The sequence below is a fragment of the Ancylomarina sp. YFZ004 genome (assembly GCF_054254355.1).
Genome location: NZ_JBTCHQ010000001.1, coordinates 576712 through 785579, shown reverse-complemented (window position 1 = coordinate 785579; position 208868 = coordinate 576712). Strand labels below are relative to the sequence as shown.

At 34.8% G+C, this 208868-nt stretch carries 182 protein-coding genes, 7 tRNA genes and 3 pseudogenes (1 of these 192 running past the window's edge); 142 read left to right on the top strand and 50 right to left on the bottom strand.

Annotation, left to right across the window (positions count from 1 at the left end; translation table 11 throughout):
• From ACXR6G_RS03235 to ACXR6G_RS03150, 18 genes are all read left to right on the top strand, one after another.
• A partial coding sequence (locus ACXR6G_RS03235; protein WP_458359955.1) for a formate dehydrogenase subunit gamma occupies nucleotides 1-1285 on the top strand: 1285 nt, incomplete at its 5' end.
• Nucleotides 1286-1470: 185 nt separating this feature from the next.
• Nucleotides 1471-3666 (top strand): KamA family radical SAM protein, encoded by a 2196-nt coding sequence (locus ACXR6G_RS03230; RefSeq protein WP_458359954.1) that lies wholly within the window; start codon nucleotides 1471-1473, stop codon nucleotides 3664-3666.
• A 263-nt stretch (nucleotides 3667-3929) separates the two neighbouring features.
• Nucleotides 3930-4421, top strand: a complete 492-nt coding sequence (locus ACXR6G_RS03225; RefSeq protein WP_458359953.1) for an RNA polymerase sigma factor — start codon at nucleotides 3930-3932, stop codon at nucleotides 4419-4421.
• On the top strand, nucleotides 4405-5046 hold the full coding sequence (locus tag ACXR6G_RS03220) for a hypothetical protein (protein WP_458359952.1): 642 nt from the start codon (nucleotides 4405-4407) through the stop codon (nucleotides 5044-5046). The genes ACXR6G_RS03225 and ACXR6G_RS03220 overlap by 17 nt, the downstream gene beginning before the upstream one ends.
• Before the next feature lie 53 nt (nucleotides 5047-5099).
• Nucleotides 5100-5543, top strand: coding sequence for a hypothetical protein (locus tag ACXR6G_RS03215; protein WP_458359951.1), 444 nt, complete (start codon nucleotides 5100-5102; stop codon nucleotides 5541-5543).
• 169 nt (nucleotides 5544-5712) lie between these two features.
• On the top strand, nucleotides 5713-6000 hold the full coding sequence (locus ACXR6G_RS03210; protein ID WP_458359950.1) for an SHOCT domain-containing protein: 288 nt from the start codon (nucleotides 5713-5715) through the stop codon (nucleotides 5998-6000).
• Between the two features lie 57 nt (nucleotides 6001-6057).
• Nucleotides 6058-6333: a hypothetical protein gene (locus ACXR6G_RS03205; protein ID WP_458359949.1), complete on the top strand. Its 276-nt coding sequence runs from the start codon at nucleotides 6058-6060 to the stop codon at nucleotides 6331-6333.
• A 720-nt stretch (nucleotides 6334-7053) separates the two neighbouring features.
• A complete protein-coding gene (ilvD, locus tag ACXR6G_RS03200) occupies nucleotides 7054-8889 on the top strand; it encodes a dihydroxy-acid dehydratase (RefSeq protein WP_458359948.1) in 1836 nt (611 codons plus the stop codon).
• Between the two features lie 99 nt (nucleotides 8890-8988).
• Complete coding sequence (gene ilvB, locus ACXR6G_RS03195; RefSeq protein ID WP_458359947.1) at nucleotides 8989-10725, top strand: biosynthetic-type acetolactate synthase large subunit; 1737 nt, start codon at nucleotides 8989-8991, stop codon at nucleotides 10723-10725.
• A gap of 112 nt (nucleotides 10726-10837) precedes the next feature.
• Nucleotides 10838-11359: an acetolactate synthase small subunit gene (gene ilvN, locus ACXR6G_RS03190; RefSeq protein ID WP_458359946.1), complete on the top strand. Its 522-nt coding sequence runs from the start codon at nucleotides 10838-10840 to the stop codon at nucleotides 11357-11359.
• A 359-nt stretch (nucleotides 11360-11718) separates the two neighbouring features.
• The gene (gene ilvC / locus ACXR6G_RS03185; RefSeq protein ID WP_458359945.1) at nucleotides 11719-12765 is read left to right on the top strand and encodes a ketol-acid reductoisomerase; all 1047 of its coding nucleotides are present in this window, start codon (nucleotides 11719-11721) and stop codon (nucleotides 12763-12765) included.
• A 537-nt stretch (nucleotides 12766-13302) separates the two neighbouring features.
• Nucleotides 13303-14796 carry a 2-isopropylmalate synthase gene (locus ACXR6G_RS03180; RefSeq protein ID WP_458359944.1) on the top strand — a complete coding sequence of 498 codons (1494 nt, stop codon included), beginning with the start codon at nucleotides 13303-13305 and terminating at the stop codon, nucleotides 14794-14796.
• A gap of 51 nt (nucleotides 14797-14847) precedes the next feature.
• Nucleotides 14848-16248: a 3-isopropylmalate dehydratase large subunit gene (gene leuC, locus ACXR6G_RS03175; RefSeq protein ID WP_458359943.1), complete on the top strand. Its 1401-nt coding sequence runs from the start codon at nucleotides 14848-14850 to the stop codon at nucleotides 16246-16248.
• A gap of 70 nt (nucleotides 16249-16318) precedes the next feature.
• Nucleotides 16319-16903 (top strand): 3-isopropylmalate dehydratase small subunit, encoded by a 585-nt coding sequence (leuD, locus tag ACXR6G_RS03170; RefSeq protein ID WP_458359942.1) that lies wholly within the window; start codon nucleotides 16319-16321, stop codon nucleotides 16901-16903.
• A gap of 15 nt (nucleotides 16904-16918) precedes the next feature.
• Complete coding sequence (locus tag ACXR6G_RS03165; RefSeq protein WP_458359941.1) at nucleotides 16919-18466, top strand: alpha-isopropylmalate synthase regulatory domain-containing protein; 1548 nt, start codon at nucleotides 16919-16921, stop codon at nucleotides 18464-18466.
• A 183-nt stretch (nucleotides 18467-18649) separates the two neighbouring features.
• The gene (gene leuB, locus ACXR6G_RS03160; protein ID WP_458359940.1) at nucleotides 18650-19723 is read left to right on the top strand and encodes a 3-isopropylmalate dehydrogenase; all 1074 of its coding nucleotides are present in this window, start codon (nucleotides 18650-18652) and stop codon (nucleotides 19721-19723) included.
• 101 nt (nucleotides 19724-19824) lie between these two features.
• A complete protein-coding gene (gene ilvA / locus ACXR6G_RS03155; RefSeq protein WP_458359939.1) occupies nucleotides 19825-21090 on the top strand; it encodes a threonine ammonia-lyase IlvA in 1266 nt (421 codons plus the stop codon).
• A gap of 115 nt (nucleotides 21091-21205) precedes the next feature.
• Nucleotides 21206-22789, top strand: coding sequence for a DUF6377 domain-containing protein (locus ACXR6G_RS03150; RefSeq protein WP_458359938.1), 1584 nt, complete (start codon nucleotides 21206-21208; stop codon nucleotides 22787-22789).
• A 91-nt stretch (nucleotides 22790-22880) separates the two neighbouring features.
• Here the strand turns inward: ACXR6G_RS03150 and ACXR6G_RS03145 are convergent, their stop codons facing one another.
• Nucleotides 22881-23495 (bottom strand): hypothetical protein, encoded by a 615-nt coding sequence (locus ACXR6G_RS03145; protein ID WP_458359937.1) that lies wholly within the window; start codon nucleotides 23493-23495, stop codon nucleotides 22881-22883.
• Between the two features lie 358 nt (nucleotides 23496-23853).
• On the opposite strand from ACXR6G_RS03145, the gene ACXR6G_RS03140 reads away from it, so the two are divergent.
• Nucleotides 23854-25932 (top strand): glycoside hydrolase family 97 protein, encoded by a 2079-nt coding sequence (locus ACXR6G_RS03140; RefSeq protein WP_458359936.1) that lies wholly within the window; start codon nucleotides 23854-23856, stop codon nucleotides 25930-25932.
• Nucleotides 25933-26055: 123 nt separating this feature from the next.
• On the opposite strand, the gene ACXR6G_RS03135 is transcribed toward ACXR6G_RS03140, so the two are convergent.
• The 4 genes from ACXR6G_RS03135 to ACXR6G_RS03120 form a co-directional block, all read right to left on the bottom strand.
• Nucleotides 26056-27453 carry a hypothetical protein gene (locus ACXR6G_RS03135; RefSeq protein ID WP_458359935.1) on the bottom strand — a complete coding sequence of 466 codons (1398 nt, stop codon included), beginning with the start codon at nucleotides 27451-27453 and terminating at the stop codon, nucleotides 26056-26058.
• A gap of 231 nt (nucleotides 27454-27684) precedes the next feature.
• Nucleotides 27685-28893, bottom strand: coding sequence for an FprA family A-type flavoprotein (locus tag ACXR6G_RS03130; protein WP_458359934.1), 1209 nt, complete (start codon nucleotides 28891-28893; stop codon nucleotides 27685-27687).
• 242 nt (nucleotides 28894-29135) lie between these two features.
• The gene (locus tag ACXR6G_RS03125) at nucleotides 29136-29807 is read right to left on the bottom strand and encodes a Crp/Fnr family transcriptional regulator (protein ID WP_458359933.1); all 672 of its coding nucleotides are present in this window, start codon (nucleotides 29805-29807) and stop codon (nucleotides 29136-29138) included.
• A 122-nt stretch (nucleotides 29808-29929) separates the two neighbouring features.
• The gene (locus ACXR6G_RS03120; protein ID WP_458359932.1) at nucleotides 29930-31339 is read right to left on the bottom strand and encodes a M64 family metallopeptidase; all 1410 of its coding nucleotides are present in this window, start codon (nucleotides 31337-31339) and stop codon (nucleotides 29930-29932) included.
• Between the two features lie 265 nt (nucleotides 31340-31604).
• Between ACXR6G_RS03120 and ACXR6G_RS03115 the strand changes: the two genes are divergently transcribed.
• Nucleotides 31605-32357 carry a lysophospholipid acyltransferase family protein gene (locus ACXR6G_RS03115; protein WP_458359931.1) on the top strand — a complete coding sequence of 251 codons (753 nt, stop codon included), beginning with the start codon at nucleotides 31605-31607 and terminating at the stop codon, nucleotides 32355-32357.
• A 109-nt stretch (nucleotides 32358-32466) separates the two neighbouring features.
• Here ACXR6G_RS03115 and ACXR6G_RS03110 read toward each other — a convergent pair whose 3' ends face one another.
• Together ACXR6G_RS03110 and ACXR6G_RS03105 are read right to left on the bottom strand one after the other, a co-directional pair.
• Nucleotides 32467-33306: an FKBP-type peptidyl-prolyl cis-trans isomerase gene (locus ACXR6G_RS03110; protein ID WP_458359930.1), complete on the bottom strand. Its 840-nt coding sequence runs from the start codon at nucleotides 33304-33306 to the stop codon at nucleotides 32467-32469.
• Nucleotides 33307-33458: 152 nt separating this feature from the next.
• Nucleotides 33459-34439 (bottom strand): glycosyltransferase, encoded by a 981-nt coding sequence (locus tag ACXR6G_RS03105; RefSeq protein WP_458359929.1) that lies wholly within the window; start codon nucleotides 34437-34439, stop codon nucleotides 33459-33461.
• A gap of 952 nt (nucleotides 34440-35391) precedes the next feature.
• On the opposite strand from ACXR6G_RS03105, the pseudogene ACXR6G_RS03100 reads away from it, so the two are divergent.
• Nucleotides 35392-35882, top strand: a pseudogene (locus tag ACXR6G_RS03100) (ROK family protein).
• A 65-nt stretch (nucleotides 35883-35947) separates the two neighbouring features.
• On the top strand, nucleotides 35948-36139 hold the full coding sequence (locus tag ACXR6G_RS03095; protein WP_458359928.1) for a hypothetical protein: 192 nt from the start codon (nucleotides 35948-35950) through the stop codon (nucleotides 36137-36139).
• A 452-nt stretch (nucleotides 36140-36591) separates the two neighbouring features.
• Here the strand turns inward: ACXR6G_RS03095 and ACXR6G_RS03090 are convergent, their stop codons facing one another.
• The gene (locus ACXR6G_RS03090) at nucleotides 36592-37053 is read right to left on the bottom strand and encodes an FKBP-type peptidyl-prolyl cis-trans isomerase (protein WP_458359927.1); all 462 of its coding nucleotides are present in this window, start codon (nucleotides 37051-37053) and stop codon (nucleotides 36592-36594) included.
• Nucleotides 37054-37316: 263 nt separating this feature from the next.
• Complete coding sequence (locus tag ACXR6G_RS03085) at nucleotides 37317-37499, bottom strand: antitoxin Xre/MbcA/ParS toxin-binding domain-containing protein (RefSeq protein WP_458359926.1); 183 nt, start codon at nucleotides 37497-37499, stop codon at nucleotides 37317-37319.
• A 704-nt stretch (nucleotides 37500-38203) separates the two neighbouring features.
• On the opposite strand from ACXR6G_RS03085, the gene ACXR6G_RS03080 reads away from it, so the two are divergent.
• From ACXR6G_RS03080 to ACXR6G_RS02910, 35 genes are all read left to right on the top strand, one after another.
• Nucleotides 38204-38914: a response regulator transcription factor gene (locus tag ACXR6G_RS03080; protein WP_458359925.1), complete on the top strand. Its 711-nt coding sequence runs from the start codon at nucleotides 38204-38206 to the stop codon at nucleotides 38912-38914.
• Between the two features lie 378 nt (nucleotides 38915-39292).
• A complete protein-coding gene (locus tag ACXR6G_RS03075) occupies nucleotides 39293-39838 on the top strand; it encodes a UpxY family transcription antiterminator (RefSeq protein WP_458359924.1) in 546 nt (181 codons plus the stop codon).
• A gap of 310 nt (nucleotides 39839-40148) precedes the next feature.
• Nucleotides 40149-40757: a DUF6266 family protein gene (locus ACXR6G_RS03070; RefSeq protein WP_458359923.1), complete on the top strand. Its 609-nt coding sequence runs from the start codon at nucleotides 40149-40151 to the stop codon at nucleotides 40755-40757.
• Nucleotides 40758-40821: 64 nt separating this feature from the next.
• Nucleotides 40822-41193 (top strand): GxxExxY protein, encoded by a 372-nt coding sequence (locus ACXR6G_RS03065; RefSeq protein ID WP_458359922.1) that lies wholly within the window; start codon nucleotides 40822-40824, stop codon nucleotides 41191-41193.
• A 46-nt stretch (nucleotides 41194-41239) separates the two neighbouring features.
• The gene (locus ACXR6G_RS03060; protein ID WP_458359921.1) at nucleotides 41240-41848 is read left to right on the top strand and encodes an acyltransferase; all 609 of its coding nucleotides are present in this window, start codon (nucleotides 41240-41242) and stop codon (nucleotides 41846-41848) included.
• A 48-nt stretch (nucleotides 41849-41896) separates the two neighbouring features.
• On the top strand, nucleotides 41897-42184 hold the full coding sequence (locus ACXR6G_RS03055; protein ID WP_458359920.1) for an acyl carrier protein: 288 nt from the start codon (nucleotides 41897-41899) through the stop codon (nucleotides 42182-42184).
• 2 nt (nucleotides 42185-42186) lie between these two features.
• A complete protein-coding gene (gene asnB, locus ACXR6G_RS03050) occupies nucleotides 42187-44142 on the top strand; it encodes an asparagine synthase (glutamine-hydrolyzing) (protein ID WP_458359919.1) in 1956 nt (651 codons plus the stop codon).
• A gap of 7 nt (nucleotides 44143-44149) precedes the next feature.
• Nucleotides 44150-45127 carry an NAD(+) synthase gene (gene nadE, locus ACXR6G_RS03045; RefSeq protein ID WP_458359918.1) on the top strand — a complete coding sequence of 326 codons (978 nt, stop codon included), beginning with the start codon at nucleotides 44150-44152 and terminating at the stop codon, nucleotides 45125-45127.
• A gap of 28 nt (nucleotides 45128-45155) precedes the next feature.
• Nucleotides 45156-46631 (top strand): class I adenylate-forming enzyme family protein, encoded by a 1476-nt coding sequence (locus ACXR6G_RS03040; protein WP_458359917.1) that lies wholly within the window; start codon nucleotides 45156-45158, stop codon nucleotides 46629-46631.
• A gap of 56 nt (nucleotides 46632-46687) precedes the next feature.
• Complete coding sequence (locus tag ACXR6G_RS03035) at nucleotides 46688-47467, top strand: polysaccharide biosynthesis/export family protein (RefSeq protein WP_458359916.1); 780 nt, start codon at nucleotides 46688-46690, stop codon at nucleotides 47465-47467.
• Between the two features lie 60 nt (nucleotides 47468-47527).
• Entirely contained in the window at nucleotides 47528-50005 is a 2478-nt protein-coding gene (locus ACXR6G_RS03030; RefSeq protein ID WP_458359915.1) for a polysaccharide biosynthesis tyrosine autokinase, read from the top strand.
• An 86-nt stretch (nucleotides 50006-50091) separates the two neighbouring features.
• On the top strand, nucleotides 50092-51360 hold the full coding sequence (locus ACXR6G_RS03025; RefSeq protein ID WP_458359914.1) for a nucleotide sugar dehydrogenase: 1269 nt from the start codon (nucleotides 50092-50094) through the stop codon (nucleotides 51358-51360).
• Nucleotides 51361-51379: 19 nt separating this feature from the next.
• Nucleotides 51380-52477 (top strand): SDR family oxidoreductase, encoded by a 1098-nt coding sequence (locus tag ACXR6G_RS03020; RefSeq protein WP_458359913.1) that lies wholly within the window; start codon nucleotides 51380-51382, stop codon nucleotides 52475-52477.
• Between the two features lie 14 nt (nucleotides 52478-52491).
• Entirely contained in the window at nucleotides 52492-53928 is a 1437-nt protein-coding gene (locus ACXR6G_RS03015; RefSeq protein ID WP_458359912.1) for an MBOAT family O-acyltransferase, read from the top strand.
• 3 nt (nucleotides 53929-53931) lie between these two features.
• On the top strand, nucleotides 53932-54912 hold the full coding sequence (locus ACXR6G_RS03010) for a hypothetical protein (RefSeq protein WP_458359911.1): 981 nt from the start codon (nucleotides 53932-53934) through the stop codon (nucleotides 54910-54912).
• A gap of 316 nt (nucleotides 54913-55228) precedes the next feature.
• Nucleotides 55229-56125, top strand: a complete 897-nt coding sequence (rfbA, locus tag ACXR6G_RS03005) for a glucose-1-phosphate thymidylyltransferase RfbA (RefSeq protein ID WP_458359910.1) — start codon at nucleotides 55229-55231, stop codon at nucleotides 56123-56125.
• A 133-nt stretch (nucleotides 56126-56258) separates the two neighbouring features.
• Complete coding sequence (locus ACXR6G_RS03000; RefSeq protein WP_458359909.1) at nucleotides 56259-57716, top strand: lipopolysaccharide biosynthesis protein; 1458 nt, start codon at nucleotides 56259-56261, stop codon at nucleotides 57714-57716.
• A gap of 309 nt (nucleotides 57717-58025) precedes the next feature.
• Complete coding sequence (locus ACXR6G_RS02995; RefSeq protein WP_458359908.1) at nucleotides 58026-59204, top strand: DegT/DnrJ/EryC1/StrS family aminotransferase; 1179 nt, start codon at nucleotides 58026-58028, stop codon at nucleotides 59202-59204.
• Entirely contained in the window at nucleotides 59201-59896 is a 696-nt protein-coding gene (locus tag ACXR6G_RS02990; protein ID WP_458359907.1) for a WbqC family protein, read from the top strand. Before ACXR6G_RS02995 ends, ACXR6G_RS02990 begins: the two co-directional genes overlap by 4 nt.
• A 66-nt stretch (nucleotides 59897-59962) precedes the next feature.
• Nucleotides 59963-60952 carry a glycosyltransferase gene (locus tag ACXR6G_RS02985; protein WP_458359906.1) on the top strand — a complete coding sequence of 330 codons (990 nt, stop codon included), beginning with the start codon at nucleotides 59963-59965 and terminating at the stop codon, nucleotides 60950-60952.
• A gap of 455 nt (nucleotides 60953-61407) precedes the next feature.
• Nucleotides 61408-62508: a glycosyltransferase family 4 protein gene (locus ACXR6G_RS02980; RefSeq protein WP_458359905.1), complete on the top strand. Its 1101-nt coding sequence runs from the start codon at nucleotides 61408-61410 to the stop codon at nucleotides 62506-62508.
• Nucleotides 62509-62528: 20 nt separating this feature from the next.
• Nucleotides 62529-63644 (top strand): glycosyltransferase family 4 protein, encoded by a 1116-nt coding sequence (locus tag ACXR6G_RS02975; protein ID WP_458359904.1) that lies wholly within the window; start codon nucleotides 62529-62531, stop codon nucleotides 63642-63644.
• Complete coding sequence (locus ACXR6G_RS02970) at nucleotides 63634-65004, top strand: O-antigen ligase family protein (protein ID WP_458359903.1); 1371 nt, start codon at nucleotides 63634-63636, stop codon at nucleotides 65002-65004. Before ACXR6G_RS02975 ends, ACXR6G_RS02970 begins: the two co-directional genes overlap by 11 nt.
• A gap of 165 nt (nucleotides 65005-65169) precedes the next feature.
• On the top strand, nucleotides 65170-66198 hold the full coding sequence (locus ACXR6G_RS02965; RefSeq protein ID WP_458359902.1) for a glycosyltransferase family 4 protein: 1029 nt from the start codon (nucleotides 65170-65172) through the stop codon (nucleotides 66196-66198).
• A 6-nt stretch (nucleotides 66199-66204) separates the two neighbouring features.
• Nucleotides 66205-67494 carry a hypothetical protein gene (locus ACXR6G_RS02960; protein ID WP_458359901.1) on the top strand — a complete coding sequence of 430 codons (1290 nt, stop codon included), beginning with the start codon at nucleotides 66205-66207 and terminating at the stop codon, nucleotides 67492-67494.
• Nucleotides 67495-67501: 7 nt separating this feature from the next.
• Nucleotides 67502-68260 (top strand): glycosyltransferase family 2 protein, encoded by a 759-nt coding sequence (locus ACXR6G_RS02955; RefSeq protein ID WP_458359900.1) that lies wholly within the window; start codon nucleotides 67502-67504, stop codon nucleotides 68258-68260.
• Between the two features lie 160 nt (nucleotides 68261-68420).
• Complete coding sequence (locus ACXR6G_RS02950; RefSeq protein ID WP_458359899.1) at nucleotides 68421-69392, top strand: hypothetical protein; 972 nt, start codon at nucleotides 68421-68423, stop codon at nucleotides 69390-69392.
• A 180-nt stretch (nucleotides 69393-69572) separates the two neighbouring features.
• Nucleotides 69573-71633, top strand: a complete 2061-nt coding sequence (locus ACXR6G_RS02945) for a polysaccharide biosynthesis protein (RefSeq protein ID WP_458359898.1) — start codon at nucleotides 69573-69575, stop codon at nucleotides 71631-71633.
• Between the two features lie 342 nt (nucleotides 71634-71975).
• Nucleotides 71976-73568 carry a hypothetical protein gene (locus tag ACXR6G_RS02940; RefSeq protein WP_458359897.1) on the top strand — a complete coding sequence of 531 codons (1593 nt, stop codon included), beginning with the start codon at nucleotides 71976-71978 and terminating at the stop codon, nucleotides 73566-73568.
• A 184-nt stretch (nucleotides 73569-73752) separates the two neighbouring features.
• On the top strand, nucleotides 73753-74073 hold the full coding sequence (locus ACXR6G_RS02935) for a hypothetical protein (protein ID WP_458359896.1): 321 nt from the start codon (nucleotides 73753-73755) through the stop codon (nucleotides 74071-74073).
• A gap of 751 nt (nucleotides 74074-74824) precedes the next feature.
• Nucleotides 74825-75820, top strand: coding sequence for a hypothetical protein (locus tag ACXR6G_RS02930; protein WP_458359895.1), 996 nt, complete (start codon nucleotides 74825-74827; stop codon nucleotides 75818-75820).
• Nucleotides 75817-76908, top strand: coding sequence for a glycosyltransferase (locus ACXR6G_RS02925; protein WP_458359894.1), 1092 nt, complete (start codon nucleotides 75817-75819; stop codon nucleotides 76906-76908). Before ACXR6G_RS02930 ends, ACXR6G_RS02925 begins: the two co-directional genes overlap by 4 nt.
• Before the next feature lie 508 nt (nucleotides 76909-77416).
• On the top strand, nucleotides 77417-78049 hold the full coding sequence (locus ACXR6G_RS02920) for a hypothetical protein (RefSeq protein ID WP_458359893.1): 633 nt from the start codon (nucleotides 77417-77419) through the stop codon (nucleotides 78047-78049).
• Between the two features lie 361 nt (nucleotides 78050-78410).
• Complete coding sequence (locus ACXR6G_RS02915) at nucleotides 78411-79502, top strand: MBOAT family O-acyltransferase (RefSeq protein WP_458359892.1); 1092 nt, start codon at nucleotides 78411-78413, stop codon at nucleotides 79500-79502.
• An 11-nt stretch (nucleotides 79503-79513) separates the two neighbouring features.
• Nucleotides 79514-80578: a hypothetical protein gene (locus ACXR6G_RS02910; RefSeq protein WP_458359891.1), complete on the top strand. Its 1065-nt coding sequence runs from the start codon at nucleotides 79514-79516 to the stop codon at nucleotides 80576-80578.
• A gap of 106 nt (nucleotides 80579-80684) precedes the next feature.
• Here ACXR6G_RS02910 and ACXR6G_RS02905 read toward each other — a convergent pair whose 3' ends face one another.
• The 3 genes from ACXR6G_RS02905 to ACXR6G_RS02895 all read right to left on the bottom strand — a co-directional run bounded on the left by ACXR6G_RS02905 (nucleotide 80685) and on the right by ACXR6G_RS02895 (nucleotide 81654).
• On the bottom strand, nucleotides 80685-80879 hold the full coding sequence (locus ACXR6G_RS02905; RefSeq protein ID WP_458359890.1) for a hypothetical protein: 195 nt from the start codon (nucleotides 80877-80879) through the stop codon (nucleotides 80685-80687).
• A 6-nt stretch (nucleotides 80880-80885) separates the two neighbouring features.
• Nucleotides 80886-81107, bottom strand: coding sequence for an integrase core domain-containing protein (locus ACXR6G_RS02900; protein ID WP_458359889.1), 222 nt, complete (start codon nucleotides 81105-81107; stop codon nucleotides 80886-80888).
• Between the two features lie 343 nt (nucleotides 81108-81450).
• Entirely contained in the window at nucleotides 81451-81654 is a 204-nt protein-coding gene (locus ACXR6G_RS02895) for a helix-turn-helix domain-containing protein (protein WP_458359888.1), read from the bottom strand.
• A 143-nt stretch (nucleotides 81655-81797) separates the two neighbouring features.
• Here ACXR6G_RS02895 and ACXR6G_RS02890 point away from each other — a divergent pair, with 143 nt between their 5' ends.
• The 10 genes and pseudogenes from ACXR6G_RS02890 (at nucleotide 81798) to ACXR6G_RS02845 (ending at nucleotide 91893) form a co-directional block, all read left to right on the top strand.
• Complete coding sequence (locus ACXR6G_RS02890; RefSeq protein ID WP_458359887.1) at nucleotides 81798-82673, top strand: beta-1,6-N-acetylglucosaminyltransferase; 876 nt, start codon at nucleotides 81798-81800, stop codon at nucleotides 82671-82673.
• Between the two features lie 141 nt (nucleotides 82674-82814).
• The gene (locus ACXR6G_RS02885; RefSeq protein WP_458359886.1) at nucleotides 82815-84482 is read left to right on the top strand and encodes a glucosamine inositolphosphorylceramide transferase family protein; all 1668 of its coding nucleotides are present in this window, start codon (nucleotides 82815-82817) and stop codon (nucleotides 84480-84482) included.
• Between the two features lie 526 nt (nucleotides 84483-85008).
• On the top strand, nucleotides 85009-85191 hold the full coding sequence (locus tag ACXR6G_RS02880) for a hypothetical protein (RefSeq protein ID WP_458359885.1): 183 nt from the start codon (nucleotides 85009-85011) through the stop codon (nucleotides 85189-85191).
• Between the two features lie 5 nt (nucleotides 85192-85196).
• Nucleotides 85197-85469, top strand: coding sequence for a hypothetical protein (locus ACXR6G_RS02875; RefSeq protein WP_458359884.1), 273 nt, complete (start codon nucleotides 85197-85199; stop codon nucleotides 85467-85469).
• Complete coding sequence (locus ACXR6G_RS02870; protein WP_458359963.1) at nucleotides 85453-86121, top strand: reverse transcriptase domain-containing protein; 669 nt, start codon at nucleotides 85453-85455, stop codon at nucleotides 86119-86121. Before ACXR6G_RS02875 ends, ACXR6G_RS02870 begins: the two co-directional genes overlap by 17 nt.
• A gap of 21 nt (nucleotides 86122-86142) precedes the next feature.
• Nucleotides 86143-86418, top strand: a pseudogene (locus tag ACXR6G_RS02865) (group II intron maturase-specific domain-containing protein); the annotation flags it as partial.
• Nucleotides 86419-87692: 1274 nt separating this feature from the next.
• Nucleotides 87693-88001: a hypothetical protein gene (locus ACXR6G_RS02860; RefSeq protein WP_458359883.1), complete on the top strand. Its 309-nt coding sequence runs from the start codon at nucleotides 87693-87695 to the stop codon at nucleotides 87999-88001.
• A 1372-nt stretch (nucleotides 88002-89373) separates the two neighbouring features.
• Nucleotides 89374-90432, top strand: a complete 1059-nt coding sequence (locus ACXR6G_RS02855) for an SUMF1/EgtB/PvdO family nonheme iron enzyme (RefSeq protein WP_458359882.1) — start codon at nucleotides 89374-89376, stop codon at nucleotides 90430-90432.
• A gap of 306 nt (nucleotides 90433-90738) precedes the next feature.
• On the top strand, nucleotides 90739-90897 hold the full coding sequence (locus ACXR6G_RS02850) for an HRDC domain-containing protein (RefSeq protein WP_458359962.1): 159 nt from the start codon (nucleotides 90739-90741) through the stop codon (nucleotides 90895-90897).
• Nucleotides 90898-91098: 201 nt separating this feature from the next.
• Nucleotides 91099-91893 carry an RNA-directed DNA polymerase gene (locus tag ACXR6G_RS02845; RefSeq protein ID WP_458359961.1) on the top strand — a complete coding sequence of 265 codons (795 nt, stop codon included), beginning with the start codon at nucleotides 91099-91101 and terminating at the stop codon, nucleotides 91891-91893.
• Nucleotides 91894-92299: 406 nt separating this feature from the next.
• On the opposite strand, the gene ACXR6G_RS02840 is transcribed toward ACXR6G_RS02845, so the two are convergent.
• Nucleotides 92300-92384, bottom strand: a tRNA-Ser gene (locus tag ACXR6G_RS02840).
• Nucleotides 92385-92608: 224 nt separating this feature from the next.
• Between ACXR6G_RS02840 and ACXR6G_RS02835 the strand changes: the two genes are divergently transcribed.
• Nucleotides 92609-94243, top strand: a complete 1635-nt coding sequence (locus ACXR6G_RS02835; protein ID WP_458359881.1) for an ABC-F family ATP-binding cassette domain-containing protein — start codon at nucleotides 92609-92611, stop codon at nucleotides 94241-94243.
• Nucleotides 94244-94388: 145 nt separating this feature from the next.
• Here the strand turns inward: ACXR6G_RS02835 and gap are convergent, their stop codons facing one another.
• Together gap and ACXR6G_RS02825 are read right to left on the bottom strand one after the other, a co-directional pair.
• Nucleotides 94389-95396 (bottom strand): type I glyceraldehyde-3-phosphate dehydrogenase, encoded by a 1008-nt coding sequence (gene gap / locus ACXR6G_RS02830; protein WP_458359880.1) that lies wholly within the window; start codon nucleotides 95394-95396, stop codon nucleotides 94389-94391.
• Nucleotides 95397-95616: 220 nt separating this feature from the next.
• Nucleotides 95617-95745 carry a hypothetical protein gene (locus ACXR6G_RS02825; protein ID WP_458359879.1) on the bottom strand — a complete coding sequence of 43 codons (129 nt, stop codon included), beginning with the start codon at nucleotides 95743-95745 and terminating at the stop codon, nucleotides 95617-95619.
• A gap of 246 nt (nucleotides 95746-95991) precedes the next feature.
• On the opposite strand from ACXR6G_RS02825, the gene ACXR6G_RS02820 reads away from it, so the two are divergent.
• Entirely contained in the window at nucleotides 95992-97710 is a 1719-nt protein-coding gene (locus ACXR6G_RS02820; protein ID WP_458359878.1) for a BamA/TamA family outer membrane protein, read from the top strand.
• A 331-nt stretch (nucleotides 97711-98041) separates the two neighbouring features.
• Here the strand turns inward: ACXR6G_RS02820 and ACXR6G_RS02815 are convergent, their stop codons facing one another.
• Genes ACXR6G_RS02815 through ACXR6G_RS02805 form a run of 3 tightly spaced genes read right to left on the bottom strand, consistent with a single transcriptional unit; the run spans nucleotide 98042 to nucleotide 100688 of the window.
• On the bottom strand, nucleotides 98042-99265 hold the full coding sequence (locus ACXR6G_RS02815) for a hypothetical protein (protein ID WP_458359877.1): 1224 nt from the start codon (nucleotides 99263-99265) through the stop codon (nucleotides 98042-98044).
• A 48-nt stretch (nucleotides 99266-99313) separates the two neighbouring features.
• Nucleotides 99314-99877: a hypothetical protein gene (locus ACXR6G_RS02810; protein WP_458359876.1), complete on the bottom strand. Its 564-nt coding sequence runs from the start codon at nucleotides 99875-99877 to the stop codon at nucleotides 99314-99316.
• 49 nt (nucleotides 99878-99926) lie between these two features.
• Entirely contained in the window at nucleotides 99927-100688 is a 762-nt protein-coding gene (locus tag ACXR6G_RS02805; protein WP_458359875.1) for an SDR family NAD(P)-dependent oxidoreductase, read from the bottom strand.
• A 341-nt stretch (nucleotides 100689-101029) separates the two neighbouring features.
• On the opposite strand from ACXR6G_RS02805, the gene ACXR6G_RS02800 reads away from it, so the two are divergent.
• The 4 genes from ACXR6G_RS02800 (at nucleotide 101030) to ACXR6G_RS02785 (ending at nucleotide 106439) form a co-directional block, all read left to right on the top strand.
• Nucleotides 101030-103186, top strand: coding sequence for an AIR synthase related protein (locus tag ACXR6G_RS02800; protein WP_458359874.1), 2157 nt, complete (start codon nucleotides 101030-101032; stop codon nucleotides 103184-103186).
• A 138-nt stretch (nucleotides 103187-103324) separates the two neighbouring features.
• A complete protein-coding gene (ubiE, locus tag ACXR6G_RS02795) occupies nucleotides 103325-104044 on the top strand; it encodes a bifunctional demethylmenaquinone methyltransferase/2-methoxy-6-polyprenyl-1,4-benzoquinol methylase UbiE (protein ID WP_458359873.1) in 720 nt (239 codons plus the stop codon).
• A 51-nt stretch (nucleotides 104045-104095) separates the two neighbouring features.
• Nucleotides 104096-104845 carry a type IX secretion/gliding motility protein PorT/SprT gene (porT, locus tag ACXR6G_RS02790; RefSeq protein ID WP_458359872.1) on the top strand — a complete coding sequence of 250 codons (750 nt, stop codon included), beginning with the start codon at nucleotides 104096-104098 and terminating at the stop codon, nucleotides 104843-104845.
• Between the two features lie 31 nt (nucleotides 104846-104876).
• The gene (locus ACXR6G_RS02785) at nucleotides 104877-106439 is read left to right on the top strand and encodes an NAD(P)/FAD-dependent oxidoreductase (protein ID WP_458359871.1); all 1563 of its coding nucleotides are present in this window, start codon (nucleotides 104877-104879) and stop codon (nucleotides 106437-106439) included.
• Nucleotides 106440-106504: 65 nt separating this feature from the next.
• Here ACXR6G_RS02785 and ACXR6G_RS02780 read toward each other — a convergent pair.
• Nucleotides 106505-106577: transfer RNA gene (locus tag ACXR6G_RS02780), tRNA-Trp, on the bottom strand.
• A gap of 247 nt (nucleotides 106578-106824) precedes the next feature.
• Between ACXR6G_RS02780 and ACXR6G_RS02775 the strand changes: the two genes are divergently transcribed.
• Nucleotides 106825-107262 carry a (4Fe-4S)-binding protein gene (locus tag ACXR6G_RS02775; protein ID WP_458359870.1) on the top strand — a complete coding sequence of 146 codons (438 nt, stop codon included), beginning with the start codon at nucleotides 106825-106827 and terminating at the stop codon, nucleotides 107260-107262.
• A 54-nt stretch (nucleotides 107263-107316) separates the two neighbouring features.
• Here the strand turns inward: ACXR6G_RS02775 and hpf (ACXR6G_RS02770) are convergent, their stop codons facing one another.
• The 5 genes from hpf (ACXR6G_RS02770) to ACXR6G_RS02750 all read right to left on the bottom strand — a co-directional run bounded on the left by hpf (ACXR6G_RS02770) (nucleotide 107317) and on the right by ACXR6G_RS02750 (nucleotide 111728).
• Nucleotides 107317-107604, bottom strand: coding sequence for a ribosome hibernation-promoting factor, HPF/YfiA family (gene hpf / locus ACXR6G_RS02770; protein WP_458359960.1), 288 nt, complete (start codon nucleotides 107602-107604; stop codon nucleotides 107317-107319).
• Between the two features lie 270 nt (nucleotides 107605-107874).
• Entirely contained in the window at nucleotides 107875-108498 is a 624-nt protein-coding gene (locus ACXR6G_RS02765) for a hypothetical protein (RefSeq protein ID WP_458359869.1), read from the bottom strand.
• 68 nt (nucleotides 108499-108566) lie between these two features.
• Complete coding sequence (locus tag ACXR6G_RS02760) at nucleotides 108567-109763, bottom strand: sodium:calcium antiporter (RefSeq protein WP_458359868.1); 1197 nt, start codon at nucleotides 109761-109763, stop codon at nucleotides 108567-108569.
• 91 nt (nucleotides 109764-109854) lie between these two features.
• Nucleotides 109855-110805 (bottom strand): glycerophosphodiester phosphodiesterase family protein, encoded by a 951-nt coding sequence (locus ACXR6G_RS02755; protein WP_458359867.1) that lies wholly within the window; start codon nucleotides 110803-110805, stop codon nucleotides 109855-109857.
• Between the two features lie 116 nt (nucleotides 110806-110921).
• A complete protein-coding gene (locus ACXR6G_RS02750; protein ID WP_458359866.1) occupies nucleotides 110922-111728 on the bottom strand; it encodes a hypothetical protein in 807 nt (268 codons plus the stop codon).
• Nucleotides 111729-112246: 518 nt separating this feature from the next.
• Here ACXR6G_RS02750 and ACXR6G_RS02745 point away from each other — a divergent pair.
• The 29 genes from ACXR6G_RS02745 (at nucleotide 112247) to ACXR6G_RS02605 (ending at nucleotide 137315) form a co-directional block, all read left to right on the top strand.
• A complete protein-coding gene (locus tag ACXR6G_RS02745) occupies nucleotides 112247-112594 on the top strand; it encodes a hypothetical protein (protein ID WP_458359865.1) in 348 nt (115 codons plus the stop codon).
• A gap of 9 nt (nucleotides 112595-112603) precedes the next feature.
• Complete coding sequence (locus ACXR6G_RS02740; protein WP_458359864.1) at nucleotides 112604-113017, top strand: ATP-binding protein; 414 nt, start codon at nucleotides 112604-112606, stop codon at nucleotides 113015-113017.
• A 4-nt stretch (nucleotides 113018-113021) separates the two neighbouring features.
• Nucleotides 113022-114383: a [Fe-Fe] hydrogenase large subunit C-terminal domain-containing protein gene (locus tag ACXR6G_RS02735; protein ID WP_458359863.1), complete on the top strand. Its 1362-nt coding sequence runs from the start codon at nucleotides 113022-113024 to the stop codon at nucleotides 114381-114383.
• A 2-nt stretch (nucleotides 114384-114385) separates the two neighbouring features.
• On the top strand, nucleotides 114386-114724 hold the full coding sequence (locus ACXR6G_RS02730; RefSeq protein ID WP_458359862.1) for a serine kinase: 339 nt from the start codon (nucleotides 114386-114388) through the stop codon (nucleotides 114722-114724).
• A gap of 8 nt (nucleotides 114725-114732) precedes the next feature.
• Nucleotides 114733-115470, top strand: a complete 738-nt coding sequence (locus ACXR6G_RS02725) for a PHP domain-containing protein (protein WP_458359861.1) — start codon at nucleotides 114733-114735, stop codon at nucleotides 115468-115470.
• A 10-nt stretch (nucleotides 115471-115480) separates the two neighbouring features.
• Complete coding sequence (locus ACXR6G_RS02720; RefSeq protein ID WP_458359860.1) at nucleotides 115481-116020, top strand: ATP-binding protein; 540 nt, start codon at nucleotides 115481-115483, stop codon at nucleotides 116018-116020.
• Between the two features lie 36 nt (nucleotides 116021-116056).
• A complete protein-coding gene (locus ACXR6G_RS02715) occupies nucleotides 116057-116449 on the top strand; it encodes a (2Fe-2S) ferredoxin domain-containing protein (RefSeq protein WP_458359859.1) in 393 nt (130 codons plus the stop codon).
• A gap of 21 nt (nucleotides 116450-116470) precedes the next feature.
• On the top strand, nucleotides 116471-118261 hold the full coding sequence (locus tag ACXR6G_RS02710; RefSeq protein ID WP_458359858.1) for an NADH-ubiquinone oxidoreductase-F iron-sulfur binding region domain-containing protein: 1791 nt from the start codon (nucleotides 116471-116473) through the stop codon (nucleotides 118259-118261).
• Nucleotides 118262-118282: 21 nt separating this feature from the next.
• Nucleotides 118283-120046, top strand: coding sequence for an NADH-dependent [FeFe] hydrogenase, group A6 (locus ACXR6G_RS02705; RefSeq protein ID WP_458359857.1), 1764 nt, complete (start codon nucleotides 118283-118285; stop codon nucleotides 120044-120046).
• Nucleotides 120047-120143: 97 nt separating this feature from the next.
• A complete protein-coding gene (locus ACXR6G_RS02700; RefSeq protein WP_458359856.1) occupies nucleotides 120144-120623 on the top strand; it encodes an NADH-quinone oxidoreductase subunit NuoE family protein in 480 nt (159 codons plus the stop codon).
• 229 nt (nucleotides 120624-120852) lie between these two features.
• On the top strand, nucleotides 120853-122088 hold the full coding sequence (locus ACXR6G_RS02695; RefSeq protein ID WP_458359855.1) for a helix-hairpin-helix domain-containing protein: 1236 nt from the start codon (nucleotides 120853-120855) through the stop codon (nucleotides 122086-122088).
• Nucleotides 122089-122263: 175 nt separating this feature from the next.
• Nucleotides 122264-122455, top strand: a complete 192-nt coding sequence (gene rpsU, locus ACXR6G_RS02690; RefSeq protein WP_458359854.1) for a 30S ribosomal protein S21 — start codon at nucleotides 122264-122266, stop codon at nucleotides 122453-122455.
• A gap of 73 nt (nucleotides 122456-122528) precedes the next feature.
• Entirely contained in the window at nucleotides 122529-123413 is an 885-nt protein-coding gene (locus ACXR6G_RS02685) for a tyrosine-type recombinase/integrase (protein ID WP_458359853.1), read from the top strand.
• Between the two features lie 17 nt (nucleotides 123414-123430).
• The gene (hpf, locus tag ACXR6G_RS02680; protein ID WP_458359852.1) at nucleotides 123431-123730 is read left to right on the top strand and encodes a ribosome hibernation-promoting factor, HPF/YfiA family; all 300 of its coding nucleotides are present in this window, start codon (nucleotides 123431-123433) and stop codon (nucleotides 123728-123730) included.
• 104 nt (nucleotides 123731-123834) lie between these two features.
• Nucleotides 123835-123908 (top strand) — tRNA-Thr (locus ACXR6G_RS02675).
• A gap of 23 nt (nucleotides 123909-123931) precedes the next feature.
• Nucleotides 123932-124013 (top strand) — tRNA-Tyr (locus ACXR6G_RS02670).
• Between the two features lie 43 nt (nucleotides 124014-124056).
• Nucleotides 124057-124129, top strand: a tRNA-Gly gene (locus ACXR6G_RS02665).
• Between the two features lie 11 nt (nucleotides 124130-124140).
• Nucleotides 124141-124212, top strand: a tRNA-Thr gene (locus tag ACXR6G_RS02660).
• A gap of 59 nt (nucleotides 124213-124271) precedes the next feature.
• Nucleotides 124272-125459 carry an elongation factor Tu gene (gene tuf, locus ACXR6G_RS02655; protein WP_458359851.1) on the top strand — a complete coding sequence of 396 codons (1188 nt, stop codon included), beginning with the start codon at nucleotides 124272-124274 and terminating at the stop codon, nucleotides 125457-125459.
• Between the two features lie 49 nt (nucleotides 125460-125508).
• Nucleotides 125509-125581: transfer RNA gene (locus ACXR6G_RS02650), tRNA-Trp, on the top strand.
• 102 nt (nucleotides 125582-125683) lie between these two features.
• Entirely contained in the window at nucleotides 125684-125875 is a 192-nt protein-coding gene (gene secE, locus ACXR6G_RS02645) for a preprotein translocase subunit SecE (RefSeq protein ID WP_458359850.1), read from the top strand.
• A 16-nt stretch (nucleotides 125876-125891) separates the two neighbouring features.
• Entirely contained in the window at nucleotides 125892-126440 is a 549-nt protein-coding gene (nusG, locus tag ACXR6G_RS02640; protein ID WP_458359849.1) for a transcription termination/antitermination protein NusG, read from the top strand.
• A gap of 23 nt (nucleotides 126441-126463) precedes the next feature.
• Nucleotides 126464-126907: a 50S ribosomal protein L11 gene (gene rplK / locus ACXR6G_RS02635; RefSeq protein ID WP_458359848.1), complete on the top strand. Its 444-nt coding sequence runs from the start codon at nucleotides 126464-126466 to the stop codon at nucleotides 126905-126907.
• 20 nt (nucleotides 126908-126927) lie between these two features.
• Entirely contained in the window at nucleotides 126928-127623 is a 696-nt protein-coding gene (gene rplA, locus ACXR6G_RS02630; protein WP_458359847.1) for a 50S ribosomal protein L1, read from the top strand.
• A 33-nt stretch (nucleotides 127624-127656) separates the two neighbouring features.
• A complete protein-coding gene (gene rplJ, locus ACXR6G_RS02625; protein WP_458359846.1) occupies nucleotides 127657-128163 on the top strand; it encodes a 50S ribosomal protein L10 in 507 nt (168 codons plus the stop codon).
• Nucleotides 128164-128200: 37 nt separating this feature from the next.
• On the top strand, nucleotides 128201-128569 hold the full coding sequence (gene rplL, locus ACXR6G_RS02620; RefSeq protein ID WP_458359845.1) for a 50S ribosomal protein L7/L12: 369 nt from the start codon (nucleotides 128201-128203) through the stop codon (nucleotides 128567-128569).
• A 108-nt stretch (nucleotides 128570-128677) separates the two neighbouring features.
• Nucleotides 128678-132490, top strand: coding sequence for a DNA-directed RNA polymerase subunit beta (rpoB, locus tag ACXR6G_RS02615; protein ID WP_458359844.1), 3813 nt, complete (start codon nucleotides 128678-128680; stop codon nucleotides 132488-132490).
• Between the two features lie 81 nt (nucleotides 132491-132571).
• Nucleotides 132572-136837 (top strand): DNA-directed RNA polymerase subunit beta', encoded by a 4266-nt coding sequence (gene rpoC, locus ACXR6G_RS02610; RefSeq protein ID WP_458359843.1) that lies wholly within the window; start codon nucleotides 132572-132574, stop codon nucleotides 136835-136837.
• Nucleotides 136838-136988: 151 nt separating this feature from the next.
• Nucleotides 136989-137315 (top strand): DUF3467 domain-containing protein, encoded by a 327-nt coding sequence (locus ACXR6G_RS02605; protein ID WP_458359842.1) that lies wholly within the window; start codon nucleotides 136989-136991, stop codon nucleotides 137313-137315.
• A 74-nt stretch (nucleotides 137316-137389) separates the two neighbouring features.
• Here the strand turns inward: ACXR6G_RS02605 and ACXR6G_RS02600 are convergent, their stop codons facing one another.
• Both ACXR6G_RS02600 and ACXR6G_RS02595 read right to left on the bottom strand, forming a co-directional pair.
• The gene (locus ACXR6G_RS02600) at nucleotides 137390-137974 is read right to left on the bottom strand and encodes a carbon starvation CstA family protein (protein ID WP_458359959.1); all 585 of its coding nucleotides are present in this window, start codon (nucleotides 137972-137974) and stop codon (nucleotides 137390-137392) included.
• A 27-nt stretch (nucleotides 137975-138001) separates the two neighbouring features.
• Nucleotides 138002-138843, bottom strand: a pseudogene (locus ACXR6G_RS02595) (carbon starvation CstA family protein); the annotation flags it as partial.
• A 405-nt stretch (nucleotides 138844-139248) separates the two neighbouring features.
• Here ACXR6G_RS02595 and ACXR6G_RS02590 point away from each other — a divergent pair.
• The 16 genes from ACXR6G_RS02590 to ACXR6G_RS02515 all read left to right on the top strand — a co-directional run bounded on the left by ACXR6G_RS02590 (nucleotide 139249) and on the right by ACXR6G_RS02515 (nucleotide 159637).
• Nucleotides 139249-140124 (top strand): electron transfer flavoprotein subunit beta/FixA family protein, encoded by an 876-nt coding sequence (locus ACXR6G_RS02590; RefSeq protein ID WP_458359841.1) that lies wholly within the window; start codon nucleotides 139249-139251, stop codon nucleotides 140122-140124.
• Between the two features lie 50 nt (nucleotides 140125-140174).
• On the top strand, nucleotides 140175-141194 hold the full coding sequence (locus ACXR6G_RS02585; RefSeq protein ID WP_458359840.1) for an electron transfer flavoprotein subunit alpha/FixB family protein: 1020 nt from the start codon (nucleotides 140175-140177) through the stop codon (nucleotides 141192-141194).
• A 120-nt stretch (nucleotides 141195-141314) separates the two neighbouring features.
• Complete coding sequence (locus ACXR6G_RS02580) at nucleotides 141315-142973, top strand: acyl-CoA dehydrogenase family protein (protein ID WP_458359839.1); 1659 nt, start codon at nucleotides 141315-141317, stop codon at nucleotides 142971-142973.
• Nucleotides 142974-143282: 309 nt separating this feature from the next.
• Nucleotides 143283-143648, top strand: coding sequence for a PadR family transcriptional regulator (locus tag ACXR6G_RS02575; protein WP_458359838.1), 366 nt, complete (start codon nucleotides 143283-143285; stop codon nucleotides 143646-143648).
• A 21-nt stretch (nucleotides 143649-143669) separates the two neighbouring features.
• Entirely contained in the window at nucleotides 143670-145166 is a 1497-nt protein-coding gene (gene glpK / locus ACXR6G_RS02570; RefSeq protein ID WP_458359837.1) for a glycerol kinase GlpK, read from the top strand.
• Between the two features lie 526 nt (nucleotides 145167-145692).
• Nucleotides 145693-147261 (top strand): glycerol-3-phosphate dehydrogenase/oxidase, encoded by a 1569-nt coding sequence (locus tag ACXR6G_RS02565; RefSeq protein ID WP_458359836.1) that lies wholly within the window; start codon nucleotides 145693-145695, stop codon nucleotides 147259-147261.
• Nucleotides 147262-147572: 311 nt separating this feature from the next.
• On the top strand, nucleotides 147573-149066 hold the full coding sequence (glpK, locus tag ACXR6G_RS02560; RefSeq protein ID WP_458359835.1) for a glycerol kinase GlpK: 1494 nt from the start codon (nucleotides 147573-147575) through the stop codon (nucleotides 149064-149066).
• 122 nt (nucleotides 149067-149188) lie between these two features.
• Nucleotides 149189-149935, top strand: coding sequence for an MIP/aquaporin family protein (locus tag ACXR6G_RS02555; protein ID WP_458359834.1), 747 nt, complete (start codon nucleotides 149189-149191; stop codon nucleotides 149933-149935).
• A 71-nt stretch (nucleotides 149936-150006) separates the two neighbouring features.
• A complete protein-coding gene (locus ACXR6G_RS02550) occupies nucleotides 150007-150729 on the top strand; it encodes a hypothetical protein (protein ID WP_458359833.1) in 723 nt (240 codons plus the stop codon).
• A 336-nt stretch (nucleotides 150730-151065) separates the two neighbouring features.
• The gene (locus ACXR6G_RS02545) at nucleotides 151066-151212 is read left to right on the top strand and encodes a hypothetical protein (RefSeq protein ID WP_458359832.1); all 147 of its coding nucleotides are present in this window, start codon (nucleotides 151066-151068) and stop codon (nucleotides 151210-151212) included.
• 7 nt (nucleotides 151213-151219) lie between these two features.
• Nucleotides 151220-152788 carry a glycerol-3-phosphate dehydrogenase/oxidase gene (locus ACXR6G_RS02540; RefSeq protein WP_458359831.1) on the top strand — a complete coding sequence of 523 codons (1569 nt, stop codon included), beginning with the start codon at nucleotides 151220-151222 and terminating at the stop codon, nucleotides 152786-152788.
• 25 nt (nucleotides 152789-152813) lie between these two features.
• A complete protein-coding gene (gene glpT, locus ACXR6G_RS02535; protein ID WP_458359830.1) occupies nucleotides 152814-154151 on the top strand; it encodes a glycerol-3-phosphate transporter in 1338 nt (445 codons plus the stop codon).
• Nucleotides 154152-154238: 87 nt separating this feature from the next.
• Nucleotides 154239-155588, top strand: a complete 1350-nt coding sequence (locus tag ACXR6G_RS02530; protein WP_458359829.1) for a glycerophosphodiester phosphodiesterase family protein — start codon at nucleotides 154239-154241, stop codon at nucleotides 155586-155588.
• Between the two features lie 27 nt (nucleotides 155589-155615).
• Nucleotides 155616-156956: an OprO/OprP family phosphate-selective porin gene (locus tag ACXR6G_RS02525; RefSeq protein WP_458359828.1), complete on the top strand. Its 1341-nt coding sequence runs from the start codon at nucleotides 155616-155618 to the stop codon at nucleotides 156954-156956.
• Between the two features lie 301 nt (nucleotides 156957-157257).
• Complete coding sequence (locus ACXR6G_RS02520) at nucleotides 157258-158292, top strand: outer membrane beta-barrel protein (RefSeq protein WP_458359827.1); 1035 nt, start codon at nucleotides 157258-157260, stop codon at nucleotides 158290-158292.
• A gap of 148 nt (nucleotides 158293-158440) precedes the next feature.
• Nucleotides 158441-159637, top strand: a complete 1197-nt coding sequence (locus tag ACXR6G_RS02515; protein ID WP_458359826.1) for an OprO/OprP family phosphate-selective porin — start codon at nucleotides 158441-158443, stop codon at nucleotides 159635-159637.
• A gap of 51 nt (nucleotides 159638-159688) precedes the next feature.
• Here ACXR6G_RS02515 and ACXR6G_RS02510 read toward each other — a convergent pair whose 3' ends face one another.
• Nucleotides 159689-160198: an O-acetyl-ADP-ribose deacetylase gene (locus ACXR6G_RS02510; RefSeq protein ID WP_458359825.1), complete on the bottom strand. Its 510-nt coding sequence runs from the start codon at nucleotides 160196-160198 to the stop codon at nucleotides 159689-159691.
• A gap of 307 nt (nucleotides 160199-160505) precedes the next feature.
• Between ACXR6G_RS02510 and ACXR6G_RS02505 the strand changes: the two genes are divergently transcribed.
• The gene (locus ACXR6G_RS02505) at nucleotides 160506-161600 is read left to right on the top strand and encodes a 6-phosphofructokinase (RefSeq protein WP_458359824.1); all 1095 of its coding nucleotides are present in this window, start codon (nucleotides 160506-160508) and stop codon (nucleotides 161598-161600) included.
• Between the two features lie 64 nt (nucleotides 161601-161664).
• Here the strand turns inward: ACXR6G_RS02505 and ACXR6G_RS02500 are convergent, their stop codons facing one another.
• From ACXR6G_RS02500 to ACXR6G_RS02475, 6 genes are all read right to left on the bottom strand, one after another.
• Nucleotides 161665-162072: a thiol-disulfide oxidoreductase DCC family protein gene (locus ACXR6G_RS02500; RefSeq protein ID WP_458359823.1), complete on the bottom strand. Its 408-nt coding sequence runs from the start codon at nucleotides 162070-162072 to the stop codon at nucleotides 161665-161667.
• Nucleotides 162073-162090: 18 nt separating this feature from the next.
• Nucleotides 162091-163125: a permease gene (locus ACXR6G_RS02495; RefSeq protein WP_458359822.1), complete on the bottom strand. Its 1035-nt coding sequence runs from the start codon at nucleotides 163123-163125 to the stop codon at nucleotides 162091-162093.
• 14 nt (nucleotides 163126-163139) lie between these two features.
• Nucleotides 163140-163844, bottom strand: a complete 705-nt coding sequence (locus ACXR6G_RS02490; RefSeq protein WP_458359821.1) for an aromatic aminobenezylarsenical efflux permease ArsG family transporter — start codon at nucleotides 163842-163844, stop codon at nucleotides 163140-163142.
• Nucleotides 163845-164043: 199 nt separating this feature from the next.
• Nucleotides 164044-164523, bottom strand: a complete 480-nt coding sequence (locus ACXR6G_RS02485) for a nitrophenyl compound nitroreductase subunit ArsF family protein (RefSeq protein ID WP_458359820.1) — start codon at nucleotides 164521-164523, stop codon at nucleotides 164044-164046.
• A gap of 20 nt (nucleotides 164524-164543) precedes the next feature.
• Nucleotides 164544-164780 (bottom strand): thioredoxin family protein, encoded by a 237-nt coding sequence (locus tag ACXR6G_RS02480; protein WP_458359819.1) that lies wholly within the window; start codon nucleotides 164778-164780, stop codon nucleotides 164544-164546.
• Nucleotides 164781-164834: 54 nt separating this feature from the next.
• Nucleotides 164835-165158 carry an ArsR/SmtB family transcription factor gene (locus tag ACXR6G_RS02475; protein WP_458359818.1) on the bottom strand — a complete coding sequence of 108 codons (324 nt, stop codon included), beginning with the start codon at nucleotides 165156-165158 and terminating at the stop codon, nucleotides 164835-164837.
• Nucleotides 165159-165324: 166 nt separating this feature from the next.
• Here ACXR6G_RS02475 and ACXR6G_RS02470 point away from each other — a divergent pair, with 166 nt between their 5' ends.
• The gene (locus tag ACXR6G_RS02470; protein ID WP_458359817.1) at nucleotides 165325-165786 is read left to right on the top strand and encodes a hypothetical protein; all 462 of its coding nucleotides are present in this window, start codon (nucleotides 165325-165327) and stop codon (nucleotides 165784-165786) included.
• A gap of 28 nt (nucleotides 165787-165814) precedes the next feature.
• Here the strand turns inward: ACXR6G_RS02470 and ACXR6G_RS02465 are convergent, their stop codons facing one another.
• Entirely contained in the window at nucleotides 165815-167518 is a 1704-nt protein-coding gene (locus ACXR6G_RS02465; RefSeq protein ID WP_458359816.1) for a PAS domain S-box protein, read from the bottom strand.
• 166 nt (nucleotides 167519-167684) lie between these two features.
• Nucleotides 167685-170135: a phenylalanine--tRNA ligase subunit beta gene (gene pheT / locus ACXR6G_RS02460; protein ID WP_458359815.1), complete on the bottom strand. Its 2451-nt coding sequence runs from the start codon at nucleotides 170133-170135 to the stop codon at nucleotides 167685-167687.
• A gap of 215 nt (nucleotides 170136-170350) precedes the next feature.
• On the opposite strand from pheT, the gene surE reads away from it, so the two are divergent.
• From surE to lpxB, 3 genes are all read left to right on the top strand, one after another.
• Nucleotides 170351-171133, top strand: a complete 783-nt coding sequence (gene surE / locus ACXR6G_RS02455) for a 5'/3'-nucleotidase SurE (protein WP_458359814.1) — start codon at nucleotides 170351-170353, stop codon at nucleotides 171131-171133.
• Nucleotides 171117-171416 carry a hypothetical protein gene (locus tag ACXR6G_RS02450; RefSeq protein ID WP_458359813.1) on the top strand — a complete coding sequence of 100 codons (300 nt, stop codon included), beginning with the start codon at nucleotides 171117-171119 and terminating at the stop codon, nucleotides 171414-171416. Before surE ends, ACXR6G_RS02450 begins: the two co-directional genes overlap by 17 nt.
• Before the next feature lie 122 nt (nucleotides 171417-171538).
• The gene (gene lpxB, locus ACXR6G_RS02445) at nucleotides 171539-172678 is read left to right on the top strand and encodes a lipid-A-disaccharide synthase (protein WP_458359812.1); all 1140 of its coding nucleotides are present in this window, start codon (nucleotides 171539-171541) and stop codon (nucleotides 172676-172678) included.
• On the opposite strand, the gene ACXR6G_RS02440 is transcribed toward lpxB, so the two are convergent.
• Together ACXR6G_RS02440 and ACXR6G_RS02435 are read right to left on the bottom strand one after the other, a co-directional pair.
• On the bottom strand, nucleotides 172675-173433 hold the full coding sequence (locus ACXR6G_RS02440; RefSeq protein WP_458359811.1) for a GIN domain-containing protein: 759 nt from the start codon (nucleotides 173431-173433) through the stop codon (nucleotides 172675-172677). The genes lpxB and ACXR6G_RS02440 overlap by 4 nt on opposite strands.
• Before the next feature lie 9 nt (nucleotides 173434-173442).
• Nucleotides 173443-174570: an acyloxyacyl hydrolase gene (locus ACXR6G_RS02435; protein WP_458359810.1), complete on the bottom strand. Its 1128-nt coding sequence runs from the start codon at nucleotides 174568-174570 to the stop codon at nucleotides 173443-173445.
• 193 nt (nucleotides 174571-174763) lie between these two features.
• Between ACXR6G_RS02435 and gldF the strand changes: the two genes are divergently transcribed.
• The 7 genes from gldF (at nucleotide 174764) to ACXR6G_RS02400 (ending at nucleotide 184269) form a co-directional block, all read left to right on the top strand.
• Nucleotides 174764-175495 carry a gliding motility-associated ABC transporter permease subunit GldF gene (gene gldF, locus ACXR6G_RS02430; RefSeq protein ID WP_458359809.1) on the top strand — a complete coding sequence of 244 codons (732 nt, stop codon included), beginning with the start codon at nucleotides 174764-174766 and terminating at the stop codon, nucleotides 175493-175495.
• A 95-nt stretch (nucleotides 175496-175590) separates the two neighbouring features.
• Nucleotides 175591-177282, top strand: coding sequence for a gliding motility-associated ABC transporter substrate-binding protein GldG (gene gldG / locus ACXR6G_RS02425; protein ID WP_458359808.1), 1692 nt, complete (start codon nucleotides 175591-175593; stop codon nucleotides 177280-177282).
• A 249-nt stretch (nucleotides 177283-177531) separates the two neighbouring features.
• Nucleotides 177532-178662, top strand: a complete 1131-nt coding sequence (gene dnaN, locus ACXR6G_RS02420) for a DNA polymerase III subunit beta (protein ID WP_458359807.1) — start codon at nucleotides 177532-177534, stop codon at nucleotides 178660-178662.
• A gap of 136 nt (nucleotides 178663-178798) precedes the next feature.
• The gene (locus ACXR6G_RS02415; RefSeq protein ID WP_458359806.1) at nucleotides 178799-179566 is read left to right on the top strand and encodes an exonuclease domain-containing protein; all 768 of its coding nucleotides are present in this window, start codon (nucleotides 178799-178801) and stop codon (nucleotides 179564-179566) included.
• Nucleotides 179567-179734: 168 nt separating this feature from the next.
• Nucleotides 179735-180346, top strand: a complete 612-nt coding sequence (locus ACXR6G_RS02410; RefSeq protein WP_458359805.1) for a fumarylacetoacetate hydrolase family protein — start codon at nucleotides 179735-179737, stop codon at nucleotides 180344-180346.
• A gap of 263 nt (nucleotides 180347-180609) precedes the next feature.
• The gene (locus ACXR6G_RS02405) at nucleotides 180610-182406 is read left to right on the top strand and encodes an AMP-dependent synthetase/ligase (protein ID WP_458359804.1); all 1797 of its coding nucleotides are present in this window, start codon (nucleotides 180610-180612) and stop codon (nucleotides 182404-182406) included.
• A gap of 399 nt (nucleotides 182407-182805) precedes the next feature.
• The gene (locus ACXR6G_RS02400; protein WP_458359803.1) at nucleotides 182806-184269 is read left to right on the top strand and encodes an aminoacyl-histidine dipeptidase; all 1464 of its coding nucleotides are present in this window, start codon (nucleotides 182806-182808) and stop codon (nucleotides 184267-184269) included.
• A gap of 254 nt (nucleotides 184270-184523) precedes the next feature.
• Here ACXR6G_RS02400 and ACXR6G_RS02395 read toward each other — a convergent pair whose 3' ends face one another.
• From ACXR6G_RS02395 to ACXR6G_RS02385, 3 genes are all read right to left on the bottom strand, one after another.
• Nucleotides 184524-184973 (bottom strand): DUF2062 domain-containing protein, encoded by a 450-nt coding sequence (locus ACXR6G_RS02395; protein ID WP_458359802.1) that lies wholly within the window; start codon nucleotides 184971-184973, stop codon nucleotides 184524-184526.
• A gap of 81 nt (nucleotides 184974-185054) precedes the next feature.
• Complete coding sequence (locus tag ACXR6G_RS02390) at nucleotides 185055-186164, bottom strand: alanine racemase (RefSeq protein ID WP_458359801.1); 1110 nt, start codon at nucleotides 186162-186164, stop codon at nucleotides 185055-185057.
• Nucleotides 186165-186185: 21 nt separating this feature from the next.
• Entirely contained in the window at nucleotides 186186-187604 is a 1419-nt protein-coding gene (locus ACXR6G_RS02385) for a nicotinate phosphoribosyltransferase (RefSeq protein WP_458359800.1), read from the bottom strand.
• Nucleotides 187605-187905: 301 nt separating this feature from the next.
• Here ACXR6G_RS02385 and ACXR6G_RS02380 point away from each other — a divergent pair, with 301 nt between their 5' ends.
• Both ACXR6G_RS02380 and ACXR6G_RS02375 read left to right on the top strand, forming a co-directional pair.
• Nucleotides 187906-189291, top strand: coding sequence for an MFS transporter (locus tag ACXR6G_RS02380; RefSeq protein WP_458359799.1), 1386 nt, complete (start codon nucleotides 187906-187908; stop codon nucleotides 189289-189291).
• 155 nt (nucleotides 189292-189446) lie between these two features.
• Nucleotides 189447-190886 carry an MFS transporter gene (locus ACXR6G_RS02375; RefSeq protein ID WP_458359798.1) on the top strand — a complete coding sequence of 480 codons (1440 nt, stop codon included), beginning with the start codon at nucleotides 189447-189449 and terminating at the stop codon, nucleotides 190884-190886.
• Between the two features lie 127 nt (nucleotides 190887-191013).
• Here the strand turns inward: ACXR6G_RS02375 and ACXR6G_RS02370 are convergent, their stop codons facing one another.
• The gene (locus tag ACXR6G_RS02370) at nucleotides 191014-191790 is read right to left on the bottom strand and encodes an EI24 domain-containing protein (RefSeq protein ID WP_458359797.1); all 777 of its coding nucleotides are present in this window, start codon (nucleotides 191788-191790) and stop codon (nucleotides 191014-191016) included.
• 199 nt (nucleotides 191791-191989) lie between these two features.
• Here ACXR6G_RS02370 and ACXR6G_RS02365 point away from each other — a divergent pair, with 199 nt between their 5' ends.
• Together ACXR6G_RS02365 and ACXR6G_RS02360 are read left to right on the top strand one after the other, a co-directional pair.
• A complete protein-coding gene (locus tag ACXR6G_RS02365) occupies nucleotides 191990-192952 on the top strand; it encodes a bile acid:sodium symporter family protein (RefSeq protein ID WP_458359796.1) in 963 nt (320 codons plus the stop codon).
• Nucleotides 192953-193018: 66 nt separating this feature from the next.
• Nucleotides 193019-193780, top strand: a complete 762-nt coding sequence (locus tag ACXR6G_RS02360; RefSeq protein WP_458359795.1) for an MBL fold metallo-hydrolase — start codon at nucleotides 193019-193021, stop codon at nucleotides 193778-193780.
• Nucleotides 193781-193882: 102 nt separating this feature from the next.
• Here ACXR6G_RS02360 and ACXR6G_RS02355 read toward each other — a convergent pair whose 3' ends face one another.
• The 3 genes from ACXR6G_RS02355 to ACXR6G_RS02345 form a co-directional block, all read right to left on the bottom strand.
• Nucleotides 193883-196684, bottom strand: a complete 2802-nt coding sequence (locus tag ACXR6G_RS02355) for a prolyl oligopeptidase family serine peptidase (RefSeq protein WP_458359794.1) — start codon at nucleotides 196682-196684, stop codon at nucleotides 193883-193885.
• 96 nt (nucleotides 196685-196780) lie between these two features.
• Nucleotides 196781-197062, bottom strand: a complete 282-nt coding sequence (locus ACXR6G_RS02350; protein ID WP_458359793.1) for a hypothetical protein — start codon at nucleotides 197060-197062, stop codon at nucleotides 196781-196783.
• Between the two features lie 85 nt (nucleotides 197063-197147).
• A complete protein-coding gene (locus ACXR6G_RS02345; protein WP_458359792.1) occupies nucleotides 197148-197531 on the bottom strand; it encodes a bacteriohemerythrin in 384 nt (127 codons plus the stop codon).
• Nucleotides 197532-197743: 212 nt separating this feature from the next.
• On the opposite strand from ACXR6G_RS02345, the gene ACXR6G_RS02340 reads away from it, so the two are divergent.
• Nucleotides 197744-198565: an aminotransferase class IV gene (locus ACXR6G_RS02340; RefSeq protein ID WP_458359791.1), complete on the top strand. Its 822-nt coding sequence runs from the start codon at nucleotides 197744-197746 to the stop codon at nucleotides 198563-198565.
• Nucleotides 198566-198571: 6 nt separating this feature from the next.
• Here ACXR6G_RS02340 and ACXR6G_RS02335 read toward each other — a convergent pair whose 3' ends face one another.
• Nucleotides 198572-201643: a histidine kinase gene (locus ACXR6G_RS02335; RefSeq protein WP_458359790.1), complete on the bottom strand. Its 3072-nt coding sequence runs from the start codon at nucleotides 201641-201643 to the stop codon at nucleotides 198572-198574.
• Between the two features lie 195 nt (nucleotides 201644-201838).
• On the opposite strand from ACXR6G_RS02335, the gene ACXR6G_RS02330 reads away from it, so the two are divergent.
• The 4 genes from ACXR6G_RS02330 (at nucleotide 201839) to ACXR6G_RS02315 (ending at nucleotide 205721) form a co-directional block, all read left to right on the top strand.
• Nucleotides 201839-202396: a hypothetical protein gene (locus ACXR6G_RS02330; RefSeq protein ID WP_458359789.1), complete on the top strand. Its 558-nt coding sequence runs from the start codon at nucleotides 201839-201841 to the stop codon at nucleotides 202394-202396.
• A 22-nt stretch (nucleotides 202397-202418) separates the two neighbouring features.
• Nucleotides 202419-204443 (top strand): cache domain-containing protein, encoded by a 2025-nt coding sequence (locus tag ACXR6G_RS02325; RefSeq protein WP_458359788.1) that lies wholly within the window; start codon nucleotides 202419-202421, stop codon nucleotides 204441-204443.
• Between the two features lie 371 nt (nucleotides 204444-204814).
• A complete protein-coding gene (locus ACXR6G_RS02320) occupies nucleotides 204815-205219 on the top strand; it encodes a hypothetical protein (protein WP_458359787.1) in 405 nt (134 codons plus the stop codon).
• A 4-nt stretch (nucleotides 205220-205223) separates the two neighbouring features.
• On the top strand, nucleotides 205224-205721 hold the full coding sequence (locus tag ACXR6G_RS02315; protein ID WP_458359786.1) for a hypothetical protein: 498 nt from the start codon (nucleotides 205224-205226) through the stop codon (nucleotides 205719-205721).
• Nucleotides 205722-205785: 64 nt separating this feature from the next.
• Here ACXR6G_RS02315 and ACXR6G_RS02310 read toward each other — a convergent pair whose 3' ends face one another.
• The 5 genes from ACXR6G_RS02310 to ACXR6G_RS02290 form a co-directional block, all read right to left on the bottom strand.
• Complete coding sequence (locus tag ACXR6G_RS02310) at nucleotides 205786-206040, bottom strand: hypothetical protein (RefSeq protein ID WP_458359785.1); 255 nt, start codon at nucleotides 206038-206040, stop codon at nucleotides 205786-205788.
• Nucleotides 206041-206048: 8 nt separating this feature from the next.
• Nucleotides 206049-206423, bottom strand: a complete 375-nt coding sequence (locus ACXR6G_RS02305; RefSeq protein ID WP_458359784.1) for a DUF6864 domain-containing function — start codon at nucleotides 206421-206423, stop codon at nucleotides 206049-206051.
• Between the two features lie 17 nt (nucleotides 206424-206440).
• Nucleotides 206441-206596, bottom strand: a complete 156-nt coding sequence (locus tag ACXR6G_RS02300; RefSeq protein ID WP_458359783.1) for a hypothetical protein — start codon at nucleotides 206594-206596, stop codon at nucleotides 206441-206443.
• 37 nt (nucleotides 206597-206633) lie between these two features.
• A complete protein-coding gene (locus ACXR6G_RS02295) occupies nucleotides 206634-207332 on the bottom strand; it encodes a hypothetical protein (protein ID WP_458359782.1) in 699 nt (232 codons plus the stop codon).
• 103 nt (nucleotides 207333-207435) lie between these two features.
• On the bottom strand, nucleotides 207436-207588 hold the full coding sequence (locus ACXR6G_RS02290; protein ID WP_458359781.1) for a hypothetical protein: 153 nt from the start codon (nucleotides 207586-207588) through the stop codon (nucleotides 207436-207438).
• Between the two features lie 471 nt (nucleotides 207589-208059).
• Here ACXR6G_RS02290 and ACXR6G_RS02285 point away from each other — a divergent pair, with 471 nt between their 5' ends.
• Both ACXR6G_RS02285 and ACXR6G_RS02280 read left to right on the top strand, forming a co-directional pair.
• The gene (locus ACXR6G_RS02285) at nucleotides 208060-208470 is read left to right on the top strand and encodes a hypothetical protein (RefSeq protein ID WP_458359780.1); all 411 of its coding nucleotides are present in this window, start codon (nucleotides 208060-208062) and stop codon (nucleotides 208468-208470) included.
• A 361-nt stretch (nucleotides 208471-208831) separates the two neighbouring features.
• A protein-coding gene (locus tag ACXR6G_RS02280) for an alpha/beta fold hydrolase (RefSeq protein WP_458359779.1) crosses the window boundary here: on the top strand, nucleotides 208832-208868 show its start. 914 nt of this gene lie beyond the right edge of the window; the window shows 37 of its 951 coding nt (coding positions 1-37); its start codon is at nucleotides 208832-208834; its stop codon lies beyond the right edge, outside the window.

Here is a 208868-nt window from a genome sequence, read left to right as displayed (position 1 = left end):
TTCCGCTCACTTGATCTCTGAAATCGACAAAGATGAATTTATGAATGAAATCACCCATCAATGTGGTCTCTGTCATAAGCAATTATCAGATAGTTATTTGGAAACTTATCATGGGAAGGCCTATCAGCTTGGCTATTTACAGGCAGCTAGGTGTTCTGATTGTCATGGGGCACATTCCGATATGAATATCGAGCATCCGAATTCTGCTGTTGGATACAAGAATATTGTGGCGACTTGCCAGAAATGCCATGAGGATGCGAATGTCGGATTTACGGGATTCTTGACTCATGCAACACATAACAACCGCGATAAATATCCTATTTTGTATTACACCTTTTGGGGCATGTCTTCTTTACTGATGGCAGTCTTCGGCTTTTTTGGTCTGCACACACTTCTGTGGTTACCTCAATCCTTGCGGGAAAGAAGGAAAAAGAAGCTTCATAAACCTAAGGGCAAGGCGATTTATATTCGTCGATTTACCGATAGCCAGCGTTATACCCATATTTTTGTCATTCTAAGTTTTGTAATTTTAGCTCTAACGGGTATGCTACTTAAATTTGCCAATATGCAATGGGCTAGATATTTGGTTGATTTATTAGGAGGTGTACAAGTGGCAGGTATCTTACACCGTTTAGGTGCTATAGTGACATTCGGCTACTTTATTTATCACCTTTTTTCACTCATGAATGGTAGGCGTAAAATGGGCCTTGGTTGGTCTCAATTTATTTTTGGTAGCCATTCCATCATGTTTAATCGTCAGGATCTTAAAGATTTTTGGGCAAGTGTGAAATGGTTTGTAGGGAAAGGTGAACGGCCTAACTACGGACGATGGACCTATTGGGAAAAATTCGACTATCTAGCTGTATTTTGGGGCGTTGCCATTATTGGTTTCACAGGTTTGGTATTGTGGTTCCCAGAGATGTTTACCAAGTTTTTACCTGGTTGGCTAATCAATGTTGCTCAAATAATACACAGCGACGAAGCCTTGCTGGCGGTGGGTTTTATTTTTACAATTCACTTTTTTAATACCCACTTCCGTCCCGAATCATTTCCTATGGATACGGTGATATTTACCGGCCATGTATTGCTTGATGAATATAAAAAAGATCGCCCAAGGGATTACGAAGAACTCAAGAGTTCTGGCAAGTTGGATGAACGTGTCGTTGAAATGGAAATTACCCCTGATAGAAATCTGTCTGTAAAAGTCTTTGGTTTTTTCTTTCTGTTTATTGGCTTCCTATTAATTGCTCTTATTATCTATTCATTGCTATTTGGAGTGAAGTAAACATTCGCCCCATGATTTATCATGGGGATTTAAAAGGTGAATATCTGAAATAATTTGCCGTGGGATTTATCCTTCGGCATTTTTTTGAAACCAAATATCAATAGATGAAGCTTTGATACAGAGGAATGAATTAGCAAAAATTTTAAAAAAATCGTACCTTAAAGTGAATCCAAAAACCAAGAACCATGGTACCGAAAGTTCACCATTTAGATCAGATTGCGATAACGGTAAAATCGCACATGCTTTTAAAGGAACTGTTAAAAGTAAGCCCTGTTTTAGAGGAAATCATGCGAAATGCCAAAAATCCTACCGAGGCTTTGGTTGGTGTTAGGAATTGGGTGGTTGAAGAGTTGAAAAAGCATAAAGAAGCCTATCAATTTTATAAAGGAGAAATTAAAGGACGTGAAGCTTATGAGAAACTCACTTGGGTTGATTTTGCAGCCATCAGAATTCTCGATTACATTGATAATGCGGGGCGCGAATTTGAAGATCCAAATATTAGAGGAGAAAAAGCAATAAGTAATCCAATCAAATTAATTTGGCTTGCTGTTAACTATGGAACGGGTGGGGCTAAACCCTATTTTTTTAGAGACATGCTTTATTTATTCCGTCAGTTTTGCGGGACTTATAAGCGTGAAATGCCCACAGTTGGCGATCTCGAAGAATGGATGAACCGTTGGAGTACGGGCCTTGATCCCCGAATAATAAAGCTAAGGGAAGAAAACAGGGAACGGATTATTAAAGTATTAATTGCAAAAATTGATTCAGAAGAAATAAAGAGTAAGAAGTACCTGTTTGAATCCAATTTAAGCGAAGAACAAAAATATTTAAAGATGCTTGAATGGTGGGATGATTACAAGTTCCACTTAAGGTTTGCTGTACGTTCTCCTGACCTGTTAAATGAACTACTGGGCAATTCTCTCGATCCGGATTCAATGAAAGTTCTTTATGCAGCTGAAAAGCAGGGTATACCATTTTTTGTAAATCCTTATTATTTGTCATTGCTTCATGTGCGGGTGCCTTACTTCGCTATAGGTGCCGATCTGGCAATCAGACACTATGTGATTTATAGCCAGCAATTGGTTGACGAATATGGTCATATAGTAGCATGGGAAAAAGAAGATTTGGTTGAACCCGGAAAACCAAATGCTGCTGGTTGGATTTTGCCAACGAGTAATAATATTCATCGTCGCTACCCTGAAGTGGCTATTTTAATCCCTGATACCATGGGACGTGCTTGTGCTGGTCTTTGTTCATCCTGCCAACGGATGTTCGATTTTCAGAGGGGCAACCTTAATTTTGATCTGGATAAACTAAAAGCCAAGGAGACCTGGCAGGAAAAACTAAACAGATTGCTCGAATATTTTGAGTCGGATTCACAGTTGCGCGATATATTAATAACCGGAGGGGATGCATTTATGAGTTCCGATAGCTCATTAAAACAAATTCTGGATTCGGTTTATGAAATGGCTGCACGAAAAAAGAAAGCGAATGAGAAGCGTAAAGAGGGAGATAAATATGCTGAGATTTTAAGGGTTCGCCTGGGGACAAGACTGCCGATTTATCTTCCACAAAGAATCAAGCCTGAATTGATAAAGATTTTGAAAGATTTTAAACACAAAGCGGCTAAGTTAGGCGTGAAGAAGTTTATTATACAAACACATTTTGAATCATCTATGGAGGTTACGCCTGAAGCACGAGAGTCTGTTCGTTTGCTAAATTCTGCCGGATGGACTGTTACCAATCAATTGGTATTTACCGCAGCAGCATCACGCAGAGGGCATTCATCGAAATTACGAAAAACGCTGAATGAAATAGGGGTGTTGAATTACTATACTTTTAGTGTGAAAGGCTATATGGAAAACAGCTTCAACTTCGCCACTAATGAGAGGGCAGTTCAGGAGCAGATGGAGGAAAAAATTATAGGTTGGATACCATTCGAGTATGAGGAAGAAATACGTGAATTCCCTAACAATGCTGAGGTCCTGACTGACAATATTCGTAATCTGTTGCAGAAATCGGGTTTGCCATTTATTGGAACAGACAGGAATGTGTTGAACTTGCCAGGGGTCGGAAAGAGTTTGACATTCAGGACTATTGGAGTAACTCGTTACGGACGTCGAATATTGGAATTTGAATTGGACAAAACCCGTAGTCACAGTCCAGCTATGCACAATATGGATAAGGTTATTATTATTGAATCGAAGTCGATTGCCGAGTATTTATACCAATTGGAGGAGATGGGTGAGGATATTAAGGACTATGAAAGTATTTGGGGTTACTCCATTGGCGAAACCGAACCACGAATGAGCTTATTTGAGTATCCTGAATACGATTATAAGCTTACCGATGAAGTTACCAATTTTGGAGAGATTGAATAGTAGCCCCATGATTTATCATGGGGGCTTAAAAGATGAATATCAACATAATTTGCTGGAGGATTTATCCTTCGGCTTTTTTTATTTGGAAATGTATGACCCTATTAAAGATGCAGACTATCGTGTTTGTATTTGCTGATAATTGATGTCAATTTTTATTTGATTAAATTAAGGCCTCAGCTGATGCAAATAGTCCATCTGAAAAAAAAATATTCAAGTGCCTGTAAGAATCCAAGACTTAAGACACTAAATAGAAAAACAACAGAATGAGTAGCGATTTTTACACACTTTCAATCTTACCCTATGCTGCAATTATCATTAAGATATGCAGGGCATATACCAACTCTCAGGAGGATTTCGAAGATTATTATCAAGAGGTCTGCTTACAGATTTGGAAGAGCCATGACAATTTTCGAGGTCAATCGGAATGGTCGACATGGATTTACAGATTGTCTTTGAATGTTTGTCTCACCCTTTTGAAGAAAAAGAAGAATAACCACCAGCACTTTGCTTCTGATTATCTGCCGGCCGAAGCAATTGAAGATAGTCAGGTGTTTGCTGATGAATCTCTGCAAGAACTCTATAATGCTATTAGGCAATTATCGGAGTTGGACAGAGGGGTTATCTTGCTTTATCTGGAGGAGAAGAGCTATCAGGAAATCGCTGATATCATTGGCACCAATCCCAACAATATTGGTGTGCGTATTAAAAGAATTAAGGAACGCTTAAAAAAGATATTAGATGGAAAAGTCAATTGAAGAAATTTGGAAAGAAGGGTTTTTGAATACTGATGACTTGGTGGTGCCTAAGTTGAATAACCTGTACAATAAGAAGTCCATGCACCTTGTGGATAAGTTTAAGAGAATGTTCAAGATTAATCTGAATGCCATATTTATAGGTTCGTTTGTGATTTTGCTTGCCTCTTTCCCATTAGACATACCAGTTATGGGTGTAGGGTATTTTTTCATACTAAATAGCATTGTACTTGTCAATCGTAAGCTAATGAAAGGCCTGATGAAAATTGATAAAAACATCAGTAGTTACGAATATATTAGAACATTCGACCATTGGATGAAAGAACAACTTGATGTGAATTCCAGGATTGCCAGATACTATTACCCCTTATTCTTTCTGTTCATGGTTCTGGGCTTTTGGTTTTCAAGCAAATTTCAAGAACTCATAACTGAAATCTTAGGAAAACCCCACCAAATCTATCTGATGAATGGTATTCCTGTATTCTGGGTATTGGGCATCGTTTTCATCTTGGGGCTATTGGCCGTTTTTGGAAAGCGTATTTACAAGTTCGATGTTGGCTTGGTATATGGGCGTGAGTTTAGAAAGTTAGATGAGATGCTAGCTGATATGGAAGAGTTAAGAAAATAATTAGCCATTGCAGCTGTAAGACAATAGTATAGAGAATGTTAAATTGAAATATTATGAAAATTGAACAACTAAAAGATATAAAAGGTATAGAAGAAAATAAGCGATTATTAAAAGCCTACAAAAGATTGCAAGCCTTGATTGAGGCACTGACAAAAAGAGAAATCCCAAGTGAAATACTGAATATGATTAATTCTGATATTCAAAAAATCAATAACTTTTCGGGTACTGATATAGAATTGAGAAAAAGCTTGAGAAAAGCTTATTCTAGTATCTTAAAATTGCTTGAGAAAGAATTGGGATGGGTGACCAAGGACCATTATCGGAATTTGTGGATGTCTATTGGTGTGGCACTAGGAGTCGCCTTTTCAGCCTCATTCGATAATAATGGGATGGGATTAATTATTGGTTTGGTTGTTGGGCTGACTGTAGGTATGAATCTAGATAAAAAAGCTGCCCAATCGGGCAAGCAACTCGATTTATCAGCAAGTAGCTGTTAAGCAAATAGAACGTTTATAGTGAGCCGAGGGATATGAATCCTTCGGCTTTTTTATGTTTGAAATTATTTGGAAGCAATCTAAGTGTTTATTTAACTTTAATATTATGAAGCTTGATGATAAATAATTAATTTACTTCAGTTTTTATAAAATAAATTTAAGATAAATAGATATGATGATTTCTTACATTATTGGGATATACATTTTAGTATGTGCTTTAGTTGGTACAATTGGAATAGGAAGACAAATAGGATTCTTTTTATCATTTGTAATTGCATTATTAACAACGCCTGTTGTAGGTCTTATCGTAACAGTCTTGTCGAATAAAAATACATCTGAGATAAATTTATCAAGTACAGGAAATATTTCTGATGAACTTTTGAAATTGAACGAACTTAAAGAAAAAGGAGTTTTAACCGAAGATGAGTTCGTGAAACAAAAAAATAGGATCTTAAATTGAGATATGTGTAACCAATCATATCTTATTATTGAAAATTCAAAATTATAAAGCAATCAGATGAGTAGTGCAGGACATGTTTTAGATATGATTATTAGGATGAGGCAGAATCGTGCTATAAAAACATCCAATAAGCAAAAGTTCAGATCAAATAATCGAGAAGCATCACATTCTGATAAAGCTGCTTTGCGTTACAAAAAGGTTTCGAAAGAGAAGCTTGAAAAAATAAAAGGTAAAATTAGATTGAAAGCAGGTTTAGAGCGAAGAAAAGAAATACTAGTGATTTCTATTTTCCTTGTGCTTGTTATAATTATCGCCTATACTTACATGACCTAGGAGTGGAAAATGAATTTTTCATTCTAAGAAGAGATAGAAAAATAGCTAATCTCTATTAATTTCATCAGCAAAAATAGCTGTGAAAGTAATATGAATCAGGAATTCTTTTTAAAATAAGAAAGCCAGTAAACATGGGTATTCTTGATTCTTATTTAGAATGCTATGAGAGTATGAAATCAGGTTTGGGAATCGTAGGATTTGGAAATAAAAGATTTTATAAGCTATATTTGTCGCATAGATTTGTCAGCGTAATCAGATCGAGAGAATGATTGTAAAGGTTCGTTGACAAGATTAAAACAAAATGGATTTCAATCAATTAATGAGGAATCCGAAAATAGAAAAAGCAATATGCAATTTAATACAATCATTATTATCAACGTCATTATTCGCGTCCTAATTGGACATGAATCGAGGTTGTGCATATTTAACTAAACGAAACCAGTTTTACAAAATATTCAAAGCCTCTTCCGAAACGAAGAGGCTTTTTTTTAGATCAGATTATTGTATGTTATCAAGTAAGCTAGTCATTATCGTCATTATTATGGTCATCGTCATTATTAGAATGAGGATGAGGGAAGGCGTGCACACACAATAATTCGAACTAACGAAATTATGAGCGCTCTTCCCGAAAAGGAAGAGCGTTTTTTTTTGCCTCGAATCCGCTAAGCAACCGATAATCGACAACAGAAATTAGGACAAACAACTTAACGATTAACCAAAATGTATAAAAACCAATTACGCAGCAGCCAAACCACAGAGGGCAGACGCATGGCAGGAGCCAGAAGCCTTTGGCGAGCCAATGGCATGAAAGAAGAGATGTTCGGGAAGCCAGTGATTGCTATCGTGAATTCATTCTCTCAGTTTGTACCAGGTCATGCACACTTGCAAAACGTTGGGCAGATGGTGAAAAAGCAGATTGAGAAGTCGGGCTACTTTGCCGCTGAGTTCAACACCATTGCCATTGACGATGGTATCGCCATGGGACATGATGGGATGCTCTATTCATTGCCATCGCGCGAGCTGATTGCTGATAGTGTGGAGTATGTGTGTAATGCGCACAAGGTTGATGCGATGATTTGCATTTCTAATTGTGATAAGATTACACCAGGCATGATGATGGCCGCTATGCGATTGAATATTCCTGCCGTTTTTGTTTCAGGAGGTCCAATGGAGGCAGGCGAATCGAAGGGTGAAAAACTTGATTTGGTTGATGCCATGGTTAAGGCTGGTGACGATAGTGTAAGCGATGAACGGCTTCAGGAAATTGAAGAATCGGCTTGCCCAACTTGCGGATCTTGTTCGGGTATGTTTACTGCTAACTCGATGAATTGCTTGAACGAAGCTTTGGGCTTGGCCTTACCAGGAAACGGAACTTTGCTTGCAACTCACAAGCTGCGTAAAGATATGTTTATGGATGCTGCGGATTGTATTGTAAAGATAACAGATGCTTATTACAAGAATGGCGATGCTTCAGTTCTGCCAAGATCAGTTGCTACACTTGAGGCTTTCAGGAATGCCATGACATTGGATATTGCAATGGGAGGTTCAACCAATACGGTGCTTCACCTATTGGCCATTGCTCACGAGGCTGAACTTGATTTTACAATGAAAGACATGGATGAGCTGTCGCGCAAAACACCAAACCTGTGTAAGGTGGCGCCCAACTCACCTAACTACTATATCGAAGATGTGAACCGTGCAGGTGGTATCATGAGCATACTAGCTGAGCTAGCTAAGGGTGGACTTTTGAACACAGAAGTGGGGCGTGTTGATCAGAAAAGTTTAAAGACAGCTCTTGAAGAATATGATTTGACTTCAGATAAACTCAGTGAGAAAGCGAAAGTGATTTATCATTCTGCACCAGGTCGCAGCGGACGTAACCTGACATTCGCGTCGCAGAATTCGCAGTACAAACAAGTTGATGCTGATAGAGAAAAGGGTTGTATTAGAAATATGGCAAATGCCTACACCCAAGATGGTGGTTTGGCAGTTTTATTCGGAAATATAGCACCCGATGGTTGTGTGGTAAAAACGGCTGGAGTTGCCGAGGAGGTTTTCAACTTCACAGGTATAGCAAAGGTTTATCATTCACAACGCGATGCTTGCGAAGCCATTCTCACCAAGCAGGTGAATGCTGGCGATGTGGTGGTGATCAAGTTCGAAGGTCCATCTGGCGGACCAGGCATGCAAGAGATGCTTTATCCAACCTCTTACCTTAAAGCCATGGGATTGGGAGCCAAGTGTGCTCTGATTACCGATGGTCGATTTTCAGGAGGAACATCAGGCTTATCAATCGGACATGTCTCGCCAGAAGCTTCGGCGGGAGGTGCAATTGCTCTGATAAAAGAAGGGGATAAGATTGAAATCAGCATTCCTAATCGTAGTCTGAATATTTGTATTTCGGATGAAGATTTGGAGGCTAGAAGAAATGAAGAAGAAGCTTATGATGACAAAGCCTTCACACCAAGAGGAAGAGGGCGAATGGTTTCAAAGGCATTACAAGCCTACTCGAAACTGGTCAGCTCAGCAGATAAAGGGGCAGTAAGGCAGTTATAAAGGTTGAAAAGTCAAAAAGTCAAAAGGTCAATAACTCAATATCGCGAATCGCTTACTGAGCGGAGTCGAAGTAGTAGTTAAGACTAAAAATGTTTTAAGATGGAAATAGCAGCAACAAGTCAAAATACAAATACCATGTGTAAACCCACAGAACATCTATCGGGAGCTGAGATATTAGTTCGAAGCTTGATTGAAGAGGATGTAGATAGCATATTTGGATATATAGGTGGCGCCATTATGCCCGTTTACGATGCCTTATACGATCACCAAGAAGAATTACAGCATTACCAAGCTCGTCACGAACAGGGGGCAACTCATTCGGCACAGGCTTATGCGCGAATCAGTAAAAAGCCGGGCGTTTGTTTCACAACATCGGGACCAGGAGCAACCAATGTTATAACAGGATTGGCTGATGCTTATCTGGATTCAACCCCACTTGTAATTATTACAGGCCAGGTGGCTAGTGGTTTTTTGGGATCGGATGCTTTTCAGGAAACCAACATGATTGGTCTATCTATGCCTGTTACGAAGTGGAATTTCCAAATAACTAAAGCAGATGAAATTGCAGAGGTTATGGCCAAAGCATTTTATATCGCACGTACGGGTCGACCAGGTCCTGTATTGATTGATATCACAAAGGATGCACAAATTGCGACAACGGATTATAAATATAAGAAATGTGAGCATATTCGTTCGTATCAGCCTATGCCTGAGCTAGACATAAGTCAGGTTGAGGCGGCAGCCAAATTAATCAATGGGGCAAAGAAACCTTTATTACTTGCTGGTCAGGGAATACTATTGTCAGGAGCAGAAAAGGAGTTGATGGCTTTTGCTGAGAAGACTCAGACACCTGTCGCTTGTACCTTGTTGGGCTTATCATCTTTTCCAACAGATCACCCACTTTATGTTGGGATGTTGGGTATGCATGGTAATTACGGACCGAATATCAATACCAATGAATGTGATGTTTTGATAGCAGTTGGTATGCGGTTCGATGATAGAGTAACGGGAGATACGGCCCAATATGCCAAGCAAGCTAAGATTGTTCATATCGATATCGACAGATCGGAGCATAACAAAAATATAAAGGTTGATGTACCCGTATTGGCGGATGCCAAGCAAGCTTTAACAGCCTTGAATGAATTGGTTCGAGGAAATGTTAAGCCTGAGTGGATGAAGAGTTTTAAAGATTTCTATCAGCTTGAGTTTGATAAGGTGATTAAGAAACAGGCTTATTCTAATAGAGAGAAAATTAATATGGCTGAGGTCGTTCGTTTAGTCTCAGAACAAACCAATGGCGAAGCTATTTTGTGTACCGATGTTGGTCAGCATCAAATGACTTCAGCTCGTTACTATGAGTTTAAAAAACCGAATACGCAGATTACTTCTGGTGGGTTGGGAACGATGGGATTTGGTTTGCCAGCAGCCATTGGAGCTCAAATTGGAGATAGAAATGCTCAAGTCATATCCATATCAGGTGATGGTGGCTTTCAGATGACTTTGCAGGAGTTGGCAGTGATCAAACAATACAATTTGCCAGTTAAAACCATTGTTTTAAATAACTCATTCTTGGGTATGGTGCGACAGTGGCAAGATTTGTTTTTCGATCAGCGTTTTTCTTGTACTCGATTGGAGAACCCTGATTTTGTAAAGATTGTTGAAGGTTACGGTATACAAGCCAAAAGAGTTAGTAAACGTGAAGAACTTGACGCAGCGATCAAAGAAATGTTGGAATCGCCAAACGCTTACTTTCTTGAAGTTGTTGTTGAAACAGAATCTAATGTATTGCCAATGATTGAACCAGGAGCAGCCGTTTCGCAAATGAGACTGGAGTAAAGCCTAAAGTTCTAAAAGTCAAAAGGCTGAGTGTTCACTGAGCGGAGTCGAAGTGTAAAGGGAAGTCCGTCTCAGGCTTGATTGAAAAATCTCAAATCAAAAAATAATTAAGATGAAAGAGTATACAATAACTGTTTTTTCAGAAAATGATATCGGTCTTCTGAATGAGGTAACCATCGTTTTCTCACGAAGAAAAATCAATATAGAAAGCTTAACCGTATCAGAGTCAGAGGTGAAAGGTGTGTCGCGATACACAATCGTAGCCTATATGGATGAGAGTAAGGTTGAGAATGTGGTGCTTCAAATTGAAAAGATTATTGGTGTATTCAAAGCACTCTATTTCGAAGCAGAAGAAATTGTCCATCAAGAGGTGGCTCTATTTAAAATTGCTAACTCAACCAGATTAAATGGAAATCTTGAAGCCTTAGTGAGAAATAAAAATGCTAAGATTCTTACGGTGAGTCCTGACTTTTTGGTTATCGAGCGAGTAGGTTACAAGGCCGATAATCAAGCTCTGTTTCATGAGTTAGAACAGTACGGCGTCTTGCAATTTGCTCGATCAGGTCGTGTAGCAGTTTCGACTTCGCAGAAAGATTTCACCTCGTATCTGAAGGGATTGGAAGAAGCAAGTTAATTTATGAATTATGAATTCGGACTAAGGTTTGAAATGAAATAAAAGGAGATCTAATTATTTGTTTTGAGCGTGGCTTGTCAGTCTGCCGTGAGGCGTGATTCATATGTGACTACGGAGTAAAAACAAGGATCAGACTGACTTGATTCTTTTGTTTACTTTTCTCATTTAAGGAGCATTGAAAATCATGAATTCCTTATTGTAAAATTATTTTATGAGTAAAAGTAAAAGCCTAGCGGCTTGAGCGAAAGGATAAAAAAAAGATAAAATTATAATTAATAAAATAGAGTGGGATTAAAGAAAGATGCGTTTGGTTTTCCCAAATCATAAATCTAAAATCCCCAATCAAAAATTAAAAAAAGATGGCAACAATAAATTTTGGTGGAACAGACGAACAAGTAGTAACACGTGAAGAATTCTCATTGGAAAAAGCACGTGAGGTGATGAAAGACGAAACCATTGCTGTAATCGGTTATGGTGTTCAAGGTCCCGGTCAGTCGCTAAACTTGAAAGACAATGGCTTTAACGTAATTGTTGGACAGCGTAAAGAATCTAAAACATGGGACAAAGCTGTCGCTGATGGTTGGGTTCCTGGTAAAGATCTTTTTGAGATTGAAGAAGCATTGGATAGAGCAACTGTAATTCAATATCTATTGTCAGATGCAGGACAGATTGCTGTTTGGCCAACTGTTCAGAAATATTTGAAGCCGGGTAAGGCCCTTTACTTCTCTCACGGTTTTGGTATCACCTATAAGGAGCGAACTAATATTATACCTCCAGCTGATGTTGATGTTATTCTTGTTGCACCTAAAGGTTCAGGTACGAGTTTACGTCGTATGTTCCTTGAGGGACGTGGCTTGAATTCATCATACGCTATCTTCCAGGATGCAACGGGTCGTGCTTTCGATCGTGTAGTTGCTTTGGGAATTGGAGTAGGATCGGGTTACCTTTTCGAAACCACTTTCAAACGTGAGGTGTATTCTGATTTAACAGGTGAGCGTGGAACATTGATGGGATGTATTCAAGGAATATTTGCTGCTCAGTACGATGTATTGCGTGCCAATGGTCACTCGCCATCTGAGGCTTTCAATGAGACAGTTGAGGAATTGACTCAGAGTTTGATGCCTTTGGTTGCTGAGAATGGTATGGACTGGATGTATGCCAATACTTCGACAACAGCTCAACGTGGTGCACTTGATTGGTGGAAGCCTTTCCGTGATGCGACCAAGCCAGTTTTCGAAAAGCTATACAAAGAAGTAGAAGCCGGGAAGGAAGCTCAACGTTCTATCGACTCGAACTCTCAGGATGATTACCGAGTGAAATTAGATGCTGAATTGGAAGAGCTACGAGATAGTGAAATGTGGCAAGCCGGAACAGCCGTTCGTAAGCTCCGTCCAGAGAATAACTAGCTTAAAAGGCCTGACTGTATCGTGTAAATGAGAGTTTGCACTGATGTTAATTTGTGATCAACTATTGGTACCCTAAACCCATTTTGGGGTACCAATGGTACAAATATGAATCAGATCTATTTATAAAAATGATGTTGGATAACCCATTCTTAACCCAATGCGCTTGGTTTGTAATATTCGGTAGATAAGGTGATTGAAGTCTTGTTGTTGCAAAGGATCATATTCGCGAATTGATTTGAAAGTCGTAGTTGAATCGGATAATTTGTTTTCACTCAAGTCCTATAGTTTTTATGTTTGTTTAGCAATTAAGAGATGATCTTGATTGGCAGTATCACAGTAAAGAAAAATATCATGAATACGAATACTATTCTTATTGGTTTAATTCTCATTCTCGACCTTATTATTGAGGGATCGACAGGGAAGACTGTGTTATAATTTGAATCACAACAATTGATCATTATACGAAGTTCTTCCCTTAAGGAAGGGCTTTTTTTTTGCTATTAATCGAACAATGCTTAACCACAAATTATAAAAAAGATGAGTGATAAAATATTTATTTTCGACACCACACTACGCGACGGGGAACAGGTCCCGGGTTGTCAGTTGAATACAATTGAAAAGATTGAGGTCGCAAGAACACTTGAAGCTCTAGGTGTAGATGTGATTGAAGCGGGCTTCCCTGTTTCAAGTCCTGGAGACTTTCAATCGGTGGTCGAAATAGCCAAGGCCGTAAGTAATCCTATCATTTGCGCGCTAACCCGCGCCGTTGAAAAGGATATCGATGTGGCTGCTCAGGCTCTGAAGTTTGCTAAAAGAGGCCGTATCCATACAGGAATTGGAACATCACCTTATCATATACAATCCAAATTAAATTCCAATCCAGATGAGATTCTACAGCGTGCAGTTCGTGCAGTAAAGTATGCCAAACGCTATGTTGAAGATGTTGAGTTTTATGCTGAAGATGCAGGTCGTTCGGATAATGAATATTTGGCTAGAGTCGTTGAGGCTGTGATTAAAGCAGGAGCAACGGTTATCAACATTCCTGATACAACAGGTTATTGTTTGCCAGGTGAGTATGGAGCAAAAATCAAGTATTTGATGGAGAATGTATCCAATGTTCATAAGGCAATTTTGTCAACTCACTGTCATAACGATTTGGGAATGGCTACAGCCAATTCTTTGAGTGGTTTGCTTAATGGAGCCCGGCAGGTTGAGGTGACTTTGAATGGTATTGGAGAACGAGCGGGTAACACCTCTCTTGAAGAAGTGGTGATGGCAATTAGAACCCATCATGGCTTACCATTTCACACTGATATCAACACGAAAGGGATATACCAAGCTAGTCGTTTGGTGTCTTCATTAATGAATATGCCCGTGCAAGCAAATAAAGCCATTGTTGGACGTAATGCTTTTGCACACTCATCGGGAATTCATCAAGATGGTGTTTTGAAGAACCGTGAAAACTATGAAATTATCGATCCTGCTGATGTTGGGATTAAGGAGTCAGCAATCATCCTCTCAGCAAGAAGTGGACGTGCTGCTTTGAATCATCATTTGACAGAAATGGGCTATAGCCTTTCGCAGGAAGAGTTGGATGATGCCTATACCAGATTTTTGGTTATGGCCGACGATAGAAAGAACCTTAATGAAAATGATTTGTCTGAGTTGATGGGCGATCATCAGTCGGAGACTAAATCGGTAGAGTTAGAATTATTGCAGGTGGTTGCAGGTAAATCGACCATTCCTATGGCAACGGTTCATCTTAAGTTGAGAGGGGAATCTTGTGCTGCTACAGCTGAAGGAAATGGTCCCATTGATGCTTGTTTCAATGCTGTTAAGAAATTGATTAAGCAGAAATTCTCTTTGGAGGAATTCCTTGTGCAAACCTTAACTAGAGGAAGCGATGATCTCGGTAAAGTACATGTGCAATTAGAACATAAAGGAAAAATGTACTATGGTTTCGGAGCCAATATCGATATCATTACCGCTTCGGTGGAGGCATTGGTTGATGCCCTATCTAAAATAGTTTAAGTCAGTTATAAAAGAAAATATTTAAATACATAATCGTATTAAAAAAGTAATATGGAACCAAAAACACTATTTGATAAAGTCTGGGATGCTCACGTTGTTGAGAAGATTGATGGAGGTCCAAGTGTATTTTATATCGATAAGCATTTGATTCACGAGGTGACTAGTCCACAAGCTTTTTCTGGATTGGAAGCAAGAGATCTAAAAGTTTTTCGTCCTGAAAATACCATTGCCACACCAGATCATAACATTCCTACAGAAAATCAACATCTCAGTATCAAGGATGAATTGTCGAGAAAGCAAGTTGAGACTTTAACAGCTAATTGTGAGAAAAATAACATCACGCTTTATGGATTAAATCATCCCTACAATGGAATTGTTCATGTTGTTGGTCCAGAACTGGGGCATACCCAACCTGGCATGACTTTGGTTTGCGGCGATAGTCATACATCGACACATGGTGCTTTTGGTGCAGTAGCTTTTGGTATTGGGACTTCGGAGGTTGAGATGGTTTTTGCCACTCAGTGTATTTTACAGCCAAAACCTAAAAAAATGCTAATCACGGTTAATGGTGAATTGCAAAAAGGTGTAACGGCTAAAGATCTGACGCTTTATGTGATTGCACAATTGGGAACAGGAGGAGCAACGGGATACTTTGTAGAATATGCAGGCCCTGCTGTTAGCAGTTTAAGCATGGAAGGTCGAATGACCGTTTGTAATATGAGTATCGAAATGGGAGCTCGTGGTGGAATGATTGCACCGGATCAAACGACTTTTGATTATGTTGAAGGTCGTGAATTTGCTCCAAAGGGCGAAGAGTGGACTAAAGCTGTTGCCAAATGGAAAGAATTGAAAACCGATGAAGGCGCAAGTTTTGATAAAGAATATGTTTTTAAGGCTTCGGATATTGAACCCATGCTAACCTATGGAACCAATCCAGGAATGGGAGTTGGTATTTCAGGAAGCATTCCAACTGAATCAGAAGTTGATCCTTCTGAGCTACCAACTTTCAAAAAATCTTTGGACTATATGGGCTTCGACTTAGGAGATAAACTTCTGGGTAAGAAAGTCGATTACGTGTTTGTTGGTTCTTGTACCAATGGACGTATCGAAGATCTTCGAATTCTTGCATCTGCTGTGAAGGGAAAGAAAAAAGCAGAATCAGTTACGGCTTGGATTGTTCCCGGATCGAAACAAGTCGAGAAACAAGCTCAGGAAGAGGGATTGGTTGAGATTCTGGAAGAAGCAGGATTTAAAATGCGTCAGCCGGGATGTTCGGCATGTTTGGCAATGAATGATGATAAAGTTCCAGCTGGAAAGTATAGTGTTTCTACTTCGAACAGAAATTTTGAAGGAAGACAAGGACCAGGAGCCAGAACATTATTGGCTAGTCCATTGACTGCTGCAGCTGCAGCTGTAACTGGAGTTATCTCTGACCCAAGAGAGTTCTTGTAATCAGGTATCAGTTATCGATAACTGAAAACCGACAACTGATCTCATTTTTTCACATTAACACACATACAGCATGTCAATAGATAAATTTACCACATTGGAATCGACATATGTCCCGCTTCCTGTTGAAAATGTGGATACAGACCAGATTATACCAGCACGATTTTTAAAAGCAACCAGCCGTGATGGTTTTGGAGAAAATCTTTTTCGCGACTGGAGATATACACCTGATGGGCAAGAGAATCCGGAATTCGTTTTGAATCAATCAGAATATTCGGGTGAAATATTAGTGGGCGGAAAGAATTTCGGATCTGGTTCTTCAAGAGAGCACGCAGCATGGGCGATTCACGATTATGGTTTTAAGGTGGTTGTGAGTAGTTTTTTTGCTGATATTTTTCAAAATAATGCCTTGAATAATGGGGTGCTCCCAGTTACTGTATCGTCAGAATTCTTAAAGACTATTTTCGACGCTGTAGAGAAAAATAAGAGTCAAAAGTTAGTAGTTGATTTGGAGAAGCAAAGCATCACTTTAAATGACGAAAGTGAAGAATTTGTAATTAATCCCTATAAGAAAAATTGCCTGCTGAATGGATTCGATGATATCGATTATCTTCTCGATAGGAAAAATAAAATAGAAGCTTTCGAAGCTAAAAAATAAAGGAAGAGGTATAAAATGAACGAACTGTGTCGCTTAGAAATAATGGATACCACCCTTAGGGATGGCGAACAGACCTCTGGGGTGAGCTTTAATTCTGAAGAAAAATTGGGTGTCGTAAAGTTATTACTACGATCCTTAAAAGTCGATCGCGTAGAAGTAGCCTCAGCCAGAGTATCTAAAGGAGAATTTAAAGCCGTACAGCGAATTGCCAAGTGGGCAGAGAAACATGACTTCCTCGATAAAATTGAAGTATTAGGTTTTGTTGATGGGAACGCTTCTCTGGATTGGATTCACGCCAGTGGAGCCAGAGTCGTCAATCTGTTGGCAAAAGGTTCGTTGAAACACTTACGAGGGCAACTGAGAAAGACGCCCCAACAGCATGTTCAGGATGTTAAAGATGCTGTCGCTTATGCTACAAAACTAGGAATCAAGGTGAATTTATATCTTGAGGATTGGTCTAATGGAATGCACACTTCGAGAGATTACGTTTGGTATCTTTTGGATGAATTGCAAAATGAAAATATTCAACGTTTCATGTTGCCAGATACTTTGGGAGTGATGAATCAGGTACAGGCTTTTGATTTTTGTTCTGCTTGTCGCGAAAGATACCCAAAACTGCATTTTGATTTTCATGCTCATAACGATTATGATTTGGCTCTTGCTAATGTGTACTCAGCTGTTTTGGCAGGTATGAATGGCATTCACACCACTATAAATGGTCTTGGTGAGAGAGCAGGTAATGCTCCTCTGGCCTCGGTAGTAGGGGTTCTAAAAGATCATTTGGCTCGAAAAATCAATGTGGATGAGGATAAGATAAATACGGTGAGTCGTATCGTGGAGACTTTTTCAGGTATTCGAATTCCTGCTAACAAGCCTTTAGTTGGAGAAAATGTCTTTACTCAAACCTGTGGTGTACATGCTGATGGTGATTCAAAAGATGAGCTTTATTTTAACCGATTAATGCCTGAGCGCTTCGGCCGTGAACGTAAATATGCCTTGGGGAAAACTTCAGGAAAAGCGAACATTAAGAAGAATTTGGAAGAATTGGGGATAAGCCTGGAAGAGGAAACCATGAAGATTGTAACCCAGCGAGTGATAGAATTGGGAGACAAAAAAGAAATGGTAACAATAGATGATCTGCCTTATATTGTTTCTGATGTTTTAAATCAGACTATGGAGGAGATGCCCATTCAGATCAAGCATTATTCTTTATCCCTTTCGAAAGGGATGAGGCCCTTTGCTTCTATCAACTTAGAGATTAATGGTGTCATGTATGAAGGTACAGCTTCAGGAGATGGTCAGTATGATGCTTTTATGAATGCTATTTGGCGTGTTTATGAAGAGCTGGAAAGAGACCGACCTGTACTAAGCGATTACCTTGTTCGAATTCCTCCCGGAGGAAAAACAGATGCTCTTGTCGAAACGTTAATTACCTGGAACTATAAGGGCAAAGAATATAAAACCAGAGGTTTGGATCCAGATCAGATTGAAGCGGCTATTAAAGCAACAATCCGAATGCTTAACCTGATTGAGATGAATAAGGAAGTAAGCCAGCTCCTCTGATCCCGAGAATTGGGAGTTAAAGGTTAAAGGTTAAAGGTTAAAGGTTTCTCTGGTAGTTTTTAGTTGTCTCTTGTCATCCTGATAATCTAATAGAAAATAGGGATAACGCATAACCGAAAACACCATTACACATTTATAAAAGCACAAATTATCACATTCACTCATTAACAAATCATCAAAATAATGTCATATAAAATAGCAGTATTAGCCGGAGATGGAATTGGTCCGGAAATCGTAGCACAAGCCAGAAAAGTAACCGATGCAATTGTTCAAAAATTCGGACATGACTTTGAATATACCGAAGCTCTTGTCGGTGCTGTTGCCATTGATGAAGTAGGCAGTCCTTATCCTGATGAAACCCACGAGATTTGTATGAATTCAGATGCAGTTTTATTTGGAGCCATCGGTCATCCAAAGTTCGACAATGATCCAACAGCAAAGATGCGTCCGGAGCAAGGCCTGTTAGCTATGCGTCAGAAGTTAGGCTTGTATGCGAATCTTCGCCCTGTAACGACATTCAAATCTTTGATTCATAAATCGCCTTTGAAAACTGAACTCGTTGATGGAGCTGATTTTATGTGTATTCGAGAGCTAACTGGTGGGATTTACTTTGGGCGTCCACAAGGGCGTTCTGAAGATGGTAAAACGGCTTACGACACTTGCGTTTATACGGTTGAAGAAATCGAGAGAATTGTTCGTTTGGGATTTGAATATGCAGGAAAACGTCGTAAAAAATTAACCATCGTTGATAAGGCTAATGTGTTGGCGACTTCAAGGTTGTGGAGAGAAACAGCTCAGAAAATAGAGCCCGAATTTCCTGAAATTGAAGTGGAATACATGTTTGTCGATAATGCCGCTATGCAATTAATCACATGGCCAAAACGTTTCGATGTGATGGTTACCGAGAATATGTTTGGAGATATCCTTACCGATGAAGCAAGTGTGATTTCAGGATCTATGGGCATGTTACCTTCAGCGTCTATAGGTGTACATACTTCCGTTTTTGAGCCAATTCATGGTTCATATCCTCAGGCAACTGGTAAAAACATTGCAAATCCATGTGCTACAGTTCTTTCTGCTGCCATGATGTTTGAGTATGCATTTGGTATGATGAAGGAAGGCGCTTTGATTCGTGAAGCCGTAGACAAAGCTCTTGAAGCAGGCGTGGTAACAGAAGATATTGCCGATGGTAAAAAAGTATATAGTACCAGCGAAGTAGGTGACTGGTTAGCTGACTATGTAAAGAACTTCAGTTAGTTGTTAATCTTGATGTTGAGGATTGGTTACCCTTATAAACAAGTCAATAGAGTATGCTCAGAGATTTGTCTCTGAGCAAGCTTAAATTAAAAGGGAAAATTGTGTCAGAAAATAAGAAAGAATATTATCCGATAATGTCGGAGATAGTCAAGGCAAATCAGAAGGTTCAAGATGTCGCGATCGTCTCGCCTTTGCTCAAAAATTTGAATCTATCTAGCAGATATCAAGCAAATATTCATCTTAAGCGAGAAGATTTGCAATTGGTTCGATCCTATAAAATAAGAGGTGCATATAATAAAATATCAAGCCTGAGTAAAGCTTGCTTAGATAAAGGAATTGTTTGTGCTAGTGCTGGAAATCATGCGCAAGGTGTAGCATATTCCTGTCAGAAATTGAAATGTTTTGGAAGTATTTATATGCCCGAAACAACGCCTCGACAGAAGATTAAGCAGGTTAAAATGTTTGGTGGTGATTATGTGGAAGTTTTCCTTATAGGAGATACTTTTGATGATGCCTCTTCGAAAGCCATAGCTGACGCCAAGGAGTTGGGGAAAACTTTTATTCACCCTTTTGACGATCCTAAAACAATAGAAGGACAGGGAACAATTGGTTTGGAAATATTGCAACAATTCAATGAGCCGATTGATTATTTAATTCTGCCTATAGGTGGTGGAGGACTGGCTTCTGGTGTAGGTGCATGGATAAAAGAATTTAGTCCCAATACCAAAATTATTGGTGTAGAACCCAAAGGAGCCGCATCCATGAAGTTGGCATTGGACAATAAGTGTAATCTTGCACTTGAAAGTATAGATCGTTTTGTTGACGGAGCAGCTGTCCAGAAAGTCGGTGATTACACCTGGAAAATCTGTGAAAAGGTATTGGATGATATTTTGGTTGTTCCCGAAGGTCTGATTTGTTCAACGATATTGAGTTTATATAATGAGGATGCCATAGTTGCAGAACCAGCAGGTGTTTTATCCATTGCTGCTTTGGAATTGATGGGTGACAAGATTCAGGGTAAAAATGTCGTCTGTGTTCTCAGTGGTAGCAATAACGACATTACTCGAATGGAAGAGATAAAGGAAAGAAGTCTTTTATATGAAGGCTTGAAACATTATTTCATGGTTCGATTCCCACAACGATCAGGAGCTTTGAAAGAGTTTGTGAATGATGTCCTTGATTCGGGTGACGACATCACTCATTTTGAATATTATAAGAAAAGCAGCCGAGAAAAAGGGCCAGCGGTTATAGGCATCGAAGTTCAAAATCCTGAAGACTTGCAACGTCTACAGCAGAGAATGGCGGATCGTAATTTTATTTTCGAATACCTAAACGATAAAACAGATTTATTTCAGCTTATAGTTTAAGCATATTAAGAATAGAGAAAATAGGAGATGGGTTAGCGCTTGATCTCCTATTTTTGTTTTTGCATTTTATGCTTTACTTTGTGTTCTACATTTATTTCAATACACACAGTTCAATATGCTAAGGTTTCTCTTTTCTATATTATTCATTCAGTTCATTCTTTGTCAAACTAGCGTTGCTCAGACAAATTGGTCTAAGCAATTGGATCATTATATATTGAAACGTGATGAGATAGATGTTGCCAAGAAGGAGACTGTTAAAAATCTCTTGGAGGATTTACGATCTACCAGAGAAGAAAAAAATACAGATAAGGAATTCTCTGCTTTAATGAAATCAGTAAAGGCTTACGAGTATTTTGTTTACGATTCAGCATTCAAATATGCACAAGAAGCCAACCGTTTCGCTTATAGTTTAAAGGATGAGGCTAAGATTGCTGAATCTAAATCGAAGCTCAGTTTAATCATGCTTTTGAAAGGCTTGTACACCTCTTCGATTGACACGATAAAAACGGTTAAATATGAGTTTCTGCCAAAGGTTAAAAGAAAGGAATTCTACAGCACAGCCTACCGTGCGTACTACGATTTATCGGGCTATTCAAGAGATAAACACTACAGTGAGAAGTACAAAGAATTGGGGCATTATTACAGTCGAAAATTGATTGAAGAATTTCCAGAACCATCTTTTGAGAAAGTATTGGGAATGGCACTTCAGGAGATGGTGAGTGGAGAGCTCTCAAAAGCTGAAAGGCATTATTTGAATCTTCTGAATCAATTTGACCTGAATGATCATGAGACGGCTATTGTAACCTCGGGTTTGGGTTTTATTTATGCTGATAGGAATAAAAGCGAAAAGGCTAAAGAATTTCTGATGAGAGCCAGTATTGGTGATATTAAAGCGGGCATTAAGGAAACAACTGCCTGTCGGTCCTTGGCTGAAATTTTCTATAAGGAAGGCGATATTGATAAGGCCTATCAGTATATTCTTTTGGCTAAGGCCGATGCCGATTTTTATGGTTCAGAGCAGCGGAAATTTGAAATTTCATACACCTTGCCTTTAATTGAATCGGCGCGTTTCCAAAAAGAAAATAAACAGAAAAAATTGGTTGGCCTTATCAGTTTGTTGGTACTGGCTTTTTCATTGGTTATTCTTCGTCAGTTACAGAAATTACGACAAGCACGAAAGGAAATTGAACGAAGTAATCAGAACTTAACTCATGTAAACGAGCTTCTTCGTGAAGCAAGTCAAATAAAGGAAGAGTATATCGGTTATTATTTCAACTTTAGTTCTCAATATATCGATAAGCTTGAAGATTTTAAGAAGAGTATCTCCCGACAGCTGATCACGAAATCCTATGATAATATTGAGCAGGAATTGAAGAAATACAACTCCAAGAATGAACGGAAACGTCTGTTCGAAGATTTCGACCGAATCTTCTTGAAGCTATTTCCTGATTTTGTCCAACGCTTCAATCAGCTTTTCGATAAAAAGGACGGAATACATTTAAAGGACAATTTATCTCTAAATACCGATCTTCGTATCTTTGCTTTAATACGAATTGGTATTGCCGATAGCGAGAAAATCGCCAGTATCCTCAACCTTTCAGTCAATACCATTTATACCTATAAAACTAAGATCAGAAATCGCTCCATTTACCCCAACGAGGCCTTCGATTTAAAGGTGATGGCGATTAAGTCGGTTTAAAAGTATACATATTTTCGTGTAAGAAAAATGCCCAAATAGCTTAAAGGTATTTGAGCATTATACTTCTAGTTGAAATTTTTAAATCTTATAATTAGAATCGATATGCTAGAGACAATAAGACAGAAGAACTGTCAAAACCATAACTGAAATTGGAGTATTCCGTTGTTGTATCATAATCTTCTACAGAAGATTCTCCAAATGTATATGTAATATATGGCATAAGCTCTGCACCTAAAATTAAATTTTCACCAAGGATGTAATTGAGTCCAAATACTAAATTAACTCCAGGGGTGAATAATTTGCTTTTTTCAGTATATGAATTGTTATACTGACTGTACTGAGAATAATTGGTTTGAGTGTTTTTTGAGTGATTATAAGCAAATGAAAAATCGAAACCATATCTGTATTCAAAATTCTTTGCAATTAACTTTCTATATTCCTTTCCAACACTAAAGCCTAGTCCAAATTTCTTAGAATCTGTATCATCTGAACTATCATCATAATTTCGATTATCAATGTTCCCAGATAGAGAAACGGCATTGAACCTCCATAATTCATGTTTTGTTCCAACTTTATAGCTAAATCCGAAATTGTCGAGATTTCTAAATGTAAGACCAACTTCTTTGATCTGTTCTGTTTTGTCCTCTTGTCCAATTGCAAGTGTTGAAGTTGCTAATGCAATTAGAAGAAAGATTACTTTTTTCATGTTTATAAATGTTTTATTGATAATTAAAATGCACTTCAAATATAACAATATGTATTCTATTGTTTAATGTTATTTATTGCCTTTTTTCTGTAGAAGAATCAATTAGAAGACCGCTTGTCCTTGGAATAGTTGAATCTTATCTCAACGAAATATTCTTTAAACTGATATATATTACATGGTACTCTTGTATCTTGTCTATATTTTATAAAATCCCGAGTTTGTTTAGTTTGCAGTTTGTGAGTATGTTAGAGTTGTAACTTGTCATTGTTCGTCTATATATTGGTTTATATTTTAGTTATTGGAAATTGAATGCTCTTATTTTGATTATCGAAAACAATCAAAATCAAATTACAAACTCATGAATATTAAAAGACTTTTATTTGGCCTGGTCGTTCTAACAGCTGCCATGGTTTCTTGTATTGGCAATATGCAAAAGCAAGAGCTTAAATCGCCCGATGGAAAAATTGCAATTACTGTTAATCTTGAAAATGGTCAGCCAGCTTATCAGGTTCATTTCAATGGGAAATCAGTAATTGATCCTTCAACATTAGGTTTCGATTTCACCAATATGCCTGCTATTAAATCGGGATGGGAAATTGTATCAGCAAAGCAAACAAGCAGCAATTCTACATGGGAAATGCCTTGGGGCGAAAAGCGTATGGTTGAAGATCACTTTAACCAACTTATTGTGGCTTTAGCTGAAAAAGATGCACCCAACAGAAAAATGAATTTAGAGTTCAAAGCCTATAATGATGGGATAGGTTTTAGATATGACTTTCCTGAGCAAGAAGCTATGAAAGAGCTTTTGATTGCTGAAGAGAATACCGAGTTTAATCTAACTGGCGACCATAAGGTATGGTGGATTCCTGGTGACTGGGATATCTATGAACATCTTTATCATACAACTCAATTTTCTGAGATTGATGCGACTAAATTGCGTGGTCATGCGAGTTTGGCTCAAACCTCAATCCCTAACAATGCGGTGAATACCCCAGTGAGTATGAAAACTGCCGAGGGAATCTATTTGAGTTTTCATGAGGCTAACCTGACGGATTATTCAGGTATGACACTTAAAGTAGATACTTCGAATATGAAGATGGTTTCTACTTTGGTAGGATCAGAGAGAACAAAGTATAAGGTGAAACGATCTTTGCCATTCCATACGCCTTGGAGAACTATTCAGATTGCTGAAAAGGCAGGTGATTTAATTGAGTCAGATTTAATTGTAAACCTAAATGAGCCCAACAAAATTGGTGATGTTTCGTATTTCACACCTATGAAGTATGTTGGTATTTGGTGGGATATGCACTTGGGAACTAAGACCTGGGATAAGGCAAGTGGCAATCATGGAGCAACTACTGAATATGCCAAAGAGTTGATCGATTTTGCATCGGAAAACAATATTGGAGGAATGTTAGTTGAAGGTTGGAATACTGGTTGGGAACATTGGATTGGGTTTGAAGACCGTGAAGGTGTATTCGATTTTGTGACTTCTTACGAAGATTACGATTTGCCTGAGGTGGTTCGTTATGGTAAAGAAAAAGGTGTTGAGCTGATTATGCATCATGAGACTTCTGCAGCTCCAAGAACTTACGACCAGCAAATGGATAGTGCTTATCATTTGATGAACTCATTGGGCATCCATTCGGTTAAGACTGGATATGTGGGTAAGTTAATTCCTAAAGGGGAATATCACCACGGACAGTGGATGGTGAATCATTACCGTCGTGCTCTGGAGATGGGAGCAAAATACAAGGTGGCTGTTAATGCTCACGAGCCAATTAAAGCAACAGGTTTGCGCCGAACTTTCCCGAATGCTATTGCTCGTGAAGGTTTGCGTGGTCAGGAATTTAATGCTTGGTCGAGCGATGGTGGAAACCCAGCAGAACACCTTCCAATTGTAGCTTTCACCCGAATGCTTGCAGGTCCTATCGATTACACACCTGGTATTTTTAATATCAAACTGAAGCCTTATAAAGCCAACAATCAGGTGAATACAACCTTGGCACAGCAGTTAGCTTTATATGTGGTTTTGAATAGTCCAATCCAAATGGTTCCTGATTTGATTGAGAACTATAAAGGACATCCTGCTTTTCAATTTATCCGCGATGTTGTGGTGAATTGGGAACAATCTAAAGTTCTAAACGGGGAGATTGGTGAATTTGTAACGATTGCTCGTCAGGACAGAGCTTCGAACAATTGGTTTGTGGGTTCTATTAGTGACGAAAAAGCCAGAAATATGAGCGTTAAGCTTGATTTCCTTCCAAAAGGAAAAAAGTATCAAGCCATTTTGTATTTAGATGGAGAGAAAGCACACTGGGATAAAAACCCAACTGATTATAAGATTGAAAAGCAAATTGTAGACGCTAAGTCAACACTTGACTTGCATCTTGCAGCCGGTGGTGGTGCAGCAATTAGCCTAATCGAAATTAAGTAATAGATATTTAAAACTCGTTCGTTTTTATCCCAACAGTATGTCATGTGCTGTTGGGATTTTTATATCATGACGACTACTTTACTTAGTGTTTTAATTCACATAAAATAATATGCAGAACTTATATTAAAAATATATTTGTCTATATCTCTTACCATTATATTTAATTATATTCAGTATGATATCTCTGATTGCATGGTCAAGAACAAAATAATTGATATACATTTCCTTGTACGAGTCACCAAATTTACCCTCATGTACAGCTGAATTTCTTTCAGTGCTAATTAAGCTTCTCAACTGATCAGTTAATTCAACATTAGCATATTTAAACAGCTCAGATAATTTTTCTTTGGTTTCATTTTTGTTTATTCTATTTAGAACTCCAATTTTAGATTGAAATGTATTGTAATCATTTTTTGTTGAGAAATTATTTTTGTATTTACTTGTGGTCTTTATTAGATCTTTTTTTAAGTCTGAAAAGATTTCTTCATTAAGCAAGACCTTTTTTTCGTAATTATTTTCAAGATTAGATAATCTTGAAGCTAATTTTTCTAGAACTGTGATAAGGATATAATATCGTTCTTCAATTTCTACAGATTCTGCATTTATAATATTTAGAATAGCATTTGTTAAGTCGAATTTTATATTTTCTTCAATAAAACTATCAAAAGAGTTTATTAGTAGTGTTTTGACAGTATTGTTCGATCCAGAGACCTTTTTATTGATAGATAAATATCTATTATTTATAGGTTTCTTTTTTTCCCTAAAGGAATATATTCTTTTCATACTACTATCAACAAATCCATTCTGGTTTTTAGAGGTATATTGTCCAAATAATTCTGAGCGTACTTTAATGTTTCCGTTATTTGCGAGTGTCAAGATTGAGAGTAAATCCCTCTTGATTTTATAATATGATTTTAACGCAAGATTATTATTTTCTTTAAATGTGAATTCAAGAATAATGTTATCATTTATTGCATTTTTATAAAAAACAAGATTAAAGTTATTTACCACTTGATCAATATTATTACACACTAGTTGAGAAGTGTAATGATCAAATTCAAAATCAAAAAAATCAGTTACTTTTTCTCCACTTCTATATAACTTCTTTTGGGTATGGTCTGCTAAAAATAAATTAAGTCCTTCTAACTCTATGTATTCAATATTTTGCTCTATTTTGTTTTCTACTTCATTATTATACATTGAATCATCTTCTGATATTAATTCAATGTATCCATTACATTCATAAGCTATCTTAGAGTTTTGTGAAGATTTTAAACTAGCTACGGATAGATTTGTTACCGTTATTTGTTCATTCTTATCAGTTTTGCCAGTAAGCTCATGATCATCAACCATGCACCTTTCATCTTGAAAATATTGTTCTTTAAAAGATTCATTTAATAAATAGACTTCAAAGTAATATATTCCATTTATATAATTGGTGATGCTAAATTTAATACGACTCTCACAATTAGTTTTATTATTTTTAATTTTACCATCAATAATTCTATATTCGGTTCTCATCTTTTATGTATAAAATTGATTATCCTATGAACTTATTATATTTCTGTATGGAATAGTTTTAAGAAGATATTTGGTTCTTATGTTCGCTCATTGAATCTACAAAACAATAAGAATTATCCAAAATCTTCATCATGATAATTATGGTTAACTATATGAAGCTTCTATTATAGATAACAAAAAAACGCCTCCGATTTCTCGAAGGCGTTCGTTCTATATTTAAACAGTAATTGCTTACTGATTATCGCTATATAATTCTTTCAAACGATTCGCCATGTTTTCTGCAATAACTTCACACTGATTGTAATCTTTATTAGCAGGAGCACAAAGTGCTTCAGCAGGATCAGCAACAACTTCCCACTTAATTGCTTCGGCAAATTTGCTTAGTGTACGAACACCTCCGCCACCCCAGGCTTTCGATCCGAAAATACCTAGAACGTGGTTTTTAACGGCCATATTCTGCAATTCGTGAACTAGGGTCTCCATAGCTGGGAAAAGTCCACCATTGTAAGCACAAGATCCTAAAATAACACCACGGAAACGGAAAATATCGTTTATGATGTAAGAAGGGTGTGTTTTGGAAGCATCATGAATTCTAATTTTTTTGATACCACGCTTAACCAATTGGCGAGCAATATTGTCAGCCATTTTCTCAGTATTACCATACATTGATGAGAATACAATCACAACACCTTCGTCAGTTTCGTACTTACTCCATTTGTCATATTTTGCAATGATATCAGCAACATGCGTTCTCCAGATAGGACCGTGAGTGGCACAAATCATTTTAATATCTAGTCCAGCTAATTTCTTAAGTGCTTGCTGAGTAGGGCTACCATACTTACCAACAATATTTGAGTAGTAACGGCTGATTTCTTCTTCAAGATATTCAAGATCCAACTCGTCGTCGAAAATACTACCATCTAAAGTACCGAAAGCACCAAAGGCATCACCAGAGAAAAGAATCCCCTTTGTTGATTCGAAAGTGACCATAGTTTCAGGCCAGTGCAACATTGGAACCATTGCAAAGTTCAGCTTGTGCTCACCCAAATCGATAGTGTCACCTTCTTTAACCTCAAGTAAGTTTTCAGAAATACCATAAAAACCTTTCAACATTGGGAATGTCTTCTTGTTCCCAACAATCTGCATATTAGGGTAACGTTCAGTTAATGAACGAATCGATCCTGAATGATCAGGCTCCATATGGTTCACAATTAGGTAATCTGCTTGACGACCATCCAATACCGCTTCGATATTATCAAGGTACTCATCCATAGCCCCTTTTTCAACGGTATCAACAATTGCTATTTTCTCGTCAACAATAACATACGAATTGTATGCGACTCCTTTAGGAATAGGCCAATAATTTTCGAAAAGATGAGTTCTTCTGTCGTTACATCCTACCCAATAAATTTTATCGCTAATGTTAACTCTGTTGTGCATGCTTAAAGATTTATATGTTTTGAATATTGTTTTCGTTTCTCACTTGAAATCGAGCATGAATGAGGTGATTATAAGACCAGTTAATCATGCTTGTTCCAAAGCACAAAAGTAATATTATTTTTTTTTCTGAAAAGGATAAAAATGTCTTTTATCAAGAATCGAATGAATGAGGGCGAGTGTAAGGTGTTGGTAATTAGCGTGTATTTGTTGCTTGATCTTATTTATAAGCTTAATGAATAAGATTACTGCTGCATCAGGCGTAATAAAGATTGTCGATTTAAGATTTTAATCTCACGACGATTGACTTCAATCATGCCTTCTTGCTCCATTTCTTTAAGACTACGAGCAAAGGATGGGCGAGTAACACCAAAGAATTGTGCCATCTCTGCCTGAGATTTCGGAAGTTCTATTTTCTCTTTATCAGGTGCAGCTTGCTTTAATATGAAGTTGGCCAGTTTTCCCTTTATAGTCTTAAAACTTAAAAAGAGAAGCTTTTGAGCTAAGAATTGAGAACGATTTGATATGGAATTAAGATAGTTAACCAAGAAAACTTTGTTGTCCTGAAAGAGCTCAATGACTGATTGTTTATCAAGGAAAAAGATTTCTACATCAGCATTGGCGGTAACATTCACCGGAAACTGATTTTTCTGTCCAAAAAGAAAAGCTGAAGCAATAGGGTAGGGTGCCATAATATCTTCAATCTTAATCGTTTTCCCAGAAGGATCGAGCATCTCACCTTTAACACTTCCCTTAAGAACGATCATTAAGTTTTCACAACGATCTTCGCGAAAAGCCACCATATCGCCTTTTTTATATTTACGAATACGGTATTGTATCTTTTCGATAATAAGCTCCATTTCTTCAGCTTCTATGCCTCTAAAAACGGGTGATTCTATAAGTTGTTGACTAAGCATTTTTAATTTTTCTAAATTCAAGACTAAGATATCTTTATTTTTTTATTCGTAGGCCTGAGGAAATAAAAAAAGCGACTCATAATTAAATGAATCGCTTTGTATATCTAGTTTCGATTAGAATTCTAGTTCGAATACTGATCGATTATCAATTTGATTGCTCGCTGACAGGCAGGGCAAAATTTATCGTGACGCGTAAACATGATACAGTTAGAAGCACTACGATATAAACCTTTAGATTTGTATTGTGCCCCTTCAAAAGCACCAACTTTACCACTGTGTTTCATATTAGCCAATAGCTCATCATCCCATGTTCTTTTCTTGATGAAGAAGTCTTCCATCACCTTTTCGTCAACCTTGGCTTTACGCATTTCTACACGTTTTTTCTGAACGGCAATACTGTGCTCGTCATACTTCTCTTTTTCCCATGGCGTTGGAATTGGTGTGCCAGGTGTTACAATATCTTTCCACTTGATGGTTTCAGGATCAGTATTGGCAGTTACATTCAACTCCCAAGGTTCCATATGCTCAGCATCCATTTCGTAAGCCGTTGCTGATGTATAATATTCGTCAGCCAGGTCAGCGAAATGATGCCCAAACTCGTGTACAAATAAGTACTCCTGGAATGCATTATTAACCGCTGCAGTTATATATAAGTTGTAAATACCGCCACCACCATAAATGGAATCGTTCATCAGAATTGCAGTAAATTCGTAAGGAACGGCAGCCGCAGCATTGCGAATAGTTTTGTTATCGTATCCTAGAGCATATCGTTCAGAATCAAAAGCACCATAAGTTACTGAAAGGGCAGAACGTGTATGAATATCCTGATGAGGATGATTCACCCCTGAATCTGGAGATGGTGTTTCAACAGCTCTGATTGAGAACTTATCTTTGAAAGAAGCGTATGGCTCTGTGTTTAAAAGAACTTCAGCAAAACGCTGAGCATCTTTCTTAAATTTAGCCATATCTTTCTTAGCGTAACCTTCACCCAATACCACTATGTCAACTTGCTTTTCAGGCTTACCATTTACCACAATATCAATTGTATTGTAATGATTTGTTACTGGATTGGTAAAGGCACGGTGATGCTTAGGATTTACCTTATATGTCCAAACTGGATCGAATCCATTTTTGATATTTCTTTTTAAAATGGTGACATTTACGTCCTCTTTAGGCCAAGGAAAACGAAGTGATTCGTGGAAACTTCCCCACTCATTATCAGCCTCAGGTGTTGTTTCCCACTCGCCATAAATACTTGCAAAGCCACGTGAATAGAGCAGCTTGCCTGTTTTGATATCTTTTACTTCGAAAAAATATTTGCCTAACTTCAATTCATCAAGCAATACGGTTTTACTTCCTGCCCATTCGCCATCATTTACCATTTGGTCGAAGGCAAAATGTTCTTCTCCTGAATTTCCAACATGATTGTAATCCAATCGCATGGTAGCAGAAGTAAAATAATCTGCATATTGTGCCTGTGCAAAAATGGAGATTCCCATTAGCATCAAGGCAAATACAAAAATCTTTTTCATAGTGTCAGTGTTTAGCTTAGTATTTCTTTAGCTGCACAAGATAATCAATATCTCTTTTAGGAAAGATGCTTAATGTCATAAACCTGTTTGTTCCATTTTTTTTGAGATGTGAATTATCTGAATAATAAAAAACATATTCTCTTAAATTATGATGGATCTTTTTGAGGATATTTTAATTTTGTCGAATATTGGATTAACTCGTATAAATTATCATACTTTTATGTGAAATTGATCTGAAACTGATCTATCAAATGACTTATTGAAAATGAATTACATCTTATTTCCATTTAAACTGATATACAAAATTTACTTTTTACTCTATTTTGTATTGACATTAGTGCTATTTTATCCACTATTCAAGTTTTTCCTATCTAAGAAAGAACGCTTTCCAGCAGCTTTTAAAATAATTAGAGTCTATGCCAGAGTATGGTTATATGGATCAGGTATTTATTTAAGAGTTAAGGGGAAAGAGAATATTCTTAGAGATCAACCCTTCTTAATTTGTTCTAATCATACTTCATTCCTCGATCCTGCACCTTTGTATGCGATTTTCGATCAGCGCTTTGTGTTTACAGGTAAAAAGGAAATTGAAAAATGGCCTCTCTTCCATATTTTTTATACTTCAGGGATGAATATATTGGTTGATAGACATAACAGAATAGGAGCCTTAAAGAGTTTTAAAGCGATGATGGATGTGGTAAAGGATGGGCATCCTTTGGTTATTTTACCAGAAGGAACTATTCCCCCCAATGCACCACAACTTGGCGAGTTTAAATCAGGGGCGGTATCAATTGCGATTAAAATGGGCATTCCAATTTTGCCAGTGACCCAAACGACCAACTGGAAAAGATTGCAACGAAGTAGTTTATTTAAAGGAAATGCTTGTCCAGGTGTTGCTGAGGTTGTCATTCATCCTCCTATTTCAACCGAAGGATTGACAAAGATGGATACTGAAGCTTTACAAGAAAAACTTAAGGCCATAATCAATCAGCCTTTGCATGAGAAATATGGCGTTTAAGGCCTTGTTTTATAGATTGAAAAGAATATAAAAAGGCTTGTCCTTGAGTGTAAAACTTAGGATCAAGCCTTTTTTATAATTTGATGATTGATTTAATCAATAGTTCGGTCTAATTGACTTCGATAAGGTTTATATCAAAAATTAGAACAGCACCTCCAGGAATATCACCACGACCGTAAGGGCCATATGCTAGATGAGAAGGAATTAAAAGCTTGCCTTTACCACCTTCTTTAAAATAGGGGATACCTTCTGTCCAACCTTTTATAACCTCTTGTAATTTTTTTGTATAACTCTCTGATTTATCAAAGACTTGATGATTTCTGAAATAACCTTTGTAGGCTACTGTAACTGAAGAGCTCGCATCAGGTTGAATACCCGTTCCTTCTTCTTCAATCACGTAATATAACCCAGTATCAGTCTTTTGTGCTTCAAGCTCATTATCTGTGATATAGTTTATGATATCGTTCTCGTTTTTACTTTTATATAGGGATTCTATATCATCGTATACTTCTATAAGTTGAATATCAAAAATAAGGACAGAACCTCTAGGGATTGTACCATTTTTAGAATTCCCATATGCCAGATGAGCTGGTATTAAAAGCTTACCACTACCACCTTCTTTAAAATAACTGATACCTTCTGTCCATCCTACGATCACTTGTTGTAAGTATGTGTAAATACCATTTGAATCGCTTTCATCAAATACGTCTCCATTTGTAAGATAGCCTTTGTATGATACATTTACGTATGAATTTGGATTTACATCTTTTCCAGTTCCAGGCTCATCAATCACATAATATAAACCAGTGCTACTCTTTGTTGCATCTAGCTTGTGTGTTTCTATATATTCAATAATATCATTATCGTTTTCTTCGATGTAATTTGTTTCTTCGTCTTTGCTACATGAAACAAAAAGGGCAAAAATTAAAATAAGTAAGTTGTATTTCATTTATTCATTATTTATTGAGCAATCCCAAGGGCTTGTTTCATATCCAAATGTTTTTGAGAGGGAGCAAATATTGCAAAAATTAAGAGATTTACTTATTGATCTTTTTTAGGGGAGAAGACGAAGTGGGTTTTAATTTCAATTTCCATGTGAACTCATTTTTTGTCAATTATTCTCTTGATTACTTTTTCTGGAGATAACTCTGTTTCGAAATATTCTCTTGCATTTTTTTTGAGAGTATCACTAATTTTCTTTGAGGAGATTATTTTTTCTAATTTTTTTGTGATGTCTTGCTCTGACCCGCTAGTGAACATGATATGCTTATTGTCAATTAGATTTTGGGGAAGTATTCTTGATATTGGAGTTGAAATTATGACTTTTCCGGAGCATAAAAATTCTGCTAATTTCCATCCGTGGCAATCAGTTACAGCTGGTGTGTTAAATACTACTGATGAATGCTTCAACTTATTAATATAAGTATTCATTTTATCTCGAGATTTCATTATTAATTCATCAAAACCTTCAACATCATTTCTAACTCGTGGAGCAAAACCTCCTTCAAATTTAATATCATGATGATTTTTGCAAGCTCTTATAAAATTAGCTCTAAAGGTGTTCGTTTTTATTTCTTTTTTCCATAATGAAGCAGCAAAATATATATAGCCATCTTTGTTAAAATTAGGGAAATAGTCATTTAAGGTTGGACGATTTAATAAAGCTTTATAGTCTGATAAAAATCTTCTTTTATTTGGAATTCTGTAATAAGATCTAATAAAATTAATTGCTGCTAAAATAATTGTTTTAGTTGGGGAATAAATCTTTATACCGAAACTAGGGCCTATGGGAATGATTTTATTCTGATTAGTTTTTGAATTTTCAACATTTATTTTGCCATAAACATCTGACCATTCTAGTGCTGATTCATCTATGACCGAGCGATCTGCAAAATCAATTATTATTTTGGTTAATTCCTTTTTTTCTTTTATAACAAAAGCAAAAAAATGATTGTTATGTTTGAATATATCAAAATATTTATTAGAGAATCTAATATTTCTTTTTCCGAAATAATCTTGTAATCCTTTAATATAATATGATGAATATAATATGTCACAAGATGAATCTACGATTATTTTCATATTTTGTATTTTATCTGTTGGTTTGGTTGATGTCCTTTTTTATGCACTTTATTTGGTTTTATCCTCTTCTATATCATCATAAATTTAGATTTTATCTGTTCAATATAATGTCATTAAAGCTTTCTTTTTTTGCTAGACATTGACGCAGTTCTGAGAGTTTAGCCGACTGCGTCCCTTTTGTTTATAGATCTTTAATTTAAACTTATTCAAGTTATTAAAAATTAAATAATAAACAAAATGAAAATTTTTGAACAAAATATACTAGCGTAGTAGACTAGAATTACACCACTTAGAGAATGGTTTAAATGTTAGTTTTAAATCAACTCCACGAATAAAACTTGTCAATCCTATTCAATACATTTAAGAGAGATATTTATGAACAATCAATACATGTTTTTTTTAAAAAAAATATTTTTAAAGATGATTCTTCTTTTAAAAATATTAACACTTTTATTACGAGAATTAAACCAAACTAAAATAAAGTCAGATTGAGACCAGAATTCAAATATGAGAAAGAGGTAGCAGGAACTGCTAATGCAATAAAAACGAAAAATGGAACAATATCGTAAGATTTATCTCATTTGTATGTTAATGGAAAAGCTTCTATTGCTGAAATCGTAAAGCAATCTAAAGTTAGTCAGCCTTTGGTTGCTTCATTTGTTGATGATTTGCTAGGTTTTGGCATTATTCTCAATAATGGTATTTGAGAATCAAAAGGAGGAAGACGCCCAAATCTTTATTGTATTAACCCCGAATACCAATACTTTTAGGTGTCGATATCAATTTGCATACACTTACAATTGCACTTTTTGATTTAAATTATACGCTTGTTCTGAGAGAAGAATACAAAAAAAATGATTTAAATTATTCATCAGAATATACAGATATGTTGGTTGCAAAAGTCAATGATATACTTCTGAAAATGTAAATTCCTCCAGCTAATTTTCTGGCAATGGGTGTATCTATTCCAGGTTTAGTTGATGCTGAAAGTGATATCACCTTCACACATTTGTCATTTGCTAAGGAGGGATTAGCAATTTATCTGAGCAATAAACTTGCTTCCTCTGTTTTGTTGGATAATGATGCAAGGTTAATGGCTTTGGGTGAAAAAGCTTTTGGAAAGGCAAAGGGGAAAAAGATGTTTTGTGTTTGAATCTAAGCAATAGAATCGGTTTGGGGATCATCTTAAACGGGCAATTGTATTCTGGTAAAAATGGTTTTGCCGGAGAGTTTGGACATACCCCGATCGATCCGGATGGGGACTTGTGTTATTGTTGGAAGATAGGTTGCTTGGAAACTCTAACCTCTAACGAGATTTTAGTTCGAAACATTAATAATGCTCTTGAAAAAGGACAGGTAAGCTTGTTAAGTAATAAGAAAGATAAAAATCTATCAGTTGATTTGAAAGCAGTTATTGAAGGCGATCAATTTGCTATCGATTAGTTGAATAAGATGGGTGAGTATTTGGGTAAAGGTTCAGTGAGTCTATTTCATTTACTTAACCAGAGATGATAATTATTGGAGGAAGATTGGCTCATACAGGAAAATATATTTCAGATCCTGTGAATATGGCTATGAATAAATACGCAATGGATAGAATCAGTTATGAAACAGAGCTTGTTTATTCTGAATTATTAGATAATTCAGCACTGATGGGAACCTTGTCCAATGTAATGAATGAAGTATTAAGAATAAATTAAAAATTTGATATGAAACCGATACTATTAGTACTTGCAGCTGGAATGGGAAGCCGATATGGTGGATAAAAGCAAATTGACCCAATTGGGCCTTCTGATGAAACGATTATTGATTATTCAATTCATGATGCGATTGCAGCCGGTTTTGGTAAAATCGTTTTTGTTATACGTGAAAGTTTCGAAAAGGAATTCAAGACACTTTTTATTGCAAAACTTGTAGGTGAAATTGAGGTTGTTATTCATCCTCCAATTCCTACTGAGGGATTGACAAAGAAGGATACTGAAGCCTTACAAGAAAAATTAAGGCCATAATCACTCAGCCTTTGCATGAAAAATATGGCGTGTAAGGCTATACTTTTTAGATTAAAAAGAATATAAAAAGGCTTGCTCTGAAGTGAAAACTTAGGAGCAAGCCTTTTTTATAATTTGATGATTGATTTAATCAATAGTTAGGTCTAATTGACTTCGATAAGGTTTATATCAAAAATTAGAACAGCCCCTCCAGGAATACGACTATTACCATAAGGACCATATGCTAAATGAGAAGGAATTAAAAGTTTGCCTTTACCACCTTCTTTAAAATAGGGAATACCTTCCGTCCAACCAGCTATAACTCCATTTAAAGGAAAAGAAATACCATCTTCATCACTTTCGTCAAACACATATTTGTTGGTGAAATATCCCTTATAAGCAACAGTAACATCTGAACTGGCAGTAGGTTGTAAGCCAGTTCCTGGCTCTTCAATCACATAAAATAAGCCCGATTCAGTTTTTTGTGCGACTAATTCATTATCAGTTATATATTTTTTGATTTCAGCTTCATTTTCGACTGTATAATCTTTAGGTATTGTTTCCTTTAAATCTGATTCGCATGATACAAAAAGGGTAATAATCAAAATAAGTAAGGTGTATTTCATATCTAATTGTTTTTTTTGTGCGGTCAAATATAGGAAAATATCATTGCTTTCAAGGAAGTGTGTAAATAGATTAGAATGATAAAAAAGTAGACTGTTTTTTCAATAATATATAATTGAAGGAGGTTTATAACAGTTAGTTTATAAAATAATAAGCGGCTATTTACCAATAATGGTAAATAGCCGCTTATTATTTTGTGGTTTTTTATTTAGATCTATTTCATCGTACTTCTAACAAAAGAAATATAATGAAGTTGTTAACAAACTTATGATGTTATATTTTGCTCAAGTTTCATCAATAAATCATATACTATTGAAACTCCTTGAGTTGAATCAAGTAGTGAGTCAGGAGTAATGTTTCCTAATGCCTCATTTTCAGTTTCAATCCAATTTAAAAAAATAGCTTTAGTCCCAAAGATTGCAATACCTTTTTTTAAGAGTTCCTTCATATGAATATCGTTTTGTTTTATTGTTCTGATTATAAAAAAGGCTTGAAATACTTGTATTGACTTAGAATACAATATCTACCTAATTATTTATTGAAATTATTTTCGTGCAATTAGCTTTTAATGATGCAGGATAAAGTTCTTAAAGTAATTTGAAAAATCAAAGAATAATTTATAATACTATATTACTAAAAATAGAGTGATTATTCAAGTTAAATTATCAAAATATTCTTTAAAATAATGCATTATTTGTTTTCTTTTTTTGATGATTAAGTCTGATTGTTAATATTTCATTTATTTAGGAATGATAGGTTGTCTTAAACTAATATAAAGAGTTCGAATGCTATGTATTGCTTATTAAATTTATCAGTATGTTTATTTGTAATTGTTTTATAAACTCTTCAAAGCATCAAAATATATTAGAATTTAAATTAATAGGTATTAACAATACTCCAACTTGTTAAATCATGTTAATTTGTTAGTTTGTCCGGTCAGATATCATATTCATCAAATGGGATCAAAATATATTCTTCATATCTAAATAAAAGGCCATAAATTTAATAATCCAGAGCACTAGAACTTATTTTACTATTGTGAAAGGTAGCGTTAAGATATGTTTATATTCTTTCAAAATACGATCCTATACTCTCTCTCATTCCATTTGGGAACTACTGTCGATTTTACTTTTTTTTTCAGAATATGTGAAGATGATGATAAGGCGAAGAAAAAAAAAATACTGGGAAACAGATTCAAGAAAACTTATTACTGATCTAGAATTAGAAGATAAATTTCATTTCAGTGAAGATTTAAAAATAAGTTTTGATACGGCTTATTTTATAATGGATGCGTGTAATTTAAATGTTGTTTGGACTAGTAAGAAAAGCATCGAAATATTAAATCTTCCTCCTGTAGTACCTGAAGAGTATACTTTTCTAGAACACATAGTCGAAATTATCCATCCAGAAGATATATCCAAAATTGAGACTTATCTCGATCTTGCTCGGCAAGAAATAGGTTTTACTTTCTCCGAAATACTAAGACTTAAACATTCTGGTGGTAACTGGAGAGATGTTTATATGAATATTGTAGTTGGAACCAGATATCCCAATAACTTCCCAGAACAATTATTTGGGTGTATTATTGATTTAACTGACCAGTTGAATAATAGGCATAGAAAAAAGGCTGATTCTCCTGATTTAAACTCTAATAATGAATTAGAATTGATAGCATCTCTCACTAAACGAGAAATGGAGATCCTTAGATTAATTGTTAAAGGTTTTACCGATAAAGAAATAGGTGTAGAATTGAACATTAGTTACTATACTGCTGATACTCATCGAAAAAACATCATTAACAAATTAAAAGTCAAAAATACCGCTTGTCTTGCATTCATCGCTGGAAAAATTGGAATCTTCTAGTAATAATTAAACAGCTAGTTTTGCCGAACTCTTATCTTATTTAGTCTATTTAAGATAGTAAATCTCTTCTGAAACTCACGAGTTTTCACTTTTTAAAGAAATATATTGTTCACTTGGAGGCTTCTTTATAAATAAGAAACTATAGAGCAATATCTATTAAAATACCTCTTTTCGGGTATTGAAGTTCATTCGAAAGCATCATAGCTTTACTAGTGCAGTCTTAAATTTATTTATAGGAATATTTAAGAATGTGCGATTTTGTAGGCTCATTTATAGAATAATGGGACTGAAAGAGCGAAGCTGTGTCAAATACCTCTCAATTTAGATAGATTTTGATTTCGCTTATCTGATTATTTCTACACCATAAACTATCAACCATTGAAAGTACTCAAAAGAACATATAGATGGTATGCCATTTACACACGATCTAGGTCGGAAAAAAAAGTGTATAAAGAGCTCTTAGAAAAAGGGATTGAGACCTACTTGCCTCTTAAAAGAGAAATGAGAGTTTGGAGTGATCGTAAAAAATGGGTAGAAACACCCCTGTTTAGTTCTTATATATTTGTTAGAGTTAGTGAGCGTGAATATTACGAGGCTTTAAGTTCAGCTTGGGCAGTAAGATATGTCTGTTTTGGGGGAAAAGCCGTACCTATTCCTGATTCTCAAATTGAGTCCCTCAAACTCTTCCTAGAAGATATAAAAAGAGATGTTGAACTTTCTTCTACGAGTTTGAAAAAAGGAGATCATCTTGAAGTAACAATCGGGCCATTGAAAGGTGTTAGAGGTGAACTTCTACAATTGCGTGGTCAGAATCGTATCGTGCTTCGTTTTATTAGCCTAGGTTGTTGTGTGCATGCTAATATTTCTATGGATGAAGTCAAACGCCTAAAAACACAAGTAGAGCTAAATTATAGCGAAAACTAGCTTGATTTTTTTTATCCTTTAATCTGAACAAAGCTGGAACAAGACTAGACCTAGTTTGGAACAAGCTTGGGTAAAGCCATCGATGATATAAAGTAGATAGGGGGGCTCTAGTATAGTTTGAATATCATTTATCCATTTATATCAGGATAAAAGCAATCAAATATTTTGATTGTAGATTAAACGATACACAAAGTAAACTTTCTTGTCTAAAATTCAACCTATTATCGAATAATCATTCAGGACTTTTTTTATAGAATTTTATTATTACATAAGTCGGGAATTAGCCTATTTCTGATTATATCAAAAGATTATGGCAAGTATCAAAGACAAATTATTGACTGGACTTGTTGGACCTGTGATTATTTCTCATCGCTATGGTAAAACTTATATCAGGAGCAAGCCAAGTAAGGTGAAAAATCCTCGAACTCCGGCACAGATGAATCAGCGAGGAAAATTTAAGGCTGCAAGTCGATTTGTGAGTCTAAATTTAGATGATCTAATAAGGCCGTATTGGAATCCTGAGGGTAGACGTAACTCAATGAGTGGACAAAATTTATTTTGCAAACTAAATACACATGCTTTCGATTCTGAAGGTTATCTCGATATCACGAGACTAAAGTTGACTACGGGTAATTTAGGTGAGATTATTAATCTAAGGTTAGAGATGGCAGGCGATACGTCTATTCATTTTATTTGGAGCAATAATTCTCGTGATAAGAAAACAAGCGAAGAGAATCAGTTCAAACTCTTTGGGATGAATTTAGATTTAGCTGTAAAAGAGTTACCCTGTCATGCGATACGAAAGCACGAATCATTTGTGATGGATTTAAATAAATATACTTTTTCTTACTTATTCTGTTTTTTCTGGAATCCACAATTACAATTAGCATCCAGTAGTAAATGGATTGATTGTACTTGATGATATATCTGATTTGAAATTATTGAGGAGAAGAAATATATTAATTCTAAAATTGATAGTTACTATGGAAAAGAAATCATATCAAGTAGAAATTAATAAACTTATTGAAATTGGAAATTATATCTATAAGCAACTTGGCCACGGTTGTCAAGAACACGTTTATAAAAAGGTTTTGGAACTTGAATTAGAGCTAAGAAATATCCCTTTTTCTAGAAGAAATGGTTCAATGCTAAATATTAAAAATGAAAAGGAGAAGTTTTTGTGTTTTGATAAGATTGTGGTTGGATTAGACACACATTCATTTTTATCAGAAGAGCAAGAAAATTTATTTATGAACAGCTTAAAAGATATTGATGCCCCTGTTGGTCTACTTTTCAATTTTGGCTATGAGAATCTTCAGTATATAAAAGTAGGTGGACAATGTGTGTTGCAATAGGGTAAATTTTGAACAGGGAACAATACTAATTTTCAATAATTAAAATATGGATAATCCTTTCGATCCTGGTTATTTTACTGAATCTGAATTACAAAATGCAGGTTTTAAATCAATAGGTGAAAATGTAAAGATTTATAAAAATTCTACAATAGTAGGACTAGCTAATATTTCTATTGGCAATAATGTAATCATTGATTCTTATTGTACAATTATTGCGACCGGAAAAGGTGAATTGAATATTGGTTCTTTCGTTCATATTGGAGGTTACTGTTTTCTTGCTGCAGGAGATGGGATTTTCATCAATGATTTTAGTGGTTTATCGCAAGGGGTTAAAATATATAGCAGGTCTGATGATTATTCGGGTAAATACCTTACTAATCCAACAATTCCTGAAAAGTATAAAGGAGTTTATAGAGGTGCTGTAAGGATTGAGTCTTATGTAATAATTGGAGCGGAATCTGTTATATTACCGAATGTTACTATAGGAGAAGGTTCTTCAGTTGGGGCATTATCTTTAGTTAGAAATAACTTGCCAGAATGGGGAACGTTTTTTGGGAATCCAATAAGACGATTAGGTTCTCGATCTAAAAATCTATTAGAATTTCAAAGAGAATTATTGAAGGAGAATAACCAAGGGCTTAATGGTCTTGAATAGATAAATATTATATGTAATAATACAAAGATAACTTAAATAATTAATATTATGAATAATGACGGGATGGTGAAAGAGAAGCTACATCACTATGTTAGCGAAGCAACATTTTCCAACAAAAATGATATAAAGTCTGAAACCCTACTTTTTGAGGAAGGACTTTTTGATTCAATGGGACTTTTATTTCTAGTTGATTTTATTAGAGATGAGTTTCTTATTGAGACCAAGGATGATGAGTTAGTCGTAGAAAATTTCGCATCTATAAATAGTATTTCTGTGTTTATTTTAGATAGACTCGAAGTTAAAGAGTCCTGTGAATTAGTTAAATCTCAAAAATAATTATGTGTGGTGTAGTTGGCTTTTATCCAAATCTAAAGACAAACAATTCAGTTGATGTTTTAAAGTGTATGCTTACACGAATAAAACATCGGGGCCCTGATCAAAGTGGTATTGTATTGACCAATGACATAGGTCTTGGGAGTGTACGTTTAAGTATCCTAGATCTTGATAATGGACGTATGCCTTTATCAAATGAAGATGATACTCTATGGATCGTTTTTAATGGAGAAATATTTAATCATCTGGAATTAAAAAAAGATCTAGAAACTAAAGGTCATAGTTTTAAGACAAGTACTGATACAGAAGTTGTATTGCATTTGTATGAAGAATATGGTGTAAAGTTTTTAAGTAAATTGAATGGTCAGTTCGCTATCGCAATTTGGGATACATTAAATAAAGAGTTATTTCTTGCCAGAGATAGAGTCGGTATAAGGCCTTTATTTTATTCAAAGCTTAATGGTGGGATTGTATTTGCTTCTGAGATGAAAGCTTTGTTTGAACACCCTAATATTGAAGCTCATATTTCTCCAATTGCGTTAAGTCAAGTATTTACATTTTGGACTACTTTGTCACCGCTCACAATCTTTAAAGATATTTTTGAAGTACAGCCTGGCCATTATATTTTAGCAAATAGCAATGAGATTAAAGAAGAAAAATATTGGGAGTTACCTCTATGTAAATCTGATGAATACCTAGATATAACACTTGAAGAAGCTATTCAAGAATTTCGTAATCTTTTTTCGGATGCAGTTAAAATAAGATTGAGAGCTGATGTTCCAGTTGGTGCTTATTTAAGTGGAGGTCTCGATTCAAGTGTGACAACATCATTCATAAAGGAGAATAATCAAAAAAAACTACAAACCTTTTCTTTGCAATTCTCCGATAAAGAGTTTGATGAGTCGGATTTTCAGCGTGAAGCCGTTAATTTTTTTAAAACGGATCACAATAGTATTAAATGTGGGAGCAATGATATATCCCAAATATTTACAGATGTAATTTGGCATTTGGAGACTCCAATTTTAAGAAGTTCTCCTTCACCAATGGCAATGCTGTCAGGATTGGTTAGAAAGAATGACATAAAGGTTGTTATTACTGGAGAAGGTGCTGATGAACTATTGGGAGGTTATAATATTTTTAAAGAGGCTTTAATCAGGCAGTTTTGGGCCAAAGATCCAAAATCCAAGTATCGACCATTACTATTAAAGAGATTGTATCCTTATATGCCACAACTGAATGGGGCAAAATCTTTGAACTTATTCTTTTCTTACAAACTAACTGAAACGGACTCGTTAGTTTATTCACATTTACTGAGGTGGAATAACACATCTAGAATACAAAAATACTTTTCAGATAATTTAAAAATTGAACTTGATAATTATTATCCTGTTGAAGAGTTGGAAAGAAGTCTAGAAGAGAAATTTAAAGATGTAGATCTTTTATCAAGAGCACAGTGGCTTGAAATCAAATTATTCATGTCAGGATACTTGTTATCCTCTCAAGGTGATAGGATGGCAATGGCAAACTCAGTTGAAGGGAGATATCCATTTTTAGATCATCGAATTATTGAGTTTTGCATGAGGCTTCCATCCGAATTCAAGCTTAAGTGTTTGGATGAAAAAATTTTGTTGAAAAAAATGATGGCAGGGAAATTACCAGAGCAAATTTTAAATAGACCAAAACAAGCTTATAGAGCTCCCTCCATAGACAATATTGAATCTGATTACACAAAGGATATGTTATCAGAAAAACGAATTCAAACGACAGGCATTTTTAATTATAATATGGTTAATAAACTCGTCTTAAAAATGAATTCTAAAAAGAATATTTCAGAAGTTGATAAAATGGCTTACATGGGAATTTTATCAACTCAGATTTTGGATGATTTGTTTGTGAAAAAACATAGAAATAAATTAAATAAATCGGATTTAATTGATTGTAAACTAACTCTATTGAAATAAATTTGATATGGAAACAAAAACTAATTTTTTTTCAGAAGATATCTTGTATCTTGAAAATGCTGAATTGATTTGCAACGAAATATGTGAAAAACTTAGGGCTGATGTTAAGAATCAACTCAAGAGAAGAGGTGCTGTAATAGGAATTAGTGGAGGGATTGATTCTTCAGTTGTATTTGCTCTTACAACTCGTGCATTAGGTAAGGAAAATGTATTAGGGGTGTTAATGCCTGAAAGAGATTCAAGTCCAGATAGTTTAATGCTAGCACAAAAATTGGCAGATAAATTTGGTGTTAAAACCATTGTTGAAGATATAACACCAGCACTTGATGGTTTTGGGTGTTATCAACGAAGGGATGATGCCGTTTTAAAAGTTTTTCCAGAATTTAATCCTTTAAAGGATAAAGTGAAGATTGAGATTAAACAGAATATTTCACAAAATATCCCTTCAATATTTTCATTGACTATAGTTAGGCCTGACGGATCTGAAGAAAGTAAACTTTTGCCATCTAAGGAATATTTACAAATCGTAGCTTCAACTAATTTTAAGCAGCGCAGTAGAATGTCCATGCTGTACTATCACGCTGAAAGACTTCATTATGCAGTTGTAGGAACTCCGAATAAGCATGAGGTTGAGCAAGGTTTTTTTGTCAAATATGGTGATGGAGGAGCTGATGTTATGCCTATAGGACATCTTTATAAAACTCAAGTTTATCAGTTAGCCGAATATTTGGGTGTACCTCAAGAGATCATTGACCGTACTCCAACAACAGACACATATAGTGCAGAACAAACACAAGAAGAATTCTTTTACCAAATGCCTTTTCACCAAATGGATCTTCTGTGGTATGCATGGGAAAATCGATATAATATTAAAGATGTCGCCAATGTTTTCCATAAACCGGTAGATGAAATTCATAATATTTTTAAAAATTTTGCTAGAAAACAGAAAACTACTGAATATCTACGCTTAGCACCTATTTTTTGATTATTATTTATTTTAAGAAAGGAATAAAATGAATGTTGTTGACTATTTATTTTCAAACTCAAGTACGCTTGAAAAGGATCTTGTAATTGGACCAAAGGAAAGCATATCGTATAGGCAAATATATCAGGATAGTTTAAGGCTCGCCAATTATCTGAAAAATGAACAAGGAGAGGAACAGCATATCATATTAGCCAGTGAAAATTCTGTTTTTTTTATTACTGCATATTTGGGAATTCTTAAATCTGGTAATATTTGCATTCCAATCGATCCAACAATCGATCAAGAGAACTTAAACTATATTATAAGGTCAACAGAAAGTAAGTGTATTTTTTGTTCCAATATATTTAATAAGCTTGTTTCATCTTCTGGAATAAATCGAATAGATGCAAGTCAACTTGATGATATAATTAGAAATCAAAGCATATCCGAATTAACTTTTTCTGGAGCTTTTGATCAAAATAGGACGGCTGAAATTTTGTTTACATCAGGGTCGACAGGAACTCCCAAGGGCGTTATTATCAGTCATCAGAATATTATTGCAAATACCAAGTCCATTATTGGTTACCTGCATCTAGGGATCTGGGATATTATGGGAGTGGTTTTACCTTTCTACTATTGTTATGGTTTGTCTTTATTGCATACGCATATTAAGGTTGGAGCTTCATTAGTACTCATTAATAATTTTATATTTCTAGCTTCAGTTATCACTAACCTTAAGAATTACGGATGTACTGGGTTTGCAGGTGTTCCAAGTCATTTTCAAATTCTTTTAAAAAAGTCTCAAACATTTAGGAAGACTGAATTTCCAAAACTTAGATATGTTACTCAAGCAGGTGGGAAGCTTCACAATATGTTTATTGAAGATTTCATTAATACTTTTCCAGAAATAGATTTTTTTGTCATGTATGGACAGACTGAAGCAACCGCACGTTTATCGTATTTACCACCTGACAGATTAAAAGAAAAGATAGGATCTATTGGCAAATCAATACCCAATGTATACTTGAAAGTAATTGATGAGAAGGGAGCAGATGTGAAAGTTGGTGAACATGGAGAAATTGTTGCAAAGGGTGATAATATTATGCATGCTTATTTTAATGATACAGAAGGGACTGAATCTGTATTAAAAAATGGATGGTTACATACAGGTGACATAGGAAGGATAGATAAGGATGGTTATATTTTCTTGGAAAGTCGAAAAAAAGAGATACTAAAAGTAGGCGGGAATAGAGTAAGTCCTAAAGAGATTGAAGAAGTTATTTTATCTGTTCCTGATGTTGTTGATTGCACGATTATAGGGATTTATGATGATTTACTGGGCGAAGCTATTAAAGCTAGTATTGTTTTGAAAAACACTAGTGATGAGACACAAATGAAGGAGCTAATCCTAAGAAAGTGTCATGAAAAACTTCAAATACATAAGATCCCTCAAGTTATAAGTTTCGAAAAACTGATGAGAGTTAGTTCAACTGGAAAGAAAATAAAACCTCATTCTGTTATATAAATAATTGATATTTTAGATAGGAAAAATAAAACGTCTTAACACCAAACTATACACCAATGAAATTTTCTAAAATTTTAGTTCTTCTACTATTATTCTCAGTTGTTGCTTGTATACCTCAGAAGAAGATAATTTACATGCAAGACGTGAGTGATAAGAAAAAATATATTAACCTGTATACAAGAGCTATTGAGGTTACTGAAGCTTATAAAATTCAACCACGTGATTACATCTATATAAGGGTTTTAACACCTGATGAGGCTGTCGCTAGTCTCTACAACCTTAATGCAGGCCAAATAAATGTTGGCAACATGAGAGACCCAAGTAGTATGAGGTATCAGAGTTATCTAGTTTCTGATGATGGTGAAATTGATTTCCCTTATATAGGACAAATACAGGTGGTTGATTTGACAGTAAAACAAATTAAAGCCAAAATGCAGAAAATACTTAAAAACCACATCGATACTTTTACACTTCAGGTTCAATTAACCCATACGCAGTTTACAATTTTGGGTGAAGTGAATGAGCCTGGACAATATAATATGAGTAAGGATCAACTAACTATTTTTGAAGCTATTTCAATTGCAGGAGACTTAACAATATATGGAAAAAGGAAGAAGGTGAGAATTGTTCGTCCTTCAACTGAAGGCTCTAAGATAATAACGATTGATTTATCGGATTTAAATCTTGTTGATAGTCAAAACTATTATATACAGCCTAATGACCTTATTTATATTGAGCCTGTTAAAGCTCAAATGTGGGGATTCGGGGAATCTTTCTCATTAAGTTTAATAACAAGTCTGATTACCTTCTTTTTATTGGCAAATTCACTCAAATAATTGATTGTAAAATATTAAAAGTAATTATGAAATTTATGTTTCAATCTATAAGCAAAGATCATGTATCATTCAAATAACAAGAGTACTTACGAAAATGATGATGTATTCAGTATTGAGAATGAATATAAGTCAGAAAAACCAAATGTTATGAAATGGATTTTTCTTTTATATAATAAATGGTATTGGTTTGTTGGTTTCATAATTTTGGGATTATTATCCGCCTTTATTGTAAATCGGTATACAACTTTAGTTTATAAAGTGGAATCTACAGTTTTGATTAAGAGTGAAATTCATGGGAATGTGTCAGAAGAGATGGCTATGATGAGTGGTTTTTCTACTCCAGATATGCAGAATTTCCAGAATCAGATAATTATTTTAAAATCTGAATCCCTGATTATGCATGCTTTAGAACAGCTTGATTTTAATGTCAGCTATTATTCTAAAGGTAAATTAAAGGGGACGCAGAACAACTCTTTGAAAATTTTACAAGTGATTAAACAAGCTTTATTTTCGAAGGAAAAGTATCGGGAAGAGGAGTTGTATTTAGATAAACCTTTTCAGATAGTTTTAGATAAGACCCATGTTCAGCCTATAGGAGTGAAGTTTTATCTTGAAAGAAGCAGTAATGGGGATTTAAATTTGGTTGCCCATGGGGAAAATGTGGTACTTCATGATTTTTTTGATAAGCAGGATGTAGGAGAGCTTACTTCTTTTAAAATGAATGAACAGGTGGAAATTGGTAAGAGAATAGAAGGAGAACATTATGCGTTTACGATTAAATCTGACATATCAAATTTAGATGAAAAATTAAAAGAAAATAATGTTTTTTTTCTTATTCGTGATAACAAACGTATCGTTAATGATTTTAAGAATATTAATGTTTCGTTTGTAGCCCAAGGAGCCTCTATTGCCTATATGTCGACAACGGGTACTTGCCTGGGGAAAACCAAATCTTTTCTGAATATGTTGATGGCTGTTTGGATTCAGAATGGTTTAGATCAAAAAAATCAGATTGCCAATAATACAATTTCTTTTATCGATCAACAACTTTATGGTTTGGGAGATACCTTAGGTCGTATGGGTGCAAAGCTTCGAAACTTCAGAACTTCTAACAAAGTGGTCATGCCTACAGTTCAATTGGAGGCTGCTTACCTTAGATTACAGGAAATCGAGGCTGAGATCTTAGTATTGCAAACTCAAGCTTCTTATTTCAAACGTTTGCGAGGATACTTGAATAAACGTGAGGATTTTAATAAACTGATTTCACCAGTCTCAGTGGGGATTAGGCAAAGTGTTTTGACTGATTACATTACTCAACTAGGAGAAGTAAGAACTGCTCTTTTTCAATACAAGGGCAAAGTAAAATTAAATAATCCTTATTTAGAAAGACTGCTACGTCAGGAAGCAACAATACTAGCATCATTGTATGAAAATATTAATTCTCAAGAGGAATATATCAATGATCAAGAGACGGTTTTGAAGAAACAAAAAGTCAGAATATCCAGGGAGCAAAATTTATTACCAGGTAAGGAACAGCAGTTTATGAATATTCAACGTAATTATGACTTGACGAATGATCTGTATACGCTCCTTCTTGAGAGGAGGGTAGAAGCTCAAATTCAAAAGGCATCAAATTTACCTGATAGTGAGATCATTGAGCCTGCATCTTTTAAGGCAATACTTCAACCTATGACTATGTTTATTTTTATAATAGGTGGATTGATTGGGTTCATGATTCCAGGTCTTTTCTTGTTTTTACGTGAATTATTTAACCATAAGGTTCAGTCTGAAGAAGATTTGGAAAGAATAACGACTGTTCCTATCATTGGTAATATTGCTTTTAGTAAGAAAGATGGCGATATTTTGACACAAAAATATCCAAGTGCACCTATTACAGAAGCTTTTCGATCCTTAAGAACTCGACTTGATTATCTTAAAAATGGAAGTGACAAACAAACCATACTTGTTACTTCTTCGACTACAGGTGAGGGGAAATCATTTTGTTCAGTTAATATAGCTGGCATACATGCTCTTGCAGGAAGAAAAACGATTCTGCTTGGTTTTGACTTAAGAAAACCTCAATTAGGAGAATATCTAGGTGTTTCAGAAGAAGTTGGAATTACAAGCTATTTAAATGGAAAGAATACTCTTGAAGAAGTCATTCATCATTCTAAATATAAAAACTTAGATTGTATAGTTGCCGGTCCCATACCGCCAGATCCAGCTGAAATAGTGGGTTCTAAAGCAACTGCTATCTTATTCGAGGAGTTAGAAAAACGATATGAATGTATCGTGATAGATACGAGTCCAATGGGGATTGTAACAGATGCTTTATTGTTGACGCCATATGCAAGCACAAACATTTTCGTTGTTAGGCATCAGTTTACTAATAAACTGTTCTTTAAGCGGAATATGAAAATATTGAGTGAGGCTAACATTCATAATGTTGGTCTGGTTATGAATGGTGTTAAAATGCAAAAATACGGGTATGCCAATAGTTATGCATATGGATATGGCTACAGTGTTGCTGATCTGTAGTTCTTCTTTTTAAGATTGGATCTTGTCAGATTCGTAGAAATAAATCACATTACTTTTAATTAACTACCACAAAACTATTCTTAATTATGAATATTATAAATCGTAAGATTGCAGTGATAGGACTTGGGTATGTCGGGCTACCACTTGCTGTTGAATTTGGTAAGAAATACATAACTGTTGGTTTTGATATTAATACTACTAGAATTTCGGAACTAGAAGTTGGTAATGATAAAACTTTAGAAGTTAATAAAGAAGAGTTGTTATCATCGGAATTATTAAGCTATACAAGTAATGAAGAGTTGCTTAAGCAATTTGATGTATTTGTTGTGACTGTTCCAACTCCTATTGATAAGAATAAACGTCCAGATTTAACACCATTGATTATAGCTTCAGAAATTGTAGGTAAAGCCTTGAAAAAAGGGGATGTCGTTATTTATGAATCAACAGTATATCCTGGTGCAACAGAAGAAGATTGTGTTCCTGTTTTAGAGAGGTATAGTGGTTTGGTATTTAATAAAGATTTCTTTTGTGGATATTCACCAGAACGAATAAATCCTGGAGATAAGGTGCATACAGTTACTAAGATTCGGAAGATTACATCTGGTTCAACCATTGAAATAGCTGAATTTGTAGATCGATTATACGCTTCAATTATAATAGCTGGAACCTATAAAGCATCTTCCATAAAGGTGGCTGAGGCTGCAAAGGTGATTGAAAATTCTCAACGTGATATAAATATTGCTTTTGTAAATGAATTATCAGTGATTTTTAGTCGATTGGGAATTGATACCCACGAGGTTTTGGAAGCTGCTGGTACCAAGTGGAATTTTTTACCATTTAAGCCAGGATTAGTTGGAGGTCATTGTATTGGTGTTGATCCTTATTATTTGACTCAAAAAGCTCAAGAGGTTGGTTATAACCCCGAAATTATTTTGGCTGGTCGTAGATTGAATGATAGAATGTCTGCTTATGTTGCCTCAATGGTAATTAAGGAAATGATTCGGAAAAAACATCGAATTTCTGATTCTAGGATTTTGATATTAGGAATTACTTTCAAAGAGAATTGTCCTGATATTCGTAATTCTAAAGTGATAGACCTTATTCATGAGTTCAAAGATTTTGGATGTGATGTAGATGTATATGACCCTTGGGCAGATAAGCAAGAGGTGGAAAATGTTTACGGATTGAGTTTGATATCACAAATCAATGGTGATAAATATGATGCCATTGTTTTGGCGGTTGCACATTCTGAATTCGAGGATTTAGATTATCCTGCTTTTAGGAATGGTTCTAATTCTGTAATTTATGATATAAAAGGAGTTCTTCCAAAGGAGTTAATCGATTGTCGTTTATAATTTGAATAAAGTAAGTTTGATGAATAAAAAAATTACGAGTTCAAAAGTTTTAGTGACAGGAGGAGCAGGGTTTATCGGCTCAAATCTTTGTGAGATGCTTTTGAAACAAAACAATGAAGTAATTTGCCTTGATAATTTTTCGACAGGACACAGAATTAATGTAGAATCCTTTTTATCTAATCCTAATTTTAAACTGATTGAAGGTGATATTCGTAATTATGAGGATTGTCAGAGAGCGGTAATAGGTGTTGATTTTGTATTGCATCATGCCGCTATAGGTTCTGTTCCACGTTCCATTAAGGATCCAATTACATCAACTGATGTTAATGTTGGAGGTTTTGTGAAGATGCTCTTTGCAGCAAAGGAAGCAGGAATAAAACGTTTTGTTTATGCAGCAAGCTCATCTACCTATGGGGATCATCCAGGTCTCCCTAAAGAGGAACACAAAATAGGCAATGCCCTCTCGCCTTATGCTATTACTAAATATGTCGATGAACTTTATGCAAAGAACTTTAGTGATCTTTATGGTATTGAGACTATAGGCTTACGTTATTTTAATGTTTTTGGTCGTAGACAGGACCCTAATGGAGCTTATGCTGCAGTTATTCCCAAATTCGTGAATGCGTTGATAAAACATCAGAGTCCAGTAATAAATGGAGATGGCACTTTTAGTAGAGATTTTACCTATGTAGATAATGTGATACAAGCTAATCAACTAGCAGCTTTAACACCTAGTGAGTCAATAACTGAAAGAAAGCAGATTTATAAATCTCAGTTTACATCTGTTTCAATCAAAGATGATTATTCAAATATTGAAGGAAATTGTAATCATCACGATGAATCTATATCTGAAGTTTTTAATATTGCTTATGGTGAGAGTGCTAGTCTTAATGAGTTAGTGGAAATACTTAAACAGAACCTCTCTTTATATGATAAACAAATTGGAAACGTAGAAGTTAAACATGGACCGAACAGACTTGGCGATATTCCACATTCATTAGCTTCAATTGAAAAAGGGAAACTTATTTTGGGATATAACCCTGAATATACTTTGAGAAGGGGATTAACAGATGCAACTGAGTGGTATTGGGAGAACAATGAAATGTGCGTTAAATAGTAAAATAAAAATCTATGTTATTTAATTCTATTGAATTTACGATCTTCTTGCCCATAGTTTTTCTTCTATATTGGTTTGTTTTTAATAAAAATCTGAAGGCGCAAAATCTAATGATATTAATTGTTAGTTATGTGTTTTATGGGTGGTGGGATTGGCGTTTTTTATCATTAATTGCTTTTAGTTCTCTTGTTGATTATACAGTAGGGTATAATTTGTCGAAAAGTCAGAACTCGATAAAAAGGAAACTTTTGTTAATTACAAGTATAGGTGTCAATTTAGGTCTGCTAGGATTTTTTAAATATTATAACTTTTTCGTTGAAAGTTTTGTTGATTCTTTTAGTCTTTTGGGAAGTGATCTGAATATAAGTACATTGAGTATTATTCTACCTATTGGTATCAGTTTCTATACTTTCCAAACTTTAAGCTATACCATTGATATTTATAAGAGAAAATTAGATCCAACAAAAGATTTTATTTCTTTTGTTTCGTTTGTAAGCTTTTTTCCACAATTAGTTGCAGGCCCTATCGAAAGAGCAAAAAATTTGTTACCTCAATTTTATAAGAAGCGAGTTTTTAATAATACTATGGCTTCCAATGGAATTAAGCAAATTGTTTGGGGCTTATACAAAAAGATAGTAATAGCAGATAATTGTGGCGTATTAGTAAATGATATATTTGAAAATTATGGAAATCAATCATCTATTGTTCTTGTTATTGGAGTAGTACTATTTGCTTTTCAGATCTATGGCGATTTTTCTGGCTATTCAGATATAGCTATTGGAACTTCTAGATTATTTGGATTTAATTTAATGACAAACTTTAAATTTCCGTATTTCTCAAGGGATATTGCTGAATTTTGGAGACGTTGGCATATTTCGTTAACAACTTGGTTTCGAGATTATGTATACATTCCATTAGGGGGTAGTAGAGTAAGAAAAGAAATAGCTATTCGGAATACGATTATTGTATTTGTTGTCAGTGGATTTTGGCATGGAGCTAACTGGACTTTTATTTTTTGGGGGATCTTAAATGCAGTTTTTTTCATTCCGTTATTACTTTCTAATAAAAACAGAAAAAATGTTGATTCTATTCAAAATTCATTTTTTTCAATTCGAGAATTATTAAATATTCTTCTGACATTCTCTTTAACATGTATAGCTTGGATATTCTTCAGAGCTTCAGACTTGACTGAAGCAATGGATTATTTTGTTAAAATTTTGTTTTTTAATCTAGAAGGTGATAATATTTTATTAAGCACAAAAATGCATTTGTTGTTGGCTTTGATTTCAGGTTTTAATATAATATTATTGATAATTTTTGAGTTCAGAAGCTATCGCAAAGGTTTAAATGAAGTGAAACTATCAGGTTTAGGAGCTTTATCTTTACTTATAGTTATTTTCTATATGGGCGCCTTTAAAAATCCTGTTGAATTTATATATTTTCAGTTTTGAACTATGAAAGCTTTTTTATTTAAACTATCTGTTTATTTCATTCTCTTTCTATTTATTGTTAATGTGTTAGCTTATGCATCATTATTTGTTCTCAAAAAATCGAGTTTTTATAAACCTAGTTTTTTAGTTAATAATTTTGATCAAAAAGAAGAATTTGATTATATCATTTTGGGATCAAGCCGAGGTTTAACAACAATAAACAGTAAGCAGATTGACTCGGAGTTAGAAACGAATGGTATAAATCTCTCAATGGATGATACTGGTTTGAGTACTCATTTTTTAATGTTGGAGCATTTTTTTGAATCAGGATATAATTCAAAGATCTGTATATTAAATTTGGATTTAGGGAGTGCAAAGAGAAGCATAAATACCCTGGGAGATAATGATTATAGATTCACACCATTTATAGATCGAAATTATGTTTGTAATTATTTTAAGAACATAGATGGACGTTTTCTAAAAATTCTGGCATATTCTAAATATTTACCTTTTTTAGCAGTATCCTATTACAATTTTGAATTGTTTTTCCCTTCGTTATTTACACTTAATAACTTAAAGAAAAGACACCATTTTGACTCCAGAGGGAATTTTCAGTATCCTAAATCTTCGATACCAATTATAGAGGATCGGGAATCTTCAGATTTTATTTTGCTAGAGTTGAATAATCCTTACTTGTCGAAAATTAAAGATATATGTGAAAGAAATGATTGTCATTTGATTTATTATATAGCCCCTATTTATAGTCATGGTGTTGAGTCTGACTTAAATGGAAATGAACTGATTAATCATTCGAACTTATTAGTTGACAAAAAGTTATTTTATGATAATATCCATGTGAATTCAAGAGGAAGGTATTTATCGACTAACGAACTAATATCTTTTTTTAAAAGAAATTCATTTGTATTGAATCTTAATATTCCTGCTTTACATACAAGTTCAAATCATTCTTCGAGAGAAAGTCAAAGTTTTCCTTTAGTAGATTGAAGTGACAATTTATATTATTCAAAGAGAATTATGACTGGTTAAAAACTGCAGTATTGTAGAGTCTAATTTTTACTGGGTGATATAGAGTTCGAGTTCCAAATCAATAATAAAATAAGGAACTGGTTTGATATTGCTGATTTAATTGTCAGTAATATTGAGAGAAAGCTAGGAAGACTAATTCTACTGAGCTTATGATTATAGTATTAAGGTTGATACAATTTTAGAGTTGTTAATCAAATACACGAGTCTCATTAGTATTTTGTTTAGATTTTATTGAGATTTTTGGACTGATTAGTAACCTAATAAATTATTAATTATGAAAGGAATTATATTAGCCGGAGGATCTGGTTCTCGCCTGTATCCTATTACACAAGGAATATCCAAGCAGTTATTGCCTATTTACGATAAGCCTATGATATATTATCCTATGTCGGTATTAATGTTGGCAGGTATTCGTGAGATTCTGATTATTACAACGGCGGAGGATCAGGCTGGTTTTATACGTCTTTTAGGTGATGGATCTCAATGGGGGATTTCACTTTCATATAAGGTTCAACCTTCACCAGATGGTATAGCTCAAGCCTTTATTCTTGGAGAAGATTTTATTGGAGAGGAAGATGTTTGCCTGGTTCTTGGAGACAATATCTTTTATGGTGATGGTTTGACGCCATTGTTGAAAAATGCGTTACATACGGTATCTCAGGATAGAAATGCTTGTGTATTAGGGTACTATGTAAGAGATCCTGAACGATATGGCGTAGCAGAATTTAATGGGGATGGAGAGGTGATAAGTATAGAGGAAAAGCCTCAAGAGCCCAAATCTAAGTATGCCGTAGTTGGACTCTATTTTTATCCTAACGATGTAGTTCAGAAGGCTAAGTCTATAAAAACTTCTTATAGGGGAGAATTAGAAATTACAAGTGTGAATCAAGCTTATCTTAATGAGAAAAGATTGAAGCTAAACAGAATGGGACGAGGTTTTGCCTGGTTAGATACAGGAACGCATGAATCGCTATTGGAGGCAGGTAGTTTTATCCAGACAATAGAGTCACGACAAGGACTTAAAGTAGCATGTTTGGAAGAAATAGCCTTTAAAAAGCACTGGATTACTATTGAGAAACTCAATGAAGCGATCTCCCGATACGGTAAAAATGTGTATGGAGATTATCTGAAACAAATTGAGGATGAGATTACGTATAAGTATGTATTGTAAAAAATCATTTAAACTTGATAAATAGTTTTATTATTTAATCATATTATTGGTTTATATTCTGACAATTGAGCTACTATTTTATATCTAATAAGCGTGGGTTTGAAAAAAAAACAATGAAGAGAATTGAAAGTAAATGGGGAGTTTAAAGGTAAAAACCATAAATGGATTATTTTGGAGTTTCTTTGATAGTTTCGGGAAACAATCGATATCTTTCTTTATAGGTATAGTTCTTGCTCGTATATTGGACCCTTCAGTTTATGGAATTATAGGGATGATCGTCATCTTTATTGCGATTTCTAATGTATTTATCAACTCTGGATTCGGAGCTGCACTGATAAGAAAAACGGATGTAACTGATAGGGATTGTAATACAACTTTCTTTTTCAATCTTGGGATAGCTATCATTTTTTATTGCATATTATTTCTTGTATCTCCTTTAATTGCTTCCTTTTATGATCAGCCCATATTGATATTTATCATTCGTGTACAGGGCATTGGACTTGTAATAAACGCATTGTCTGTTGTGCAGCATACTTTACTGACCAAGCGAATTGATTTCAAGACTCAAAGTAAAATATCCATAATAAGTACAATTATTAGTGGTGCTATTGGAATAAGTATGGCTTATAGTGGTTTTGGTGTATGGAGCTTGGTGGCACAACAGTTGGGAGCGAGTTTTTTTAAAACTGTATTGCTATGGTACTTCAATACTTGGAGACCAAAATGGGAGTTTTCAATTCAAAGTTTTAAAGACTTATTTGGTTTTGGATCTAAATTATTGATTTCGGCTCTTATTGATTCAATCTACAATAATTTATATTATTTGATTATCGGGAAGTTTTTTTCCGCAGCACATTTAGGCTTTTTTACACGTGCACAGGGTTATTCTAGTCTGTTCTCGAGTAATCTAACGAGGGTTATTGAAAGAGTTAGTTATCCGGTTCTTTCCTCTATACAAGAGGACCTTAAAGCATTAAGGAGTGGGTTTCGAAAAATAATAAAAACCTCAATGCTAATTTCATTTGTAGCAATGATGGGCTTAGCTGCCTGCTCTGAATCTCTTGTCATTATTTTAATTGGAGAAAAATGGGCCCCCTGTATTCCTTATTTACAACTGCTCTGTTTTTCTCAAATGCTGTATCCTCTTCATTCAATAAACCTGAATATATTGAAGGTTAAGGGCAGATCTGATCTTTTTTTGAGATTGGAAATAATAAAAAAATGTATTTCGATACCAGTTATAATAATTGGAATTTATTTAGGTATTAAAGCGATGTTAATAGCAATGATCATCAACGGATGTATCTCCTATCTATTGAATAGTTATTATACATCAAGCTTAATTCAATATTCAAGAATTAACCAAATAAAAGATATTACACCATCTTTTTTGGTAGGTGTTGTAACCTGTTTGGCTATGTGGTCTGTTGAATTACTGATGCTCTCTGTAGTGCAACAATTTATAATTCAGTTGCTAGTGGGAGGTGTTTTGTTGATATTCATTTTAGAAATTTTTAAACTCAATGAATATCTCGAAATTAAATCAATCCTTCATACATACATTCGGAAAGTCAGTTTTAAACGTACTTAACAATTATGCTGTAATAGTAGTTTAAAAGCAGGTAAACTAGTTACATAGCTATTGAAGCGATATTGATAGCAATGATCTTTATCGGATATATCGCCTATTTATTGAATAGTTATTATACTTCAGGCCCAATAAATATTCGCCAATTACTAAATTAAGAGATATAACTCTCTCATTTTTTGTAGATGCAGTTACCTGTATAGCCATGTGGTTAGTTAAATTACTCATGTTCTCTCTTGTGCAACAATTTTTAATTCAGTTTTTACGTTGGTGGTTTTTTATTATTCATTTTAATTGAAATCTTTAGACTCAATGAAGGCTTTGAAATTTAATCAATTATCAGTACCAAGCTGCGAAAATTCAGTTAAAAAGGAACTTCAAGAAAAGGTGATTAATGTTACTTCTCCTGTACTTCCTCCATTGGAAGAATTTATCCCCATGCTAGAGGATATTTGGGAAAGTAAATGGCTCACTAATAATGGAAAATACCATCAGAAATTTGAAAAAGCTTTGGCTGACTATCTAGGCGTTCCCTACATTTCAATTTTTTCGAATGGAACTTTGGCACTGATAACAGCTTTACAATGTTTTAAAATTACGGGTGAGGTAATAACTACTCCTTATAGTTTCGTTGCCACTTCTCATGCTTTAAATTGGAATGGTATTGAACCAGTTTTTGTTGATATAGACCCTGTAAGCTTAAACCTGGATCCACATAAAATCGAGGCTGCAATCACATCGAAGACTACAGCTATTATGCCTGTTCACGTTTATGGAAATCCTTGTGATGTGAAAGCAATACAAGATATTGCCGATACTTATGGTCTGAAAGTTATTTATGATGCGGCACATGCATTTAGTGTAGATATCAATGGAGACTCTGTATTGAATTTTGGCAATATGTCTATTTTAAGTTTTCATGCAACTAAGGTGTTTAATACGATTGAAGGTGGAGCCATAATTTGCAGAGATGAAGCAACTAAAAAGCAAATAGATTATCTAAAGAATTTTGGATTTGCTGGGGAGACAAAGGTAATCGGTCCTGGAATAAATGCTAAGATGAATGAATTGCAAGCTGCTTATGGTTTATTACAATTAAAGAGTATTGATATTTCAATCGAAAAAAGGAGAAATGTAACATTGCTATATAGGAAATTGTTAAGAGATGTAAAAGGAATAAGTTACCTTGAAGACATTGAAGGTGTAAAGCATAATTATTCATATTTTCCAATATTTGTAGACGGAAAGGAATATGGGAAATCAAGAGATTATTTATACGAAGAGTTAAAAAGACATAATATTTTCGGACGTCGATACTTTTACCCATTAATATCACAATTCCTAACATATAGGGGGTTGCCTTCCGCATCAGCAGATAATTTGCAAGTCGCTGAAGCAATAACTAAACAGGTGATTTGTTTACCCATTTATCCTGACATTGACATTTGTGTTATAAAACATATTGTAAGTATAATTAAATGTAGGTTATGAAAATAGCAATTATGCAACCCTATTTCTTCCCTTATCTGGGATATCTGCAATTGGTCAATCTAGTTGATATATTTGTATTTTGTGATGATGTAAATTTCATTAAAAACGGTTGGATTGCTCGAAATAGAATTATTTCTAAAACATACCCTTTTCAGTATTTTAGAGTAAAATTAAATGGGGCTAGCCAAAACAAACTCATTAATGAGGTAAAGTTAATAAATGGTCCGGTTAAGTTGCTGAAAACGATAAGATGCACTTATTCAAAAGCTCCTTATTTTAATGATGTATATCCTTTAATCGAAAAATGCTTAACAAGTTCAGCTACATCTATAGCTGAAATGTCAGCTAACTCTGTTGTTTTGGTTGCTGATTACTTAGGTATTGAAACTGAGTTTGAATTCAGTTCGAAGAAGCATGCTAATTCCAAGGGTATTGGTATGTCTGAACGATTAATTTCTATTTGCAAACATGATAATGCTTCGTGCTATTGTAATTTAACTGGAGGAGTTAAGTTATACTCTAAAGATTTTTTCAAACAATTTGGTATAGAGTTGAAATTTATTGAATCAAAGAAAGTAACTTATGATCAGTGTAATTGTCATTTTGTTGAGAATCTTTCAATAATTGATGTCTTAATGTTCAATTCTGTGGAGACTACAAAGAAATTATTAAACTCTTTTGAATTAAAATAGAAGAATTTAACAATGGGATTATCTCGATAGGAAAAAGGAATTCTAATAAACATAAATTGTAATCTGATGTCTACCCCCCTTGTAAGTATAAACTGTATCACATATAATCAGGAAAATTATATTGCCCAAACATTAGAAGGATTTTTAATGCAGGAAACAACATTTCCTATAGAAATTATTGTTTGCGAGGATGCATCAACAGATAATACCGCAAAGATAATTCAAGAGTATGCAGATAAACATCCAGATTTAATTATTCCTTTAATTCAAAAAACAAACCAATATTCACAAGGAATTAGCCCAGGTCTTGAGATTGTTATGCCAAGATGTAAGGGGAAATACATAGCCCTTTGTGAAGGTGATGATTACTGGACAGATCCTTATAAGTTGCAGAAGCAAGTCGATTTCCTGGAAGCTAACCCTGAGTACACATTTACTTTTCATGATTATGAAATCTTAGATGAAAATTCTGGGACAAAGAGCTTAGGCATTGGAAATCGTAAAATTGATGAGCTTGTTGATTTAGAATCGATCATTCTTAAAAAGAATATCGCGACTGCATCTGTTATGCATAGGAATATTTTAACTAAACAGATATTACCTGATTGGGTCCTTAAAATTACACAGGGAGATTATGGATTGATTATTCTTTTGGCTGAAAGGGGATTTGGTAAATATTTGTCAGATGTTATGTCAGTTTATAGAATTCATGGAGGGGGAGTTTGGTCTGGCAATAATATTAGTTATCGTAATGAAGAGGATATAAAATTTTTTAATTATTTACGGGATTATTTTTCTGATCCCAATTTGAGGTTAACCATTGATAAGAGATTGAATAATTGTTTTTTAAGTAAATCGTATATCAAGATAAGTAAAGGCGAATTTGTAAGTGGTTTATCTATTTTTCTACGATATATTAATTCCGTAAATGAAAAAAAAATGCAAAATGAATTAAAAAAGATTCTTGGTGCATTTAAATCCGGCTTATTATGTCTTGTTCGTAAGCTGTTTTCTTATTTTCATTCAGATTTAAAGTATAAGAACCCTATTGTTTAGCAATACATCTCTACATTTTAATAGATTTTTTGTAGAAAGAAATGATGATGAAATATTCTGGAGATTTTATAAAAAAATGGATATTAAGAACACGTTAACGGCTTATTATTCATAAAACATCAAGAGGTAGATATTGTAATTTTCACATAACCAGAAACCTTGCTAGATGTAGTAGTCCTAAAAACACAAATTTCTTTACTTGATATCATAATTTGCCTCATTGTTTTGAGTTTGCATGATAATTTATTCACAACATCATATTTCAGTTCTTATCGAAAAATTCAGTAACCTTCAGTAACTTAGTTGAATATCAATAATTTGTGCTGACCGATCAGTTATTTCAACATGAAGATGTAACAAGTAGACTTAAGAAGCTGATCGAAGGAATGATAAAATATAAAAATGATTAATCTCTATATTATACTTTCCTGAAAAAAATAAAAAAATCCATTAACATGAAAATTCTTATTGTTCATACACAAAATGACATTATTAGCGGAGCTGAATATGCTATTACTGACATGTTAAAAGTAAACCCAGCCGATGTTGAATTCGAAATGATGACACCTGGATATGGTGCGTTGTCAGAATACTACGAAGAACAAGGATTTAAGGTACATGTGAAGAAATTTAGTGGGCCTAGAAGGATGTTCCCGGGTTGTTATCAGATTAGTTCCTTTTTCTTGATGAGATGGTTGCAAAAGCACAGATTTGATATTGTTTTATGTAATACATTTGCTGCTAGCTTCCGAGTTTCGTTAGGTGCAAAATGGGCAGGAATTAAATTAGCTATTTACACACGTGAATATTTTTCAAAAAAGAAACTGGTTAATTTAAAACAAGTTAAACGAGCAGATTCGATAATTGCTGTATCTGAGGATGTTAAAGATTATTATGGTGATATGCATCCAAATATCAGTGTATGTCACGATACTATCGATATTGATTTGATAACTAAGCGTTTAAATAATCATGAACATCTTCTTTTCGATAAATCTGTTTTTAATATTGGTTTTATTGGACGGATAACCAGATATAAACAACCCGATTTAGTTATTCGTGCTATTCCAGATATTATAAAAGTAATACCTAATGCTCATTTCCATATTGTAGGGAAAGCAGTTCCCAATGAATATGATTTTGAAGCGAGTTTAAAGCAATTGGCTAAAGAATTAAAAGTCGATTCTTATGTTACATTTTGGGGATACCGCAAGGATTCAATAGAGCTTCTTAAAGATTTAGATGTTTTTTGTTTAACATCTGATAGGGAACCATTTCCTCGTACAATTCTTGAATCTATGCTTGCCAGGACGCCAGTGGTTTGTTCAAATACTGGAGGATGTAAAGAAATGGTAGAAGATAATATTACGGGACTACATTTTGATGTTTGTGATCATGATAATTCTTTTAGGCTTGCTAGACAGGTTGTTAGGTTGTGTGAGGATCAGGATCTTTATAACGAAATTGTGAACAATAGCTTTAATTATATTGAAGAAAAATTTGGTCCTAAAAATCAAACAAAACATTTTTTTGAAACTCTTAGGTTGATTTCATAATATTAATAATAATTTTTATAATGAAAGTAGCAATTATATTTGATCTAACAGCGGCAGGTGGTGTTCAAACTTGTATCTGGTCACTTATTAAAGGTCTTAACAGAAAGGGAATTAAGCCCGTTATCTTTTGGCATGAGGCTCCCAATAGTGAATTGTTGAATGAAGCAGGTGTAATTGCTGATTATACCAGACTTCGATTACCTATTGCCCCCTCATTTATTAAAACGCTTCCTAATTTGTTTAGATATTTGTTATGGCCGTTTAATATGATTAAAATTAGTAAGATACCTATTGATTATGATTATGTATATACGTTTACAGCAAATGTATTAGTAGATCAGAATCGGCCACATTTATTTTATCTTTGTGGTCCACCTTTACTGCCGCAGCTACAACCTAAAACTGTACGATTTAAAATAGCTAAATTATTATATAAGTATATCATTCGCCCTTTTTATCCTGCATATGAACCCCAGGAAAATGCCAATTATGTGACTATTTCAAAATTTATAGCTAAACTTTTTGAAGAGGCTCATGATAGAAAACTAGAAGTTGTATACCCATCGAATCAATTGAAAATTGATAATCTTCTGGAAGACGATTTCAACTTAAGAGGGAATATTACTTTTTTTAGTCGTATTGTGGATTATAAGCGACCTGAATTCTTGATGAAACTAGCTAAACAGCACCCTGATCTGGAATTCAACATAATGGGTGGTGTCTCAGAAAATAGAATTGATTACTTAGATCGCTTAAAAAAAATGGCGAGTGAACAAAAATTATCAAACCTTTCTTTTTATCCTAATGCTTCCCTTAATGAGATTGATAATATATTAAAAAAGACATTATTTTATGTATTCCCTGCCATTAATGAACATTTTGGGATTACGACTGTTGAAGCAATATTGAAAGGTTGTATTCCTTTTGTTCACAACTCAGGGGGACAAAAAGAAATTGTTCCTTTTGATTCGTTGAGATTTAATGATGAAGATTTTTTACGAAAATTTGAAGATTTACTGAGTTTAAATAATGATAATCTAATTCGTCTTCGTAATGAATTAGACAAACATATATTTATTTTTACAGAGGAAACATACATAAATCAGATGTTAAATATTTGTACAGATGAAAAGTAGATTACAGTCGATCGGATTCAGTTCTTTCATCTACTTTTATTTGCTAACTGTGGGAGCTATAGTTGGTTTAATTCTGAGGGATCAAATAATTCTAGCAGGTTATGTGCTAACATTAACTCTTGGTATTGTATTTATATATAGCATATTTCAACGGGATGCTGCTCCTTTTTTTACAATGATAATTTTTATTTATGCTCCATTTTTAGCCTTTTTAAGACAATACGTAATTTCTTATAATGGAATATCTATCATCTTATTTGTTGCCCTTATGTTATGGCTTGTAAATAACAGGCAAATTTTTTTAGAAATTATATATTCTAGGGCGAGAATAAGTATTGTCGTATTTGTTTTCCTTTTTGTTGCTTATGGTATGTTTCTGGGATTTCCTATTGTAGGTTTCATGAAATTCATCGAGACCGTTCTAGCACTTTTACTTTTTAGTATGGTTTTGAAATCTGTTCGTTATGTGAGACAATATATCATTTATTTTATTGCAAGTTCTTCGCTAATTATAATAAGTTTCTTGCAACATATTGGAACCCGCTTTTTAATAGAATCTGGTGATGTCGTTCACAAGGCAAATCCAAGCGCTTACAGTATTGCATTGGTCTTATCTGCATTTTTTATTTTTGCCGATAAAAAAGTTTGGATTTCTCAAATGAGTTGTAAATGGTTGGAGAGACTAAAATACCCACTATTGGCATTTATTTTCATATTGACAATATTGACAACATCGAGAACTGGATTCTTTGTGTTCATAGGAAGCTATCTCGTATTTTTGATTTTAAGTAAATTCAACATTAAGCAATTTTTACCCATGTTAGTTGCAGTTTGTTTAAGTTTCGTTTTTATTATTAATTCTAGTTATTCCGAAATTGCACAACATTGGTTTAATAAAACTTTCAAGAATGAAAAAGGAATTTCAAATGTTACAACTGGCCGTCTTGAACAGTGGAAAATGGCAAGGGTATATTTGGTTAGTGAACCACCTGTGAATATTCTAAGTGGTTTTGGTCCAGGAAAAGGAGCAATTTTCACCAAAGAATTTTCAATAAAAGCAAATACAATTGGAGGTATGCGTGGAAGTTCCTTTCAATTACATTCCTTGTACCTTAATATTTTAATAGAATTTGGTCTAATTGCATTTGTTTGCTTTTGTATTTTTTTAATAAAACGCTTTAATAAAGTATTTTCCGTTTTTAGGAAATTGAATTATAAACTCCCCTTATTGGCACTGTTTGCTTATATGCTTTATATAAGTGCATCTTCAGGTTTAGGCGTTGTGCCAGGCATGTTTATTGCTCTGTTTTTATTAGAGATTGATGACTTAAAGCGAAAGAAAAGGGGGGTAGAATCGTGAAAATACTAAATGAATAATCCATCACTATAAAGAACACTAGATTCTAAAACTCATACTTAATAGTGATTTGATACTCAAAGGTAATTTATAGAAGAAATGATTGTTGAGTAGGATAAAATATGTTCTATTTTAATCGTGTTTTTTTTAACTTTTGCTGATTAATATATGAAGAGGTGTAAAATAATTTATATTGGAAATCAACTTACAAAACATGGTTTTACTCCAACCTTGGTTGAAACTTTAGGAAAACGTCTAAAAAAAGATTTTGAAGTTATTCAAGGCTCTAACAAACTAAACAAGATATCTCGTTTGTTTGATATATGGTGGTTAGTTGTTAAAAATAGAGATTCTAATTATTTATTGATTGATACATATAGTACTTCGTCCTTTCTTTATGCCTGGACTTCAGCTATTATATCCAGATTATTTCATGTGAAATATATACCAATTCTTCATGGGGGTAATTTACCTTTAAGGGCAAAACGTTCTCCTAAATTAATGAAGCAATTTTTGAACAAAGCATATGAGGTGGTTTGTCCATCAAATTATTTAAAAGTTGAGATGGAGAAAGTTGTTGGAGGTAACTATATGGTTATCCCGAATTTCATAGATCTTGAAAATTATTCTTTTAATGTAAAATCTATAGAAGATAAGAGTGGTCTAAGGATATTGTGGGTACGTTCTTTTGATAAAATCTATAATCCTGGTTTAGCAATCAAAGTGCTACGTAAGTTACATGATAATGGTTTTTCTAATGCTCATTTATGTATGGTCGGACCAAATAAAGATGGTTCCTTAGAAAATGTTAAAGAACTTGTTAGTATATATAAACTTGCTGATTTTGTGGAGTTTACAGGTAAGTTGTCAAAGGAGGATTGGATCGCTCTGTCTTCATCATATAATCTTTTTATAAATACTACAAATGTTGATAATACCCCTGTGAGCGTAATGGAGGCTATGGCTCTAGGATTTCTTGTAATAACAACTAATGTTGGAGGCATTCCTTATTTGTTCAAAGATAAAATTGAAGGCATAATGGTCGAGCCGAATAATAGTGAAAAGATCGTATCTGCTATTAGACATTTGAAATATCATCCTGAAAAAACAAAGGAAATGAGTACAGCTGCAAGAAAGAAAGCTTGTGAATGGGATTGGGAAATTGTGAGAATGCAATGGTTGAACTTATTAAAATAATACAAGATGTTGAATTTGTCGAAAATTATTTTTCAGATTGGAACCAAATATAGAAATCCATCCTTGTGGCAACATTATACTGAATTAAAACAAACTGAAAAATACTCTTTAAAAGAATTGCAAGCCTATCAATATAGTCGCTTAAAGAATTTATTATCATTTATAGGAACAAATTCACCGTATTATGAGAAGTTATTTAAAAGCTTAAGCATTAATCCTCACGCAATAACTTTTGATGATTTTTTGAGTTTACCTATTAATTCTAAGAAGGAGTTGCTGAATAGAAAAGAAGGTTTCTATCAGAAGAAAATGTTCGAAAAGGAGTTTCTATGCGAAACGTCAGGTACAAGTGGAGAAGTTTTAACATTTCAACGTAATGAATCATGGGATTCTTTTAATCGTGCTTCTATGTTGAGAGGTTATTCCTGGCATGATGTAAAGCCTTGGGAATCTAACCTATATTTTTGGGGCTATAATACAGAAGCTTCTCAAAGAAGAAGAATACGGTTTTTAGATTTCTTATTGAATCGATATCGTATGTTTGACTATGATGAGAAAAGTTTATTGAAATTAGGGAAAAAACTCCCTAAGGTAAAATACATAGAGGGGTATAGTTCCGTAATTTACGAGTTGGCTAAGTTGATGGAAGCTAGAGGTGTCGTTCCAGATAAATTGAAAATGATAAAAGGAACTTCTGAGAAAATCTATCCTCATTATCAGGATATCGTAGAACAAGTATTTGGTCATAAAATAATAAGTGAGTACGGCGCTGCAGAAAGTGGTATAATTGCTTTCGAATGTGCAGAAGGTAATATGCATATCAATATGGAAGGCGTATACGTTGAGACCGATGAAAATAATGAGATTATCGTAACCAACCTACATTCTTACTCTTTTCCGATTATCAGATATAAACTTGGAGATTCTATCAAATTAGCTCCTGAGGGTAAAAAATGTAAATGTGGAATTCAACATCCAATTATTGAAGAAGTTAATGGGAGGGTTGGGAAAAGTATTATTGGAAAAGATAAGAAATATCCTAGCCTGACTCTTTATTATATTTTTAAGAATATCTATATGAAACAAAGAACCCAACTCAATTATCAAGCGCATCAAGTAGAAAAAGGGAAGTTGGATATTTGGTTAAAAGAGTTGGTTTCTGATGAAATAAAAGCTTTGATATTCACGGAAGCTAACAAATATTTCAATACTGATTTAGAATTAAGGATACTGCATAAAGCTAATTTTAGACAACAGTCAGGGAAGCTTAGAGATTTTATTACTACAATAGATTAAGCGAATTATGGCCCAGCCATTAGTTTCAATAATTACTCCAGTTTACAATTCGTCTCTGTTTCTAATGGATACGGCAGAAAGTGTTTTTTGTCAGACTTATAACAACTGGGAGTGGATATTAATAGATGATAGATCTACGGATAATTCTTGGGAGATTCTACTTGAGCTAAAAGAAATAGATGTACGCGTTAAAATATTCAGAAATGAGCTTAATTCCGGTTCAGGCATTACACGCAACCAAGCCATTAAAGAAGCAAATGGAAAATATATAGCCTTCTTGGATAGTGATGATATTTGGCATTGCCAAAAACTTGAAAAACACATCGCCTTTATGATGATAGAAGGGGCTCTCTTCTCTCATACTTCTTACGGATATTTAGATGAAAATGACAATGTAATTAAGAGCACCTTTCGTGTAAGCAAGAAACCTATAAGTTATTTGGACTTATTGAAGCGAACAGAAATAAGCTGTTTAACAGCAATATATGATGCAGAAGCTATAGGTAAGTTCTATATGTCTGAACATCGAAGAAAACAGGATTATGCATTGTGGCTTTCAATATTGAAAACAGGAACTAAATCTTATGGACTTGATGAAGAATTGGCTTTTTATAGACAAAGAAAGGGGTCAGCAACTAGTAATAAGTTTAATTTGATTGGTAAACATTTTTCATTTCTAAGAGAAACTCAAGAAATGAATACAATTCAAGCTACTAAATTTACTATTCTTTGGATGGTAAATGGCTTTGTGCGATATTACTTATAATAATTAAATGGTCTATTCTAATCGTTATCCTCTTCATATTCTAATCGAATTAAACCCCTCGTTAAGGCAGTCTCTGTCAGTGTATTAAAAGAGTCATCTGATTTGCTCATAAGGTGTCTTGTTTGAAAATGTTCGTAGTCAAACCTAACTTCTGTTCTGTATGCTTTTATATATTCTATATTTTATTTTATTAGTAGGTGGAATTCAAATCTATTTTGCTATTGCTAATAAATTTAATATTGTCGATAAACCTAATTTAAGAAGCTCTCACACGGATACGATTATAAGAGGAGGTGGTATTATTTTTTATTTAGGAGCTTTGCTTTGGTATTTTCAATCTGGGTTTGAATATTCTTGGTTTTACCTAGGTTTGACTCTTATAAGTATAATTAGTTTATTGGATGATATCTTTTCTCTTTCGTATAGAATTCGATTATTTACACATTTAATAGCAATATTACTGGTATTTTATGAACTAAACTTGTATTCTACTACAATACCTTATTTAATAATTTCTGTTGTAGTAAGTATTGGAATTATTAATTCCCACAATTTCATGGACGGAATTAATGGCATGACTGGCTTGTACAGTTTTACTACTATATCCAGTCTATGGTATATCAATAATTATCTTATAAATTTTATTCAAAATGATTTTATTTATCTAGTAGCAATAGCATTACTTGTGTTCATTTTTTATAATACACGTGTTCGATCTAAGTGTTTCGCTGGAGATGTTGGAGCTATGAGTATTGCTTTTATCGTACTCTTTTTACTTTGGAAATTAGTTAATAAAAGTGGAGATTTAAGTTTTTTTATTCTTCTATCTGTATATGGTATTGATTCTGTTCTAACAATTATTCATCGTTTGATATTAGGTGAAAATATATTTGTATCTCATAGAAAACATCTATATCAAATATTGGCCAATGAGTGCCAAATGTCTCATGTTTTTGTAGCTGCAATTTACTCTATCATACAAGTAGTCATATTTATAGGTTATGTGTTTTTATATAATGAGAGTTATAAGATCCATCTAATCTATCTTATTACTGTTGTAATATGCTTATCGATAATCTATTTCTATTTAAAAAAGAAGTTCTATCGTTTACATTTAGATAATGTAAACTAATAATAAGAAATAGATTAATAAAAGCAATGAGCTTGAATAAACTTATATCTATGAATTTCTGATAATAAGATTTTAAGTTTTATGTAGGGTTTAAATATGTTGTAAGAGAACTGATCTGATTCTCTTGTTGTTTTTAAGGTTCCTTCTCAATTATATCATCCCATTATAACTGATCAACTCATGAAAGCACGTTTATTTAAGTTATTAAATGTCCGCATTCTTTCACCATGGTGGATATTATTGATCGACTTAATTTTGGTATCTATCGCATTCATCATTGCTTATGTAATTCGACTAAATTTTAAACTTCCTACAGTAAGTGTTATGGATTTTTTTATAGCTGGTGGATTTTGTGTGGGTGTCTATGCTATTTGTTTTTTGTTTTTTAGTTCATATAAAGGTGTGATTCGTCATACAGGTATTCGTGAACTTATTCGTTTGATTTATACAAATTTTACAGCCCCAGTATTACTTTTTGGTTTAGATTATTTAAATCAAACTTTTGACGGAGGTATTTTACATGTACCCTACTTGGTTTTGGTTCTTCAATTTATTTTCTCCTTATTTTTTCTAATTGGATTTCGATTGGTAGTTAGAGAAGTGTATTCATATCTCTCAAAAGTTGAGAAAACTAAGAAAACATTAATATATGGAGCAGGAGATCTAGGCATTTTAGCTTTGGAGATATTAAATAAAGAACGAAAAGAGAATTATCAAGTTGTTGGCTTTGTTGATGATGATCGGAATAAGTGGGCGACACACTTAAGGGATGTTCAGGTTAGTGGTTTTCCTAAAGCGCTGTCCATGGGAATGAAAAAGGGTGTAAGCATGGTAGTTTTAGCCATGTCTAAAATGCGCAAGGAAAAAATAAGAGAAATCACAGAAATCTGTTTAGAAAATAATTGGGAAGTCAAGGTCTTACCAGCAGTTGATGATTGGATTAATGGAAAAATGCCCAAGCAAAGTGTTAGAGATGTCAACATTGAGGATCTTTTAGGACGAGACGAAATACAATTGAATTTACAGAGAATTCGTGAAAGTTTGGTTGGAAAAACCATTTTGATTTCAGGAGCTGCAGGCTCAATTGGCTCTGAAATTGTTCGTCAATTACTAAAGTTTCCTATTGGGAAATTGATTCTTTTAGATCAAGCAGAATCGCCACTATATGATTTACAACAGGAGATAAACTCAAAATATAACAATGCTTCCTTTGAAATGGTAATAGGAGATATTTCAAATTCAGAACGAATGCGTAAAGTTTTTGAACATTTCAATCCTGAAATTGTTTTTAATGCAGCGGCATATAAGCATGTCCCATTAATGGAAGATAATCCTTATGAGGCGCTTAGGGTTAATGTTGGTGGAACACAGAATTTAGCCGATTTATCTGTAGAATTTGGAGTGGAAAAGTTTGTTATGATATCAACCGACAAAGCTGTTAATCCAACTAATGTGATGGGTGCCTCAAAACGTATTTGTGAGATATATATCCAATCTTTAGCCCAGCGAGGAGACATTGAGACTGCTTTTATAACGACTCGATTTGGAAACGTTTTGGGTTCTAACGGTTCTGTAGTGCCACTTTTTAAAAAGCAAATTGAGCAAGGGGGACCTGTTAAAGTTACTCATCCAGATATAACAAGATATTTCATGACTATCCCTGAGGCTTGTCAATTGGTTTTAGAAGCAGGATGTATGGGAGATGGAGGTGAGATTTTTGTTTTTGATATGGGAAAACCTGTCAAAATTGTTGACTTAGCGAAGAAGATGATTCGCTTAGCAGGTTTAAAATTGAATATTGATATCCATATTACTTTTACTGGATTAAGGCCTGGTGAGAAGTTATATGAGGAGTTATTGGCTAGAAATGAAAACACACTTCCAACTCATAATAATAAAATTATGATTGGGCAGATTCGTCCACATAACTATGAGAAAGTAAATACGGCTATTTCTGAAATCCTACATTATCTAAATGTTGATAATAATGAAATGATAGTTGCGAGAATGAAGGATTTGGTTCCGGAATTTATTTCAAAGAACTCAATATATGAATTGTTAGATGATCATAGTAATGGCGATGGTGAATTATTAGTGTTTCAAACTATAAAAATAAAAGATATCCCTGCAAGTACAAAGGTAGACGATTCAGTACCTGAAAATGATGAAACGATTAGTCTTGAGAGACCTGAATTGGTAAGTATTGATAGCAAGAATAAGAAAACAATAAATTCGACATAAACAATGTAACCTTTATTTTGCCAGATCTGTTGTAATTTTTCGCTACTTCGATATTGTTTTTTTGATAGTCAATCAAAAGTTTGTCATCCATTTTGTGTCCAAATCTTGCAACTCATTTTGATTCATAAATAATAAACGTAAGATTATCAGGTGAATAGATAGGGTCTGAGGTTTAATCTTGCTTTTAAACAAAATTACGTTCCCTATTTTGAAACAAATAAAATTTTAAATCGTATACGGTTCATATGTGCGGACTTTAGTTATTATTAAATCTACAATTATCTCTTAATTCTCTAATTTAATATTGCGAGTTTACCCCTACAGATCTAAATATAATTGAAAATGAAAGTCATAACAACCTTAGTTGCAAGAAAACGTAGAATTTTTGAGATTGTTTTTAAATTTCACGTAGGATTATTCCTTTTGTTTTTGACTTGTAGTTCTTTTGCAAGTTCTTTTCACGTAGCAGTAGATGGTTCTGAAAATGGAGATGGCAGTGAATTCAGTCCTTGGGATCTGAAAACAGCTCTCTCTCACCCTGCTGCAGTTTTACAGGGAGATACCATTTGGTTACATGCAGGTGTTTATAAAGGTCACTTCACTAGTACTATAAGAGGTGCAGAAGGAGCAAATATTGTGGTGCGTCAATTTCCTGGTGAAAAAGCTATTATTGATGGGATAGGTTATAAAGGTACTGGAATATTGACTGTTAACGGCTCCTATACAACATTTTGGGGTTTCACAGTTACTGATTCCAACTCTAGTCGTGGTCGTGTTTCACAAAACCCGGGAAGTTCTGTATATGATATTCCCATCGGTTCAGGAATAAATGTACATGGTCAGAATATAAAACTTATCAATCTGATTATACATGATGCTCCTGGTAATGGAATTGGTGATTGGATCGAGGCACTAAATAATGAAGTATATGGTTGTATCGTTTATTACAATGGGTGGCAAGGCCCTGATCGTGCTCATGGTCATGCTTATTATGCTCAAAATAAAAATGGAACCAAAACCATCGCAGATAATATCATGTTCAGTAATTTTAAAATGGGACTTCATGTTTATACTCAGAGTAGTTCAATAGATGGCTTTCATATTGAAGGAAATTCGTGCTTTAATAATGGTCTTGTCTCTATAGATAGAAAGTTATCCGTAAATATTTTGGTCGCTGGTGGTCAGCCTGCCAGTAGGATAGTTGTAATAGATAATTATGCTTATTGTAATGCATTAGCAATTACTACTAATGTTCGGTTAGGTTATAGAGGTGCTGCCAATCGTGATATAATTGTTAAAGATAATTACTATATGGGAGGCTATCCTGTCTTGAGAATGAGCGATTGGAAGTCTGTTGAATTTAGTGGAAATACAATTGTTGGCTATAAAAAAATGGTGTATTTAGAAGTTCCTCAAGGAATCCAAAGCTCATCTTATGAGTGGGATGACAATACCTACTATGCAGGAAGTGATACCAAGCCTTATAATGAGATATCACATATTTCATTTAAAGATTGGCAACAAAACTTCTCAATTGACCTTAACAGTCAGTATAGCTATGATCGTCCTTCTGGTACAGTAATTTTTAAGAGGCCTAACAAGTACGAACCAGGACGTTCTTATATAACCATATTCAATAGAGATTTGAACAACTCCGTTAATGTAGATTTATCAGATTTAATTGATGATGGAGCAAAATATGAAATTTTTGATGTCGAAAATTTAAATCAGGGACCATTATTAGCAGGTGTATATAAAGGTGGCAGTATTGATATTCCAATGGATTTGACATTAATTACTCCTCCGAATGGTAATGTACCCGTTATCCCTTCACATACGGGTATTGAATTTGGAGTTTACTTAATAATTAGTTCTCCTTATTCTGAGGATGAAAGTTATTATACTAGAAATAAAGAAACAGTTACTGATAAATAAATTTTTATTTAAAACAGAATTATTAAATCAATTCTCAGAGTGTATTGAGCTGTTGGATAATGCATTCATCTTTGTTTTTTGATTGGTTTAATAATTCATAAATGCATGAAAGATAAAGCTGTTTCGGACTGATTAAATTATATTTTGCAAACAATATTAACAACCAACTCTTCATTTACGGATCATGAAAAAAATACTACTCATATTACTTTTAGCTTGTTTGATGACCTGTTGTACTGAAAAAAATGGAAGTGTAACTGGAGACGGAACTGGAAACGGTAACGGAGAAACAGATATTATCCCAGATCCAATCCGTCCTGAAATATTTGATGCCGAAAATTTGGGTTCTAAACCCATAATAGTTGGCGATAACCCTGAATCTGGTGTTTCTATTCCTATGGAATTGACACCTACTTCTGAACCAGTTGGTTTACCTAGCTCCCCTGTTCATACCACTGTGGATTTTGGTGTATTCATACAACAAGAAGCAGATACTATACCTTGATCTAGCTTATTTCAGGTCTAAGAAGGAAACAACGACTTTAATTTCTATTCTAGTTTATGAGAATGTTGAAATGAATATGTATTAGGTCAAAGAAATTAAATACTTACCATGTATTTTAAGCTTGTGAAAATTAACTAATGCTTACACTATCAGTCTTCATAAATGGATACAGGAATTATATGCCCATAACAATAGCCCTTGTTTAAGATTAAATTCCCTACAATAAAACGTGTTATTGACTGCAATCGATGAATCAATCCGTATTAATGTTAATGAGATATTCCTGTAAGCTCATTTTTTTCTCAAAAGAGCCAAATTGCAGTTTTGAATTTTATAGATAGATCCATTGGTATCTAATAGCTTAAGTCTATGTCTTAAATAGCCATTCCCTTTTATTTTACAGATGATTATTTCCAGTATCAAAATGTCGGTTATGAAGCTTAAGTAATTGAACTTAATAAGACTTCGTATTCATGAACTTTAAAAAGTGAATTAATTGGTTCAGTAGATATTTATATCTGTAAAGAAGAGATGGTTCTTCCTTTTATGAGCAGCTGTAGGATATTTTTTTTATCTCTAAAGGCCATTTCACGATATTCGTATTGAATACAAAGGGAATGAGATTTTTGATGATTACAGAAGAAATGATTTTTAAAAAAGAGAGTTGATATAGATATTACAACATGCAATATTATAAATGTCACCTATTCATTTTTTGAATTGTATCATGAAAATATATTAACATAGCTGTATGAATAATTTAAATAATAAAAGAGTTTGTCTCACAACCTTTGTTTATGGACTGAATTATCAATGTTATTTACCTTTTTTATTATACTCTTGTCATAAAGCATATCCCGAATATGATATTGTCTTATTTCTGTATGATGAATTAAACCAAGATATCAAAAAGCAAATAGAAAAGATAGGATTAACAAATAAAGTAGTAATAAGAGAACGTTGTTTCAATGATTGTTCTAAAATGACACCTTTAAAAAGTAAATCTTTGAGATGGATATTGTGGGATAATTTATTTGAGAATTATGATTATTTATATACTGTTGATATAGACATGTTCTATTTATTAGAACCATTAGCCTTACATAAGCAACATATAAAGCATATGAAATTCATAGATTTACCAATAAGTAATTTACGTAGGCGCTCTATGTATAATCCTTATAAGCTTTTGACATTTGCTTTTAGGTTTAAACACGCTGGTTTTAAAGGAATATTTAATTTTTTAAGTGGAGAAAAAGAAGAATATAAGTTGACTGGGTTACATTTTGTGAAAATTAAGGAATATTTTAATAAATTAAATTTTGAACAAAGGCAAAAATTTAGGAATCAGATTTACACGGGTGATTATTTTAAATATGTGAAATTTCCCAATAATGAAATTTTATTAGGTTATATAGTAAAACAATTAGGATTTGATCTTAATAAATTTGGTGTTCAAACAGATTCTGTCAAAATATTAGATTATAATACCCCTGAAAGATCAGAGTTTAGACCACATCATGGTATTCATTTAGGAATTTTCAGAAGAAGTATAGAAGAAATTAATAAAATCGAAAGTGATGTGAAAATATTAAATAGTCCAGCATACAGATATTATATTCAAAAAATGAAGGATGATATATTATCAGATAATATTTTTAAAGAATTAATAAAAGATGCTCCGGATAATATAAAATTTTCTTTTACTGAGTTGTTTAAGTTTTATGATATAAATTATGTTGTATGAACAGAGTGTTAATACTTTCAGATAATTTAAGCTCGGGAGGTGCACAAAGACAAATTGTATTGTTAGCTAAAGCATTACAAAGGAACGGAGTAGATGTAGAAGTTCTTTGTTACTCAAGGGATAATTTTTTTGCTCATTGTTTAGAAGAAGATAACATTTTAATCCATTGGTTAATTCGGGATAATTACATTCATAGAATTTTGAGTATAAGAAAATTCATAATTAAAAATAAATATGATGCAGTTATTTCTTTTCTACATGTACCTAATTTATTAAATTGTTTATCAGCAGTTGGGAGAAAAAAATGGAAAGTTATTACAGGTGAGCGAAGTGCAAATAAATTTTTTTTTAAAACTTTTAAGGGAAAAATAGTTATTAAACTTCAGAAGTATTCTGACTGTATTGTTTGCAATTCAAACAATGCGGCATTGATGTGGAGATCATTATTCCCTGAATACTCTAGCAAAATTAAAATTATTCACAATTTTATTGATTGCTCGCATATTAAAAGCAAATATATTCCTAAATCAGGGAATAAATTACACATTGTTATTGTGGCAACATATAGTTACTTAAAAAATCCTTTAGGAGTAATAAAAGCATTAAGCTTATTAGGTGAGAGGGAAAAGGAGCAAATACAAGTTAGTTGGTTTGGAAGAAAAGAAGAGTCAATAGGTAATACAAAAGCTTACGATGAGGCTGAAAATTTAATCAATGAAAATAATTTAAATTCGTCTATATCTTTAAACGAAAGTAGTAAAGATGTATATAATATTATGAATAAAGCTGATGTTATTGGTTTGTTCAGTGAATATGAGGGATTTCCAAATGTAATATGTGAAGGAATGATGCTTAGTAAACCTATTATTATGAGTCGTGTCTCAGATTATAAAGATTTAGTTGATAACTCTAATGGATTTTTATGTGATTGGAATGATATAGATTCGATTAAAGAGGCGTTTGTCTCTTCATTAAAACTTTCAATAAATGAGCTAATTGATAAAGGTGAAGTGTCAAAGTTGAAAATCAATTCTTTATTGAACGAAAAAAATATTTTTGATAAATGGAATTCTATAATAATGAAGTAATAATTTGTTATTTTAGACTTCTTCAGACTTGCTTCATCTGAGATAGAATGCATAAGTAGATTACTTTACCCCTAATTATATGTTATGCTGATATTTTTAAAGCCTCTTTGTTTAGTTTGATTTTAGATGTCACTGATAAAACTAGATTAAATTTAAATTCATACTGTCAAGTGCATTAATCTTCTTAAACTGAAGACGCATTTCAAAGAAGGTCTTTATTCCGTAAACTAAATAATGAGTATTGAACTAGTCATATTTTTGGTGTGGTTTTATTTGTATCAGATTCAAACCAAATTAGAATTCTTATTCTAGGTGATTCATTCATCCATGGTGGAGGTATTGACCCAGCTAATAAGTTTTCAAAGAAACTATCAATATTACTAAAAAACGCTCATTTTTCGGAGAAGAGTATCTTAGTTTTAGATGTATCAAAGCCCAGTAATAATACGCTGGACAACTATAATTCATTTTAATATTACCAAAAACTTCCAAACCTCAATTCATTTTTTTGGCATACAATATCAATGATCTGCTCGGGCCAATGGAATTAGACAAAAAAGAATATCAAGAAACCGAGGAAATAAAATTACCACCACAAAGAGTATCTAAAAAGAGACCAGGACTGAAAAGCATTGTAAAACAAGTTTATTCATTTTCTAAGCTAACCAGGTACCTATCCACAAATGTACAAAAAGAACAGAAAATTTGGGGAATTGTTCCGCCAGCTGGGGATTTTTATTACTTAACAAAAAAAACATACTTGGAGTCAAATGAAAATTGGCAAAGCACACAAAAAGCGTTGAAAGAAGTATCTCAAATATGTAAATCAAATCAAGCTGAACTTATTCTTTACAAAATGCCTGAGTTTAATCTTTTGCAAAAACCAAACTTGTTCTCTTTAATTGATGAAGCAATGCTCAATTATTGTAACTCAGTTGAAGATATCAAATATATTAACGGAGCTGATGATTTCCGCGGTGAAGATGGCAATAAGTTTAAAATCTCAAAATATGATGGACACCCTAATGAACAAGCACATCTGAAAATTGCTGAAATAATTAAACAACAACTTAGCAAGAACGTTGTACGTCATGCTAAAGAAAAGAAAGTGCTAATAGTAACCATCAAAAGAAAAGACTGAATTTATGCTTTTTAACTCAATTGATTTTGCAATATTCTTACCAATATTTTTTTTACTTTATTGGTTTGGAACAAATAAGAATCTAAAACTTCAGAATTTTCTAATAGTAGCTGCAAGCTATCTATTTTATGGATGGTGGGACTGGAGATTTCTATCACTGATACTTTTCAGTACAATTGTAGACTATTCAGTTGGTCAGAAACTAAGGCGAGAAGAAAATCAAACTAAACGGAAAGTTTTTCTTTGGATAAGTATTTTGGTCAACCTTGGATTTCTTGGTTTTTTTAAATACTACAATTTCTTCCTTGATAATTTTATTACTGCATTTTCTTTTTTTGGAACAGAGATTAAAGCTAACTCATTGAATATTATTTTACCTGTTGGTATTAGTTTTTATACTTTCCAAACTTTGAGTTATACAATTGATGTCTACAAAAGAAAACTAGAGCCTACAAATAATTTTATCGCATTTTCAGCATTTGTAAGTTTCTTCCCACAATTAGTTGCAGGACCAATTGAAAGAGCAACTCATCTACTTCCTCAATTCTACAAAAAAAGACACTTTGACTATTCAAAAGTAGTTGATGGCATGCGTCAAATTCTCTGGGGTCTATTTAAGAAAATAGTAATTGCCGATAATTGTGCAGAATATGCCAATTTGATTTTCAACAATTCAGCAGACTATTCTGGAAGCACATTAGTATTGGGAGCATTATTTTTTACTTTTCAAATTTATGGAGATTTTTCGGGATACTCAGATATTGCTATCGGTACTTCTCGTCTTTTTGGTTTTGACCTCATGCAAAACTTCAATTTCCCATATTTTTCTAGAGACATAGCCGAATTTTGGAGGCGTTGGCATATTTCTCTTTCAACTTGGTTTAGAGATTATCTTTATATTCCTCTAGGAGGAAGCCGCGGTGGTACCTGGATGAAAGTAAGAAACATTTTTGTAATTTTCATTGTCAGTGGGTTTTGGCACGGTGCAAATTGGACATTTATAGTTTGGGGTGCATTGAATGCTATTTACTTTTTGCCCCTTTTATTAACAAACAACAACCGTAATAATCTCGAAACAGTAGCTCTAGGTAAAATTTTCCCAAGCCTAAAAGAACTCTCTTTTATGTTGCTGACTTTTGGCTTGACTGTTTTTGCTTGGATATTTTTTAGAGCAGAAAATATTGGTCACGCTTTGAATTACTTATCTACAATTTTTTCAAAATCACTATTTACAATTCCTCATTTTGCAGGAATGCGTATTGCTTTATACACATTAGTTTTAATTTCAATATTTGTTGTTGTTGAGTGGATAGGCAGAAATGAACAATATGCCATTGCTAAATTAGGATTTACGTGGAAAAAACCAATAAGAAATGTTATGTATTATTCAATAATTTTAGCAATCTTTTTTTTTATGGGTAAACAGCAACAATTTATTTATTTTCAATTTTAGTGAAAAATAATATGAAAAATTTTTTAATTCGATTAATAAAATTTTCAATTCCTCTAATATTTTTTGCCTTTGGAATTGCATCTTATAATTATTGGCTGGATCCGTTTGGAGTATTAAAAGGGGACATGAAAGAACAGAAAACAGAACCAAACCAACGTTATTTAAAAATAAAATATTGCATTGATAATCCAGGGAAATACAACTCCTTTTTATTCGGTTCATCAAGGGTTGGTAAAATTGATGTAACAAAAATACCGGATTCGAATAGTTGGTATAATTTTACATATTCAGTATGTCTTCCTAATGAAATATTGGGAGATGTGAAAATATTATTGAGGAATGATGTTAAAATTAAAAGAATTCTTATTGGGCTGGATGAAATCTCATATTTGGTTTCTCCGGAATCGCATGAAAACCAAAGTCTTAGAAGGCCGTATAAGAATCTGGTTGATCCTTATTTATACTATCTTTTTTTGCCGCCCTCTTATTCTATGTATAATAGCATTAAAACTGCAGACACTTCTAAATTTTATTCTGATGGAGCATATGAGGTAATCTATACTTCTGGTTGTTTTTCTCCTAACAAAAAAGATATTTTCATAGAAGATAACCCAAACGCACATGTCAGAGATTCCATTTTTACCAAACCATCTTGGTCTGCTTCTTATGAAGAAAGAATTGATAAAACCATTAATGAAATTAATGAAATTAATGAATTGTGTAAAACTAATAGAATTGAAGTCGTTTATTTTATTAATCCTATATTTAAAGAAACATATTTAGCTGCAGTTTCGCATGATTTCTTTCTATTTCTGGAAAAATTAGCTTCAAAAATTCAGTATTATGATTTTAGTGGGATCAATGAAATCACCACAAATAAACTAAATTATTATGAAGCTAATCATTATAGACTTAATGTAGGTGATGAAATTATTCAAACTATTTTTAATTCTAAATTGAATGTTAAGATTATAGTTAATACAAGCAATTTAAATTCTATTATAAAATTAAAACAAATTGAAATTAATAAAGAAAGAATGCCTAATCGTACACATAAACCATTAATGGAGAGGTGATTAGGCGCGGCTCGTGGCAACTCTTAGTAATCATATCAGCAGTTTGAAAGTTAAGAGCATTCGTGTTCGTTAAGATACATTGTTTACAAAAGTTAAAGATTAGACTTTACACTAAATTAGTCTCTAACCTTGTTGATGATTCTTTTGATCTTAATTGATCTTCATTGAAAAAAACTAAAAATACATTTCTGTAATGCACCTTCCAAATTCCATTATCTAAATCTTCAACTCCCACATATTTACCTTTTAAAGCAGTTGTTAAATATACCCAGTTAATACGATTTCCATCTGATAGCACCATTTTGAGTTACTTTAAAAACTCTAAAGTTTGACTCAGAATCAAATTGATGTATTTTCTCGGGAAATGGTCTCGTGGAAAAATGTGTATAAAAGCTGGCGTTTCCATTCCCAAAGCTTCATGAGGTCTCACGTGATTATATTCCCTTACAAAGCGGTTTAAAAGCCTTTGTTGAGCTTTAAAATCATATACTGAAGTTTTGATACATGCAACCTTTAAATCACGATGCATTCTTTAGTGCCGTCCATTTTGTTCTGGATGAACAGGATCGGAGAACACCGGCAGAATACCTATCTCTATAAACCAGTATGAGAGTCGTGTAAACCGCAGAATATCCATTACTGAACCAAAAGGGCTCCCATTGTCGGAATGAATCTGTTTGGGGATTCCATATTTTCTAAAAACCTGGTAAACTCAACTTTTGCAGACTTTAGATTTTCATGATAATGTCCCTTTGCTGTAAATACAAACCGACTTTTTGAGTCTGCTATTGTTAAGGGATGACAATATCTTTTTATTACCCATTAAGAACTTCCTTTAATTGGAGTATCCCATTAATCACTTTTATATCTGTTTAATTAGGGTGATTTCTGGCTGTCTTGGACTGTTCTAATAAGCCGTCATAACCTTGACTTTCAAAACGAGTAATGATTTTGTAAGCCGTAGGTCTTGAAATTCCAAAACTTTTGCATATTTCGGTAATGGTGTAATTTCCTGTTCGCCATTCAAAAATAAATTCGATTTTTTGTTCCATAGTCGTTGTTTCTTTCCAAGGCATAGCAATCTGAGTTTTGTTTCAAATTACTACTTAAAAAGGGTAACCGATGTTTCTTTAACTTTATAAACGATGTCCCTTTACCATACCTCGAAATGCCCAACGCCACATACACGAAACGTTATCATTTATTTAAAAAAATGAAAATGAAACAAGCAATATTAATTACAGCTTACAAGAATTTTGAACAACTAAAAGAACTCATCAATGAATTTGATGAAAATTTTAATATATACATACATGTGGACAAAAAAAGTAGATTAACGAAAAAGGCAATTAGAGAAATAACAAACATCTCTAATGTGAAATACTTTACACAAAAATATAAAGTGAATTGGGGAGGATTAAATCATCTTAAAGCATATCTTAAACTATCGGAAAAAGCACTATTACACAATGAAAATGTGTATTTTCATTTGATTACAGGGCAAGATTATCCCCTGAAATCTAATGAATATATTAAAAATATGTTATTCAATAATCAAGATAAAAAGCTTAATTACATGGGCTTTTTTAAAATGCCAGCCAAGTGTTGGAGAAATGGAGGTATGGATAGATTAGAATATTACAATTTATATGATTTATTTAACGCTAAATCATCTTTCGAATCCAAATGGATTGGTCGCACACGAAGAATACAGAAAGGATTAGGCTTTAAACGATCTGTAAATTTTTGTAAACAATTATATGGAGGCTCTACATATTGGACTATACACAGAGATACCTTACAATTCGTAATTCATTTTACAAAACAAAACCCTTCATTCCTTAAACGATTTAAATTTACTTTTTGTGCAGAAGAAATTTATTTTCAAACTATAATAATGAATTCAGAACATGCAGACAAAGTTGTTAATGATGATTTAAGATACGTTGATTGGGAAACAGGGCGAGGAGGATATCCAGCATTCTTGGATGAAAATGATTATGAATCAATTATCAAGAGTAATAAATTATTTGTCCGTAAGATTGATCCCGATAAAAATAAATTAAAACAAATGCTAACAATGTATAGAAAATAATAGCCTTTATAGCTGTAAAATAAAGGGCTTTACCCCGATTCAATTTTCTTGTAACTTGACAGGAATGAAGCCCGCAGTCGGCTACTATTCTTATACGAACCGTTAACTGCAATTAAAATAACAAAAATATAAAGAGTTAAAATGAGAATAGGAATATTAATTAAAGAGTTTGAAGCATTATCAAATTGGGAATTAAGAATAATCAATCGAATTCTAAAAGACCCATCTCTTGAATTGGCTTTATTAGTTCAAGATGGTAGAGAAGGAAATAATAGTCCCAAAACATTAAAAAATAAATTGAAAAGATTATTTAAATCAAAAAATATTATCGGAAAATTATTATTCGGTTTTCAGCATAAAATTGAAAATAATTTATTTAAAGAAAAGTTTACCGTTAATAGAGCAAAAATTATAAAAGAATTAAATAAGATTAACATAATAAAAGTGGCGCCCGAAAGAAAGGGCTTTTTAGATATTTTTGATGCTAGTGATGTTGAAAAAATAAAAAAACACAATCTTGATATTATTTTACGTCACGAATTTAATATAATTAGAGGTGAAATATTGCAAGCATCACAGTATGGTATTTGGTCATTCCACCACGCAGATAATTCAATTAATAGAGGTGGGCCTGCTGGATTTTGGGAAATAGTTTTAAACCAATCTTCGGTTGGTGTTACTTTACAAAAATTAACGCCTGAATTAGATGGTGGTCTTGTTATAGATAAAGCTTTTTTTAATGTTCACTGGTCTTTTGTAAGGACAAAAAAACTTATTTTAGAGGCCTCTGTTTCTATTTTGTTTAAAAATATTAAAAAATTACAAAATGGTGAATTCACACCAAGAAAATCACTTGTATATTTCAACCCACTTTATAAAGTTCCTAAATTAGGAGTAGTATTTAAATATATACTGTTTTTTTATTCTAAATTAATAGGTAAGATAATAGAAATAATTAACTATAAAATTTTTGGTATCAGATATAATTGTTGGACACTTTTTATAGGAAAAGGTGATTTTCTTAATTCGACATTATTTAGATTAAAACCTGTAAAACTGCCTAAAGATGAGTTCTGGGCAGACCCTTTTATATTCAACTATAAAGGTGATAATTATATATTTTTTGAAAATTATAATTACAAAACTAAAAAAGGAAAAATATCTTGTGGCAAAATTTATAACAATAAATTAATTGATATAGTTGATGTTATAGAAAAAGACTATCATTTGTCATATCCATTTATTTACAAGGAAAATGAAGATATCTTTCTTATGCCTGAAACTAGTGACAATAATCGTTTGGAAATATATAAATGTATAAAATTCCCTTCAGAATGGGAACTATACACAACAGCCTTTGATAATGAAAAAGTAGCCGATGCTCATTTCCACAATGATAAAAATAAAACAAAATGGTTATTTATTAATAAGAAAGTAGACATTAATAACGCAATGGATAGTGAATTATATATTTACAAAGTAAACTCATTAAGTCTGAAAGGTTTAGATTTAGAACCTCATAAAAATAATCCGGTTATAATTAACTCAAAAATAGCGAGGAATGGAGGTGCTATATTTGAATATGAAAATGAAATTTATAGACCATCACAAGCAAATATTGATGGTGTTTATGGGCGTGCATTAAGTATTAACAAAATAGAAAAATTGACTATTAGTGAGTATGTTGAAAAAACTATTGTAACAGCTTACCCCAATTTTCATAAAGGGTTAATATCTATGCATCATTTACATCAATCAAATGGGGTCTTTGTAATTGATGCAGCATATAGGAAATATAAAAGCAGTTAACAAAGGCTATACGTAATGTGAGTTTGTGCTGAATGTAAGATGTTTAGCACTAAGTGAAATCAGTATTGAATTGTAAATTAATCGTTTCAAAAACCCACACTACGCATAGTGTGCCAAGAAGCAGCACATCGGCATAAAAGAGTGCTGCATGCTTTATTTGAGATGGTGGAATCGACCCACCAGAGTCGTCTTGCAGGAGAGGGCTTTAAACCACCTAAAGGAGCTTTGGTAAAGAGCCATTGTATTGAGCGTTTAGGAGAATCTATACCATGAGTATAGCAGGTATTAATAGAAGAGATGAACGAAAGTGAACCACTGATGAGGTGTCGAGAAGTGGTAATATTCTGTCAAAAGTCGCAAAGTATATTATGGGATGACAAGTGTAAGGGGGGCCTGTTTATTGCTTGTACGGCAGACGGTGTTCAGGTGGCATGACTTCTATTTAGGCTCAGATAAGGAACTTGGGAACCTGTGTTGTAATGTAAAGTGAAAGGCGCAATAAGTACAACTTATAGGCCGAATAGCAATGTACAACAACAACAACAGGTACGGATCTATCCGTAGTAGCGTTGAAATTTCTGTAATGGAAGTGGAGCAAAGGGATAGAGTCGTATGGTTTTATAACAGAAATCAACTCGATAAGAGGATGAATCTATGGAATGAAACAAAATCGATACCTATAAGTCGTACCATGATATTGAATGCTTAAAGCAAGTGAAATCCAATAAAGGAAGTGCTGGAGTTGATGATATGGGTTGGGATGAATTTGAATCGGACCGATCGCAACAACTCTACAAACTCTACAAACTCTGGAATCGAATGGCATCGGGGAGCTATTTTCCACCGCCAGTAAAAGAGGTTGAAATTCCGGAAAAGGATGGCAGCATGCGTAAGCTAGGGATTCCTACTATTGCCGATCGCATCGGTCAACAAGTGGTTAAGAATTATTTAGATCTAAGAATTAGAATCAATTTTCAGCAACAATAGTTATGGCTATCGACCCAATCGTAATGCCCATCAAGCATTAGAGGAGGTTCAGCGTAATTGTTGGAAAAACGATTGGATAATTGATCTAGACATCAAAGGGTTTTTCGATAATATTGATCATGCAAAACTGGTGCTAGCGGTACGAAAGCACGTACCCGAGAACTGGGCGTGTCTGTATATCGAAAGATGGTTGCAAATGCCTGTTGAAAGAAGAAACGGAGAATTGATACAAAAACAGGGAAAAGGCACACCACTGGGTGGAGTTATAAGTCCATTGTTGGCGAATCTGTTTCTACATTATGCTTTCGATAAATGGTTAGAGAATCTAAATTCCAATGTGAAATTTGAGCGTTATCCTGATGATGCAATAATTCACTGTAGAACCAAAAGACAAGCAGATTGGCTGCTGAATAAATTGTACGAAAGGATGGCAGAATGTCATCTTGAATTGCATACCGAAAAGACCAAACTGGTTTATTGTAGAGATTACCGCAAGCAAGAGAAACATAAGAATGTCAAGTTAGATTTCTTAGGTTATAGTTTTCAGCCACGCAGTAGTAAATCGCAGAAAACAGGTAGCCTTTTTCATGGTTACGGTTGCGCAATCAGCATTTCTTCACGTAAGGAGATAGCTGAAAAGGTAGCCATTTAGCTAGCAGAAAGTAAAACGTGTAGAAGCATTGTGGGAATAGCACAACGGCTTAATCCTCAAATAAGGGGCTGGCTTAATTATTACGGTAAATTCCCCAAGTGGGAAATGCATCATATTTTCCGCTTACTAAACAGTCGATTGGTTCGATGGGCACGACGAAAGTACAAACGTTATAAGAATAGTATTTGCCGCGCGTATGCGTGGCTTAAACGAATAAGAAAGCTGTTTCCATATTTGTTTTTATCATTGGAAGTTGAACTTTTCTATTCAACTTGTAATCCGATTTATATACGATAAGAGCCGCATGATGGGAGACTATCAAGTACGGTTCTGTGAGAGGCTTAGGGTGAGACTCCCTTTGCCTACTCGACAACGAACCGTAAGCCATTTAAAAAGCACCTATGAGAAACAGATTTCTTCTTTTGTTTTTTGATTATAATTCCCTTCGTTGTAAGCGGACAAAAAAATGGTGCTGGCAGAGTCTTGAATACTATTTAGGTGAAGATGGGCGAAATTTTCAACCTCAATGCAAAAATAATACAATCGGTTTCTAGGGCTGGAAACAATCGGTGTATTCTTAATACTAACTGGTTTATATTAATGAGTTTAAGCTTGTGTTTGGCGATTTACAAAACTGTCATTATCCCAGGGTGAGTTATTCTCCATATATAACCAACAAGATTCGTAGGTCAAGAAAGCTCAATAGTTGATATGTGCTGAGGAATTCATTCTAGTGAAATTATTGCATCAATACTAGATTAATTATCTACAGGTAGGTGAAGGATAGTCAGTGACATCTGACTGGATATGGCCCATGATATGAACCTGATCATCAAAAAAGTGTTTCCCAAAGGGCAATGAGTGACAGATCGTCTTTATGTGTAAATATTGACGTTTGATAGGCTCAGAATATTATACTAGAATATAGGTGTCAGGCCCTAGATTAAGAATATAAAGCCTAGAACGAACTAGGGTCTGGATTGCAGACCTGAAATATTATTCCATGGGGGTGTTCACAAACAATCACCTGGGATAAATAGATATCAGCTTTTAAAATCTTAAGTAATAAGACTCCCGTGCAATCACTATAAATTCAAGTACTATATAAATACTATCCAACTAATGAAAAAGCTTACAAGCTGTTCTATTAGTTATGACAAATCAATAACAAACTTGTGTACATTAATGGTGAGAACAATGTAAGCTAGGTAGTTTAATGCAGTTGAGATTCAGAACTCAATCCTTTTTAAACTGTTAGAAGAACTTTCGAAATGCATGGCTATTCCATATAAACTTTTTTGAGCAGAGAAGCACAAATCCTTCTTAAATGGACTTACTGAAATTTATATTTAAAATATCCCTCTCTAATATATCAATGTTGATATAAGGACATAATTTTCAATTCTGTACTATCACCAATGATAGTTAATGTTAAGTATAATTAATTTCATAAAAGTTCTTATCATGAAAAAAAAATATTAACAATTATTGCCTTATTTTTATTTTCAGGTGTATTTATCTCTTGTGAAAAAAGTAGGTCTCATAGCGATGAGTCTGAATAAATTCCAGGAATGGGAGATTCTGATGAAGAGTTAGAAGTTATTGAACTTTTGGATTTTCTGATAGGATTATCTCTTGTTGGAGATATTACTGGGATTGAAGTAAATTCTGAACCATTAGAAAACCCTATTGGACCTGGAGGTCAATGGGTAATACTTGATGTCTTAATACAGAATGTATCGGATAAAGATGCAATTTTTTCCTGCCAGGCGGAGAATGCCAGATTGAAGGATATCAGCATGCTATTTCTTTACAAAGGGTTGAAGTTCCTGTTGAAAAAGAAAGTTCGAAGCCTTATAAATTGTTTGTTTATTGTATAATATAAAGGAACGAGTAGTAGTAGTCCAGAGATCAATTATCAAATTCTTGGGATTTCTAATTCAGACAAGATTATGAGACTCGTAGAAGCTTTATAGGATAAAAAATAAAGATTATCTTCCCGACAATAACGCTGAGTTTGAAGGAATTTGCATAAAAATCCAATACATCGTATGGGCAATAACTAATGGATCAGGTCTTAGTTTGAGGATTTGTATTTTATAATTCACTGCCAAATGTTGTAGTGGAATAACAGTATTTATTCTGAAATAATTAGCATTTTATAATGAAGTACCTTATCTGGATAAGTAGCTTGATTGCGTGTTTTTTTGAAATGTATAATACTCCCTCTTCTTTGAATATACAATCTCCATTTCAATATTTTTCTAAAATACATTTTTTTAAGAGTACTAGTTTTTATCAGTTTTGCTACTGATGGTTTGGGCAATTGTTCAAAATATGGTAGTTCTGATATTACACTTAGTAACTAATTCCTTAGAATACGATTCTGGCTGGTTTTTAAATCATTAGGATTATTTGTTATAGTCTTCAATTATTTCTTTCAATAACTCATCCGTAAAATTTAAAAATAAACTAAACTCAAGGCATCTAAATCTTTTTCTTAGCATTGTTTTATTCAAAAAATATTATTGGAATTTCATGCTTAAAAGATATTAGTAATTATATGAGCTGCTTCGCTATGTGTGGCAGCTTTTCATTTTCAAGGCGTAAGTGTGAGAAATTTGTTGCAACTATGTTGCAACCAAAAAATGTAATATAAAAAAAAGCAACATTTAAAATGCTGCTTTGCCTTTAAATACTGGCGGAGAGAGAGGATCATGAACTATCCTATTTCCGTATACTGTGATACAATATTTTAGCCTTGTAAACAATTTTTCATTACACCAAATTCTGCAACTATTTGATTGCTTTGCTTTTTATAAAGATGTTCTCATTTGCGAGTGAATCAAAGATAATAAAAGTGTTCATAATATCTCATATTTTATTAGTTATATCATCTTTTGTAAAATAGAATAGATATGAAATACCTGAAGAACTATTCGTTAACAGTTGTGAGAATTTTGGCTGGAAAGCGATATTGTTAACCCGATAGCAACATAAAAACAAGGAGTTTTTAAGCTTCTTGTTTATTCCTGTGTTTTGTCTCGTTATCGGGATAAAGTTAGACTAAAAGCAAACGGCAGAATTGGTCTTAATCGTTCAAAGTGGAGCGTTGATTGTTATTGCCATCTATATCAGATGTTCGATGTTTAACAAATAAACTCTACTTTTCATCAACTTTATTTTATAAAATGACTAATTTTTATTAACTTATTAGTAAGGTAATCCTATAGTAATCTTTATTTTGAACCTATGAAAACCAGATTTATTTTATTAATGTTTTTTATTGGGAGTATCATGAATTTTACCAATTGTAGTAAAGATGATGATGATGATGTGAAAAATACGCCTCCATCTGCGCCGAATCTTAAATTTCCTGCCGATGAAGCTATTGAGCAGGAAAGCAGTATTACTCTGGATTGGGGCGATAGTGTAGATCCCGAAAAGGATGAAGTATCATACAACCTTTACTTTTCAGAATCACAAGGTGAGCTTGATGATAATATTGAGGTATCTAATCTTAAAACATCTTCGTACCAGTTGAATGATTTGCAGTACTCAACAAACTATTACTGGAAAGCTATTGCTAAAGATACTAAAGGAGCAAGTTCCTCAAGCTCTATATTTAGTTTTACTACTAAAACAAACAGTACCTTAACCGATATAGAAATGGTAGCCGTACAAGGCGGCACTTTCCAAATGGGTAGTAACTATAGTTATAGTGAAAAACCTATCCATACAGTAACGCTTAGTAGTTTTGCAATTGGCAAGTACGAGGTGACGCAAGCACAATGGGTAGCGGTAATGGGTAGTTACCCATCAAATTGGAGAGGCGATAATTTACCTGTTGAACGGGTAAGTTGGAACACTATACAAACTTTTATAACAAAGTTAAACGAGCTAACAGGTTTAACATACCGCCTACCTACCGAGGCAGAATGGGAATTTGCAGCACGTGGGGGTTCGGCAGGCTCAGCCACCACTTATGCGGGTAGCAATACAATTGGCGATGTGGCTTGGTATAATATTAACTCAGGTAGTAAAACTCACGAAGTAGGTACAAAACAACCAAACGAACTTGGTATTTACGATATGGCTGGTAATGTATGGGAGTGGTGTAACGATTGGTATGGTAGTTATGGTAGCGATGCTGTAACCAATCCTACAGGTCCTGCATCTGGCTCTTACCGTGTTTTGCGTGGTGGTGGTTGGTACGGCAGTCCGTACAGCTGCAGTGTTGCTTATCGTTTTAACTACTCCCCGAGCCAGGGCAGCCACCATGGCGGTTTTCGTCTGTTACTAGTTCAATAAAAAGTGAACTAAAAATACCAACCTGAAAATATCAAATCATGCAGATAAAACTATTTAGTATATCCTTATCTGATAATGGAAGCCAACAAGAAGAGATGAATAGTTTTTTGCGAGCTCATAAAATATTGAATGTGTTGGAAAATGTTATAAAAACGGAGAGCTGCGGTGTTTTGTGTTTTCAGCAAAGTATATTTATACTAATGTTAATCAGCTTAGAAAACAGCCTTCAATAAAAATTGATTACAAGGAAATATTGTCGGATTGCGATTTTATGCGTTTTTCCGAATTACGAGAAAATGAAAAGCGATATCCGAAAAACAAACAATACCAACCTATGCTGTCTTTACGGATGCTGAGTTGGCCGAAATAACAAAACTTGAATATGCAAATGTAAGTGACTTGCTGAAAATAGGAGGTGTAGGGAAAAATAAGGTGGAAAAATTTGGTGAATTAATTTTAAAATAGATTGAAACGTATAGGGAATTTGATAGCTGAAATAGTAGATTTTACGAAAATCTGCTCCTAGCATTTTGGAAAGCGCAAAGGGGAAAGTCAATAAATCAAGAGGTCGTAAAATTTAGAGACAAGCTTAATAGTAATTTGCAATGCCTAAAAAGGACTATTGTTTCGGGAGAGATTTCTGTTGGGGATTATAGTTTTTTTTAAATATACAACCCCAAAGAAAGGCTTATTTGTGCTGCATCATTCCCTGAAAGAGTATTGCATCATGCATTAATGAATATTTGTCATTCGGTATTCGAAAAACAACAAATATTCCATAGTTATGCTACTCGAATAAATAAAGGCACTTATGCGGCTTTGCATCAAGCAGCAATAAATCACAAAAAACATCTTTTTTATCTGAAACTCGATGTGCGAAAATATTTCGCTAGCATTAACTATATGGTGCTGAAAGATATGCTTCAACGAAAGTATAAGGACATGCTGTTATTGGCAATTTTCGAACAAATAATTGACAGCTATTGTATAAATGTGGGCAAGGGACTTCTTATTGGTAATTTAACGAGTCAGTATTTTGCCAACTATTATCTTTCTTTTGCTGATAGGTATATCTTACAGCAATTGAAGATTTCTGCCTATGTGCGCTATATGGATGATATGGTTTTGTGGAGTAATAATAAAGCTGACTTATTAAATGCAAGTAAATCTGTAATTTTCTATTTAGAAAAGGAGCTTGATTTAAGCTTGAAAACATTTGTTTTAAATACCAATAAGCATGGTTTATCATTTTTAGGTTATCGTTTGTATCTGAATAAAACCACATTAACCCATAGCAGTAAAAAACGCTTTGTGAGTAAAACTAAATTGTACGAATATAAATTTAAGAAAAATATATGGTCGCAAACCGAATATCAACAGCACATATTGCCTTTGTTAGCATTTGTGTATCATGCCGATACAAAAGCGTTAAGATCTGAGTTATTTCATAATTTAGGATAATAATCGTTGGGCTCTAACCGTGTTTTGCGTGGTGGTAGTTGGAACAACAATGCGAACAACTGCCGTGTTGCTAATCGTAATGACAACAACCCGAGCAATAGCAACAATAACAATAACGTTTTTCGTCTATTACTAGCTCACAATAAAAGATGGATTTCTTATTGTGAACAGATTATTATTCCTGTTCCATATTAAGTTGTGGACAAATAGTCGATTGAAACTGTTGAGCTAGTAGGTGCAAACCGAAAGTTCAATGGTTTGTTTCGTAATAATAACTAGGCTGAAAGAATATAAAGTATTAAAATAGAATTAGTGTTTGCTAAAGAGTAATAATATTTTACTTTCCCCGATTAATTCCCCTAAACAACAAAACCCACCGATAATCAGTGGGTTTTGTGACATAAAGCGGAGAGAGAGGGATTCGAACCCCCGGTGCCTTGCGGCACACATGCTTTCCAAGCATGCACAATCGGCCACTCTGTCATCCCTCCAGATGTTGAGACAACAAAAGTAGAAGAAAAATTGGCTTTACAAAACTAGAATAGACAGAAATCTAATTATGTGCAAAGTAAATAAGAGTCTTAGCTTTGTCATTCAATCTTATATGTAAAAATCTTCTTTATAATAATAGTTTTGGGCTATCTCTTATATCTTTGCAGCTTGAAAATAAATATGACTTGCAGATTATGGTTTGGTAAGTCTAAAAATAAGAAGAATGGTTTCAGTTGATGGTTTGGCGGTAGAGTTTGGTGGCACTACCTTATTTAAAGATATTTCCTTTGTTATTAACGAGAAGGACAGAATTGCTCTAATGGGCAAGAATGGGGCTGGGAAATCGACTCTGTTGAAGATTATAGCAGGTGCTGATAAACCTACTCGTGGACGAATTGGTGCTCCTAAAGACGCTGTAATTGCATATTTGCCGCAGCATTTGATGACTGATAATACAAGAACTGTATTTGAGGAAGCTTCTCAAGCTTTTTCCAAGATCTTTGAAATGGAAAAAGAGATTGAGGATTTGAATTTACAGATGGGGTCAAGAACAGATTATGAATCTGATGAATATTATCAGTTGATTGAACGTGTTTCGGCTCTAAGTGAGATATTTTATTCTATTGAAGAAATTAATTACGATGCTGAAGTTGAGAAAACCTTGCTTGGTCTTGGTTTTATGCGAGCGGATTTCACTCGTCCAACTGCGGAGTTTAGTGGTGGATGGCGTATGCGAATTGAGCTAGCGAAAATTCTTTTGCGTCAGCCCGATTTAATTCTTCTGGATGAGCCAACGAATCACTTGGATATTGAATCGATTCAGTGGCTTGAAAACTTTCTTAAAAATTCAGGAAAAGCTGTGATCGTGATTTCTCACGACCGTGCTTTTGTAGATAATATTACCACCAGAACAATTGAGGTAACCATGGGGCGTATTTACGACTACAAGGTAAATTACTCAGAGTATTTGGTACTAAGAAAAGATAGACGTCTTCATCAGCAAAAAGCTTACGAAGAGCAAAAAAGAATTATAGCTGATAATCAGGCTTTTATTGATAGGTTTAAGGGGACATACTCTAAAACCAACCAAGTGTCATCTCGTGAAAAGATGCTCGAGAAAATGGTTATTGTAGAGGTCGATGAGGAAGATAATTCAGCTTTACGATTGAAATTCCCACCTTCACCTAGATCAGGTAACTATCCTGTTATTGCTGATGGTTTAGGTAAAACTTATGGCGATAATCTAGTTTTTGCTGATGCTAAATTTACGCTAGAGCGTGGAGAGAAAGTGGCCTTTGTAGGTAGAAATGGTGAGGGGAAGTCGACTTTGGTAAAAGCCATAATGGATGAGATTGACTACACCGGAGATCTAACCTTAGGGCATAATACCATGATTGGGTACTTTGCTCAAAACCAGGCTTCATTATTGGATGAAAACCTAACTGTTTTTCAAACAATTGACGATGTTGCTGTTGGCGACATCAGAACGAAAGTTAAAGATATGTTGGGAGCCTTTATGTTTGGAGGCGATAACTCAACTAAGAAGGTTAAAATACTTTCAGGAGGGGAACGTACCCGACTTGCAATGATTAAGCTTTTGCTCGAGCCAGTTAACCTTCTGATTCTGGATGAGCCTACAAATCATCTTGACTTAAAAACCAAGGATATTTTAAAGGATGCATTATTGGCCTTCGATGGCACATTAATACTTGTTTCTCACGACAGAGATTTCCTAAATGGTTTGGCTGATAAGGTCTATGAATTTGGGAACAAGAAAGTGAAAGAACACTTGTGTGGAATATCTGAATTTCTTGAGAACAAAAAAATGGAGCATCTTACTGAGTTAGAAAAGAAGTAAGAAAGAATTCATTTTTAGAATAACATAAAGCTTGTAGAGTTAATCTCTACAAGCTTTTTTTATATATCAATATTTTGTAAATCATGGAACAAAAAAAAAGGCCATCCAGTAGGATAGCCTTTTTTGAAATATTGTTTTCAGTAGATTACTTTACTGAATCCATGTATTGGATTAACTCACATACTTTAGTTGAGTATCCCATTTCATTATCATACCATGAAACAACTTTTACGAAGTTTGGAGATAATTGAATACCAGCAGTAGCATCGAAAATAGAAGTACGAGTATCACCGATAAAATCGTTTGATACAACAGCATCTTCAGTATATCCTAAGATACCTTTCAATTCGTTCTCAGAAGCTTTCTTCATTGCAGCACAAATTGCTTCGTAAGTAGTTCCTTTTTCTAAACGAACAGTTAAGTCAACTACAGATACATCAGGTGTAGGAACACGGAAAGACATACCAGTTAGTTTACCGTTCAATGCAGGAATTACTTTACCTACAGCCTTAGCAGCACCAGTAGAAGAAGGAATGATATTTTGACCAGCACCACGTCCACCTCTCCAGTCCTTAGCAGAAGGTCCGTCAACAGTTTTTTGAGTAGCTGTTGTTGCATGTACAGTTGTCATTAAACCTTCAATAATACCGAAGTTATCGTTCAAGACCTTAGCTACAGGAGCTAAACAGTTAGTTGTACAAGAAGCGTTAGAAACGAAAGTAAGATCGTTAGTGTATTCTTTGTTGTTTACACCCATAACGAACATTGGTGTATCGTCCTTAGAAGGAGCAGACATTACAACTTTTTTCGCACCACCATCGATATGACCTTGACAAGTTTCTTTAGTTAAGAAGAAACCTGTAGATTCAACAACGTATTCTGCAGAAACAGCACCCCAGTTAATATCAGCTGGATTTCTTTCAGCAGTAACACGAACAGTGTTACCATTAACGATCATCTGACCATCAACAACTTCAACAGTACCGTTGAATTTTCCGTGAGTAGAATCATATTTTAACATGTAAGCCATGTAATCTACATCTAAAAGGTCGTTAATAGCTACGACTTCGATGTTACCTTGAGCAACAGCCTGACGAAATACGAAACGTCCAATACGTCCGAATCCGTTGATACCAATTTTAATCTTTGACATTTGTATAAAGTTTTAATTTAATAAACCCTTTGTTTCTTGTATGCAAAAGTATAGAAATAAATAAGAAAACGAGAGGGAAATGTGAAAAAAAATCATGTGTTTCTTGATAACACGAAAGAGTTTCTTTGTTGTTGGTCAGTTTGTTATGCGAATCTGTAACGATTGCAATTAGTTGAAATAAAAGCAAAAAAAAATCTCAATTTATGAGATTTTTTGTTCTTTATACCGATTTCAATGTTTTCTGAGTTTCAACTTTAGAATAAGCTGGGCATTTTTTATCGGTAGCACAAGAACTTAAAACTGTTCCTACAAATAGAAGTAGGCATAGTGCATAAAGTAGTTTTTTCATAGCGTTATTTATTTCAAATCAGATTGCAAATTTAACATTTATTAGTTTAGACTTATGGTTTATTAAAGAAAAACAAAGCAATTTTGTTCAATAATTTGTAAAAGATAATGATATTCTTGTAACTATAGAAATTATCATCCATTTTTGAATCTGATTTTAATCATCTATAATAATAACTTTATTTTGTTAAAATTAGATATAACATACTTCAATTTAAAATACCTATTTCTGTTTAAGATCCCTTTAATGTTAATCTTGTCATTGGTGACATCTGGTATTTTAGTTTCCCAAGAACAAGTTCATCATATAAAGTTGAAAGGGAGTGATCTTCCAATTTTTGAAAAACAAGCTAAAAAGTTAAGGCATTATCGGTTTGATGATGTGAAGAACTTGAGTTTAAAAGTAGAGCAATTAAAGTCTTACTTTATTGAGAAGGGTTACCTTGAAACGAATGTAGATAGTACCTATAAAATAGCTGATACGCTATATGCGGTTTTTCATATTGGAAAACCATATGTATGGAAGGACTTAAATTTAGTTATTGATAAAAATAGAGGAGAGGGACTGCCTGAATTAAGAGTGAATCACTCAGCAGTATATTCTTTCAAAGGTGGAACAGAACAGCAGTCTGTTATACTGGACTATTATTCAGACCATGGATATCCATTTGCTACATTAAATTTAACTGATATTAGAATTGATAATGGTGAAATAAGAGGAACTTGTTCTTTAAACCCAAACCAGCGAATCGTTTGGGATAGTATGCTTGTAAAAGGGGATGCTTTAGTTCATGGCAAATTTCTTGAAAATCATTTGAGCATAAAACCCGATCAATTGTATAGTGAAGAAAAGTTTGAATCGATTTCTAGATTGATGGCAAAACTTGATTTTCTATCAGAAATAAAACCATCTGAACTTGAATTTTTCGATGGAGTAGCCAAGGTTCATAACTATTTAAAAAAACAATCAGCAAATCGCTTTGATGGGATTGTTGGGTTTCAGAACAATAAAGAGAAGAAAAAATTAGAACTCACTGGTGAAGTGAATCTGGATTTGGTCAATTCATTTCATAGGGGAGAACGTATTCAGTTTAATTGGCGAAAGATGGAAGAGAGTAGCCAGAATTTGAAACTTGCTTTCCATTATCCCTATATTTTTAACTCAAAGCTTGGCACTGATTTTTCATTTCAGCTCTTGAAACAGGATAGTACTTATGTGAATACAAATTTAAGATTGGGGCTCAATTTTCAGCAGAACGGTAACAGTGTAGTCCGTTTATTTTATCAATTGAAGTCATCTAATCTTATTTCTTCCAAGCATTTTGCTGGCCTAACGGTATTGCCTGATTTTGCCGATTCAAAGTCGAACTTGTTGGGTTTTCAATATGAATATGAGAAATTGGACAGGAGGTATAATCCCCTTAAAGGATGGCAGTGGATTCTGGATATATCGGGTGGTGAAAATAAAATTAAGAGGAATATCAATATTCCAGACGAGCTATATAAGAATATCGATTTAAAAACGAAGATCTTTGAAGGCGCCCTGAGTCTTAAAAACTACATACCCTTAGCCTCGAAATTTGTATATCATTGGCAAGTAATGGCTGCATGGATGGAGCGAGTCAATTATTTTGAAAATGATTTATATCGTTTGGGAGGAATGAAGAGTGTCAGAGGCTTTAACGAAGATTCTTTTAGAGCTTCAAAATACGCACTTACCAGACAGGAATTTCAATTTGTTCCTAGTCGAAATACAAGTATTTATCTATTCTATGATTTGGCATGGTATAAGCAAGAGATCCAAGAAAAGATAATGTCAGATCATCCCATGGGTTATGGATTTGGTTTAAATTTTTCTGCAGGATCTGGCTTATTCACTTTAAACTATGCTTTGGGAAAGCAAAACGATGAATCTACCGATTTTAAATCTGCTAAAATACATTTTGGTTTTATTGCTAAATTCTAGTTGAGTGGATAGAATTCAAAAATGGCTGTACACTGGAGTGAACAGCCATTTTAAACATCAAACTTCAAATTATTAGTCGCGATTTAATCAGTACTTTGAATTAAAATCAACAGTCAAAACTAGTCATAAGTTTTGAGTTTGTTATGTCTTGAAAATAAGTTCTTAAACATAGCGCAAACGTTTGTAATTATTTTATATTTGCATTTATATTAAGGCAGGTGGGCTTCAGATTTCCTCTTGGTTTCCCTTCGCTTTATTTCAATAAAAAAAAGCACCCACTTAAAAGTGAGTGCTTCTATCTCTATCAGCCTTTTAGGGCTTAGCTTGTAATCTATAGTTCAAAAAGAGTTTTGTAGTTGGTTTTAATTAACTCATCTACTTTTTGATAAAAAGCTTTCATCTCATTCTTATTGACTCCTTCTTTTCTCCATTTTTTAAGGTTCTCTTGACTTAATTGAAGAATTTGATTTTCAGTTTTCTCTAATTGCTGAACGATTCCAGTTTCTTCTTTGTTGTATGCTGCAGTGGTATTCATGTAATCTTCACCAGCACCTCTTGATACAGGAAAGAATTTCTTCTTCAATTCTAAGGTTTTGATACACAATTCTGCATTCTTATCATTTTCAGCGCGAACAGTTTCTGGTAAATCCACATTGTTTAAACTCCAAGTTGGAACAGCGACTGATGCAAGAGGAAAACCAAGCAAGGTCCACATGGTTGTTAGTTTAGGATCTTCATTGTCTTTAACTCCCTGTATAACAAAAGATGAAGTTGAGATGTAACGGTTGATACAGTCTTTAACAACGATAAAATTATTTTGATTCTCGGATAAGTTCTGATATGACTTAACATCGTCTTCTGTTAGGAAATTCTCAAGTGATCGACATTGGTTTTTAAGAATGAAAGTCGGATCTAGTTGATTGGTTCCTGCTGCTGCAAAGAATTCTTTTTCAGCATTCATATAGCGTATGTAGCCATAACCTTCGTTTTCTCGACCAGTAAAAGAATAGTTTGCTCTAATGATATAACCATTAGGAGCTACTTTATTGTCATTTGCATCAAACTTGACGAAGGCATTGTCATTTGTTTCGAAATAGGCTGCTCCACCTTTTGCATCAATGACTCCAAAATTTGCTTCTAAGCCCATTGGCTTAGGTAAGCTAGCAAGTAGCTTTTCAAAATCGTCTATTGTTTTGCAGGTTTGTAGGGCTTTTTTCATAATTATACCTTCTTGATCTTTAAACTTGGCATCTTTATCTTCTCTAAGGTTAAAAGAAGCAGAGTTCATAATCGCAAAGCCAAATTCGTTGTTCCCTCCCCAAATTTGATCACCCTTGTTATCGTTAGAATTAATTAATCCAACGTAAGTAAAAGCGCCATCATTAAAAAGGCGTAGTTTGTTTTGGTAACTTTCAGAGTCACGGTGTTTCCACAATATTGGACGCCCATCTTTTGTCGATTTGCCAGAAATTACGGCTGTTGTACAAGCCATAGAAGAACCATAAGCAAATCCTAAAAGGAAGCTTAAAATTGTCAAGTGTTTTATGAATTTCATTCTTATGTTAGTTGGTAGTCAAAAACTGTGGTTTTGTTTTCGATTGTGTTAGTTTTCGGTTTTATTTGGTCGGTTAAGTATATAATTACAGAAAACAATACTCAGAAGAGTAATTCCTGAATTGGCCACAATTGACAAATCATGTGGCAAGTATATTCTTAGTGCAAAAATTAATAGAAAGGCAATAAGGATTCCCATTAAAAGTGCTGAAAACATGTTTTTTGAGTTTTCAACACTAGCTTCCTTCCCAATTTGTTCTATTTCATCAATGTCAACTTTGAAATTAAGCATGGCTTCGGTAAATGCTTCAGCTTCTTTTGAGAAGAATAATTTCGTTTTAGTAGATAAAAACTGGCCTACTGAGCTAAACTTATACTGGGCAAAAAGATCGTAATCCATTTTTTCAACTTTGATGACATCAAGTCTAACTATGGTTCTCCAATTTAAGGGATTAAGTGAAGTTAAGTTTCCCCACCATGATCCCTTTTTCAAAGTCATTCCATATGCATTCGCATCAACGAGTGTATAGCCTCTTGTTTCGTAGAATTTAATTATATCTGAAACGAGAAGCTTCTTGTTACGTTTTATATTGCAATTGCTCAATTTGTCCATAATGCAATTTTATTGATTACGAAAGATACTTAAAAAATATAGATGGTCTTTATAATTTACGATTCACATCTCTTGCCGATGCCTGAGCTGAAGGCATAATAAGAATATCGTTGATTGAAACATGTTCAGGACGCGTTGCGATAAAAAGCAAGCTTTCAGCAATATCTTCAGCTTTTAATGGTTGAAATCCGTCATAGACTTGTTCAGCTTTACTTTCATCACCTTTAAAACGAACAAGAGAGAATTCAGTTTCAACCATGCCAGGAGCAATTGAGCTAACTCTAATATTGTGTGGTAATAAATCAATTCTCATACCCTTAGTAATAGCCTCTACTGCATGTTTTGTACCACAATAGACATTTCCACCAGGATACGTTTCTTTTCCTGCGATAGAAGAAATATTGACAATTAATCCCTTCTTGCGAGTAACCATTAGCGGACTTACACAGCGTGTCACATAAAGAAGACCTTTAACGTTGGTGTCGATCATTCGATCCCAATCATCTATAACGCCTTGCTCAATAGGAGAAACACCGACGGCTAAACCTGCATTGTTGACTAAAACATCAATATTTTTCCATTTTTCAGGTAAAGAATTTATTGTTTTTTCTACCTCTTTGTAGTTTCTAACATCAAGACAAAGACTAAATACCTCTCTCTTATAGATGTTTTGAATTTTATTAGCGAGATTTTCAATGTTTTTTTCACGCCTGCCAGCAATAATTAAGTCAAATCCATTTTCGGCTAATTTTAACGCACAAGCTTCACCTATTCCTGCTGAAGCACCCGTTACTAAAGCTATTTTGTTCATACTCTGAGTTTTGTTGTGTTTTAAAGAATGTCTTTAGTTCTACCAGTATTAAGTTTAGAACTCGATTTTTTCAGCTCTAAATTTAGAAACAAAGTATCTAATTGATGTTAGTGTTCATTATTTTTTTATAAATTTAGTTAATCATCAAGCAATGGGTAATATAGGTGTTACTGTATGGATCGATAAATACTCAAATGCGTTTTGATCTTTTTTAAGTATATATTTTAATCAAGTTAAAATTGTTGACAAAGAATAATTGGGAATCAGATGAAATGAACCATGATTAACTAAGAGTTAGCGTGGTGACTTCTATGTGCTGTTAATATAAAAATTAGAAACACATGAAAAACAAGGCGAATACATTAAAGGTTGCGGAAGAACTAGAAGCTTATAAAGACATTTTAGATTCTATATCAATGAAATTAGGTCGAGAACTTAATGAATTGGAGTTGCTTATTTATTCTGCCATGTGGGCTGAAAGAATCTCGTATAAAAGTTCTTATCAATGGGTGAAATCTTTACCTACTGAAGGGGATCGGGTTATTGTTGGAGCTGGAGTGGCAAATTCAGGTGCTGTTGATATTGGCAATGATATGTGCTGTGTTTTTAAAATGGGTAGTCATAATCATCCATCTGGTATAGATCCATATGAAGGTGCTGCTACTTGTGTTGGCGATGTTATTCGTGATGTTGCATCGCTTGGTGCAAAACCAATTATTTCTCTGAATTCATTTCGGTTTGGTAATCAGGATCTTGAAAGCACCCAATGGTTGATGGAAGAGGTTAAAAAAGGTGTTTACGACTACTCGTCTTTACAATACGTCAAAAATATCAATAGTGAAATCCGTTTCAATTCTTGTTTTAATTGCAATCCTATCGTAAATGTATTGGTTGCAGGTCTAGTACATAAAGATCATCTTATTTCAAATAGAAATATTCGTGTTGGTGCTGCCGTGTTTATTGTTGGAAATTTAACGAATAATGATGGTATTGCTGTAGATGATAGAACAGGTTCAGTTGCTAAAAGTAATCCCGTTTTATCAAGCTCAATGATAAAAGCAATCCTCGAATTAACTGAGCAGAATGCCTTGCTATTTGTTGAAAATATGGATATTGCAGGCTTAGTCAGTGCCTGCTCGGCTATTGGTGCTAAAATTGATTATGGTATTGATGTTGAGTTGAATAAGATACCTTTATCTAAAGATGATTTGTCAGTAGAAGAAGTCATGTTATCTAGAACTCAGGAGAGAATGATGATTGTTGTCGATCAAACAAAGATTGAAGATGTTAGACATGTTTTCAATAGATCTGAAGTTCTTTGCACACAAATTGGAACTATAGTAGAGAATAAGACCTTAACTTTCTTCGATGATAATGATGTGGTTGCAGAGTTTTTTGCAGAAGACCTTGTAATGGGTTACACAGCTCCTCAAGAAAAGAGAAAATACATACCTTCAACTGAAAGTAATCATAGAGATCTTCTAGGGAGTATTCCTGAACCAGATGACTATTGGAAATTGATTAAGCACTTGTTGAAAGATAAAAATATTGGAGTTAAATCACACATTCAGTTGCATAACCAAATAGAAGAAAATCACTCACCTTCTGATGCAATTGTGCTCTATGATAAGAATACGAATCCACTGTGTTTTACTATTTCCGGGAATTCAAACTATTGCAAATCTAACACTTTTGTAGGGGTACAAATTAATATGGCAATGGCTGTACGTCGCATTACATGTTCAGGTGGAAAAGCTATAGCGATTAATGATTGTTTGAATTTTGGAAGTCTGTTAGATGAGAAAGTTTACGCTCAACTGGTAGAATCTGTTACGGGTTTATCTGAAGCTTGTCAATTCTATGATATTCCGGTTTTAGGCGGTAATGTTAGTTTCTATAATGAAAGTACCATTGAGGGGATTCGAATCCCTATTCAGCCAACACCAGTCATAGGTATGATGGGGATGTTAGATTCAGCACAAGATCATACATCTTATATTTATAGAAAGAAAGGTGATATGATTTTTCTTATTGGGCAGTCTCATAATGATATTGCTGGATCACAATATTTGCAGTGTATTAGAAAAGGGGTTTCAGAGGGAATTCCTTACTTTTCACTTTACGAAGAGAAAAAAGTGAATGATTGTATTCTGAAACTGATTAAGCAAAAATTGATTGTCTCAGCTCATAGTATAGATGAAGGAGGTTTGTTTTTCAATTTAGTCTCATCTGCCATGCCATTAGGCTTTGGTTTTGATATCACTTCGCCAGCAGAAGTCCGAAAAGATGCCTTCCTGTTTGGAGAATCTCAGTCTAGAGTTGTAGTTTCTGTGTCAATGGAAAATGAAGATGATTTTATTGATGCTATGATGGAGTATGGCTTGTCTTTTTCAACTTTGGGGCATGTTACCAAGGGCGAATTGCGTATTGATGATATCCCTTTTGGTTTTATTGATGATTATAAAACCGATTTTAAATTAAGTTCTCCTTTTGATTGATTAGGAATCATGTAAATAAAAGTACGTTTTGTAATTGGCTTGTCTTGACAATTAATATATTTGCGTTTGGTTTCTCAATTCTAGTTTTTTAGAGAATCTCAATAATCAGATTTATTAATCTTAAGAAAATATATTTTAGTGGTCAATCCATATAAAGATTTAGATAAAGGGAAAAAAGCACAGGTTGCGCTGATGTTTAATAATATAGCTAGGAAATATGATTTTTTGAATCATTTTCTTTCTCTTGGAATAGATAAGTTATGGCGAAAAAAAGCCATAAAACTACTTTATTCTCATCAGCCTAAACGTATGCTCGATATTGCAACAGGTACAGGCGATTTTGCTATTGCAGCTTTAAAATTGAATCCTGATTCGGTTGTTGGTATCGATATTTCGACAGAAATGTTGGCTGTTGGTCGTGAGAAAATTGCTAAAAAAGGATTAGAAAATAAAATACAGCTTTTCGAAGGAGACTCTGAAAATATTCAGTTTGATAATAATTCATTTGATGCCATTACTGTTGCTTTTGGGGTTCGAAATTTCGAAAACTTAGAAAAAGGAATTAGCGAGATGTATCGTGTGTTGGATAAAGGAGGCAAGCTTGTTGTCTTAGAATTTTCAAAACCACGCAAGTTTCCTATTAAGCAAGTCTATAACTTCTATTTTTTCAAAATTCTTCCTTTCTGGGGAAGGATCGTTTCAAAAGACGTATCTGCTTATACTTATTTGCCTGAATCAGTAGAAAATTTCCCTGATGGAGATAAATTTGTTCAGATATGTAAATCTTGTGGTTTCAATACGGTAAAGGAACAAAGATTAAGTTTTGGTATTGCCTCGATCTATATTGGAACTAAATAGAACAATAATATTTTAATTATCCGGTTATTTATTGAAACAACACATTCAAGTTTGAAGAAAGTACTTATTATATTATTGCTCCTTTTTTCGTCTAATTATATATTCTCTCAAGGGATTTATCGTTCAGGACGTATCTTAAATAATCAAAAAGTTGATCAGAAACGACTGCATTTTGGTTTTACTTTAGGACTAAATGCGATGGACTATGCCATTCGTAATTCTGCTAAAGATAAGACTCGTGCAGAACAAGTGACTTTTACACCTGGTTTTTCAGTAGGAATTGTTGCTGATTTGAAATTGCATGAGAATTTCTCTTTACGTTTTCAACCAGGGCTAGAGTTTGGAGAACGATTGATTTTATATTCAGGGTATAACAAATTAGAAATTTCTTTAGATGAAACGCCATTATCTGAAATTTCACCAGAAGAATCGATTCAAGAGAGTGTCGTAATAAACCTGCCATTTTTATTGAAGTACAGAGCAAAGAGGCTTGATAATTTCCGACCTTATTTGGTTGGAGGTTTTAGCTACAAAATGGATGTGCAGGCTCCTAGTCATTTAGATCCAGATAATAATGTCATGGTCAGTTTAAAGCCTAACTACTTTAGTTTAGAGTTGGGAGCTGGTATCGACTTTTATTTACCATACTTCAAGTTCGCTACAGAACTTAAACTTTCTATTGGTCTTCAGGATATCTTGAATCATAATTTAGATAAAGATAATCCAGATGCAGCTTTTTACACCGAATCTATAAACAGAATGAGTTCGAATGTGGTGACACTTTCGTTTCATTTTGAGTAGACATACTCATACACAACTTACATATTTAAATATGATTACCGAAATTAATTTGGTTTTAAGTCCTCGTGATGCTTCTGACGAAAAGTATTACAAATTCCCAGTAGCTAAAAGTTTAAACATAAATAGCGACAGGATTAGTGGAATTCAAATATTACGTCGTTCAATTGATGCCCGTCAGCGAAATATTAAAATAAATATGCGTTTTCGTGTGGCTTACGATGAGGATTTTCCTGAGTTGAAATTATCTGATTTTACCTACCAAAATGTTGAAGGTAAAAAGAAGGTGATTGTTGTTGGAGCAGGTCCGGCAGGCTTATTTTCTGCATTAAAGTTAATTGAACTGGGATATTGTCCGATTGTACTAGAACGTGGGAAACGAGTAGAGGATAGAAAAAAAGATTTGGCTTCAATTCATAAGGATAGAGTGATCGATCCGGATTCAAATTATAGTTTTGGTGAAGGAGGAGCAGGTACATTTTCAGATGGTAAACTGTATACGCGTTCTAAAAAACGAGGAAACCTTAAAAAGATCCTTGAAGTTTTACACTTTCACGGTGCTCAGGAAGATATATTGATTGATGCTCATCCTCATATTGGAACGGATGTATTGCCTAAAGTTATTGTTCGAATTAGAGAAAGTATTCTTCAGGCTGGTGGTGAAGTTCATTTTTCGACCAAAGTAAATCACTTGATAGTTGATGGTGATAAGATAAAGGGAGTTAGACTTGAGTCTGGTGATGAGCTTATGGCTGAAGCCGTAATTTTAGCGACTGGACATTCTGCCCGAGATATATATTACCTTTTAGATTCTCAAAAAATTGCCATTGAAGCAAAAACTTTTGCAATGGGAGTTCGTATTGAGCATTCTCAGAGTTTAATCGATCAAATTCAGTATCATAACCCTGAAGGGCGAGGAGAGTACTTACCAGCGGCAAGTTATAGCTTTGTCAATCAAGTCGACGGTAGAGGCGTTTACTCTTTTTGTATGTGTCCAGGTGGCGTTATTGTTCCTGCTGCGACAGGAGATAATCAACAGGTTGTAAATGGAATGTCATCTTCGCGAAGAAATACGGCTTTTGCCAATTCGGGAATGGCTGTGGAAGTGATGGAAGAAGATCTTGAAGAATTCAAAGAGTTTGGTTCTTTAGCAGGTTTGAAATTTCAAGAGAGTCTTGAGAAATTGGCATTTGAAAAAGGTGGTTCAGATTTGACTGCTCCTGCTCAAAGAATGAAAGATTTTGTAGACGGGGTTGAAAGTTTTGATCTTCCAGCATCATCATACCAACCAGGCCTAAAGAGTTCTGATTTGCATGAATGGTTGCCAAAGCATATCCGATACCGCCTTCAGGACGGTTTTAAGACCTTCGGAAATAAATCGAAAGGCTTTCTTACTAATGAAGCTGTCATATTAGCTGTGGAGTCTAGAACATCGTCTCCAATAAGAATACCTCGTGATAATAAAACATTACAGCACATTCAAGTTTCTGGTTTGTTTCCATGTGGCGAAGGTGCTGGTTATGCTGGTGGGATTGTATCAGCTGCAATGGATGGTGAACGTTGTGCCGAAGCCTTTCATAATATGCTTCTCGAATAATATTCTAAGTTTAATAGATACAAAAAAGCCTTTCGAAAAATATTCGAAAGGCTTTCTTTTTTTTGCACGGGTGGAGAGACTCGAACTCCCGACACCTGGTTTTGGAGACCAGTGCTCTGCCAACTGAGCTACACCCGTATTTGATTGAGGTGTTATCCCCTTTGTTCGCTGACAAAAGTAGAATAAATTCTGACACCTGCAAGCTGTTTTATGAAAGAAAGAATAAGTTTTTTTCTTTCTATAAGGCTTGATTTTGCTACTGTTTTAAGAATGAGCTTTTTAGTTTAAGCTTAGGTGCTGTTAAATTTTCAATGAAGTTTTCATTTAAAAGTGTTAAATTAAGAATTAGAAGTTTTGTTGACTTATTTTTTTTAAAACGACTGATATGAAAAATACTAAAAAGGAATACAGTAATGGTGAAATTACTATCGTCTACCAGGCTGATTTGTGTATTCACTCAGAAGTATGTTCAAAAGGATTAGCATCCGTTTTTCAACCTGGGACTCAACCTTGGATAAAAATAGATGCAGCTAGTAAGGAAGAAATAATGCAACAGACTAAAAAGTGTCCAACCAAAGCGCTTTCATTTTATGTGAATATACCAGAGAAGGAAGAACGAGAGAGTCCAATTGCTTTAGAGTCGGGATTGAAGGTCAAGGTTTTATCTAAGGGACCACTAATGGTCGAAGGACTGATAACTCTGGTTAATACGAATGGGCAGAGAGAAATCAAATCAGGTGAAACGTATTTTTGTCGTTGTGGTACCTCTAAGAATAAGCCTTTTTGTGATGGATCTCACAATGTTATTGATTTTGAAGACTAAAAAAAAAGCCCTGCTACATTCTGTAACAGGGCTTCAATTTATTAGGCTAAAAGATTATTTCTCTTTATTTTTTAGAATCTGAATTCTCAAAGCATCAGCAACAAGTTCTGCAGCTGCTTCAAATGAATTAGATTGTTTTTTAGCGAAAAGTTCATTTCCAGGAACGTTTACTCTTACTTCAACAACTTTATTCGCTTTAGGATCTGAATTTTCAATATTTAATGTGACACTATAATCACTAATATTATTATCGAATTTATTTAGTTTACTCAACTTCTGATTGATAAAAGCTTCAAGTTTCTTATCTGCTTTAAAACCTACGGATTGCATTTTCATATTCATCACAATTCCTCCTATATTTTATTGCTCAAGAGAGCATGAGTTAATATTTCGTTAAATAGTAACTGATCAGTTGTAATAGTGCACATGTGGCTTGTAATAGCCGTATTGATTAATCTTATTACCTTGAAAGTAGATATAATTTTTCAATAAAGAAAGGCTTTGGGCGTAATTATTATGATGGGGAAGTGTTAATTAAACTTAAGAGCCTTATTTCTAGAAGAGATAGCTTGTTAACTTTTTTTGAAATATAATAGGAATGCTAGTTCCGTACTATTTAGTTTGATTTCTTGAAACGGAATTTAGGACATGGTAGAGTTGGTCATCAAGAAAGTAATTCTCGAAATCAGCCATAATTCCCTTGAAAAGAGGTAAAGTTTTCCCTTCCATTATAAGTAGCATATCACCTAAATTGTGCTCAGCAATCATAATAGGAATATAAATAGCTCTTTTCCCTGATTTCAGTTTGTGTTTTGTAATTGAGTCAGACTTAAATTTAGTTATTTCTTCACCTGAATTATAATCATACCTCTGGCAATTTTTAAAATGGAAATTGCCTCCAATGACGTTTGCTCCAGGATAACTGAAAAAATCAATAATGAAATCAGCAACTTCTTTCTGAAAATCTTCACAGTTTTGATAAGATTCAAGAGCAACCTTGTCTTTTATAATATCAAACTTTCTTGAAAGTTTATAAGGGATAGAAAGGATCGTATAGAAATAAACTCCAGATAAAACAGCTAGAAGGGTTCCAATAATAGTAGCTGGTATTTGCCAAATACTAATGCCGATAGCTAATTCAACACCATACCATGAACAGATAGACCAAACTAGAATCCAGAAACTCAATAATAATTGTAATGAGAATTTATAGATGACTTCAAAAGAGCTAAACATGATATAATGAATTAGAGTGTTGAATGTAATTTAAAGTTAGATGGATAATTAAATATAAGCAAAATCTTTTACCAGCCTGAAGTTAAATAATTAGCAATTAATTGAAGGTATTCTCCTAAACCTCCTGGTTGTCTGAGATATTGAATAAATGAGCCAGCTATTTGTGCCAAAAATGATTCGCTACCCGCGTAATATTCTGCTGCACCAATGGCATATAATAAGAATAAGGCATAGAGAATCCCTAAAATAACAACATGTCGTTTTCTTAAAACGGTACTAAAGTAAAAAATTCCAATAGTTATTAAGGTCACTAGCAATAGTACGAGTCTAATATCAACGAGTGTTGATCCTGCTTCGGTAAATTCTATTTTTTGATCCGTAAATAATAGAAATAAGGCAAGAGGGAGTCCTAAGCTGATTGAAATGTCAAAAATATTTGATCCTAATATATTAGCCAGAGAATCATCGTAGTTCCCTTTTTTTGCATCTCTAATTGATATGATCGTGTCGGGAACACTGCTAGCAGCTGCAATTAATATTAATGCAACAAAAAGAGGGTTTATCTCTAAGGAATCTGAAATCGCTTTACAACCTTCGACCAGTCCAGCACAAGCGGCAGCTATGACTAATGTTGAGCCTACTAAGAGTAGCCAACTTCTGCGTTTTCTGCCTTTGTTTGCTTTCAATACATATTTAAGATACTTACCGTCTTCGTTATCATCACTGGTTTGAGGTTCGAATCTTTCCCCTTTCTTCATCGATAGCATGGTATACGCAAGATAGATAAAATAAAAAAGGGTAAAAGCCCAGCCATGCCAATGCGTAATATATTTACTAGAAAGTAAAATGATAAGAAGAACTTCAGCAGCTATAAGAAATAGACCATCTCGTAGAATAACTTTCTTGCTGATTTTTAATCCAATTACGCCAGGTACGGTTGCTAAAACAGTTCCAATAACTAACATGGGGATAGCAATACTATTGAATATGGCTGAACCTGTATTACCTCCTATACTTGCAGCCAGATCGCGTGCTAAGTTGGCATGCGATGCGAATAAAAGAAAAAAGACTGTTGTTAAAAGTTCGGGAATTGAGGATCCAATTGCATTTAAGGAAGCACCCTTTACACCTTCACTCATGTTCCTACCTAAATAGTTCGTTGCAACCTCAAATGAATTGCATGATTTTGCAATTATGATAGAGCAGAGAATCATTAATGATAAACCACCGTACCAAGTGTGGAATATAAGATTGAAAAGGTCCATGTTTTGTTTAAATAGATGAGTTCAGTACTTATTCGTATTTACGCCCCGAAAATAAAGGTAATTTTTTTATTAAAATCGGGAAAGCGAATATTTAAATACCAGTAATTTTTCTTTTTCTCAATCCTTTATCTTCTAAGTAATCTATAAGTAAGGCAGGTTCATCGGTTAAAATGATATTGGCGCCAATTTTTAGAGCCCATCCCCATTTGGTTTCTGCACTTGGATTCTTTGCTAGATGCTTATAATTTCGAACATTTTCAATTTCTGTAGCACTTACCCATATACGACAGGATTTATCTTTTATTTGCTTAACACAAGGAATTAAATATGAATCTTCCTTTGTGATATCAATATCAAAAGCAAAAGGTTTGTTTGCTTTGATATATTTTTGAGATAAGTGTTTTAATCTATTGTTGTTGTCTTTAATTTTTGGAATGTAAATGAGATCTTTTTTTGAGCATCTTTTATGTAATCTAGTTTTATAAAAGTCTTTCCGTATTCTGATTATAGCTTGATTTTGAGTATTTGTCTTTCTTAGATATTCAACGATTCTATCTAGGTGCATCGTACATTTGTCTAGATTGATCAAAATTTTCCCTTTTGAAAGTGTTAGAGCTTCTTCTAGGGTTGGTATTTTATGGGTAGTTGCTTTGCCATTTATATCGGTCAGGAAAAGTTTATTTAATGCATCTAACTTCCATTTTGATAATTTACCTTTTCCTGTAGTTGTACGATCAATGGTTTTATCGTGCATTAATACAGGGATTTTATCTTTTGTCAACCGTACATCGAATTCTACAATATCAACACCTATCTCAATTGCATTTTTTATGGCTTGTAATGAATTTTCAGGAGCATTAGTCCAATCACCCCTATGAGCAACTACCATAACATAAGTATCGTTTGAATTGTTGAATATTTCACATAAGCCATCAATGTGGTTTGTGAAATTTTCACTTTGCTCTATATTTATACGTTGATTACAAGCACCGCTGACCTGTATGTGTACGACAAAGATTAATATAGTTAGAAGGTGTTTCATGAGATAAATAAAAAGAAGTTAATGAATCGTGCTTTACATGCTCATTACTTAATTTACAATTTATATCATAGAAAATGACTGCTAGTTTATTTGTTTTGACCAATGATACTATATTCTTATCCATCGCAGGGGAGGTAATAATCTTTCATAGGATTAATCAAGAGAATAGGATTGGGATATGAATTAATATAGTGTTTTATTTTTTTTGAATTGTATCTAAGAAAGAAGATCCCTTGTGCTTTTCCAGTCATTAAAACAACTAGATCTGATTCTTTTGTGGTCGACACTTTGAAGGCTTCCTCGTCGATATGTTTGCTCGAGAATTTTGATTTGTGAATTCTATAATCAAAAATGAATTGAGAGAACATCTTTTTTGTAAATAACAGCGTGTTCCTAATTGTTTTCATGAATGCATCCTCTTTTTCAGTAGCAGGGATGAGTTGTACCACAGCATTGTTGAATCTTCCAAAATAACTTGCCCAAATCATTTTCTCTTTCGATTCTTTTTTGTGATCAATTGGCAGAATTATATTAGAATAATCCGTTTTTATTGATGTTTTGTTTCCTACAATAAATGTTGGGATTTTAGCATTGAGAACCCATGAGAAGATGTTATTATTTAAAAAGAATTTGAAATCATTTTTTTTATCAAGCTCAATAAGCATAAAGATGATATTGAGTTGTTTGATCATTTTATTTGGCTGGTCCTTTGTGACTTGTAGTTGAATCGCATCCACATTGTCATAATCTGAAATGTAATTTTCCAGATCTCTATCTGCAATTTTATTTTTCGCAAAAGGTGAATTTGATACTAATACTTTTGACTTAAATATATTAGCAATTTTTAGAGCGTGATTTAATGCATTCTTGTTTTGGTCCAAATGCTGAATAAGAAGTAATATATGTTGATTTTTTTTATACATGAATTAGAGAAAAAAAGAGCTAAATGAAGTAGTAATAATTGAAAATCTATACCCTACTTTTTAACTTAATGGTTAATTGTTGTGAATCTAAGATAATAATTCATACCAAAATCTCTTTTTCAAGCATTAATGTTCAATTTTTATTGATTTTAAACTGATATCTATCTAGCGGTTTTTGTTGATAAATAAAGTCGTTTCATGTTTACCATAAACGTGGAGTTAAGCTTGAATCTCTTTTAGCTTAAAATTACGGGTGCTATAATAAACATAGGGGGTGTGTCGTGTTTTTCAGCATGTTTTACTAGAGTAATGATTCCGGTTATGTCTAAACTCTAGTTTACAGGAGCTTCCTTTATTAATACTCATTAAAAACTGTTGTGAAGCATAGTTATTTAGACTAAATATGTATTTTATAATTTTCCCCCTATTCCGCCTGTGAGCATTCTTTTATCTTGCTCTATTTCTTATCTTAGCATCGTTGTCTAGGAATACAACTGAACATAACCTAAAAGTTAAGAATGATAAAGGTATCTCAAATACTTGATAATTTAAATGCTCATATTGTCTGTGGTAATACAGATTTAAATCAAGATATCGATTTTGGTTTTGCTTCTGATCTAATGAGTGATGTCTTGACTATTGATTCTGATAACCTTTTATTGGTAACAGGTTTGAATAATTTACAAACGATTAGAACCTCTGAGATGTCCGATATTTTGTACATATTATTTGTACGTGATAAAAAAGCCTCTGATGAAATGAAAAATCTCGCAGAAGAAAGTGGGATTACTATAATAGAGTGTCGTTATTCGATGTTTCGCGCTTGTTCGCTTTTGTGTAATATGGGTTTGGAACCCGTTTATTAATTCTGACAGATGGATTTTAAATTTGATATAGAAGGGGGAAATTTTTCAAAGGCAGGTACGGCTTCTAGCGATGTTAAGAAGATCTTAAAGAAGCTAAATGTTGATCCGAAGCTAATAAAGAGAATTGTTGTTTCAATATACGAAGCAGAAGTTAATGTTGTGGCTCACGCTTACGAAGGGGAAATGAACGTCTCAATATCTCCAGAAAAAATTATTGTACGCATCGTTGATAAGGGGCCTGGGATTCCAGATATTGAATTGGCTATGCAAAAAGGATATTCCACTGCTTCACCCGAAGTAAGAGAGATGGGATTTGGCGCCGGAATGGGATTGCCTAATATAAAGAAAAACACTAATGAACTAAATGTTAAGTCTGAGGTTGGTGTGGGGACAGAAATTGAACTAATTAACTATTTAAATTAGAACAATGGAAAAGCTGCCTTTTTATCATGCTCTGAAAGTTGTCGAAAACGTTTGTATTGGTTGTACACATTGTATTAATGTATGTCCAACTAAGGCAATTCGTGTGAAAAATGGGATAGCTGATATTGATAAAAATGCATGTGTTGATTGTGGCGAGTGCTTAAAAGCTTGTCCTGTGAATGCTATTATTGTTGAACAGGACGACTTTAACCAGATTTTTAGTTTTAAGCAACGAGTAGCTCTATTGCCTACTGTGCTGTTAGGGCAATTTCCTGATGAAATAACTGAAGAACAAATCTATTCGGTTATTCACGATATGGGATTTACTCATGTTTTTGAAGTTGATGAGGCAGTTGATTTGTTGATTGATGGTACAAAAGAGTATATGCGAAAGCATACACAGATGCGTCCATTTATATCTAGTTTTTGTCCAGCAATTGTACGCTTAATTCAAGTGCGCTTTCCTTCATTAGTTGAAAATATTGTACGCTTGAAGCCAGTTGTTGATATATCTTCTCAATTCTATCGCAAGAAGTTAATTGATGAAGGTTTTAATAATGAGGAAATAGGCATTTTTTATATCACCCCTTGTGCTGCTAAGATTGCAGCAGTTAAATCGCCTGTTGGTGAGAACGAATTACTAATTGACGGGGTCATTAATATGGACTTTATTTATAATAAGGTCATGTTGAGTATTAAGAAGAATAGTAAGGAAAAGCAAACTGTTTCGAATTATCGTCATTTGTCAAAAACGAGTATAGAGTGGACACTAACCAATGGTGAGGCGTCTCAATATGCAGGTCGGTGTTTGGCTATTGATGAGATTCATAATGTAATAGCATTTTTAGATAAGTTAGAGAATGAAGAAATCACAGATGTTGATTTTCTTGAACTGAGAGCTTGCGATAGAAGTTGTGCTGGCGGTGTGTTGAGTACAGAAAATAGGTTTTTAGCAGTGGAGCGTTTAAGTAAGCGAGCCAATAAAGATATAAAGAAGCAAAAAGAGTCTGAAGAAATGTATACGTCTTATCGTCCTTTTTTGTTAAAGAACATGGCAATTTCAGAAATTGATCCAAGGTCTATATTAAGTCTGGATTCCGATATGATGATAGCCATGGATAAAATGAAAAAGATCCAACGTATCATGCGAGTTCTACCTGGTATTGATTGTGGAGCTTGTGGAGCACCCAAATGTAAAGTTTTGGCCGAGGATATTGTTCAGGGAAAAGCTAAGATGACGCAGTGTGTGTTTCTACAGAAAATGCTAGCAAAAGAAGAATTGATAAGCCCTCAAGAGTCTTTCGATATTTCGGAGAGTACATGGGGAAAAGGACGTTTTGAAAAGAAGACGATTAAAAATAAATAATAATGAAAGTAAGCGATATTGTTGAGAAATTAGGCTTAAAAGTTTGTTCGGGAGAACAAGGTTTGAGTAATGAAATTGAAGGTGGTTATACTTCCGATTTATTGAGCGACGTTATGGGGAATGCTGATAACGATCAAGTTTGGGTGACACTTCAAACTCACAAGAATATCATGGCAATTGCTTCATTGAAAGAACTAGCTGCTGTCATTTTGGTTAAAGGATACGAACCCGAAGCCGACGCTGCAGAGCAAAGTAATGTTGAAGGAATTCCAATTCTATCATCAGAGGAGGAAGCCTTTGAATTGACTGGAAAGCTTTATAAGCTAATTAGTGATGAATAATTGAAATTATGCGAACGTTTCGAGTCGATTTACATACACATACAGTACTTTCTCCTTGTGGAGATTTGGAGATGAGTCCTGTGAATATTGTAGAGAAGGCAAAAGAACGAGGGATAGATATATTAGGAATAAGCGATCATAACTCAACCTTACACGCATCGCTAATAAAAAAAATGGCTGCAAAGCAGGGGATGCTTGTGATGATGGGGGCGGAGGTGACAACAAAAGAGGAAGTGCACTGTCTTTGTTTTTTTGAAACTGAAGAGCAATTAGCTGTTTTTCAAACGTATTTAGAAGCGTATTTGCCGCATATCGCTAATGATAACGATAAATTTGGTTATCAAGTTGTGGTTAATGAAGCTGAAGAGATTATAGACGAAGTTGAATGGTTGTTGATTTCTGGTATTAGTCAGAGCATCGATCAATTAGAAAAGAAGGTTCATGAACTGGAAGGCTTATTTATTCCAGCTCATATAAACAAAATGCAAAACAGTGTTATCTCTCAATTAGGCTTTGTGCCTTTCGATTTGAATGTGGATGCACTCGAGATAACAAGACATATTAGTAAAGAGTCGTTCTTGGAAAAGAATGCTTATTTGAAAGATAAAACATTTATAAAAAGCTCCGACGCTCATAGTATTGATCTCGTTGGTGAAGTATACACAAAATTCCAAATGATGGAAGCTAGCTTTAATGAAGTGAAAATGGCTATGAGGAATGAAGAAGGGCGATTTGTAGATCTATAAATTAGAAGAAGTGAGAGACTTGTCAGAACATATCATGGATATTATTCAAAACTCGGTGAGAGCCAATGCGAGTCTTGTTGAGTTTGAGATACTTGAAGATGTTAAAGCCGATGTTTATAAATTGATATTTAAAGACAATGGCTGTGGGATGTCTGCCGAGGTTTTAGCAAAAGTAGCTGACCCTTTCTTTACTTCTCGTACGACACGAAAAGTGGGTTTGGGCATTTCGCTGCTGAAGCAAAATGCTGAACAGACAGGAGGAAGTCTAAATATATGGTCTGAAGAAGGAAAAGGAACGAAGCTTGAAGTGCTTTTTTCTCATTCGAATATTGACAGACCTGTTTTAGGTAATATAGCCGAAACCATGATGTTATTGGTTGGAGGTAATCCAGAAATGGATTTTTTATATAAGCACACAACCGCCGAAGGTGAATATGTGTTTGATACCAAAGAAGTAAAAGATGTTTTAGAAGGAGTGTCCTTAAGTGACCCTAATATTCTGGTTTATCTAAAAGAGATGATAAACGAGAATATCAGTACAATAATATAAATTGAATTTAGTTTCTAACCTTTAATATTTGAGATTATGGCAAAAGTAAAATCTCTTGCAGATCTGAAGAGAATGAAAGAAGATCTTCAGTCGAAAATGGATCTTAGAGAAAAGAGTGATGCTCCAGATAGTATGGTGCAAGTTAAAGTAGGTATGGCTACTTGTGGTATTGCTTCTGGTGCAAAAGAAGTAATGAATTTCTTTATCGAAGAAAGTGCTAAGAGAGGAATTTCAGCTATTGTTACCCAAACGGGCTGCATGGGCTATTGTTTTGCGGAACCAACTATCGAGGTTATTATACCTGGTAAAGATCCAATAGTTTTTGGTGATGTTGATGTGAAAAGAGCCGATGAGATTATTGAGAAGTACATTAAGAATGGTGAATTGGTTGATGGGATTATTCCTGTAAACTACAATACTATTGACTAATATCTAAACCTAAACACTGTTATGGAAAAGTATAAAATGCATATTCTTATTTGTGGAGGAACAGGGTGTAGAGCATCTGCAAGTGAGCTTATTCAATCTAATTTAGAAAATGCACTTAAAGCTAAAGGGCTTGATGACGAAGTGCAGGTAGTGACTACAGGTTGCTTTGGTTTTTGTGAAAAAGGACCAATTGTGAAAATTCTTCCAGATAATACATTCTATGTTGAGGTGAAACCGGAAGATGTTGAAGAAATTATCGAGGAGCATATTATTAAAGGACGCCAGGTAATGCGTTTACTTTATACTGATCCTGATAAGAAAGAAGTTGTAAGCGATGCAAAGAATATGGGTTTCTACAAGAAACAAATTCGTATTGCTCTAAGAAACTGTGGATTTATTAATCCAGAGAATATTGACGAATATATTGCTCGTGACGGTTATTCTGCACTAGGTAAGTGTTTTGAAATGACTCAGCAAGCAGTTATTGATATTGTAAAAGCATCAGGTCTTCGTGGACGAGGAGGAGGAGGATTCCCAACTGGATTGAAGTGGGAATTTGCTTCTAAAAACGAAGCTGATCAAAAATATGTGGTTTGTAATGCTGATGAGGGAGATCCAGGCGCATTTATGGATCGTTCAATCCTTGAAGGTGATCCACACTCTGTATTAGAAGCAATGGCCATTTGTGGTTACACAATGGGTGCTGACTTAGGTGTTATCTATATTCGTGCTGAGTACCCACTTGCTATTGAGCGTTTGAAAGTTGCAATTAAGCAAGCTCGCGACTATGGTTTATTAGGTAAGGATATTTTAGGTTCTGGTTTTAACTTCGACGTGGAAATGCGTTATGGTGCTGGAGCTTTTGTATGTGGTGAAGAAACTGCTTTGATCCACTCTATGGAAGGTCTTCGTGGTGAGCCAACGGTTAAGCCTCCATTCCCAGCGGAATCAGGCTATAATGGTAAGCCAACTAACGTAAACAATGTTGAGACTTTTGCTAACATTCCTGTTATCATCAACAAAGGTGCTGAATGGTTTAGTTCTATTGGGACCGAAAAATCAAAAGGTACTAAGGTTTTTGCATTGGCAGGAAAGATCAATAACGTTGGTCTGATTGAAGTTCCTATGGGTACTACTCTTCGTGAAGTAATTTACGAAATTGGTGGGGGTATCAAAGATGGAAAGAAATTTAAGGCTGTTCAAACAGGTGGTCCTTCTGGTGGTTGTTTAACTGAGAAGCACCTTGATACACCTATCGATTTTGATAACCTTCTAGCAGTTGGTTCTATGATGGGATCAGGTGGTATGATTGTTATGGACGAAGACAACTGTATGGTTTCTATGGCAAAATTCTATCTTGACTTTACAGTTGAAGAATCTTGTGGGAAATGTACACCTTGTCGTGTTGGTAACAAGCGACTTCATGAAATGTTAGATAAGATTACTGAAGGTAAAGGAACTAAAGAAGATTTAGATTTATTGCGCAACCTAAGTGGTGTCATTAAAGATACCTCTCTTTGTGGATTAGGTCAAACTTCTCCAAATCCAGTTTTATCTACTCTTGAGAATTTTCACGATGAATATTTAGCTCACGTTGAAGATCATAAGTGTACTGCTGGGGAATGTAAGGCATTAATGCAATATGTTGTTGATCCTGAACTCTGTGTAGGTTGTACGCTTTGTGCGCGTAACTGTCCGGTTGATTGTATTGCTGGAGAACGTAAGGAAGCTCATATTATCGACGTTGAAAAATGTATTAAGTGTGGTGCTTGTATGGATAAGTGTAAGTTTAATGCCATTAGCATACAATAAGGAGGATTGAAAATGGAACAAATGATAAAATTAACCATTGATAATAAAGAGGTAGAGGTTGCGAAAGGAACCACTATGCTCACAGCAGCAAAGCAGATTGGTGTTGAAATACCAACTCTTTGTCACATGCACCTTGAGGATATGAATATCGAGCATAATCCAGGTGGATGTCGTATTTGTGTTGTTGAAGTTGACGGTAGAAGAAACCTAGCACCTTCATGTAACTCAAAGTGCGAAGCTGGAATGAATATCAAAACTCACTCTATGAGAGTTTTGAATGCTCGTAAAACAGTTATGGAATTGATGCTTTCTGATCATCCATTTGACTGTCTGGTTTGTGCAAAATCAGGTAACTGTGATTTGCAGACTATTGCTCAAAATCTGGGTGTTCGCGAAATTCATTATGCAGGAGCCAAATCTACATACAAGGTTGATACGTCTCCAGCTATCATTCGTGATATGGATAAATGTATCATGTGTCGTCGTTGTGAAACAATGTGTAACGATGTACAAACTGTTGGTGCTCTTTCTGCTGTTAACCGTGGATTCGAATCCGTAGTTGCTCCAGCTTTCGAGATGGATCTTGAGAGATCTACTTGTACTTATTGTGGTCAGTGTGTTGCTGTATGTCCTACAGGAGCTCTTACTGAGAAGGATCATACTAATCAGTTGATTAGAGACCTTGCGAATCCTAATAAAACGGTTGTCGTTCAAACTGCACCTGCTGTACGTGCTGCTCTAGGTGAAGAGTTTGGTATGGAAGTTGGTACTTTGGTAACTGGTAAAATGGTTGCAGCGCTTCGTGGCTTAGGTTTCGATAGTGTATTTGATACTGACTTTGCTGCTGACCTTACCATTATGGAGGAAGGTACTGAATTGCTACAGCGCCTTGATGCTCACTTAAAAGGTGACAAGGATGTTAAATTGCCAATTTTGACTTCATGTTGTCCAGGTTGGGTGAATTTCTTTGAGCATCACTTCCCAGAGATGAAAGAGATTCCTTCAACTGCTCGTTCTCCTCAGCAAATGTTTGGTCCTATTGCTAAAAATTATTTGGCAAAAGAAATGGGTGTCAAGCGTGAGGATATGATTGTTGTTTCAATTATGCCTTGTTTGGCTAAGAAATACGAATGTCAGCGTGATGAGTTTAAGGTTGATGGTGATCCTGATGTGAACTATTCTATCTCAACTCGCGAATTAGCGAACTTGATCAAGCAAGCTAATATGGACTTTGTTGCTCTTCCTGAAGAAGATTTTGATAACCCAATGGGTGAGTCAACTGGTGCTGGTGTCATTTTTGGTGCTACTGGTGGTGTTATCGAAGCTGCAACTCGTACAGCTTACGAAGTTTATACTGGAAAAACGCTTGAAAAAGTCGACTTCAACGCTCTTCGTGGTATGGAAGGTATTCGTAGTGCTAAAGTCGATTTCGATGGCTTAGAGGTTAATATAGGTATTGCACATGGACTTGGAAATGCACGTAAGTTGCTTGAAGAAGTTCGTGATGGCAAATCAAACTACCATGCAATTGAAATCATGGCTTGTCCTGGTGGATGTATTGGTGGTGGTGGTCAGCCATTACACCATGGTGATACTTCTGTCTTAGCTAAGCGTGCTGCTGCACTTTATCGTGAAGATGCTGGTAAGGCTATTCGTAAGTCTCATGAAAACCCATACATCATTAAGTTGTATGAAGAGTTCTTGGGTAAGCCTTGTGGTGAATTGTCGCATAAATTGCTGCATACTCACTATTTCGACAAGAAAAATGAAATCGAAATTGAATAGTATTACAATGGATTTGAGAATTGAGATGTGAGCTTTTAGATTTTTGCATCTGACTCATATCTCATATCTATAATCTCATATCTTAAATATAAGTATTATGGCAAAAATAAAATTAGCAAAAGATAAGATTGAAAAGCTTATCGATATTTGCAAATCATTTAATAATGAAGGCAGTGAGCTGATTAATGTTCTTCATCAAGCTCAGCATAGCTTCGGTTATCTTCCTGCTGAAATTCAGGAGGTTGTTGCTCGCGAATTGAATGTTTCAGTTGCACATGTATATGGTGTGGTTACTTTCTATTCATTCTTTACTATGGTGCCTATGGGCGAATTCCCAATTTCTGTTTGTATGGGTACAGCTTGTTATGTACGTGGTGCAGAAAAGGTGTTAGAAGAATTTAAAAAGCACCTTAAGGTGCCTATCGGAGAAACGACTGAGGATGGTAAGTTTTCTATCTCATGTCTTCGTTGCGTAGGTGCTTGTGGCTTGGCTCCAGTTGTAACAATTGGTGAACGTACCTATGGACGTGTTGCAGCAGGTGATGTTGCTGATATCTTAAAAGAGTATCAAAACTAAGTTTTGATTTAATAGATAATGAAGCCTTCGGAATTACCGAAGGCTTTTTTTTTGCTATAAGTACCCGTTTGTTAAGTTTGTATAGTGATAAATTTATTATAATTTCAGTGTAGTAATCGGATTAGGTTGGTTGTGGCTGAATGGGTAATGTTGTTATCACTATATAGATATGTCTTTCAAAAAGCATCTAAAAACTTATTTTTCGTTTTCTTCTTCCGAAAGGAGGAGTGTGATTATTCTTCTGACCATTCTAGTCGGCGTTTTTGTGTATCCCATCTTTATTAATAGCGATAATGTTCCCGTTTGGGATAGGAATACTGAGAAGCAGAAACAATTGGATAGCCTTTTGGCAGTTATGCAATCCAAGCCTGATAGTAGGCAGGAAACGACTAAAGCTCAAGATTTATTCTTCTTTGATCCGAATAAAATTGACAGCTTAGGTTTGTTATCATTGGGTTTCTCAAATTATCAGACAAAGAATCTTTTGAATTATAGAAGATCAGGAGCTCGAATATCAAAAGGTAGTGACCTAAAGAAGTTGTATGGTATGACGGACGGATTGTATCAAAAACTAAAGCCTTTTGTTAAAATCCCCTCGAAGAAATCTAATAATAGTTCTGGATTTAAGGCACAGCTAAGGGCATTTGATCCTAATAAGGCTGATTCTATGGCTCTTTTAAATTTGGGTTTTTCAAAATTTCAAACACGCAATATTCTTAATTATAGAAGAAAGTCTGGTCGGTTTAATACTAAGGAAGATTTGATGAAAATTTATGGGATTGATTCTTCTGACTTTAAAAAATATGAAAAATATGTTCTGATAGAATCAGATCAAAACGAGAGTAGAAGTCACTTGTTTTCGTTCGATCCTAATATTATAAGCAGGAGAGCTTGGGATAGTTTGGGAGTTGAGAAAAGTACTATTAATAGAGTAAAGAAGTTTTTATCTAAAGGAGGCTATTTCGGAAAGGCAGAAGATTTGAAGAAAATATATGGATTCGATTCCTTGAAGTATTTAGAATTGCATTCGTATATAAATATCTCTAAAAAAGAGATTGATGAAAAGCTTAAGATTGATTTGAATAGGGCAGATTCGATTCAGCTTCTTGATTTGCCTGGGATTGGTCCTTATTTTTCTCAGCGTATTATTAATTATCGAGATAAGTTAGGCGGTTTTTATAGTATTAATCAATTGGTAGATGTTTATGGTTTAAAAAAGAGTCGGGTTGATAGTATCCGTTCATCTTTGACAATCGACTTGAGTTATTTGCGTTGCATTAATGTTAATATTGCTACGATTGATGAGTTGAGTATTCATCCATATATTAGTTATAAAGAAGCATCTGATATTTTACGTTTAAGAAGACGAAAAGGGCAAATTTTTGACTTGGAAAGTCTTAGAAAGAAGAAAATATTCCAAGATTCGACCTTTAATAGAGTAAAACCATATTTAATTTTGAAATAAATCGCTGTAAATTGGCTTATTTCGACGCTAAAAATCGTCTAATTACTTGAGTTTTGCACATGAATCAATTAAAATGAAAGTATTTGGTCAGATTTTTATAAATTTGCTTGAATTATCGTGAATGAATTAATAAGTTTGCGGCTCATTTAGAAATAATTAAATAAAAGAAGAAACTATGATTATTATTCCTATGAAGGAAGGCGAAAACATTGAAAGAGCCTTAAAAAAATTCAAAAGAAAATTCGAAAAAACTGGTGTAATCAAAGAATTACGTGGAAGACAGGTTTATGTGAAGCCTTCAATTAGAAAAAGAAAAGAAAAAATCCACGCGGTTTATGTTCAGCAAATGCAAATGAACGAAGATTAATTTCTTTTGAAAAAGGTTTCGATGTCTTATTTTTTTTGTAATTTAGTTTATCTAGACTATGAATTGAAAGTGTATGAGATATAAGGAATCTTTTCTGTCTTATTTACAATATGAGAAACGATACTCCAAACATACTTTGGTATCTTACGATTGTGATTTAAGTCAATTTTATTCGTTTTTATCGTCCTATGGGATTGAAGAAGGTGAAATTGTTGATTTGAATTTCAAAGATGTTAGAAAGTGGATTGTTTTTTTAATGAATGAAGGCTGCTCAGCCCGAACTGTAAATAGGAAATTATCTTCTTTGAAGTCCTTTTTTAAATATTTGTTGCGAGAATCGCTGATACAACAAAATCCAATGGATAAAGTTGTTGGGCCTAGGCAAGGGAAGAAGCTTCCGAATTTTGTTGCCGAGCACAGTATGCGATTGTTACAAGAGATTGATTTTGGTGAAGGGTTCGAAGGGATTCGAGACAGACTGGTAGTTGAAATGTTTTATCATACTGGCATGCGTTTATCTGAGTTGATGAACCTAAAGTTGTCAAGTTTTGATCGTTCAGCCTCTGTTGTTCGGGTTTTAGGTAAAAGAAATAGGGAGAGGATTATTCCTGTTAGTAATATTCTCGAAACACTTCTTGATGAGTATTTAGAGCATAGGTTCCTGGTTTGTTCCAGTAGGGATGGGTTTTTATTTGTTACAAACAAAGCGAAACCCGCATACGAAAAGTTGTTGTATAGGATAGTGATAAAACATTTATCTAAGGTTACAACACTTTCGAAAAAAAGTCCTCACGTGTTACGCCATACTTTTGCGACACATTTACTTAATAATGGAGCTGAGTTGAATGCTATAAAAGAGCTGTTGGGACATTCTAATTTGTCTGCAACTCAAATATACACTCATACAAGCTTTGAGAGGTTAAACGATATTTATAAACAGGCTCACCCCAGAGCTTAAAACATGGAGGATAGAGTATGAAAGTAAACATTCAAGCAGTTGGTTTCAGTGCTGATGCACAGTTGGAAGATTTTGTTAAGGGAAGAGTGAGTAAATTACTTAAACTTGATGATGATGTGACGAACGTTGAGGTCTTTTTAAGAACCGAAAAACCATCAGTAGTAGAAAATAAAGAAGTAGAGATAAAATTTAATATCCCGGGAGGTGATATATTTGCACAAAAGCAAAGCAAAACGTTCGAAGAAGCAGTTGATTTAGCGGCAGATGCGTTGAAACGCCAAATCACAAAGCGTAAAGATAAACTTCGAGGAAAATAATTGGAAAAATTATTTGATAGTTTTGTTATATAGGTAAAATGTTTTTACATTTGCAGACCATTTGTGAGGGGATTGTATGTCCTGAATCGAATGGTCTGTTAATTGCCAGTGTAGCTCAGTTGGTCAGAGCAGCTGATTTGTAATCAGCAGGTCGTCGGTTCGAATCCGGCCACCGGCTCTTTTTTTATTGATTTATTATTTGGGGAGATACCAAAGTGGCCAACTGGGGCGGACTGTAACTCCGCTGACTTCGTCTTCGTAGGTTCGAATCCTGCTCTCCCCACATTGAATTTTCACGACACTATATTTATATAGGTTTGTGATTTGCGGGAATAGCTCAGTTGATAGAGCATCAGCCTTCCAAGCTGAGGGTCGCGAGTTTGAGTCTCGTTTCCCGCTCATATTGTTTTGCCGTTGTAGCTCAGGGGTAGAGCGTTTCCTTGGTAAGGAAGAGGTCATGAGTTCAATTCTCATCAATGGCTCAAGAAAATATAAAATATTGTTTTAATTGTTGTCTAATCATTAATTAACTTTTCGAGTTATGGCTAAAGAACATTTTGATAGGTCAAAACCACACGTAAATATTGGTACTATCGGTCACGTTGACCACGGTAAAACTACTTTAACTGCTGCTATTACAACTGTATTGGCAAGTAGAGGTCTTTCTGAAGTTGCATCTTTCGAATCTATCGATAATGCTCCAGAAGAAAAAGAAAGAGGTATTACTATTAACACTGCTCACGTTGAGTATTCAACTGCTAATCGTCATTACGCTCACGTTGACTGTCCAGGTCACGCTGACTACGTAAAGAACATGGTTACTGGTGCTGCTCAGATGGACGGTGCAATTCTAGTTTGTGCTGCTACTGATGGTCCTATGCCTCAAACTCGCGAGCATATCCTATTAGCTCGTCAGGTAAACGTACCTAAAATGGTGGTTTTCTTGAACAAAGTTGACATGGTTGACGATGAAGAGATGCTTGAGTTGGTAGAAATGGAAATGCGCGAGCTTTTGGAATTCTACGAATTTGATGGTGATAATACGCCTATCATTGCTGGATCTGCTCTAGGTGGATTGAACGGTGAGCCAGAGTGGGAAGAAAAGATCATGGAGCTTATGGAAGCTGTTGATACTTGGATTCCACTTCCTCCACGTGAGGTTGATAAGCCTTTCTTGATGCCAGTTGAAGATGTATTCTCTATTACTGGTCGTGGAACTGTTGCTACAGGACGTATCGAAACTGGTATTGTGAAGACTGGTGAAGAGCTTCAAATCATCGGTCTTGGTGCTGCAGGATTGAAGACTGTTTGTACAGGTGTTGAGATGTTCCGTAAGATTCTTGACGAAGGTCAAGCTGGGGATAACGTTGGTATCTTGTTGAGAGGTATTGATAAAGCTGCTATCAAACGTGGTATGGTTATCTGTCATCCTAATACAATCAAGCCTCATACTAAGATTAAGGCTGAGATTTATGTATTGAAAAAAGAAGAAGGTGGACGTCATACTCCATTCCATAACAGATACCGTCCTCAGTTCTATATTAGAACTCTTGATGTAACTGGTGAGATTACTCTTCCAGAAGGTGTTGAAATGGTAATGCCAGGTGATAACGTTACTATCAATGTTGAATTGATTACTCCAGTTGCTTGTTCTCTAGGTCTACGTTTCGCTATCCGTGAGGGTGGAAGAACTGTAGGTGCAGGTCAAATTACTGAAATTGTTGAGTAATTTTTGATATAAAGAATGATTCGGATTTATTTCCGAATCACTCTTCTTTACGGGTGTAGCTCAGTTGGCAGAGCACTGGTCTCCAAAACCAGGTGTCGGGAGTTCGAGTCTCTCCACCCGTGCTAAAGGATATTTTGTCTTATGAAATAAGTCTCACAAACTGGATTTATTTAGAACTGTGAGACAACTTCCATGTGAATTAATAAAACTTTAATTACAAGCACATGAAATTAGTAAATTATATTAAAGACGTTTATATTGAATTAACAGAGAAAGTATCGTGGCCGTCATGGTCTGAACTTCAAAGCAGTGCTATCGTAGTAATGATAGCTTCAGCGATTATTGCAATTGCAATATCCGCAATGGATTTTGGATTCAAGGCAATGATGGACACAGTATATAGTATGTTTTACTAATCACTGAAATTTTAAGATGGCTGAAATTGACAAAAAATGGTATGTTCTACGGGCTGTAGGAGGAAAAGAAAAGAAGGTCCAAGAGTATATCTTAAGTGAGATTTCTAATCTTGGACTTCAGGATTACGTATCACAGGTTCTCATTCCAACCGAGAAAGTGTTTGTGGTGCGCAACGGTAAAAAGATTAGCAAGGAAAGAATTTTCTTACCAGGCTATGTTTTGATCGAAGCTGCATTGACAGGCGAAATTCCTCACATCCTTCGTAGTGTTACGAATGTGATTGGCTTCCTGGGGGATACTAAAGGCGGCGACCCGTCTCCATTGCGACAATCAGAAGTGAATCGCATATTGGGTAAGGTTGACGAACTGACTAATAAAGATGAGGAGATTAGTAATCCTTATATTGTTGGTGAGTCGGTAAATGTGACTGATGGACCATTTAATGGTTTTACTGGTATGATAGAAGAGGTTAATGCAGAGAAGAGAAAACTTAAAGTTATGGTTAAGATCTTCGGACGTAAGACTCCTCTTGAATTAAGTTTCATGCAAGTAGAAAAAGAATAAAAAACCTTTAGAAAAGTAAAACTATGGCTAAAGAAGTAGCAGGATTAATAAAATTGCAGATCAAAGGTGGTGCTGCAAATCCTTCACCTCCAGTAGGACCTGCATTAGGTGCTAAGGGAGTAAATATTATGGATTTTTGTAAGCAATTCAATGCTAGAACGCAAGATTTGGCTGGGAAAGTTGTTCCAGTTGTAATCACCGTTTATAAAGATAGCTCTTTTGAATTTATTACAAAGACTCCTCCTGTTGCTGTTCAGGTTTTAGAAGCTGCAAAATTAAAGTCTGGTTCTGCGGAGTCTAACCGTATTAAGGTTGGATCAATTACTTGGGAACAAGTAAGAACTATCGCAGAAGGTAAGATGAAAGATTTAAATGCTTTTGAAGTTGAGAGCGCCATGAGTATGGTTGCTGGAACAGCAAGAAGTATGGGTGTCACTATTTCTGGTGATAGTCCGCTTAATCAATAATTTTTAATACTGCATTTAAAATGAGTAAACTAACAAAGAATAGAAAGTTAGCTTTAGATAAAGTCGAAGCAGATAAGATCTATACTATCGACGAAGCAGCAGCATTGGTTAAGGAGATTACCACTACTAAATTTGACGCTTCAGTGGATATGGATGTCCGCTTAGGGGTTGACCCTAGAAAAGCGAATCAAATGGTTCGTGGAGTGGTTACTCTACCTCACGGTACTGGTAAGAATGTTCGTGTTTTAGTACTTTGTACTCCTGATAAGGAAGAAGAAGCTAGAGCTGCAGGTGCTGACTTTGTTGGCCTTGACGAATTTATTACTAAGATCAAAGGAGGCTGGACTGATATTGATGTTATCATTACAATGCCAACTGTTATGGCTAAAGTAGGTGCACTTGGACGTGTATTAGGCCCCCGTGGTTTAATGCCTAATCCTAAGAGCGGTACAGTAACAATGGACATTGCTAAAGCTGTTAACGAAGTTAAGGCTGGAAAGATAGATTTCAAGGTCGACAAATATGGTATTATTCATTCATCAGTTGCTAAGGTATCTTTTGAAGCAGATAAAATCAAAGATAATGCTATGGAATTCGTAGGTATTATCAACAAATTGAAGCCATCTGCAGCAAAAGGGACTTACATCAAGAGTGTATACCTGTCAAGTACAATGAGTGTAGGGATTCAAATTGATCCTAAATCACTTATTGACTAATCAAATTATTTTTTAATCGAGACCTTGGTAATCATGAAAAAGGAAGACAAAATTCAGATTATTGATAGCTTGACAGAACAAATCAACGCATCAAATCACTTTTATCTAGCTGACACTTCAGGAATGAATGCAGAAGCAACTTCTGCTTTACGTAGAGCTTGTTTTGAGAAGCAGATCAAAATGGTTGTTGTAAAAAATACTTTACTTCATAAAGCTTTAGAAAGAGCTGAAGTTGAGTGCAACGATTTGACTGGAATACTTAAGGGTGCAACATCTCTTATGCTTTCAGATGTGGGAAATACTCCTGCAAAGCTAATCAAAGAATTCAGTAAAGGTAAAGACAAACCAACGCTTAAAGGAGCTTTCGTTGAGGGAGCTGTTTATATTGGCGAAGGCGAGTTAGACACACTTGTAGCTATTAAGTCTAAGGAAGAATTAATTGGTGACATTATTGCAGCATTGCAGTCTCCAATTCAGAAAGTAATTTCTGCTTTAGAAAACGGTAAGGGTGAATCTACTGAAGAAGTAGTATCAGAGTAATATATTTAGAGTATTTAAATTTTAAAAATCAACCAAAATGGCAGATTTAAAAAAGTTTGCAGAAGAATTAGTTAATTTGACTGTTAAGGAAGTAAGTGAATTAGCTCAAATCTTAAAAGATGAGTACGGAATCGAGCCAGCTGCTGCTGCTGTAGTTGTTGCAGGCGGAGATGCTGAAGGTGCTGCTGCTGAGCAAACTGAATTCGATGTAATTCTTGTAGCTGCAGGTGGTTCTAAACTAGCTGTAGTGAAATTAGTTAAGGAATTAACTGGTCTTGGACTTAAGGATGCTAAGGCTGCAGTTGATGCTGCACCAAACGCAATAAAGGAAAAGGTTTCTAAAGATGAAGCTGAAGCATTAAAAGCACAATTAGAAGAAGCTGGAGCTGAAGTTGAACTTAAATAGAATCGCTAAGACCTTCAAATAAGGTTATTATGGTTTAGAGTATCATTCTATGATACTCTAAGCCTTTTTGTTGTTTATTATTGTTTAGGTTCAATTAATTTTAAGTAAATGTCTTCAAATACTATTAGTCAAAGAATTAGTTTTGCTTCAAATAAGAATCAGTTTTTATATCCTGACTTTTTAGAAGTACAATTAAAATCTTTTCAAGACTTTTTCCAGTTGGAAACAATTTCGGAAAACAGAAAGAGCGAAGGATTATTTAAGGTATTTAGTGAGAATTTTCCAATTACCGATACGCGTAATAATTTTGTGTTGGAATTTCTTGACTATTTTGTTGATCCACCACGTTACTCCATTGAAGAATGTATTGAGCGAGGCCTTAGTTACTGTGTGCCCCTTAAGGCTAAGCTAAAGCTATATTGTACCGATCCAGAGCATGAGGATTTCGATACAGTAATTCAGGATGTATATCTTGGAACTGTACCTTATATGACTGAAAAAGGTACCTTCGTTATCAATGGAGCAGAGCGTGTTGTTGTATCTCAACTTCACCGTTCACCAGGTGTATTCTTCGGACAAAGTTTGCATACTAACGGAACTAAGTTATATTCTGCCCGTATTATTCCTTTTAAAGGATCATGGATTGAATTTGCTACTGACATTAATAATGTCATGTATGCTTATATCGACCGTAAGAAAAAGCTTCCTGTAACCACTCTATTAAGATCGATTGGTTTCGAAAGTGATAAAGATATTCTTGAGATTTTTGATCTCGCTGATGAAATTAAAGTTTCAAAAACCGGACTTAAAAAAGTTGTCGGTCGTAAACTTGCCGCTCGTGTTCTTAAATCTTGGATTGAAGACTTCGTAGATGAGGATACAGGAGAGGTTGTTTCTATCGAACGTAACGAAGTTATTATCGATAGAGAAACTGTAGTTGAACCAGAACACATTGAAGAAATTCTTGAATCAGGTGCTAAGACTATCTTATTACACAAGGAGCAGCAAAATCTTGCTGACTATGCAATTATTTACAATACGTTGCAGAAAGACCCTTGTAACTCTGAGAAAGAAGCAGTTCTTCATATTTACCGTCAATTAAGAAACTCTGAGCCACCAGATGAGGCTACAGCTCGTGATGTAATTGATAAATTATTCTTTTCTGATAAGCGTTACGATTTAGGTGATGTTGGTCGTTATAGAATTAATAAGAAATTAGGTCTAAATACTGATAGGGATACTAAAGTATTGACCAAAGAAGATATTATTGAGATTATTAAGTACCTTATTAAGTTATTGAATGCACGTACTGATGTGGACGATATTGACCACTTGAGTAACCGTCGTGTTCGTACTGTAGGGGAACAATTATATAGTCAATTTGGAGTTGGTTTAGCTCGTATGGCTCGTACTATTCGTGAAAGAATGAATGTGCGTGACAATGAGGTGTTTACCCCTATTGATTTGATTAACTCGAAGACTTTATCTTCAGTTATCAATTCATTCTTCGGAACAAATGCATTGTCTCAGTTTATGGATCAAACGAATCCACTTGCTGAGGTAACTCATAAGCGAAGAATGTCAGCTCTTGGACCCGGTGGTCTGTCTCGTGAGAGAGCAGGTTTCGAGGTTCGAGATGTTCACTATACTCACTATGGTCGTTTATGTCCTATTGAAACACCAGAGGGACCAAATATTGGTTTGATCTCGTCTTTATGTGTATTCGCTAAGATTAATGATCTAGGGTTTATTGAAACACCATACCGTAAGGTAACAGAAGGAAAAGTTGATCTAAGCAACGAAGGTGTAGCTTATCGTTCAGCTGAGGAAGAAGAAGGATTGATTATTGCTCAAGCTAATGCTCCATTGAATGATGATGGTTCATTTGTTAATGCTAAAGCAAAATCACGTAAAGATGGTGACTTCCCATTTGAAGAGATTGAGAACTTAGATTTGATGGACGTTGCGCCAAACCAGATTGCTTCTATAGCGGCTTCTTTGATTCCGTTCCTAGAACATGATGATGCCAACCGTGCTTTGATGGGATCTAATATGATGCGTCAAGCTGTTCCTCTTATCAAACCTGAATCTCCAGTTGTAGGTACTGGTCTTGAAGCAAATGTTGCTAAAGATTCACGTACTATGATTGTAGCTAAAAGAGATGGTGTTGTTGAATATGTTGATGCTACTAAAATTGTAATCGCTTACGAAAGAAGCGAAAATGAATCATTTGTGAGTTTTGAATCAAATGTAATCACTTACAATTTACCAAAATATCAAAAAACGAATCAGGGAACAACTATCGACCTTAAGCCTATTGTAGCTAAAGGAGATAAGTTGGTTCAAGGGCAAATCTTAACTGATGGTTATGGTACCCAAACTGGTGAGTTAGCACTTGGTCGTAACCTTAAGGTGGCATTTATGCCTTGGAAAGGTTATAACTATGAGGATGCGATTGTAATTTCTGAGCGTATTGTTAAGGATGATGTATTTACTTCAATTCACGTTGATGAGTACACACTTGAAGTACGTGACACCAAACGAGGAATGGAAGAATTAACTTCTGATATTCCTAACGTTAGTGAGGAAGCTACACGTAACCTTGATGAAAACGGTTTGATTCGTATTGGAGCTATTGTAGAGCCAGGCGATATTCTTATCGGTAAGATTACTCCTAAAGGAGAATCTGATCCTTCTCCAGAAGAGAAATTGCTTCGCGCAATCTTCGGTGATAAAGCTGGTGATGTAAAAGATGCATCTCTTAAAGCTTCACCTTCACTTCGTGGTGTAGTTATCGAGAAGAAATTATTCTCTCGTGCAGTACGCGACCGTAAGTCGAAGCAAAGTGATAAGCCTATATTGCAAAAGCTTGACGATGAGTTTAATCAAACTATTGAAAATCTAAATAATCTTCTTATTGAAAAGTTGTTTACCATTTGTAATGGAAAAACTTCTCAAGGTGTTAAGGATTATTTAAGTGTTGATTTGATTCCTAAAGGCGTTAAGTTTACTCAAAAACTTCTAGCTGAGATTAATTATCTACAAGTAGATCCTAACAAGTGGACTACCGATAAAGATAAGAATGGAACTATTAAGACTTTATTGCATAACTATGTGATTAAGTATAAAGAACTTGATAGTGCTAGTAAGCGTAAGAAATATAACGTAACTATTGGTGATGAGATGCCAGTAGGTATCATCCAAATGGCTAAAGTTTATGTTGCTAAGAAGCGTAAGCTGCAGATTGGTGATAAGATGGCAGGTCGTCACGGTAATAAAGGTATTATTTCTCGTGTTGTTCGTCAGGAAGATATGCCATTCCTTGAGGATGGAACTACTGTAGATATTTGCTTGAACCCACTTGGTGTACCTTCTCGTATGAACCTTGGACAGGTATTTGAGACCGTTCTTGGTTGGGCAGGTATTGAGTTAGGATTGAAGTTTGCGACACCGATTTTCGATGGTGCAAGTCTAGACGAAATTACCGCATATACTGACAAAGCTGGTGTTCCTGCTTTTGGTAAAGCTTACCTTCATGATGGAGGTACTGGTGTACGATTTGATCAGCCTGCAACGGTTGGTGTTATCTACATGCTGAAACTAGGTCACATGGTTGATGATAAGATGCACGCGCGTTCTATCGGTCCTTATTCTCTGATTACACAGCAACCACTTGGTGGTAAGGCTCAGTTTGGTGGTCAGCGTTTTGGAGAGATGGAAGTTTGGGCTCTTGAGGCCTTTGGTGCAGCTCATATCCTACAGGAAATCTTGACTATTAAGTCGGATGATGTAATGGGTAGAGCGAAAGCTTATGAAGCTATCGTTAAAGGTGAACCTATGCCAGCTCCAGGTATTCCTGAATCTCTAAATGTGTTATTACACGAACTTAGAGGTCTTGGCTTGAGCGTTAAATTAGTATAAGCCTTATATAGAAAGTGAATGTTGGTTTTTCCGACATTCACTTTTCATGAATCAATTTGTTAATATCCTAATTTTCAATATATGGCATTCAGAAGAGATAACAAAGTAAAGAGTAATTTTACAAAAATCTCTATCAGTCTTGCTTCTCCAGAAGAGATCTTAGAAAGATCTAGCGGTGAAGTTTTAAAGCCTGAAACCATCAACTATCGTACTTATAAGCCAGAACGTGACGGTTTATTCTGTGAAAGAATTTTCGGTCCTGTAAAGGATTATGAGTGTCACTGTGGTAAATACAAGCGTATCCGTTATCGTGGTATTGTTTGTGACCGATGTGGTGTTGAGGTAACCGAGAAAAAAGTACGTCGTGAGCGTATGGGACACATCCAATTGGTTGTGCCTGTAGCGCATATTTGGTATTTTAAATCGTTGCCAAATAAAATTGGTTACCTTTTAGGTTTACCAACTAAGAAATTAGATACTATTATCTATTACGAGCGTTATGTCGTAATTAATGCTGGTGTTAAAGCCGTTGATGGTATCAATTATCTTGATTTTCTAACAGAAGAAGAGTATTTAGATATTCTTGAAGAACTTCCAACAGAAAATCAACATCTTGATGATGAAGATCCAAATAAGTTTATTGCTAAGATGGGTGCTGATGCACTTTGCAGTTTACTTTCTCGTTTAGATCTTGATTCATTATCATATGAATTACGCCATAAGGCTAGCACTGAGACTTCACAGCAACGTAAAAACGAAGCTTTGAAACGTCTTCAAGTTGTTGGTGCTTTCCGTGATTCTAAGGAAGTAAACAATCCTGAATGGATGGTTGTTAAAGTTGTTCCAGTAATTCCACCAGAATTACGTCCTTTGGTACCTTTGGATGGTGGTCGTTTTGCAACTTCGGATTTGAATGACCTTTATCGTCGTGTTATTATCCGTAACAATCGTCTTAAAAGACTAATTGAAATCAAAGCTCCAGAAGTAATCTTACGTAATGAGAAACGTATGCTTCAGGAAGCTGTAGATTCACTATTTGATAACTCGCGTAAATCTAATGCGGTTAAGACTGAAAATAACCGTCCTTTGAAATCTCTTTCTGATTCATTGAAAGGTAAGCAAGGTCGTTTCCGTCAGAATCTATTGGGTAAGCGTGTTGACTATTCTGCTCGTTCGGTAATTGTTGTAGGTCCAGACTTGGAAATGCACGAGTGTGGTATCCCTAAAGATATGGCAGCTGAACTTTATAAGCCTTTCGTTATTCGTAAGCTTATTGAGCGTGGAATTGTTAAGACTGTAAAATCAGCTAAGAAAATCGTTGATCGTAAAGATCCAGTGGTTTGGGATATTCTTGAAAATGTATTGAAAGGACATCCAGTGCTACTTAATCGTGCCCCAACTCTTCACCGTTTGGGTATTCAGTCTTTCCAACCAAAATTGATTGAAGGAAAAGCGATTCGTCTACACCCTCTTGCATGTACCGGTTTCAATGCCGACTTTGATGGTGACCAGATGGCGGTTCACTTGCCTTTAGGTAATGAAGCTGTTCTTGAGGCTCAAATGTTAATGTTGTGTTCTCACAATATTTTGAATCCAGCGAATGGTACTCCAATTACAGTTCCTTCTCAGGATATGGTACTTGGTTTATACTACATTACTAAAGAGCGTACAGGTTGTAAAGGAGAAGGTATTATTTTCTACTCGGCTGAAGAGGCAATGATTGCTTTTAATGAAAAAGCAGTTGATCTTCATGCTAAGATTAAAGTGAAAGTAAAAGATCTTAATGAAAATGACGAATTAGTTGACACTATTGTTGAGACAACTATTGGTCGTATCATTATGAATCAGCATACTCCAGAAGGTGCAGGATTTTTGAATCAGTTGATTACAAAGAGAGCTCTTCGCGATATCATTGGATACGTATATAAGAAGTGTGGTGTTCATTTGACAGCTAAGTTTCTTGATGATATTAAAAACTTAGGTTACCGTCAGGCTTTTGAAGGTGGATTATCCTTTAACCTTTCTGATGTTCAGGTTCCTGCTGAAAAGGATGAAATGGTAGCTGATGGTTATGCGCAAGTTGAAGAAGTAAAGAATAACTATAATATGGGATTCATTACTAACAACGAACGTTACAACCAGATTATTGATATTTGGACGCATGTAAATGCTAACTTGACTCAAACATTGATGACTCAGTTAGAAACCGATAACCAAGGTTTCAACTCAGTATACATGATGCTTGACTCTGGTGCTCGTGGATCACGAGAGCAGATTCGTCAGTTGGGTGGTATGCGTGGTTTGATGGCCAAGCCTCAGAAATCGGGTGCTAAAGGTGGTCAGATTATTGAGAATCCAATTCTTTCTAACTTTAAGGAAGGTCTTTCTGTACTTGAGTACTTTATCTCTACTCACGGTGCTCGTAAAGGTCTTGCGGATACGGCCCTTAAAACGGCTGATGCGGGTTACTTAACTCGTCGTTTGGTTGATGTTGCACAAGACGTTATTATCCACGAGCCTGATTGTGGTACTTTAAGAGGTCTTTCTGCTTCAGCAATTAAGAATCAAGAAGATGTTGTTGCCTCTCTAACCGAAAGAATTTTGGGACGTACAACAGTTCATGATATTTACCATCCATTAAGCGGAGAACTTTTGGTTGCTTCAGGAGAAGAAATTACAGAAGAAATTGCAGCGGCTATTGAAGCTTCTCCAGTTGAAACTGTAGAGATTCGTTCTGTATTAACTTGTGAAGCTCGTAAAGGTGTTTGTGCTAAATGTTACGGACGTAACCTTGCAAGTGGTGAGTTGGTTCAAAAAGGTGAAGCTGTTGGTGTTATCGCTGCACAGTCAATCGGTGAACCAGGTACACAGTTAACACTTCGTACTTTCCACGTAGGGGGTACAGCGGGTAACGTTTCTGCTGAAAACTCGGTTATTTCTAAATACGATGGTTTCGCTGAGTTCGATGAACTTAGAACTGTTGAGCATACGACTGAAGAAGGTAAGAAATACGATGTTGTAATTGGTCGTTTGGCTGAATTACGTATCGTAGATAAGAATACTAATATAGCTTTAAGAACACATACAATTCCTTACGGTTCTAAACTGTATACTAAGGATGGTGCAGATGTTTCTAAAGGGGAACTAGTTTGTGAGTGGGATCCTTATAATGCCATGATCATCTCTGAATTCTCTGGAAAGATTTCATTCGATAACTTGATTGAAGGTATTACTTTTAGTGAAGAGTCTGATGAAGCAACTGGTTTTGCTGAGAAAGTAATTATTGAATCTAAGGATAAAGCTAAGAATGCAAGTGTTAGAATCTTAGGATCTGATGGCGCAATTCTTAAGTCTTATAACTTACCAGTAGGGGCTCACGTCTCGGTAAGCGAAGGTGATACGATTTCTATTGGTGAATCTGTTGTTAAGATTCCAAGAAACGTTGGTAAAACAGGTGATATTACTGGGGGTTTACCTCGTGTTACTGAGTTATTTGAAGCTCGTAACCCATCTAATCCAGCTGTTGTTTCTGAGATTGATGGTGAGATTGCTTTTGGTAAAATTAAACGTGGTAATCGTGAAGTTATCGTAACTTCAAGAACAGGTCAAGAGAAGAAGTACTTGGTACCTCTATCTAGACAAATGCTTGTTCAAGAGAGCGATTACATCAGAGCTGGTACGCCACTTTCTGATGGAGCTACAACGCCTGCTGATATTCTTGCAATTAAAGGTCCTACAAAAGTTCAGGAGTATATCGTGAATGAAGTACAGGATGTTTATCGTATGCAGGGTGTGAAGATTAATGACAAGCACTTTGAGATTATCGTACGTCAGATGATGCGTAAAGTTATTATTTCTGATCCAGGTGATACAGTTTTCCTTGAAAAACAAATCGTTGATAAGCAGGTCTTTATGCTTGAGAATGATGAGATTTTCGGTAAGAAAGTTGTTGTTGAACCAGGTGATTCTAACGAATTAGTATTAGGACAAACAGTTACTGCTAGACAATTGCGTGATGTGAATTCAGTATTGAAACGTAAGGATATGAAGTTGGTTGTTGCACGTGATGTTATCGCGGCTACTTCAACTCAGATTCTACAGGGTATTACCCGTGCGTCTCTACAAACGAAGAGTTTTATGTCAGCTGCTTCCTTCCAGGAAACAACTAAAGTATTGAACGAGGCTGCTATTCGTGGTAAGGTTGATAATTTAGAAGGACTGAAAGAGAACGTAATTTGCGGTAAGTTAATTCCTGCAGGTACTGGTCTTAAAGTCTACAAAGACATCGTTGTAGGTGCAAAAGAAGATTACGAAAAGCTTCTTGCTAATAAAACGACTGAAGAGTAAGCAAACTCTTAATAAATATAAAGGCTGTTTCATTTATTGAAACAGCCTTTTTTTATGTCTTATTCCAAATATATTTTCTTATTTTAGCTAAACTCAATTTTTGAGCTTAGATATGATATAAACTTCTGATACAGAACTAAAAATATTTATAATGGAAGACAATAAAAAAGGGAATCAAATTGATATTCAGCTTAGCGAAGAAGTTGCTCAAGGAACCTATTCGAATCTTGCAGTCATTACACATTCTAGTTCTGAGTTTGTGATTGATTTTGTGCGAATAATGCCTGGTGTACCTAAAGCTGACGTGAAATCCAGAGTCATACTAACTCCAGAGCATGCTAAGCGTTTGATGTTAGCTTTACAAGATAATATCAGCAAATTTGAATCTATGAATGGGCCCATCAAAAATGTTGATGGGGGACAAGGATCTCAAGGTCCAATTATCCCAATGAGCTTCGGTCCAACAGGACAGGCATAGAAAACTAATGCATAAATGAAAAGCGGAGATCCATTGTGGATCTCCGCTTTTTGTATCTAGTTGTCACACAGATGTTAGATTTTAAGCTTCTGTGTTTTGTATTTCTTTTTAATATTTAATTTGAATAAGCTAAAGGCAATAAGAGCTATCAAAACACCTATAAGGATTCCATATTCTGTACTAATATTCAATCCGCTATTTTTTATGGGAGCCACCAAAAGGTATGTGAAGCAAATAGCCGTCATAAAACTTGCTGGTAGACTAAGTACATAGTGCATTTTGTTTTTCTTAGCTAAATACATGGCGCCTGTCCATAACATTATCATGGATAAGATTTGATTGGCTAAGCCAAGGTATTTCCAAATTGTAGAAAACTCTAGTTGAGAGAGCAAGAAGCCAACAGCAAAAAGAGGCAGACTAACTAATAATCGACTTCTAATTGACACTTGTTTAATATTTAGCATGTCGGATATGGTTAAGCGTGCGCTTCGGAAGGCGGTATCACCTGTTGTAATTGGACAAGCAATAACACCAATGATTGCGAATACAGCACCAACCTTTCCTAACCATGTATTGCATATTTCATTCACCACCCAGGCTGGGTTATGTCCTGCAGTAATCGTATCATTTAGGGCATGCGCATCACCGAAGAAATTCATAGCGGCAGTTGCCCATATAATTGCAACAATGCCTTCTGCTATCATTGCTCCAAAGAACACAGGGCGGCCATAGCTTTCTTTTTTCATACAGCGAGCCATCATGGGGGATTGAGTAGAATGAAAACCAGAAATGGCACCACAAGAAATAACGATAAACATCATGGGGTATAAAATATTCTGACCAGGATTTGAGTGAAGGTTTTTTAACTGACTAAAACTAATCTCAGTCATTTTCAAGCTTCCATCAAACGATTTGAAGATCATTGCACCAGCAATAGTAATGGCCATAATTAACAGAGCTGCACCAAATAGGGGATATATTTTACCAATTATCTTATTAATAGGAAGAAGGGTTGCTATCAGATAGTATGCGAAAATACCATATAGCCAAAAGTAGAAACCTCCACCAGTTAGATCTTTGAGTAAACCAGCAGGTCCGGTAACGAAAGCAACACCTACTAGAATTAGTAATAAGATGGTGAAGATTCGAAGGATATTTTGAAATCCTGTTCCTAGGTATTTACCTACAATTTCGGGAAAACTTGAACCATTATTACGAATATAGAGCATACCTGAGAAATAATCGTGAGTTGCTCCCATAAATATACAGCCAAATACAATCCAGATATAGGCTGTTGGGCCATACATGGCGCCTAATATTGCTCCAAAAATGGGGCCAAACCTGCTATATTTAAGAATTGTATCGTAAACATTTTCCAGGTTGGCATAACAATGAAATCCACATTATCTTTTAATCTTATAGCTGGTGTTTCAATAGAATCATCGGCACCAAAGAAGCGTTCTATAAACTTACCGTAAATAAAGTAAGCTAGTATAAGTGAAAGAATTGCTGCTAAAAATGTAATCATGTATTTTAAAACTTATGGTTTTATTAAGAGGTATTAAAGTTACCATTAATAATAGATGTGAAAATAGTTCCAAGCTAAAATTTCAAAGGTGATATGGGTAGGCGAGTCTATTAAGTGATTTAGGTATTATATAACAGCTCTTATTTTGAATGCAAACTATGGCTTAACATATTGATTGTAAGATGGTAAAGTTGAATTTTTATTGAAAATAATAGAGGCTTATATAAATTTGATTTAAGTAGTGTATTCTATATATTTGCTAAGCCTGATTTTACGCTCAGGAAAGCTTAAAACCGAATAATAACAAATTGTAATCGAAGAGACTGATAATTCAGATTTCACAATTAATGAAACTGAAATATAGATTGAGAAATTCGATTATAAACTGATAAAACACATATAACAATGAAAGGATTAAAAATTGTTGTTCTTGCCAAGCAGGTTCCCGATACTCGTAATGTTGGGAAAGATGCTATGAAAGCTGATGGAACTGTGAATAGAGCTGTTTTGCCTGCTATCTTCAATCCTGAAGATTTAAATGCACTTGAGCAAGCATTGCGTCTTAAAGATAAATACCCTGGAACAGAGATCACATTATTGACTATGGGACCAGGTAGAGCTGCTGAAATAATTCGTGAAGGTTTGTACCGTGGAGCTGATAATGGTATCCTTTTATCTGACCGTGCTTTTGCTGGATCTGATACTTTAGCAACTTCTTACGCATTGTCTTGTACTCTAAAGAAAATGGGTAAGATTGATATTATCATTGCTGGTCGTCAGGCTATTGATGGTGATACGGCTCAGGTTGGACCTCAAGTTGCTGAAAAGTTAGGTTTCCCACAGATTACTTATGCTGAGGATGTCGTTTCAGTTGAAAAGGGTAAAATTCTTGTTAAGCGTCGAATAGAGCGTGGTGTTGAAACTGTTGAAGGAACTCTTCCAATGGTTATAACTGTTAACGCTTCTGCTCCTGACTGTCGTCCACGTAACGCGAAGTTTGTTATGAAATACAAGCACGCAAGAGCGGTTTCTGAAATGCAGGATGCTGACGAAGATTATATCGCATTACACAACAACCGTCCTTACCTAAATATTGGTGAGTGGAGTGTAAACGATATCGATACTGATGCTAAAGAACTTGGTTTAACTGGATCACCTACAAAGGTAAAAGCGATTGAGAATGTCGTGTTCCAAGCTAAAGAAGCTAAAGTACTTGAGCCTAGCGATGCTGATATGGATGAACTAATGAAAGAGTTAATTGCTAACCATACCATTGGTTAATCGATTGGTTTTTCCTATCATTTCAATGTAGAATTTTAAAATTAAGAACCGTGAATAACATATTTGTATATTGCGAAATAGAAGAGGGACAGATTGCTGATGTAAGTCTTGAACTTTTAACTAAAGGTAGATCGCTAGCTGATGACTTAAAGTGTAACCTTGAGGCTATTGTTATTGGTGCCGATCTTAAAGGTGTTGAGAAACAAATTATTCCTTTTGGTGTTGATACTTTATGGATGGCTGACGATAAGCGTCTTTACCCATACACAACTTTACCTCATACTTCAATCATTGTAAAATTGTTTGGAGAAGAGAAGCCTCAAATCGCTTTGATGGGTGCTACAAGCATTGGTCGTGATTTAGGTCCTCGTGTTTCTTCAGCTCTTCATTCAGGTTTAACTGCTGACTGTACGAGTTTGATGATTGGTGATCATGAAGATAAAAAGAACAAAAAAGAATACAAAGATCTTTTATACCAGATTCGTCCTGCTTTCGGTGGTAACATTGTTGCTACAATTGTTAACCCTGACTGTCGTCCACAAATGGCAACTGTACGTGAGGGTGTAATGAAGAAAGAAATTCGTTCTGAAGCTTATAAAGGAAAAGTTAATAAAATTGAAGTTGAGAAATATTTGAACTCTGAAGATTTTATTGTGAAGGTTATTGAACGTCATATGGAAGCTTCTAAAGTAAACATCAAGAATGCAGGTATTATAGTTGCTGGTGGTTACGGTGTAGGTTCAAAAGAAAACTTCGATAAGTTATACGAACTGGCTGATGTTATCGGTGGTGAAGTAGGTGCTTCTCGTGCTGCTATTGATGCTGGTTATGCTTCTCACGAACGTCAAATTGGTCAAACAGGAGTTACTGTACGTCCTAAGCTTTATATTGCTTGTGGTATTTCTGGTCAGATTCAGCATACTGCTGGTATGGAAGAATCATCAATGGTAATTGCGATCAATACGGATAAGAATGCACCAATCAACAATTTCGCTGACTATGTAATTACAGGTGATATTGCTGATGTTGTACCTAAGATGATCAAAAAGTACAAAGAGAATACCAAGTAATAAATTTAGTAATTAGAAGGTGAGAGACTTACGTCAGACTTACCATTAAATACATCTAAAGAAATGGCTAATTTCTATACAGATAACGAGGACATGAAGTTCCACCTGGAACACCCGTTAATGAAAAAAATTGTTGCGCTTAAAGAGCGTAACTTCGAAGATAAAGATAAGTATGACTATGCACCTCTTGATTTTGAGGATGCTATGGACAGCTACGATCGCACACTAGAAATTGTAGGTGAGATTTGTGGCGATATTATTGGTCCTAACGCTGAAGGTGTTGATCAAGAAGGTCCTAGAGTTGAAAATGATCGTGTGATTTACGCAAAGGGTACTGCTGAAAATCATGAAGCTCTTACAAAAGCTGGTTTAATTGGTATGTCTCTTCCACGTGAGTACGATGGATTGAATTTTCCTCTTGTACCTTACGTAATGGCTGCTGAACTTGTTTCTCGCTCTGATGGTGGTTTTGCTAACATCTGGGGTCTTCAGGACTGTGCTGAAACAATTCACGAATTTGCTTCAAAAGAGCAAAAAGCTAATTACTTGCCACGTTTTGCCAAAGGCGCTACTGCAGCTATGGACTTAACTGAGCCAGATGCAGGTTCTGACTTGCAAGCAGTTCAGTTGAAAGCAACTTATAATAAAGATGAAGATCAGTGGTATTTGGACGGTGTAAAGCGTTTTATCACCAATGGTGATGGTGATGTAGCTTTAGTACTGGCTCGTTCAGAGGAAGGTACTAATGACGGTCGTGGTTTGTCAATGTTTATCTATGACAAAAAACATTTGGCTGTGAAGGTTCGTCGTATCGAGCACAAAATGGGTATCATCGGATCTCCAACTTGTGAATTGGTATTTACGAATGCGCCTGCTGAATTGGTTGGTTCTCGTAAATTGGGACTTATCAAGTATGTAATGTCATTGATGAACGGTGCACGTTTAGGTGTAGGTGCTCAATCAGTAGGTATTTCTGAGGCAGCTTACCGTGAAGGTTTAGCTTACGCTAAAGAACGTCGTCAGTTTGGTAAAGCAATTATCGAATTCCCTGCTGTTTATGAAATGTTGACCAATATGGAAGCGAAGTTGAATGCTTCTCGTTCTATGTTGTACGAAACATGTCGTATGGTTGATGTTTACAAATGCTATTTCCATATTTCTCAGGATCGTTCTTTAGATAAGGATGAGAGAAATGAGATGAAGAAATATCAGAAGATTGCTGATGTATTCACGCCTCTATTAAAATTGTTTGCTTCTGAGTTCTGTAACGAAGTGGCATACGATTCATTACAAATTCACGCGGGTTCTGGGTACATGAAAGATTACCCAATTGAGCGTTTAGTTCGTGATGCACGTATTACTAACATTTACGAAGGAACAACTCAATTACAAGTTGTTGCTGCTGTTCGTGGGGTAACTACAGGTTCGTATCTTGCTCAAATTAAGTTCTACGAAGAGTCTGAACTTAATCCACAGTTGGAGTACATCAGAACAATCCTTAAGGGAATGACTGAAAAGTACGAAGAAGCTGCTGCTAAAGTAAATGAAATCAACGCTACTGCAGATCATAACGACTTCTTGGATTTCCATGCACGTCGTTTGGTTGAAATGGCAGGTTATATCGTCATGGGTTACTTGATGTTATTGGATACAACTCGTAAGGATAAGTATCAATCTTCATGCGAGGTATTTGTTAAGATGGGTAAAGCAAAATGTGCTGCTCACCTTGATTATGTTTCTAGTTCAGATTTGAAAGACCTGGGTATCTTTAAAAAATAAGACATCCTATTTCTATAAATATTGAGGGAGCTGCTAATTGCAGCTCCTTTTTTGTTGAAGGTGTTTAATAGGCTATATGTTACCGTATTGGAGCTGTTGTGAATTGCCTAAAGTCGGTTTTCAAATACATTCTCCTTCTAAAAGATTAGCTTTCTTTAAATGTTGTTTAATTTATCATAATATATTTGTAAGAGACAGGCTATTTTAGAGCTTATTCGAACAAAAAAGCACTCTAATACTAATCATATAATTGATTAGGACTAAAGACTATTGATATCTCGATATTGAGATGAACAATCTTTTGGTACTATGGAATCAGAAAACAACGAATATTTTATTGCTAAATGGAAATCCCAATACAAAAAGGGATTACTTGAATATATTATCATTTTGTTATTGCGTTCACGTCCTTGTTATGGATACGAACTCATTAGTGATATGAATCAGTTTACTTCACTCGAAATTGCCGAGGGCACTATCTACCCTCTCTTGAATAGACTTAAGAAAGAAGGTTTGGTAACTTCAGAATGGGCTGAACAGGAATCTGGCATTCCAAGAAAATACTACAAGCTTACTGAGAATGGATTGGCTATTCTTGGAACAATGAATGAATATGTTGGATCTTTGAATGTTTCAGTAGATAAGATTCTAAAAAAAACGGATTCTCTGAAATAATCATTTAATATATCGACAGCTATGCAAGAATATATCTTATCCTTAGATCAGGGAACGTCAATTTCAAGAGCTATCATTTTCGATAGAGATGGTAAAATTATTGCGATTTCTCAGAAAGAGTTTGAACAATTCTCACCACGTTTAAGTTGGATTGAGCAGGATGCCAATGAGATATGGTATTCACAGGCTTCAGTGGCCGAGGAAGTCATACAAAAGGCAGGTTTAACTGCCGAAAATATAAAAGCAATTGGTATTACAAATCAGCGGGAAACCACTATTCTTTGGGATAAAGAGACAGGGAAGCCACTAGGTAATGCTATTGTTTGGCAGGATAGAAGAACCTCTCAATATTGTGATGAATTGAAAGAGAGAGGCCTGGCCGAGAAGATAAAAGAAAAGACTGGATTGATTTTAGATGCCTATTTCTCGGGTACTAAAATCAAATGGTTATTAGATAATATTCCTGGTGCTCGACAAAAGGCCGCGGAAGGCAAGTTGGCATTTGGAACTGTTGACTCATGGTTAATATGGAAGTTAACTAAAGGAGCCTGTCATGTAACCGATGTATCTAATGCAAGTCGAACCATGATATTTAATATCAACACTTTGGCGTGGGATAAAGAACTATTGGAACTCTTGGATATTCCTGAGAGTATTTTGCCAGAAGTTCGTACATCCAGCGAGGTTTATGGTATGACTTCCAAATCATTATTCGGAGCCGAAATTCCAATTGCAGGTATTTGTGGTGATCAGCAAGCAGCTCTTTTCGGACAAATGTGTCTTGAAAAGGGTATGGTTAAAAACACGTATAATACAGGTTGTTTTATCTTGATGAATACAGGAGACCAAATTGTAAGATCGAATAATCATTTGATTACTACAATTGCCTGGCAAATAGGAGATAAAGTTACTTACGCTCTTGAAGGTAGCGTTTTTATTGGCGGTGCCGTTATTCAATGGTTACGAGACCAAATGAATTTAATACATTCCATGGAGGAAATTGAAGAATTAGCCTTATCAGAGAAAGACAATGGTGGTGTTTTTATTGTACCTGCTTTTACTGGTTTGGGCGCTCCTTACTGGGATCAATACGCAAGAGGTACTTTTTGGGGCTTAAATATGGGAACCACTCCCGGACATATTGCTAGGGCAGCACTTGAATCTATAGCTTTACGTTCTAGAGATGTATTAAAGGCCATGGAATGTGATTCTGGAAATGCGCTCACGCAACTTAGAGCAGGAGGTACTGTGTTGAATAAAACCATTATGCAGTTTCAAGCCGATATTCTTGATGTACCCGTTGTACGCCCTAATGTCAAAGAAATAACAGCACTTGGTTCAGCTTACCTTGCAGGTTTAGCTGTCGGTTATTGGAAAGATATTGAGGAGATTAAAAAGCATTGGGAGATATCTGAGGTGTTCGAAGCAAAAATGCCAGAAGAAGAAGTTAATAAAACATTAAAATATTGGAAAAGAGCTGTTGGAAGAACTTGCCAATGGTTAGACTCCGAAGATTAGTTACATATTGAAAGTATATAAAGGGCGATAATTTTATTAATTATCGCCCTTTTCTATTTAGAATATTATAAACAATCTAGTATAAAAGAATTTTGTCGTTAATGTATTTTAAAATATTTCATAGTAAGAGATCTTATGCTATAATTTCTTTTGATTAAATGTTTCAACTTCTCTTTCTTAGATATAATCATTGATTGATATGAGTCTGCTTATAATTACTCTTTAAGTTTATGCTTATTAGCTTTTTATATATCAATTCTAAATAAGCACAGTAAAAGAACTTACTTTGCATAGCTATGTATTTTTTTATAGGTTTGATGTGTCAGTAAAATAAAGAAAGAATACGATAAGCAATGCTTATATATTTTTTATCTGTCTACATAGTAATACAAAGTATGATGTGATGTGTTAGGTGTCGATATTAGTAGAACAAAATTTGATTGAAGGTTTGATTTGAAACAATCATCAAGTTAAAATCAATTTTTTAAAATATTAGTTAGTCAATTATAACTAAAGACAATTTACAATGGTAATGGTACGTGAAAATATGATCTCTGAGGTACAAAAGACAAACCAGGAATGGGATGTTGTTATCGTTGGAGGAGGAGCGTCGGGACTAGGTGCTGCAGTTGAGGCCGCAACACGTGGAATGAAGACATTATTATTAGAACAAGATGACTTTACCAAAGGAACTTCAAGTAGAAGTACAAAATTGGTACACGGAGGAGTCAGGTATTTAGCGCAGGGAAATATTGCATTAGTTCTTGAAGCACTAAGAGAAAGAGGTTTGATGAAACAAAATGCTCCTCACCTTGTAAAAGATCAGTCTTTTATTATTCCAAGTTATAGTTGGTGGGTAAAACCCTATTATACTTTAGGTTTAACAGCCTACGATTTTATGGCTGGTCGTTTAGGCCTAGGTCGTTCTTTACCTTATTCAAAAAAGAGAACGCTCAAAAATATACCAACTCTCAAACAAAAAAATCTTAGAGGTGGCGTTGTTTATCACGACGGACAATTTGATGATGCTCGTTATGGTATTAATCTTTGTCAGACTTTTGTTGAGAATGGCGGAACGGCTATCAATTATATGAAAGTCGTTGGCTTAAATAAAGCTGAAGGAAAAATTTCTGGTGTTGCTGCAATCGATGGTGAAACCGGTATTAGAATCGATATAAAAGCGAAAGTTGTGATTAATGCGACAGGTGTTTTTGTTGATGATATCATTAAAATGGACGCACCTAAATCGAGAGATATTGTTTGTGTTAGTCAGGGAGTTCATCTTGTTTTGGATAAAGAATTTGTCCCTAACGATTATGCCATCATGATTCCAAAGACTGATGATGGACGTGTTTTATTTGCTGTGCCTTGGCATAATAAGGTTGTTGTTGGAACAACTGATGTTCAAAAAGAAATGGCAGAATTAGAGCCTCAAGCTCTTGAAGAAGAGATTGATTTTATTCTTGAAACAGCTGGTCGTTTCTTGACTAAAGCTCCTAAACGATCTGATGTAAAATCTGTTTTTGCTGGTTTAAGACCATTGGCAGCTCCTACAGGAGAAGGTAAAAAGACGAAGGAGATCTCAAGAGGGCATAAGATTTACACCTCAGAGGCAGGTTTAATTACCATCACTGGTGGGAAATGGACAACCTATCGTCAAATGGGAGAGGAAGTTGTTGATGCTGCCTCAAAAGTGTCCACTTATCCAATAAAAAAGTCAATTACTCGAAATTTAGCAATTCATGGCTGGAAAAAGAATGTTGATTTAACTGATCCATTGTACTTTTACGGGTCTGATTCAGGAAAAATTTTAGCTTTAACCAAAGAAGAAAAGAATCTAGGTAAATACTTGAGTAAGGATCTAGGCATAATAAAAGCACAGGTTGTTTGGGCCGCTCGACATGAAATGGCTCGTACAGTTGAAGACTTTTTATCAAGAAGAACAAGAGCTTTATTGTTGGATGCCAGAGAGAGTTCTCGAATGGCTCCTGAAGTAGCTCAATTATTAGCTAAAGAATTAGGTTATGACTCAAAATGGGAAGCAGACCAAGTTGAGAAGTATCAAACTTTAGCTTTAAGATATGTTTTAAACTAAGAAAATAAGCTTTTGGATTTGTGAAATCATAAATAAACCCATTGTTTCATTTTCACTGAGTTTAAAAACTGATATAATTGATCCCTTAAGATGAGTGCTTGGAAGCAAACACTCATCTTAATTCCTCTAAAGAATAGCTTTGCTTATTGACAATAGGAGTGTGCTGACCACTCGGATAACAAATTCTGTTTTTTTTCACTATTCTGCAAACGATTACATTTTGATATCGGTATTAAGTCGGATAGAGATTTTCCATTTGATTACAACTAAAAATCATATTTGCTAACCAAGACCCCAAAATTAAAACTAAAATGAAAGACAAGTTTATTCTATCGTTAGACCAAGGTACAACTAGCTCGAGAGCTATTGTTTTCAATAAAAAAGGTGAGATGGTAAGTTCTGCACAAAAAGAATTTACTCAGATATTCCCTCAGCCAGGATGGGTAGAGCACGATGCTAATGAGATTTGGTCGACACAAGCAGGTGTTGCAGCTGAAGCCATTGTACGCGCAGGAGTTAATGGGAAAAGTATAGCTGGTATTGGTATTACGAACCAAAGAGAGACAACCGTCGTTTGGGATCGTGAGACTAGCCAACCAATTTATAATGCCATTGTATGGCAAGATCGTCGTACTTCAAAATATTGCGACGAATTAAGAGCGAACGGTCACGCTGATATGATCCAGGATAAGACAGGTTTGATTATCGACTCTTATTTTTCAGGAACTAAAGTGAAATGGATTCTTGATAATGTTGAAGGGGCACGAGAAAAAGCTGAAGCAGGAAAATTAGCATTCGGAACGATTGATTCCTGGCTAATTTGGAAACTGACACAAGGTGAAGTTCATGTAACTGATGTATCTAATGCCAGCAGAACTTTATTATATAATATCAATACATTGGAGTGGGATACAGAGATGTTAGAACTTCTTAATATTCCTATGAGTATGCTTCCTGAAGTTAAATCTTCATCAGAAGTATATGGACATACAGTTACAACTCTTTTTGCTCACGAGGTGCCTATCTCGGGTATAGCAGGAGATCAGCAAGCAGCAACATTCGGACAAATGTGTATCGAGCCAGGTTCGGTTAAGAATACATACGGAACAGGTTGTTTCATGCTATGTAATACAGGTAATAAGCCAGTAAAATCTAAAAATAACTTACTTACAACTATTGGTTGGCAAATTAACGGTGAAACGACCTATTGTCTTGAAGGAAGTATCTTCATGGGTGGTGCCATTGTACAATGGTTACGCGATGGACTAGGTATTATTAAGTCCTCTGCAGATGTTGAAGCATTAGCAACTTCAGTAAAAGATAATGGTGGTGTATTTATGGTTCCTGCTTTAACAGGTTTAGGAGCTCCACATTGGGATCAGTATGCTAGAGGAACAATTGTAGGTCTTACAAGAGGTTCAACAGCTGCTCATATTGCAAGAGCTGCTCTGGAAGGAATCGCTTTTCAGGTAATGGATGTATTAAAGGCAATGGAAGCTGATGCGGGTATCGAAATTAGAGAATTACGTGTTGATGGTGGTGCTGCAATAAATAACTTGTTAATGCAATTCCAGTCGGATGTACTTGATGCTCCGGTTTATCGTCCTAAGACTCTTGAAACAACTGCTTTGGGAGCAGCTTATTTAGCTGGTTTAGCAGTTGGATACTGGGATGGTATAGATGATATTAAAAATCAATGGCAGATGGATCAGAAATTTGAGCCAAGCATGGCTAAAGACGAATCTAAGAGACTTATTTCTGGTTGGAATAAAGCCTTAGGACGTTCAAAGAACTGGGATATTTAAGCTTAAAAGAAATAGATTTATATAAAAGGAGTACCAGAATTGAAGGGAAGATATGATGAAGTTGAATGTTTCTGGTATTTTTTTGTTTTAAAAATAATAATAACCGTTAATTGATTTTTATTATGAATGAGTTTATAGCCGAATTTTTAGGCACAATGTTATTGATTTTATTAGGAAATGGTGTAGTTGCCAATGTTGTATTGAATGGAACCAAAGGTAATAATGGCGGCTGGATGGTCATCACCATGGGATGGGGATTAGCTGTATTTGTTGGTGTTGCTGTTGCAGGTCCTGTTTCAGGTGCACATATCAACCCTGCTGTTACAATTGGTCTAGCAATAGCAGGTATGTTTGCATGGGCAAAAGTTGGTTTATTTATTGCTGCACAAATGCTAGGTGCTGCTACGGGAGCATTTCTTGTATGGTTGATGTATCGCGATCATTTTAATTCTACTGAAGATGGTGGTTCAAAACTAGCTTGTTTCTCTACAGGTCCAGCTATCAGAAATCTTAAAAGTAACGCGATAAGTGAAATCATTGGAGCTTTCGTCTTGATGTTTGTTATCTTTTATTTAGCAGGTCCTTCTCTACAGGCTGCAGGAATGGATAGTGCTAAAATTGGTTTAGGAACTCTGGGTGCACTCCCTGTTGCATTATTGGTTGTTGCCATTGGACTTTCTTTAGGAGGAACTACTGGTTATGCTATTAATCCAGCTCGTGACTTAGGCCCAAGAATTATGCACGCTATATTACCTATGAAAAATAAGGGTACCAGCGATTGGGGATATGCTTTAGTTCCTATCGTAGCACCCGTATTGGGAGCAGCTATTGCAGCTTTCATGTTTATGAGTTTAATACCTACAATCTAACCTAATTATAATTGACTCTGTAAGATGGTTTTATCTACAAAAATATTTTACAGAGTCTAAGCTTAATTCTTATGAAAAAAAACACATTCAGATTAGCATTTTTGCTAGTCCTTACCATACTATTGTCTTCAAATTTGACAACAAATGCACAAGGAAAAGTAACCGTTAGCCCATCTCTTACATCTCGACATTACTGGAGAGGTATCATGGTGAGTAATACAGCCAATTTAGAAGTTGATATGGCTTATACCAATAAGAACTTCACTTTTGGAGCTTGGGGTGGATATGGATTGGATAATACCTATTCCGAGTTCGATTTTCATGTTGGTTACAAATTTAACGAATATGTAAATATTGCCGTTTGGGATTTGTATGCTAATAGAGATAGGGCAACAATTAATGATTACAATTATTTAGATTTTGATAGAAAAACAACCAATCACTTAATTGATGCGACTATTAATATCAACTTTGGGGAGAATTTTCCATTAACTGCAAGTTGGAGCACGATGCTTTACGGACGTGATTTGAACGCTGAAGGCAAACAAAATTATTCTTCATATCTGGAATTAGGTTATCCTGTTGAAGTAGGTGGCCAAAATATCTCATTTTTTGCAGGTATGAATATGTTTGAAGAGCGTGTTTACGGACAAAGTGTTGGATTTGTAAATATTGGAGCTTCAGCAAGTCATGATATTAAAATTTCAGACAACTACAGTCTATCTACTTGGGCAAAGATTGCAATCAATCCTCAAGCAGAGACTGCGAACTTAATTTTTGGAGTTAATTTTTAATACAGGTTTATAATTTGTTTTTAAGCCTATTACCGAATCAAAAGAGTGAATCAATTATTATTGATTCACTCTTTTTTTAGTTATGTATTTACGAAACCCTGATGAATAGATTTAATACTTATTGTTGAATTTCATTATCGCGTAGCTCACTCTTGCTTAGATTCATTCTGAATAGTAATTTAACATTGAATGTACTTTGCATAGCTATGTATTTTTTTTAAGTTTGTCTTCACGAGAAATAATAAGGATAAATAAGCTTGGCTTATATATTTTTTCTCAGACTGCATAGTATAACAATGTATTTGATTATAAAACGTATTCTTAAATTAATTTGACATGGAACAGCAAAATGATTTAACAACTGAATTTAGTGCTACCATGGATCGTTTTTATAGTTTCTTTTCTGATTTACTTGATCAGGAACTTGATGGAAAAGATGATGCTGGTTTTCAGGATTCGAAGAAACAAATGAGTAATAAGTAATAGCAAAATGGTAATGTTACGTGAAAGAATGATTTTTAACTTGAAGGACAATTCTGAAAAATGGGATGTTGTGATAGTTGGAGGAGGAGCTTCAGGTCTAGGTGCTGCACTTGAGTCAGCAACCAGAGGTTTTAAGACTTTATTGCTTGAACAAAATGATTTCACCAAAGGAACTTCTAGCAGAAGTACGAAGTTAGTTCATGGTGGTGTTCGTTATTTAGCTCAAGGAAATATTTCTTTGGTTTTAGAAGCTCTTAGAGAAAGAGGTTTGATGAAACAAAATGCGCCACATCTAGTTAAAGATCAATCTTTTATTATCCCGAGTTACAAATGGTGGGTTAAGCCTTATTATACTTTGGGTCTTACAGCTTATGATTTAATGGCTGGACGTTTAGGTCTAGGTCGTTCACTACCCTATTCACGTAAGAAAACATTAAAACATATTCCAACTTTAGTGACTGATAAGCTTAGAGGTGGTGTTGTTTATCATGATGGTCAGTTTGATGATGCTCGCTATGGTATCAATCTATGTCAGACCTTTGTAGAAAATGGGGGTACTGCTATTAACTATATGAAAGTTGTCGGTTTAAATAAAACCAATGGACAAATTTCAGGCGTTTCAGCAATAGATCACGAAACTGGAGATCGGTTTGAAATTAATGCAAAGGTTGTCGTAAATGCAACTGGCGTGTTTGTTGATGACATTATTAAAATGGATGCTCCTAAGTCAAGAGATATAGTTTGTGTTAGTCAAGGTGTACACCTTGTTTTAGATAAGGAGTTTGTGCCTAATGATCATGCTATCATGATTCCAAAGACCGATGATGGGCGTGTATTATTTGCTGTCCCTTGGCACAATAAAGTGGTTGTAGGAACGACTGATGTGCAGAAAGAAACAGCAGAACTTGAACCCCAAGCTCTTGAAGAAGAGATTGACTTTATTCTCGAAACTGCAGGACGTTTCTTGACAAAGAAACCGAAGCGATCTGATGTGAAATCGGTATTTGCTGGACTTAGACCTTTAGCTGCACCAACAGGAGAAGGTAAAAAAACAAAAGAAATTTCGCGAGGACATAAAATATATACATCTGATGCTGGTTTAGTAACAATTACCGGAGGTAAATGGACGACTTATAGACAAATGGGAGAGGAAACGGTTGATGCTGCATCAAAGGTAGCTGCCCTGGAATTAAAGAAGTCTGTAACTCGTAATTTACCACTACATGGTTGGAAAGAGGATGTAGACTTGAATGACCCACTTTATTTTTATGGTTCAGATTCAGAAAAAATTCTTGACTTAGCTCGTTCTAGTAAAGAATTGGCTACTTGTTTAAGTAAAGATCTAGGCATTATAAAAGCACAGGTTGTATGGGCGGTCCGAAACGAAATGGCACGTACACTTGAGGATGTGTTATCACGAAGAACTAGAGCTTTATTATTGGATGCTCGTGAAAGTGCTCGAATTGCACCTGAGGTTGCTGTAATTATGGCAATTGAGCTTGAGCAAGATGAAGTTTGGATTCAAAATCAAATAGAAGAATACATCAGTTTAGCAAACAACTACGTGTTGAACTAAAATACTTACCCATAAATTTATTGATATGATTGGTTTTCTAAAACCGGCAGCACATAAAGAACTGCTGTCTGATGATAAAATTGACCCAACTTACAAACGATTGCGTTTACAGGTCTTTCTAGGTATTTTTCTTGGATATGCAGGTTATTATCTTGTAAGAAAGGTATTCTCTTTGGCTATGCCAGATCTTATTGCATTGGGTTATTCAAAAACAGAATTAGGATTTGCTCTATCAGGTGTATCTGTGGCTTATGGTCTGAGCAAGTTCATAATGGGTAATGTTTCTGACCGTAGTAATGCACGTCGATTTTTAACTTTTGGACTTGTATTATCTGCAATTACTATGATTGCAATGGGTTTACTTCCTGTTGCGACTTCATCAATTGGAATCATGTTCGTTCTACTATTATTGAATGGGTGGTTTCAAGGTATGGGTTGGCCTCCAAGTGGTCGTGTCATGGTTCACTGGTTTTCTATCCGTGAGCGTGGAACGAAGATGTCGATATGGAATGTAGCACACAATGTAGGTGGTGGAATTATTGGACCTCTTGCAATTTTAGGTGTAGCAATCTTTGCTGATTGGCACTCTATATTATACTTCCCAGGTTTTGTGGCCTTAGGTGTTGCCTTTATTGCGTGGCTCTTAATTCGCGATACACCACAATCATGCGGACTTCCAAATATTGAGAAGTATAAGGATGATTACCCAGATAATTATTCTGAAAAATATGAAGTGGAGATGACCGCAAAGGAAATTTTCATGAAATATATCCTTAAAAATAGATTGTTATGGTCTATTGCCTTTGCAAATGCCTTTGTTTATTTGGTGCGCTATGGTGTACTAGATTGGGCTCCTCTATATCTTAAAGAAGCTAAGGGGTTTACAATTCAGGAATCAGGATGGGCTTATTTTGCTTATGAATGGGCAGGAATACCAGGTACACTTCTTTGTGGATATTTGAGTGATAAAGTATTTAAAGGGAAACGTGCTCCTGTAAGTATCATTTACATGGTATTGGTTTTTGTATCTGTATTCATGTATTGGACTAGTGATTCAATTCTAGCCAACTCAATCGCTCTTGTTTGTATCGGTTTCTTAATCTATGGTCCTGTGATGCTAATTGGTGTTCATGCTTTAGATTTAGTTCCTAAAAAAGCTGCTGGAACTGCCGCAGGCTTAACAGGTTTATTTGGCTACTTAGGAGGTGCAATGTTCGCAAATATCGCTATGGGTGCCGTTGTTGACACATGGGGATGGGACGGAGGTTTTATTGTTCTTCTAGGAGCTTGTGTTGCTGCTATCATCCTAATTGGAGTTTCTTGGATTCAAGAATTAAACGGACATAATGGTCTTCATGATTAATATTTTCAAAACCTACATTATTGAGGCTTAAAACTCAATAATATCAATTATAGAATTAATAATTACTAACCATAAATTTGAACACACATGAAAAATTTTAATGTGAAAAATTTGTTGGCAGGAGCTCTTATCCTGTCTAGCATCGGATTTGCTGGCTGTGAAGATGACATTGACGATCTAAACGATCTGAACCAGTCGGGAAAAATCAGTCTGAAAACGGTAAATGCAGAAACACAAGCTGTAATTGATCAATTAAAAATTGATGCTCCTGATGCTATTATAGCTCATAGAGGATCGACTTTCTGGGCTCCTGAAGAAACAGAAGCGGCATTTCGTTGGGCACGTAATATGGGTGCTGATTATTTAGAAATTGATATTCAGAAAACATCTGATGGTGTATTGTTAGCATTGCACGATAATAATTTACGTAGAACATCGAATGTTGAAAGTATTTATCCTGGAAAAGCAGATTACGATTTAAGTCAATTTACTTTAAAGGAATTACGTGCTTTGGATGCAGGTTCTTGGTTTAACGAAGACAAGCCTGATAATGCTCGTAAAGAATTTATCGATCAGAAAATCTCTACTTTAAAAGATGTTTTGTTGATTGCTGAAGGCATGAAAGTTAAGAGAGATATGCAAGGTAAGCCTTATTATATGACTACTGTTGCAACTGAAACTTTGGATTTAGATGCTTCTACAGGCGAATTTGTTTTTATCGCTGATGAGAAAGACAATGGAAATCGCCCTGGGGTTTATATTGAAACTAAGGAACCTTGGAGATTCAAGGATATGGAGAAAACCCTTGCTGAGGTATTAAAAACTAACGGATGGCTTTCTACAGATAGTCCTAAAACGATTGTAACGACTCCTGGTAAAGTTGCTGTTGCAAACACAAAATCACGTATTATTCTTCAAACTTTTTCATGGCAAAGTGTTCTTTTGCTTGAAGAGTTCCTTCCTAATATTCCTAAGTGTATGTTGCTTTGGAAAGGTGGATATGATAACTTGAAAGATGATGATGCTGATATGATCGCTGATGTTTTGAATTTTTCAGTTGATAACAATATTCACATTGTTGGACCTTCTATTGCTGGTGCACCAAACAAATATGACGAGTTAACTGCTCCTTGGATGTGTGAAATGTATCACCGTACAGGAATGCTTATTCATGCTTATTCTTTTGATACTGATGATCAGTTGAGAAAATACAATGGCGATTATTATTACGAAGGACAAAGTTCACGTTTCGACACATCTAATCGTGTACTAGCCGGTGAATGGGCTGGCAGAATTGGAAGAGAAAACTTTATCGATGGTGGATTTACGAACCTAACAGATCTTTCTTTGGTATATCAAGGAAGAGCACAAGTAGGAGCTACTGCTCAGTCAGTAATGAGTGATCTTGGATACGGTACTTTTATCGGAAGAAACTAATTTGTTGGAATACTAAAATTTAGAATTATGATTAAGTTTAGAAATATATCACTTCTATTATTAGCTCTGGGCTTTGTAAGCACTTCTGTTCTTGCTCAGGATAATAATATTGTTGCTCATGAGAAAGAAGGCGCAATTAAATTCAAGTCTAATGATGAGCAGTACAGTTGGTCTTTCGGTGGACGTACCTATATGGATGGCGTTTACTATATGGAAGATGCTACTGATTTGAGTTCAAAGACAAGTATTAGCGACGTTCGTTTATATGGAAAAGCTTCATGGAAGCAATGGGATGCTAAAATCAATTTTAGCTTTGCCGATAATAAAGTGCATGCAAAAGATATTTATTTAAAATATTCTTTGAGCAACAACAGTTCAATTATAATTGGTAATTTTTTCGAACCTTTTGGTATTCAGGGATCAATCTCAAGTAAAGATTCTCGATTTATTGGGAACTCTTTCTCAGGAGAGGCCTTCAGTATCGGACGTAGTGTGGGTATAGCTTACACTACCTATTCAAATAAATATTTCGTTTCTGCTGGTTTGTTTGGTGGAAAAATCGGAAATACTGAAAAAGGTGATGCTGGCTATAGTACGACTGCAAAAGCTGTTTATAGCCCTATCGTAAAAGAAGGTATGACTTTCCATATTGGAGCTTCTGCTTCTTACCGTTTGCCTGATGCTAATGGATTTGATGAGAAATTCAATGATGACGATTACAATCGTGTTGTTGAATATAAAGCTGGACCAGAGCATAAATTCTTAAATGCTGAGATTTCTCATGCAGGTAATGAATTGAAATTGAATATGGAAGTATTGGCTACTTATGGTCGTTTCATGTTTCAGTCGGAATACTATTCAAACAAAGTATATCGTAAATCTAACTATGATCTTCAGTTTGCACATTCAAGACCTGATATGTGGGGATGGTCTTCTACTGAAAAAGGATTCGAAGATTGGTATGGTGTTCAAAGAGATATCGAGACAGATGGTTATTACGTACAAGCTGGTTTCTTGCTAAAAGGTGACGATTACAGCTACAATGCTGCTTCTGCTTATATTAATCGCCCAAAAGCAGGTTCTTTAGAGTTAGTGGCTCGTTTTAACAAAACTAACATGAATGATATCGATGGTATCTTTATGCAAGATAAATTTTGGGATGCAAATCCTTCAAAAGCTGCTTCAGGTCAAACCAACTTTAGTGTAGGCGGTGGTGAAAGTATTGACTGGGCCTTAGGTCTTAACTACTACGTAAGCAATAATGTCATGTTCCGCTTGAATTATACTTCAATGGATATTGATAATGTTTATTACAGACAAGATGATAAGGTTTCTTTTGTAAAAGCTAGAGTACAGGTTAATTTCTAATCTGAGAGCTTAATTAAGAATACAGGTTAATTTTTTTAATCTGAATCACACAAACATTACACTTCGACATGTAATTATTTAAAGAGTGGACCAATTAATTTTGGTTCGCTCTTTTTTTGTATTTCATTGAGCCGTATTGACTTTGGTAGAATGTCTATTTCTGATCATTTTCCGGAAAACCGACCTTAACGTAAAGTTAACTTTGCAGATACGTTTAGATTAAAGTGGCGCTTTATTTTTGCCCTTGAATTAGGATGGGAAACATCCCTATTCATTAACTACTAAAATAAAAACAACCACAATGAAATTAAAGAATCTATTTTTGGCTTTGCTTGTTATAGCAGCCAGCTTGAACACAGTTGCTCAGGAAAAAACAGAATTTAAACCATCGGGAAAAGTTAACGGAAAAGTATTCTTCAACTATAGTTATAACATGACAGATGGAGAAGATAAAGAAAGTGGCTTTGAAATTAAAAGAGCCTACTTTGGTTACGATTATAATATTACTAAAGGATTAAAAGCAAGTATTACACTTGATGTTGGAAAAAATGAAGGAGGGAGTGATTACACAGCATACCTTAAGAAAGCACAATTAGAATGGAAGGCTTCTTCATCAGTAAAAGTAGCCTTGGGTATGATTGGCACTATTCAGTTTAAAGAGCAAGAGAAATTCTGGGGATACAGATATATCATGAAATCGTTTAACGATCAGTATGGATTAGGTGCAAGTGCTGACCTAGGTATTAAAGCTAACTTTAAGCTTAACGATGCTTTTTCTGCAAATGCATTTATTATTAATGGAGAAGGTTATAAGAAAGTACAAGATGAAGATGGCAAGCAAAAATATGGGGCTAGCTTAATTTATAAGCACAAAGGCTTAATTGCTAAAGTTTATGCTGATGCAAGCTCTACTAAAGTTATAAATGAAAGCGGAAATGAAGAAGATGTAAGAGTTTCAGCTTTAGCTACATTTGTTGGTTACAAATTCTCTGACAAATTCAGATTGGCAGCAGAATACAACCAATTGAATAATGGTGCAAAATATTCGAAAGTAGCAGATAATCATGATTTAGAAGGTCTATCGTTTTATTCAACTTATACATTTGATAAAAAATGGGAAGTATTCGGAAGATATGATCAATTGACATCTAATACACTTGAGGGTGAAACTGAAAAGTGGAATCTTTCGAAGAATGGTGGCGCAATTACGACTGGTGTCCAGTACAATCCAGCAAAAGGTGTAAAAATGGCATTCAACTACCGCAACTTTGCTCATAAAGATTCTAGTAAAGAAGATCAATCTCAAGTCTATGTGAATTTTGTGTTTAAGTTCTAATAAGATTATAAAGACGTTACAAAAAGTCATCCAACTTGGGTGACTTTTTTTCATTTCATAGACTTTAGAATTTAAGTTTTAGATATGATACTTCAATTTACTATATTTATCAACTGATAAAATGCACTAATCTAATACAACCTATTCTATGAAAAGATATTATTTATTTGTTGTTTTTAGCTTTTTTCTTGCGGCTTCATTGTATGCACAGGATACTAATAAGCTAAAAGTAAACGTTAAAAAAGGTTCCGTTGCGATAGCTAGCGAAGATGGTAATTTTAAATTCGGTTTTGGTGGTCGTGTTTATATGGATGCTGCTGGTTATTTCGATGATAAAACAGATTTGGGTAGTGGAAGTGAAGTTCGTGATATTCGATTACTGATGAAAGCAACACTTTGGAAAAAATGGGATGCGAAAATCAATATTGGTTTTGCAGACGGTGGTGTGTCCTTAAAAGACGTTTTTCTGGTGTATAAAACTAACAAGAACAGTTTTGTACGTGCAGGTCATTTCCTAGAGCCATTTGGAATTGAACAGACTGAAAGTTCAAAGACGACTAAGTTTATGCATGCAGCAAGTACGGTAGAGGCTTTTCGTCCGGGAAGAAACCTTGGTGTTTCTTATGCGACTTGGGGAAAGCAATATTTTTGGGAAGCTGGCCTGTTTGGTAGCGATACCAATAATAAAACGGCAGGAGATGAAGGATATGGTTTGACATCTAGGCTTGCATTTGCCCCAGTTCAAACCGATGAGGGATTATTTCACATTGGTCTGTCTGCAACCTATAGAACTGCGGATGCTGCCGGATTTGATGATAATGGAATAGAGAATGCAAAATCAATTCGTTACCGTTCAAGAGCTGCAACGCATATCGAAAGAAGAAGATTTATTGATGCAAAAGTTGGTTCTGCTGAAAATCAAGTGAAACTAGGTTTCGAGATGATTGCTGCAAGCGGTCCTATATCATTACAAGGCGAATACATTGATGCTTCAGTTTCTAGAAAATCAGGAAATGAGGATTATCATTCAAAAGGATGGTATGCTCAGTTTGGCTGGTTGATAAAGGGTGGCGATTACAAATACAAAATGAAATCAGCACGTTTGGCAAAACCAGGCCCTGGATCAGTTGAATTATTAGCTAGATACAATGAGACAGATTTGAATGATACTGATGCTTTAATCATGGGTGGTATGCAAAAGGACATTAGTCTGGGTTGTACCTGGTATGTGAATCACAACATCTTAATGAAGTTTAATTTCACAAATGTAGATTTGGATGAATATTCTCTAAATGGAGAAGAAAATTTCAATATGATACAAACACGTTTACAGTTCTCATTCTAGGAAGATCAGAAAATCTAATGAAAAGCTGTCCCTCTGGGCAGCTTTTTGTTTTTAAAGACTATCTTTTAATAGCTCCTGATAGATTTTATAGTTCGTATCATCAAAGACACAAAAGATGACCTCTTTCACATGTTTTAATTTATTCGATCTTTTGAGAACTGTTTTTATTGCAATTTCTGCTGCTTCTTCTTTGGGATAGCCATAAACGCCTGTGCTGATGTTAGGGAAAACAATGCTTTCTAGTTCATGCTTCTCAGCTAATTTGAGACTGTTTTTATAACAAGATTTTAATAATTTGGCTTCTTGACATTGTCCACCTCTCCATATGGGACCAACTGTATGAATCACGTTTTTGCACGGCAGCTTGTATGCTTTTGTAATTTTTGCATCTCCTGTAAAGCAGCCTTTTAATGTTTTGCATTCTTCCAATAAGTCTGGGCCAGCAGCATTATGAATGGCACCATCAACACCACCACCTCCAAGTAAGTTTGAATTGGCAGCATTTACAATGGCGTCAACTTTTAATTGCGTGATGTCTCCTTTGAATAATCTAATTTCCATAAGCCCACATTTAGAACTGAAAAAATATTGAAAAATTAACGTAAATTAATTAACGAGCTATTAAAGCTTTTAAACACAGATCTATCTATCAAAATTATGAATTAGAAATCAATAAAAAAAAATAAACGAAAACGATTGCAAGGTACTGATAGTGAAAATGTTTCTTTTGTTTTAAGAAAATAGTTCTAAATTAGCATCAGCTAGCCAAGCCATATAATTTGAAATAATTGATTGATGATTAGAAATCTGATTTCTTCTTACAGAATTAGATCTGTTTATCAATCAATCAAAAACTTAAACTTTGAATATGAAAAGAGTATTAGTTGCAACAGGGGGTGGCGATTGCCCAGGATTAAATGCGGTAATTCGTGCAGTAGTAAAACGTGCAGCACAAGAAAAAGATTGGGAAGTAATAGGTAGTATTCAGTCTTTCGACGGGATACTAAAAGAGCCTACTGAAATAAAAATATTAGATGATGCTGCTGTTAAAGGCATCCATTATCAAGGAGGAACAATTATTGGTACGACAACAAAGGGTGGTCCTTTTGCTTGGCCAGTAAAAAATTCTGATGGAACTTGGGGATCAGCTGATCGTTCTGATGAGATGATTCGTAAACTGCAATACTTAGGCGTTGATGCAGTAATTAGTATTGGTGGTGATGGTTCACAGAAGATATCTCAACAGCTTTTCGAAAAAGGTTTAAATATTATTGGTGTACCTAAAACGATTGATAATGACCTAATGGCAACTGATTTTACTTTCGGTTACCAAACAGCTGTTCAGGTTTGTACAGAGGCTGTAGATAAGTTGAAGACTACTGCTGCATCTCATAACCGTATTTTCATTTTGGAAGCTATGGGACGTGATGCAGGATGGATTGCTTTATCTGCCGCTATTGCAGGTGGTGCAGAAGCTTGTTTGATTCCAGAGATTCCTTACGATATCAACCAAGTGGTGAAAAAGCTGGATAGCCGTTTCTTAAAGGGTAAAGGTTTTGGAATTATTGTGATTGCTGAAGGAGCTATGCCAATTGGCGGTGAAGCTTTGGCTGAACAAAGTGTTGAAGTGGGGAATCCAAACTTGAAATTAAGCGGAGCTGCCGATCGTTTGTTATATGAGTTGAAGGAGGCAGGTGTTGAAGCTGATATCCGTACAACCGTATTGGGTCACTTACAGCGTGGTGGTATCCCTATGGCTTATGACCGTGTTCTTGCTACTCAATTTGGAGTGAAAGCTTTTGAGATGGTATTAGATAAGAAGTTTGGACACATGGTCGCTTCCCGTCATCCAGAAGTTGTAGCCGTACCGCTTCTTGATGCTATTGGGAAACAAAACCTTATTAATCCTGAATCGAATTTGGTGAAAACCGCCAAAGGAGTTGGAATCTGTTTTGGTGACTAATATCTGAATCAAAATAATAGAATATAAGAAACCCGAAAGTCAACTGGCTTTCGGGTTTTGTATTTTATAAGAATCTGTCAGTCCATTCCGGACGAGGTATCATACACGATTGTTTTTTGCCAAACCATGAATATCGATTTTGTGCTATTATATCATAAAACCAATCACAGAATCCTTTAGGGAGATGCCTAAAATGATAGATCGCCTTCCAAGGGTATGTTAGATGTTTCGATATCTTAAATGCCGCTTCACTTTTGATATAAATCTTATCATCTTCAATAAAAATCAAACTATCCATTGCCTTCTCTTCCCAATTCAATTGCTTAAGTATTTCTTTTGCTTTTAAAGATTGCAAGGGAGCAAAGCGTAGATTCGCCTTTCGATTGTAAGCCAATAGAAATCTGACAGAGGTGTTGCATAAATTACAAACACCATCGAAGAGAACTATGGGATGAGATGAATCTGTTATCATATCAAAAGTTTATCATGCTTAAAAGAAGATATTAAAAATAAAGCCAACAGCTAGAATTCCTGTTGCCACTACACCAATAAAGATAAGAATCAAAGGCATTTTTAAAACCTTTTTCAGGATAATAATCTCTGGCAAAGACAAACCAATCACAGACATCATGAAGGCAAGTGCCGTTCCTAAAGAAGCTCCTTTTTCGATTAATACACTCACAATAGGAATAATACCTGCTGCATTGGAATACATTGGAATACCAATTAAAATTGATAATGGAACTGAATACCAGGCAGATTTTCCCATTAGAGTTGCCATAAAATCTTCAGGAACATAACCGTGAGCAGCTGCTCCAATGGCTACACCAATCACGATATATAACCAGATTTTACCTACAATCTCTTTCACAGTCTCAAAGCCTAGTTTGATTCTATCTGAGAAAGTAATCTTGGTTTCGTCTATACCTGTTTGTCCTGTTTTTACTTCGAATACCCAGGCTTGAATGTATTTTTCCAACTTAAGTGCGCCAATAATCCAACCTGCAAAAATGGCAATTAATAGGCCTGTAAGGGTATAGATAATCGCTGTCTTCCATCCGAAAAGGCCAACCAGCATGATTAGAGCAATTTCGTTTACCATAGGTGCAGCAATAAGGAAGCTGAAAGTAACGCCCAGAGGGACACCAGCCTCAACAAAACCTAAAAACAATGGAATGGCTGAGCATGAACAAAAAGGCGTTAAAACACCTAGAAGTGCGGCCATGATATTACCCATGAAGGTTGATTTCCCTGCCAAAGCCTTTCTCGTTTTTTCAGGAGAGAAGTAACTTCGGATAATACCAACACCAAAAATTACCAGAACTAAAAGTAAAAGGACCTTTGGCACTTCGAAAATAAAGAATCGTAAAGTTTCACTCAGGTGACTCTTTGGCATCTGAAAAACAGTATCGATAAGAAAATCGGAAATGCTTTGTAAGTTGATATAAAGCAAGTACCATACTGGCAAAAGTAGTAGTACTGAAAACAGTTGCTTTTTATTTGTGATTTGAATTGATTTGATCATGATACAAGAATAGCTTAGGCAATAAAGAAGATATATGAGAAATAGAGTCCGGCAAGAATGAAGATGACCGCAGCCACTTTTCTAAACCAAAATTCGAATGCTTTAACCTTATTGTAAAATCCGCCTACACCTGATAAAGTAAAAGCTAAAAGGTAGGCAATAATAATAACAGGAAGACCAGTTGCAATAGCGTAAACAAATGGCAGGAATAAACCATCAGGCTGTGAAATGCTAATGGGAATTAGCATTCCGAAATAAAGAATACCACTGTATGGACAAAATGCCAGGGCAAAAATGATACCCAACAACAATGCTCCCCAATAGCTTCCTTTGATCTTTTCGCCATCAAGTTTTTCGGTGATTCGACCAACGCCCGGAAAGTTGAATGAAATAATATCAAGCATAAATACACCAATTATAATGAGTACAGGACCTAACAGACGTTCGCCGTAAGAATGAAAGAAAGACGATACATCGAACTTACTAGCTCCAAAATAGAGTATAACACCTAGGCCTGTATAACTAATTGCACGACCTAAAGTATAAACCAAACCACTTATAAATATTTTTCTCTTATCACCCAAACTCTTACTAATATAGGCTGTTGCAGTTATATTTGTAGCTAGAGGACAGGGACTGATGGCCGTCATTAAACCTAAAAGGAAGGCTGATAGTATGGGCAAATTACTTTGCGAAAGCAGTTGATCTAAATATTCCATTTTGTCAAATTTCGAACTCAGTTAAGGCTTGTACAAGTCTATTCACAGAAACAAGTGATACCGTGTTCTATGTTATTCTATAAGAATAATAAGTTTGTTTTATTGATTTGATATTACCGGCATAGCGTGGTTAAAACTATGCCGGATTAAAAATAGTCATGTGATTCAATGTATGACTATCGTATTTTAGAGTAGAAATCTAGATTTCAGTTTTGATTGTCGCTTCCAATTTTTCAAGATAAGCTTGAGGATTGTTGATTGCATTTCGGAACGCGAAGTTTGTAAGATCTTCAATCTTTCCTGACTTTGCATGTTTGATCATTAAACTAGATCCGGTAGCTTCAAATTCCTTGGCAAGCGATTTGTTTTCTTCCTGATCGATATTTACATCGAAGAATTTAACATTCAATTTTTCAGCAAGTTTCTTTGCTTCAGAACCAACAACCTTGCAGGTTTTGCATTTTCTATCTCCATGGAAATAATAGATGCCAGCACCTTCAGTAGATTCAGCTACTTTAGTATCGCTACATTTTGAAGGGCATTGTGAACATTCAGTTTTGCATGCAGCTTCGTCAGCTTTTGCAGTTTCTTCTACTTTTTCAGTTTTTTTAGCTTTCGACTGGCATGCGCCAAAACTTAGAGCAAGGGCAAGAACGGCTAGGCCTAAATAATTTTTCATTTTAGGTTTGTTTTTTTGAATTATACAGACTTGATTAGTTCTTTAATTTCTGATACAGATGGTACTTTACCACTAAATAATACCTTTTCGTTTACAACTAGAGCAGGAGTAGACATCACGCCGTACGATAGAATTTTCATCATATCATCAACCTTAGTAATTGTAGCTTCAATACTTAATTCTTCAATAGCTTTTTGTGTGGCATCGTGAAGGGTGTTGCATTTTTTACAACCTGGTCCTAATACTTTAATATCCATGTCTATTTTGTTTAAGTTTTTTAAGGATGCCGCTGCATACCTTAGTTTTATTTATTATTTTATTTCTGTCATCTCTTTTTTCGAATCAAAAAGCGAGTCGAACATTTCACTTGCTTTAGCCCAATTCTCTTTATTTAGACAGTATTTAATCTTAGGAGGTACAATTTCTCCCTGAATTAAGCCTGATGCTTTTAACTCTTTCAGATGTTGTGAAAGGGTAGAGCGGGCTATGGGCACTTCCGCGGCTAAATCCCCACTGTAACAGCAGGATTGCTTTGATAAGAGTTTGCAAATGTACACCCTCACAGGATGTGAAAGCGCTTTGGCAAAACGGGCCACTTGTTTTTCTTGGTCGGAATAAAATTCGTTATCGGTCATAATGTTTCGCATTTCGTAAAAATACGAAACGAAGGTAAGCTTTTATTTTAAAAATCAAATGAGATGCTTCTTTTTTCTTATATTTTGAGATTGTAAATTCAGATAAAGCTTATCTTCGAGCTTAGAATTTTACACTTGTGATTTTATCAGCAAAATAGACAAAAGAATGCACACACAAAAGGAGCTGAAAAGCCTGGTTTACAATAAAATATTGAAAGAACTCGATCGAAAGATTGAGGTGATTCGAGAGGCAATAGCTTCTGCAAAGGACTCTAGAAACAACGATACCAAGAGTAGTGCGGGCGATAAGTACGAAACTGGCCGCGAGATGATGCAGATAGAGATTGAAAAGAATGAAGTGCTATTGAACCAGACAGCCAAGCAGCGAAAGGAACTTGCTCGTATTGACGTTTCTGTGGAATTCAATAAGGTGGCTTTTGGCAGTCTAGTTATGACAGATAAAGGCACTTATCTTATATCCATTGGCATCGGTAAAATTCAAATTGATGATCAAACTTGTTATGCCATTTCTCTGGCTTCTCCAATTGGTGGTTTGTTAAAAGATAAAGCTGTTGGTGATGAGGTTCAGTTTCAAGGGAGGACTTTTGTGATAAAGGCAATTGTCTAAATGATTATCTCATACTTTAGTTATTGTTTTAATCAACAAACAAAGGTGTGGTGAATTTTATTTCACAACCTTTTCCTAATTCACTTTCAATCCAGATTTCCCCGCCATTTATTTCGACAAATTCCTGACAAAGTAATAAGCCAAATCCTGTTCCACTTTCGTCAGCAGTTCCTTTTGTGGTATAAGTTTGTGAAATATCAAATACTTTCTTTATTGCTTCAGTTGTCATTCCAACACCATTGTCTGAAACTGTAATTGTTAGATTTTTGTGATTTCTTTCCGAACAAATATCAATTTGCCCGTTTTCTTCAGTAAACTTAATTGAATTTGAAACTAGATTTCTTAAAACTGCCACCAACAGATTCTGATCGGCAAAGAGGATGTTTCCATCCATGGATGGGGCATTAATTTTAATGTTTTTTATATCTGCAGAGAGTTTTAAGTTGTCAATAACTTCCTTACATGTATCTGTAAAGTTTAACTTTTGTGGTTTATAAGAAATTTCACCTGAATTTGCTTTCACCCAGATTAAAATGTTTTCCAATAAATGATAAGTGTTTTGTGAGGCGTCATTAATAATATTTACGTATTCTTCAATTTCATTAATGTTGTATTCTCGAATATTATTAGATAAGAGATTTAAGAAACCAAGTATTGAATTAAAGGGGCTTTTCAAATCGTGGGCAAGAATAGAGAGGAGACGATCTTTGTCTGTATTCATCTTTTTTAACTCTTTAAAAGCTCGATCTAACTTAATCTCGATTTCTTTTTGTTGTGTAATATCTCTACAAATATCTTGTGACCCAATAACAATTCCATCCTTAACAAACTCTGAAGAGTTAACCTGTAGCCATTTAATTTTACCTGTTTTGGTAATAACACGTCCTTCGTACATGGAGTACGATCCTGTATCTTCAAGTTCTTGAAAATGTTCATTTGAACTTTCCTTATCGCCCTGAAAAACAAGTTGGTCAATAGTCATGTTTAATAATTCCTCTCTTGAATATTCGAACAATTCAGTTGCTGCCGGATTAATATCTATAATACGTTTGTCCTTATCAAGCATGGTAACTATATCGATCATGTTTTCAAACAAACCACGATATTTATGTTCATTGTAAATTAAAGCTTGTTCGTTTTTTAATTGTTCAGTTATGTCTTTATAATTACATAGAATCCCATTTATATCAGGATTGTTCATTAGATTAATTGCAGTGATTTGTATGGGTTTATAGCTACAATCCTTACATTTTAAACGTAGTCTGAGTGTTTGGTTTTTACCTTCATCTTTAAGTAGGTTATTGAATGTGTTCCGAGCAAGATTCTGATCATCAGGATGAATGATATTTAAATAATAATCACCAATTAATTCTTCTGGAGACCAACCAAAAAAGTGTTCAATATTTGGACTGTTGTAGGTCATAATCCCTTTGGCATTTTTGATGGCAATAACATCTGAAATGTTTGATATCATTGTGTTATTTCGATCTTGATTTTCTAGTAGATTATTTTTATTGGTGATTTCTTGATTTTTAATTTTCCAAAGGAGATAGGCTATGATACTCGAAATGATACCTATAAGAATAGGAACAGTATAATGAAGAAAAGAAGATAGAGCTTCACGAATAGGTATTTGATGTTGGTAATCCTCAGCTATTACAGCTACTAGACTTAGTAGGAATCCAACTAAAAATCCGAAAGTCAAATAATAATATTTACTGATATCTTTCATAGTGATGCTAATGTAAGAAATTTACATTAAAATCAATACTGTCAAGTTTGTCAAGTTTTGGAGTGTAATTGTTTTTACGAAACTGGTGTCATAAAAAAAGGATCATCAGTTAAAACCGATGATCCTTTTCTATTATTATAATGATTGCTAGTGAATAGCAAAAAAATTATCTCAACTGAGCGTTCAATTGCTTTTCGTAGCTCTTGATTAGCTTCTGCATGATCTTATCAATCTGCTTGTCAGTTAGTGTCTTTTCAGTATCCTGAATGATGAAACTCACAGCGTATGATTTTTTATCAGCAGCCAATTGTTCTCCTTCGTAAATATCGAATAGAGAAACTGATTTTAATAAGTTCTTCTCACAGTTGAAAGCGATTGTTTTGATCTCTGCAAAGCTGACGCTCTTATCAATCAATAAAGCTAAGTCACGCTTAACTGAAGGGTATTTTGCAATTGGTACGTAGTTTACCTTGTTTTTAGATGCTTCGGCCAATAGAGTTTCCCATTTAAAGTCAGCATAGTATACAGGAACATCAATACCAAACTTCTTTAGAAGTTTACCACTAACCATACCCATTTCAACCAATACTTTTTTCTTCACACCGTAAGTTAAACCTTCGGTGAAAATATCGCTTTCTATTTCGTTTATTCTAAGCTTATCAGTGTTGAAACCTAAACGCTTAAGAAGATTCTCTGTATAAGCTTTCATATGGAAGAAAGATGTCGGCTCTTCCTTAAGGTTCCAGTTTGTAGATGCTTTTGCACCACACATAAATAGTGACAAGTGCTGATTCTCGAAGTAGTTATTCACTGGATTCTCATTCTCCTCATTTACAATGTGGTGATATGACTTTCCGAATTCGTAAAACTTAAGATCTGCATTCTTACGGTTAATATTGTATGCGATACACTCTAAACCACCGAATAGTAATGATTGACGCATTGCGTTAAGATCAGAACTTAATGGGTTCTTAATACGAACGGTATGATCTTCTTCGATGCTTTCTAAACCTTCGTAATAACTAGCCTTAGAAAGAGAGTTATTCATGATCTCGTTGAAACCACCATAGCTAAGCATATCCGAAAGCATATTCTTAAGCTTGTGCTCATCTGGTTTTGGAGCATAGCTTAAAGAAGCATTTACTTTATTTGGGACCTCAACATTGTTGAAACCATAAATACGTAAAACTTCTTCAACGATATCAGCCTCACGTGTCACGTCAACACGGTATGGAGGTACCAATAAACTTAGTTGATCACCATCAATCTTATCGACTTTAATCTCTAAAGCTTCAAGAATTTTGATGATTGTTTCTTTACCAATTTTCTTACCAATTAAGGCTTCAATCTTCGAAACATTAGCTTCAACTTTAAAGTCTTCAACTGGATTTGGATAAATATCAATTAGATCTGATGAAATGGTTCCACCAGCAATTTCTTTAATTAAAAGGGCTGCTCTTTTCAAAGCATATACGGTGTTGTTAGGATCAGTACCACGTTCAAAACGGAAAGATGCATCGGTATTTAAACCTTGACGACGAGCCGTTTTACGAACATATACTGAATCGAAATAAGCTGCTTCAAGGAAAATGTCAGTTGTTTCATTGCTTACTCCTGACTCAATACCACCAAATACACCTGCGATACACATTGGCTCTTCAGCATTGCAAATCATCAAGTCATTCTCGTGCAACTCACGCTCTACTTCATCAAGTGTTGTAAACTTGGTTTCAGCAGCTAATGTTTTCACGATAACTTTACCACCTTTTACATTTGCGTAATCGAATGCGTGTAATGGTTGAGCTGTTTCGAATAATACGTAGTTGGTAATATCAACAATATTATTGATTGGTCTAACACCAATTGCTTTCAAACGATTTTGTAACCACTCTGGTGATTCAGCCACCTTAATACCGCTAATGCAAACACCTGAGTAACGAGGACAAGCCTTTTCGTTCTCAACAATAACTTCGATAGCTGTGTTTGTATTTTCTACTTTAAAATCCTCAACCGATGGAATTTTATAGTCGATATCTTTTTGTTGCTTCAGGTAAGCTGCCAAGTCGCGAGCTACACCAATATGCCCAGCACCGTCAATACGGTTAGGTGTCAAATCAATTTCAATGCAAGTGTCGTCCTCAATATTGAAATATTCTTTGGCAGGCATTCCCACGCTAGCATCTTCTGGCAATACCATAATACCATCGTGTCCTTGACCTAAGCCAATTTCATCTTCAGCACAAACCATTCCTAGAGATACTTCACCTCTAATCTTTGATTTCTTGATCACAAAACTCTCATCGCCATCGTAAAGAACAGTTCCTACTGTGGCAACAACCACTTTTTGTCCGGCAGCAATATTTGCAGCTCCACACACAATTGGAAGTAACTCTTCAGAGTTAACATCAATAGTCGTTATATGCAAGTGATCAGAATTTGGATGTGGAATACAAGTTTTCACTTCTCCAATTACTAGACCTTCAAGGCCGCCTTTAATTGACTGGATATTTTCAATACCACCAACTTCAAGACCAATTTGAGTTAAAATGTCATCCATTTCAGCAAGCGTCAAATCTACATCTATGTAGTCCTTCAGCCATTTGTACGATATCTTCATTATATGAGGGTTTTATACTGATAATTTCATTGATTGGGAAAATGTTGATAAGCTAGGCTAGTCGCAAATAAGTGAAATAGCCTTAGTAATCATCTATTTTCAAGCTTACAAAAGTAGGAATTTTAAGGCAAACAACAAGCAGAATTTTTAATATGCATTTCTTCTATCTTCAAGCATAAATCGATATCTTTGTCTGTCTTATCAAATTGAACACAATGACGCAAACAAATAATAAACCTTTAATTCTTGTAACCAACGACGATGGCGTAAATGCTAAAGGTATTGCTGCTCTTTATGAGATGGTTAAAGATTTTGGGGAAATATATATGATCGCACCCAATAGAGCGAACTCAGGAAAATCAAATTCAATAACAGTTGAAGTGCCAATTCGTATCAAAAAGATTAGGGATGAGGAGAACCTAAAGGTGTTTTCTTGTAAGGGAACGCCTGTTGATTGTGTGAAGTTGGCTTTAAACAAGATCGTTCCTCGTCAACCAGATTTCGTTGTTTCAGGTATTAATCATGGAGCGAACACATCGGTAAGTGTATTGTATTCGGGAACAATGGGAGCAGCCATTGAGGGCTGTTTGGCAGGAATTCCATCAGTAGGCTTTTCTTTAGATAGTTTTGAATCTAAGGCCGATTTTTCTCAAAGTATTAAATTTGGGCGTAAGATTTTTGAGAATGTGGTTAAGAATGGTTTACCACGAAGTATTTGTTTAAATGTAAATTTCCCTGTTGGAGATATCAAAGGTGTACGTGTTTGTCGTCAGGCTGATGGTATGTGGAAAGAGGAATTCGATCATCGTAAAGATCCATTTGGTGGCGATTACTATTGGTTAACTGGGCAATTTAAAAATGCTGAGCCTCACGCTGATGATACAGATGAATCTGCTATTAAAGATGGATACGCTTCAGTTGTGCCAACGAAAGTAGATATGACAGCTCATGATGTATTAGAAAACCTAAAAACTTGGGATTATGAAGTCCTTGATTAACAACTCCTATGTAGGAACCATTCTGGGATTAATAGTTCCAATCTTATCAATATTTATAGCTTATGCGATAAATTTTCGTGATGAGATGACCGTTTCTCAATTTATCGATAGCGTTTTGGTTCTTAAAATTTATGCCAAGATGATGGCCGTTGCTGTGTACTTTGGTAATGTGGTTTGCTTTTTTCTTTTCATTAAATTGGATTGGTTGAAAGCCGCTCGCGGAGTCCTTCTAGCAACAATCGTTTATTCATTTATTGTCTTTCTCTTTCGAGTTGGATTATAATGATGTGTTAATGAGATAATGTGGTGAGGTGATGATTCGGTTATAGCGATAGTTTTTTTCACTTTAACCTTTATCCCTTTAATCTTTATACTTTTTTCCCTTTATCCTTGTTCTTAAAAACTATGAAATATTACATCATAACAGGTGAAGCCTCTGGTGATCTTCACGCCTCAAACCTAATGAAAGAGCTTAAGAACGAAGATGCTCAAGCTCAGTTCCGTTTTTGGGGTGGTGACCTAATGCAAGCTCAAGGTGGAGAAATGGTGAAACATTACCGTGAAACGGCTTTTATGGGCTTTGTAACGGTATTGAAAAACCTAAAAACCATTCGTGCTAACTTCACGCTTTGTGAAACAGATCTTTTAGCCTTCGCTCCCGATGTATTAATTTTGGTTGATTATCCTGGCTTTAATCTACGAATGGCTGCTTTTGCAAAAAAACATGGTATTCGAGTCCATTATTATATTTCTCCAAAGATTTGGGCTTGGAAAGAGTCGCGTGTCAAGAAAATTAAAGCTCATGTCGATCGAATGTTTACCATATTCCCTTTCGAAACGGAATTCTACAAAAAGCACAACTACGAGGTGAGTTTTGGAGGTAATCCATTATTGGATGCTATAGAGAATCGTGAAAATAAGGAGGAAAGCTTTGATCAATTTATTGAGCGAAATCAATTACCTCAAAAACCCATTATTGCTCTATTAGCAGGAAGTAGAAAACAGGAAATTGAACGTATTCTTCCTGTCATGCTCCAGGTTGCTGATCGTTTCCCTGATTATCAGTTTGTGGTAGCTGCTGCACCTTCTATTACAAAGGAGTTTTATGCATCCGTTTCAAAAGGAAGTAAGCTGAGCTTTGTGTATAGTCAGACATACGATTTGTTGCAACAATCTAAAGCGGCTTTGGTTGCTTCAGGAACGGCAACGCTCGAAACGGCTTTATTGCGTATTCCTCAAGTGGTGTGTTATAAAATGAGTGGGGGAAGTTTAGCCTACCGTTTAGGTAAGATTCTTTTGAATATCAAGTATATCTCTCTAGTGAACTTGGTTGTCGATAAGTTTGTGGTAAAAGAGTTGATTCAGCAATATTGTAATCCTCAAAGTATTAGTGAAGAACTCGATTTAATTCTAAATGATGAGGCCTATCGTTCTCAGATGTTAGCAAATTATGAAGATTTGAGTCAGCATCTGGGTGGAGCAGGAGCTTCCGCTCGTTTTGCTGAGATGATTTATCATGATCTATTGGATAGGCATAAATCTTAATTCGAGTTGTTTACCGGTATTAACTTTGCCGTTGGACTTTGATTATTGATTTGAATACGTTTTATTATAATTTCAGGGTTTCCCTTGTAATATATATTACCAAAGCTGTAGATATTAGCCGTAATTTTTTGTTCTGCATAAATATGAGCCTCGCCTATACCATTTTGAGCAATATTGATGTATTGGTTTTTAAAATCTATAGCTTCGATATTTGTTGTTCCATTTAAGACATATGAAGCATCTGGACACTCACCTTTAAATTGGTATCGTCCACTAACAGGCCCTTTTACATGAAAAGATAGTTTTTGGCAATTTAGGTTTAGATTCATTTCTACAAGCTCTGCATCTTCTAAAACCAGAATGTTTAAATTATTCGTAAGACTAGTTTTACTTATAATATTAGAAGGTGAGCTAACGTTAATAGAGTTGATCTTTTTTAAGTGCACTTCAAGTTTTATTGGCGTATAGTTTTTAACTAAATTTGTATACTGATGTTTAAAAAAAGACGTGTCTCCTTTTGAGTGTATCTCTAATTTATTGAGTTGTTTTTCGCTACCAGTGGCTATGATGTACTCTTCAGTATCTTGTACGAGTTCAATATGAAATACACTCTCAATATGTATTTTATTTACGTTTGTTATTTCTATAGTTTTATTTATCCGGTCATCTTCACCTTCCCAAAAGATAAATTCAGAACATGAGTTAAATAAAAATGAAATGATTGCAAGTGTGAAGTAGAATGTATGGGTTTTCATTTCTAAAATTTATTTTATTTTGTTTGAAGGAATCGGTTTGTTGTTTTTCTTCGTAAATCGATATCCAATTCCCCATTCCAAATTCTCGGCTTTCCCTCCATGCGCTTTCAAATTGAAATTAGAAAAGAAATGTTGTCCAATATTATACCTTAAACCTACTCGACTGTATACGGCGGCTTCTGGTTTTGTTTTGTATAAAGTGTAAGCTCCTAATTGTATTATAAAGTTGAAATTACTAATAATTAAATGATGTGAGATGTGAATTCCCTGACTAATTTGATCCTCAAATTTAGTTTTGGGTTCATAATTCCAATTTCCTCTATTGGTTGCTTTGTTATAAAAGAGATCAATACCGAAACCAAGTCTTTGTTTGGCATTAATCCCTATGGCATAGTTTGCACAGATGTTTGAAATGTAATACCTGTGTAAATCATTCTCTTTAGCTTGCTTTCTACCATGATTCCATGCTATGGAGTATTCATTCTCCAGCTTCGTATATTTTTTAATCTTGTTGTATGTAATTTCTGGCCTATTATTGAGAGCATATTTAATACCTATATTGCCTGTTAGGATATTCATGCCCGAGTTGGGTTGCTTTGAAGAACCATTTGAAATATGTTTTACGCCCAAACCACCCATTAGTTGCCATTGTGGGCTAATTGCAATTTCAGTATTTAATGCTAGAGTGAAAAAAGCGTTAACTTTTGAACTAATAATGATGTTTTTAAAGTTTTTCGTGGGATGGAAATACTTATTATTATATGCTAGTCCAAGTCCAAATTGGTTGATAAAATGAACTTGACCTATTCTCAAGATATGAAAATTAATATAAGGGAATAAGGATGTTACATCACCCCATACGTCATCGTTTCCTAAATTTCCGTGATAAAAACCTAATCCTATTTCAGGCTGATTATAAAGAGCTGCCCATTTACGTTCGCGTGATGGAATAAAACCAAAATTTAGTTCCAGAGCATTTACGGCATCTTCTCGAATGTATGTCATCGATTTGTGATGTGGTAAAACGACACCCTTGTGATATTTTATAGTTGTTATATAATTATCTTCTTGTGCATAGCTTGATCCTATCATAAAAATAAATGGTATAATAAAAGAAAGCAGCCCTTTTGAAATCATGTCGTGAATTTATGTAAATAAATATAATTAGACAATAGAATATTTATTCTATAAAATTGTTTTTGTTTGATAGCTGATCTACAAGCTAGATTACATGAGAGGCGAGATTATTAGTGAACAAGAGTTAATTCATAATGTAAAATCTCAGAATTATTTTGCAAATTTGTAACGCACTCCAAAACTTTATTCATACATGCTTACATTATTATTGAAAGAATTCCGATCATTCTTTAATTCCATAAGTGGTTATTTAATCATCAGTATATTTTTACTGGCAACAGGTTTGTTTATTTGGGTATTCCCTGGAAATTCAAACGTTTTGGATAGTGCCTATGCTAATTTGGACACACTCTTCGAAATAGCACCATGGATTTATCTTTTTTTGATTCCAGCCTTGTGTATGCGTTTGTTTACTGATGAGAAAAAATCGGGTACTATTGAACTATTATTGACACGTCCCATAAGTGACTTTAATATTGTTCTTTCTAAGTTTCTTGCTGCACTCTTATTGGTCATGTTTTCCTTACTTTTTTGTCTCATTTATTATTTATCAGTTTATTATTTAGGAAATCCTGTTGGTAGTATAGATGTAGGAGCTTTTTGGGGCTCATTCATTGGCTTATTATTTTTAGCAATTGCTTACGTTTCAATATCCGTTTTTGCGGGTTCATTGACTGATAATCAAATTATAGCCTTTTTGTTATCCTTGGTTCTTTGTTTTAGCTTTTATATTGGTTTCGATTATTTATCAGACTTGCTTATTTTTCAGAGCTTTCAGACAGAGATCATTAATTTGGGTATAAGTGAACACTATAGTTCTTTATCTCGTGGTGTTATAGATTCTAGAGATGTGACTTATTTTATAGGCTTGTCACTGGTGTTTTTGTTTGCGACACGAACAGTATTGCAAAGTAGAAAATGGTAAGGGTGCAAGGTTAATCCCGATTCTCGTGACCAGCAATCCCGAAATTTCGGGAAGGGGGGAAAGTTAAAAATATAGGCAGATAATATTATTACAATATGCAAATCACCAATAAAAAGAAGAATTTAGTTCAATTATTACTTTCAGTACTTCTTGTTCTGTTTGTTTATCAGTTATTGCAAGTCTTTCATTTCCGTGTCGATCTGACTTCTGAGAAGCGATTTACTTTGTCTGATAATACCAAGCAACTTCTCTCTGAGCTCGAAAAGCCAGTATATTTTGAAATTTATCTGGACGGAGATTTACCACATGGTTTCAATAAACTGAAGAATGCAACGGTAGATTTGATTGAGGAATTTGAATCTTATGCCAATGTTGAAATCGCCTACAGCTTTGTAGATCTCAATTCAGTAATTAACCCAAAGCAGAAGAATGAAAGTCTGATGAAGTTATCAGAACGAGGCTTGAAACCAACGAGTATACAGGAAACAAGCCGTGATGGTAGCGTGAAACAAAAGCTTATTGTGCCAGGTCTTTTTGTGCACGATGGAAAGAAAGAAACGCCTGTAAATCTATTGAAATCTGTGACCGGTTTGTCTGCCGATCAGAATTTAAATCATTCTATTGAAAGTATCGAGTACGAGCTTTCAATGGCCATTCGCTTGCTTAATCAAACAAAGGTGAAAGAGGTCGCTTTTTTTACTGGACAAGGCGAATTAGGTGAATATGAGGTTGCTGACTTTACAGCTTCACTTTTGCAACGCTATAAGGTGAGTCGTGCAACAGCTTATGAACTATCTAAAGACTATAAACGTTTTGACTGTCTGATTGTTGCTCAGCCTCGAAATGAGTTCAGTAAAAAAGCAAAATACGCTCTTGATCAGTATATCATGAATGGAGGGAGAGTGATGTGGCTAATTGATGAGGTTGCCGCTTCGATGGATAGTATCTCTGCGAAAGGGATGTCTATGGCTTTTTATAAGCCATTGAATTTAGAAGATCAGTTATTCAAATATGGCGTTCGAATCAATCCTGATTTGGTTATGGACGTGCAAAGCCAGTTAATTCCAGTACAATCTAGTACTGCAGGTCAGAATGGTAAATATGTGCCGGCTCCTTGGTATTACTCGCCACTTTTGGCACCGCCTTCCAATCATCCTATCACTCGAAAATTGAATATGGTTCGTGTTGAGTTTGCTAATTCGATTGATAAGGTTGGTAAGGATCCTAATTTAAAGCACACCATTTTACTTGCGAGTTCCGGTCGAACTCGACTAGAAAAAGTCCCAACACCAATTCGACTTGATATTGTAGGACAGAAAATGAGTGCAAAGGATTTTCCGGATGGTTCAAAGGTGATGTCTGTTTTGATTGAAGGTCAATTCCAATCCATATTTAAAAATAGAATTTGGGAGGGTATTGATAAATCAACTTACAAATCAGAAAGTGAGCCTGGGAAAATGATCGTCATATCCGATGGAGATATTATTAAAAATAGAGTAAGAGGTGTTGGATCTAATATTCAAATGGAGGCTTTAGGTTACGATCGTTATTCTCGAAAGACCTACGGAAACCGCAACTTCTTGCTTAACTGTGTGGATTATTTATGTGATGATGAGGGGTGGATGAACCTGAGATCTAGAGAAGTAAAACTTCGATTGTTGGATAAAACGAAAATCAGAGAACACCGCCTTTTTTATCAGATTATCAATTTAGGCTTACCTATTGTCCTGCTTCTATTTTTCGCCCTTGTATGGCATTTTATCCGCAAAAGGAGATATGCTAATTAATTCTATGATTTTGATTTTCTGATTTCATAAATATGTCTTTAAACTCTTGCGAAAAAATCAGATTCAAATAAATAAAATTCGTATATTCACCACTTGATATTTTTAACATCTAAAAGAAATTTATGGGTGTTGAGAAATGAAAATGAAAAAATAACAATTATATATATTGATTGATGAAAAAGGCTTGATTAGCAGTAAGTTTGATCAAGAGAGTTTTTGTTTGTCATGTAAAAAACAAATTATAAACATATGAAATTTGTAGTATCAAGTACTGAGATTTTAGGACACATTCAAGCTATTAGCCGTGTTATCAGTAATAAAAACACGCTTCCGATTCTAGATAACTTTCTATTTGAACTGAAGAATGGTGAGCTTATAGCTACTGCTTCTGATTTGGAAACGACTTTAATTACGACAATTCCATTAGATGCTTCTGAAGGAGAGGGTGTAATTGCTCTTCCAGCAAAAATTTTAACTGATACTTTAAAAGAATTTCCTGAGCAGCCATTAACTTTTGAAGTTGATGCTCAGACTTTAGCTGTGAAGTTGAGTACTGAGAATGGTAAGTTTAGTATTCCTGGACAAAACGGTGACGATTATCCTAAGAATCCAGAAAAAGATCAAGATAGTATCGTGAATATCACTGTTGCTAGTGAAGTATTATTAAAGGGTGTGAACAAGACTTTGTTTGCAACTGCTGATGATGAACTTCGTCCGGTAATGAATGGTATTTTTATCGAATTAAATAACAACGACCTTACTTTTGTTGCTTCTGATGCGCATAAATTGGTTCGTTATAAGCGTCTTGATGGTCGTTCTGAAGTTGAATCTTCATTTATTCTTCCAAAGAAGCCTGCATCATTATTACGTAATATCCTTCCAAAAGAGCAGAATCCTGTATTGGTTGAGTTTGATGATAAAAATGCTTTCTTCACACTATCTAACTACAAATTAATTTGTCGTTTAGTTGAAGGGAAATACCCAAGTTACGGATCAGTTATTCCTACGAATAACCCATTCAAATTGACGATTGATCGTGTTGAGCTTTATAATACACTTAAGCGTGTTTCTGTATTCTCAAACCCTGCAAGTAACCTTATTAAGTTTGAATTGAATCAAAACGAATTGGTTGTTTCTGCTCAGGATATCGATTTCTCAATTTCAGCTCGTGAAAAACTGATGTGTCAGTACGAAGGTGAAGCTTTGGAGATTGGATTTAAATCTGTATTCCTTTTGGAAATTCTACAGAATATTTCTTCTGCAAATGTTGTGGTTGCACTTTCTGACCCAACTCGCGCAGGTTTATTCTTACCATACGATAACGAAAACGCTGACGAAGACGTGTTGATGTTGTTAATGCCAATGATGATTAACGTTTAATTTAAACGATAATATAATGCCTATAAAAAACCTGATGAGAGTATACTTTCATTAGGTTTTTTCTGTTTAAGATAAGATCTTTAGGCTTTTTTTTGCTTAAAGAATAATATAAACTTCTTCAAAAGAACGAGTCAATATGAATTTGAATTTGAAAAACCCGATTGCATTCTTCGATTTAGAAACAACTGGGCTCAATGTATCGAAAGATCGCATTGTTGAAATCGCTATTGTAAAGGTTAGTCCTAATGGTAACGAGGAAACTAAAACTTTCCGCGTAAACCCAACTATTCCAATTCCTGCAGAATCAAGTGCAATACACGGTATTTTTGATGAGGATGTAAAGGATGAACCAACTTTTAAGGAGGTTGGTAAAATAATAGCGAAATATATTGAGGGCTGTGATTTAGCAGGGTACAATTCAAATCGATTTGATATTCCTCTATTAGCAGAAGAATTCTTACGTGCTGATATCGATACTGATATGAGAAAACGTAAGCTTGTGGACGTGCAAACTATTTTCCACAAAATGGAGCAGCGAACTTTGACTGCAGCTTATAAATTCTATTGCGGTAAAGATTTGGAAGGTGCTCATGGTGCTGAAGCTGATACGATTGCAACCTATGAAGTGTTGAAATCTCAATTGGACAAATATGAAAATCTGGAGAACGATATTGATTATCTTTCTAAGTTTTCTACTCAGAATAAGAATGTTGATTTTGCAGGCATGATTATTTATGATAAAAAGGGTGTTGAAACTTTCAACTTTGGTAAGAATAAAGGGAAGGCTGTTGAAGATGTATTGAAGGAGCAACCTGGGTATTATGGCTGGATAATAAACAATGATTTCCCTCTTTATACCAAGAAAGTTCTGACTGAGATTAAACTAAGAAATTTTAATATGTAAGTCGTTTGTTTGCTAACGAATTAATACGATAAGAGATGAAACGTCCATGATTAAATCATTATTAACTTACGTAGGCAGATGCTTATTTAATCTATGGAAAGTTCCATGTGGCAACGGCTTTTAGCCTTCTTGAGCTTTTGCGAATCAATAAAAATCAAATTATAAAACATGAAAATATTAGCTATAGGAAGAAACTATGTGGATCATGCTAAAGAATTGAACAACCCTGTGCCTAAAGAGCCAGTTGTTTTCTCAATGCCTGATTCTGCACTTTTAAAAAGCAATAACGATTTTTATTACCCTGATTTCTCGAATGATATTCATCACGAAGTAGAAGTTGTGGTTAAGATTAATAGAGTAGGGAAGAATATTCCTATTGAGTTTGCTCATCGTTACTATGAAGAATTGGGCTTAGGTATTGATTTTACTGCTCGTGACATTCAAGCTGAGTGCAAGAAGAAAGGTTTACCATGGGAAAAAGCTAAGGCTTTTGATGGTGCAGCTCCAATTTCTAAGTTTATTCCAAAGTCACAGTTTAAAGATGTGAATGCTTTAAATTTTAGTTTAAATATTAATGGCGAAAGAGTCCAGGTGGGTAATACCTCTGACTTGATTTTCTCTATTGATTTCTTGATTAGTTATTTATCGAAATACTTTACCCTAAAAATAGGTGATTTAATCTATACGGGAACGCCAGCAGGTGTCGGTCCAGTTAAGATTGGTGATCATTTAGAAGGCGAATTAGAAGGTGAGAAACTTCTTGACTTTCATGTTCGATAGATTTTATACAATGACATTTTAAACAGATTTCATCTTTAATCGATGTTTTCAGGCTTAAATAATGGTATTTAACCTTAATAGTGGCTTTAGATCATTTCTAAAGCCACTGTTTTTGTGAAGGCCTGATTCGATTAGGTTTTTAATCCCTATAGGTAAGGTTTGGCTTTCTGAACAAGCGTTTATGCCTTTGCATTTTCAGTGAAAAGCTTTCAAGTACAGCAAACATGTGTATCTTTGTAATGATTTACAACTAAAAAAGTTATATGAATTATCAACATTGGGGCAAACATCTTCGCCAAAGATTTGAAAAATTTGGTGACAAGACTGCCATGTGTTACAAGAATGAAACGAGTGGGGAATGGGTTGATGTAAGTTGGTGTGATTTTGGTATTCAAACCAGACAAGCATCTAAAGCTCTTTTGAAATTAGGAGTTGGCATTCAGGAGAGTGTTGCTATATTTTCTCAAAACATGCCTGAGTGGATTGTTGCTGACCTTGCAATAATGAGTGTGCGCGGTGTAACCGTTCCTATATATGCTACTAATTCTACTACAGAAGCAAAATATATTCTTAAAGATTCTGCTGTCCAAATCATTTTTGTGGGCGAGCAAGAGCAGTACGATAGAACCATGGAACTCATCGGAGATTGCTCCGATATTAAAAAGGTTATTGTTTTTGATAAATCGGTTAATATTACCAATCATCAAGATTCAATGTATTGGGATGCGTTTATTGAGCTAGGAAAAGCTTCACGTCTTGGGAAGGAATTCGATGCACGATTTGAAACGGCACATATCGACGACTTAGCAACTTTGATCTATACCTCTGGTACGACTGGTGAGCCTAAAGGTGTGATGATTGATCACAATAATATTACAGCTGTTCTTCGTTCTCACGATATTGAACTGAATTTGACTGAGGATGAGGTTTCACTAAGCTTTTTACCCTTGAGTCATGTTTACGAGCGTGGCTGGACTTTCTTCTGTCTACACAGAGGCTTCAAGATTTATTTCAATCGCGATCCAAAACAGATTGGTGCGACCATGAAAGAAGCCAAACCGACCATTATGTGTACGGTGCCTCGTATTTATGAGAAAATATATTCAGCTATTCAGGATAAAAGTAAGGATGCTTCTGGTATTAAACTTAAGATGCTGAACTGGTCTTTGAAGATTGGTGAGTTAAGAAATAATCAATACAAGCGTTTCGAGAAGAAAGTGCCTTTTGGCTTGAAGCTGAAATTCAAGCTTGCTGATAAACTCGTCTTGAGTAAATTTCGTGATATTTTTGGGGGACGTATCAATTTTACACCTTGTGGTGGTGGTCCCTTATCAGCCGAAATATTAGCTTTTTTCCATTCGGTAGGTATGAATGTGAAAATGGGTTATGGTCTTACCGAAACGATGGCAACTGTATGTCTTTATGGCGATACACACATCGATTTTAATACGACAGGTAAAACATTGAATGGCGTTGAGATTAAGATTGGCGATAACGATGAGATTCTTGTTAAGGGGCCAGGTGTGATGCGAGGTTATTATAAAAAGCCCGAGGAAACTGCTAAAGTGATGAAAGATGGCTGGTTTTATACGGGTGATGCAGGTCGAATCGATGAGAACGGAAATTTAAAAATAACCGATAGAATTAAAGACTTGATGAAAACTTCGGGAGGTAAATATATTGCTCCTCAGAAGTTGGAAACAACTTTAATAAACGATCAATTTATCGACCAGGTTGCCGTAATTGGCGATTGTCAGAAATATGTAACGGCTCTGGCTGTTCCAGCCTTTGAACCTCTTTGTCAGTATGCAAAGAAGCATAATATCTCCTTTGATTCTATTGAAGATTTAATTTCTAATTCACAAATTGTAGAATTTTTCGAGAAGCGATTTGAAGATATGCAAAAGGAGTTTTCACGATTTGAGAAGATTAAGAAATTCACCTTACTACCTAAGGAATTCTCTATGGAAGCAGGTGAAATTACATCAACGCTAAAACTAAAAAGAAAAGTGATTCAGGAAAAGTACAAACACCTTATCGAAAAAATGTATAAGGATTAGTAATAAAACTGATACGATAATATATAAAGCCGATGGAATTAATTTTCTATCGGCTTTGTTTTTCTTGTTTGTTTTTTAGTCAAGAGAAGCCAATCATAGTTGTATAAAATTGATTTCAGATCTATTTTACAAGGTCCGCTGCTGCTAGATTATCACATCTAAATCGAATAGGTTTAATGAAATTAATTTTGATGCCTTGCTTTGCAAAACATATGGTGTAAATACCGATGAACTGACACGTGTTGTTAAAATCTGTTATTTCCCAAAAGGTTTTGCCCATGTTCTTTTCTTAAAATCAAAAAACTTATACCTTTAGGACTCTTAAAAATCGATGTTCAATATATAGACTCCTTTTTTTTAAGAACTAAAAATTTCATAAATACTTAAAACACAATAATAATGAGCAAAGAAATTTTAAGCCTAGAGCCTAAAGCAATTTGGGAGAATTTTTATTCATTAACTCAGATCCCTCGTCCATCAAAGCATGAAGATGAGATTCAGGCATTCATGCTTAAATTTGGTCAAGATCTAGGTCTTGAGACAATTAAAGATGAAGTAGGAAACATCATTATTAAGAAACCTGCTACTCCTGGAATGGAAGATAGAATGGGTGTTGTCATGCAAGGTCATCTTGATATGGTTCCTCAGAAAAATTCTGATACAGATCACGATTTTGAGAAAGATCCTATTGAAACTTTCGTAGATGGTGAGTGGTTAACTGCTAATGGTACAACTTTAGGTGCTGATAATGGTATGGGTGTTGCTGCTGCAATGGCTGTTCTACAGGCTACTGATATGGTTCATGGTCCTGTTGAAGGTTTGTTTACATCTGATGAGGAAACTGGTATGACTGGTGCTTTTGGTCTTCAGGCAGGTGTTCTTGATGGTGATATTCTTTTGAATATGGACTCAGAGGACGAAGGTGAATTATATGTAGGTTGTGCTGGTGGTATCGATGCTAACGTGACTTTCAAAAATAAATTGACTGATACACCTAAGGAAACTACTGCTTTCAAATTGAACATGAAAGGTCTTAAAGGTGGTCACTCAGGAATGGAGATTATCTTAGGTAGAGGAAACTCTAATAAATTACTTTTCCGTTTCTTAAAGCATGCTTCTAAGAACTTCGGTTTACGTCTTTCTTCTGTTGATGGTGGTTCTTTACGTAACGCTATTCCACGTGAGTCTTTTGCGATTGTAGTTGTTCCTAACAAAAATGTTGAAGCTTGTGCTGCGTCATTGAAGGAATTTGACGCTATTTTCAAAGCTGAATTGAGTGGTGTTGAGCCAGATCTAACTTTCTTTGCAGAATCATGTGATTTACCTAAGCAGGTAATGAAAGGTAAGCTACAGAATCGTTTGATCGATGCTATTTACGCTTGTCCTAATGGTGTAATTCGCATGAGTGATGCAATGCCAGGTTTGGTTGAAACATCGATTAACCTTGCTCGTGTTTATAGCGATGATAAAACAATTATTGCTCAAGCTCTATTGCGTTCTTCAGTGAACTCTGCAAAAGACGATTTAGGAGAGATGGTTTCTTCGGCATTTACTTTGGCAGGTGCTAAGGTTGAGTTAGGTGGAGCCTATCCAGGATGGAAGCCAAATATGGATTCTCCAATCTTGAAAACTATGCAAGGTGTTTATAACGACATGTATGGTAAGATTCCTGAGGTTATGGCAATTCACGCTGGTCTTGAGTGTGGTTTGTTAGGATCTAATTACCCAGATTGGGATATGATCTCATTCGGACCAACTATTCGTTTCCCTCACTCTCCAGATGAGAAAGTGAAGATCGATACAGTTCAGAAATTTTGGGATTTCACTGTTGAAACGCTTAAGAATATTCCTGTTAAGAAATAAGCTTTAAGTCATATAATATAAGAATAGCCCGATGAAAATCGGGCTATTTTAGTATTGTAAATTTGCTAATAACAGAGAGGTCCTAATTTTTACAACAAAACTTTTGAACCCTCTTCGTGGTTCTTTATATGATTTATTGTAGCCCGCATTTCATTTTTAATCCCTTCGGGATTTATGCTTTTTATAATAAAATTTGAATCTTTGGTATTACATCAACACATCCCCAAATCTTCACATGAAGACATCAACAAATCTCATCTAAATTTCTTTAAAAGAAGATAGAACGTTAAATAAAAAAACATACCAAGCCCCGAAGCTACAATCAACGACCCCAAAGCAAATTGTAAATAATTCTCGCCTAATGTGTTTAGATTCATTAAATCAGGAATATCCTTCTGGAATTCTCCATGTAAAAGGAGAGCTCCAGTCTGATAACCAGCAATAACAATAAGAGGAATTAATGGTGGCACACTGCTGATATTGACAGTAATTAAAGTCAGAACCTTGTTTAATTTTAATAGCAAAGCTAATGATATTGCAAGCACCGTTTGAAAACCCCAAGCTGGAGAGAATGCAAGAAAGACACCTAAGGATAATGATAACGCGATTGTAGTATTGGTGTTTTCAGCACATTTAATTTCGCTAACAATTGCCTTTTTTACTTTGTCTAACTTTAATCGTCTCAAAACTGTCTGATAGTTCATTATTTTCATCTTTTATTAAAACCACACAATTTCGATACTTGTTTAAAACTAATTATTTTAGATCATCATAGCTACAAACACTTATCTATCCATCATTTCAACGAATTCTTCATCAAGGGTCAAATATTTCCCCATCAAATTAGCTGTCATGCACGAGTGAATCGGTAAAACTCCGATAAGATCACCGACTTTGTATTCGTTAAAAAGTTCTTCGTTGCATTTAATAATACCATGTTCTTGCGAAAGACTTGCAAGGAATCCACCTCCAATAATTGGGCTCCATCCATCAGGCTTGATATCGACCAAAGAGCCGAATAGCTTTGTTCCTTCATCATCCGCTTCCAGGTATTCCTTTGAGAAGTGAACACCGCCTCCATAAATCACAATCTCATTTCTGTCGGCATGTTTGGCCACAATAGGGCAGGCCATTGCAACTGCAATTTCATCTTCCTCGCATGAACCTAAAACGAATTGCATCATATCGTAGAAAGCAAAATTTCCTGGACGAATTTCATCTATACCAAAGAATTCATCACTAATACTACAAGCAGGTGTGTCGCCAAGTGAAACCTCTAGATCAGGAAATTGAGAACGGAAAACATCCTTTAATTCATTTAAATCAAGAACGCATTGTTTGTGATTCTTATGAATTTCTTCGGCATCACTAGCATTATAGTTGTGACCCGAATGAGCAAGAAAACCTTTGAATTCAAGTCGGGTAGATGCTTTTATATAATCGAGTAAGTTCTGAATGCTTTCGGGATCGCTAGCAGCAATTCCTGTGCGATGGTAACCTGTATCTACCTTGATATAGGCGTTTACCTTATTTTTTAGTTCAGCCTCTAAATGATGAATACTTTCAGCAGATTCAACTAAGATATTAAGCTTAATTTTTCCAGCTAGTTCATCAATAATGTCCATCTCTCGAAGGTTTACTGGTATAGCTACTGTAATATCTTCCCATTTATTATTGGCAAAATACTGAGCCATTTCTAAAGATGAGACGCTTATTTTAGATACTCCAAGTTCACGAAACCATTCACTAACACCCGCAGATTGGTGTGTTTTAAAATGTGGTCGAAAACTAAGATTGCATCTCTTAGCACGATCGATCATATTTTCGATATTACGAGTGCATTTTTTTTTATCAAGTAAAAGCGTTGGCTTTTTAATATGTATTCTAATATCCATGGGTTCTTATTCTTGTAGATTCTAGTTCATTTTGTTGTGAATGCCTTTCAGCATTTCATTTTTAAGATTGAGGACTTTCTCCGAAACTCCAACCTTATATATATGTGGACTGATAAAGCGTTTGTGTTCATCAGGTAATTGAGCAAAACGTTTTTTTAAGTAAGCATTGATCTCGCTTGGCGATTGTTCTTCAATGAGGATCTCCCCATTGTCCATAACCAGTTGATTCAGGACTTCAGCTGTACAATTTAGAAGTTCAGTTGTTTTGTGCGAATGAAAAGGATGGAAGATCTGATCTGTACTTTTCTCGTCGAACAGGAGGATAGCATCTCGAAAGAATTTTCCATCTTGATCGAAGTAGCGAACTACTTTCTTTCTGCCAGGCAGCGTCATTTTCTCAACATTCTCCGAAACCTTAAGACAAGCCTTACCGTTGTTTTCAACTAGTTTGTAAACCCCATCAAGAGCTCCCGTGTCATTTCCAGTTACCAATTCGGTTCCTACACCGTAACCATCAATTCGTGCACCTTGTTCGTTCAAACTTTTTATGACATACTCGTTCAGTTGGTTGGATGCAAATATTTCAACATAGCTTAAATCAGCTGCATCCAACATTTCACGTCCCTTTTTACTTAAATAAGCCAAGTCACCACTATCCAGGCGAATACCAATAAGTTTATGGCCTTTCTTTTCGAGCTCTTTAGCTACAATAATCGCATTGGGAATACCCGATTTTAGTGTGTTGTATGTGTCTACAAGTAGAACCGTCGTATCAGGATTTATCTCAGCATACTGGCGGAAGGAATCTATTTCTTTATCGAAACTTTGTACCCAAGCGTGTGCCTGGGTTCCACTTACTGGAATACCATAGTTGAATGCCGCATAAGTATTCGAAGTTGAATTGGCACCACCAATAATGGCTGCTCTACTGGCATGAATTCCACCCAAACCTTGAGCTCTACGCAAACCAAAATCTGCGAAAGTTTTATCACCAATAACCGAACGAATACGACAGGCTTTGGTTGCGATCAATGATTGGAAATTGAGGTAGTTCAAGAGCATTGTTTCAATCAGTAAACACTCAATCATATTGCCTTCGACTCGTATAATGGGCTCGTATGGGAAAGCGATTTCTCCCTCTTTCATACTGAAAATCTTCCCTTTAAATCTGAAATCTTTCAAATACGCCAAGAATTCATCTCTCAAACCAGCTTTTTTAAGAAAGGCGAGATTCTCCTCGTTGTATGAAAATTTGGATAGAATACTAAGTAGATCTTGTAAACCTGCATAAACGACATAACCTCCCTTATAAGGGTTGGTTCTAAAGAAATAATCGAATGTGCTCGTTTCATTTTGTTTGCCACTGTAAAAGTAGGCTTGAGCCATAGTTAGCTCATAAAAGTCGGTGTAAAGACCTGTGTTTTGAGTCAGTGTTTGCATCTTTTTAGTCTAAATAAATCGGACTCCAAAGATAATGACAAAGTTCGAAGGAAGGTCAAAAGAGGGGTGTTAATGCGAAATGATAAGCTTTCTTTCTTTAAATGAATAATTAACAAGAGAAAAACTCTTGAATAGTACTTTGTTGTCAACTAACCCAATAATAGTCTTTTAGGTATGTCGTATTAATGCGAATAACTCGTGCTGTACTTAAAACATAAAGGTGGGTTTTGCTTGTCTCAGTATAAATCCTAATTTAGCGGCCTCTAAAACATTAACTTAAACGAAATAAAAACTTAAAAACATGGCTATAACTAAAGCAGCTAGTCTCTCTATTCGAGATAGCAAAAGCGCAAGATGGTTCGTTTTAATAACGGTTTCCTTCTTGATGCTTACAGGATATTTCTTTACAGATATCATGTCTCCTTTACAAGGAATGTTACGTGACCAAATGGGATGGTCTAATTCATCTTATGGAACTTTTGCTGGTTCTTATTCTGTATTAAACGTATTCTGTTTGATGCTTATCTTTGGTGGGATTATCCTTGACAAAGCAGGTATTCGATTCACTGGTACTTTCTTTGTTGGAATCATGATTGTTGGAGCATTCTTCAACTATTATGCCATGACAGATACTTTTAATAATGGTGGTTTAGGATATGATTTCCTTAACTCTTTCTTACCTGACTATCAGCCTTCTTTAAAAATGGCTATGATTGGATATTCTTTATTCGGAGTTGGTGTTGAGATTGCTGGTATTACTGTTTCTCGAATCATTGTAAAATGGTTTAAAGGAAAAGAAATGGCACTTGCAATGGGTCTTGAAATGGCTTGTGCTCGTGGTGGTATGCTTCTCGCATTTACTGCTTCTCCTTTTATGACTGGAGCTCATGAAGTGATTTCTCGTCCTTTAGCATTTGGTGTTATTCTTCTAGTTATCGGTTTGTTAGCATACTTTGTTCACAACATGATGGATAAGAAATTAGATGCTGAGGTTGCTGCCGATACAAGTGTTGAGGCATCTGAAGATGAATTTAAAGCTTCTGATATATTCTTGTTATTCAAGAATCCTGGTTTCCTTTTGATTTCTCTTTTATGCGTATTATTCTATTCAGCAATTTTCCCATTCACAAAGTTTGCACCAGACTTAATGGTTCAAAAATATGGTTTTCCTGTAGAATTTTCAGGATGGATTGTTGGACTGCTTCCTATTGGAACAATGGTTCTTACTCCTATTTTTGGAGCATTTATGGATAAAAAAGGAAAGTCAGCCAGTATCATGATTTTGGGATCATTACTATTGATTTTCTCTCACGTGATCTTCGCTTTCTTACCAGGTAATGCTCCATTTGCATTTACAGCTATGATTGTTCTTGGATTTGCATTTTCTTTTGTACCAGCTGCTATGTGGCCTTCAGTACCAAAGATTATTCCGGAATCACGTTTAGGTTCTGCATATGCAATGATCTTTATGATTCAGAATGTTGGTCTTATGTTATTTCCTATGTTATTAGGATATGTATTGGATCAATCGAATCAAGGATTAGCAGAAGGTACACCTCTTGATTACACAAAGCCAATGATGTTAATGGTTGGTTGTGGTGTTGCTGCTTTAATTGTTGCTTTTAGATTAAGACATGTCGATAAGAAAAAAGGATATGGTCTAGACCTTCCAAATATTCAGGAGTAATTCTGATATTTATTTGATATAATAAAAGCCATCCTTCGGGGTGGCTTTTTTTGTTGCTCCAAATACTGATATAATACAGGTTTGTTTTTTTAGGCATTTATCTTAATTTAGTAATCTCTAATCCAAAAATTAAATTTAACCCTAAAATTATTGTAATGACAGATGCTATTAAAAAGACTATGAGAGATAGTGCAGGCGCTCGTTGGTTTGTGTTAATTCTCGTTTCATTTACTATGCTTATTGCATACACCTTTATGGAAGTGCTTTCTCCGCTTCAAACTCTTATTCAAAGTACTTACGGATGGAGTGGTACCGATTGGGGAATTGTAACAGGGGCACAAGGATACTTAAATGTGTTTGCATTTATGCTAATCTTCGCTGGTATTATACTGGATAAAATGGGGATTAAATTTACCGCCATAGGATCAGGTATAGTCATGATTTGTGGTGCTATTATCAAGTACTATGCATTTGCTGGTAATTTTGAAATGGGTTCTACAATCATAGGAATAGATTCAAGAGTATTTATTTCAGCAGCCGGATTTGCATTATTCTGTGTAGGAGCCGAAGGTGCTGGTATTACTGTATCTAGAATAATTGTAAAATGGTTTAAAGGAAAAGAAATGGCACTTGCTATGGGGACAGAGATGGCCTTGGCTCGTTTAGGTTCATTCCTGGCATTATTCGGATCACCACGTATTGCTGAAGCTTTTGATATTCCTACATCTGTTTTGGTAGGAACAATTGCACTCAGTATAGCTTTAATTCTTTTCATTGTTTATAGTGTAATGGACACTAAATTGGATAATCAGATAGACGATGATGCTGAAGACGAAGAACCGTTCAAAATTTCGGATATTGGCGTAATTATTTCAAATAAAGGCTTCTGGTACATTGCCATTCTTTGTTTGTTATTCTATTCGGCAGTTTTCCCATTCTACAAGTTTTCTTCAGGTTTAATGGTGAACAAGTTTGGAATTGATCCATCTACAGCTGGTGATATTCCTTCAATTTTACCCTTTGGTACGATTCTTTTAACACCATTATTTGGATATATTTACGATAAATATGGTAAAGGTGCTTCTATAATGATTCTTGGAGCTGTATTGCTTGTTATCGTTCATACTATTTTCTATATTCCTGCTTTAACAGCAACTTGGGTCGCTATTTTTGCTGTTGTTCTACTGGGAATTGCTTTCTCATTGGTTCCTGCAGCTATGTGGCCATCAGTTCCAAAAATTATTCCTGAAAAACAGTTAGGATCAGCTTATGCGCTTATTTTCTATGTTCAGAATATTGGTCTAATGCTAGTTCCTATTCTATTAGGTATTGTTTTGGATAAAACAAATCCAGGTATCAATGAAAAAATTGAAACCACAATTGCTACTTTCAGAGCAGAAGGCGTTCCTGCAGGGGATATCTCAGCAAAAATTCAAATGCTTAGAGAAACGGGAGAAATTCCAATGTTTGACTATTCGTCAACTTGGTTAATTTTCGTTGGCTTAACACTTCTTGCTTGTGTATTTGCTTTCTTGTTGAAAGCTGAAGATCGTAAAAAAGGTTATGGCTTAGAATTACCAAATATTCAGGGGTAATTCTAATATTGATATTATAAGAAAAGCCATCCTTCGGGATGGCTTTTTCTATTTTAAACGGATTCTGATTCGTTTATCCAATGAATGGTCGATACTTAAAGATATCATCGGATAATTTGACAGATTGTTAGTCTCTTGTCCCCATCTCGCTTATTGCAAGAGTTCCTGCAACAACTGAGATGACTGCGGCAAAGCTAGAGAGTGAAACACCACAGAAAGGAATAATAAGACATAGGGAAAATACAAAGCCATTAGCTATTACAATTCCTTTATTCTCTCTCATAAACTGAATACTCTGCTTTAGATTTAGCTTCTTGCGTTCTAGAGCGTAATCCATAAACGAAAAGCCATAGAAGTAAGCTGAAATAAAGAAAAGCATGATAGCTGCAAACCAACCTATAATAGGAATAAAACTCAATACAAACATCAGTACCGTTAATACGAGCTCTATGCTGAAATTTCGTAAAGCAATTACAATTCCTCTAAGCACATCTTTCAGTAGCTGAATAAAGCTAAAAGGATAGTCTACACCCGTTTTTATCTTCTCGGTTCTCTCAGATAGATATGAGAAAATAGGTGACATCAGAATAATGATGATATAACCGCCTAAATAGGCAAAAAGAAGGAAAAACATAATTTTAAAAGTGAGCCATACAAAGGCGTCCATCACAGTTTTAAGAAATCCTGAACCCCAAAAATCACCTTGCTGCAATTCAAATTGACTCTGTAAATACACCTTTGCTGCATCTGAATATTCGTTGACCATATCCCAACCAAACCAGAATAGAAGAATGTTGAAGGCAATGGGGAATAAGAAAAACCAGGCTAATTTCTTTTTGAAAATGAAACTTAATGCTTCAGAATATTTACGAAGGCCAAAGCTGAAATCTTTGAAAAAACTCATATAAAAGGTGTTAAAATTGAGATGTAAAGATCTGTAAAAAGATAAGCCGAATAAGGCTAATCCTTTATTAAATTTTAAAATTAACAACTTGCCAGTATAATCCGAATATTGAAACCAAAAAACAGCATAATTTTATTACTTAGAATCATTTTGAATTGGGACTGAATTGTATCATCTTTGTTTTACAAAAATATTGATGATGATAAGATTCCTTACTCGAATTATACGTGACCGAAATTTCGTTTTAATACTAGCTGTTATATTGGGCTTAACTATTGGCGATTGGGCTGAATATCTAAAAACGTATACCTTCTACATTTTAGCTGTTGTGATGATTTTCTCGACAACAGGCTTAAGCACCAAAGCATTGTTCCCTCTGAAGAAAATGATTCAACCCCTATTGTTGGGTTCAGTTCTCAATTACCTCGTTTTTGGGACTGTTATTATTAGTCTGGCCTATTTTCTGATGCCAACTCCAGAGTTATTTCTGGGTTTTGTGGTTATAGCTGCAACGCCACCTGGATTAGCTGTCATACCTTTTTCTCATATTCTTGAAGGAGATATTAAATATGGGATTGTAGGTGTTTTGGGAGCCTTTATCAGTTCTATTTTCTTAGCACCAGCCATTGTTGGTTTATTGAGTAATGTGGATGGTGGCATTGATTCTGGTATGCTTTTTATGACGATGATTAAGCTGGTTTTGATTCCTATGATTATTTCACGATTTCTACTTTGGGAACCTATTAAACCAACTGTTGAAAAGGTGAGAGGTAAAGTTGTCGATTGGGGTTTTGCCTTATTGATATTTACTGCAGTTGGTCTAAATAGACAAGTTTTTTTCTCAAATTTTGAAGTGCTTTTTCTCGTCGCTTTAGTCCTATTTCTTAGTATATTTGGCTTAGGCTGGATCTATGAGTTTGTCGCTGCTCGACTAGGCGTTAAAAAAGAGATTGCAATGACTCAAAAATTACTACTTACGATTAAGAGTTCTGGATTTGCCGTTGTAACAGCTTTAACTCTATTTGGTAAAGAAGCCGCCATTCCTTCTGCTGTTATGGCAATTTTTGTGTTGTTATATCTGCTCTATCTTTCTTTTAGAATGGAATTTAGGAAGAAAAGGTTAAAGGTTAAAGGAAGAAGGCCTCCCGAGAACCGGGAATAAAGGTAATCATGTTTCAATTTATGATTTAATTGTAAATCATTAATTACTAATCATTAATTACAAAGAGTGAAGCTAACATTTTTAGGTACTGGAACCTCTCAGGGAATACCCATTATTGCATGCAAATGTCCCGTTTGTTTATCCACAGATAAAAGGGATAAGCGATTGCGAACATCTGTTTTAATTGAAGTCGATGATCAAACCTTTGTTATTGATAGTGGACCTGATTTCCGTTATCAAATGCTGAGAGCTCAGGTTGAGAAGCTTGATGCTATTCTTTTTACGCATGAGCACAAAGATCATACTGCAGGTTTGGATGATGTGCGTGCCTTTAATTGGGTAAATAAGAAAGCAGTGGATATCTATGCTGAAGAACGTGTGCAAGCCTCATTAAAGCAGGAATTCGCTTATGTATTCGCCGAGTTTAGATACCCGGGTATTCCTCAGTTAAATTTATGGACTGTAGAAAACAAGCCTTTTAATATCAATGGAACTCAGATTATACCCATTAGAGCGAAGCATTTTAGATTACCCGTATATGGTTATCGAATTGATGACTTAGCCTATATTACCGATGCCAATTATATCTCTGAAGAAGAAAAAGAGAAAATGCAAGGTCTAAAAGTTCTTGTTTTGAACGCATTGAGAAGAGAAAAACATCTGTCTCACTTTACGCTATCAGAAGCTTTGGCCTTAATCGAAGAGCTTCAGCCTGAAGTTGCTTACTTAACTCATTTTAGCCATCAGCTGGGATTTCACGAAGAGGTATCTAAGGAATTACCAAAGAATGTTTTTATGGCCTACGATGGCTTGCAAATAAATATTTAATACCAAATTACTATAGCTTGAGCTATAAAGCTAAATGGTATAAACCAAATTGATCTATTAAAAAAAGACCTCAAATATTATATTTGAGGTCTTTCTGTATGTTTATTTTTTTAACTCGTAACCATCATATTTGCCTTTTTTAATGGCAGGTATGCCATCAATCATCCAGGCAGGAGCAGCTTCTCCTTTTAGGTAATAATCGAAAAATTGCATCATTCGTATGGATAAGTCCATACGGTTAGCACGGCCTTTTAAGTTATGTGCTTCTTTATTGTATGAAAGTAACCAGCAAGGCTTCTGTAATCGTCGCATAGCCACAAAGAATTCAATGCCTTGATACCATGGCACAGCACCATCATGATCGTTGTGCATGATTAGTAAAGGTGTTTTGATCTTTGGTATTGAGAAAATTGGCGAGTTCTCGATATAGTGCAAAGGCTTTTCCCAAAGCGTTCCACCAATTCGACTCTGAGTATGCTCGTATTGGAACATTCTACTACGACCACTCTTCCAACGAATTCCACCATAAGCCGAAGTCATATTACTAACTGGAGCTCCAGACATGGCACATTTATATAGGTTGGTTTTTGTCACCAAATGTCCAATCTGATAACCTCCCCAACTTTGACCTTGCAAGGCAACTTTATCCTTGTCTATAAAATCGAAACGATCCATCATAGCCAATGTCCCTGTTACAATCGAGCTGTAAGCACTCTCTCCCGGATGTCCAACCTTTGGATAGGTGATATCTGGCATGAAAATCAGGTAATCATTACTCACGCAGTAAGTCGGATTGATAATAGACCAATTAGGTTGAGGCACGTAATGCTTGTGTAAACGATCACTTACGCGTTCGTAGAAATAAACGAGCATTGGGTATTTCTTATTGGGATCGAAATTCTCAGGTTTAAACAACATGCCCTGTAATTTATCTCCGTCTCCAGAAACCCAATCAACAAGTTCAACATTTCCCCATAGTATATTCTTTTGTTGAGGGTTTGCATCAGAAACCTGCTTTTCATTTTTAAAGTTCGAATCACTTAACCATAGGTTAGGGTAGTCAACAAATGTAGAACGTTTCCACACCAATCGATCTGCATTTTTAGCTTTAATCGGGTATGAATAGCTAACATCTTCGAAACGGATCTGTTTAAGCGACTTCCCATCGGCTAATTGATAGAAACCTGATTTTTTATTGAATTCTCCGAAAGCTTTCAATAATATAGTCTGATTTAAATCTATTGTTTGTTCTTCTCTATCGAGTTTTACGTAGCTAAAACGGATGTTTTCTTTACGACCTAATCCCTCTGTTAGGTTTATCGCTTTCTCTTTTCCTTTTGGATCAATTTTCCAAATGTCGTAGCGATCCTGAATTAGGATATGCTTATCATCATCAGTCCATCCCATTACACCATATGGGCTTGGATCACTTGGTGTATCGTGAGTTTCAGAGTAAAAGTTGTAAGGAATATCAGCGGTTAATTTTCGTGCTTTTCTGTTTGCAATCGTGTAAACATTCCAAGTGCTATCTGCTGTTTCGTACCAGTATAAGTACTTTTGAGATGGTGAAATTGCAACTCTAGCATTTTTCTTTGCTAATACCAATTCTGATTGACCAGTTGTTGTATTAACCAAATAGTAATCTCTGAACCAGTCGTTCCACGACTCTTCCATTTGATATGGTAAAGAAGAACTTCCTAAAGCTAAACTTGCATTACCATGATCGTATAGTTTGACTCTTGGTAGATTCTTATCAGCAAGTTGATTGATTGTTTTTTTCTTCGTGTTGTAAACTGCTAAGTAAGTTCTCTTAAGTTCTTTTTTAAGACTCACTTTTTGCTCCGACTGTAGCAAAGGATCTTTCCAGCTCCAAATATCTAGTTTGTATTTTTCAGTATCTAAAAGCGTATCCTTCTTCTCTTTTTCTACTTTTGGAGCGATACCAAAATACAGGTTTTTACCATTTCTGGAGAAATCCAATTCGCTATTTTCATTCACACACCAAGCTTTGGCAACCTCAATGTTTTCTGAATTTAAGATCACTTTAGACTGCTTCAACTTTGTATCGAAGTATTGCAAATTGTAGACTTTCTGCTTAGTGGTGTCTGCTGAAAAAATAAAAGCTAATTTATCTCCATCTGCAGCAATGCTCAGTTTCTTGGCTAATCCTACATTCTGAAAAACTTGAATCGAATTTTTGTCTTCGAAATTCAGAATTGAAACTTTAGCTTCAGAAATACTATCTTGGCTTTGAGTGATGAATGATACAGCTTGTCCATTTCGAGAGATTGTGTAATCACTCACATTTGAAAAGGAAATCGTTTCGTTAGTCAGTAAATTTTTGAGTTTTAAATCGCCAACTTCAGCTTTGTCTTTTTTTGATTTCTTCTTCTTCTTTTTAGCCTTTGGGGCATTTTTAGTTGTGTCCTTCGCTACTTTCTTAGTCTCAAGTAGAAAAGCCATCCATTCACCATTTTCAACGGCTGTTTTATATGATTTTAAGTTGGCGTATTTCTCTAGTTTATGACTTGCTAGGTTTAAGGTAGCTAAGGAATCTTTAGGTAAATCTTTCGATTTTACTTTCTTAAGTTTGGCTTGTCTTATGGTATCAAATTGAGCTTTAATTTTAAATACCAGGCTTTTAGAGTCTGCTGAGAATTTGGCAGCATATCCTCTTGGGAAAGAATCTAATTTCGCTGTTGAATGCTGATAAAGGTAAAGATAACCATCACCTCGCTGAGGATTGATTTCGTAGCTAAGCCAATCGCCATTATTTGATATTTTATGACTTCTGATGTCTTTCCATCCGTCGTAATCGCTATGCTTCAAGGCTCGTTTATTCGTTTGAGCCATACCCATTGAAAGTATTGAGCTAACAATTAGTGTGAATAATAACTTTTTCATTAGTTGAGTTGTTTTTGGTTGTTGTTGTTGGTTGTGGTCGCATAAAAAATGCAAAGACTTATAGCCTTTGCATTTGTAAATGTTTGATATTAAGTTCTAGTCGATATCCAAATTGTCAATTTTCTCAAGAAGATCATGAGTTGAATTTAACAAATCATCATATACCAATTTGAAATGTGGCTTAATGTCGGCCTTTTTATCTATTTTTTGATTGATACGAGCGATGTAGTTATTACGAGCATCGGCAGCTTCGTTCATAATGCTGTAAACGTCTTCTGCATTTCTTTTTCCAAAGAATTCAAGATGAATAATACTACGCATTAAGATTTCGTTGGTTAAGAAATTTACATCTTTTTTAAAGTCTCTTCTACTGGCCATATTCTTAGTATTTAATTTTTTTATTTAGGATCAGCCTAAGCTTAAAAATAAGCTGTTGGGCAATTGCTTGCAAATATACACCAAATTATAAGTATTTCTTATAATCTTGATCTTCTTCAAATGTGTGGTGTTTAATCCAGTCAGCGAGGAATTCCAGCATTTTTTTTGATAATTCATTATTTTCATCTACAACTTCCTTACAAAAGCTAGAGATTCTTCGAAGAAAGAAACGATGTTCAAATTTGTGATCTTCCAGACCCGGATAGTTTCTGTCAGCCAATATAGCTTCTTCTTCAGAAAAATGTAATTCGCTGTATATTTTTAAATCCACCAGTGTTTTCTTTATAAACTCTTGGTTCACATCTACATTTTTAATTAAAAGATTCACAATATCAAAAAGTTTCTGATGTTGTTCGTCAATAAGAGGATGATCTAAACTTAGATCAGAAGTCCATTTCATTAAATCCATACAGCTTTTATTTAGTGAGTTATAGTTGAATAAGTATTTACTCTTGGACAATTACAATTACTTAAGGTGAAATTTAATGATAATCTCCTACAATCGGTTCTAAATTTTTAAAAAGAAGAATTTTTATTGCAATTAAAATTTGAAACTTATTGTAAGGAATAAATCATCAAAAAAGGCTTAATTTGTGTGTGAAACCTGAATAATATAAGGAAATGAATGAATGTTCTCAGTATAAATATTTACACAATAGTAAGCTTAAGGATACCCCTAAATTTAAAAATGAGTTTTTTCGAACTGGATTATCTCTTTATGAGGTGATTCGTGTTGTCAATTCTAAACCCGTGTTTTTAAAAGAACATCTGACACGCTTGGAACGTTCTGCAAACAAGGTTGGGCAATTTGTATGGTTAAACTATCGTGAACTTGTTGAGAAAATTGAACTCGTAATCGTTTCGAATGGAGTTGTAGAAGGAAATATTAAGATTGTGTTTAATATTCATGATAACGATCGCAATTTTTATTGCTATTTCGTACATCACAAATATCCGAGTAAACAAGAATATAAAGAGGGTGTTAGTACAATCGTCTATAATGCTGAACGTCCTAATCCTAATGCCAAAGTATATGATCACAAGCTTCGTACATATACCAATACGGTAATAGAAAGTCCTGATGTTTTTGAAGTGATTTTAATGGATAATCTTGGGAATATCACCGAAGGTAGTCGGTCCAATCTATTCTTTATTAAAGACAATATGCTTGTAACAGCCCCAGATAATCAGGTGCTGAATGGTATTGTTCGTTCTAAAATAATTGAGATATGTGAAAGAGTGGGAGTGCCTATTTTAAAAGAAACAATAGCATTTTCTAGCCTTTCTAAATACGATTCAGCATTTTTAACCGGAACGTCACCACAAATACTTCCCATTCGAAATATCAATGCCCTATCATTTGATGTCAATCATCATTTACTTAAGTCCCTTTTAAAATCATATAGAGATGAGTTGGCTGACTATATACAGCAACAATCATAAGTGAATCTAATTATCTATTTTTTGGAAAGGCAAGCCTATTTCAACCTTGGTTCCTACAGCATTTTGAGTTTCATCGTATAAATCGAAGACTTTATAATCGTATTTTAATATATTATTATTCATTTTATTCAGCAAGGAAATTCTTTCTTGAATAATTTTCATTGTCTTTTCGTGAGATGATTTACGACTCTCAGCATCAAACTCTTTCGATTTAGAACGACCGATACCATTATCCTCAATCGTACATTTAATATAACGACTGTCTTCTAAATCAAAATTGATAAGTATTAAGCCATCTCCCTTAGAGGAGGATAAACCAAATCGAATGGCACTTTCAATAAAAGGCTGTATCAACATAGGAGGAATGTGATAATTGTAGGCGTTTATTTCTTTGCTCAAGACGATTTCAAAAATAAAATGATTCATGAAACGCATTTGCTCTAGCTTCACATAGTGCTTTAAATATGCAATTTCGTCTGAAAGGCTAATGTAATCTTTATCAGCATTATTAATGTTTTTACGGAGAACCGTAGAGAAGTCAGATAGATAATCTAGCGCGTTTTCAGTTTCTTGTTCAAGAATATAACCTTGAATCGAGTTAAGTGCATTGAAAATGAAATGTGGATCTAATTGATTTTGAAGGGTTTTCATTTTAAGACCTAAAATACGCGTGTTTATCTCATTCCTTTTTTCTTCTTCTTTGCGAATCTTACGAGTGTAAACTCGCATGCCTGTAATTATAAGCCCCACTAAAGCTGCAAATGTAATGGCGTAAAACCAAAGCTTCTTCCACCAGGGGTAAGCTATAGATATATTGATTGAGAAAGGAATGGTATGTGCTTTATTTAGATGTTTCCCCTGAATGTTTAGGATAAATTTTCCACTTGGAAGATTGGAATAAACAGCTTGAGTATTTGAGCTCCAATCTGACCATTCTTTATCAAAGCCTTTTAATTGATATCGATAAGCATTCTCGCCTGAATTTAAGCAATTTTGGAAACCATATGAGAATGTTAGATAATTTTGATTGTGTAACAGATCTAAAGGACCAATAATTTTGTTAGTCCAGTGGCAAACTTTAGATGGATCTCGTAGCCAATCTTTATTGTAAATCTGTATGTTTTTCAGGCTTAGAGAGCAGGTGCTTTCTTCAACCTGATCAACCATTGAATTTGTGATTTTCAGAAGCTGAGTGTTTGTTACTACCCAGATATTCTGATCCTTATCAACTATGGAGCTTTTGCCACTTCGATCGTTATACCCCTTTTTGTGATTCCAAAAGCGATAACGAATTGTAGAATCTGATTCCCAATATTTATAATCGAAACGGTAAGCACCTTCGTTTGTTCCACACCATAAATAACCATCTTCTATATACTGAAAACCCTGTATTGAGGTGCCCGAAAGACCTAGATTTTGGTCGATGATACCTAAAATGTGAAGCTCATTATCTTCGTATTTTAATTTGTAAATACTACCATTATTTCCACCAGCAATCATATTACCATCAGGTAGAATAAGAAAGTCATTGATGATATTATGAATCTCTGAGTTCTTTTTAGTAAACTGTTCAATTTTACTTGACTCATATCTGAAAAGACCGACTTGTTTCGTAGAGAACCAAATTTCTTTTTTGTTAGATGTTATTTGACTCACTTCAATTTCAGTTGATTCTGAGATTTTATGTGTAAAGATTCTCTTTTGAAAGTTATTGCCTGAAAAAACAATAAATTCATTGTCCCATATGCAACAAAGCTCATTATTAGCAGTGAATTCGAATTTTGTTGCTGGACTTATTCCTAGAAAATTTATCTCATCATTTTTCAAATTGAGAGTGTAAAATCCCATATTAGTTGCCAACCATAGTTTCGATTTACCATCATTTAAGATATCAAAAATTTGAATTCTTCGTTCGCAAACTGCCGATTTGCAGCCTTTACTTATGGTGCATAGTTTTGAAGTCGAAATTCGTTTCTGAATTTTATTTTCTTTAAAATATATGATCTCATTATTGGTCGCAATATAGATATAGCCTTTCTTATCAGTTTCAATATCTACGATAGTTAGATCATCCAGATGAAAATAGGATGCATTAAAGTATTGAAACATCGAATTTTGGAAATGTAATATGCCCTTATTTCTGGTGCCTAGCCAAATATTGCCTTCGTCCTTATTTACGAAAATTGATTGTACAAAAACATCTTCAATATTATTTGAGGCCGAGAAATCCTCAACTTGTTGATCAAAGACTCTTAATACTTTTCGGTGTTCGATACCTGCTATAAAATACCGTACCAGATAAAATTTTTCATCTTTAGCCTGATTTACTTGAATTATTTCACATTCAATTTCACCATCCTGGTGATTACGAATTTTAAATGCTTCCTTACTAAAAGCAAGATCGTTTTTAAGTTGAGAGTTGTTAAATTCGTTGAAGGCTATAATTGGTAGGTACTCGTCTCTTTTTAATAGATCCAGTTGGTTTTTTATAAAATTGCATTCAAAGATCCTTTGAAATTCATCTGATATAGCGATCAACTTATTGTTATTATTAACGAAGCTTGAAATGTTTGTTTTACTATTGCTTTCCAGAGGTGTTAATTCAAGTTTCTCTTTATTAGCAATAGATACTTTATAAACGCCTTCCTTTGTTCCAATTAGAAGTGTATTTAGCATTCTATCGAAATAAACCGTTTGAATACCATTTTTCAAGCCTAAGTCTTCATGGCTGTAAATTCTAATTGTGTAACCATCATAATAACAAAGACCTAAATTGGCAACTGTTAACCAAAGGTTCGTATCATTATCTTCGCATATTGATAGGATTCTTTCTCCGTATAGTTCTTGTAATTCCTTACGGATAATTATTTTCCCTCCGTCAAATTCAAAAAAACCAGCATCTGTAGCTACCCAAACGATATTTCGCGAATCGCTAAAGATTTGATGAATATTATCACTTGGTAAGCCATCGTTTAGTGTATATGTAGATTGAAAACGGCTTGATGCTTCTGACAGGCATGTACTAAGCAGTATCAATAAGATTATATTTATATGTTTGGCTAAAGTTTTTCTAAGCATAGTACAATAATAGGGAATATGCTTTAATAATTTAACTGTCAAGTTTGTCAAATTACATTTGCAGGTATGTTGTATGAACATCAAGCCTATTTTATCAAGAGTTCGGCATGTTTTATTTGAGTGAAAATTCCTTTAAAAATGTGCTGTTTAAGCCGATATTTCTTAGTTTTGAGTGTTTGTTTAAATATTTTAAATATGAAAGCTGAATTAAATCAACAAAATATATCTCAAGCAGAAGAGTCTTTTGCTTATAATACGAATTTTACAATCACGGTTCTTCCTCGATTGAAACTTTTATATGGCTTAAAAAAGGAACTCAAGACTTATTCTGATTTAAAATGGTCTTTTGAGTTCAACCATGTTAATATTAATCTGAATAGGATTATCATTGAGTATTTGCCCTCAGCGAATACAGAGCTGGCCTTATTTTATGAAATACCATTGGTCCAAAAATTTGAACTCCGTAGTTTTTTAGGGAACTCCTCAGTTCATTTTATTGATATCTATAATTTTCTAATTGATAATGAATATGTTAAAGAAAATCAGTTTACAATACGTGCAGAATATCGTATAATCCCTCATTTTATATTAAATTTGAATGTAAAGAGATACCAATTACCAGTTTTGAATCATTATTCGAGTATAAAACAAGACTCAATTAATCCAATTGATGATATCGTACTTGAAGAGCTTAAAAGGAATTTTGATCTTTTTAATCCCATATTCAAATTCATAATTGATAACTTTCGTTAATCATCGACTAAAATTTAATGCCTTGAAACAATTAAATCTTTTCAGACATTTTCAGAATATAAGCATTGGTAGAGCCTACCTTCTTCTTTTTTCTTCCTTATCAAGTCTCGTTCTCATTATCATTGGGAGTATTTGGATCTATAATGAGTATTCTAAATTTAATGTAGAATCTAATTCGCTTAGAGAGAATTATATTGAAGAGCATAAGTCCATGTTGATTCTGAATACTAAGAAGTGTACAGATTATATCGAGTACAGAGAAAATCAATTGGAAGAACTCATTAAAGAAAATCTAAAGACTAATGTAGATCAAGCCTATGAGATTGCTCTACATATATATAAGACTAACAAAAACACCTTATCAGAAGGAGTTATAAAACAACGGATTAAAGAAGCTGTATCTGCCTTTAAATTTAACTCCAAAAAAAGAAGTATTTTCATAAATACGCTCAAAGGGGTAGGTGTTCTCTATCCTCGAAATCCCCAATGGGAAGGGAAATCTTTACTTAATTATAAAGATATTAATCAGAATAAGCTGGTTGTGAGTGAGCTAGATCGTTTAAAGGATTCAGACGAGAGCTTTGTTAAGTATAAGGGTTCAAAGAATATACCCAATAAGTTTAATGCCTATACCAAGATATCATATATCAAGAAGTTTAAACCGCTCAATTGGTATATGGGGAGTTTTGCTTATGCTGATGATTTTCTAGAGTCGATTCAGGCAGATTGTATTGAGAGAATTAAAAATATGAAAGTAAATGAAGAGAATTACTTTTTTATTTATTCTAAAAACGGAACATGTTTGCTTCATGAAAATGCAATATACCAGGGTCGAAATTATAGAACTTTCGAAGAGGATAATGATATTGATATCTCAAGAAAAATATTGTTTTCCACAGGCGAAAAGAAAGCCCGTTTTATAAGGTATAACATGGCCAAAGGAGAAAAGGTGACTTATCTTTTTGATATTGACGAATGGAACTGGATTTTAGGATCCGGCTTTCATACAGATAGTCTTGAGGAAGAAATTTCCTTAAGAAAGGCTGAGTTACATGATAGATTAATAAGTTATAGTTTAAGAGTTATTCTACTAATCGTGCTGACTTTTGTACTATTATTTCTTGCTGCTAGACTCTTGTCATCAAGAATGAATAAAAGTATTGATTCATTTAACGAATTCTTTAAAAAGGCATCGACCGAATCGGTGAAGATTGATATTGAGAAGCTTAATTTTTCTGATTTCAAGAGTATGGCTGCTACTATTAATGTCATGATTGATACCAGAGTCAAAAAAGAAAATGAACTCGTACAGGCCCGTGAACTTGCAGAAAATTCAGATAAACTTAAATCTGCTTTCCTTTCGAATATGACTCATGAGATTAGAACGCCAATGAATGCGATTGTCGGCTTTTCTCAGCTCTTGCAGCAAGATGGAATTAATTCTGAGCTTAGAAATGAATTTATTGGTCATATTGTGAATAGTAGTAATTCCCTATTGGCATTGATAAATGATATTATTGATTTCTCATTATTAGAGTCTGGTATGGTTAATATTAGCTATTCAAACTTTAAATTACAGAATATATTTATTGAGCTTAAAGATAAATTTGAGCTGATTAAAGAGAATAATGGGAAATCGGATCTTAGTCTGGTTTTTCCTGATCCTGCCAGACTAGAAGAAACACATATCTATTTTGATTCTATAAGACTAAAGCAAATATTGAGCTATTTGATTGATAATGCACTGAAATTTACCGAAGAAGGACAGGTTGAAGTGGATTATAAGCATGAGAAGGATGCTATGATATTTTGGGTGAAAGATTCAGGTATTGGTATTCCAGTTGAAAAGCAAGCCTATATCTTCGACCGATTCAGACAAGGTGAAGAATCTTACACAAGAAGCTATGGCGGAACAGGTATTGGTTTAAGTATTGCCAGACAAATTGTGCAACACCTAAAGGGTTCAATTTGGGTAGAATCGGAAACGGAAGAGGGAAGTACTTTCTATTTTAAAATTCCTTTGGAACAAAAGAACTCACATAATTAGATAAACACCTATTTGATATCCTCCTCACTATTTTGAGGAGGATTTTTTTTGCTCATTTGTCACAAAAGAAAAAGGAGAATAAAACCTATGTTTTATTCTCCTTTTTTATTCTGCCAGTATCACCACTACAGGTGTCAAATTAGCCTATATTTTAGAAGTACTGCTCTTTGATAAATCAAACAGCTTTGCTGGTTCACCTCTTTAAAATTCTGTTTTAAACGGCTTATTTAAGCTAAATAGAATAATTGTGTTGTCATGTTTTTTTTCTTGGAGAAGAAAAAGAAGATTAGGATTAGCATGGGAGAAAAGGTGTCGTATTCCCAATCATTGGGAATATTGTTTTTTTTACTATATATTTGTATTAAATACTTATGAACACATCTACTTCTATTTCGATGACGGAATTACCATATACTGTTGATAATATCGAACTAATACAGGATTTTATTAACGAAACAAGAAAAAGAATTTCAAATGGAGTTACTATAAGCTTTACAGGTAAGGCAAGTTCTGAATTGGAAGATTTGATGCTTCAGTACGATATCACTCCAGATAATATTGAACATACGATTCTAAATCTTTCAACGGAGAATTATTATAGAGGAATAGATGTATCAGGAAGTGCTGATTTCAATGTATGTGCATTTCGTGCATTTGTGGGAAAAGAAGATATTGAGATTTATTTAAAGTACGGGATCGAGGCTGATGGATTACAAATATTAATTTTCTCAAATCACATTCCTGATTATCCTATGGAACAAGCATTTAAAAACTAGTATTATGGAAGCAATAAAAGTATTAACAAGAGAGAATAAACCCACTAATGAATTACAAAGGTCTGTAGAAAAGATTTTTAAGGGCACGAAATTGATATTTGCTGAGGCGTATTATTTAGATTATGAAGTAGATGAAGATACTGGTATTATCAATAAAGAGAAGAAAGAAAGACACTATACGAAAGAACAAATATGCCGTAACATGAAAGCACTTAAAAGTGCTTATCTGATTTCTAAAGGTGCAGTATCACCCAATGAAATTATAGAATTTAGAAGTAAGTATCGTATTGCAGCATCAACATTAAGTGTGATTTTAGGCTTTAGTAAAAATACAATATCAAATATAGAAAACGATGGTGTAACATCTCTCCCTAGTGGCAGATTAGTAAAGCTGTGTTTAAATAATTTAGAGATATTGCGTTCTTATATTAGAGATTGTGATGCTATTGATAATCACAAAAAGGATGAGCTGAATAAGAGCTTGTTACAATGTGGGATATAAAAAGATATCATTAGAATAAAAAAAGGAGGTCCCAATGGGTCTCCTTTTTTTGTGCTTGTTGCAATTATTTTCTTTTAGCTAATCCAAGAAATACTCCTAGTGAAAGTTCAGAAGCATGCAGTGCCCAAGTTATATTTGAATCTGCCTTAATGTAAAATAAGCCTAGTGTACCAAATAAAATACAAAGGATAAACACAGCAATTGTTAAAAAATTATCAGTTAATTTTATGAGGATATATTCAATTATTTTGGGCTTATCACTGTTTTCAGATGAGCCGTCTCCATTTTTAGTTTTTGTGTATGTGGTCCATTCTCTCATATCCCCAGTTATTTATTTTGAATAAAAAATTCAATTGTTAATAGATATGTTTCGGAGTTAGCTGTCATGGTAGTTTGATGTATTACCTTGAAATAGTATAGATCGTTTTCTAAAATAGTTAGTGGTTTTAGGGGGCCTGAAGATCCAGTGCCTGGGTTGTAGTAGGTAATTGTTAGTTCCCTGTTAGTTAATTCACTTGAGTGTGTCAGAAATTTTTTTTGTTGTTTATCTTTTTTAACAATAAAATTTATTTCTATAGGTACGTGGGTATTATCATCTATTGATAGTTCAAAGCTTAATACTTGGTCTAAAGAACAAAATGTACTTTCGCTTAGCAGTACTTTCTTCGAATCGTCCCTTTTTGTTCGTTTAATTGTCCACATAGTGTATTATAGTTTTTTTATTGATTTAAGTATTTTGCAAATTCAACGATTAAGACAATCACCAAGATAATGCCAGCAAAAATCAAATTACCTTTTGGGGTTTGCCACATACGACGCATGTCGTTTTCTTCGTAACTACGATATTTCCTTTTTTGCTGGTCGTGGCGTTTCATTTAATTCTTTTTATATCCTTAGTAGTGTGTTTTTAACTTAGCAAGTTTGGCTGGCAAGTTCCGTAATAAATTTAATGCCTTCGGTGATAGCTGTTCTTTTTGCTTCGGTAAGAAATTCTTTTATAATTGGAGTGCCATGTTTAGTTAGTTTTGCCCAAACTTTTGATAGGCGTTTGGCTATCCATTCTTTTGATCTTAAGGTTAAGTTGCTCCTTATATCTTTAACTTCAGTTTTTATTTCTTGTATTTGAATTTTATTCTTTTCAGTTTGATAATTATCAATATTGTTTTCGATGAGTTCTAAATGTCGATCTAAGGACAAAATGTGTTTAGGATTAAGAGGTCTCATTTTGTCTTCTTCGTCTATGAGTTCAAATTCGGCATAATAATCATTCTCAAATGATTTGAGAATTGGGTCATCGTAAAAAGTATCAACAACTTCGTAACCTTTTAAAATATGAACCCAGTTTTTAAAATGATTCTCTATTTGATTTTGAGGAATCCATGTCCTTCTATTCGTGACTAAAAAATCACTCTGCGGCTTCATATCAATAAGTAGCTTATATTCACTTTCAAGCTTGTGGGCCTCTATATTGAAATAAAAGTCAGAGTCTTTGTCAATATCAACAACTTTAAGAAGGAAATTATCAGGATTAGTAACCTCAAAGTATTCTCCTCTTAGTTTTGTTAGCCTTTCTAAGGCTTTATGTACTGCTAAAGGAATTTTTTTTTTCATGAGTTCTTATATCTGTATTCTGTCTTTTCTGTTGTTAGTAACATTATTTAAAGGTCTATAAACCGAGTTTTCAATTTTGTAGGTACAGCACATTAATACCATATTACTTTACAGCTTCAGTTTCTCTGGTACCATTATAGCCTTCCATAAAGGCTTTTTTATGAGCATTCCAATTTGTAGCAACTTCAATTGCATACATTGTTAATAGTCCTAGTATAAAAAATAAAATATCTCTTTTTGTTATTCTTTTTTTCATTTCTTAAGTCTTTATTGGTTTTTGCTGCTAGTCTGTATCGTTTATTTCAACGGCCTATAAAACCTTGTGTTCAATCTTATAAGCACAGTAAATAGCATCAGATTCAATTTCAATAAGTTCGTTTCTATTTTTATTATGTGTAAAGCAAATATACATAATTAAAGCCAAAATGAATGAGTAAGTGAGATGGGAAATAAACAGTAGAAATGTGAGTGCTAAACTTGATAGTTTTGGCAAGCTATTTCTTGACTGATATTTTGTAACTTGATAAGAGTTAATAATTTGTAAGTGAATTTGCGTCGTGTTGATATGTGATAATTTTAGTGAGATATGTATAAGGTAAAAACTAAAAGGTGAACATGCCTGCCTGAATTAGCTGTGTACATTCACCTTTCCGAAAATTATAGAAGAAATAACATCAATATTGATGTTACACTTTTACGTTAGGCAGTAATTCTTAAAAAGAAAACTATGAAACAAATTGGTATTTGGATTGACAAAAGAGAAGCAAAAATTGTTTCTATTGAAGCAGGAGATGAACACCTTAACATTATTACCTCTGACATTGAAGATTTTCATGCAGCAGGGGGAAGCGGAACAAGATTAAAAGGTGGGCCACAAGATGTAGTAAAGGATAGTACATACTTAGAGCGAGAGCGACATCAATTAGCAGAATTCTTTAAGGATATAATTAAAAGTATCGTAGATGCTGATGAAATAGTAATTTTTGGTCCCGCTCAAACAAGGTTAAAATTAATCGATGAATTATCGGAAAAGTACTCCCAATTACATAGTAAGATAAAATCTACTGAAAAGGCAGATAATATGACCGATAATCAAATAAAGGCATGGGTAAGAGCTTATTATGCTTCTGATAAATAAACAACATTGGGACTACAGTAAAACGACTGCCAATAAAGAATAAAGCGCACTAAAAACGCTCTTTATTCAAACCCTTACTTGAAAGCTAAAAACAGTAATGATCCTATTGGTGTTATTAGCTTTGAATTCTTGTGAAAATCAAAATCCTAATATTTATAAAACAGGAAAAGATGAACTAAAACCTTTTGAATTAGACCATAAAATAGATAAAGACCAGATTCAATAAAGAGTTGAAAGCCAGTAAGTAATAATATCAGTATTGATGTTATACATACCTTGTGCTTAATACTAAAAATGACCGCATCCTCATTATTTTCATTTTTAATTACAAAAAAACACAGAAACGTAATTCACACAAAAGATGAAACATAAAGTATTTAAAGATAGTGTTATAAGAG

Bases quoted from the DNA above. Each gene is read 5' to 3' on its own strand.
- ACXR6G_RS03230 (WP_458359954.1), top strand. From the start codon at position 1,471: ATGGTACCGAAAGTTCACCATTTAGATCAGATTGCGATAACGGTAAAA.
- dnaN (WP_458359807.1), top strand. From the start codon at position 177,532: ATGAAATTTGTAGTATCAAGTACTGAGATTTTAGGACACATTCAAGCT.
- ACXR6G_RS02960 (WP_458359901.1), top strand. From the start codon at position 66,205: ATGTTGAATTTGTCGAAAATTATTTTTCAGATTGGAACCAAATATAGA.
- ACXR6G_RS03145 (WP_458359937.1), bottom strand. From the start codon at position 23,495: ATGAAAAAAGTAATCTTTCTTCTAATTGCATTAGCAACTTCAACACTT.
- ACXR6G_RS02885 (WP_458359886.1), top strand. From the start codon at position 82,815: ATGAGAATAGGAATATTAATTAAAGAGTTTGAAGCATTATCAAATTGG.
- ACXR6G_RS02345 (WP_458359792.1), bottom strand. From the start codon at position 197,531: ATGGATTTAATGAAATGGACTTCTGATCTAAGTTTAGATCATCCTCTT.
- glpK (WP_458359835.1), top strand. From the start codon at position 147,573: ATGAAAGACAAGTTTATTCTATCGTTAGACCAAGGTACAACTAGCTCG.
- ACXR6G_RS03065 (WP_458359922.1), top strand. From the start codon at position 40,822: ATGGAAAAGAAATCATATCAAGTAGAAATTAATAAACTTATTGAAATT.
- ilvN (WP_458359946.1), top strand. From the start codon at position 10,838: ATGAAAGAGTATACAATAACTGTTTTTTCAGAAAATGATATCGGTCTT.
- ACXR6G_RS02330 (WP_458359789.1), top strand. From the start codon at position 201,839: ATGAAAGCTGAATTAAATCAACAAAATATATCTCAAGCAGAAGAGTCT.
- ilvD (WP_458359948.1), top strand. From the start codon at position 7,054: ATGTATAAAAACCAATTACGCAGCAGCCAAACCACAGAGGGCAGACGC.
- ACXR6G_RS03135 (WP_458359935.1), bottom strand. From the start codon at position 27,453: ATGAGAACCGAATATAGAATTATTGATGGTAAAATTAAAAATAATAAA.
- ACXR6G_RS02925 (WP_458359894.1), top strand. From the start codon at position 75,817: ATGAACAGAGTGTTAATACTTTCAGATAATTTAAGCTCGGGAGGTGCA.
- ACXR6G_RS02725 (WP_458359861.1), top strand. From the start codon at position 114,733: ATGCGAACGTTTCGAGTCGATTTACATACACATACAGTACTTTCTCCT.
- ACXR6G_RS02715 (WP_458359859.1), top strand. From the start codon at position 116,057: ATGGCAAAAGTAAAATCTCTTGCAGATCTGAAGAGAATGAAAGAAGAT.
- glpT (WP_458359830.1), top strand. From the start codon at position 152,814: ATGATTGGTTTTCTAAAACCGGCAGCACATAAAGAACTGCTGTCTGAT.
- rpsU (WP_458359854.1), top strand. From the start codon at position 122,264: ATGATTATTATTCCTATGAAGGAAGGCGAAAACATTGAAAGAGCCTTA.
- ACXR6G_RS02515 (WP_458359826.1), top strand. From the start codon at position 158,441: ATGAAAAGATATTATTTATTTGTTGTTTTTAGCTTTTTTCTTGCGGCT.
- ACXR6G_RS02295 (WP_458359782.1), bottom strand. From the start codon at position 207,332: ATGAAAAAAAAAATTCCTTTAGCAGTACATAAAGCCTTAGAAAGGCTA.
- ACXR6G_RS02500 (WP_458359823.1), bottom strand. From the start codon at position 162,072: ATGATAACAGATTCATCTCATCCCATAGTTCTCTTCGATGGTGTTTGT.
- ACXR6G_RS03180 (WP_458359944.1), top strand. From the start codon at position 13,303: ATGAGTGATAAAATATTTATTTTCGACACCACACTACGCGACGGGGAA.
- ACXR6G_RS02315 (WP_458359786.1), top strand. From the start codon at position 205,224: ATGGAAGCAATAAAAGTATTAACAAGAGAGAATAAACCCACTAATGAA.
- ACXR6G_RS02415 (WP_458359806.1), top strand. From the start codon at position 178,799: ATGAATTTGAATTTGAAAAACCCGATTGCATTCTTCGATTTAGAAACA.
- ACXR6G_RS02990 (WP_458359907.1), top strand. From the start codon at position 59,201: ATGAAAATAGCAATTATGCAACCCTATTTCTTCCCTTATCTGGGATAT.
- ACXR6G_RS03000 (WP_458359909.1), top strand. From the start codon at position 56,259: ATGGGGAGTTTAAAGGTAAAAACCATAAATGGATTATTTTGGAGTTTC.
- ACXR6G_RS02355 (WP_458359794.1), bottom strand. From the start codon at position 196,684: ATGAAAAAGTTATTATTCACACTAATTGTTAGCTCAATACTTTCAATG.
- ACXR6G_RS03205 (WP_458359949.1), top strand. From the start codon at position 6,058: ATGAGTAGTGCAGGACATGTTTTAGATATGATTATTAGGATGAGGCAG.
- ACXR6G_RS02955 (WP_458359900.1), top strand. From the start codon at position 67,502: ATGGCCCAGCCATTAGTTTCAATAATTACTCCAGTTTACAATTCGTCT.
- ACXR6G_RS03220 (WP_458359952.1), top strand. From the start codon at position 4,405: ATGGAAAAGTCAATTGAAGAAATTTGGAAAGAAGGGTTTTTGAATACT.
- rplA (WP_458359847.1), top strand. From the start codon at position 126,928: ATGAGTAAACTAACAAAGAATAGAAAGTTAGCTTTAGATAAAGTCGAA.
- ACXR6G_RS02290 (WP_458359781.1), bottom strand. From the start codon at position 207,588: ATGAAAAAAAGAATAACAAAAAGAGATATTTTATTTTTTATACTAGGA.
- ACXR6G_RS02385 (WP_458359800.1), bottom strand. From the start codon at position 187,604: ATGCAAACACTGACTCAAAACACAGGTCTTTACACCGACTTTTATGAG.
- ACXR6G_RS02435 (WP_458359810.1), bottom strand. From the start codon at position 174,570: ATGATTTCAAAAGGGCTGCTTTCTTTTATTATACCATTTATTTTTATG.
- ACXR6G_RS02510 (WP_458359825.1), bottom strand. From the start codon at position 160,198: ATGGAAATTAGATTATTCAAAGGAGACATCACGCAATTAAAAGTTGAC.
- ilvB (WP_458359947.1), top strand. From the start codon at position 8,989: ATGGAAATAGCAGCAACAAGTCAAAATACAAATACCATGTGTAAACCC.
- ACXR6G_RS02785 (WP_458359871.1), top strand. From the start codon at position 104,877: ATGATTACCGAAATTAATTTGGTTTTAAGTCCTCGTGATGCTTCTGAC.
- ACXR6G_RS02825 (WP_458359879.1), bottom strand. From the start codon at position 95,745: ATGAAAAAACTACTTTATGCACTATGCCTACTTCTATTTGTAGGAACA.
- ACXR6G_RS02965 (WP_458359902.1), top strand. From the start codon at position 65,170: ATGAAGAGGTGTAAAATAATTTATATTGGAAATCAACTTACAAAACAT.
- ACXR6G_RS02855 (WP_458359882.1), top strand. From the start codon at position 89,374: ATGAAAACCAGATTTATTTTATTAATGTTTTTTATTGGGAGTATCATG.
- ACXR6G_RS02525 (WP_458359828.1), top strand. From the start codon at position 155,616: ATGATTAAGTTTAGAAATATATCACTTCTATTATTAGCTCTGGGCTTT.
- ACXR6G_RS03225 (WP_458359953.1), top strand. From the start codon at position 3,930: ATGAGTAGCGATTTTTACACACTTTCAATCTTACCCTATGCTGCAATT.
- ACXR6G_RS02985 (WP_458359906.1), top strand. From the start codon at position 59,963: ATGTCTACCCCCCTTGTAAGTATAAACTGTATCACATATAATCAGGAA.
- ACXR6G_RS02470 (WP_458359817.1), top strand. From the start codon at position 165,325: ATGCACACACAAAAGGAGCTGAAAAGCCTGGTTTACAATAAAATATTG.
- ACXR6G_RS02980 (WP_458359905.1), top strand. From the start codon at position 61,408: ATGAAAATTCTTATTGTTCATACACAAAATGACATTATTAGCGGAGCT.
- ACXR6G_RS02495 (WP_458359822.1), bottom strand. From the start codon at position 163,125: ATGATCAAATCAATTCAAATCACAAATAAAAAGCAACTGTTTTCAGTA.
- ACXR6G_RS02375 (WP_458359798.1), top strand. From the start codon at position 189,447: ATGACAGATGCTATTAAAAAGACTATGAGAGATAGTGCAGGCGCTCGT.
- ACXR6G_RS02485 (WP_458359820.1), bottom strand. From the start codon at position 164,523: ATGAAAAATTATTTAGGCCTAGCCGTTCTTGCCCTTGCTCTAAGTTTT.
- ACXR6G_RS02905 (WP_458359890.1), bottom strand. From the start codon at position 80,879: ATGGTGCTATCAGATGGAAATCGTATTAACTGGGTATATTTAACAACT.
- ACXR6G_RS02565 (WP_458359836.1), top strand. From the start codon at position 145,693: ATGGTAATGGTACGTGAAAATATGATCTCTGAGGTACAAAAGACAAAC.
- ACXR6G_RS02685 (WP_458359853.1), top strand. From the start codon at position 122,529: ATGAGATATAAGGAATCTTTTCTGTCTTATTTACAATATGAGAAACGA.
- ACXR6G_RS02410 (WP_458359805.1), top strand. From the start codon at position 179,735: ATGAAAATATTAGCTATAGGAAGAAACTATGTGGATCATGCTAAAGAA.
- ACXR6G_RS03215 (WP_458359951.1), top strand. From the start codon at position 5,100: ATGAAAATTGAACAACTAAAAGATATAAAAGGTATAGAAGAAAATAAG.
- pheT (WP_458359815.1), bottom strand. From the start codon at position 170,135: ATGAAGATATCGTACAAATGGCTGAAGGACTACATAGATGTAGATTTG.
- gap (WP_458359880.1), bottom strand. From the start codon at position 95,396: ATGTCAAAGATTAAAATTGGTATCAACGGATTCGGACGTATTGGACGT.
- nusG (WP_458359849.1), top strand. From the start codon at position 125,892: ATGGCTGAAATTGACAAAAAATGGTATGTTCTACGGGCTGTAGGAGGA.
- leuD (WP_458359942.1), top strand. From the start codon at position 16,319: ATGTCAATAGATAAATTTACCACATTGGAATCGACATATGTCCCGCTT.
- ACXR6G_RS02320 (WP_458359787.1), top strand. From the start codon at position 204,815: ATGAACACATCTACTTCTATTTCGATGACGGAATTACCATATACTGTT.
- ACXR6G_RS02285 (WP_458359780.1), top strand. From the start codon at position 208,060: ATGAAACAAATTGGTATTTGGATTGACAAAAGAGAAGCAAAAATTGTT.
- rplL (WP_458359845.1), top strand. From the start codon at position 128,201: ATGGCAGATTTAAAAAAGTTTGCAGAAGAATTAGTTAATTTGACTGTT.
- ACXR6G_RS02350 (WP_458359793.1), bottom strand. From the start codon at position 197,062: ATGGCCAGTAGAAGAGACTTTAAAAAAGATGTAAATTTCTTAACCAAC.
- ACXR6G_RS02805 (WP_458359875.1), bottom strand. From the start codon at position 100,688: ATGAACAAAATAGCTTTAGTAACGGGTGCTTCAGCAGGAATAGGTGAA.
- ACXR6G_RS02575 (WP_458359838.1), top strand. From the start codon at position 143,283: ATGGAATCAGAAAACAACGAATATTTTATTGCTAAATGGAAATCCCAA.
- ACXR6G_RS02480 (WP_458359819.1), bottom strand. From the start codon at position 164,780: ATGGATATTAAAGTATTAGGACCAGGTTGTAAAAAATGCAACACCCTT.
- ACXR6G_RS02310 (WP_458359785.1), bottom strand. From the start codon at position 206,040: ATGAGAGAATGGACCACATACACAAAAACTAAAAATGGAGACGGCTCA.
- ACXR6G_RS03120 (WP_458359932.1), bottom strand. From the start codon at position 31,339: ATGAAAAAGATTTTTGTATTTGCCTTGATGCTAATGGGAATCTCCATT.
- ACXR6G_RS02765 (WP_458359869.1), bottom strand. From the start codon at position 108,498: ATGTTTAGCTCTTTTGAAGTCATCTATAAATTCTCATTACAATTATTA.
- ACXR6G_RS02745 (WP_458359865.1), top strand. From the start codon at position 112,247: ATGATAAAGGTATCTCAAATACTTGATAATTTAAATGCTCATATTGTC.
- ACXR6G_RS03125 (WP_458359933.1), bottom strand. From the start codon at position 29,807: ATGCTTAGTCAACAACTTATAGAATCACCCGTTTTTAGAGGCATAGAA.
- leuC (WP_458359943.1), top strand. From the start codon at position 14,848: ATGGAACCAAAAACACTATTTGATAAAGTCTGGGATGCTCACGTTGTT.
- ACXR6G_RS02545 (WP_458359832.1), top strand. From the start codon at position 151,066: ATGGAACAGCAAAATGATTTAACAACTGAATTTAGTGCTACCATGGAT.
- ACXR6G_RS02590 (WP_458359841.1), top strand. From the start codon at position 139,249: ATGAAAGGATTAAAAATTGTTGTTCTTGCCAAGCAGGTTCCCGATACT.
- ACXR6G_RS02555 (WP_458359834.1), top strand. From the start codon at position 149,189: ATGAATGAGTTTATAGCCGAATTTTTAGGCACAATGTTATTGATTTTA.
- ACXR6G_RS02540 (WP_458359831.1), top strand. From the start codon at position 151,220: ATGGTAATGTTACGTGAAAGAATGATTTTTAACTTGAAGGACAATTCT.
- ACXR6G_RS03025 (WP_458359914.1), top strand. From the start codon at position 50,092: ATGAATATTATAAATCGTAAGATTGCAGTGATAGGACTTGGGTATGTC.
- ACXR6G_RS02820 (WP_458359878.1), top strand. From the start codon at position 95,992: ATGTTAATCTTGTCATTGGTGACATCTGGTATTTTAGTTTCCCAAGAA.
- ACXR6G_RS03150 (WP_458359938.1), top strand. From the start codon at position 21,206: ATGCTAAGGTTTCTCTTTTCTATATTATTCATTCAGTTCATTCTTTGT.
- ACXR6G_RS02405 (WP_458359804.1), top strand. From the start codon at position 180,610: ATGAATTATCAACATTGGGGCAAACATCTTCGCCAAAGATTTGAAAAA.
- rfbA (WP_458359910.1), top strand. From the start codon at position 55,229: ATGAAAGGAATTATATTAGCCGGAGGATCTGGTTCTCGCCTGTATCCT.
- ACXR6G_RS03105 (WP_458359929.1), bottom strand. From the start codon at position 34,439: ATGAAAATAATCGTAGATTCATCTTGTGACATATTATATTCATCATAT.
- ACXR6G_RS03040 (WP_458359917.1), top strand. From the start codon at position 45,156: ATGAATGTTGTTGACTATTTATTTTCAAACTCAAGTACGCTTGAAAAG.
- ACXR6G_RS02860 (WP_458359883.1), top strand. From the start codon at position 87,693: ATGGGAGATTCTGATGAAGAGTTAGAAGTTATTGAACTTTTGGATTTT.
- ACXR6G_RS03080 (WP_458359925.1), top strand. From the start codon at position 38,204: ATGATGATAAGGCGAAGAAAAAAAAAATACTGGGAAACAGATTCAAGA.
- ACXR6G_RS02900 (WP_458359889.1), bottom strand. From the start codon at position 81,107: ATGCATCGTGATTTAAAGGTTGCATGTATCAAAACTTCAGTATATGAT.
- ACXR6G_RS03110 (WP_458359930.1), bottom strand. From the start codon at position 33,306: ATGAAATACAACTTACTTATTTTAATTTTTGCCCTTTTTGTTTCATGT.
- ACXR6G_RS02605 (WP_458359842.1), top strand. From the start codon at position 136,989: ATGGAAGACAATAAAAAAGGGAATCAAATTGATATTCAGCTTAGCGAA.
- ACXR6G_RS02335 (WP_458359790.1), bottom strand. From the start codon at position 201,643: ATGCTTAGAAAAACTTTAGCCAAACATATAAATATAATCTTATTGATA.
- ACXR6G_RS02930 (WP_458359895.1), top strand. From the start codon at position 74,825: ATGAATAATTTAAATAATAAAAGAGTTTGTCTCACAACCTTTGTTTAT.
- ACXR6G_RS02530 (WP_458359829.1), top strand. From the start codon at position 154,239: ATGAAAAATTTTAATGTGAAAAATTTGTTGGCAGGAGCTCTTATCCTG.
- gldG (WP_458359808.1), top strand. From the start codon at position 175,591: ATGCAAATCACCAATAAAAAGAAGAATTTAGTTCAATTATTACTTTCA.
- ACXR6G_RS03015 (WP_458359912.1), top strand. From the start codon at position 52,492: ATGTTATTTAATTCTATTGAATTTACGATCTTCTTGCCCATAGTTTTT.
- rplK (WP_458359848.1), top strand. From the start codon at position 126,464: ATGGCTAAAGAAGTAGCAGGATTAATAAAATTGCAGATCAAAGGTGGT.
- ACXR6G_RS02835 (WP_458359881.1), top strand. From the start codon at position 92,609: ATGGTTTCAGTTGATGGTTTGGCGGTAGAGTTTGGTGGCACTACCTTA.
- ACXR6G_RS02490 (WP_458359821.1), bottom strand. From the start codon at position 163,844: ATGGAATATTTAGATCAACTGCTTTCGCAAAGTAATTTGCCCATACTA.
- ACXR6G_RS02710 (WP_458359858.1), top strand. From the start codon at position 116,471: ATGGAAAAGTATAAAATGCATATTCTTATTTGTGGAGGAACAGGGTGT.
- asnB (WP_458359919.1), top strand. From the start codon at position 42,187: ATGTGTGGTGTAGTTGGCTTTTATCCAAATCTAAAGACAAACAATTCA.
- ACXR6G_RS02380 (WP_458359799.1), top strand. From the start codon at position 187,906: ATGGCTATAACTAAAGCAGCTAGTCTCTCTATTCGAGATAGCAAAAGC.
- ACXR6G_RS03070 (WP_458359923.1), top strand. From the start codon at position 40,149: ATGGCAAGTATCAAAGACAAATTATTGACTGGACTTGTTGGACCTGTG.
- ACXR6G_RS02395 (WP_458359802.1), bottom strand. From the start codon at position 184,973: ATGAACTATCAGACAGTTTTGAGACGATTAAAGTTAGACAAAGTAAAA.
- ACXR6G_RS02450 (WP_458359813.1), top strand. From the start codon at position 171,117: ATGAAGTCCTTGATTAACAACTCCTATGTAGGAACCATTCTGGGATTA.
- ACXR6G_RS02370 (WP_458359797.1), bottom strand. From the start codon at position 191,790: ATGAGTTTTTTCAAAGATTTCAGCTTTGGCCTTCGTAAATATTCTGAA.
- ACXR6G_RS02880 (WP_458359885.1), top strand. From the start codon at position 85,009: ATGTACAACAACAACAACAGGTACGGATCTATCCGTAGTAGCGTTGAA.
- glpK (WP_458359837.1), top strand. From the start codon at position 143,670: ATGCAAGAATATATCTTATCCTTAGATCAGGGAACGTCAATTTCAAGA.
- ACXR6G_RS02910 (WP_458359891.1), top strand. From the start codon at position 79,514: ATGAAAAATTTTTTAATTCGATTAATAAAATTTTCAATTCCTCTAATA.
- ACXR6G_RS02440 (WP_458359811.1), bottom strand. From the start codon at position 173,433: ATGAAAACCCATACATTCTACTTCACACTTGCAATCATTTCATTTTTA.
- gldF (WP_458359809.1), top strand. From the start codon at position 174,764: ATGCTTACATTATTATTGAAAGAATTCCGATCATTCTTTAATTCCATA.
- ACXR6G_RS02600 (WP_458359959.1), bottom strand. From the start codon at position 137,974: ATGAATTTCTTCGGTGATGCGCATGCCCTAAATGATACGATTACTGCA.
- ACXR6G_RS03085 (WP_458359926.1), bottom strand. From the start codon at position 37,499: ATGAAGGAACTCTTAAAAAAAGGTATTGCAATCTTTGGGACTAAAGCT.
- ACXR6G_RS02970 (WP_458359903.1), top strand. From the start codon at position 63,634: ATGAAAAGTAGATTACAGTCGATCGGATTCAGTTCTTTCATCTACTTT.
- ACXR6G_RS02810 (WP_458359876.1), bottom strand. From the start codon at position 99,877: ATGGACAAATTGAGCAATTGCAATATAAAACGTAACAAGAAGCTTCTC.
- ACXR6G_RS03140 (WP_458359936.1), top strand. From the start codon at position 23,854: ATGAATATTAAAAGACTTTTATTTGGCCTGGTCGTTCTAACAGCTGCC.
- ACXR6G_RS02800 (WP_458359874.1), top strand. From the start codon at position 101,030: ATGAAAAACAAGGCGAATACATTAAAGGTTGCGGAAGAACTAGAAGCT.
- ACXR6G_RS03165 (WP_458359941.1), top strand. From the start codon at position 16,919: ATGAACGAACTGTGTCGCTTAGAAATAATGGATACCACCCTTAGGGAT.
- ACXR6G_RS02750 (WP_458359866.1), bottom strand. From the start codon at position 111,728: ATGTATAAAAAAAATCAACATATATTACTTCTTATTCAGCATTTGGAC.
- ilvC (WP_458359945.1), top strand. From the start codon at position 11,719: ATGGCAACAATAAATTTTGGTGGAACAGACGAACAAGTAGTAACACGT.
- secE (WP_458359850.1), top strand. From the start codon at position 125,684: ATGAAATTAGTAAATTATATTAAAGACGTTTATATTGAATTAACAGAG.
- ACXR6G_RS02300 (WP_458359783.1), bottom strand. From the start codon at position 206,596: ATGAAACGCCACGACCAGCAAAAAAGGAAATATCGTAGTTACGAAGAA.
- ACXR6G_RS02975 (WP_458359904.1), top strand. From the start codon at position 62,529: ATGAAAGTAGCAATTATATTTGATCTAACAGCGGCAGGTGGTGTTCAA.
- ACXR6G_RS02340 (WP_458359791.1), top strand. From the start codon at position 197,744: ATGAATGAATGTTCTCAGTATAAATATTTACACAATAGTAAGCTTAAG.
- ACXR6G_RS03055 (WP_458359920.1), top strand. From the start codon at position 41,897: ATGAATAATGACGGGATGGTGAAAGAGAAGCTACATCACTATGTTAGC.
- ACXR6G_RS03035 (WP_458359916.1), top strand. From the start codon at position 46,688: ATGAAATTTTCTAAAATTTTAGTTCTTCTACTATTATTCTCAGTTGTT.
- ACXR6G_RS02755 (WP_458359867.1), bottom strand. From the start codon at position 110,805: ATGAAACACCTTCTAACTATATTAATCTTTGTCGTACACATACAGGTC.
- ACXR6G_RS02520 (WP_458359827.1), top strand. From the start codon at position 157,258: ATGAAATTAAAGAATCTATTTTTGGCTTTGCTTGTTATAGCAGCCAGC.
- nadE (WP_458359918.1), top strand. From the start codon at position 44,150: ATGGAAACAAAAACTAATTTTTTTTCAGAAGATATCTTGTATCTTGAA.
- ACXR6G_RS02940 (WP_458359897.1), top strand. From the start codon at position 71,976: ATGAAAGTCATAACAACCTTAGTTGCAAGAAAACGTAGAATTTTTGAG.
- ACXR6G_RS02815 (WP_458359877.1), bottom strand. From the start codon at position 99,265: ATGAAATTCATAAAACACTTGACAATTTTAAGCTTCCTTTTAGGATTT.
- surE (WP_458359814.1), top strand. From the start codon at position 170,351: ATGACGCAAACAAATAATAAACCTTTAATTCTTGTAACCAACGACGAT.
- ACXR6G_RS02700 (WP_458359856.1), top strand. From the start codon at position 120,144: ATGGCAAAAATAAAATTAGCAAAAGATAAGATTGAAAAGCTTATCGAT.
- ACXR6G_RS02580 (WP_458359839.1), top strand. From the start codon at position 141,315: ATGAAAAAAATTGTTGCGCTTAAAGAGCGTAACTTCGAAGATAAAGAT.
- ACXR6G_RS02740 (WP_458359864.1), top strand. From the start codon at position 112,604: ATGGATTTTAAATTTGATATAGAAGGGGGAAATTTTTCAAAGGCAGGT.
- rpoB (WP_458359844.1), top strand. From the start codon at position 128,678: ATGTCTTCAAATACTATTAGTCAAAGAATTAGTTTTGCTTCAAATAAG.
- ACXR6G_RS02935 (WP_458359896.1), top strand. From the start codon at position 73,753: ATGAAAAAAATACTACTCATATTACTTTTAGCTTGTTTGATGACCTGT.
- ACXR6G_RS03060 (WP_458359921.1), top strand. From the start codon at position 41,240: ATGGATAATCCTTTCGATCCTGGTTATTTTACTGAATCTGAATTACAA.
- ACXR6G_RS02735 (WP_458359863.1), top strand. From the start codon at position 113,022: ATGGAAAAGCTGCCTTTTTATCATGCTCTGAAAGTTGTCGAAAACGTT.
- leuB (WP_458359940.1), top strand. From the start codon at position 18,650: ATGTCATATAAAATAGCAGTATTAGCCGGAGATGGAATTGGTCCGGAA.
- lpxB (WP_458359812.1), top strand. From the start codon at position 171,539: ATGAAATATTACATCATAACAGGTGAAGCCTCTGGTGATCTTCACGCC.
- hpf (WP_458359960.1), bottom strand. From the start codon at position 107,604: ATGAATATGAAAATGCAATCCGTAGGTTTTAAAGCAGATAAGAAACTT.
- ACXR6G_RS02305 (WP_458359784.1), bottom strand. From the start codon at position 206,423: ATGTGGACAATTAAACGAACAAAAAGGGACGATTCGAAGAAAGTACTG.
- ACXR6G_RS03210 (WP_458359950.1), top strand. From the start codon at position 5,713: ATGATGATTTCTTACATTATTGGGATATACATTTTAGTATGTGCTTTA.
- ACXR6G_RS03020 (WP_458359913.1), top strand. From the start codon at position 51,380: ATGAATAAAAAAATTACGAGTTCAAAAGTTTTAGTGACAGGAGGAGCA.
- ACXR6G_RS02775 (WP_458359870.1), top strand. From the start codon at position 106,825: ATGAAAAATACTAAAAAGGAATACAGTAATGGTGAAATTACTATCGTC.
- ACXR6G_RS03030 (WP_458359915.1), top strand. From the start codon at position 47,528: ATGTATCATTCAAATAACAAGAGTACTTACGAAAATGATGATGTATTC.
- ACXR6G_RS02950 (WP_458359899.1), top strand. From the start codon at position 68,421: ATGCTTTTATATATTCTATATTTTATTTTATTAGTAGGTGGAATTCAA.
- ACXR6G_RS03095 (WP_458359928.1), top strand. From the start codon at position 35,948: ATGATAATTATTGGAGGAAGATTGGCTCATACAGGAAAATATATTTCA.
- ACXR6G_RS03090 (WP_458359927.1), bottom strand. From the start codon at position 37,053: ATGAAATACACCTTACTTATTTTGATTATTACCCTTTTTGTATCATGC.
- ACXR6G_RS03010 (WP_458359911.1), top strand. From the start codon at position 53,932: ATGAAAGCTTTTTTATTTAAACTATCTGTTTATTTCATTCTCTTTCTA.
- tuf (WP_458359851.1), top strand. From the start codon at position 124,272: ATGGCTAAAGAACATTTTGATAGGTCAAAACCACACGTAAATATTGGT.
- ACXR6G_RS02945 (WP_458359898.1), top strand. From the start codon at position 69,573: ATGAAAGCACGTTTATTTAAGTTATTAAATGTCCGCATTCTTTCACCA.
- ACXR6G_RS03130 (WP_458359934.1), bottom strand. From the start codon at position 28,893: ATGCACAACAGAGTTAACATTAGCGATAAAATTTATTGGGTAGGATGT.
- ACXR6G_RS02760 (WP_458359868.1), bottom strand. From the start codon at position 109,763: ATGGACCTTTTCAATCTTATATTCCACACTTGGTACGGTGGTTTATCA.
- ACXR6G_RS02365 (WP_458359796.1), top strand. From the start codon at position 191,990: ATGATAAGATTCCTTACTCGAATTATACGTGACCGAAATTTCGTTTTA.
- ACXR6G_RS02705 (WP_458359857.1), top strand. From the start codon at position 118,283: ATGATAAAATTAACCATTGATAATAAAGAGGTAGAGGTTGCGAAAGGA.
- rplJ (WP_458359846.1), top strand. From the start codon at position 127,657: ATGAAAAAGGAAGACAAAATTCAGATTATTGATAGCTTGACAGAACAA.
- ACXR6G_RS02400 (WP_458359803.1), top strand. From the start codon at position 182,806: ATGAGCAAAGAAATTTTAAGCCTAGAGCCTAAAGCAATTTGGGAGAAT.
- ACXR6G_RS02550 (WP_458359833.1), top strand. From the start codon at position 150,007: ATGAAAAAAAACACATTCAGATTAGCATTTTTGCTAGTCCTTACCATA.
- ACXR6G_RS02505 (WP_458359824.1), top strand. From the start codon at position 160,506: ATGAAAAGAGTATTAGTTGCAACAGGGGGTGGCGATTGCCCAGGATTA.
- rpoC (WP_458359843.1), top strand. From the start codon at position 132,572: ATGGCATTCAGAAGAGATAACAAAGTAAAGAGTAATTTTACAAAAATC.
- ACXR6G_RS02895 (WP_458359888.1), bottom strand. From the start codon at position 81,654: ATGCCTTGGAAAGAAACAACGACTATGGAACAAAAAATCGAATTTATT.
- hpf (WP_458359852.1), top strand. From the start codon at position 123,431: ATGAAAGTAAACATTCAAGCAGTTGGTTTCAGTGCTGATGCACAGTTG.
- ACXR6G_RS02390 (WP_458359801.1), bottom strand. From the start codon at position 186,164: ATGGATATTAGAATACATATTAAAAAGCCAACGCTTTTACTTGATAAA.
- ACXR6G_RS02730 (WP_458359862.1), top strand. From the start codon at position 114,386: ATGAAAGTAAGCGATATTGTTGAGAAATTAGGCTTAAAAGTTTGTTCG.
- ACXR6G_RS02465 (WP_458359816.1), bottom strand. From the start codon at position 167,518: ATGAAAGATATCAGTAAATATTATTATTTGACTTTCGGATTTTTAGTT.
- ACXR6G_RS02995 (WP_458359908.1), top strand. From the start codon at position 58,026: ATGAAGGCTTTGAAATTTAATCAATTATCAGTACCAAGCTGCGAAAAT.
- ACXR6G_RS02475 (WP_458359818.1), bottom strand. From the start codon at position 165,158: ATGACCGATAACGAATTTTATTCCGACCAAGAAAAACAAGTGGCCCGT.
- ACXR6G_RS03115 (WP_458359931.1), top strand. From the start codon at position 31,605: ATGAATTACATCTTATTTCCATTTAAACTGATATACAAAATTTACTTT.
- ACXR6G_RS02890 (WP_458359887.1), top strand. From the start codon at position 81,798: ATGAAACAAGCAATATTAATTACAGCTTACAAGAATTTTGAACAACTA.